General features: G+C 60.6%; 213 protein-coding genes, 6 tRNA genes, 6 rRNA genes, 1 other RNA gene, 1 pseudogene and 1 riboswitch (1 of these 228 running past the window's edge). Of the genes and pseudogenes, 143 read left to right on the forward strand and 84 right to left on the reverse strand.

Going from position 1 to position 225,347, the window contains the following annotated elements; translation table 11 throughout:
- The 4 genes from dnaA to gyrB all read left to right on the forward strand — a co-directional run.
- Positions 1-1,464, forward strand: a 1,464-nt coding sequence (dnaA, locus tag ACWFVE_RS00005) for a chromosomal replication initiator protein DnaA (RefSeq protein WP_447527263.1), incomplete at its 5' end; no start/stop codon positions are given.
- Between the two features lie 63 nt (positions 1,465-1,527).
- Positions 1,528-2,631, forward strand: coding sequence for a DNA polymerase III subunit beta (gene dnaN / locus ACWFVE_RS00010; protein ID WP_447527264.1), 1,104 nt, complete (start codon positions 1,528-1,530; stop codon positions 2,629-2,631).
- Positions 2,632-2,733: 102 nt separating this feature from the next.
- Positions 2,734-3,837, forward strand: coding sequence for a DNA replication/repair protein RecF (gene recF / locus ACWFVE_RS00015; protein ID WP_447527265.1), 1,104 nt, complete (start codon positions 2,734-2,736; stop codon positions 3,835-3,837).
- A 39-nt stretch (positions 3,838-3,876) separates the two neighbouring features.
- Complete coding sequence (gene gyrB / locus ACWFVE_RS00020; protein ID WP_447527266.1) at positions 3,877-6,297, forward strand: DNA topoisomerase (ATP-hydrolyzing) subunit B; 2,421 nt, start codon at positions 3,877-3,879, stop codon at positions 6,295-6,297.
- Between the two features lie 103 nt (positions 6,298-6,400).
- Here gyrB and gmhB read toward each other — a convergent pair whose 3' ends face one another.
- From gmhB to glyQ, 4 genes are all read right to left on the reverse strand, one after another.
- Positions 6,401-6,967, reverse strand: coding sequence for a D-glycero-beta-D-manno-heptose 1,7-bisphosphate 7-phosphatase (gene gmhB, locus ACWFVE_RS00025; protein ID WP_447527267.1), 567 nt, complete (start codon positions 6,965-6,967; stop codon positions 6,401-6,403).
- A complete protein-coding gene (locus ACWFVE_RS00030; protein WP_447527268.1) occupies positions 6,964-7,791 on the reverse strand; it encodes an RIO1 family regulatory kinase/ATPase domain-containing protein in 828 nt (275 codons plus the stop codon). The genes gmhB and ACWFVE_RS00030 overlap by 4 nt, the downstream gene beginning before the upstream one ends.
- 137 nt (positions 7,792-7,928) lie before the next feature.
- Positions 7,929-9,992, reverse strand: a complete 2,064-nt coding sequence (gene glyS, locus ACWFVE_RS00035; RefSeq protein ID WP_447527269.1) for a glycine--tRNA ligase subunit beta — start codon at positions 9,990-9,992, stop codon at positions 7,929-7,931.
- On the reverse strand, positions 9,993-10,952 hold the full coding sequence (glyQ, locus tag ACWFVE_RS00040) for a glycine--tRNA ligase subunit alpha (protein ID WP_447527270.1): 960 nt from the start codon (positions 10,950-10,952) through the stop codon (positions 9,993-9,995).
- 107 nt (positions 10,953-11,059) lie between these two features.
- Here glyQ and rfaD point away from each other — a divergent pair, with 107 nt between their 5' ends.
- Both rfaD and waaF read left to right on the forward strand, forming a co-directional pair.
- Positions 11,060-12,016, forward strand: a complete 957-nt coding sequence (gene rfaD, locus ACWFVE_RS00045) for an ADP-glyceromanno-heptose 6-epimerase (RefSeq protein WP_447527271.1) — start codon at positions 11,060-11,062, stop codon at positions 12,014-12,016.
- Complete coding sequence (waaF, locus tag ACWFVE_RS00050) at positions 12,009-13,055, forward strand: lipopolysaccharide heptosyltransferase II (protein ID WP_447527272.1); 1,047 nt, start codon at positions 12,009-12,011, stop codon at positions 13,053-13,055. Before rfaD ends, waaF begins: the two co-directional genes overlap by 8 nt.
- Here waaF and ACWFVE_RS00055 read toward each other — a convergent pair.
- Positions 13,045-14,694 carry a sulfatase-like hydrolase/transferase gene (locus ACWFVE_RS00055; protein WP_447527273.1) on the reverse strand — a complete coding sequence of 550 codons (1,650 nt, stop codon included), beginning with the start codon at positions 14,692-14,694 and terminating at the stop codon, positions 13,045-13,047. The two genes, waaF and ACWFVE_RS00055, sit on opposite strands and share 11 nt — an antisense overlap.
- A 118-nt stretch (positions 14,695-14,812) precedes the next feature.
- Between ACWFVE_RS00055 and ACWFVE_RS00060 the strand changes: the two genes are divergently transcribed.
- A complete protein-coding gene (locus tag ACWFVE_RS00060; RefSeq protein WP_447527274.1) occupies positions 14,813-15,574 on the forward strand; it encodes a glycosyltransferase family 2 protein in 762 nt (253 codons plus the stop codon).
- Here ACWFVE_RS00060 and ACWFVE_RS00065 read toward each other — a convergent pair.
- Positions 15,536-16,576 (reverse strand): glycosyltransferase family 9 protein, encoded by a 1,041-nt coding sequence (locus ACWFVE_RS00065; RefSeq protein WP_447527275.1) that lies wholly within the window; start codon positions 16,574-16,576, stop codon positions 15,536-15,538. The two genes, ACWFVE_RS00060 and ACWFVE_RS00065, sit on opposite strands and share 39 nt — an antisense overlap.
- 107 nt (positions 16,577-16,683) lie before the next feature.
- Here ACWFVE_RS00065 and ACWFVE_RS00070 point away from each other — a divergent pair, with 107 nt between their 5' ends.
- The gene (locus ACWFVE_RS00070) at positions 16,684-17,775 is read left to right on the forward strand and encodes a glycosyltransferase family 4 protein (RefSeq protein WP_447527276.1); all 1,092 of its coding nucleotides are present in this window, start codon (positions 16,684-16,686) and stop codon (positions 17,773-17,775) included.
- On the opposite strand, the gene ACWFVE_RS00075 is transcribed toward ACWFVE_RS00070, so the two are convergent.
- Entirely contained in the window at positions 17,757-18,485 is a 729-nt protein-coding gene (locus ACWFVE_RS00075; protein ID WP_447527277.1) for a 3-deoxy-D-manno-octulosonic acid kinase, read from the reverse strand. The genes ACWFVE_RS00070 and ACWFVE_RS00075 overlap by 19 nt on opposite strands.
- Between ACWFVE_RS00075 and ACWFVE_RS00080 the strand changes: the two are divergent.
- The 3 genes and pseudogenes from ACWFVE_RS00080 to waaA form a co-directional block, all read left to right on the forward strand.
- A pseudogene (locus ACWFVE_RS00080) lies at positions 18,484-19,576 on the forward strand (glycosyltransferase family 9 protein); the annotation flags it as partial. The gene ACWFVE_RS00075 and the pseudogene ACWFVE_RS00080 overlap by 2 nt on opposite strands.
- Positions 19,569-20,999, forward strand: a complete 1,431-nt coding sequence (hldE, locus tag ACWFVE_RS00085) for a bifunctional D-glycero-beta-D-manno-heptose-7-phosphate kinase/D-glycero-beta-D-manno-heptose 1-phosphate adenylyltransferase HldE (protein WP_447527278.1) — start codon at positions 19,569-19,571, stop codon at positions 20,997-20,999. The pseudogene ACWFVE_RS00080 and the gene hldE, both read left to right, overlap by 8 nt.
- A complete protein-coding gene (waaA, locus tag ACWFVE_RS00090; RefSeq protein ID WP_447527279.1) occupies positions 20,999-22,285 on the forward strand; it encodes a lipid IV(A) 3-deoxy-D-manno-octulosonic acid transferase in 1,287 nt (428 codons plus the stop codon). Before hldE ends, waaA begins: the two co-directional genes overlap by 1 nt.
- On the opposite strand, the gene rpiA is transcribed toward waaA, so the two are convergent.
- Positions 22,282-22,953, reverse strand: a complete 672-nt coding sequence (rpiA, locus tag ACWFVE_RS00095) for a ribose-5-phosphate isomerase RpiA (protein WP_447527280.1) — start codon at positions 22,951-22,953, stop codon at positions 22,282-22,284. The two genes, waaA and rpiA, sit on opposite strands and share 4 nt — an antisense overlap.
- A 157-nt stretch (positions 22,954-23,110) precedes the next feature.
- Between rpiA and ilvA the strand changes: the two genes are divergently transcribed.
- A complete protein-coding gene (gene ilvA / locus ACWFVE_RS00100; protein ID WP_447527281.1) occupies positions 23,111-24,625 on the forward strand; it encodes a threonine ammonia-lyase, biosynthetic in 1,515 nt (504 codons plus the stop codon).
- Positions 24,626-25,059: 434 nt separating this feature from the next.
- On the opposite strand, the gene ACWFVE_RS00105 is transcribed toward ilvA, so the two are convergent.
- From ACWFVE_RS00105 to ACWFVE_RS00115, 3 genes are all read right to left on the reverse strand, one after another.
- Entirely contained in the window at positions 25,060-25,686 is a 627-nt protein-coding gene (locus ACWFVE_RS00105; RefSeq protein ID WP_447527282.1) for a 5-formyltetrahydrofolate cyclo-ligase, read from the reverse strand.
- A gap of 4 nt (positions 25,687-25,690) precedes the next feature.
- Positions 25,691-25,874, reverse strand: a non-coding RNA gene (ssrS, locus tag ACWFVE_RS00110) — 6S RNA.
- A 56-nt stretch (positions 25,875-25,930) separates the two neighbouring features.
- Positions 25,931-26,239 carry a cell division protein ZapA gene (locus ACWFVE_RS00115; protein WP_447527283.1) on the reverse strand — a complete coding sequence of 103 codons (309 nt, stop codon included), beginning with the start codon at positions 26,237-26,239 and terminating at the stop codon, positions 25,931-25,933.
- A gap of 175 nt (positions 26,240-26,414) precedes the next feature.
- On the opposite strand from ACWFVE_RS00115, the gene ACWFVE_RS00120 reads away from it, so the two are divergent.
- The 4 genes from ACWFVE_RS00120 (at position 26,415) to ACWFVE_RS00135 (ending at position 30,963) form a co-directional block, all read left to right on the forward strand.
- A complete protein-coding gene (locus ACWFVE_RS00120; RefSeq protein WP_447527284.1) occupies positions 26,415-26,993 on the forward strand; it encodes a UPF0149 family protein in 579 nt (192 codons plus the stop codon).
- A gap of 13 nt (positions 26,994-27,006) precedes the next feature.
- Complete coding sequence (gene pepP, locus ACWFVE_RS00125) at positions 27,007-28,347, forward strand: Xaa-Pro aminopeptidase (protein ID WP_447527285.1); 1,341 nt, start codon at positions 27,007-27,009, stop codon at positions 28,345-28,347.
- A gap of 75 nt (positions 28,348-28,422) precedes the next feature.
- A complete protein-coding gene (gene ubiH / locus ACWFVE_RS00130; protein ID WP_447527286.1) occupies positions 28,423-29,655 on the forward strand; it encodes a 2-octaprenyl-6-methoxyphenyl hydroxylase in 1,233 nt (410 codons plus the stop codon).
- A 51-nt stretch (positions 29,656-29,706) separates the two neighbouring features.
- Positions 29,707-30,963: a UbiH/UbiF/VisC/COQ6 family ubiquinone biosynthesis hydroxylase gene (locus ACWFVE_RS00135; RefSeq protein WP_447527287.1), complete on the forward strand. Its 1,257-nt coding sequence runs from the start codon at positions 29,707-29,709 to the stop codon at positions 30,961-30,963.
- Between the two features lie 15 nt (positions 30,964-30,978).
- On the opposite strand, the gene ACWFVE_RS00140 is transcribed toward ACWFVE_RS00135, so the two are convergent.
- The 3 genes from ACWFVE_RS00140 to gpmI all read right to left on the reverse strand — a co-directional run bounded on the left by ACWFVE_RS00140 (position 30,979) and on the right by gpmI (position 35,066).
- Positions 30,979-32,280 (reverse strand): S41 family peptidase, encoded by a 1,302-nt coding sequence (locus tag ACWFVE_RS00140; RefSeq protein WP_447527288.1) that lies wholly within the window; start codon positions 32,278-32,280, stop codon positions 30,979-30,981.
- A 66-nt stretch (positions 32,281-32,346) separates the two neighbouring features.
- A complete protein-coding gene (locus ACWFVE_RS00145; protein WP_447527289.1) occupies positions 32,347-33,504 on the reverse strand; it encodes a murein hydrolase activator EnvC family protein in 1,158 nt (385 codons plus the stop codon).
- Positions 33,501-35,066 carry a 2,3-bisphosphoglycerate-independent phosphoglycerate mutase gene (gene gpmI, locus ACWFVE_RS00150; RefSeq protein ID WP_447527290.1) on the reverse strand — a complete coding sequence of 522 codons (1,566 nt, stop codon included), beginning with the start codon at positions 35,064-35,066 and terminating at the stop codon, positions 33,501-33,503. The genes ACWFVE_RS00145 and gpmI overlap by 4 nt, the downstream gene beginning before the upstream one ends.
- 256 nt (positions 35,067-35,322) lie before the next feature.
- Between gpmI and ACWFVE_RS00155 the strand changes: the two genes are divergently transcribed.
- Genes ACWFVE_RS00155 through ACWFVE_RS00165 form a run of 3 tightly spaced genes read left to right on the forward strand, consistent with a single transcriptional unit; the run spans position 35,323 to position 37,092 of the window.
- On the forward strand, positions 35,323-35,745 hold the full coding sequence (locus tag ACWFVE_RS00155; protein ID WP_447527291.1) for a rhodanese-like domain-containing protein: 423 nt from the start codon (positions 35,323-35,325) through the stop codon (positions 35,743-35,745).
- Between the two features lie 56 nt (positions 35,746-35,801).
- A complete protein-coding gene (gene secB / locus ACWFVE_RS00160; protein ID WP_447527292.1) occupies positions 35,802-36,317 on the forward strand; it encodes a protein-export chaperone SecB in 516 nt (171 codons plus the stop codon).
- Between the two features lie 22 nt (positions 36,318-36,339).
- A complete protein-coding gene (locus ACWFVE_RS00165) occupies positions 36,340-37,092 on the forward strand; it encodes a 16S rRNA (uracil(1498)-N(3))-methyltransferase (RefSeq protein WP_447527293.1) in 753 nt (250 codons plus the stop codon).
- A gap of 31 nt (positions 37,093-37,123) precedes the next feature.
- Here ACWFVE_RS00165 and ACWFVE_RS00170 read toward each other — a convergent pair whose 3' ends face one another.
- Both ACWFVE_RS00170 and ACWFVE_RS00175 read right to left on the reverse strand, forming a co-directional pair.
- On the reverse strand, positions 37,124-37,666 hold the full coding sequence (locus tag ACWFVE_RS00170; protein WP_447527294.1) for a hypothetical protein: 543 nt from the start codon (positions 37,664-37,666) through the stop codon (positions 37,124-37,126).
- Complete coding sequence (locus ACWFVE_RS00175) at positions 37,659-39,287, reverse strand: sodium:solute symporter (RefSeq protein WP_447527295.1); 1,629 nt, start codon at positions 39,285-39,287, stop codon at positions 37,659-37,661. The genes ACWFVE_RS00170 and ACWFVE_RS00175 overlap by 8 nt, the downstream gene beginning before the upstream one ends.
- A 154-nt stretch (positions 39,288-39,441) precedes the next feature.
- Between ACWFVE_RS00175 and ACWFVE_RS00180 the strand changes: the two genes are divergently transcribed.
- From ACWFVE_RS00180 to ruvX, 4 genes are all read left to right on the forward strand, one after another.
- Positions 39,442-40,125, forward strand: coding sequence for a CvfB family protein (locus tag ACWFVE_RS00180; protein WP_447527296.1), 684 nt, complete (start codon positions 39,442-39,444; stop codon positions 40,123-40,125).
- 71 nt (positions 40,126-40,196) lie between these two features.
- A complete protein-coding gene (gene gshB, locus ACWFVE_RS00185; RefSeq protein WP_447527297.1) occupies positions 40,197-41,156 on the forward strand; it encodes a glutathione synthase in 960 nt (319 codons plus the stop codon).
- Between the two features lie 70 nt (positions 41,157-41,226).
- On the forward strand, positions 41,227-41,784 hold the full coding sequence (locus tag ACWFVE_RS00190) for a YqgE/AlgH family protein (RefSeq protein WP_447527298.1): 558 nt from the start codon (positions 41,227-41,229) through the stop codon (positions 41,782-41,784).
- On the forward strand, positions 41,784-42,239 hold the full coding sequence (gene ruvX, locus ACWFVE_RS00195; RefSeq protein ID WP_447527299.1) for a Holliday junction resolvase RuvX: 456 nt from the start codon (positions 41,784-41,786) through the stop codon (positions 42,237-42,239). Before ACWFVE_RS00190 ends, ruvX begins: the two co-directional genes overlap by 1 nt.
- A gap of 65 nt (positions 42,240-42,304) precedes the next feature.
- Here the strand turns inward: ruvX and pyrB are convergent, their stop codons facing one another.
- Positions 42,305-43,330, reverse strand: coding sequence for an aspartate carbamoyltransferase (gene pyrB, locus ACWFVE_RS00200; RefSeq protein ID WP_447527300.1), 1,026 nt, complete (start codon positions 43,328-43,330; stop codon positions 42,305-42,307).
- A 534-nt stretch (positions 43,331-43,864) separates the two neighbouring features.
- Here pyrB and ACWFVE_RS00205 point away from each other — a divergent pair.
- The 4 genes from ACWFVE_RS00205 to ACWFVE_RS00220 all read left to right on the forward strand — a co-directional run bounded on the left by ACWFVE_RS00205 (position 43,865) and on the right by ACWFVE_RS00220 (position 50,462).
- Positions 43,865-45,398, forward strand: a 16S ribosomal RNA gene (locus tag ACWFVE_RS00205).
- Positions 45,399-45,688: 290 nt separating this feature from the next.
- A 23S ribosomal RNA gene (locus ACWFVE_RS00210) occupies positions 45,689-48,581 on the forward strand.
- 111 nt (positions 48,582-48,692) lie between these two features.
- Positions 48,693-48,808 (forward strand): 5S ribosomal RNA (gene rrf / locus ACWFVE_RS00215).
- The 16S, 23S and 5S rRNA genes sit together here, the layout of an rRNA operon.
- A gap of 322 nt (positions 48,809-49,130) precedes the next feature.
- The gene (locus ACWFVE_RS00220; RefSeq protein ID WP_447527301.1) at positions 49,131-50,462 is read left to right on the forward strand and encodes a deoxyguanosinetriphosphate triphosphohydrolase; all 1,332 of its coding nucleotides are present in this window, start codon (positions 49,131-49,133) and stop codon (positions 50,460-50,462) included.
- A gap of 5 nt (positions 50,463-50,467) precedes the next feature.
- Here the strand turns inward: ACWFVE_RS00220 and ACWFVE_RS00225 are convergent, their stop codons facing one another.
- The 10 genes from ACWFVE_RS00225 to tkt form a co-directional block, all read right to left on the reverse strand.
- Complete coding sequence (locus tag ACWFVE_RS00225; RefSeq protein ID WP_447527302.1) at positions 50,468-51,376, reverse strand: nuclease-related domain-containing protein; 909 nt, start codon at positions 51,374-51,376, stop codon at positions 50,468-50,470.
- 55 nt (positions 51,377-51,431) lie between these two features.
- Positions 51,432-51,806: a translation initiation factor Sui1 gene (locus tag ACWFVE_RS00230; RefSeq protein ID WP_447527303.1), complete on the reverse strand. Its 375-nt coding sequence runs from the start codon at positions 51,804-51,806 to the stop codon at positions 51,432-51,434.
- Positions 51,790-52,506, reverse strand: a complete 717-nt coding sequence (locus ACWFVE_RS00235; protein ID WP_447527304.1) for an HAD family hydrolase — start codon at positions 52,504-52,506, stop codon at positions 51,790-51,792. Before ACWFVE_RS00235 ends, ACWFVE_RS00230 begins: the two co-directional genes overlap by 17 nt.
- A gap of 252 nt (positions 52,507-52,758) precedes the next feature.
- Complete coding sequence (locus tag ACWFVE_RS00240; protein WP_447527305.1) at positions 52,759-53,097, reverse strand: hypothetical protein; 339 nt, start codon at positions 53,095-53,097, stop codon at positions 52,759-52,761.
- A 153-nt stretch (positions 53,098-53,250) separates the two neighbouring features.
- Entirely contained in the window at positions 53,251-54,315 is a 1,065-nt protein-coding gene (gene fba, locus ACWFVE_RS00245) for a class II fructose-bisphosphate aldolase (protein WP_447527306.1), read from the reverse strand.
- A 46-nt stretch (positions 54,316-54,361) separates the two neighbouring features.
- Entirely contained in the window at positions 54,362-55,534 is a 1,173-nt protein-coding gene (locus ACWFVE_RS00250; protein ID WP_447527307.1) for a phosphoglycerate kinase, read from the reverse strand.
- A gap of 34 nt (positions 55,535-55,568) precedes the next feature.
- Complete coding sequence (locus ACWFVE_RS00255) at positions 55,569-56,615, reverse strand: type I glyceraldehyde-3-phosphate dehydrogenase (protein ID WP_447527308.1); 1,047 nt, start codon at positions 56,613-56,615, stop codon at positions 55,569-55,571.
- 67 nt (positions 56,616-56,682) lie between these two features.
- On the reverse strand, positions 56,683-57,405 hold the full coding sequence (locus ACWFVE_RS00260) for an LrgB family protein (protein WP_447527309.1): 723 nt from the start codon (positions 57,403-57,405) through the stop codon (positions 56,683-56,685).
- A complete protein-coding gene (locus ACWFVE_RS00265) occupies positions 57,395-57,748 on the reverse strand; it encodes a CidA/LrgA family protein (protein WP_447527310.1) in 354 nt (117 codons plus the stop codon). The genes ACWFVE_RS00260 and ACWFVE_RS00265 overlap by 11 nt, the downstream gene beginning before the upstream one ends.
- A 27-nt stretch (positions 57,749-57,775) precedes the next feature.
- Positions 57,776-59,764, reverse strand: coding sequence for a transketolase (tkt, locus tag ACWFVE_RS00270; protein ID WP_447527311.1), 1,989 nt, complete (start codon positions 59,762-59,764; stop codon positions 57,776-57,778).
- Between the two features lie 221 nt (positions 59,765-59,985).
- Between tkt and metK the strand changes: the two genes are divergently transcribed.
- Both metK and ligB read left to right on the forward strand, forming a co-directional pair.
- Positions 59,986-61,206 (forward strand): methionine adenosyltransferase, encoded by a 1,221-nt coding sequence (gene metK, locus ACWFVE_RS00275; protein ID WP_447527312.1) that lies wholly within the window; start codon positions 59,986-59,988, stop codon positions 61,204-61,206.
- A gap of 111 nt (positions 61,207-61,317) precedes the next feature.
- On the forward strand, positions 61,318-63,033 hold the full coding sequence (gene ligB / locus ACWFVE_RS00280; RefSeq protein WP_447527313.1) for an NAD-dependent DNA ligase LigB: 1,716 nt from the start codon (positions 61,318-61,320) through the stop codon (positions 63,031-63,033).
- A gap of 7 nt (positions 63,034-63,040) precedes the next feature.
- Here the strand turns inward: ligB and ACWFVE_RS00285 are convergent, their stop codons facing one another.
- Entirely contained in the window at positions 63,041-63,976 is a 936-nt protein-coding gene (locus ACWFVE_RS00285; RefSeq protein ID WP_447527314.1) for an AEC family transporter, read from the reverse strand.
- Positions 63,977-64,113: 137 nt separating this feature from the next.
- Between ACWFVE_RS00285 and metF the strand changes: the two genes are divergently transcribed.
- The gene (gene metF / locus ACWFVE_RS00290) at positions 64,114-64,956 is read left to right on the forward strand and encodes a methylenetetrahydrofolate reductase [NAD(P)H] (protein ID WP_447527315.1); all 843 of its coding nucleotides are present in this window, start codon (positions 64,114-64,116) and stop codon (positions 64,954-64,956) included.
- 244 nt (positions 64,957-65,200) lie between these two features.
- Here the strand turns inward: metF and ACWFVE_RS00295 are convergent, their stop codons facing one another.
- The 4 genes from ACWFVE_RS00295 to prlC form a co-directional block, all read right to left on the reverse strand.
- Positions 65,201-67,399 carry a TRAP transporter permease gene (locus tag ACWFVE_RS00295; protein ID WP_447527316.1) on the reverse strand — a complete coding sequence of 733 codons (2,199 nt, stop codon included), beginning with the start codon at positions 67,397-67,399 and terminating at the stop codon, positions 65,201-65,203.
- Between the two features lie 90 nt (positions 67,400-67,489).
- Complete coding sequence (locus tag ACWFVE_RS00300) at positions 67,490-68,473, reverse strand: TAXI family TRAP transporter solute-binding subunit (RefSeq protein WP_447527317.1); 984 nt, start codon at positions 68,471-68,473, stop codon at positions 67,490-67,492.
- A 270-nt stretch (positions 68,474-68,743) separates the two neighbouring features.
- On the reverse strand, positions 68,744-68,989 hold the full coding sequence (locus ACWFVE_RS00305; protein WP_447527318.1) for a YheV family putative zinc ribbon protein: 246 nt from the start codon (positions 68,987-68,989) through the stop codon (positions 68,744-68,746).
- An 89-nt stretch (positions 68,990-69,078) separates the two neighbouring features.
- Positions 69,079-71,127 carry an oligopeptidase A gene (prlC, locus tag ACWFVE_RS00310; RefSeq protein WP_447527319.1) on the reverse strand — a complete coding sequence of 683 codons (2,049 nt, stop codon included), beginning with the start codon at positions 71,125-71,127 and terminating at the stop codon, positions 69,079-69,081.
- A 252-nt stretch (positions 71,128-71,379) separates the two neighbouring features.
- On the opposite strand from prlC, the gene ACWFVE_RS00315 reads away from it, so the two are divergent.
- From ACWFVE_RS00315 to ACWFVE_RS00325, 3 genes are all read left to right on the forward strand, one after another.
- The gene (locus tag ACWFVE_RS00315; RefSeq protein ID WP_447527320.1) at positions 71,380-72,729 is read left to right on the forward strand and encodes a sodium-dependent transporter; all 1,350 of its coding nucleotides are present in this window, start codon (positions 71,380-71,382) and stop codon (positions 72,727-72,729) included.
- 27 nt (positions 72,730-72,756) lie between these two features.
- Positions 72,757-73,305 (forward strand): gamma carbonic anhydrase family protein, encoded by a 549-nt coding sequence (locus ACWFVE_RS00320; RefSeq protein WP_447527321.1) that lies wholly within the window; start codon positions 72,757-72,759, stop codon positions 73,303-73,305.
- Positions 73,306-73,401: 96 nt separating this feature from the next.
- Entirely contained in the window at positions 73,402-74,073 is a 672-nt protein-coding gene (locus ACWFVE_RS00325; protein WP_447527322.1) for a metal-dependent hydrolase, read from the forward strand.
- Here ACWFVE_RS00325 and ACWFVE_RS00330 read toward each other — a convergent pair.
- Positions 74,049-75,431, reverse strand: a complete 1,383-nt coding sequence (locus ACWFVE_RS00330) for a sigma-54-dependent transcriptional regulator (RefSeq protein WP_447527323.1) — start codon at positions 75,429-75,431, stop codon at positions 74,049-74,051. The two genes, ACWFVE_RS00325 and ACWFVE_RS00330, sit on opposite strands and share 25 nt — an antisense overlap.
- Positions 75,424-77,340, reverse strand: a complete 1,917-nt coding sequence (locus tag ACWFVE_RS00335) for a sensor histidine kinase (protein WP_447527324.1) — start codon at positions 77,338-77,340, stop codon at positions 75,424-75,426. Before ACWFVE_RS00335 ends, ACWFVE_RS00330 begins: the two co-directional genes overlap by 8 nt.
- A 698-nt stretch (positions 77,341-78,038) precedes the next feature.
- Between ACWFVE_RS00335 and ACWFVE_RS00340 the strand changes: the two genes are divergently transcribed.
- The 5 genes from ACWFVE_RS00340 to rrf (ACWFVE_RS00360) all read left to right on the forward strand — a co-directional run bounded on the left by ACWFVE_RS00340 (position 78,039) and on the right by rrf (ACWFVE_RS00360) (position 83,292).
- Positions 78,039-79,572, forward strand: a 16S ribosomal RNA gene (locus ACWFVE_RS00340).
- Positions 79,573-79,658: 86 nt separating this feature from the next.
- Positions 79,659-79,735 (forward strand) — tRNA-Ile (locus ACWFVE_RS00345).
- A 110-nt stretch (positions 79,736-79,845) separates the two neighbouring features.
- A tRNA-Ala gene (locus ACWFVE_RS00350) sits at positions 79,846-79,921 on the forward strand.
- Between the two features lie 256 nt (positions 79,922-80,177).
- A 23S ribosomal RNA gene (locus ACWFVE_RS00355) occupies positions 80,178-83,070 on the forward strand.
- 106 nt (positions 83,071-83,176) lie between these two features.
- Positions 83,177-83,292 (forward strand): 5S ribosomal RNA (gene rrf, locus ACWFVE_RS00360).
- Between the two features lie 331 nt (positions 83,293-83,623).
- Here the strand turns inward: rrf (ACWFVE_RS00360) and ACWFVE_RS00365 are convergent.
- The 4 genes from ACWFVE_RS00365 to flgA form a co-directional block, all read right to left on the reverse strand.
- Positions 83,624-84,364 carry an SDR family NAD(P)-dependent oxidoreductase gene (locus ACWFVE_RS00365; RefSeq protein WP_447527325.1) on the reverse strand — a complete coding sequence of 247 codons (741 nt, stop codon included), beginning with the start codon at positions 84,362-84,364 and terminating at the stop codon, positions 83,624-83,626.
- Between the two features lie 98 nt (positions 84,365-84,462).
- Positions 84,463-84,912, reverse strand: a complete 450-nt coding sequence (locus ACWFVE_RS00370; RefSeq protein ID WP_447527326.1) for a flagella synthesis protein FlgN — start codon at positions 84,910-84,912, stop codon at positions 84,463-84,465.
- A gap of 6 nt (positions 84,913-84,918) precedes the next feature.
- Positions 84,919-85,182, reverse strand: a complete 264-nt coding sequence (gene flgM / locus ACWFVE_RS00375) for a flagellar biosynthesis anti-sigma factor FlgM (RefSeq protein ID WP_447527327.1) — start codon at positions 85,180-85,182, stop codon at positions 84,919-84,921.
- A 100-nt stretch (positions 85,183-85,282) separates the two neighbouring features.
- Positions 85,283-85,999, reverse strand: coding sequence for a flagellar basal body P-ring formation chaperone FlgA (gene flgA / locus ACWFVE_RS00380; protein ID WP_447527328.1), 717 nt, complete (start codon positions 85,997-85,999; stop codon positions 85,283-85,285).
- 202 nt (positions 86,000-86,201) lie between these two features.
- On the opposite strand from flgA, the gene flgB reads away from it, so the two are divergent.
- The 11 genes from flgB (at position 86,202) to flgL (ending at position 96,210) form a co-directional block, all read left to right on the forward strand.
- On the forward strand, positions 86,202-86,630 hold the full coding sequence (flgB, locus tag ACWFVE_RS00385; RefSeq protein WP_447527329.1) for a flagellar basal body rod protein FlgB: 429 nt from the start codon (positions 86,202-86,204) through the stop codon (positions 86,628-86,630).
- Positions 86,631-86,657: 27 nt separating this feature from the next.
- A complete protein-coding gene (gene flgC / locus ACWFVE_RS00390) occupies positions 86,658-87,068 on the forward strand; it encodes a flagellar basal body rod protein FlgC (protein WP_447527330.1) in 411 nt (136 codons plus the stop codon).
- Positions 87,069-87,070: 2 nt separating this feature from the next.
- Positions 87,071-87,763 (forward strand): flagellar hook assembly protein FlgD, encoded by a 693-nt coding sequence (locus ACWFVE_RS00395; RefSeq protein WP_447527331.1) that lies wholly within the window; start codon positions 87,071-87,073, stop codon positions 87,761-87,763.
- 22 nt (positions 87,764-87,785) lie between these two features.
- A complete protein-coding gene (gene flgE / locus ACWFVE_RS00400; RefSeq protein ID WP_447527332.1) occupies positions 87,786-89,048 on the forward strand; it encodes a flagellar hook protein FlgE in 1,263 nt (420 codons plus the stop codon).
- A gap of 30 nt (positions 89,049-89,078) precedes the next feature.
- On the forward strand, positions 89,079-89,837 hold the full coding sequence (locus ACWFVE_RS00405; protein ID WP_447527333.1) for a flagellar basal body rod protein FlgF: 759 nt from the start codon (positions 89,079-89,081) through the stop codon (positions 89,835-89,837).
- A gap of 31 nt (positions 89,838-89,868) precedes the next feature.
- Positions 89,869-90,651, forward strand: coding sequence for a flagellar basal-body rod protein FlgG (gene flgG, locus ACWFVE_RS00410; protein WP_447527334.1), 783 nt, complete (start codon positions 89,869-89,871; stop codon positions 90,649-90,651).
- An 89-nt stretch (positions 90,652-90,740) separates the two neighbouring features.
- Entirely contained in the window at positions 90,741-91,382 is a 642-nt protein-coding gene (locus ACWFVE_RS00415; RefSeq protein ID WP_447527335.1) for a flagellar basal body L-ring protein FlgH, read from the forward strand.
- Between the two features lie 60 nt (positions 91,383-91,442).
- Positions 91,443-92,525 carry a flagellar basal body P-ring protein FlgI gene (locus tag ACWFVE_RS00420; protein ID WP_447530482.1) on the forward strand — a complete coding sequence of 361 codons (1,083 nt, stop codon included), beginning with the start codon at positions 91,443-91,445 and terminating at the stop codon, positions 92,523-92,525.
- Entirely contained in the window at positions 92,525-93,574 is a 1,050-nt protein-coding gene (gene flgJ / locus ACWFVE_RS00425; RefSeq protein ID WP_447527336.1) for a flagellar assembly peptidoglycan hydrolase FlgJ, read from the forward strand. Before ACWFVE_RS00420 ends, flgJ begins: the two co-directional genes overlap by 1 nt.
- A gap of 60 nt (positions 93,575-93,634) precedes the next feature.
- A complete protein-coding gene (gene flgK / locus ACWFVE_RS00430) occupies positions 93,635-95,263 on the forward strand; it encodes a flagellar hook-associated protein FlgK (protein WP_447527337.1) in 1,629 nt (542 codons plus the stop codon).
- Positions 95,264-95,277: 14 nt separating this feature from the next.
- A complete protein-coding gene (gene flgL / locus ACWFVE_RS00435; RefSeq protein ID WP_447527338.1) occupies positions 95,278-96,210 on the forward strand; it encodes a flagellar hook-associated protein FlgL in 933 nt (310 codons plus the stop codon).
- Positions 96,211-96,264: 54 nt separating this feature from the next.
- On the opposite strand, the gene fliR is transcribed toward flgL, so the two are convergent.
- The 13 genes from fliR to fliF all read right to left on the reverse strand — a co-directional run bounded on the left by fliR (position 96,265) and on the right by fliF (position 107,973).
- The gene (gene fliR / locus ACWFVE_RS00440; protein WP_447527339.1) at positions 96,265-97,053 is read right to left on the reverse strand and encodes a flagellar biosynthetic protein FliR; all 789 of its coding nucleotides are present in this window, start codon (positions 97,051-97,053) and stop codon (positions 96,265-96,267) included.
- Position 97,054: 1 nt separating this feature from the next.
- Complete coding sequence (fliQ, locus tag ACWFVE_RS00445; protein ID WP_447527340.1) at positions 97,055-97,324, reverse strand: flagellar biosynthesis protein FliQ; 270 nt, start codon at positions 97,322-97,324, stop codon at positions 97,055-97,057.
- A 33-nt stretch (positions 97,325-97,357) separates the two neighbouring features.
- Positions 97,358-98,155, reverse strand: coding sequence for a flagellar type III secretion system pore protein FliP (gene fliP / locus ACWFVE_RS00450; RefSeq protein ID WP_447527341.1), 798 nt, complete (start codon positions 98,153-98,155; stop codon positions 97,358-97,360).
- 8 nt (positions 98,156-98,163) lie between these two features.
- Positions 98,164-98,598 carry a flagellar biosynthetic protein FliO gene (fliO, locus tag ACWFVE_RS00455; protein ID WP_447527342.1) on the reverse strand — a complete coding sequence of 145 codons (435 nt, stop codon included), beginning with the start codon at positions 98,596-98,598 and terminating at the stop codon, positions 98,164-98,166.
- On the reverse strand, positions 98,595-99,104 hold the full coding sequence (gene fliN / locus ACWFVE_RS00460; protein WP_447527343.1) for a flagellar motor switch protein FliN: 510 nt from the start codon (positions 99,102-99,104) through the stop codon (positions 98,595-98,597). The genes fliO and fliN overlap by 4 nt, the downstream gene beginning before the upstream one ends.
- A complete protein-coding gene (fliM, locus tag ACWFVE_RS00465; RefSeq protein WP_447527344.1) occupies positions 99,097-100,155 on the reverse strand; it encodes a flagellar motor switch protein FliM in 1,059 nt (352 codons plus the stop codon). Before fliM ends, fliN begins: the two co-directional genes overlap by 8 nt.
- Before the next feature lie 21 nt (positions 100,156-100,176).
- On the reverse strand, positions 100,177-100,650 hold the full coding sequence (fliL, locus tag ACWFVE_RS00470; RefSeq protein WP_447527345.1) for a flagellar basal body-associated protein FliL: 474 nt from the start codon (positions 100,648-100,650) through the stop codon (positions 100,177-100,179).
- A 153-nt stretch (positions 100,651-100,803) separates the two neighbouring features.
- Positions 100,804-102,576, reverse strand: a complete 1,773-nt coding sequence (locus tag ACWFVE_RS00475) for a flagellar hook-length control protein FliK (RefSeq protein WP_447527346.1) — start codon at positions 102,574-102,576, stop codon at positions 100,804-100,806.
- A gap of 22 nt (positions 102,577-102,598) precedes the next feature.
- Entirely contained in the window at positions 102,599-103,051 is a 453-nt protein-coding gene (gene fliJ / locus ACWFVE_RS00480; protein ID WP_447527347.1) for a flagellar export protein FliJ, read from the reverse strand.
- A 1-nt stretch (position 103,052) separates the two neighbouring features.
- The gene (fliI, locus tag ACWFVE_RS00485) at positions 103,053-104,444 is read right to left on the reverse strand and encodes a flagellar protein export ATPase FliI (RefSeq protein WP_447527348.1); all 1,392 of its coding nucleotides are present in this window, start codon (positions 104,442-104,444) and stop codon (positions 103,053-103,055) included.
- A complete protein-coding gene (locus tag ACWFVE_RS00490; protein WP_447527349.1) occupies positions 104,441-105,211 on the reverse strand; it encodes a flagellar assembly protein FliH in 771 nt (256 codons plus the stop codon). The genes fliI and ACWFVE_RS00490 overlap by 4 nt, the downstream gene beginning before the upstream one ends.
- Positions 105,204-106,211 carry a flagellar motor switch protein FliG gene (fliG, locus tag ACWFVE_RS00495; RefSeq protein ID WP_447527350.1) on the reverse strand — a complete coding sequence of 336 codons (1,008 nt, stop codon included), beginning with the start codon at positions 106,209-106,211 and terminating at the stop codon, positions 105,204-105,206. Before fliG ends, ACWFVE_RS00490 begins: the two co-directional genes overlap by 8 nt.
- Complete coding sequence (gene fliF, locus ACWFVE_RS00500; protein ID WP_447527351.1) at positions 106,204-107,973, reverse strand: flagellar basal-body MS-ring/collar protein FliF; 1,770 nt, start codon at positions 107,971-107,973, stop codon at positions 106,204-106,206. Before fliF ends, fliG begins: the two co-directional genes overlap by 8 nt.
- Before the next feature lie 275 nt (positions 107,974-108,248).
- Here fliF and fliE point away from each other — a divergent pair, with 275 nt between their 5' ends.
- Positions 108,249-108,569, forward strand: coding sequence for a flagellar hook-basal body complex protein FliE (gene fliE / locus ACWFVE_RS00505; protein WP_447527352.1), 321 nt, complete (start codon positions 108,249-108,251; stop codon positions 108,567-108,569).
- Between the two features lie 77 nt (positions 108,570-108,646).
- Here fliE and ACWFVE_RS00510 read toward each other — a convergent pair whose 3' ends face one another.
- Positions 108,647-109,006, reverse strand: a complete 360-nt coding sequence (locus ACWFVE_RS00510; protein ID WP_447527353.1) for a flagellar protein FlaG — start codon at positions 109,004-109,006, stop codon at positions 108,647-108,649.
- Positions 109,007-109,253: 247 nt separating this feature from the next.
- On the opposite strand from ACWFVE_RS00510, the gene ACWFVE_RS00515 reads away from it, so the two are divergent.
- The 26 genes from ACWFVE_RS00515 to ACWFVE_RS00640 all read left to right on the forward strand — a co-directional run bounded on the left by ACWFVE_RS00515 (position 109,254) and on the right by ACWFVE_RS00640 (position 136,855).
- Complete coding sequence (locus ACWFVE_RS00515; protein ID WP_447527354.1) at positions 109,254-110,972, forward strand: HD domain-containing phosphohydrolase; 1,719 nt, start codon at positions 109,254-109,256, stop codon at positions 110,970-110,972.
- A gap of 159 nt (positions 110,973-111,131) precedes the next feature.
- Positions 111,132-111,548: a flagellar export chaperone FliS gene (gene fliS / locus ACWFVE_RS00520; protein ID WP_447527355.1), complete on the forward strand. Its 417-nt coding sequence runs from the start codon at positions 111,132-111,134 to the stop codon at positions 111,546-111,548.
- An 8-nt stretch (positions 111,549-111,556) separates the two neighbouring features.
- Positions 111,557-111,943, forward strand: coding sequence for a flagellar protein FliT (gene fliT, locus ACWFVE_RS00525; RefSeq protein WP_447527356.1), 387 nt, complete (start codon positions 111,557-111,559; stop codon positions 111,941-111,943).
- A complete protein-coding gene (locus ACWFVE_RS00530) occupies positions 111,940-113,532 on the forward strand; it encodes a flagellar hook-length control protein FliK (protein ID WP_447527357.1) in 1,593 nt (530 codons plus the stop codon). Before fliT ends, ACWFVE_RS00530 begins: the two co-directional genes overlap by 4 nt.
- Positions 113,532-113,825 carry an EscU/YscU/HrcU family type III secretion system export apparatus switch protein gene (locus tag ACWFVE_RS00535; RefSeq protein WP_447527358.1) on the forward strand — a complete coding sequence of 98 codons (294 nt, stop codon included), beginning with the start codon at positions 113,532-113,534 and terminating at the stop codon, positions 113,823-113,825. The genes ACWFVE_RS00530 and ACWFVE_RS00535 overlap by 1 nt, the downstream gene beginning before the upstream one ends.
- Before the next feature lie 99 nt (positions 113,826-113,924).
- Positions 113,925-114,257, forward strand: a complete 333-nt coding sequence (flhD, locus tag ACWFVE_RS00540; protein WP_447527359.1) for a flagellar transcriptional regulator FlhD — start codon at positions 113,925-113,927, stop codon at positions 114,255-114,257.
- Positions 114,254-114,778 (forward strand): flagellar transcriptional regulator FlhC, encoded by a 525-nt coding sequence (gene flhC / locus ACWFVE_RS00545; protein WP_447527360.1) that lies wholly within the window; start codon positions 114,254-114,256, stop codon positions 114,776-114,778. The genes flhD and flhC overlap by 4 nt, the downstream gene beginning before the upstream one ends.
- 223 nt (positions 114,779-115,001) lie before the next feature.
- Positions 115,002-115,871, forward strand: coding sequence for a flagellar motor stator protein MotA (gene motA, locus ACWFVE_RS00550; protein WP_447527361.1), 870 nt, complete (start codon positions 115,002-115,004; stop codon positions 115,869-115,871).
- Positions 115,868-116,785: a flagellar motor protein MotB gene (gene motB, locus ACWFVE_RS00555; RefSeq protein WP_447527362.1), complete on the forward strand. Its 918-nt coding sequence runs from the start codon at positions 115,868-115,870 to the stop codon at positions 116,783-116,785. Before motA ends, motB begins: the two co-directional genes overlap by 4 nt.
- 44 nt (positions 116,786-116,829) lie before the next feature.
- Positions 116,830-118,917 carry a chemotaxis protein CheA gene (gene cheA, locus ACWFVE_RS00560; protein WP_447527363.1) on the forward strand — a complete coding sequence of 696 codons (2,088 nt, stop codon included), beginning with the start codon at positions 116,830-116,832 and terminating at the stop codon, positions 118,915-118,917.
- Positions 118,914-119,414, forward strand: a complete 501-nt coding sequence (cheW, locus tag ACWFVE_RS00565; RefSeq protein ID WP_447527364.1) for a chemotaxis protein CheW — start codon at positions 118,914-118,916, stop codon at positions 119,412-119,414. The genes cheA and cheW overlap by 4 nt, the downstream gene beginning before the upstream one ends.
- A 116-nt stretch (positions 119,415-119,530) precedes the next feature.
- The gene (locus ACWFVE_RS00570) at positions 119,531-120,826 is read left to right on the forward strand and encodes a methyl-accepting chemotaxis protein (RefSeq protein ID WP_447527365.1); all 1,296 of its coding nucleotides are present in this window, start codon (positions 119,531-119,533) and stop codon (positions 120,824-120,826) included.
- 84 nt (positions 120,827-120,910) lie between these two features.
- On the forward strand, positions 120,911-123,103 hold the full coding sequence (locus ACWFVE_RS00575) for a methyl-accepting chemotaxis protein (protein WP_447527366.1): 2,193 nt from the start codon (positions 120,911-120,913) through the stop codon (positions 123,101-123,103).
- Positions 123,100-123,969 (forward strand): CheR family methyltransferase, encoded by an 870-nt coding sequence (locus tag ACWFVE_RS00580; protein WP_447527367.1) that lies wholly within the window; start codon positions 123,100-123,102, stop codon positions 123,967-123,969. Before ACWFVE_RS00575 ends, ACWFVE_RS00580 begins: the two co-directional genes overlap by 4 nt.
- Before the next feature lie 57 nt (positions 123,970-124,026).
- Positions 124,027-125,085 carry a protein-glutamate methylesterase/protein-glutamine glutaminase gene (locus ACWFVE_RS00585; RefSeq protein WP_447527368.1) on the forward strand — a complete coding sequence of 353 codons (1,059 nt, stop codon included), beginning with the start codon at positions 124,027-124,029 and terminating at the stop codon, positions 125,083-125,085.
- A 35-nt stretch (positions 125,086-125,120) separates the two neighbouring features.
- Positions 125,121-126,833 carry a methyl-accepting chemotaxis protein gene (locus tag ACWFVE_RS00590; RefSeq protein ID WP_447527369.1) on the forward strand — a complete coding sequence of 571 codons (1,713 nt, stop codon included), beginning with the start codon at positions 125,121-125,123 and terminating at the stop codon, positions 126,831-126,833.
- A 58-nt stretch (positions 126,834-126,891) separates the two neighbouring features.
- Positions 126,892-127,281, forward strand: a complete 390-nt coding sequence (gene cheY / locus ACWFVE_RS00595; protein WP_074397932.1) for a chemotaxis response regulator CheY — start codon at positions 126,892-126,894, stop codon at positions 127,279-127,281.
- Positions 127,282-127,320: 39 nt separating this feature from the next.
- Positions 127,321-128,016: a protein phosphatase CheZ gene (gene cheZ / locus ACWFVE_RS00600; protein WP_447527370.1), complete on the forward strand. Its 696-nt coding sequence runs from the start codon at positions 127,321-127,323 to the stop codon at positions 128,014-128,016.
- 115 nt (positions 128,017-128,131) lie between these two features.
- Positions 128,132-129,298 (forward strand): flagellar biosynthesis protein FlhB, encoded by a 1,167-nt coding sequence (gene flhB / locus ACWFVE_RS00605; RefSeq protein WP_447527371.1) that lies wholly within the window; start codon positions 128,132-128,134, stop codon positions 129,296-129,298.
- Positions 129,295-131,373 (forward strand): flagellar biosynthesis protein FlhA, encoded by a 2,079-nt coding sequence (gene flhA / locus ACWFVE_RS00610; protein WP_447527372.1) that lies wholly within the window; start codon positions 129,295-129,297, stop codon positions 131,371-131,373. Before flhB ends, flhA begins: the two co-directional genes overlap by 4 nt.
- A 58-nt stretch (positions 131,374-131,431) precedes the next feature.
- Entirely contained in the window at positions 131,432-133,624 is a 2,193-nt protein-coding gene (gene flhF, locus ACWFVE_RS00615) for a flagellar biosynthesis protein FlhF (RefSeq protein WP_447527373.1), read from the forward strand.
- Complete coding sequence (locus ACWFVE_RS00620) at positions 133,621-134,172, forward strand: hypothetical protein (RefSeq protein ID WP_447527374.1); 552 nt, start codon at positions 133,621-133,623, stop codon at positions 134,170-134,172. The genes flhF and ACWFVE_RS00620 overlap by 4 nt, the downstream gene beginning before the upstream one ends.
- Positions 134,173-134,178: 6 nt before the next feature.
- Positions 134,179-134,601, forward strand: a complete 423-nt coding sequence (locus ACWFVE_RS00625; RefSeq protein WP_447527375.1) for a flagellar protein FlhE — start codon at positions 134,179-134,181, stop codon at positions 134,599-134,601.
- Positions 134,602-134,627: 26 nt separating this feature from the next.
- A complete protein-coding gene (locus ACWFVE_RS00630; RefSeq protein WP_447527376.1) occupies positions 134,628-135,326 on the forward strand; it encodes an RNA polymerase sigma factor FliA in 699 nt (232 codons plus the stop codon).
- A 40-nt stretch (positions 135,327-135,366) separates the two neighbouring features.
- The gene (locus ACWFVE_RS00635) at positions 135,367-136,182 is read left to right on the forward strand and encodes a motility protein A (RefSeq protein ID WP_447527377.1); all 816 of its coding nucleotides are present in this window, start codon (positions 135,367-135,369) and stop codon (positions 136,180-136,182) included.
- A gap of 4 nt (positions 136,183-136,186) precedes the next feature.
- Positions 136,187-136,855 (forward strand): OmpA/MotB family protein, encoded by a 669-nt coding sequence (locus ACWFVE_RS00640; protein WP_447527378.1) that lies wholly within the window; start codon positions 136,187-136,189, stop codon positions 136,853-136,855.
- Here the strand turns inward: ACWFVE_RS00640 and ACWFVE_RS00645 are convergent.
- The 3 genes from ACWFVE_RS00645 to uvrA form a co-directional block, all read right to left on the reverse strand.
- Positions 136,852-137,397: a hypothetical protein gene (locus ACWFVE_RS00645; protein WP_447527379.1), complete on the reverse strand. Its 546-nt coding sequence runs from the start codon at positions 137,395-137,397 to the stop codon at positions 136,852-136,854. The genes ACWFVE_RS00640 and ACWFVE_RS00645 overlap by 4 nt on opposite strands.
- A 46-nt stretch (positions 137,398-137,443) precedes the next feature.
- Positions 137,444-138,187, reverse strand: coding sequence for a Crp/Fnr family transcriptional regulator (locus ACWFVE_RS00650; RefSeq protein WP_447527380.1), 744 nt, complete (start codon positions 138,185-138,187; stop codon positions 137,444-137,446).
- A gap of 114 nt (positions 138,188-138,301) precedes the next feature.
- Positions 138,302-141,130 carry an excinuclease ABC subunit UvrA gene (uvrA, locus tag ACWFVE_RS00655; protein ID WP_447527381.1) on the reverse strand — a complete coding sequence of 943 codons (2,829 nt, stop codon included), beginning with the start codon at positions 141,128-141,130 and terminating at the stop codon, positions 138,302-138,304.
- A 171-nt stretch (positions 141,131-141,301) separates the two neighbouring features.
- On the opposite strand from uvrA, the gene ACWFVE_RS00660 reads away from it, so the two are divergent.
- The 4 genes from ACWFVE_RS00660 (at position 141,302) to ACWFVE_RS00675 (ending at position 145,153) form a co-directional block, all read left to right on the forward strand.
- Complete coding sequence (locus ACWFVE_RS00660) at positions 141,302-142,681, forward strand: MFS transporter (RefSeq protein WP_447527382.1); 1,380 nt, start codon at positions 141,302-141,304, stop codon at positions 142,679-142,681.
- Between the two features lie 156 nt (positions 142,682-142,837).
- Positions 142,838-143,449: a single-stranded DNA-binding protein gene (ssb, locus tag ACWFVE_RS00665; protein ID WP_447527383.1), complete on the forward strand. Its 612-nt coding sequence runs from the start codon at positions 142,838-142,840 to the stop codon at positions 143,447-143,449.
- 55 nt (positions 143,450-143,504) lie between these two features.
- On the forward strand, positions 143,505-144,392 hold the full coding sequence (locus ACWFVE_RS00670) for a sugar nucleotide-binding protein (protein WP_447527384.1): 888 nt from the start codon (positions 143,505-143,507) through the stop codon (positions 144,390-144,392).
- A complete protein-coding gene (locus ACWFVE_RS00675; protein ID WP_447527385.1) occupies positions 144,389-145,153 on the forward strand; it encodes a lysophospholipid acyltransferase family protein in 765 nt (254 codons plus the stop codon). Before ACWFVE_RS00670 ends, ACWFVE_RS00675 begins: the two co-directional genes overlap by 4 nt.
- A 64-nt stretch (positions 145,154-145,217) precedes the next feature.
- Here ACWFVE_RS00675 and fabB read toward each other — a convergent pair whose 3' ends face one another.
- From fabB to ACWFVE_RS00700, 5 genes are all read right to left on the reverse strand, one after another.
- On the reverse strand, positions 145,218-146,435 hold the full coding sequence (fabB, locus tag ACWFVE_RS00680) for a beta-ketoacyl-ACP synthase I (RefSeq protein WP_447527386.1): 1,218 nt from the start codon (positions 146,433-146,435) through the stop codon (positions 145,218-145,220).
- A 12-nt stretch (positions 146,436-146,447) separates the two neighbouring features.
- Entirely contained in the window at positions 146,448-146,963 is a 516-nt protein-coding gene (gene fabA / locus ACWFVE_RS00685; RefSeq protein WP_447527387.1) for a 3-hydroxyacyl-[acyl-carrier-protein] dehydratase FabA, read from the reverse strand.
- A gap of 189 nt (positions 146,964-147,152) precedes the next feature.
- Complete coding sequence (phrB, locus tag ACWFVE_RS00690) at positions 147,153-148,559, reverse strand: deoxyribodipyrimidine photo-lyase (protein WP_447527388.1); 1,407 nt, start codon at positions 148,557-148,559, stop codon at positions 147,153-147,155.
- 79 nt (positions 148,560-148,638) lie between these two features.
- The gene (locus tag ACWFVE_RS00695) at positions 148,639-149,559 is read right to left on the reverse strand and encodes a MerR family transcriptional regulator (protein ID WP_447527389.1); all 921 of its coding nucleotides are present in this window, start codon (positions 149,557-149,559) and stop codon (positions 148,639-148,641) included.
- 173 nt (positions 149,560-149,732) lie between these two features.
- On the reverse strand, positions 149,733-150,818 hold the full coding sequence (locus ACWFVE_RS00700) for an NAD(P)/FAD-dependent oxidoreductase (protein ID WP_447527390.1): 1,086 nt from the start codon (positions 150,816-150,818) through the stop codon (positions 149,733-149,735).
- A gap of 114 nt (positions 150,819-150,932) precedes the next feature.
- Here ACWFVE_RS00700 and ACWFVE_RS00705 point away from each other — a divergent pair, with 114 nt between their 5' ends.
- Positions 150,933-151,847, forward strand: coding sequence for a TIGR01777 family oxidoreductase (locus tag ACWFVE_RS00705; protein WP_447527391.1), 915 nt, complete (start codon positions 150,933-150,935; stop codon positions 151,845-151,847).
- Here the strand turns inward: ACWFVE_RS00705 and rapA are convergent.
- Complete coding sequence (gene rapA, locus ACWFVE_RS00710; protein WP_447527392.1) at positions 151,844-154,783, reverse strand: RNA polymerase-associated protein RapA; 2,940 nt, start codon at positions 154,781-154,783, stop codon at positions 151,844-151,846. The genes ACWFVE_RS00705 and rapA overlap by 4 nt on opposite strands.
- 106 nt (positions 154,784-154,889) lie before the next feature.
- Positions 154,890-155,693: a prolipoprotein diacylglyceryl transferase family protein gene (locus ACWFVE_RS00715; RefSeq protein WP_447527393.1), complete on the reverse strand. Its 804-nt coding sequence runs from the start codon at positions 155,691-155,693 to the stop codon at positions 154,890-154,892.
- Between the two features lie 66 nt (positions 155,694-155,759).
- On the opposite strand from ACWFVE_RS00715, the gene ACWFVE_RS00720 reads away from it, so the two are divergent.
- The 3 genes from ACWFVE_RS00720 (at position 155,760) to ACWFVE_RS00730 (ending at position 158,889) form a co-directional block, all read left to right on the forward strand.
- The gene (locus ACWFVE_RS00720; protein WP_447527394.1) at positions 155,760-156,011 is read left to right on the forward strand and encodes a hypothetical protein; all 252 of its coding nucleotides are present in this window, start codon (positions 155,760-155,762) and stop codon (positions 156,009-156,011) included.
- Entirely contained in the window at positions 156,004-157,557 is a 1,554-nt protein-coding gene (locus ACWFVE_RS00725) for a phospholipase D family protein (protein WP_447527395.1), read from the forward strand. Before ACWFVE_RS00720 ends, ACWFVE_RS00725 begins: the two co-directional genes overlap by 8 nt.
- A gap of 123 nt (positions 157,558-157,680) precedes the next feature.
- Positions 157,681-158,889: an ABC transporter substrate-binding protein gene (locus ACWFVE_RS00730; protein ID WP_447527396.1), complete on the forward strand. Its 1,209-nt coding sequence runs from the start codon at positions 157,681-157,683 to the stop codon at positions 158,887-158,889.
- 45 nt (positions 158,890-158,934) lie between these two features.
- On the opposite strand, the gene ACWFVE_RS00735 is transcribed toward ACWFVE_RS00730, so the two are convergent.
- The 8 genes from ACWFVE_RS00735 to typA form a co-directional block, all read right to left on the reverse strand.
- Positions 158,935-159,693 (reverse strand): ATP-binding cassette domain-containing protein, encoded by a 759-nt coding sequence (locus tag ACWFVE_RS00735; RefSeq protein ID WP_447527397.1) that lies wholly within the window; start codon positions 159,691-159,693, stop codon positions 158,935-158,937.
- Positions 159,693-160,718, reverse strand: a complete 1,026-nt coding sequence (locus ACWFVE_RS00740; RefSeq protein WP_447527398.1) for a FecCD family ABC transporter permease — start codon at positions 160,716-160,718, stop codon at positions 159,693-159,695. The genes ACWFVE_RS00735 and ACWFVE_RS00740 overlap by 1 nt, the downstream gene beginning before the upstream one ends.
- Entirely contained in the window at positions 160,715-161,578 is an 864-nt protein-coding gene (locus ACWFVE_RS00745) for a heme/hemin ABC transporter substrate-binding protein (protein WP_447527399.1), read from the reverse strand. Before ACWFVE_RS00745 ends, ACWFVE_RS00740 begins: the two co-directional genes overlap by 4 nt.
- A gap of 161 nt (positions 161,579-161,739) precedes the next feature.
- Positions 161,740-163,050, reverse strand: a complete 1,311-nt coding sequence (locus ACWFVE_RS00750) for a branched-chain amino acid ABC transporter permease (RefSeq protein ID WP_447527400.1) — start codon at positions 163,048-163,050, stop codon at positions 161,740-161,742.
- Positions 163,050-164,054 carry a branched-chain amino acid ABC transporter permease gene (locus ACWFVE_RS00755; protein ID WP_447527401.1) on the reverse strand — a complete coding sequence of 335 codons (1,005 nt, stop codon included), beginning with the start codon at positions 164,052-164,054 and terminating at the stop codon, positions 163,050-163,052. Before ACWFVE_RS00755 ends, ACWFVE_RS00750 begins: the two co-directional genes overlap by 1 nt.
- Positions 164,055-164,070: 16 nt before the next feature.
- Complete coding sequence (locus ACWFVE_RS00760) at positions 164,071-164,808, reverse strand: ABC transporter ATP-binding protein (protein ID WP_447527402.1); 738 nt, start codon at positions 164,806-164,808, stop codon at positions 164,071-164,073.
- Positions 164,809-164,857: 49 nt separating this feature from the next.
- Positions 164,858-165,628, reverse strand: coding sequence for an ABC transporter ATP-binding protein (locus ACWFVE_RS00765; RefSeq protein ID WP_447527403.1), 771 nt, complete (start codon positions 165,626-165,628; stop codon positions 164,858-164,860).
- A 308-nt stretch (positions 165,629-165,936) separates the two neighbouring features.
- Positions 165,937-167,763 (reverse strand): translational GTPase TypA, encoded by a 1,827-nt coding sequence (gene typA, locus ACWFVE_RS00770; RefSeq protein ID WP_447527404.1) that lies wholly within the window; start codon positions 167,761-167,763, stop codon positions 165,937-165,939.
- A gap of 163 nt (positions 167,764-167,926) precedes the next feature.
- Here typA and ACWFVE_RS00775 point away from each other — a divergent pair, with 163 nt between their 5' ends.
- The 47 genes from ACWFVE_RS00775 to ACWFVE_RS01005 all read left to right on the forward strand — a co-directional run bounded on the left by ACWFVE_RS00775 (position 167,927) and on the right by ACWFVE_RS01005 (position 202,853).
- The gene (locus ACWFVE_RS00775) at positions 167,927-168,910 is read left to right on the forward strand and encodes a biotin--[acetyl-CoA-carboxylase] ligase (protein WP_447527405.1); all 984 of its coding nucleotides are present in this window, start codon (positions 167,927-167,929) and stop codon (positions 168,908-168,910) included.
- A complete protein-coding gene (locus ACWFVE_RS00780; protein ID WP_447527406.1) occupies positions 168,907-169,746 on the forward strand; it encodes a type III pantothenate kinase in 840 nt (279 codons plus the stop codon). The genes ACWFVE_RS00775 and ACWFVE_RS00780 overlap by 4 nt, the downstream gene beginning before the upstream one ends.
- A 132-nt stretch (positions 169,747-169,878) precedes the next feature.
- Positions 169,879-169,962, forward strand: a tRNA-Tyr gene (locus ACWFVE_RS00785).
- 94 nt (positions 169,963-170,056) lie between these two features.
- Positions 170,057-170,130 (forward strand) — tRNA-Gly (locus tag ACWFVE_RS00790).
- 22 nt (positions 170,131-170,152) lie between these two features.
- A tRNA-Thr gene (locus ACWFVE_RS00795) sits at positions 170,153-170,227 on the forward strand.
- A gap of 149 nt (positions 170,228-170,376) precedes the next feature.
- Positions 170,377-170,452, forward strand: a tRNA-Trp gene (locus ACWFVE_RS00800).
- A gap of 73 nt (positions 170,453-170,525) precedes the next feature.
- Positions 170,526-170,909 (forward strand): preprotein translocase subunit SecE, encoded by a 384-nt coding sequence (secE, locus tag ACWFVE_RS00805; RefSeq protein WP_447527407.1) that lies wholly within the window; start codon positions 170,526-170,528, stop codon positions 170,907-170,909.
- 8 nt (positions 170,910-170,917) lie between these two features.
- Positions 170,918-171,451 carry a transcription termination/antitermination protein NusG gene (gene nusG / locus ACWFVE_RS00810; protein WP_447527408.1) on the forward strand — a complete coding sequence of 178 codons (534 nt, stop codon included), beginning with the start codon at positions 170,918-170,920 and terminating at the stop codon, positions 171,449-171,451.
- A 100-nt stretch (positions 171,452-171,551) separates the two neighbouring features.
- Entirely contained in the window at positions 171,552-171,983 is a 432-nt protein-coding gene (gene rplK, locus ACWFVE_RS00815; RefSeq protein WP_447527409.1) for a 50S ribosomal protein L11, read from the forward strand.
- A 2-nt stretch (positions 171,984-171,985) separates the two neighbouring features.
- Positions 171,986-172,678, forward strand: a complete 693-nt coding sequence (rplA, locus tag ACWFVE_RS00820) for a 50S ribosomal protein L1 (protein ID WP_447527410.1) — start codon at positions 171,986-171,988, stop codon at positions 172,676-172,678.
- Between the two features lie 322 nt (positions 172,679-173,000).
- A complete protein-coding gene (gene rplJ / locus ACWFVE_RS00825; protein WP_447527411.1) occupies positions 173,001-173,504 on the forward strand; it encodes a 50S ribosomal protein L10 in 504 nt (167 codons plus the stop codon).
- A gap of 99 nt (positions 173,505-173,603) precedes the next feature.
- Positions 173,604-173,975, forward strand: a complete 372-nt coding sequence (rplL, locus tag ACWFVE_RS00830) for a 50S ribosomal protein L7/L12 (RefSeq protein ID WP_447527412.1) — start codon at positions 173,604-173,606, stop codon at positions 173,973-173,975.
- 330 nt (positions 173,976-174,305) lie between these two features.
- A complete protein-coding gene (rpoB, locus tag ACWFVE_RS00835) occupies positions 174,306-178,382 on the forward strand; it encodes a DNA-directed RNA polymerase subunit beta (RefSeq protein WP_447527413.1) in 4,077 nt (1,358 codons plus the stop codon).
- 10 nt (positions 178,383-178,392) lie between these two features.
- The gene (gene rpoC / locus ACWFVE_RS00840) at positions 178,393-182,607 is read left to right on the forward strand and encodes a DNA-directed RNA polymerase subunit beta' (RefSeq protein ID WP_447527414.1); all 4,215 of its coding nucleotides are present in this window, start codon (positions 178,393-178,395) and stop codon (positions 182,605-182,607) included.
- Positions 182,608-182,808: 201 nt separating this feature from the next.
- Positions 182,809-183,183, forward strand: coding sequence for a 30S ribosomal protein S12 (gene rpsL, locus ACWFVE_RS00845; RefSeq protein WP_447527415.1), 375 nt, complete (start codon positions 182,809-182,811; stop codon positions 183,181-183,183).
- 116 nt (positions 183,184-183,299) lie between these two features.
- Complete coding sequence (rpsG, locus tag ACWFVE_RS00850) at positions 183,300-183,770, forward strand: 30S ribosomal protein S7 (RefSeq protein ID WP_447527416.1); 471 nt, start codon at positions 183,300-183,302, stop codon at positions 183,768-183,770.
- 160 nt (positions 183,771-183,930) lie between these two features.
- On the forward strand, positions 183,931-186,054 hold the full coding sequence (fusA, locus tag ACWFVE_RS00855) for an elongation factor G (RefSeq protein WP_447527417.1): 2,124 nt from the start codon (positions 183,931-183,933) through the stop codon (positions 186,052-186,054).
- 29 nt (positions 186,055-186,083) lie between these two features.
- Positions 186,084-187,277 carry an elongation factor Tu gene (gene tuf, locus ACWFVE_RS00860; RefSeq protein ID WP_447527418.1) on the forward strand — a complete coding sequence of 398 codons (1,194 nt, stop codon included), beginning with the start codon at positions 186,084-186,086 and terminating at the stop codon, positions 187,275-187,277.
- Between the two features lie 158 nt (positions 187,278-187,435).
- Positions 187,436-187,747 carry a 30S ribosomal protein S10 gene (gene rpsJ, locus ACWFVE_RS00865; RefSeq protein ID WP_009098983.1) on the forward strand — a complete coding sequence of 104 codons (312 nt, stop codon included), beginning with the start codon at positions 187,436-187,438 and terminating at the stop codon, positions 187,745-187,747.
- A 147-nt stretch (positions 187,748-187,894) separates the two neighbouring features.
- A complete protein-coding gene (gene rplC / locus ACWFVE_RS00870; protein WP_447527419.1) occupies positions 187,895-188,533 on the forward strand; it encodes a 50S ribosomal protein L3 in 639 nt (212 codons plus the stop codon).
- 15 nt (positions 188,534-188,548) lie between these two features.
- Positions 188,549-189,154 carry a 50S ribosomal protein L4 gene (gene rplD / locus ACWFVE_RS00875; protein WP_447527420.1) on the forward strand — a complete coding sequence of 202 codons (606 nt, stop codon included), beginning with the start codon at positions 188,549-188,551 and terminating at the stop codon, positions 189,152-189,154.
- A complete protein-coding gene (rplW, locus tag ACWFVE_RS00880) occupies positions 189,151-189,447 on the forward strand; it encodes a 50S ribosomal protein L23 (RefSeq protein WP_447527421.1) in 297 nt (98 codons plus the stop codon). The genes rplD and rplW overlap by 4 nt, the downstream gene beginning before the upstream one ends.
- Before the next feature lie 17 nt (positions 189,448-189,464).
- Positions 189,465-190,295, forward strand: coding sequence for a 50S ribosomal protein L2 (rplB, locus tag ACWFVE_RS00885; protein WP_447527422.1), 831 nt, complete (start codon positions 189,465-189,467; stop codon positions 190,293-190,295).
- Positions 190,296-190,328: 33 nt separating this feature from the next.
- On the forward strand, positions 190,329-190,604 hold the full coding sequence (rpsS, locus tag ACWFVE_RS00890) for a 30S ribosomal protein S19 (RefSeq protein ID WP_072824351.1): 276 nt from the start codon (positions 190,329-190,331) through the stop codon (positions 190,602-190,604).
- An 18-nt stretch (positions 190,605-190,622) separates the two neighbouring features.
- Positions 190,623-190,955: a 50S ribosomal protein L22 gene (gene rplV / locus ACWFVE_RS00895; protein WP_009723900.1), complete on the forward strand. Its 333-nt coding sequence runs from the start codon at positions 190,623-190,625 to the stop codon at positions 190,953-190,955.
- Positions 190,956-190,966: 11 nt separating this feature from the next.
- Positions 190,967-191,671, forward strand: coding sequence for a 30S ribosomal protein S3 (gene rpsC, locus ACWFVE_RS00900; RefSeq protein WP_252105865.1), 705 nt, complete (start codon positions 190,967-190,969; stop codon positions 191,669-191,671).
- A 15-nt stretch (positions 191,672-191,686) separates the two neighbouring features.
- Positions 191,687-192,100 (forward strand): 50S ribosomal protein L16, encoded by a 414-nt coding sequence (gene rplP, locus ACWFVE_RS00905; RefSeq protein ID WP_252105866.1) that lies wholly within the window; start codon positions 191,687-191,689, stop codon positions 192,098-192,100.
- Entirely contained in the window at positions 192,100-192,291 is a 192-nt protein-coding gene (gene rpmC, locus ACWFVE_RS00910) for a 50S ribosomal protein L29 (protein WP_007111999.1), read from the forward strand. The genes rplP and rpmC overlap by 1 nt, the downstream gene beginning before the upstream one ends.
- A gap of 1 nt (position 192,292) precedes the next feature.
- The gene (gene rpsQ, locus ACWFVE_RS00915; protein ID WP_027337515.1) at positions 192,293-192,553 is read left to right on the forward strand and encodes a 30S ribosomal protein S17; all 261 of its coding nucleotides are present in this window, start codon (positions 192,293-192,295) and stop codon (positions 192,551-192,553) included.
- A gap of 49 nt (positions 192,554-192,602) precedes the next feature.
- Complete coding sequence (gene rplN, locus ACWFVE_RS00920) at positions 192,603-192,974, forward strand: 50S ribosomal protein L14 (protein WP_252105868.1); 372 nt, start codon at positions 192,603-192,605, stop codon at positions 192,972-192,974.
- 14 nt (positions 192,975-192,988) lie between these two features.
- Positions 192,989-193,303: a 50S ribosomal protein L24 gene (gene rplX, locus ACWFVE_RS00925; RefSeq protein ID WP_447527423.1), complete on the forward strand. Its 315-nt coding sequence runs from the start codon at positions 192,989-192,991 to the stop codon at positions 193,301-193,303.
- 18 nt (positions 193,304-193,321) lie between these two features.
- On the forward strand, positions 193,322-193,861 hold the full coding sequence (gene rplE, locus ACWFVE_RS00930) for a 50S ribosomal protein L5 (RefSeq protein ID WP_447527424.1): 540 nt from the start codon (positions 193,322-193,324) through the stop codon (positions 193,859-193,861).
- A 10-nt stretch (positions 193,862-193,871) separates the two neighbouring features.
- Entirely contained in the window at positions 193,872-194,177 is a 306-nt protein-coding gene (rpsN, locus tag ACWFVE_RS00935) for a 30S ribosomal protein S14 (protein WP_447527425.1), read from the forward strand.
- A 32-nt stretch (positions 194,178-194,209) separates the two neighbouring features.
- Positions 194,210-194,602 (forward strand): 30S ribosomal protein S8, encoded by a 393-nt coding sequence (gene rpsH / locus ACWFVE_RS00940; protein ID WP_447527426.1) that lies wholly within the window; start codon positions 194,210-194,212, stop codon positions 194,600-194,602.
- A gap of 9 nt (positions 194,603-194,611) precedes the next feature.
- The gene (rplF, locus tag ACWFVE_RS00945; protein ID WP_447527427.1) at positions 194,612-195,142 is read left to right on the forward strand and encodes a 50S ribosomal protein L6; all 531 of its coding nucleotides are present in this window, start codon (positions 194,612-194,614) and stop codon (positions 195,140-195,142) included.
- Between the two features lie 9 nt (positions 195,143-195,151).
- Positions 195,152-195,502 (forward strand): 50S ribosomal protein L18, encoded by a 351-nt coding sequence (gene rplR, locus ACWFVE_RS00950; protein ID WP_447527428.1) that lies wholly within the window; start codon positions 195,152-195,154, stop codon positions 195,500-195,502.
- Positions 195,503-195,513: 11 nt separating this feature from the next.
- A complete protein-coding gene (gene rpsE / locus ACWFVE_RS00955) occupies positions 195,514-196,014 on the forward strand; it encodes a 30S ribosomal protein S5 (RefSeq protein WP_447527429.1) in 501 nt (166 codons plus the stop codon).
- 5 nt (positions 196,015-196,019) lie between these two features.
- Positions 196,020-196,202 carry a 50S ribosomal protein L30 gene (rpmD, locus tag ACWFVE_RS00960; protein ID WP_252105875.1) on the forward strand — a complete coding sequence of 61 codons (183 nt, stop codon included), beginning with the start codon at positions 196,020-196,022 and terminating at the stop codon, positions 196,200-196,202.
- A gap of 3 nt (positions 196,203-196,205) precedes the next feature.
- The gene (gene rplO / locus ACWFVE_RS00965; protein ID WP_447527430.1) at positions 196,206-196,640 is read left to right on the forward strand and encodes a 50S ribosomal protein L15; all 435 of its coding nucleotides are present in this window, start codon (positions 196,206-196,208) and stop codon (positions 196,638-196,640) included.
- Positions 196,641-197,972, forward strand: coding sequence for a preprotein translocase subunit SecY (gene secY / locus ACWFVE_RS00970; protein ID WP_447527431.1), 1,332 nt, complete (start codon positions 196,641-196,643; stop codon positions 197,970-197,972). It abuts the gene before it with no gap.
- 94 nt (positions 197,973-198,066) lie between these two features.
- Complete coding sequence (gene rpmJ, locus ACWFVE_RS00975) at positions 198,067-198,180, forward strand: 50S ribosomal protein L36 (RefSeq protein WP_031384759.1); 114 nt, start codon at positions 198,067-198,069, stop codon at positions 198,178-198,180.
- Between the two features lie 122 nt (positions 198,181-198,302).
- Positions 198,303-198,659: a 30S ribosomal protein S13 gene (gene rpsM, locus ACWFVE_RS00980; protein ID WP_447527432.1), complete on the forward strand. Its 357-nt coding sequence runs from the start codon at positions 198,303-198,305 to the stop codon at positions 198,657-198,659.
- A gap of 56 nt (positions 198,660-198,715) precedes the next feature.
- Complete coding sequence (rpsK, locus tag ACWFVE_RS00985) at positions 198,716-199,102, forward strand: 30S ribosomal protein S11 (RefSeq protein ID WP_009099028.1); 387 nt, start codon at positions 198,716-198,718, stop codon at positions 199,100-199,102.
- A gap of 12 nt (positions 199,103-199,114) precedes the next feature.
- Positions 199,115-199,735: a 30S ribosomal protein S4 gene (gene rpsD / locus ACWFVE_RS00990; RefSeq protein ID WP_447527433.1), complete on the forward strand. Its 621-nt coding sequence runs from the start codon at positions 199,115-199,117 to the stop codon at positions 199,733-199,735.
- Between the two features lie 123 nt (positions 199,736-199,858).
- The gene (locus tag ACWFVE_RS00995; protein ID WP_252105880.1) at positions 199,859-200,854 is read left to right on the forward strand and encodes a DNA-directed RNA polymerase subunit alpha; all 996 of its coding nucleotides are present in this window, start codon (positions 199,859-199,861) and stop codon (positions 200,852-200,854) included.
- Between the two features lie 39 nt (positions 200,855-200,893).
- Positions 200,894-201,280 carry a 50S ribosomal protein L17 gene (rplQ, locus tag ACWFVE_RS01000; RefSeq protein ID WP_447527434.1) on the forward strand — a complete coding sequence of 129 codons (387 nt, stop codon included), beginning with the start codon at positions 200,894-200,896 and terminating at the stop codon, positions 201,278-201,280.
- 244 nt (positions 201,281-201,524) lie between these two features.
- Positions 201,525-202,853, forward strand: a complete 1,329-nt coding sequence (locus ACWFVE_RS01005) for a D-alanyl-D-alanine carboxypeptidase (protein ID WP_447530483.1) — start codon at positions 201,525-201,527, stop codon at positions 202,851-202,853.
- Positions 202,854-202,924: 71 nt separating this feature from the next.
- On the opposite strand, the gene ACWFVE_RS01010 is transcribed toward ACWFVE_RS01005, so the two are convergent.
- From ACWFVE_RS01010 to ACWFVE_RS01025, 4 genes are all read right to left on the reverse strand, one after another.
- Positions 202,925-203,122: a hypothetical protein gene (locus ACWFVE_RS01010; protein ID WP_447527435.1), complete on the reverse strand. Its 198-nt coding sequence runs from the start codon at positions 203,120-203,122 to the stop codon at positions 202,925-202,927.
- The gene (gene thiE, locus ACWFVE_RS01015) at positions 203,119-203,730 is read right to left on the reverse strand and encodes a thiamine phosphate synthase (RefSeq protein WP_447527436.1); all 612 of its coding nucleotides are present in this window, start codon (positions 203,728-203,730) and stop codon (positions 203,119-203,121) included. The genes ACWFVE_RS01010 and thiE overlap by 4 nt, the downstream gene beginning before the upstream one ends.
- A complete protein-coding gene (gene thiM, locus ACWFVE_RS01020) occupies positions 203,727-204,557 on the reverse strand; it encodes a hydroxyethylthiazole kinase (protein ID WP_447527437.1) in 831 nt (276 codons plus the stop codon). The genes thiE and thiM overlap by 4 nt, the downstream gene beginning before the upstream one ends.
- A 22-nt stretch (positions 204,558-204,579) precedes the next feature.
- A riboswitch (TPP riboswitch) is annotated at positions 204,580-204,672 on the reverse strand.
- Positions 204,673-204,716: 44 nt separating this feature from the next.
- On the reverse strand, positions 204,717-205,091 hold the full coding sequence (locus tag ACWFVE_RS01025) for a DUF2237 family protein (RefSeq protein WP_447527438.1): 375 nt from the start codon (positions 205,089-205,091) through the stop codon (positions 204,717-204,719).
- Between the two features lie 164 nt (positions 205,092-205,255).
- Between ACWFVE_RS01025 and gloA the strand changes: the two genes are divergently transcribed.
- Positions 205,256-205,789, forward strand: a complete 534-nt coding sequence (gene gloA, locus ACWFVE_RS01030; RefSeq protein ID WP_447527439.1) for a lactoylglutathione lyase — start codon at positions 205,256-205,258, stop codon at positions 205,787-205,789.
- Between the two features lies 1 nt (position 205,790).
- On the forward strand, positions 205,791-206,159 hold the full coding sequence (locus tag ACWFVE_RS01035; protein WP_447527440.1) for a DUF6164 family protein: 369 nt from the start codon (positions 205,791-205,793) through the stop codon (positions 206,157-206,159).
- A gap of 4 nt (positions 206,160-206,163) precedes the next feature.
- Here the strand turns inward: ACWFVE_RS01035 and ACWFVE_RS01040 are convergent, their stop codons facing one another.
- The 7 genes from ACWFVE_RS01040 to ACWFVE_RS01070 form a co-directional block, all read right to left on the reverse strand.
- On the reverse strand, positions 206,164-206,829 hold the full coding sequence (locus ACWFVE_RS01040; RefSeq protein ID WP_447527441.1) for a cupin domain-containing protein: 666 nt from the start codon (positions 206,827-206,829) through the stop codon (positions 206,164-206,166).
- Between the two features lie 166 nt (positions 206,830-206,995).
- On the reverse strand, positions 206,996-208,102 hold the full coding sequence (locus tag ACWFVE_RS01045; protein ID WP_447527442.1) for a metal ABC transporter solute-binding protein, Zn/Mn family: 1,107 nt from the start codon (positions 208,100-208,102) through the stop codon (positions 206,996-206,998).
- A gap of 10 nt (positions 208,103-208,112) precedes the next feature.
- Positions 208,113-209,015, reverse strand: coding sequence for a metal ABC transporter permease (locus ACWFVE_RS01050; protein ID WP_447527443.1), 903 nt, complete (start codon positions 209,013-209,015; stop codon positions 208,113-208,115).
- Positions 208,999-209,733, reverse strand: a complete 735-nt coding sequence (locus ACWFVE_RS01055; protein ID WP_447527444.1) for a metal ABC transporter ATP-binding protein — start codon at positions 209,731-209,733, stop codon at positions 208,999-209,001. Before ACWFVE_RS01055 ends, ACWFVE_RS01050 begins: the two co-directional genes overlap by 17 nt.
- On the reverse strand, positions 209,730-209,879 hold the full coding sequence (locus ACWFVE_RS01060) for a hypothetical protein (protein WP_447527445.1): 150 nt from the start codon (positions 209,877-209,879) through the stop codon (positions 209,730-209,732). The genes ACWFVE_RS01055 and ACWFVE_RS01060 overlap by 4 nt, the downstream gene beginning before the upstream one ends.
- A 200-nt stretch (positions 209,880-210,079) precedes the next feature.
- Positions 210,080-211,792, reverse strand: coding sequence for an HD domain-containing phosphohydrolase (locus ACWFVE_RS01065; RefSeq protein WP_447527446.1), 1,713 nt, complete (start codon positions 211,790-211,792; stop codon positions 210,080-210,082).
- Between the two features lie 92 nt (positions 211,793-211,884).
- The gene (locus ACWFVE_RS01070; protein WP_447527447.1) at positions 211,885-212,538 is read right to left on the reverse strand and encodes a hypothetical protein; all 654 of its coding nucleotides are present in this window, start codon (positions 212,536-212,538) and stop codon (positions 211,885-211,887) included.
- A gap of 192 nt (positions 212,539-212,730) precedes the next feature.
- Between ACWFVE_RS01070 and ACWFVE_RS01075 the strand changes: the two genes are divergently transcribed.
- Genes ACWFVE_RS01075 through ACWFVE_RS01095 form a run of 5 tightly spaced genes read left to right on the forward strand, consistent with a single transcriptional unit; the run spans position 212,731 to position 217,409 of the window.
- Complete coding sequence (locus ACWFVE_RS01075) at positions 212,731-213,705, forward strand: Bug family tripartite tricarboxylate transporter substrate binding protein (RefSeq protein WP_447527448.1); 975 nt, start codon at positions 212,731-212,733, stop codon at positions 213,703-213,705.
- Between the two features lie 55 nt (positions 213,706-213,760).
- Positions 213,761-214,249: a tripartite tricarboxylate transporter TctB family protein gene (locus ACWFVE_RS01080; protein WP_447527449.1), complete on the forward strand. Its 489-nt coding sequence runs from the start codon at positions 213,761-213,763 to the stop codon at positions 214,247-214,249.
- Positions 214,243-215,736 (forward strand): tripartite tricarboxylate transporter permease, encoded by a 1,494-nt coding sequence (locus tag ACWFVE_RS01085; protein WP_447527450.1) that lies wholly within the window; start codon positions 214,243-214,245, stop codon positions 215,734-215,736. Before ACWFVE_RS01080 ends, ACWFVE_RS01085 begins: the two co-directional genes overlap by 7 nt.
- On the forward strand, positions 215,673-216,416 hold the full coding sequence (locus tag ACWFVE_RS01090; protein WP_447527451.1) for a GntR family transcriptional regulator: 744 nt from the start codon (positions 215,673-215,675) through the stop codon (positions 216,414-216,416). The genes ACWFVE_RS01085 and ACWFVE_RS01090 overlap by 64 nt, the downstream gene beginning before the upstream one ends.
- 45 nt (positions 216,417-216,461) lie before the next feature.
- Positions 216,462-217,409, forward strand: a complete 948-nt coding sequence (locus ACWFVE_RS01095) for a 2-hydroxyacid dehydrogenase (RefSeq protein ID WP_447527452.1) — start codon at positions 216,462-216,464, stop codon at positions 217,407-217,409.
- Positions 217,410-217,513: 104 nt separating this feature from the next.
- On the opposite strand, the gene ACWFVE_RS01100 is transcribed toward ACWFVE_RS01095, so the two are convergent.
- Together ACWFVE_RS01100 and ACWFVE_RS01105 are read right to left on the reverse strand one after the other, a co-directional pair.
- Entirely contained in the window at positions 217,514-217,822 is a 309-nt protein-coding gene (locus tag ACWFVE_RS01100) for a hypothetical protein (protein WP_447527453.1), read from the reverse strand.
- Between the two features lie 62 nt (positions 217,823-217,884).
- Positions 217,885-218,778 (reverse strand): alpha/beta hydrolase, encoded by an 894-nt coding sequence (locus tag ACWFVE_RS01105; protein WP_447527454.1) that lies wholly within the window; start codon positions 218,776-218,778, stop codon positions 217,885-217,887.
- Between the two features lie 150 nt (positions 218,779-218,928).
- On the opposite strand from ACWFVE_RS01105, the gene ACWFVE_RS01110 reads away from it, so the two are divergent.
- The 5 genes from ACWFVE_RS01110 to glnG all read left to right on the forward strand — a co-directional run bounded on the left by ACWFVE_RS01110 (position 218,929) and on the right by glnG (position 225,131).
- Positions 218,929-219,957 carry an acyltransferase family protein gene (locus ACWFVE_RS01110; protein ID WP_447527455.1) on the forward strand — a complete coding sequence of 343 codons (1,029 nt, stop codon included), beginning with the start codon at positions 218,929-218,931 and terminating at the stop codon, positions 219,955-219,957.
- Positions 219,958-220,413: 456 nt separating this feature from the next.
- Positions 220,414-221,820: a glutamate--ammonia ligase gene (glnA, locus tag ACWFVE_RS01115; protein ID WP_447527456.1), complete on the forward strand. Its 1,407-nt coding sequence runs from the start codon at positions 220,414-220,416 to the stop codon at positions 221,818-221,820.
- An 83-nt stretch (positions 221,821-221,903) separates the two neighbouring features.
- Positions 221,904-222,431 (forward strand): DUF4124 domain-containing protein, encoded by a 528-nt coding sequence (locus tag ACWFVE_RS01120; protein WP_447527457.1) that lies wholly within the window; start codon positions 221,904-221,906, stop codon positions 222,429-222,431.
- 214 nt (positions 222,432-222,645) lie between these two features.
- A complete protein-coding gene (gene glnL / locus ACWFVE_RS01125; RefSeq protein ID WP_447527458.1) occupies positions 222,646-223,704 on the forward strand; it encodes a nitrogen regulation protein NR(II) in 1,059 nt (352 codons plus the stop codon).
- A complete protein-coding gene (gene glnG / locus ACWFVE_RS01130; protein WP_447527459.1) occupies positions 223,701-225,131 on the forward strand; it encodes a nitrogen regulation protein NR(I) in 1,431 nt (476 codons plus the stop codon). The genes glnL and glnG overlap by 4 nt, the downstream gene beginning before the upstream one ends.
- 24 nt (positions 225,132-225,155) lie before the next feature.
- On the opposite strand, the gene ACWFVE_RS01135 is transcribed toward glnG, so the two are convergent.
- A protein-coding gene (locus ACWFVE_RS01135; RefSeq protein ID WP_447527460.1) for a YqiA/YcfP family alpha/beta fold hydrolase crosses the window boundary here: on the reverse strand, positions 225,156-225,347 show its 3' portion. The gene runs 324 nt beyond the window's last position; the window shows 192 of its 516 coding nt (coding positions 325-516); the start codon falls outside the window, past its right edge — the gene reads right to left on this strand; its stop codon occupies positions 225,156-225,158.

Consider the following 225,347-nt stretch of genomic DNA (forward strand, 5'->3'; position numbering starts at 1 on the left):
GTGTCACTCGCGCTTTGGCAGCAGTGCCTGGATTATCTGCAGGACGAACTAAGCTCCCAGCAGTTCAATACATGGATTCGCCCCTTGCAGGCCGAAGAAGGGGGCGCCAACGAGTTGTGTCTGTTGGCGCCTAACCGCTTCGTGCGTGACTGGGTGAGCGATAAGTACGCCAAACGCATTAGCGAGCTGATCCGCGAGCTCGCCCCGGCCAAGCCGCCTAAAGTGAGTTTGACCGTCGGCAGCCGTCGCGCCGCTGCGGCCCCCCAGCCCCGGGATCTGGGTAACCCGGTCTCCGCCGCTCCTGAGCGCCCTTCCGCACCGGCGGTACATACGCCACCGCGCGGTGATATCGCCGACGAACGCGAAATCGAAACGCTGCGTGAAGAGCCTCAAAACAAGCGCAGCAGCGAGCGCCAGGTGCAGGTAGAGGGCAGCCTCAAGCACGGCAGCGGACTCAACCCCAATTTCACCTTCGACAAGTTCGTCGAGGGTAAGTCGAACCAGCTGGCCCGGGCGGCCTCACGCCAGGTCTCGGAAAACCCCGGCGGTGCTTATAACCCGCTGTTTTTGTACGGTGGTGTGGGCCTGGGTAAAACTCACTTGATGCACGCGGTGGGTAACGCCCTGGCCGGGCGGCGCGAAAACGCTCGCGTGGTGTATCTGCACTCCGAGCGCTTCGTCGCCGATATGGTCAAGGCGCTACAGCTCAACGCCATCAACGATTTCAAGCGCTTCTATCGCAGCGTCGATGCGCTATTGATCGATGACATCCAGTTTTTTGCCGGTAAGGAGCGCTCCCAGGAGGAGTTTTTCCACACCTTCAATGCGCTTTTGGAGGGCGGCCAGCAAATGATTTTGACCTCGGACCGCTACCCCAAAGAGATCAACGGGGTCGAAGAGCGTTTGAAGTCCCGCTTTGGCTGGGGGCTAACCGTTGCCATCGAGCCGCCGGAGCTCGAAACCCGAGTTGCCATCTTGATGAAAAAGGCCGATCAGGCAAGCGTCGATTTGCCGCATGACGCTGCCTTTTTCATCGCGCAAAAAATTCGCTCCAACGTGCGCGAGCTCGAAGGCGCGCTTAAGAAAGTCATCGCCGACTCGCACTTCATGGGCAAGCCCATCACCCAGGACTTCATTCGCGAATCGCTGAAGGATCTGCTCGCGCTGCAGGACAAGCAGGTTGGCGTGGACAACATTCAACGCACGGTGGCGGAGTACTACAAGATCAAGGTGGCGGATCTGCTCTCCAAGCGGCGCTCGCGCTCGGTGGCCAGGCCCCGGCAGGTGGCGATGGCGCTGGCCAAGGAGCTGACCAACCACAGCCTGCCGGAAATAGGCGACGCCTTTGGCGGGCGTGATCACACGACGGTGCTGCACGCCTGTCGTAAGGTAAAGACCCTGCAGGAAGAGAGTGCGGATATCCGCGAGGATTACAAAAACCTCATGCGCCTGCTCACCAGTTAAGGCTTTGTAAAAATCCACTTAAAAAGCCAGATGCGGCTGACGACCATTTAACCTGGAGTAGTGATGAAGTTTTCAATTTCCCGAGAGGCGTTACTACGTCCCCTGACGCTGGTTGCGGGCGTGGTCGAGCGCCGTCAAACGCTGCCGGTGCTCTCCAACGTGCTGATCCAGGTCGAAGGGGACCAGGTCGCGCTGACCGGTACCGACCTCGAGGTCGAGCTGGTCGGCCGCACGGTGGCAAGTCAGGTGGACCAGGAAGGCGGCGCGACCGTCCCCGCACGCAAGCTGATGGATATCTGCAAATCTCTGCCGGATCAGTCCGAAATTCAGTTAGCGGTGGAGGAGGGGCGCGCGGTACTGCGCAGCGGCCGCTCGCGTTTTACGCTCTCGACGCTTCCCGTGGCCGAGTTCCCCAATATCGAAGATGGCGAAGGCAGCCAGGAACTCAGCGTACCGCGTGGCACGCTCAAGCACTTGATCGAATCGACGTCCTTCGCCATGGCCCAGCAGGACGTACGCTACTACTTGAACGGCATGCTACTGGATATTCAGAGCCAACTGCTGCGCGCCGTCGCAACCGACGGACACCGCCTGGCCATGTGCTCGCGGGAAACCGACGTCAACATCGAGCAAGGTCAGAAAATGATCGTGCCCAGAAAAGGTATCCTGGAGCTTTCGCGGCTGCTCGACGACAGCGACGAGCCGGTCAGCCTCACCTTGGGCGCCACGCATCTGCGTGCCCACACCGGTGATTTTACCTTTACCTCGAAGCTGATCGACGGCAAGTTCCCGGACTACGAGCGAGTGGTGCCGAAAAACGGCGACAAGGTGTTGATTGCCGAGCGCGCCGAACTCAAAAAGGTCCTCTCGCGTACCGCGATTCTTTCCAACGAGAAGTACCGTGGCGTGCGCCTTTACCTGGAAGAGGGCAACCTCAAGGTCATGGCCAATAACCCGGAACAGGAAGAGGCCGAGGAAAACGTGGCCATCGAGTACACCGGACCCGCCATGGAGGTCGGCTTCAACGTCGGCTATCTGGTCGACGTGCTTTCTGTACTCGATGAAGAGCGCGTGCAGATGACCCTGGCCGACCCCAACAGCAGCGCCCTGTTGGAAGAGCCCGGTGGCGGCGACGCGCTGTACGTGGTCATGCCCATGCGGCTTTGATTTTTCCTGAACGAGTGAAGCCTCGCTTTAGTTCACGATGCGGCGCCTTTGAAGAAGGCGCCGCTTTTCCATGACCCCCGGCAGTAAAGGCGAACCCCGTTAATGAGCCTGACCCAGCTCAACTTGCAAGGCATTCGTAATCTTGCGCCAGTGGATATGGCGCCGTCGCCGCACGTCAACCTGATTTACGGGCAGAATGGCAGCGGTAAGACGAGCCTTTTGGAAGGTATTCATATTCTGGGTATGGGGCGTTCCTTTCGCACCCACCAGCTCAAGCACGCCATTCAGTTCGAGGCCGCCGCCATGACGCTCTACGGGCGTTTGGCCGGTGACCCGGAGGTAGCCCTTGGGGTGCGCCGCTTGCGGGCCGAGCGCGAGCTTGAGCTGCGCCTGCGCGGGCAAAAGGACGTGCGCCTGGCAGAGCTGGTCGACGCCATGCCACTGCAGCTCATTAACCCGGATGCGTTTCGTCTACTCGAAGGATCCCCCGCCGGACGGCGCGAATTCATGGATTGGGGCGTGTTTCACGTGAAACACGACTTTTTGACCGCATGGAAGCGTGCCCGGCGCGCGGTGAAACATCGGAATGCACTGCTAAGGCGTGGTAGAATAACCGATGCTGAAATCGCCGTGTGGGAGCAGGAGCTTTGTGAGTCCGGCGAAAGGATGGACGCACTGAGGCAAACCTGGTTTAACGCTTTTTTGCCGGTGTTCGAAGAGACGCTAAAACGGCTGCTGCCGACCAAGGGGCTGTCACTGCGCTACGCCCGTGGGTGGGATGCCAAGCGCTCTTTGGGCGAGGTATTGAAGGCCAGCCGCGAGACCGATCAGCAAATGGGATTTACCCAGCAGGGCCCGCAGCGCGCGGACCTGCGTATAAGACTTAATAAACAGCCCGCTATCGAGGTGCTTTCCAGAGGCCAGCAGAAGCTGGTGGTCAGTGCGCTAAAACTGGCCCAGGGGCGGCTTCTGGAAAGCAGCGCCAAACGGCAATGTATTTATCTGATAGATGATTTACCGGCAGAGCTCGACCATCAGCACCGCAGACTTTTTTGCGAACTCTTGGAAGAGATGGAGTGCCAGGTATTTATTACCAGCGTCGACCCACAAGCGCTAAGCGAGCTTTGGCAGCCGGCGACCCACATCAAGATGTTTCACGTGAAACATGACGATAACGGGATCGGCCGGCTGGCCTCAGCCGGGTAGATGACACGGAAAGAGACAGACTTCACGACGGAGTGGTCAATGAGCGAGCAGGCTTACGATTCATCAAGCATCAAGGTGCTCAAAGGGCTCGATGCGGTACGCAAGCGCCCCGGTATGTACATCGGTGATACCGACGACGGCACCGGGCTGCATCACATGGTCTTCGAGCTGGTGGATAACTCCATCGATGAAGCTCTGGCGGGCCACTGTAGCGAGATTCGCGTGGTAATTCACCCGGACGAGTCCATTACCGTTAGCGATAACGGACGAGGCGTTCCTACCGAGCTTCATGAAGAAGAGGGCGTATCGGCGGCGGAAGTCATCATGACCGTGCTCCACGCCGGTGGCAAGTTCGACGACAACTCCTACAAAGTGTCCGGCGGACTGCACGGTGTCGGTGTGTCGGTGGTCAACGCGCTCTCGGCAGAGCTCAAACTGACCATTTGGCGCCAAGGTGAAGTATTCGAGCAGCTCTACAGGCATGGCGTGCCCCAGGCACCGCTGGGCGTTGTAGGTAAAACCGAGAAAAGCGGCACCCGTGTTCACTTTCGCCCCTCGACCGATACCTTCGCCAATATCGAGTTTCATTACGACATTCTTGCCAAGCGCTTACGTGAACTATCGTTTCTAAACTCTGGCGTTGCCATTCGTTTAATGGATGAGCGCAGCGGGAAGGAAGAGCTGTTTCATTACGAAGGCGGTTTGAAAGCCTTTGTCGATCATCTTAATCAGAACAAGTCGACGCTGAACCCAGTGTTCCACTTCAACGCGATCCGTGATGATGGTGTCGAGGTGGAAGTAGCGATGCAGTGGAGCGATACCTTCACGGAAAGCATTTACTGCTATACCAATAATATTCCTCAGCGCGACGGTGGTACGCACCTTGCCGGCTTCCGTGCGGCGCTGACGCGGACCTTGAACCACTATATTGAAACCGAAGGCCTGCTGAAAAAAGCCAAGGTCAGCACGGCCGGTGACGATGCGCGGGAAGGCCTGACGGCGATCATTTCGGTGAAGGTGCCGGATCCCAAATTCTCCTCGCAGACCAAGGATAAGCTGGTCTCATCCGAGGTGAAAACCGCCGTCGAGCAGGAGATGGGCCGTTTGCTGGGTGAGTATTTGGTTGAAAAGCCAAACGAGGCGAAGGCGATCGTCAACAAGATGCTCGATGCTGCCCGGGCCCGGGAAGCGGCGCGCAAAGCGCGTGACATGACCCGCCGTAAAGGGGCGCTTGATATCGCGGGTCTACCCGGCAAGCTCGCCGACTGTCAGGAGAAAGATCCCAGCCAGTCCGAGCTTTACCTAGTGGAGGGTGACTCTGCCGGCGGTAGCGCCAAGCAGGGCCGTGACCGTCGCACCCAGGCCATTTTGCCGCTCAAGGGTAAAATCCTCAACGTCGAGAAAGCGCGCTTTGACAAGATGCTCTCCTCGGCGGAAGTCGGTACGCTGATCACCGCGCTTGGCTGTGGTATTGGCCGCGAAGAGTTCAACCCGGACAAACTTCGCTATCACTCGATCATCATCATGACCGATGCCGACGTCGACGGTTCGCACATTCGCACGCTGCTGTTGACGTTCTTCTTCCGCCAGATGCCCGAGCTTATCGAGCGCGGCCACGTGTTTATCGCCCAGCCGCCGCTTTATAAGATCAAGCGCGGCAAGCAAGAGCTCTACCTGAAAGACGAGCAGGCGATGATCGACTACCTGACCACCACGGCGCTCGACGGTGCAGGGCTTCACGTCAATGCGGATGCGCCGGCGATTACCGGTTCTCAGCTCGAAGCACTGGTGAATCAGTACCGCAATGTGATGAAGCGTATCGATCGCCTGGGCCGAGTATTTCCGATCGAGGTGCTGCGTCAGGCGGTTTACGCAAGCGCCTTGCAAGGCGAAACCAGCCTGAAGGATCGGGTCACCATGGAGAACTGGATTGCCGAGCTGCAAACCGCCATGGACGAACGGGTGGCCTATGAAGGGGGGCCGCGCTACCATTTCGCGCTCAAGGAAGACAGCGAACGTGGCTTACTGCTGCCCACGGTGTCGCTCATCGCCCATGGTGTCACCACCGAGTACGTATGGGGTCTCGACTTCTTCGAGAGCGCCGATTACCGCGCAATGTCGGCGCTTGGCGAGACACTGAACAATCTACTGGAAGAGGGTGCCTTTATCGCCCGAGGTGAGCGTAAGAAGCCCGTTGTAGACTTCTCCGAGGTGCTGGTGTGGCTGATGAACGAAGGCCAACGAGGGCTCTCGGTACAGCGCTACAAGGGCCTGGGCGAGATGAACCCGGACCAGCTATGGGAAACCACCATGGACCCGGACAGCCGCCGCATGCTGCGCGTGACCATCGAAGACGCCGTGGCCGCGGATTTGATGTTCAATACGCTGATGGGCGACGAAGTCGAGCCTCGTCGTGATTTCATCGAAACTAACGCGCTGGTCGCCAACCTCGATATTTAGCGCTTTGTTTCACGTGAAACATGAGCAAAAAAACGCCGCGCTAAGCGCGGCGTTTTTTATGTTTTCAACCTGCGATTCTGCGGCTTCCAACCTTTGTCACGCCTTAAGCGGCGAGTAGCCACCGGGTAAACGCCGCCAGGTCATCGAATACCAGGGCGTTCTCGAGTCCCTCACCCTTCTCGAGCGTTCGCGCTCCCTTGCCGGTTTTCACGAGCACCGGCTGGCTGTCTACTGCAATACCGGCTTGAAGATCGCGCAAGCTATCGCCCACCATCCAGCTGCCTTTAAGGCTTTCAAGATTCAGCGCGTGCTGAATTTGTTGCAAAAGGCCAGGCAGCGGCTTGCGGCAGGTGCAATCATCGGCCGGTTCGTGAGGGCAGTAAGCAATATGGGCGATAGTGCCGCCTACGTTTTCGACCAGGTGGGTAAGCTTGTCGTGCATGGCTGTAAGCGTCGCCTCACTAAAATAGCCCCGGGCCAGGCCAGACTGGTTCGTCGCCACTGCTACGGTGAAGCCTGCGCGGGTAAGCTCGCCAATCGCGGCAATCGAGGCGGGGTAGGGGACCCACTCATCGAGGGATTTAACGTAGTGATCCGAGTCGTGATTGATCACGCCGTCGCGATCGAGGATCACCAGTTTGCTTGCTGATGCGGGCAGGTTGGGGCTCATGAGAGGTGCTCGTGCAAGGCCGTAAGCGAGCGCAACGTTACATCGATTTTACGCCCGTCGCCGCCCAGGTGTTTGAAGGGAATTTTACGTAGGCGCAGAAGCGCAGGCAGCATTGCATTGAACTGGCTGACGACGTCCTCGCGCTCGCTTTCGAGCCCGGCAATGAACGCCGGCGTCAACCGCTCACGCGCAAGCGGCGATTTATGCAGTTTGCCGTAAAGCGAGAAAATCAGGCAGTACCAGTCGCGGACCATGCAGTTGACCCGCGTATGTACCTGGCCCGGGTCGGTTTCAAAATCGATGAAGACCACCTTGCCTTGCGTGATGAGAATGTTGCGCGCGAAGGCCTCGCTTAGGTAGGCGTCATGGCGATGCAGATCAACCAATGAATCGATGCCGAGTGTAAGTAGCGTATCGACCTCGGCTTGTGTCGAGGCGCGCTTGAGCGCATCGAGCAGGGTGGTGGCGGGGGCCTGCGGGGTTCCGGCATCGGCGAGAAGCAGCGCGTTGTCATCCGCGGCCAGCACGGTGGGAACGTTGAAGCCCGCTGCGTCTAGCGCTTGTAGCCTGGCCACTTCGGTTTGAATACTCTGCTCACCGCCCAGGTTGGGAACGGGCTTGAGCGCTTCGATCCTGGTGAGTCTGGCTAAAAGTCTGAGCGGCGCATAGGCGAGTCGCGAATTGCGTTTCGCCGCCCGCTTTAACCATACCTTTTCGCCCTCGACCGTGTGCGCGGCCATGGATGCCTGCTGCTCCGGGTAGGTCTGCTTTAAAAACTTTTCGTACATCGGGGTCTCTTTTTCGAGCGTGGGCGGCGCCTTCACGGCTCGCGAACTCTATTAACCTAGCAAGATACGCTGAGTGTTTCACGTGAAACAGCGTGTTTCGCAAGTCGGTATTGCGCTAACAAGTATCATAAAAAAGGGGACCGAGGGTCCCCTTGAATACGAGCGCCAGTATTTTACTGAGGCAGAAGCGAGATATCCGCCACCTCGAGGAAGAGCGCCTGAAGGCTTGCCAAAAGCGCCAAACGGTTTTGGCGGATCGCCGGGTCATCGGCCATGACCATCACTTCATCGAAGAAGGTGTCGACCGGCGCTCTAAGCCCGGCCAGCGTATCTAGCGCCTGCTGATAGTCGCCGGCGGCAAACAGCGGCGTGACCTGGGTCTGGCTTTGGGAAACGGCGTCAAATAGCGCGCGCTCGGCGTCTTCCTGCAACAGCGTCTCTTCCACGGCGGTGCTGCCGTCGAAGTCTTGTTTGCTGAGGATATTGGAGACGCGCTTGTTGGCGGCGGCCAGCGCCTGGGCTTCTTCGCGCTGGGTAAATGCCTTCACCGCGTGCAAGCGGCGAGCAAAATCCAGCGGCTTGGTCACCGGGCGGGCGCGTACGGCCAGGTACATTTCCGCGGTGATGCCTTCCTCTTGGCCCCAGGCGCGGAAGCGGTCGAGCATGTAGGTCAGGACGTCGTCGACGAGTTCCGCCGAGGCGAGCTCGCGGTGCTGTTCGGCGGCCACGTTCAAAAGCTCGCCCAAGTCCAGGTCGAGCTCACCTTTGACCAGAATGTTGAGCACGCCGATGGAGGCGCGGCGCAGGGCGAAGGGGTCCTTTGCGCCGGTGGGGCGCTGACCGATGGCGAAGATACCCACTAACGTGTCGAGGCGGTCGGCCAGCGCCAGCGCCTTGCCCGCCTGGCTTTGCGGTATATCGTCCGCAGCGAAGCGGGGCAGGTACTGCTCCTCCAGCGCCTGGGCGACCTCGGCAGGCTCACCGTCCTGCTCGGCGTAGTAGCGGCCCATGATGCCCTGAAGCTCGGGGAACTCGAGCACCATTTCGGTCACCAGGTCGCACTTGGCCAATGCTACGGCGCGCTGGGCATGGCCGGTATCGCCGCCGATCTGCTGGGCAATGAACGTGGCGATCGCGGTGCTGCGGCGTACCTTGTCAGCAAGCGTACCGAGCTGCTGCTGGAACACCACATGTTCGAGCTGGGGAATGCGCGAGGCCAGGCTTTGTTTGCGGTCGGTATCATAGAAGAACACCGCATCCGCCAGGCGCGGGCGAATCACCTTCTCGTTACCCGCGATCACCTGCTGCGGGTCCTGGCTTTCGATATTGGACACCGTGATGAACAGCGGCTTCAACGCGCCGTCGTCGTCCAGCAGGTGGAAGTACTTCTGGTTCGCCTTCATCGACGAGATCAGACACTCGCCGGGGACTTTCAAAAAGCGCTCGTCGAAGGTGCCGGTTAGCGCGACGGGCCACTCGACCAAACCGCTTACTTCTACCAGCAGGTCTTCGTCGATAACGGCGTTGGCATGGTGAACCTCCGCCTCGGCCAGCACCTGCTCGCGGATGCGCTCGCGCCGTTTGGTGCGATCCGCCAGCACATAGGCGTTCTCCAGGGTGGCCAGGTAGTCGTCAGCGTGCGCGAGCTGAAGGGCATCCGGGGCATGGAAGCGGTGGCCGTAGGTGGTACGGCTTGCCTCCAACCCCAGCGCCTGGGCGGCGATCACGTCACTGCCGTAAAGCGCTAACAGCCAGTGAACCGGGCGCGAGAACTCGACGCGGGAAGCGCCCCAGCGCATGTTCTTGGGCACCGGTAGGGTGGTCAGCGTCTTGCGAAGAAGCGCCGGCAGCAGGTCCTGGACGCTTTCGCCGGGCTGGTGCTCGCGAAAGCCAAGCCAAGTGCCTTTGTCGGTTTCCAGGTGAATCAACTCGTCCACGCTGACACCACAGGAGCGTGCGAAGCCTTCGGCGGCCTTGGTAGGCACACCGTCCTTGAAGGCGGCGGCCAATGCCGGGCCGCGCTTTTCGACTTCGCGGTCGGGCTGCTTGTCGGCCAGCGCCTCGACGCGCACGGCCAAACGCCTGGGCGTGGCGTAGGCGATCACTTTCTCGAAGCCGATCTCGGCATCCGTAAGCCCTTTTTCGATGCCCGAGGCGAACGCGTCTGACAGCGCATCCAGGGCGCTCGGCGGCAGTTCTTCAGCGCCAAGCTCGAGTAGTAGCGTATCAGCGGCCATTTATGCGTCTCCCTGGTCGTCTAGTAGTTCACGGCGAAGGGCCTCGGAGGCCATCGGGAAGCCTGCTGCCTTGCGCGATTCGAAATAAGCGTGGGCCACGTCGCGGGCCAGCGTGCGCACGCGCAAAATGAAGCGCTGACGCTCGGTGACCGAGATCGCGTGGCGCGCATCCAGCAGGTTGAAGGTGTGCGAGGCCTTGAGCACCTGCTCGTAAGCGGGCAGCGGCAGTGAAGCCGCCAACAGCTTCTGGCACTCCTGCTCCTGGTGGTCGAAGTTGGCGAACAGGTGATCGACGTCGGCGTGCTCGAAGTTATAGGTCGACTGCTCGCGCTCGTTTTGCAGGTAGACATCGCCGTAGGTGACGCGGCTGCCGTCCGGGGCGATGGCCCATACCAGGTCGTACACGCTGTCCACGTCCTGCAGGTACATGGCGATACGCTCGAGCCCGTAGGTCAACTCGCCGGTGACCGGGTAACACTCGATCCCTCCGGCTTGTTGGAAGTAGGTGAACTGGGTCACTTCCATACCGTTGAGCCACATTTCCCAGCCAAGCCCCCAGGCACCGAGGGTAGGGGATTCCCAGTTGTCTTCGACGAAGCGAACGTCGTGGACCAGCGGGTCGAGCCCCAGGCGTTTGAGCGAGCCAAGGTAAAGCTCCTGGAAGTTGCTCGGCGAAGGCTTCATCACCACCTGAAACTGGTAGTAGTGCTGCAGGCGGTTGGGGTTTTCACCATAGCGCCCGTCGGTGGGGCGCCTTGACGGCTGCACGTAGGCGGCGTTCCAGGTCTCCGGACCAATTGAGCGCAGGAAGGTGGCGGGGTGGAAGGTTCCCGCGCCCACTTCCATATCCAGCGGCTGGAGGATCACACAGCCCTGTTCCGCCCAGTACTGCTGCAGCGCAAGGATCAAGCCTTGAAAGGTCGACACATCCGGTGTCGATTGGTTCGTCGAGACACTCATCGCAAAAAGCACCATTGGCCATGAATTCAGAAGCCGTCAAGTATACAATCCCAAGCAGATGGGTTATAGGCACCAAAGCCAACCAGAGCGCTTTTGAAGGAGATCTTATGATCGTAGTGACCGGCGGGGCCGGATTTATCGGCGCCAATATCGTAAAAGCGCTCAATGCGCGCGGACGCACCGACATTTTAGTGGTCGACGATCTGTCGGACGGCACTAAGTTCGTCAATCTGGTCGACTGCACGCTGTTCGACTACCGCGACAAGGACGACTTCATCGCCGAGATCAAGGCGTCACTACGCGGCGAGCCCAACGACCTGCCCGCCATCGAGGCGGTTTTCCACGAAGGCGCCTGCTCGGACACCACCGAGTGGGATGGTCAGTACATGATGGACAACAACTTCGAGTACTCGAAGGTGTTGCTGGAGTACTGCGAGCAGCACGGTGCGGCGCTGTTGTACGCCTCCTCCGCGGCCACCTACGGTGGCAGTGAGGTCTTCAAGGAGGACCCGTCGTTCGAGAAGCCGCTCAACGTGTATGGCTACTCGAAGCTGCTGTTCGATCAGCACGTACGGGCGCGTATGCCGACGCTTTCCACCCAGGTCGTCGGGTTTCGCTACTTCAACGTGTACGGCCCGCGGGAGCAACACAAGGGCAAGATGGCGAGCGTGGCGTTTCATAACCACCGCCAGGTGAGCGCGGGCGAGACGCTCAAGCTTTTTGGCGCCCACGACGGGTTCGAGGCCGGCATGCAGAGCCGCGATTTCGTCTATGTCGGCGACGTGGTCGATGTAAACCTGTGGTTTTTGGATCACCCGAGCGTCTCGGGTATTTTCAACCTGGGCACCGGCCGGGCGGAGCCGTTCAAGGCGATCGGCGAGGCGGTGATCGACTACTACGGCAAGGGCCAGATCGACTATATCGACTTTCCCGAAGAGCTCAAGGGCCGCTACCAGAGCTACACCCGGGCGGATATCGGGCGCCTTCGTGAAGCCGGGTGTGACGTGGAGTTCAAGACCGTCGCCCAGGGCGTGAAAGCCTATCTGGAGTGGCTCAATGGCTAACACCGCCAAGCGGCTTTTGGTCGTGGGTCCCTCCTGGGTGGGGGACATGGTGATGGCCCAGAGCCTTTTTATCGAACTCAAGGCGCGCTACCCGGGCGCCACGCTCGGCGTGGTCGCCCCTGGCTGGTCCCAGCCGATTCTTGCGCGTATGCCCCAGGTCGATGAAGTGTTGGCGCTGTCGGCGGGCCACGGCGAGTTCGGTTTGAAAAGCCGCCGCGAACTGGCGGCGCGGCTTCGCGGAAGATTCGATACGGCCATCGTGCTGCCCCGTTCCTGGAAGGCCGCGCTGGTGCCGTTTTTGGCCCGTATCCCCGAGCGAGTAGGCTTTTTGGGGGAGTACCGTTACGGGCTTTTGACCGAGGCGCGTAAGCTCGATAAGACGGTGCTCGACCAGACCGTGAAGCGCTTCGTCTCGCTGGGCTTTCCCCAGGAGCAGACCCTAAACGGCGATTTCGCGATTACCCCGCCGCGCCTTGACGTGGATTTAGACAACCTGGTGAACCTGCGTTTGAAGCTTGCGCTTTCGTCGCGCCCGGCGGTGGGAATGATGCCGGGCGCGGAGTATGGCCCGGCCAAGCAGTGGCCGCCGGCGTATTTTCACGCCCTGGCCAAGCGCTTGATCGATGACGGGTTCGAGGTGCGCATTTTCGGCGGGCCGAAGGATCATGTGGTGGGCGAAGAAATCAAACGCGACCTTCCCCACGTTTACAACCTGTGCGGGCAGACGGCGCTGGCGGATGCGGTGGATTTGCTCGCCGACTGCCGCCAGGTGGTGACCAACGATTCCGGGCTTATGCACGTAGCTGCCGCGGTGGGCGTGCCGATTCATGCGCTCTACGGCTCGTCGTCGCCGCGCTATACGCCGCCGCTCACCGACAGCGCGACGATCCACTACCTGGGGCTCGAGTGCTCGCCCTGCTTCAAGCGCGTCTGCCCGTTGGGCCACACCAACTGCTTGAACCATTTGACCGAGCAGCAGGTTTATAACGCTCTGCACACCGCTCACGAAGGCGCGTCCAACGTTATCGTCAGCGGTTGAGGTCCACGTCGCTGGTAACGGCGTCCGGCCTTTCAAGGGCCTGTTCGGACGGCGTCGGTGCGGCGCGGCGTTGCGGGGTCAAGCCCTCCCAGAGCCTGTGTTGAAGCGCGGTCTCTTCGCGCAGGCGTTCGTTGAGTACCTCTAGCCCGTGGGCCTCGGAAAGCGTCGAGCTATCGCCCAATAGCGACACGCCAAGTCCCGCCCGGTGCTCATTTAAAGGCAGGCCCATCGCTTCCAGCAGGGTGGGGAATACGTCGAGCATGGTGGCGTTTCGCCGAATGCGTTGAGGCTCGATGTGATCGCCCAGCATGATCAGGGTATTGTCCCGGTCGAGGGCGGTGAGCTGGTCCCACACCGAGACGCGCATGGTCAAGTGATCGCTCAACACCACGACCAGGGTATTGTCCAAAAGGCCCTCATCGTCCAGGCGCTCGATTAGCTCCCGCGCCTGCCAGGCCGAGCACTCCACCGAGTAGAGAATATCCTGGCCGTCGAACTCGCCCTGGCGGTCGATGCAGGTTTGCGAGGGAAAGCCGTGGGGGGCGTGGCCGGCCAGGCTTAGATTGACCACCGCCCAGGGGCCGTCATCCTCGCTGTTCAAACGGCGTATCTCCTGCTCGGTCTGATCGTAAAGCGTATCGTCATAAACACCCCAGCTATTGAGGTACTCCGGGTTATCGAGCTCCTCGACCCACTCCTCCTTGCCTTTGACGGTCTGGAATTGGTGGCCGCGATAAAAAAGCCCTTTGCCGGCAAACTGCGAGCTGGCCCCACCCAGATAACTGAGCCGGTAGCCTTGCCCGGCCAGCACGTCGCCCAAACACTCCACCCCGGGCACTACCTGCTGTAGCGGCTCGAACTGGGTGTCGTGCAAAAGCCCCGCCGGCATCAAGGGCACACCGCACTGGCTTGCGATCATGCCGGCCATGGTCCAGCCGGTGTTCTCCATTTGGCGCACCCCTTCGAAGACCATCCCGCGCTCGCCCAGCGCCTCCAAATCGGCGTAGGCATCGCCAAAGCGTTCGTCGCCGTAGGTACGCTCCAGGCTCTCCAGGTACATCAGCACCAGGTTGGGTGGGTCGGTCTGGCTAACCTGCGGCGGCGGCGTGTAGCGCCGGTCGAGCCACTCGCCATCGTCGGTGACGATGGCCGCGCTGCGCTGGCCCAAACCATAAAGCAGCGGGTTGATGGCAAGGATCGCCAGCGCGAAAAAACGTTCGGCAAGCCGCCAGCGCTGGTCGTGACGGGCCATCCAGGTCACCGAGGCGAGCACCGCGACCATCGTCAGCGTATAGAGCACGGCGATGACGACCTTGCCGCCGCCGCCGTGATTGGTGATGCCCGCCTGCAGGTGGAAAAACACCGCCCCCAGGTCCACGTTGCCAAAGCTGTCGGCCAGGTAGACGTAAATGCCCAGAAGGCTCAAGGGAACCAGCGACCAGGGCCATACGGCGCGATAGCGTGCCCGCCGGGGCTTGCCCCAACGAAGTTTGAGCCCCGCGCCGATCCAGACGGCGGCGATGATGAAAAGCGTCCACCAGGGCAGGCGCGTTACAACCGTCACGGCGTAGCCAAGGCTTAGCCCTAGAACCATAAGCGGCAGCCAAGGGGTGAGTCGATAGGTCCTTATCCACGCCATGCCATATCCCTTTCCATCGTGAATCAAATGAGTATGCTAGCTTAGCAAATGTGTTGTGTGCGGGTGGCAGATTCCCGGCCGGCAACGATTAACACCCCGTACCTGGCAAAGGTGACCTGTGGCCATTTCCGCTGTACTGATCGTCAAAAACGAAGCGCATCACCTTCGCGCTTGCCTCGAAACCCTGGCCTGGGCCGATGAGATCGTCGTTCTCGACGCCGGAAGCCTTGATGAGACGTGCGCCATTGCCCGGGAGTTCACCGACAATGTCAACGTGAACGCCGACTGGCAAGGCTTTGGCGTCCAACGTCAGCGCGCCGAGGCGCTGGCGCAAGGCGACTGGATCCTGATGATAGACGCCGACGAGCGCGTCACCGATGAGCTTCGCGAAAGCATCGAAAACGCCGTCAAGGCGCCGCCGGCGGTGTACGCCCTGAGCCGGCTCTCCTGGTGCTTTGGCCGTTTCATCCGCCACAGTGGCTGGTACCCGGACCGGGTCCTGCGCCTTTACCCCAAGGGCGGCGCCTCTTATAACGCGGCACTCGTACACGAAAAACTCGTCGTGCCCGAGGTGCTCAGCGTCGAGCCGCTAAGCGGCGATTTACTGCACTACACCTACCGCGACGTGCGCCACTACCTGGAGAAATCCGCCCACTACGCCGATGCTTGGGCCGAGCAGCGCGCGGCCCAGGGCAAAAAAGCCTCTATTGGCCAGGGCGTGGCGCATGGGCTGGGCTGCTTCATCAAGATGTACCTGCTCAAGGCAGGCTTTTTGGACGGCCGCCAGGGGTTGCTACTCGCTATTCTCTCCGCGCACTCCACCTTCAACAAGTACGCCGCGCTATGGGTGCGCTATCAGCCGGGTGCGGACAAGCGCTGAAATATCGGCAGCCGCCGCGTCGATATCGATGGCGGCCATGTCCTGGCTATCGGCGTTTTCCGGCGGGCTAAAGGCCAGGCGCTTATCGGCGGCGTTGCAGGTTTGCCAGCGAAGCGGCGTGGCCGAGCGTTTGGCCGGGTAAAACCCGGCGGTGGCGATATTCAAACAGCCGGCGATATGCAGCGGCCCGGTGGAACCGGCAATCAGCATGTCGGCCCCGGCCAGCTGTAGCGCAAACGCCTTGACGCTCTCGCTGGGCGCCAAGCGCGCGGCGCTAATGTCTTCCAGGGCGAGCATTTCGACCAGCGCCTGGGCCTGGGGTTCTTCACCGGGGCCTGCGCTCACTCGCCAGCAAAGCGCGGCGTCTACTTGTTCATCCACCTGGCGCACCAGCGCGGCGTACTGCGCGGTGGTGAGGTTCACCGCCGAGCCGCCGCTGCCCGGATGCACCACGATCGCGAAAGCGTTTTCCTGGCCGACCAGCGCCTGGCGCTCGCGGGCGCGCAGGGCGTCGTCCAGTGGCCAGAAGGGCGGGGCGGGCAGGCGGGGCAGCTTGAGCGAGAGCTTTTCCAAAAGCGCGCAGGCCAGGTCCACGTTGTACTGGTACTCGGGTTTGTTCGATTGCGAGCGGCGCTGGGTGATGCGGTCGGTGTAGAAGATTTGCGCCCACTTGGTCGCCGGCGCCAGGCGCCGCGGTATACCCGCCCGCCAGCCCAGCATGCCAACGCGAGGAGTGGAAAAAAGTGTCAGCAGGGCGTCGAAACCTGCGGCCTTGATGGCCTCGAGCAGCGCCTTTTGGGCGCTCTTGTCGCCCTGTGGCCCCGGGTCGATGATGACCTCGTCCACCCAGGGGCAAGCCTGGGCCAACGCCTGGGTGTAGGCAGGCACCAGCACGGTGACGTGGGGTTGGGGAGTGGCGCTTTTGAGACAGGCAAGGGCCGGCCAGGCCAGCATAAAATCGCCAATTTTGTCGTTACGCACGACCAGCACTTTCTGCGCCATGATGAATACCCGGTTAATTGCAGCCTGTATACTACAAGACAACGACGAACTTGTTTAACGGCGCGTTTAGCGGGGCGATGATGGCGAAGAAAGTGCTACAACTTTGCATGTCCGACGGCAAAGGAGGAATGGAGCTTTATGTCGACCGGGTGATCGAGGACCTTCTCGAGGCCGGGGTCGAGGTCATCGGACTGTGCCTGCGCGAGACTCGAATCGAGACCTACTTCGAGCGCAATGGCGTCACCTTTTTGGCGTTTGAGAGCAACGTGCAGGCGCTCAAAAGCGTGCTGCGCATTCGCCGTTGGCTGATCGACGAAAACGTCCGGGTGATTCACTGCCATAAATCGAGCGACTTGCGCCTGACCTCGCTTTTGAAGCTTTTACTGCCGAGCATTCGCGTTTTGTACACCGACCACGTGGGCGGCCAGCGGGCCAAGAAAAGCCCCTACCACCGCTTTGCCTACGCAAGCGTGGACCGCGTGCTCTCGATTAGCCAGGCCACCCACGCGCGTAACGTCAAGAACCTGCCGCTGGCGCGGGAGCGAATCATCTGCCTGCCTCACGGCGTGGATATCGACAAGTATCATCCGGCTCGAACCCCCGCCGTGGTCAGCGCCAAGCGTGCCGAGCTCGGCATTCCAGAAGGCGCGGTGGCCATTGGCCTGCCCGGGCGAGTAACGCCGGGCAAGGGCCAGGACGTATGGGTTCAGGCGCTTTTGAAGCTTCCCCCGGAACGCGCGTTTTTCGCCGTTTCGATTGGCGGCACCGACTACGCCTCCGGCGGCACCGAGCATTTCTATGCAGAACTCCAGGCGATGATCGAGAACACCCCGCTTGCCGAAAAAATCCGCTTTTTGGGCCACCGCAGCGATTTGACCGAGATTCTGCCGGTGCTCGATCTGGTGTGTATCCCCTCGGAAAACGAGGCGTTTGGTCTAACGATCATCGAATCCATGGCCTGCGGCATGCCGATCATCGGCGCCAATACCGGCTCGCTGCCCGAGCTGGTCGACCCGTCTTCGGGCGTGCTGATCGATCCTTTCGATGTCGATGGCTGGCGCGACGGCATGGCGGCGCTGATCGACGACGAGGCGCGCCGCAAGGCCATGGGGGCGGCGGCCAGGCAGCGCGTCGAGCAGCACTACAGCAACAAGCGCCACGTCACAAAGCTCATGGGCTACTACGACGCGCTGGCTTGATCGTGGTCATAGCCCGCGGCGATGGCCATCATGGCGGTATCGGGAGAGGCCATGAATTTGGCCATCGAGCGTGCAAGGCGCTCGAGGTTACTCGCCTGCCAGCGCCCCGGCGGGCGTAGCCGACAGCGGTCCAGGTCGATCAGCCAGGGCGTATGCTGCGCGTCGATCAGTATATTGCGCGCGTTGAGATCCACGTGGTCGAGCCCGGCCAGGTGAAAGCGCTTGATCATCGCGCCCACGCTTTCCAGTAGCGCCTCACTGGCGGCGTTCTCGGCAAGAAGCGAAGCAAGCGCCCGGGCGCCGGGAATGCGCCGGGTGATCAGCGCAGCTTCGTAGCTTGCGCCCTTGCGGGTGACGCCAGCGGCGATGGGGCGGGGTACCGGCAGGCCCTGGTCATAAAGCGCGGCGGTGAGGCGCAGTTCGCGAAAGGCGCGGGTGCGCTCGGCGCCGAGCCACAGGTAGCGTTTTTCACTGAGTCGGGCGATCAGCCCGCCGCGCCGGTACGGGCGCAGCACCCATTGCTCATCGCCGGCGCGAAGGAACAGGCTACTGCCGCGCCCCGGCGCCTCGCCCACGACACGGCCCTGGCGGCGCCACTGATCGCCGTCGAAGAGCGCGGGCCCAGGTTGGTGTGGCGAGGTGTCGTCACTTAAACTGTCTACATCGTGTAGAATCAGCCAATTTTTCTGCTGGAGTGCCGCTAAGCGCATGAAGCCCTCTTTGCCCAAGAATCCTCGCCATATTGCCATTTTACGCCTTTCGGCGCTGGGAGATGTGTGCAATCTCGTACCCACGGTGCGCGCCTTGCAGCGCCAGTGGCCCGAGGCGCGCATCACCTGGATCATCGGCAAGGGCGAGCACAGTTTACTGTCGGGTCTTTCCGGGGTCGAATTTATCGTGTTCGACAAGGCGACCGGCCTGGCGGGCATGCGCAAGATTTGGCGCACCCTCGCGGATACCCGCTTCGACGTGCTCTTGCACATGCAGCAGGCGATCCGCGCAAGCGTGCTGTCGCTCGGGCTCAAGGCCGACGTGCGGCTGGGCTATGACAAGGCCCGCGCCAAGGATTGCCAGCACTGGTTCACCCAACACCAGCTTACCCCGCGCCGCCACCCCCACGTGCTCGAGTCGTTCATGGACTTTGCACGAGCGCTGGGCGTGGAGGACGACCGGCTGGAGTGGGATCTGGCGATTCCCTCGACCGCTTACGAGGAGGCCCAGGCGCTGGCCGGCCAGGCGCCGTACCTGGTGATCAACCCGTGCAGCAACGCAAGGCTTCGAAACTTTCGCAACTGGTCGGTCAAGGGCTACGCCAGCGTGATCGATCACGCCTACCAGTACCACGGCCTTATAAGCGTGCTAACCGGTGGGGGCAGCGCCGCCGAGCGTGAAATGGGCGATGCGATCGAAGCGCTTTGCAAGAAGGGCAGCGTCGTCAACGCCATTGGCGGTACATCGCTCAAGGGCGTACTGGCGCTGATCGACCAGGCCCGCGCGGTGATCGCCCCGGATACCGGTCCGGCCCACATGGGCAATGCCCTGGGCACGCCGACGCTTGGGCTTTACGCCACCACCAACCCCCAGCGCGCCGCGCCGTATCTATGGCAAGAGTTCGCCGTCAATGCCTACCCGCAAGCGGTGCGTACCTATCTGAACAAATCGGTGGACGAGGTCAACTGGGGGCAGCGGGTACGCCACGCCGACGCCATGGATCTGATCAGCACCGACGAGGTGATCAAAAAGCTCGACGCGCTGCTCGAGCACACTGCTACCCACCACAATGGGGTCATTGGATGAAAGTCGATTTAACCACTTTGCAGCACGCCCGCGTTCTGGTGGTGGGCGATGTGATGCTCGACCGCTACTGGCACGGCAATACCTCGCGTATTTCCCCGGAAGCGCCGGTCCCGGTGGTCCGCGTGGAAGGGGCCGACGACCGGCCGGGCGGGGCGGCGAACGTGGCGCTCAACGTGGCCGCGCTCGGCGCGCAAACCGCGCTTGCCGGCGTAGTGGGCGACGACGAACACGCCGCGCTTTTAAGAGAGCAGTTGGCGAGCGCCAATGTAAGCACTCACTTCCAGGTGAGCCCGCGGCTTCCCACGATTACCAAGTTAAGGGTGATGAGCCGTAACCAGCAGCTGATCCGGCTCGATTTCGAGCAGTCGCTTGCCGGCGTGGAGACCGACGACCTGCTCGGCCAGGTGGATGGTGCCCTTGACGATGTCGAGGTGATGATTCTTTCGGACTACGGCAAAGGCACGCTCAATCAGGTCGAGCGACTCATTGCCGTGGCCAGGGCCCGTGGCAAGCGCGTTTTGATCGACCCCAAGGGCACCGACTTTACCCGCTACCGCGGGGCGAGTTTGATTACCCCCAACCTGGCCGAGTTCGAGGCGGTGGTGGGCGTATGCGAAAGCGACGAAGCCCTGGAGCGCCGCGGTGAGGCACTGCGCGCCGAGCTCGAACTCGATGCGCTTTTGATTACCCGCAGCGAAAAAGGCATGACGCTGATTCGCAAGGATCACCCCGCGCTTCACCTGCCCACCCGCGCCCAGGAAGTGTTCGACGTCACCGGCGCCGGCGACACCGTGATCGCTTTGATGGGGCTGGCGCTGGCCGCCGGCAGCGAGCTGCCGGATGCCATGATGCTCGCCAACCTGGGGGCCGGGCTGGTGGTGGCCAAGCCCGGCACCGCCACGCTCAGCGTGGAGGAGCTTTCCAGCGCCCAGTACGGCGACAAGCCTGCCGAGTTCGGCGTGACCGAGTGCGAGGCGTTGGTCAAAGCGGTGCGCGCCGCCAACCAGCGCGGCGAGCGGGTGGTGATGACCAATGGCTGCTTCGATATCCTCCATGCGGGCCACGTAAGCTACCTGGAGCAGGCCAAGCGCCTCGGCGACCGGTTGATCGTGGCGGTCAACGACGACGCTTCGATCCGCCGGCTGAAAGGTGCCAAGCGGCCCATCAACCCGCTCGAGCGGCGCATGCAGGTGCTCGCGGGGCTCGGCGCGGTGGACTGGGTCGTGCCCTTTAGCGAGGACACCCCGGCGGCGCTGATCGAAACCGTGCTCCCCAATATTCTGGTCAAGGGCGGCGATTACCGCCCGGAGGAGATCGCCGGAAGCACGGCCGTGCTCGAAAACGGCGGCGAAGTGAAGGTGCTCGGCTTCGAGGACGGCGTGTCGACCTCGGCCATGATCGACACCATCCTCGAGCGCGAGCGCTGATGAAGCGCCCCGGGCTTGCCAAGGGGCTCTACTGTGCGGCGCTCTACGCGCTCTCGCCGCTGATATTAAAGCGGGTCTGGCGTGAGCAAGTGCCCACTTACCCGCGCCGCCAGCGTCTTGGCCTGGGTCTTGGCGCGCTCCCCCCGGCGCCGCGCATTTGGCTGCACTGCGCCTCCGTGGGGGAAGTGCGCGCCGCGCGCGCGCTGATCGAGGCGCTGCTGGCGCGTTACCCGCGTCATACGCTTTTGATCACCACCATGACCGCCACCGGCGCAAAGCAAGCCCAAACGCTGATCGACGCCCAGCCCGAGCCGCTCAAGGCGCGCCTGGCTCACCGCTTTCTACCGCTGGACTTTCCCGGCGCCGCCCGCCGGTTCGTCGTCCGCCTACGCCCGGCGCTTGCCTTGATGTTCGAAACCGAGCTCTGGCCCAACTTGCTCCATGCTTGCCAAAAGCGTGGCGTGCCGGTGGCCGTGGTCAACGGGCGGCTCTCTGCAAAGGCACTGGCGCGCTACCAACGTATTCAACCTTTGATGGCCGCCGCGCTTTCAAACGTCACCTGGCTTGCCGCCAAATCCACAAGCGATGCCGAGCGTTTCCACGCCCTGGGCATGCCCGGGCGCACTAGCGTGGTGGGCTCGCTCAAGTTTGATATTTCTATTGATGGTAGGGCGTTAGAAGAGAGTAAGCGCTTACTTTTGGGTGAGCGCCAGCGCCCGGTGTGGGTGGCGGGCTCGACCCGGGACGGGGAAGAGGCGCTGTTGCTAAGCGCCCATCAGGCGCTGCAAAAGCGTTATCCAGAAGCGCTTTTAATCCTCGTACCCCGCCACCCGCAGCGCTTTGACGAGGTCGCGACGCTTTGCAAGCGCCAGGGTTTCACAACGGCCAGGCGAAGTGCGCAGGCGGGCGTGACCGACGACGTGCAGGTTTACCTGGGCGATACCCTGGGCGAACTTGCCACCCTGTACGCGGCGGGGGATATAGCGTTTGTGGGCGGCTCGTTGGTGGCGCTGGGCGGGCACAATGTGCTCGAACCCGCCGCACTCGGCCTGCCGGTGCTTTGTGGGCCGTCGCTCGAGAACTTCGACGACGTGGCGGCGCCGCTACTCGAGGCGGGCGCGCTCTCCCAGGTCGCCACCTTCGAGGCGCTGGCAGAGGCGCTCGAAACCCTATTCGCCGACCCCGGCGCTGCCAAGGCGCGCGGCGAAGCGGGCAAAGCCGTCATCCGGGCGAATCAGGGCGCGCTTAAACGCACCCTGGACGGCCTCGATGAGCTTTTGAGTTAGCGCTCACTACGCTTTACGCCTTCTTTAGTGCCGAGTAGCAGCACGTCGGCGCCGCGGGCGGCGAACAGGCCGTTGGTGACCACGCCGACGATGGCGTTGATGCGTGTTTCCATCTCGACCGGGTCCGTGATTTGGACCTCGTAGCAATCGATGAGCTGGTTGCCGTTATCCGTCACCACGCCCTGGCGGTAGACCGGCTCGAAACCGAGTTTGGTAAGCTCTCGCGCGACGAACGAGCGCGCCATGGGAATCACTTCGACCGGCAGCGGAAACTCGCCGAGGGTGTCCACGCGCTTGGAGCCATCGGCGATGCAGATAAAGCGCTTGGCGCAGGCGGCCACGATCTTTTCACGCGTGAGCGCCGCGCCGCCGCCCTTGATCATATGAAAGTGAGCGTTCACTTCGTCAGCACCATCGATGTAAAAAGGTACGTCACCGACATCGTTGAGTTCGAACACCTCGATGCCCAGCGCCTCGAGGCGCGCTTTGGAGGCATCCGAGCTTGCCACGGCGCCTTTGAAACGGTCGCGAAGCGGCTTTAAGCGGTCGATAAACAGGTTCGCCGTCGAGCCGGTGCCAATGCCCAGCACGGTCTCTTTCTCCAGGTGCGGGGTAATCTCGGCGATGGCGGCGTCGGCAACGGCGGCTTTTAGCTCGTCCTGCGTCATAAGGGGGCTCCGGGGCAGTGTAAGGGCGGCGTCAGTATAACGCCTCTGGTCTTGCGTGTTGATGCGCGCGTATAACGCTGGACGCCATTAGGCGCGATCTGCTACCAATAAGGGCTTTTCCTGCCCGACCGGGCCGTTTCACAATCTGGATATCCGCATGCTCGAAGCTACCGTCAAAAAGATTCTGCAGGCCCGCGTCTACGAGGCCGCCTGCGAAACGCCTATCTCTGCCGCTCCCTTTTTGTCGCGCCGCTTCAACAACCAGATTTTGATCAAGCGTGAAGACCTGCAGCCGGTGTACTCGTTCAAGATTCGCGGCGCCTACAACAAGATGGCCCAGCTATCCGATGAGCAGAAGGCGAAAGGCGTAGTCGCCGCCTCCGCCGGCAACCACGCCCAGGGCTTGGCCATGGCGGCGAAGCTGATGAACGTGAAGGCGACCATCGTGATGCCGCGCAGTACCCCGGAGATCAAGGTCCAGGGGGTGCGCTCCCGCGGCGCCCGCGTGGTGCTCAAGGGCGACGCTTTCGCCGATGCCGCCGCCCACGCCCAAATGCTAATCGAGGAGCACGGCTACACCTATATCCCGCCTTTTGACGACATCGACGTGGTGGCAGGCCAGGGCACCATCGGCGTCGAGATACTGCGCCAGCATAGCGGACGGCTGGACGCGATTTTCGTGCCGGTAGGCGGCGGCGGTTTGATCGCCGGCGTGGCCGCCTACGTGAAATATCTGCGTCCGGACATCAAGGTGATCGGCGTCGAGGCCGAGGACAGCGCGTGCCTGAAGGCCGCGCTCGAGGCCGGCGAGCGCGTGGTGCTCGACCAGGTCGGCACCTTCGCCGAAGGCGTGGCGGTGGCGCAGATCGGCGAGGTGCCGTTTAGCCTGGCCAAAACCCTGATCGATGGTGTGATCACGGTCAATACCGACGAGATCTGCGCGGCGGTGAAGGATATTTTCGAGGACACCCGGGCGGTGTCGGAAACCTCCGGGGCGCTGTCTTTAGCCGGGCTCAAGAAGTACGTGCAACAAACCGGCGCCGAGGGCGAAACGCTTTTGTGCATCAACTCCGGTGCCAACACCAACTTCGATCGATTGCAGCATATCGCCGAGCGTACCGAACTCGGCGAGCAGCGCGAGGCGATTTTGGCGGTCACCATCGAAGAGAAGCCCGGCAGTTTCAAGAAGTTCTGCCGTACGCTTGGTCGGCGCATGGTCACCGAGTTCAGCTATCGCTACGCCGATGACAGTGACGCCCATATTTTCGTCGGCGTTCAGGTCAAACCCGGCGGGGAGGACCGCCAGGCCGTGATCGACCGGCTGACGGAGGGCGGCTACCAGGTCGAGGATCTCACCGATAACGAGCTTGCCAAGCTGCACATTCGCCACCTAAGCGGCGGGCGGCCCAGCGAGCGTTTCGAGGAAGAGCTTTACCGTTTCGAGTTCCCCGAGCGGCCCGGCGCGCTGATGAACTTTCTCACCCAACTGCCCCACGATTGGAACATTTCGCTGTTTCACTACCGCAACCACGGCGCCGCCTACGGGCGCGTGCTGGTCGGTATGCAGGTGCCCAGCATCGACCGCACCCACGTGGCCGAGTATCTGGACGCCATTGGCTATCGCTACTGGCAGGAGAGTGACAACCCGGCCTACAAGCTCTTCATGGCGTAGCGGTGTAAGTATTCACTAACTTTGCGTATCAGAGCACACAAGCGTCTGGAATGTGTTAAAACGTTTAAATAAGCCCTAAAAAGGGCTCTTTGAGCTATTGTCAGCTGCCCGCTCTTGGCTCTATAGTCGGCTTTGAAAATTAGTCAAGTGGGCCATCTCTTGATACGACAGCCAGATGGCGCGCTTTAAAGCATTGGCAACGAATAAAGACGTTGGAGACAAGGCATGCGGCGTAAAAAGCCCGATGTGGTGATGGCGTTAACGGTGGTTTTTCTTCTAGGCGTACTGGCCACCGGATACGCCCAGGCATTGGCAGGGAGCTGATCGCCACTGGCAAGGTCAGCGCCGGGTATGATGCAACCAACCGCTGACACACACGCTTAAAAAAAGGGCTGATTTCTATCAGCCCTTTTTTTCGTTCGTTTTTTCGTTCATTAGCTACGCCGCGCGATCCCTCGATCGCTTACCACCGCGTTCAACGGGATATCCCAGGCCTCGACGGCTAGTTCGTTCACCTGCTGACAGGCGTGAGCCACGCCGATCAGGTTGGGCTTTGGGCCTTTGCGGCGCATGAAGGCAAGGGTTCGGTCGTAGAAGCCGCCGCCCATGCCCATGCGGTTGGCCTGGGCGTCGAAGCCCACCAAAGGCACGATGAGCGTATCCAGCGCCCAGGCGGGCAGCCGGTTGTGGCGCCTGGCGCCAAAACGGGTGCAGGGCTCGCGGATGCCGAAGCGGTTCTCGACCATGGGGGTATCGTCGTCGAAGCGAACGAACCAGAGCGCATTGTGGCTTAGCGGGCGTAGCACCGGCAGGTAGACCTGCACGCGGCGCTTGGCCAACCAGCCAAGTAGCGGGGTCGGGTCGATTTCGCCGCCCACGGGCAGGTAGAGGCTTACGCGGCTGGCGCGCTGAAGTTCGGGAAGGTGTTTGAGACGCTGACAAAGCGCGGTGGCCGCTTTTTGCTGCTGCGCTTCGCTCAACCCACGCCGTCTGCGGCGAAGTTCGCGGCGCAGGGCGTTTTTATCAAAACGTTGGGCGTCGATCACGGTGTGGTCGTTCAAAATAGGGTTCCCCAGAGTGCCGCTGTCATTCTGGCCCTGAACCTACTGGTTCAGAGTGGGTGGCCGCAGCCAGACCGTCAGGCTTTCCGACGCACGGACATGCACACGGGTCTGGCTAGCATTTGGCCCCCTGGGTACATCGCATAGGCTCGAGGGACTATAACGACTGGCGCACACTCCAGAGAACCCGCTTATCTTAACAGAGCCAGGCCCGATGCCATAGACCCGGGCTTAACGGTTTGCCCTAGGGCTGCTCCGCCGGGCGGGTACCTTGTAAGGCACGCTCCAGCCGGTCGTGCAGCCGGTTCAGGCTCGCCTCGCCCGCTTTGTGTTCGTCAAGCGCCTCGAGAAGCTCGTGCGTAATATTCAGCGCCGCCATGATGGCGATGCGCTCGCTGCCCAGCACGCTGCTTTGCTTGTGGATGCCCTGCATGGCGCGGTCCAGGTAGCGAGCGGCGCGTTCAAGCTTGGCTTGTTCGCCGGTGTCGCAGGCGATCATGTAGCCGCGACCCAGCAGGGTGATTTCTTTGGTTGGCCGCTTGGCGTTACTCATCGAAGGCTCCGGCACGGGCACGTCAGGGCCCGAATGCGTTAACATCACGGTATAGGAAGGCAGGTCGGCGTTCACTATAAGAGAGCCACTTGCGCGGGGTCAACGCGCACTCGCCCGCTCGGGTGTTTCATGTCGGCCCCTTGCCCATTTTTTAAAGCGTAAAAGCGAGAACATCATGTCCCTCATTGAACAGCGCCAGGACTTTTCTGACGTGGCCGACGTCTTTCTTCTTCACGGCAGCATGCAGTCACCCGCGTTTCTCGACGGGCGGCTTTGCGCGCTTCTGGCGCTTCGCGATGTCAGCGCCGAGGCCTGGCTCGATGAAGTTTGTATGAGCCTGGGGGTCGAGCAGCCCAAAGACGAGCCAAGCGCCGAGCGGTTGCTTGGCTGGCGCCGGCAAACTCTGGAGGCATTAAGCGCCAGCGACTTGAACTACGCGCCGCTTTTGCCCGACGAGCTTTTCTCCCTCGGCGAGCAGGCCCAGGCGCTCAAGGAGTGGGCGCTAGGCTTTATGGAGGTCATCGACGAGGTGGCCGATGAGGCGCTCAAAAAGCGCTGGTCGCAGCCGCTCGCCGAGGCGATCGACGATCTATCGAACTTTGGCCAGATCGATTCGGACATCGACGACTCGCCGGAAAACGAGAACGATCTGTTCGCGCTGAGCGAGCATGCGCGCATGGCCGCGATGATGCTCTACACCGAGCAGCACCCGGGCCAGCCCCAGGTAGAGCAGACCGACGCCCCGGTTCACTGATCAAGGAGTTTTGATGTTACCCGAGATGCTTGCGCGCCCCGCCGCGATCGCCAACGACGAATACCGCGCCCGCCGCGCGGCGCTGATGGCGCGGATCCCCGACGATGCCGCCGTGATCGTCCCCGGCGCTTCGCTTGCGACCCGCTCCAACGACAGCGAGTACGCCTTTCGCCAGCAAAGCGACTTTTATTATCTGACCGGCATCACCGAGCCCGACGCGCTGTTGTTGCTGCTGCCCGGCCGGGAGGCGGGGCAAAGCGTGGTGTTCTGCCAGGACCGCGACGCTACCCTGGAGGCCTGGACCGGCCGCCGGTTGGGCGCCAGCGGCGTAGTGGCGCACCACGATATCGATCAAGCCTTCGAGAACGCCGAGCGCGAAGAGCGTTTGGCCGGCCTGCTCGAAGGGCGCACGCTGCTCTACGCGCCGCTGGATCAGCCCGAAGCGCTCGCCATCGCCGAAGAGGCGCTGGCGTTCGCGCAAGCGGGCAAACGCCGGGGTTTGCCCGCGCTCAAGGGCTGGCTCGATAGCCGCGAATTGATCCACGCCCAGCGGCTGGTCAAAAGCCCGGCGGAGCTTGCGCTATTGCGCCATGCCTGCGCGATTTCCGCCCGCGCCCATTGCCGGGCCATGCGCACCTGTACGCCCGGGCTTTTCGAATACCAGCTTCAGGCCGAGCTCGAGCACGAGTTCGTCTGGCAGGGTGGCAGCGGCCCGGCCTATAGCACCATCGTTGGCGGCGGCGCTAACGCTTGCGTGTTGCACTATATTGAAAACAGCGCCGAGCTTACGCGCGATTCGCTGGTGCTGATCGACGCCGGCGCCGAGTTCGACCTGTACGCCGGTGACATTACCCGTACCTTCCCGGTCAGCGGGCGCTTCAACGAGGCGCAGCGCGCACTTTACGAGGTCGTGCTCAAGGCCCAGGAGCGCGCCGTGGCCGCCGTGCTCCCTGGCGCCACCCTGGCCGCTATCCATGCCAACGTGGTCGAGGATTTGACCCGCGGCCTGGTCGAACTCGGGCTTCTCGAAGGCGATGTGCAGGCGCGTATCGAGGATGAAAGCTATCGGCGCTTCTATCTGCACTCCACCTCGCACTGGCTGGGCCTGGACGTTCACGATGTCGGCACCTACCGGTTGGATGAAAAAACGCCGCGCCCGCTCGATCAGGGCATGGTCGTTACCGTCGAGCCTGGCCTTTACGTGCCCGACGACGACGATATCCCGGCGGCCTATCGCGGTATTGGTATTCGTATCGAGGATAACGTCGCGGTGAGCGAAACCGGCGGCGAGGTGCTCACCACAGACGTGCCCAAGCAGGTGGCTGATATCGAAGCGTTAATGGCGAATAAGTAACCAGATTAAAACGTCAGAAAATACCTTTATGTAAGTTACGTTATGAAATTACGAATGGCTTAGGGAGGCCGCTTAATGCCCACGAAGGCGTCTGAAAAAGCTTTAAAAACGGCTGCTTACGATATCGTGATCGTGGGTGGCGGGCTGGTGGGGGCAAGCCTTGGCTGCGCGCTGGCACCGCTGATCGAGCGTCATGGTTTGAGCGTGGCGATCGTGGAGGCCACTGCGCTTTCGTCCCCGGACCAGGCGCCCACCTGGCAGCCGAGTTTCGACGCCCGGGCCAGTGCCATCGCCGCCGGCTCGGCGCAGCGCTTTCGCGAGCTCGGGGTGTGGGCGGCGATGCAGCAGGAGGCCTCACCGATCTCACGTATTCATATCAGCGAGCGCGGCCGTTTGGGCGCCACGCGCCTCAATGCTGGTGAACTGGGCGTCGACGCCCTGGGCTACGTCATCCCCAATGCCTGGATGGGCCAGGTGCTGCATCAAAAGCTGGGCGAGCTGCCCATCGAGTGGTACTGCCCGGCGAAGGTCGACACCATGGCCGCCGATGGCGGTGGCCATCGGCTGACGCTGTCGACCGGCGACACGCTTCACGCCGCGTTGACCGTGCTGGCGGATGGCGGGCGGTCCGGGCTCAAGGAGCAGCTGGGCATCGAAAGCCAGCGGCGCTCCTACGAGCAGACCGCGCTGATCACCCACGTAGGCATTAGCGAGCCCCATCACGGTGTGGCGTTCGAGCGCTTCACGGACGAAGGCCCGATTGCGCTGTTGCCGCTGCCCAACCAGGCCATGGAGCTGATCTGGACCCATGAAAACGGTGCCGAGCACGCGCGCATGGCACTCGATGACGGCGCCTTTTTGGATCAGCTACAGCGCGCCTTTGGCGACCGGGTGGGCCGCTTTACCAAAGTGGGCAAGCGCTTTAGCTACCCGCTGTCTCTGGTCACCGCCAGGGAGCCGGTTCGCCCGGGGCTTGCGGTGCTGGGCAACGCCGCCCACGCGCTGCACCCGGTGGCGGGCCAGGGGTTTAACCTGGCGCTGCGCTCGGTGATGGATTTGGTAGAAGCGCTCGAGCAGGGCACGCAGCAGGGCCGGGGGCTCGGTGATATGCACACCCTGCTCGCCTTCGAGCAGAGCCGGGCCCGGGATCGCACCAACGTGATCCGCTTTAGCGACAGTCTCGTGCGCCTTTTTGGCGCCTCGTTTCCGCTGCTGCCCCACGCCCGCGCTGCGGGGTTGATCGGCCTCAATCTCATCGGCCCGCTGAGGCGAAGCCTGGCGCGTCGCGCCATGGGCCTCGAGCGCTAAATCGGCCGGTCATCCACGGCCCACCCTCTACCACTCACGACAAGGAAGGTTATGCATACCCAACAGGCGTCATCGCGCAACACCCGCGAGCCGTTCGATGCGGTCATCGTCGGCGCGGGCATGGTGGGCACCGCCCTGGCGGGGCTTTTGGCCAGCGCCGGCATGCGCACCGCACTGGTCGAGGCCAACGCCGCGCCGCTCGATTTGAAAACCCTCGACGTGACAACGCCGACGCCCAGGGTAAGCGCGCTGACCCCGGTGTCCCAGCGGCTTTTAACCCAGCTGGGCGCCTGGCCCGCCATGGCCGCCAAACGGGTCACCCCGTACCGCTATATGCACGTATGGGACGGCGAGGGCAGCGGCAGCATCGATTTTTCCGCCGACGAGGCCGGCACGCCGGTGCTTGGCCACATCGTCGAGAACAGCGTCACGCTGGCCGCGCTCAACGAGCAGGTGTTGGGCCTACCCGCGCTGAGCCTTTTTTACGGCGTTAAGGTCACGGCGTTGCAAACCACGCCCCAGGGGCGCTACTTGGTGCTCGAGGATGGCCGTACGCTGCAAACATCGCTTTTGATCGCCGCCGACGGCGCCCGCTCGGCGGTGCGTGAACTGGCCGGGATCGAGACCACCGAAGAATCCATGGCCCAGGACGCGGTCGTGACCACCGTGCGCTGTGAAAAGCCTCACGGCGGCTGCGCCCGCCAGGTGTTCAGCGATGGCCGGCCGCTGGCCTTTTTGCCGCTCACGGTCGACGGCGACGAACGCTACTGCTCGATCGTCTGGTCGACCACGGCCGAGCACGCGGACACCCTGGAAGGGCTTTCTCGGGAGGCGCTGGGGGCGGCGCTTGGCGAATCGTTTGGTCATCGGCTGGGGGGTGTCGAGGTGCTGGATCAAACCTATCGCTTCCCGCTCATTCAGCGCCACGCCAACACCTACGTACAGCCACATTTCGCGCTGGTGGGCGACGCCGCCCACACGATTCACCCGCTGGCGGGCCAGGGGGTGAATCTGGGGTTGATGGATGCCGCGGTACTCGCCGAAGAAGTGGTGTACGCCTGGCGGCGCGGCGCCCCCTGGGGCGAGCTTTCGACGCTTTCGCGTTTCGAGCGCCGCCGCCGTTTGGACAACGCTGCTATGCTTGCGCTCATGAAGGGGTTCAAGGGACTTTTTGGCAGCCGCCTGCCGGTGCTGACGCTGGCACGCAACCTGGGGCTGAGTGGTATGAACCAGGCGGTGCCCCTCAAACGGTTGATCATGCGCCAGGCGACCGGGGAGCGGGGTCGCCTGCCGCAAACGTGCCGCTAGGCTGGGGCCCGATGCCTAGCGGCGACGGTCCACCACGTTGAGGGCCTTGAGCAGATTGAGCGCTTCGCTGAGCTGGTAGTCGTCGCGCAGCCGCTCGGAAAGCCCGCTGCGCTCGCGCGCGGCGCCGGCCTGGTTATTCAGATGGCCCTCCAGGTCGATTTCGCGAATTTCGCGGCGCCCTTCGGCAACCTCGAGGCGCCCGCGTACCACGTCTACGTCCGGCGTGATCCCCTGGGCCTGAATGGAGCGCCCGTTGGGGGTGTAGTAGAGCGCGGTCGTAAGCTTCAAGCCCTCGCCGTTACCCAGCGGCATGATCTGCTGTACCGAGCCTTTACCAAAGCTTTCGGTGCCCATGATGACCGCCCGGCGCTGATCTTGCAGCGCACCGGCCACGATTTCGGCGGCGGAGGCGCTGCCGCCGTTGATCAGTACCACCAGCGGAATGTCCCGAGCCGGGGTCTGCGGGTTGGCGGAAAAAGACATCTCGGTATTGTCGAGACGCCCTTCGGTGTAGACGATCAGCCCGTTATCCAGGAAAAGGTCCGCCACGCCCACCGCGGCCTGCAGCACGCCGCCGGGGTTGTTGCGTAAGTCGAGCACCAAACCCTCCAGCGGCTGGTTTTGGGCCATGCGCTCGAGTGCCTGGCTGGCCTGTTCTGGCGTGCGCGATTGAAACTGGCTAATGCGCAGATAACCGTAGCCGGACTCCAGCAGCTCGTGCTTGACGCTTTCGCTGCGTATCACCTCGCGGGCCAGGGTGATGTCCCGGGGGCTCTCTTCGCCGGCGCGCAGAATCGTCAGGTTGAGCTCGCTTCCGGGCTCGCCGCGCATCAGCGTGACGGCTTCCTGCAGCGACAGGCTCTCGGTGGGCGTACCGTCGATGGTCAAAATGATATCCCGGGCGAGCAGCCCCGCCCGGGAGGCGGGGGTATCGTCGATCGGCGTAATCACCATCAGCTGGCCGCCTTCGGTGCCCACCTCGATGCCGATCCCGCCGAACTCGCCCTGGGTGGATTCACGTAGGCTCTGGAACTCGTCCACGTCCAGGTAAGCGGAGTGGGGGTCGAGCTCGCTCAAAAGCCCGCGCATGGCGTTACGCAAAAGCGTGGCGTCGTCCACCTCTTCGACGTAGCCGCGCTTGATACGCTCGAACACCTCGGCGAAGGTTTGGATCTCCTCCAGCGGCAGCTCGTCTTGATCGGCCGCGTCTACGCCTTGGGCCGTTAGCGGCAGCGGGGCGGCCAGCAGCGCCAGCGGTAGCAGCGTCACCATCAGCCGCCTGGCGGGGGCCATTACCTCGTTAACAGTTCGCGTCATGCAGACTCCGCAAGGCAGTGGGCGGCGCGAAGGACGCCGCGTGTATAGTCGTGTCAGCTTATCCCGTCAGCGGCGCGCAATCCAACGCTGTGGATTAATTGGCTCGCCACGGTTTCTTACTTCGAAGTAAAGCGCGGCGCGACTCTGGCCGCCACTATTTCCCACCCGGCCGATTTCGTCGCCGCGGCTCACCTGTTGGCCCGGCCGAGCGCTGAACTGCTGCATATGGGCATAGAGGGTCATGACCTGGTCGCCGTGGTCGATGATCAACAGGTTGCCAAAGCCGCGCATCCAGTCAGCGAACACGACCCGCCCGGCATGAACCGAGGTGACCGGCGTATTGGCGCTGGCCTCTATGACGATGCCGTTGTAGTGAACGCCGTCCTGGCCGCGAAAGCCCGCGCTGATCGCCCCCTGGACCGGCCAGGGGAGATCGCCTTGGGTACGGCCGATGTGGGTGGTCGGCGACGCCTCGGCCAGCCGCGCCATTTCCGCCTGAATGCGGCGAAGCTGTGCCTCGGCCTCTTCGCGGGTCTGGTTGAGATCCGCCAGGCGGTCGGCTTCGCTGGCGTAGCGGTCGTCCAGGGTAGCCACCACACTTTGGCGTTCGGCGCTGGTTTCGGCCAGCTTTTCGCTTTGCGTCTCGAGCTCATCGGTCAGCGCCGCAAGCCGTGTCTGGCGCGCATCGAGCTCGGTTTCGGTCTCGGCCAGGGCGCTATCCAGCTGGGCAATATCGTCGAGCTTTTGCTGGCGCGCCCGGGTCAGGCGGTTCAGGTAGGCCTGCATGCGATCGAGCTGGGCCGGGTCGCTCTGATTGAGCAGAAGCTTCAACTGCGGCGTCGGCCCCAGCCGGTATAGCGCGGCGAACTGCTCGGCGAGCGCCGCCACCTGGCCGGTGCGCTCACTCTGAAGGCGGTCCCGGTGGCGGCGCAGGGCCTGGGTTTCATCGCCCAGGGTACGCCGCTCGGCCTGCAGGGTATCCAGGCGCTGGTGGGTCCTGGAAAGCTCGGTTTCCGCCTCCGCCAACGCCTGGGTCGCGCTGTCTCGGGCCTGGTCTGTCTCGCTTAGCCGCGTGGCCAGCGAATCGATCTGTTGGCCCAGGGCGTCGAGCTCCTCCCGAGCGGCGCGCTCGTCCTGGCCCGCCGCGCTCCCGGCGCTGAGCGCCAGGACAACGCCGGTGCTCAGCAGCGTGCGGCGCAGGGCGCAGGCGGGGCGTTTCATCATGATGAAAAAGTAAGCAGCGGCTTGCCGGTCATGGCGTCGGGCACGTTTTGTTCCATCATGGTCAAAAGCGTCGGCGCTAGATCACAAAGACGGCCCTCTTCAAGCGCGGCCTGGCGCTCGCCCACGTAGATCAAAGGTACCAGGAAGGTGGTATGGGCGGTTTGCGGCGCGCCGGTTTCCGGGTGGACCATCTGCTCGGCGTTGCCGTGATCGGCGGTGATCAGACACGCCCCGCCGGCCCGCTCGATCGCCTCGACCACCCGGCCCACGCAGGTATCCACGGTTTCGATGGCTTTCATCGCTGCGTCGAAGTCGCCGGTATGGCCGACCATGTCGCCGTTGGCGTAGTTGCACACGATCAAATCGAAGCGGTGGCTGTCGATCGCCTCGACCAGCTTGTCAGTGATCTCGAAAGCGCTCATCTCGGGCTTTTCGTCGTAGGTTTTCACATCCCGCGGCGAGGGCACCAGAATGCGTTCTTCACCCTCGTACTCGTTCTCCTCGCCGCCGGAGAAGAAAAACGTCACGTGGGGGTACTTCTCGGTTTCGGCGATGCGCAGCTGGCTCAAACCCCGCTTGGCGACCACTTCCCCCAGGGTATCGGTCAAATCCGTGGGCGGAAAGGCGGCCGGGGCCGGAATGTCGGCGGCGTACTGGGTCATCATCACCAGGCCCTCGCCGGCCAGTGCCGGGCGGCGCTGGCGGGTGAAACCGTCGAAGTCGTCGTCGACGAAGGCGCGGGTCAGCTCCCGGGCGCGATCGGAGCGGAAATTGAGAAAAATCGCCGCGTCGCCGTCTTCCAGGGTCACGCCGTGATCAGCAGGACGTACCTGGCTTGGCGTGACGAACTCATCGGTTTCACCCCGCGCGTAGGCGGCGTCCACCAGGGCCTCGGCGCTTTTCGCAGTGTGCTCGGCCTCACCGTCGGTGAGCAGGCGATAGGCTTTTTCCACGCGCTCCCAACGATTGTCGCGATCCATGGCGTAAAAGCGCCCAATCAATGAGGCGACGAAGCCGTTGTCCGCCCCGACCAGCTCGGCAAGCTTGGCATTGGCGCGCTCGATCGAGGCCAGCGCGCTTTTCGGCGCGGTGTCCCGGCCATCGAGAAAGGCGTGCAGGTAGATGCGCTTGGCACCGCGGCTGGCGGCAAGCTCCGCCATGGCGAGAAAATGATCCTCGTGGCTATGAACGCCGCCAGGCGATAAAAGCCCTAAAAGATGCACCGCACGGTTATTGGCCACCGCTTCGTCGATGGGCCGGGTAAGCGGTGCGATGTGTTCGAGCTCGCCCTCCTTGACCGCCTTGGTGATTCGCGTGAAGTCCTGATACACCACGCGCCCCGCGCCCAGGTTCATGTGGCCGACCTCGGAGTTGCCCATTTGCCCTTCGGGCAAGCCCACGTGTTCGCCGTCGGTGTGAAGGAAGGCGTGGGGGCGCGATGACCAGAGCGCGTCCATGTTCGGCGTGTTGGCGGCGGCCACGGCGTTGTGCGCCGCATCGGGGTTGTGGCCGTAGCCGTCCAGAATGATCAGCGCTACCGGGCGCGGGGTTGATGTAGCCATTGAAGCCTCGTTATGTCGGATCGTGGTGTAAAACATCCTGCGATAATAAAGACGTGCTGGAAAAGCGGTGCGCTTGCGTGGCTTTTCCAGCATGCACTTTTGGTGGGGGTCGCGGCGCGTGCCCGCTTGGGGCATCATAACGCAGCCAGTCGTTAGGCGTCATGACCTGCGCTTACCGGTCCGTGACGTGTATACTTGTCGGGTTTGACAGTGGCCTGGCCGCTTTTTTTGCATATACCAAGAGATTGTGTTCGCGATGATCGATCAGCTGTTCGAATTCGTAATGAACCACCCCCTGCTGGTGGGCGCATTTTTGCTGGTGCTGCTGGCGTGGCTCGTCTACGAAACCCGCAATGCGTCGACGCATGCCGTGACCTCCTCGCAGGCCACCCAGCTCATCAACCGCGAAGACGCGGTAGTGGTGGATGTGCGCGAGAGTAAAGAGTTCAAGGCCGGCCATATCGCCGGTGCGCGCAACATTCCCCAAAGCAGCCTGGACAGCCGCATGAATGAGCTGGAGAAAGTGAAAGACCAGCCCATCATCGTGGTGTGCAAGCATGGCCAGAGCGCGGGCACCGTTCAAGCCAAGCTCGCCAAGGCGGGCTTCGAGCGTGCCAACAAGCTCAAAGGCGGCATGGCGCAGTGGCAAGCCGACGGCCTGCCGGTGGTGAAAAAGTAAGCCTTTTGCGCTGCGGCGCAGCTCATTCAAACGTATAAATCATCAGGAGAACTCCCATGGCGGAAGACAACAATGCCCCTCAAGCCGACGCTGGCGCAGCCGAAGGCGAAAAGCCCCAGCTGAAATTCTCGCTGCAGCGTATTTACGTTAAAGACATCTCTTTCGAGGCGCCGAATTCGCCGTCGGTCTTCAAACAGTCGTTCAAGCCCAAGGTCAATCTGGATTTGAACACCACCAGCACCAAAATCGACGAAGACCAGTATGAAGTCGTGGTGAAGGTGACCGCCCAGGTCAACGACAGCGAAACCGGCACGACCTCGTTTTTGGCTGAAGTAGAGCAGGCAGGGCTTTTTCGCATCTCCGGCATCGAAGGCGCGCAGCTCGACCAGACCCTCGGTGCGTTCTGCCCGAACCTGCTGTTCCCCTACGCCCGCGAGTGCGTGGATAACCTGGTCAACCGGGGCGGCTTCCCGCCGCTGATGCTGGCACCGGTCAACTTCGAGGCCATGTACGCCCAGCGCAAAAAGCGCGAAGCGCAGCAGGATCCGGCCGCTACCGAAAATACCCACTAAGTCGCACGCCCAGGACCACGCCATGAAAGCCGACTGGTACGCTCAGCACGGTAAAATGCCGCGCCTCTACGTGAGCGCTGCGCTCAGCGTCGGTGCCCGGGTGGAGCTACCGGAAGGGCCGGCGCGTCACGTCACTCGGGTTTTGCGCATGGGGGAAGGCGCGCCGCTGGTGCTGTTCGACGGTAACGGGCAGGAGGCCGGCGTGCGCCTTGTCGAGGCCGGGCGCAAGCGTACCATCGCCCAGGTCGAAACCGTGTGGTTAGGCGAAGGCGAGTCGCCGCTGGCGGTTCACCTGGGCCAGGCGATCTCCAAGGGCGACCGGATGGATTACGCCATCCAGAAGGCCGTGGAACTGGGCGTAGCGGCGATCACCCCGCTTTATACCCAGCGGGGCGATGTGCGCTTGAAAGACGAGCGCGAAGCCAAAAAGCACGCCCATTGGCAAGCGGTGGCTGAAAGCGCCTGCGAGCAAAGCGGGCGGGCGACGGTGCCGGTGGTGCATCCGCCCATGGCGCTCGAGGCCTGGCTTGGCGCGCGGGATGAGCCGCTCAGGCTGATGCTGCACCTGGCCACCGGCAACCGCTTCGATTCGATCAAGCGCCCCGAAAGGGCGGCGCTATTGATCGGCCCGGAGGGGGGGTTGACCGAGCAGGATATTAGCGCAGCCCAGGCCATGGGCTTCACACCGTTGACCCTGGGGCCGCGGGTACTGCGCACCGAAACCGCCCCGGTGGTTGCGCTGACCCTTCTTCAGCACCACTTTGGCGATATGTAAGCGCTTACTTACATGATGCGCCCCTTCTGAATCAACTTTCGCTTTTCATCCTTCCTTTCTCCAAAAGCGGCTCACCGCGCGCGTTTTGCCGTGCCGCCCGTTCGAGCCCGTCGAGTATCACGGGTTTGAGTACCGGCAGGGTTTCGCCGGAAAGTCCGCTCAGCACTATCACGCGGTGCTGGCGCCCTTTCAAGTAGCCAAGCCAACAGGGCAGCCAGAGCGGTGTTGGTGGGCCTTTTAGTAGCTGCACCTTCCAGCGCTTGGGGTTGGCCATTCGCTCCCAAAACCACTGCCTGGTGACGACGTCGGTGTTGGGTGCTTCACAGCCCTCGAGCGCCAGTTCCCTGGCGGGGCGCTCTTGTTGGTTGGCAAGCACGGCACTGGTTAAAAGTATCGGTCGGCGCAGGCTGAGACTTGCCAGCAGCCACGCGCAGGGCGTGTGGGGCGCTGTGCCCAGGGCAAACGCCCAGAGCGGCACCCAAACGGGCTCGAAGCGCTGGGCGCCCAAGCGTTTGAAGCGTTTTTGGGCGGCGTCGAAGTCGATACGCCGCGCAAGCGTTAAAGGCTTATCCATTCGCCCATCCTTGGAGCAGGGCGAGCAGGGCAAGCATCAGCACAAACCACGCCGCGAGCCCCAGGCAGCGCCGCCGGGTCAGGCGTGCCTCGAAGCCCACTTCCGGGGCGCTGTTGGCCCGGGCGGCAAGGATTGCCTGCATGTCCGGGGCGGTCTCGTCGATGAGGACATCGCTGAGCTGCTCGCTTTGCGGCGCGGGGCTCGTCAGGCTCACCAAATAGCCCACGCCGACCGACACCGCCACGCCGATGGTGTTGTTGTAAAGCCAGGAGATATCCATGAAGGCGGTGGTCGCCCAGACCGCCAGCATGCCGGTGCAGAGCCCTGCCAGGGCGCCCCGGCCGTTGCTGCGGTGGCTGAAAATCGCCAACAGGAACGTGCCCAAAAGCGCCCCGTAAAACCAGGAGCCCACCTGATTGACCACCTCGATGACCGGCCCCAGATTACCCGCGAAAAACGCAAAGAGCGTGGCGTAAAAGCCCCAGAAGACCGTCGCCCAGCGGGAAGCTTTCAGGTAGTGGGTGTCGCTTGCATCGGGCTTTATATAGCGGCTATAGAAATCCCGCACGGTGACCGCCGAAAGCGAGTTGAGCGCCGAATCAAGACTCGACATCGCTGCGGCGAACACTCCGGCGATCACCAGCCCCGCCATGCCGGAGGGGAAGGTCTCGACCACGTAGCGGGGCAGCAATTCGTTGAGGTTCTCCGGCGCGGTCAGGCCGTTTTGCTGGTAGTAGGCGGCCAGGATGATGCCGACGAACAAAAACAGCAGCATCTGCGGAATGAGCAGGTAACCGCCGATCAGCAGCGAACGCTGGGCATCCGGCACCGAGGGGCTCGAGAGCACGCGCTGAATCTGACTCTGGTCGGTACCAAAGTACGCCACGTGGAGAAAGAAGCCGCCAAAAAGGCCCGCCCAGAGGGAGTAGGTGACGCTTGGGTCAAGCGACAGGTCGATGGCGTTGAACATGCCAGAGTCCGCGCCGAAGGCAAACACATCACTCCATCCGCCGGGGAGGCTCGTGACCAAAAAAATCACGCTCAATAGCGCGCCGAGCCACAGCACGAACATCTGGATGACGTCGGTCCAGATCACCGCGCTAATGCCGCCCAGCACCGTGTAGCTGATGGCCAGCACCGCCATGATGATGATGGTGAGGTTGACACTCCAGCCGGTGACGACCGCCAACACCAGCGCCGGGGCATAGAGCACGACGCCGGTGGCAAGGCCGCGGGCGATCAAAAACAAAAGCGCGGTCAGCGTACGCGTACCCGGGCCGAAGCGGCGCTCCAGAAGCTCGTAGATGCTGTAAATCCCCGCGCGGTGAAAAATCGGGACGAACACCAGAATCAGTACGATCATCGCAAGCGGCACATTGATGAAGGTGACCAGCCGTTCGAGACCGCCTTCGAACCCCCAGCCCGGCGCGCCGATAAAGGTAATCGCGCTTGCCTGGGTCGCCATGACCGAAAGCCCGATGGCCCAGCTGGGTATTTTGCGCCCACCCAGAAAGTAATCCTCGGGACTGTGCTGGTCCTTGCCAAAGCGCGAGCCGATCCAGGCGATCAGCGCGATATAACCGATCAATACGACCGTATCCAACAACGTGAACCCTTGCATACACCTCTCCTGCCTTTTGTTGTGTCTTTTTTGAGCATAGCAGGTTGTCTTAAGGCCATTGAATCAAGCACGCCTGGGTAAAAACACCCCGGCGGCTTTGCCCGGGGGCGGGGCAGGCGCCATAATGAGGGCTCATTTTTCGAGGATGCTGTTCATGGCTGACGACGCGCGCTCAACCCCCAGGTCGGCAAGCGATGCAAGCGCCCAAATAGGGGAAGTGGCTTACCTGACGGTAACGGCTGTCAATAATACCGGTGCGTTTCTGCGCTGGGGCCCGCCCAAGGACGTGCTGTTGCCCTATAGCGAACAGCGCTTTCGCCCCGACCCCGGCAAGCGCGTCCTGGTGATGCTTTACGAGGACGACCAGGGTCGCCCGGTGGCGACGATGCGGCTGGACCGCTTTTTGAGCGACGACGCCACCCCCCTTGAAAACGGCGAGGAAGTCGCCATTATCGTTGCCGACCGTACCGATCTTGGCTTGAAAGTGGTGGTCAATCACCGCTACTGGGGCCTGATCTATCAGGACGACATCACCAAGCCTCTGCGCCGTGGCCAATCGGTCACCGGCTACGTCAAGCAGCGCCGTGAGGATGGCCGCGTGAATATTTCGCTGCTGCCGCCTGGGGCGGCGCGCCTGGACGTGGTGGGCGAGAAAATTCTCGCCGCGCTTCGCGAAAGCGGCGGTTATCTGCCGCTGGGTGATAAAAGCGATGCCCACACGATCAAGGCGCGCTTGGGGGTGAGTAAAAGCGCCTTCAAGCAGGCGATCGGTCGGCTTTACAAGCAGCAACTGATCACGCTTGCGCCGGATGCAATACGCCTGGTGCCCGGCACTTGAGCCCTGAAGTTGGAGCCGTATCGCCAGTGCGGCATACTGCTTCCCTACGTTTATGAATGGATAGTGCCCCGATGAGTCAATCGAATCTGCAGCTTGGCGTCGTGATGGATCCCATCAGCGACATCGCCTACAAAAAAGACACGACCCTGGCCATGCTGTGGGCTGCCCAGGCGCGTGGCTACACCCTCTACTACATGGAGCAGGGCGATCTTTTCATGCAGGCGGGCAAAGCTTACGCACGCATGCGCGCACTCACCGTGCACCACGACCCGGCGCACTGGTTTGATCTGGGCGAGACCGAGTCGCGCCCGCTGTCGGATCTCGATGCGGTCTTGATGCGCAAGGACCCACCAGTGGACGCCGAGTTCATCAACGCGGTGCATCTGCTCGGGTTTGCCGAGCGTGAAGGCGTGTTGATCGTCAATCCGACCCAAGCGCTTTTGCAGTGCAACGAGAAGCTCTTCGCCCAACAGTTCCCCGAGTGCTGCACGCCGACGATCGTGGCCAGCCGCGATGACGTACTGCGCGCGTTCCACGCCGAGCACGGCGATGTGATCTTCAAGCCGCTGGATGGCATGGGCGGTACCGGCATTTTTCATATCGGCCCGGACGGGCGCAACATCGGTGCGGTGATCGAGCAGCTCACCCTGCGCGGTCAGCGCCAGATCATGGCGCAGCGCTACCTGCCCGAAATCAAGGATGGCGACACGCGCATTCTGCTGGTGGATGGTGAGCCCGTGCCTTTTGGGCTGGCGCGCATTCCCTCTGCCGGTGAAACCCGGGGCAACCTGGCCGCTGGCGGCCGTGGCGTAGCCCGCGAGCTCACCGAGCGCGACCACTGGCTGATCGACCAGGTCAAGCCGGCCATCAAGGCAAAGGGCCTGATGTTCGTAGGCCTCGACGTCATTGGCGATTACATTACCGAGATCAACGTCACAAGCCCTACCTGTGTGCGCGAAATCGACGACCAGCGCGGCACCGATATCGCGGGCTTGCTACTGGACGCCGTCGAGCGTCGGCTCGCCTCGTAAGGCCCAATAACCCGCGATTTACTGCACATCAAGCGAGGCGCGTCGGATTTCCGCGCGCCGTAGGAGACGCATGCAAAGCTTAAAGCACCACTTTTTAATGGCCATGCCGCACCAGGATGATGCCAACTTCGCCGGTAGCCTGATCTATCTGTGCGACCACGATCACAACGGCTGCATGGGCGTGATTCTCAATAGCCCGATGGATATCACCCTCGATACGCTGTTCGAGCAGCTCTCGCTGGGCGGAGACGACAGCCCCCATCGCAATGCGCCGGTTTACTACGGCGGGCCGATGCACAAGGACCGCGGCTTTATTCTGCATGTGGGCGACAGCCAGGCGTGGGACTCAAGCGTTCAGGTCGATGACAATATCGCGCTGACCACCTCGATGGATATTCTCAAAGCGCTGGCCGATGGCGAAGGCCCCGAGCAGTTTCTGGTCTGCCTGGGATGTTCGGGCTGGGAAGTCGGCCAGCTTGAAGATGAACTCAAGGAGAACAGTTGGCTAACCGTAGAAGGCGATGGAGGCGTTATTTTCGAAACGCCGCCAGCTGAACGACTAGCCGCCGCCGCCGGCATTCTCGGTGTCGATCTTAATCTGATGACGCGCGACGCAGGGCACGCCTAGTGGCTTTAAAAGGGCAGCGCCTGATACTTGCCTTTGATTACGGCACCCGGCGCATCGGTTTGTCGGTGGGTAATGAGCTTCTAAGAAGCGCGCGCGAGCTCGAGCCATTGACCGCGCGCGACGGCATTCCCGACTGGCAGCGCGTCGAGGCGCTGTTAAAGGAGTGGCAGCCTGGTCTTTTGGTCGTGGGCCTGCCGCTCAATATGGACGGTAGCGAATCGGCCATGAGCACCCGTGCGCGCAAATTCGGCAACCGCCTGCACGGGCGCTTTGGTCATCCGGTCGAAATGGTCGATGAGCGCGGCTCCACGCGGGAAGCCAAGGCGATTGCCCGGGAGGCAGGTCATCGTGGTAACTACCGCGAAGAGAGTGTCGACGGCATTGCCGCGGTGCTGATACTCGAAGGCTGGTTCGCCCACCAGGAAGGCTTACCCGGCGGGCGGCTTTCGCTCTAAAAAGCGCTCTTTAAAGAGCGCTTTTTAATGCTCGTCGTTTCTACACGACCCAAATGGCCAGGGCGTCAGATATCCAGTGTGCCGGTTTGGCCGGGCACGAACCAGCGTACCGGGCGCAGATCCTCGGCGATCAGCCCATCCACTTTCAAAAGTGTGGCAAAAATGGCCATACGCATGGGGATGCCGTTATCGGTCTGGCGGAAAATCGCCAGCCGCGGGTCGCCGTTTAGATCCACGTCCAGGTCGTTGGCCTGGGCCCGGCTGTCCCGCGGCAGCGGATGCATCACGATGGTGGATTTGCCGCAGTACTGGTCCAGAAACGCCTTGTTCACCACGAAGTCGCTGGAAAGCCCCTTGAAGCCCTCGTTCATTTCTTCGGTGAAGCGCTCTTTTTGAATCCGCGTGGTGTACACCACGTCCAGGTCGCTGAAGTCCATGCCCAGATGTTCGCGTGTCTCTACCCGGTGGCCGCGGGATGTCACCAGGTCGATAAGCGAGGTCGGCATCTCCAGGCCCGGCGGCGAGACCAGCGTAATTCGCAGCGGGTCATATAAAGAGAGCAGCTTGATCAGCGAGTGTACGGTACGGCCGTACTTCAAATCCCCGGTCAATAGAATGTGCGCACCGCTTAACGCCTTGCCGAGGCGCTGAAACTCCTTGTCGATCGTATAAAGGTCTAAAAGCGCCTGGCTTGGGTGCTCGCCGGGGCCGTCGCCCCCGTTGATGACCGGCACGTTGGTCGCCTCGGCAAACTCGGCAACCGACCCCTGGTCGGGGTGGCGCATCACGATGGCATCGCAGTAGCCGCTCATGACCCGGCTGGTATCGTAAAGCGACTCGCCTTTCGCCATCGAGGAGAAGGTAAAGCCGGTGGTATCGCACACGCTGCCCCCCAGACGACAAAACGCGGCGTTGAAACTAACGCGGGTACGCGTACTGGCTTCGAAAAACAGATTACCCAACACCGCGCCTTCCAACACGCGAGTAACCTGCTGGCGGCTGGCGATGGGCTCCATTTGCGCGGCAACGCGTAAAAGGTGGTTAACGCTTTCGCGGTTTAATGAGTCGACGGATAGCAGATGGGGGCTCATCACGGACCTCGGTGAAATGGTGGGCGAGAGCGCTAGTGTAACCGCCAACCCGCACCTTGCCGAAACGCTTTAATAAGCTTCCTGTATCCATCGAAGCATTTTGTTCAAAAAGGCCTTGCACTCAAGCCGGTGAATCCGTAAAGTACGCATCCGCTGCCGGGGACGCAAGGCGTTGCCAGCGGTGAATGAGAGTGAAAACTCTCGGTTTGTCAGGAGGTTAGCGGTTTTTGTTCGCTCGCTTCACTCGCCAAAATCGGCGGTTGACAAATTCAAGGATGAGCGTAGAATACGCCTTCCTCGCTACGGCAACCGGCTCAGGTCATCGAGTCAGACGTTAAGCCGAAGCGAAACCGCTCTTTAACAATTTGATCAGGTAATTCATGTGGGCGTTTGCCGATGAGGGTGACAAGTCACCAAATATCAAGGCAAGCGCACAAGAAGAATTTTCGAATTCTTCAAATTCGTTTGAACCTTGAGCCAGGATTGATTCGCCTCTGTTGCTTTCGAGCGACAGGCAAGAATCACAATGATTTTAAACTGAAGAGTTTGATCATGGCTCAGATTGAACGCTGGCGGCAGGCTTAACACATGCAAGTCGAGCGGTAACAGGTCCAGCTTGCTGGACGCTGACGAGCGGCGGACGGGTGAGTAATGCATAGGAATCTACCCGGTAGTGGGGGATAACCTGGGGAAACCCAGGCTAATACCGCATACGTCCTACGGGAGAAAGGGGGCCTCTGGCTCCCGCTATCGGATGAGCCTATGTCGGATTAGCTGGTTGGTGAGGTAACGGCTCACCAAGGCAACGATCCGTAGCTGGTCTGAGAGGATGATCAGCCACATCGGGACTGAGACACGGCCCGAACTCCTACGGGAGGCAGCAGTGGGGAATATTGGACAATGGGCGCAAGCCTGATCCAGCCATGCCGCGTGTGTGAAGAAGGCTTTCGGGTTGTAAAGCACTTTCAGCGAGGAAGAACGCCTGGCGGTTAATACCCGCCAGGAAAGACATCACTCGCAGAAGAAGCACCGGCTAACTCCGTGCCAGCAGCCGCGGTAATACGGAGGGTGCAAGCGTTAATCGGAATTACTGGGCGTAAAGCGCGCGTAGGTGGCATGACAAGCCGGTTGTGAAAGCCCCGGGCTCAACCTGGGAACGGCATCCGGAACTGTCACGCTAGAGTGCAGGAGAGGAAGGTGGAATTCCCGGTGTAGCGGTGAAATGCGTAGAGATCGGGAGGAATACCAGTGGCGAAGGCGGCCTTCTGGACTGACACTGACACTGAGGTGCGAAAGCGTGGGTAGCAAACAGGATTAGATACCCTGGTAGTCCACGCCGTAAACGATGTCGACCAGCCGTTGGGTGCCTTGTGCACTTTGTGGCGAAGTTAACGCGATAAGTCGACCGCCTGGGGAGTACGGCCGCAAGGTTAAAACTCAAATGAATTGACGGGGGCCCGCACAAGCGGTGGAGCATGTGGTTTAATTCGATGCAACGCGAAGAACCTTACCTACCCTTGACATCCTGCGAACCCGGGAGAGATCCCGGGGTGTCTTCGGAAACGCAGAGACAGGTGCTGCATGGCTGTCGTCAGCTCGTGTTGTGAAATGTTGGGTTAAGTCCCGTAACGAGCGCAACCCTTGTCCCTATTTGCCAGCACGTAATGGTGGGAACTCTAGGGAGACTGCCGGTGACAAACCGGAGGAAGGTGGGGACGACGTCAAGTCATCATGGCCCTTACGGGTAGGGCTACACACGTGCTACAATGGCCGGTACAAAGGGCTGCGAACTCGCGAGAGTAAGCGAATCCCAGAAAGCCGGTCTCAGTCCGGATCGGAGTCTGCAACTCGACTCCGTGAAGTCGGAATCGCTAGTAATCGTGGATCAGAATGCCACGGTGAATACGTTCCCGGGCCTTGTACACACCGCCCGTCACACCATGGGAGTGGACTGCACCAGAAGTGGTTAGCCTAACTTTGGAGGGCGATCACCACGGTGTGGTTCATGACTGGGGTGAAGTCGTAACAAGGTAGCCGTAGGGGAACCTGCGGCTGGATCACCTCCTTAAACGATGCGTCACTCTCCCGGCAAGCGCTCACAATGAATTACCTGATCAAGTAGCTGTTAAATGAGCAGTGATAAGCTTATCGCCTTCGGCGATGTCTTATCACTGCTTATAGCAGTCGCTCTTTAACAATGTATATCATGCTGACAGTATCGAATGACGATATGAAGACAAGTGCCTTTAGGGTGGCTGTGTTTATAGCGTGATCTCGATACGCAATTGTTTTGTGATACGTTTCAAGCGTATCCGGCAATCGTTGTCATTGCGGGATCCAGACTCCTTCGGGTTATAGGGTCAAGCAATGAAGCGCACACGGTGGATGCCTAGGCAGTCAGAGGCGATGAAAGACGTTGTAGCCTGCGATAAGGTTCGGTGAGGTGGCAAACAACCTGTGACCCGGACATCTCTGAATGGGGAAACCCACTGACCACAAGGTCAGTATCGTATCCTGAATACATAGGGATACGAGGCGAACCGGGGGAACTGAAACATCTAAGTACCCCGAGGAAAAGAAATCAACCGAGATTCCCCCAGTAGCGGCGAGCGAACGGGGACCAGCCCTTAAGCATGTGAATGACTAGACGAACGGATTGGGAAGTCCGGCCGTAGCGGGTGATAGCCCCGTAGTCGAAAGTCTGATCATGTGAAATCGAGTAGGTCGGGGCACGAGAAACCCTGATTGAAGACGGGGGGACCATCCTCCAAGGCTAAATACTCCTGACTGACCGATAGTGAACCAGTACCGTGAGGGAAAGGCGAAAAGAACCCCGGCGAGGGGAGTGAAATAGATCCTGAAACCGTGTGCGTACAAGCAGTAGGAGCCCACTTGTTGGGTGACTGCGTACCTTTTGTATAATGGGTCAGCGACTTATATTCAGTGGCGAGCTTAACCGATAGGGGAGGCGTAGCGAAAGCGAGTCTTAACTGGGCGACCAGTCGCTGGATATAGACCCGAAACCGGGCGATCTATCCATGAGCAGGGTGAAGGTTGAGTAACATCAACTGGAGGCCCGAACCAGGATCTGTTGAAAAAGATTTGGATGACTTGTGGATCGGAGTGAAAGGCTAATCAAGCCCGGAGATAGCTGGTTCTCCTCGAAAGCTATTTAGGTAGCGCCTCACGTATCACCACCGGGGGTAGAGCACTGTTTCGGCTAGGGGGCCATCCCGGCTTACCAACCCGAGGCAAACTCCGAATACCGGTGAGTGCAGCGTGGGAGACACACGGCGGGTGCTAACGTCCGTCGTGAAAAGGGCAACAACCCGGACCGTCAGCTAAGGTCCCCAAATCCTGGTTAAGTGGGAAACGATGTGGGAAGGCTCAGACAGCTAGGAGGTTGGCTTAGAAGCAGCCATCCTTTAAAGAAAGCGTAATAGCTCACTAGTCGAGTCGGCCTGCGCGGAAGATGTAACGGGGCTCAAACCAGGTACCGAAGCTACGGGTTCATCCTTAGGGATGAGCGGTAGAGGAGCGTCGTGTAAGCCGATGAAGGTGGATCGAGAGGTCTGCTGGAGGTATCACGAGTGCGAATGCTGACATGAGTAACGATAAGGGGAGTGAAAAACTCCCCCGCCGGAAGACCAAGGTTTTCTGTTCGATGCTAATCAGAGCAGAGTGAGTCGGCCCCTAAGGCGAGGCCGAAAGGCGTAGTCGATGGGAAACGGGTCAATATTCCCGTACCGGATGTCATTGCGATGGGGGGACGAAGAAGGCTAGGTGAGCCAGGCGTTGGTTGTCCTGGTGAAAGCGAGTAGGCCTGGGTCTCAGGTAAATCCGGGACCCTTTAAAGCCGAGACGCGAGACGAACGGATTACGATCCGGAAGTCACTGATGCCACGCTTCCAGGAAAAGCCTCTAAGCTTCAGATGACATGCGACCGTACCCCAAACCGACACAGGTGGTCAGGGTGAGAATCCCAAGGCGCTTGAGAGAACTCGGGTGAAGGAACTAGGCAAAATGGTGCCGTAACTTCGGGAGAAGGCACGCCGGATTAGGGTGAGAGGACTTGCTCCTTCAGCCCGAACCGGTCGAAGATACCAGGTGGCTGCAACTGTTTAGTAAAAACACAGCACTCTGCTAACGCGCAAGCGGACGTATAGGGTGTGACGCCTGCCCGGTGCCGGAAGGTTAAGTGATGGTGTTAGCCCTCTGGGCGAAGCTCTTGATCGAAGCCCCGGTAAACGGCGGCCGTAACTATAACGGTCCTAAGGTAGCGAAATTCCTTGTCGGGTAAGTTCCGACCTGCACGAATGGCGTAATGATGGCCACGCTGTCTCCACCCGAGACTCAGTGAAATTGAAATCGCCGTGAAGATGCGGTGTACCCGCGGCTAGACGGAAAGACCCCGTGAACCTTTACTATAGCTTCACACTGGATACTGATGTTGCCTGTGTAGGATAGCTGGGAGGCTTTGAACTCCGGACGCCAGTTCGGAGGGAGCCAACCTTGAAATACCAGCCTGGCATCATTGGTGTTCTCACTCGGGTCCGTTATCCGGATCGAGGACAGTGTGTGGTGGGTAGTTTGACTGGGGCGGTCTCCTCCCAAAGAGTAACGGAGGAGCACGAAGGTACCCTCAGCACGGTCGGACATCGTGCAATGAGTGCAAGAGCATAAGGGTGCTTGACTGCGAGACAGACACGTCGAGCAGGTGCGAAAGCAGGTTCTAGTGATCCGGTGGTTCTGTATGGAAGGGCCATCGCTCAACGGATAAAAGGTACTCCGGGGATAACAGGCTGATACCGCCCAAGAGTTCACATCGACGGCGGTGTTTGGCACCTCGATGTCGGCTCATCACATCCTGGGGCTGAAGTCGGTCCCAAGGGTATGGCTGTTCGCCATTTAAAGTGGTACGCGAGCTGGGTTTAGAACGTCGTGAGACAGTTCGGTCCCTATCTGCCGTGGGCGTTGGATGTTTGAGAAGGGCTGCTCCTAGTACGAGAGGACCGGAGTGGACGCACCTCTGGTGTTCCGGTTGTCACGCCAGTGGCATTGCCGGGTAGCTATGTGCGGACGGGATAACCGCTGAAAGCATCTAAGCGGGAAGCCCCCTTCAAGATGAGACATCCCCGAGGCCTCGAGCCTCCTGAAGGGCCCAGCGAGACCAGCTGGTTGATAGGCACGGTGTGGACGCGCTGCAAGGCGTTGAGCTAACGTGTACTAATGGCCCGTGAGGCTTGACCCTATAACACCCAAGGGGTCTGGTCCTGTAGTGACAACGACGCTCGACAGAGCACCGGATACGCAAAAAAGAAACGATCACAAGACAGTCAGCCAATATACATTGAAAGTTACGCCTGACGACCATGGCTTGCGTGAACCACCCGATCCCTTGCCGAACTCGGAAGTGAAACCGCAACGCGCCGATGGTAGTGTGGGGTCTCCCCATGCGAGAGTAGGTTATCGTCAGGCACCTCTTCGAAAAAGCCCCGAGCACTTTGTGTTCGGGGCTTTTTTTATGCGCGCAGGAAAAGCCAAACGGCCCGCACAGGGCCTGCCTCGGTACTTCCGCACCCCTGCAGGAGCCCGATTCATGGGTGGTCCGACACCTCGATGGCGGCGCCCGCCGCCCGGGGTTGAAGCGGACACCGTGCCTGCCGGCCACCCAAGCAGCGCGGTGCGCCGCATCGCGGGCTGAAGCCTGCTCCTGCAATGTCCTGCGCCGGTATAGCACGCTGCCCACTCACGCCGGATCGCCGTTTGTGTCAAAATGCACGTCTCAAGGAGGATTGCCATGACACAGATGCGCTGGGAGCAGCTGCTCTCGCCCCGCCGTTTGCACGACAAGCGCTCGACCACTGGCCGTGAAATGGGGCGTACTCCGTTTCACAAGGACCACGACCGCATCGTGTTCTCGGGCTCGTTTCGTCGGTTGGGCCGCAAGACCCAGGTTCATCCGCTTACCGAAAACGACCATATCCATACCCGCTTGACCCACTCCCTGGAAGTAGGCTGCGTTGGGCGCTCGCTGGGCATGATCGTAGGCGAGCTGCTTCAGGACCAGCTCCCGGAATGGATTACGCCGGCGGATCTGGGCGTGATCGTGCAGACCGCCTGCCTGGGCCACGATATCGGCAATCCCCCCTTTGGCCACGCCGGCGAGTACGCCATTCGCGACTGGTTCCGCCGCGCCCAGGGCAGCGGGCTGCTGGAGGGGTTGTCCGAGGCCGAGTGTGAAGACTTGCTTACCTTCGAAGGCAACGCCCAAGGCTTTCGGGTCATTACCCAGATCGAGTACAACCAGTTCAACGGCGGGATGCGTCTCTCGGCAGCGACGCTGGGGACGCTGCTGAAATACCCCTGGACGGCGCGCTACGGCGGCCGGGCGGGCAAATTTGGTTGCTATCAGTCCGAGCAGGCGTTACTCAAAGAGGTGGCCGAGGCGGTGGGCCTTTTACCCCAGGGCGAGCAGCGCTGGTGTCGGCATCCATTGGCGTGGCTGGTCGAAGCCGCGGACGACATCTGCTACGCGCTGCTCGACCTGGAAGATGGCCTGGAGATGGGCATTCTGCGCTATGAAGAGGTCGTCGAGATTCTGCGCCAGGTCGCCGGCGAATTTCCGCCGGAGTACGACGAGATGCTCAGCCGTAACGTCTCTCAACGCCGGCGTATTGCGCTATTGCGCGGGGCCGCCATGGAACGCGCGGTCAACGAAGTAGCCTCGGTATTCGTGCAAAACGAGCAGGCATTGTTGACCGGCACACTGGGCGACGATTTGCTGGAACTTTGCCATCCGGACTTGGGGTGGGGGGTACAGGCTGCTAAACAGTTGGCAAGAAAGCGGATCTTTCAAAACGAGCGCAAGGCGAAGCTCGAGATCGGCGCCTATACGACGCTAGGGATTCTGTTGGAGGCGTTCATCGGTGCGGCCCACGAGCTGCATCACACCGGGCAGAGCTCGTTCAAGCATCAGCGCGTATTGGCGCTGATTGGTGAGAACACGCCGCTGCCCTCCTGGACACTTTACGACAGCTACCGGCGGATGCTCGATTTCATCGGCGGTATGACCGATCACTACGCCGTGGATTTGGCCCAGGAGATGGGCGGCCGGCTGCGCGGCGACTAAAAACGTTATACCGACGGCTGACGCAGATGGCGGGGTTCCATGATCCGTGAGCGCTCCATGAGCACATGAATGACCTTGTCATGCATGATATCGCTAAGCGGCCCCGTCGTGATGTGGTTTAGCTGACGCGAGAGCTGCTCGCCGCTGACCACCATCACATCCGGCGCGGCTTCACTCGTGTCGATCTCCCAGCCGGGTAACACCAGTACGCCTTTCACCTTGACGGGTACGCCGCAGCGCTGCTCCAGCCACTGAGAAAGCCAGGCCACCCCTTGGCGGGTTTTATGCAACGGGCGGCGCTCCTGCCAGTGGGGGAAGCGCAACCGTTCGCGCTCGACCGCGACCTGGTTGTCCTCTTTACCCTGGGTATTGATCGCTAGCGTGCGCGCCCGGGTTTCCACGACGAAGACGCCTTGCGGCGTGACCACGACATGGTCGAGGGTGAAGCTATCGGTAGGCACGTCGTGAAACACGTAATAGGGATGCGCTTCGGGGCGAATCATCCGCTCGAGTTCCTGGCCGACGGCCAGCTCGCAAGCGAGCCCCAGCTTGAGCCGACGAATGCGCTGGTAGTCGCGAATCAAAAGCAGCGAAAACGCCACCACCAATAGCGTACTCAGCAGGCCGTAGAGCGCCCATTCGATCCACTCCTGACGGACCACGAACAGCATGCGCCCCATGCCGTAGACCAGCGGCGCAAGGCTTATGATCGGGCCTAGTGCACCGTTCAAAAACAAACTGGAATAGGCCTGATCAAGGCGGTGGCGAAGGGCTTGACCCGGTTCGCGTAGCGGTGCATCGAAGGGCGATTGGACCCGCGCATCGTGCAGGCTGCGCAGCGCCAGAACGACGCTGGCCATGGCGGCCATCGGGAACAGGAAAATGAGCGGTAGCAGGTAATCCAGCCAAACCATTGCAGTGCCTTACCGGTAAGCAGAGTCACTCTGCGGTGTTTGCCTGGCGGGTCGTCTAGCCACCCGCCAGCTTGACCTTGTAGCCCATCGCTTCAAGCGCCGCTTTTAGCGTTTCGCGATGGTCCCCTTGAATCTCGACGATACCGTCTTTAACCGCGCCGCCGGTACCGCAGCGCTTCTTGAGCGTCTTGGCAAGCGTTTTGAGTTCTTCACCGCCAAGCGGAATACCACTTAGCGTGGTGACCCCTTTGCCCTTACGTCCGCTGGTTTCGCGGCGGATGCGCACGATGCCATCGAGGGCTTCGATCCGCGCCTGTTCGCTGGCCTCTTCGCAGCGACACTGCTCGACCGGTTCGCGGCAATCGGGGCAGGTTTTACCCTGTTCGGTTGAGTATACAAGACCACCCAACTGGTCACGTAATGACGCCATACTGTTTCTCTACTAACGATTCGGGTATTGCCGCGGGCTCTCGTTCGAAGGCCAGACGCTCCACCAACCCGGTCAAATCGCGCATGCTGCGAATCTCGAGCGCGCCCTCGGGCGTGGTTTCTGTCTCGGGAAAGCGGTTAAGGTGGATGACCGTCATCCCCGCTTTCAAGGCGGCGCGCACGCCGACCAGGGCATCATCGATGGCGATGCACTCACCGGCGCTATACCCCATGATACTGGCTGCGTGTAAATGTAGACAGGGTTCGGGCTTCCAGCAGTTGGCCGTATAGCCACTGAAAAAGCGCTTACCGAAGTAGGTGTCTAACCGAGTAGCCTTGAGGGCGGTCTGAATCTTGGTTTCCGGACCGTTGGAGACCACGGCGCTGGGAAAATGGCTCAGATTTTCGAGCGCATCGTACACCCCGGTTAGCGTCGTAAGTTCTTGGGCGAGGCGAAAAGCCAAATTTTCGCGCATGGTGCGCTCGGCCTGATCGAGGGTTTCGACATCGACGGCGCCGAAACGGGCCTGAAGCTCGGCGACGATATTGCGAAAGCGCGCGCCGCGGAATTCACCCATGTAATCGCTACGTTCGAAGGGCAGCCCGACACTGCTCAGCGCCGTGGCCATCTCTTCGGCAAGAAGGGGTTCGCTATCAACCAAAGTGCCATCACAATCGAACAACAAAAGTGGAAGCGGCATCGTTGATCCTTGCAGCGTTTCGCTGCGTGTAGTGATAAAAGCCGACCGTTGGCCTATTGAACGAGATTTTTAGGGTTTTGTGAACACTGTTTTATAATTTTTTTACAGTTATATAGCGCCGCTGCGGCCCTTTTGGGGCTGCGGGTAATGGCAGGGAATGGCAAAAAGCGTGTTAAAACCTTCACCTAACGACTCAAGCTACAACGACGAAAGCTAATCCGGCGCAAACCGCGCCGATGCAAAAGCTACACCTTAGCGTGTGAGTCGGCGGGAGTTGGCCCGGCTGCGGCGATGGTAGGGCGAAAGCGTGTTTTGGCTGGTGACCCACCAGGGCGCGTAATGGCCGCTTAGCGCGTTAAGAAAGGTCTTTTGCATCACCATTCCGGCTTCCAGGCTCGCCTCGATTTTCTCGGTGACCATGCGCTGATTCTCCAGCATCATCGAGGGGCTGAAAAACGGCTGCGTCTGCCATAACTTTTGTCGCTCGGTAATCGTCGAAAGCGAGGTGCTCCAAAGCTCGAAAGCCATGAAGCCCGCTTTGTAGATGCCCATGATGGGCAGAAAGGGAGCGCTAAACGGCGTTTGTTTCATAAGAGCTACCTGTAACGATGCGGGATAGGCGCGCAAGCGCCCCTAAGCGCCATACTACACCGATGCTGCGCTGCAACAACCGTTTTAGCGCCTGGTACGGGCAAATAAAAAAGGCGGCCAAGGCCGCCTTTTCTTTACGTGTGGAACCCGGGGTTATTTTACCTTGGGATCCAGCTCGCCGCGCGCGTAGCGCTCGAACATCGCTTCCAGGTTGATCGGCTTGATCTTGCTGGCATTACCGGCGGTGCCGAAGGCCTCATAACGGGCGATACACAGATCGCGCATGGCCGTGACGGTCTCTTTCAGGAATTTACGCGGGTCGAATTCGGCCGGGTTCTGCGCCAGAAAACGGCGTACCGCGCCGGTGGAGGCCAGGCGCAGGTCGGTGTCGATGTTGACCTTGCGCACGCCGTGCTTGATACCTTCGACGATCTCGTCGACGGGCACGCCGTAGGTTTCCGGAATCTCGCCGCCGTACTGGTTGATGACATCCAGCCACTCTTGGGGCACCGAGGAGGAGCCGTGCATCACCAGGTGGGTGTCGGGAATGCGGGCGTGGATCTCCTTGATGCGCTTGATCGAGAGCGTATCGCCGGTGGGCGGCTGGGTGAACTTATAGGCGCCGTGACTGGTACCGATGGCGATGGCCAGCGCGTCCACGTGGGTCGCCTTGACGAACTCGGCGGCCTCTTCCGGGTCGGTGAGAAGCTGTTCCATATCGAGCTTGCCTTCCGCGCCGATGCCGTCCTCTTCACCGGCCATGCCGGTTTCCAGACTGCCCAGACAGCCAAGCTCGCCCTCGACGGAAACGCCGCAGGCGTGGGCCATTTCCACCGTGCGACGGGTCACGTCGACGTTGTAGTCGTAATCCATGGGCGTCTTGCCATCTTCACCGAGTGATCCATCCATCATCACCGAGGAGAAGCCGAGCTGAATCGAGCGCTGGCATACCGCAGGGCTGGTGCCGTGATCCTGATGCATGGCCACGGGGATATGCGGAAACTCTTCGACCGCGGCGAGAATCAGGTGGCGCAAAAACGGCGAACCAGCGTACTTGCGCGCCCCCGCCGAGGCCTGAATGATGACCGGCGAGTCGGTTTTGTCTGCGGCCTCCATGATGGCGCGCATCTGCTCGAGGTTGTTGACGTTGAAGGCCGGGATGCCGTAGCCCTGCTCGGCGGCGTGGTCGAGCATTTGGCGCATGCTGATTAAAGCCATGAAGTCACCTTAAGTTTGTCTGTCTTGATGGATGAGGTGGATGCAATTATCGGGTGCCGCGGGCGGCGGCTTCAAGGGCGGTCACGGCGGGGAGCTCCTTACCCTCGACGTACTCTAAAAACGCGCCTCCCCCGGTCGAGATATACGAGACGCGATCGCTGATGGCGTATTTATCGATGGCCGCCAGGGTGTCGCCGCCGCCGGCGATCGAGAACGCCGGGCTATCGGCAATCGCGCGAGACAGCGCTTCGGTGCCTTTCCCGAACTGGTCGATTTCAAAGACGCCGACCGGACCGTTCCATAAAATGGTGCCCGCCTCTTTCAAAAGCCCCGCCAGGCGCTCGGCGGTCTCCGGGCCGATATCCAGAATCATCTCATCATCATTGACCTGGTCAACCGGTCTGACCGTGGCGTGCGCGGATTCGGAAAACTCGGTCGCCACGACCACGTCCGTCGGCAGCGGGATGTTGACCGTGGCCATCAGCGTTTTGGCCTTGTCGATCAGATCGGCCTCAAAGAGCGATTTGCCCACATTATAGCCCGCCGCGGCGATGAACGTATTGGCGATGCCGCCGCCGACGATCAGCTGGTCGCATTTTTCGGAAAGCGCGTTGAGCACGTCGAGCTTGGTGGAGACTTTCGAGCCGCCGACGATCGCCGTCATCGGGCGCTTCGGATTGGCCAGCGCCTTCTCCAGCGCCTCGAGCTCTTGGGCCAGCAGCGGGCCGGCGCAGGCTTTTGGCGCAAAGCGTGCAACGCCGTGGGTCGAGGCCTGGGCGCGGTGAGCGGTGCCGAAGGCGTCCATTACGAAAATATCGCAAAGCGCGGCGTAGCGCTTGGCAAGCGCCTCGTCATCGCCTTTCTCGCCGCGGTTGAAGCGTACGTTTTCGAGCAGCACCACCTGGCCGTCATCGAGGGTCGGCGGCTGGTCCAGATAGTCGGTCGAGAGCGTGACCGGCTGGTTCAGAAGCTCACTCAAGCGTTCGGCGACCGGTGCCAGCGAGAACTCCTGTGCCGACTCGCCTTCGGTAGGCCGGCCCAAATGACTCATCAGCATGACCTTGGCCCCTGCGCTTACCGCCGCTTGAACGGTCGGCAAAACGGCGCGCAGGCGCGCATCACTCGACACACGGCCATGCTTGATCGGTACGTTCAGGTCCTCACGGATCAGTACACGTTGTCCTTGAAGTGATAATTCGGACATTTTTTGCACGTTCATCTAAGCGACTTCCTTGTGGTTGGGCAGTGACGCGTCATGGTTTCGAGCGCGCGGTGGCGGTCAAAGTGGCCAGGCGTTGGCTGATATCCAGCATACGGTTGGCAAAGCCCCATTCGTTATCGAACCAGCAGAGCAGCTTGACCAGGCGCTTGCCGGCTACGCGGGTCTGGGTAGCATCCAGAATGCCCGAGTGCGGGTCGTGATTGAAGTCTATCGACGCCATCGGTGCCTCGGTATAACCCAGTACCCCGGCCAAGCGCGTTTCGGCAGCCTGGCCCAGCAGCGCGTTGACCTCGCAAGCGTCGGTATCGCGGCGCACGGTGAGCGAGGCGTCCATGGCCGAAACGTTAATCGTCGGCACGCGCACGTGCAAGCACTCGAAGCGTCCGGCAAAGCGCGGCATCAATCGACTGATACCCACGGCCAGGCCCGTGTCCACGGGCACGATGGAGTGCATCGCCGAGCGGGTCAGGCGAAGATCGGTCTGGTGGTAGGCATCGATCACCGGCTGGTCGTTCATGGCCGAGTGGATGGTCGTGGTGACGCCGTGCTCCAGGCCCAGCGCCTCGTCCAGCACGGTCAAAAGCGGCACCAGACAGTTGGTCGTACACGAAGCCGCCGACAGAATGCGCTGCTCGAGCGAAAGCGAATCCTCGTTGATGCCCCATACGATGGTGGCATCCACGTCCGATTCCGCCGGCTGAGAAAACAGCAGTCGCTTCGCGCCGGCTTCGATATGTTTTTCGGCGGTGACGCGGTCCTTGAAACTGCCCGAGCACTCCAGCACCAGGTCGATGCCAAGCGAATGCCAGGGCAGCTTCGTCGGGTCGGGCTCGTTGAGTATCTGGATGCGCTGGCCACCCACGATGAGCGCTTCGCCGTCGTTTTCCACCTCGCCTGGAAAGCGCCCATGAGTGGTGTCGAACTGGGTGAGGTAGGTGATCGTCGCCAGGTCCGAGCGCTCGTTGATCGCCACGACCTCGAGCTCCGTGGGGCCGCGCTCGATCAGCGCACGCAAAACGCACTGGCCGATACGGCCGTACCCGTTGATGGCGATGCGGTATGTCCTGGAATCGGCCATGGCGTGGCGGCTCTTCAAAAAACGGTGGGGCCGTAGCGGCCGTAAATGCTTGGGATAATAGCGTATTTTAAGCCCCGGCTCCTACCAGCTGCCAAGCAAACGGCAGTAAAAGCGCGGTAAAAATGCCTGTCAGGCTCATGCCTAGCGAGGCGAAGGCGCCGGCTGCCGGGCTGATGTCGAAGGCCCGTACGGTGCCGATGGCGTGACCGTTGAGCCCTAACGCAAAGCCGATCAGCCGGTCGTCGTCGATCTTCAAAAGCCTTGCGGCGGCGGCGGTACAGCCCGCCGTGGTTACGCCGGTGACCAGCAGCGCCCCTAGCATCAGGGCGACCGACCCGCCGATCTCCTCGGTAATACCGATTGCGATGGGCGCGGTCACCGATTTGGCTGCCAACGACGACAAAAGCGCCGGCGGCACGCCCAGTAGCCAGGCGATCCCCAGGGCGTAGCAGGCGGCCAGACTGGCGGCCAGGGGTAAACAGACCAGAAGCGGGCGCCAGAGCGCGCGAATGTGGGGGAGCTGCTGGTGAAGCGGCAAGCCCAGCGCCACGGTGGCGGGGCCGAGCAAAAGCGTTAGCCATGTCGCCCCTTCCCGGTAAACCTCGTAGGGCAGGCCGATCAAGGCGAGGGTGGCCGCCAGTAAAAGCGCGGCAATCAGCACCGCCGGTAGCCAAGCGGGTCGCTTCAAGCGGATAAACAGGGCGTTGGCCAAAAGGTACGCCGCCAGCGTCAACGCAACAGCAAAAAGCGGCGTGGTGGACAGCGTTTCGAGCAAGCCGTTAGCGGGCACGGGGGGCGTCCATCAGGCGTTTGAGAAGCCAAAGCGTGGTGACGACGCTTAAAAGCGTGCCCACCACTAACGCAAGCAAAATGGCCAGCCACTGACCGCCCAGCTCGTCGAGAATAAAAAACACCCCGACGACGCCGGGCATGATCAACATGGCCAACATCGCGATGAGCGGCTGGGCCGCGGCGGCAAGCGGTGCGGGCACGCGGCGCAGAACGATCAGCGTGGCGGTCAGCGCTAGCATTCCCACCACGCCGGAAGAGACGGGGAGGCCGGTGACATGAATCACCGCCTCCCCGATCAGGTAGTAGCCAATCAGCCACAAGAAACCGGTTAACGCAGGCATTGTGGCCTATGACCTATCCGTTTCGATTTAACCCAACAGCTCATGGGCTTGGGTAACGACGTTTTCGACGGTGAAGCCGAAGTGCTTGAACAGATCGCCTGCCGGCGCGGACTCACCGAAGGTGGTCATGCCGATTACCCGGCCATCCAGACCCACGTACTTGTACCAGTAATCGGCGTGGGCCGCCTCGATGGCGATACGCTTGGTCACCGCCTTGGGTAGCACGCTCTCCTTGTACTCGGCGTCCTGACCGTCGAAACGGTAGGTCGAAGGCATGGAGACCACGCGAACGGCGCGCCCTTGGCCTTCGAGCTCGGCGGCGGCGTCCATGGCCAGACCCACTTCCGAGCCGGTGGCGATCAAAATCAGCTCCGGGGTGGCCTCTGAGTCCTTCAACACGTAGCCACCGCGCTGAATGGCCGCCAACTGCGCCTTGGTACGCGGCTGGTGGGGCAGGTTCTGGCGTGAGAATACCAGCGCCGTGGGCCCGGAGCGGCGTTTGAGCGCCGCATCCCAGGACGCCATGGTCTCGACGGCGTCACACGGGCGCCAGGTCGAAAGGTTCGGCGTGGTGCGAAGGCTGGTGAGCTGCTCGACCGGCTGGTGGGTCGGGCCATCTTCGCCCAGGCCGATGGAGTCGTGGGTGAACACGTAGATCGCGTGATTACCGATGAGCGAGGCCATCCGCACGGCGTTACGCATGTACTCCATAAAGATCAAAAAGGTCGCGCCGTAAGGCACGAAGCCGCCGTGCAGGGCAATGCCGTTCATCACCGCGCCCATACCGAACTCGCGCACACCATAGTGCAGGTAGCTGCCGTTCGGGTCTTCCGCGGTGATCGCCTTGGTGCCTTCCCAGAAGGTCAGGTTAGAAGGCGCCAGGTCGGCGCTGCCGCCCAGAAGCTCGGGCATTTGCGGGCCGATGGCATTGAGCGCGGCCAGCGATGCCTTACGCGAAGGAATGCTTTCGCCTTTCTCCTGGGCTTTTTCGATCAGCGCCTCGGTACCCAGTTCCGCGGGCAGTTCACCTTTCATGCGGCGTTTGAACTCGCGGGCGAGCTCCGGGTGGGCCTCAGCGTAGCGGGCAAAACGCTCGTTCCAGGCTTCCTGGTTCTTCTTGCCCGCTTGACGGGCATCCCAGGCCGAGTAGATCGGCTCGGGCACATGAAACGGCGCGTGCGCCCAGTCAAGCTGTTTGCGCGCTGCGGCGATTTCTTCATCCCCCAGCGGGGCGCCGTGGGCGTCTTCTTTACCCTGCTTGTTGGGCGCGCCGAAGCCGATAATGGTCTTGCAGATGATCAGACTCGGCCGGTCGCTTTGCTTGGCAAGCTCGATGGCCGCCTTGATCTCTTCGGACTTGTGGCCGTCGACGTTGGGCACCACGTGCCAGCCGTAGGCCTCGAAGCGCTTGGCGGTGTCGTCGGTGAACCAGCCCTCGACCTCGCCATCGATGGAAATGCCATTGTCGTCATAAAGCGCGATCAGCTTGCCCAGCTGCTGGGTGCCGGCAAGCGATGCCGCCTCGTGGGAAATGCCTTCCATCAGGCAGCCATCACCCAAAAAGCACCAGGTGTGGTGATCGACCACGGTGTGGCCGGGGCGGTTGAACTGCGCCGCCAGGGTCTTTTCGGCAATTGCAAAGCCCACCGCGTTGGCAAAGCCCTGACCAAGCGGCCCGGTGGTGGTTTCGATACCCGGCGCGTAGCCGAACTCCGGGTGGCCCGCGGTGGGCGAGTGGAGCTGACGAAACGCCTGCAGGTGCTCGAGGCTCACGTCGTAGCCGGTGAGGTGTAAAAGCGAGTAGAGCAGCATCGAGCCGTGACCGTTGGAGAGCACGAACCGGTCGCGGTCGGCCCATTTCGGGTCTTCGGGGTTGTGCTTGAGGTAGTCATTCCACAGCACCTCGGCGATATCCGCCATTCCCATGGGGGCGCCAGGATGGCCGGATTTGGCCTTTTGGACGGCATCCATGGAAAGGGCGCGAATGGCGTTGGCCAGCTCAAAACGGGACGGCATGGGGTGCTCCTCGCCTAAACGAAAACGGTAAAGGCGCTATTGTCGCTGACTTCCCCGGCCCCGGCAAATTATAGGCGCGCGTTGTGGGAAGACGGGGCCCTTGCGTGTAAACTTTACCGTTTAAGGTGGCACCGCCGCTTTATGACTCTGGCAGGGTGCCTCCTGCCATGATTTTCCTGATGCTGTCAGCTGGCAGCCGTCGTACGAGGGCCGAGCGCGTAATGAGCGAATATTCCCTGTTTACCTCCGAATCCGTTTCCGAGGGGCACCCCGATAAAATTGCCGACCAGATTTCCGATGCGGTGCTGGATGCGATCATCGCCCGGGACAAGCAGGCGCGCGTGGCCTGCGAAACCCTGGTGAAAACCGGCGTGGCGATCATCGCCGGCGAGATCACGACCTCCGCTTGGGTCGATCTCGAAACCCTGGTGCGCGATGTGATCACCGAGATCGGCTATACCTCTTCACAAGTGGGCTTCGACGGTGCCACCTGCGGCGTGGTGAACCTGATCGGTAAGCAGAGTGTGGAGATCGCCCAGGGCGTGGATCGCACCAAGCCCGAAGATCAGGGCGCTGGCGACCAGGGCCTGATGTTTGGCTACGCCACTAACGAAACCAACTCTTACATGCCGGCGCCGATTCACTATTCGCACCGCCTTGTAGAGCGCCAGGCCGAACTTCGTAAAAACGGCATGCTGCCTTGGCTTCGCCCGGACGCCAAAAGCCAGGTGACCTTCCGCTACGACGCCAAAGGCCAGCCCTGCGGCGTGGATGCCGTAGTGCTCTCGACCCAGCACGACCCGGATATCGCCCAGGAAGACCTGCGCCGCATGGTTCAGCGCGAAATCATCGAAGAAGTGCTGCCCGCCGAATGGCTGGATGAGAATACTCAGTACCACATCAACCCGACGGGCAAGTTCGTCATCGGCGGCCCGGTGGGCGACTGCGGCTTGACCGGGCGCAAGATCATCGTCGACACCTACGGCGGTATGGCCCGCCACGGCGGCGGCGCGTTCTCGGGCAAGGACCCGTCGAAAGTGGACCGCAGTGCCGCCTACGCCGGGCGCTACGTGGCCAAAAACGTGGTCGCCGCGGGCCTGGCCGACAAGTGTGAAATCCAGGTGTCCTACGCCATCGGCGTGGCCGAGCCGACCTCGGTCGCCATCGACACTTTCGGCACTGGCAAACTCGACGACGCGCGCATCGTCGAGCTGGTGCGCGAGCACTTCGACCTGCGTCCCTACGCGATCACCAAAATGCTCGATCTGCTGCACCCGATGTATCAGCTCACCGCGGCCTACGGCCACTTCGGCCGCGAGCCCTTCGAGCATAGCTACCAGTGGGTCGACGACAAGGGCGAGACGCGCACTGAAACCTTCACGGCGTTCCCTTGGGAGAAGATCGACAAGGCCGACGCGCTACGCCGCGCCGCCGGGCTTTAAGTCGAACGCTGGGTAAAAAACGCCCCCGGTGACCCGGGGGCGTTTTTTTGTGGGCGAAAGCGTCGTTTTAGCCTAGGCTTGGCTATGAATAGTTAGGCTCGGGGCAGAGTAATGAACGTCAAACGACCCAGACACGGCCACGCGCGAACCGCGTATTCTCTGATCGCCGCCCTCGGGATGGCGCTCTGGACGCTGCTGTTGCCGCTAGCGGCAAAAGCCGATGGCTGCCCTCCCTGGCCCGAGGTGCAGCTGGCGCTGGAAACCCAGGCGCTCGCCGAGCAAATCGCACTGTGGGATTTGAGCTACCACGCCGAGGGCGTTGGCCTGGTGAGCGACACGCTTTACGACCAGGCCGTCGCGCGGTTGAGCGAGTGGCAGCGGTGTTTGGGGCAAACGCCGACGCATCGCCCGCTCGAAGGCGTAGTGCGCACCACCTCGACCCGGCATCACCCGGCGGCCCAGACCGGGCTTGAAAAAGCCGACGAAGACGGCGTGCGCCGTTTTACCACTCGGCGGGAAAACCTTTGGATTCAGCCCAAGGTGGACGGCGTGGCGGTGACGCTGCGCTACGCGCAGGGCACGCTGGTCGAGGCAGTGAGCCGCGGAGACGGCGAACGCGGCCAGGACTGGATCGCACGGGCGCAAAGAATCGACACCGTACCCAACGAACTCCCTCAAGCCATCGATGCCATCTTCCAGGGCGAGCTCTACTGGCGGCTGGAGGACCACGTTCAGTCCCAAGAGCCGGACAGCGGCGCGCGAGGCCTGGCGGCCGGCGCCATGGCCCAGCGCAGCCCAAGCGTAGAGACGCTTAAGCGCATTGGCCTGTTCGTCTGGGATTGGCCGGATGGGCCCACCGACATGGCCGCGCGGCTGGAAGCGCTTGCATCGCTTGGTTTCGATACCGGTGCCTACACCCATCATCTCGACGCCGAACAGGACGCCGCCTACTGGCGCGATGTCTGGTTCAATGCGCCGCTGCCCTTTGCCACCGACGGCGTGGTCATCAAGCAGGCCGAGCGGCCCGGGGTGCAGAGCTGGTCCTCATCGCCTCCTGAGTGGGCCATCGCCTGGAAATATCCGCCGTCCCAGGCGTTGGCCATGGTGCGCGGGGTAGAGTTTCGTGTGGGCCGCACCGGGCGGGTCACGCCGCTTTTATGGCTCGACCCGGTCATGCTCGATGGCCGACGCATCAGCCGGGTGTCGCTTGGCTCGCTGGATCGCTGGGAACAATGGGACGTGCGCCCCGGCGATCAGGTCGCCGTCGAGCTTGCCGGGCTGACCATCCCCCAGGTGAGCGAGGTGGTCTGGCACACCCGCGAACGCGGCGAGCTCACCCCGCCCGCACCCGAGCAGTATCACCTTCTAAGCTGCTTTACGTTGACGCCGGATTGTCATGATCAGTTGCTGGCGCGGCTGACCTATTTGGGCGAGCAACTGGGTATGAGTGGCGTCGGCGAAGGTACCTGGCGCGCGCTGCTGGATGCGGGCCAGGTGGACGGCCTTTTAGCCTGGCAGCGGCTAAGCCACGAGGAGTTAACCCGCGTTTCCGGCATTGGCACGGCCCGCGCCGAGGCGCTGATGGGGGCGTTCGGTCAGGCCCGGCGCGCCTCCTTCGAAGCCTGGCTGACCGCGCTGGGCATGCCGCCCGGCGGCGATGCGCGCCTGGGTGACTGGGAGGCGCTGCGCGCGCTAAGCGCGGATGAGTGGCAAGCACGGCCCGGGGTGGGCCCGGTACGCGGCGAGGCGCTGGCCGCGTTTTTCAGCCACCCGGAGGTCACCCGCATGGCCACGCAGCTAAGAGCCTACCGGGTAGCGGGCTTTTAGCCAGACCCTAACCCAGGCCGGTGATCGAGAGCATCGCTCCCAGGTAAAGCGGGATCAAAAGCGGTGCCAGCAGCGTACTTACCAGTACCGCCAATGCCCCTTTCTGGGGCTGAATACCGAGCTCCATGGCAACCACCACGACGTTGGAAGCCATGGGCACTACGCTCAAGAGCAAAAGCGCCAAGCCAAGCTCCAAAGAAATCGGGGTGAGCGCGCCAAGCGCCAGCACGATGACGAGCATCAATACCGGCCAAAGCACATAGCGAAGCCCCAAACAGGCCAGGATGAAGCGCGTATCCCAGGCGGCAAGCTTTACCTGGCTTAGCGTCATGCCGATGATCATCATCCCCAATAGCGTAAACGTGGCGGGAAACACCGCCAGGGACTCCATGACCGGCGCGGGGAGCGCCACCGACAGCGCGCTCAGCAAAAGCGCCGAGGCAAACGCGTAGAGCAGCGGCAGCCGGCTGATCTTGGTAAGACTCTGGCGCACCGTAAACTGCCCCCGGGCGCTTAGATAAAAGCCCACGGTGAACTCGTAGAGATTGATTCCCAGCATGCAGAAAAGATAAAGCGTGACGCCTTCCGGTGGGAGCAGCACCAGGGCGATGGGCAGGCCGAAGTAGCCGGTGTTGCCAGTGCCCGAGGAGAACGCCAAAAGCGCGCCTTCGTGCGGGCCGAGGTAGCGCCGGCCGACGCGGTTGACCAGTAGCGCAATAGTGCTGGTCAGGATAAAAAGCGCAAGCGTCAGCCCCAGGTAATCGATGGTGGGCTCGCCGTTCATGAGCGCTCTAAAAATGGTCAGCGGCGCGATCACATAGACCAGCAGCGTGGCAATGGGCTGCGGGTTTACTTGCAAGCGCCGCGCGGCGATAAAGCCCAGCGCGATAAATCCCAACAGTGTGAGCAAGGGGTCCATCAGCGTGGCCGAGGATAAGTCCATGGTGTCGTCCCAATGAAAATCAGCGGTGAGTATGAATCAGATTAAAGTAAAACCGTGGAATCTTTCATTAGCCGCGGCCCGGCCAAGCGGCGACAATGGCTACACTATCACCTTTTAAGCCCACCGCGAGGCCCGCCATGAGCCGCCAGGAACATCCGTTAGGTATCAGTTTCGAGTTCTTTCCGCCCAGCACCGATGCCGGGCGTGAGAAGCTGATTCATGTGCGCGATGAGCTGGCCGCCATCAACCCACGCTTTTTCTCGGTGACCTACGGCGCCGGCGGCTCCACCCAGGCCCGCACCCAGGATATCGTGCGCCGGGTGAGCGAAACCGGCATCACCACCGCGCCGCACCTGTCGTGTATCGGTAGCGAAAAGGCGCAGCTGCGCGATCTTCTCGCCCAGTACCGGGAAGAGGGCGTGAATAGTCTGGTGGCGCTGCGCGGCGATCTGCCCTCGGGCATGGCGAGCATCGGTGAGCTGCGCTACGCCAACGAGCTGGTCGAGTTCATCCGCGCGGAGACCGGCGATCATTTCGAAATCGCCGTGGCCGCCTATCCGGAATCTCATCCACAGGCCGTCAATTTGGAGCGGGATGTGGATAACTTTGCGCGCAAGATGCAGGCCGGCGCCAACATGGCGATCACCCAGTACTTCTTCACCGCCGACGCTTACTTCCACTTCGTCGAGCGCGTCCGGGCTCGCGGCATCAAGGCGCCGATCATTCCTGGCATCATGCCGATCACCAATTACACCAAGCTTGCGCGCTTTTCCGATGCCTGTGGCGCAGAGATCCCCCGCTGGATGCGCAAACAGCTCGAGTCTTACGGCGACGACAGTGACGCGATTGGCGAATTCGGTACCGAGGTAATCAGCCGGCTTTGCCAGCGCCTGCTCGAAGGCGGCGCCCCAGGCCTGCACTTCTACACGCTGAATCAGTCCGCGCCGGTATTGAAAGTCGTGGATAACCTGGTGGGCTGATGATGGCGGCTGGCGCTTTCACTCGACGCAGTCTCGCGTAACCCGTAGCGGGGGTCTTTCGCCAGGGCCGAAAATAGCTCCTGCATTTTCGGCATTCCCGCCATCCCTGGCGGTCAGATGGCGAAAGTAGCCTACAGGGAGGTATTCATGGCGCCCCCGCGTAGGGTTTCGAGGCTGCTTTTCAAAGCTAAAAAAACGCCCACTCAAGTGGCCTTGAGCGGGCGTTTTGGTTTCTAGCCAATCGCTAGGAAGTGCTGGGCGAGGGCGTGTTGGCGTACTGCTTGCGCTGCATCACAAACAGCGCCGCGCCGATGGCCAGGCCCGCCACGTCGGTGTAGATACCGCCGTAGATCATGAAGATCGCCCCCACCAGCATCACCACGCGTTGGAGGGTGTTCACCGGCCCGAAGAACCACTTCTGCACCATACCCGAAAGCAGCACGATGCCCAGCGTCGCGGTCACGCCCACGCGCAGAATCTGCATCGCGGAGCCTTCCATCAGCATCGCCGGGCTGTAGAAGAACATGAACGGCACGATGAACGCTGCAAGACCTATCTTGAACGAGGCCACGGAGGTGCCCATCGGGTTATCCCCGGAGATCCCCGCCGCCGCATAAGAAGCCAGCGCCACCGGCGGAGTGATCGCCGAGACCACCGCGAAGTAGAACACGAAAAAGTGCGCCACCAGCGGCTGGATGCCGATGTTGATCAACCCCGGGGCGACCACCGAGGCCGCGACCGCGTAGGCGGCGGTGGTCGGCATACCCATACCCAGCAAAATGCTGATCAGCATGGCGAACACCAGCGCCAGTAGCTGGCTCACACCGGCCAGGCCCAATAAAAGTGAGGAGAAGCGTGCGCCGACACCGGTCAACGAAATGACCCCGACGATTAAGCCGGCGCAGGCGCAAACGGCGATGATCTGAATCGACATGGTGCCGGCCAGTTGAAGCGCTTTCAGAATGGCCCGGGGGCCCATCTTGTTCGGCGAAATCCAGCTCACCACCGCCGCCGAGGCGGTGGCCAGCGTGCCCGCGCGAATCACCGAGTAGCCCATGAAGAGTGCCACGATCAGGATGATGATCGGCGCAAACAGATACACCTGCTTGACCAGTCGCGAGAACAGCGGAATCTCGTCCTTGCGCATACCGCGCATGCCCTTGCGCGCCGCCTCGAAGTCGACCATGAAGTAGATCGAGGCGAAGTAGAGCACCGCCGGAATGATCGCGGCGATGGCGATTTCGGTATAGGGAATACCGGTGACTTCCGCCATGATGAAGGCACCCGCGCCCATGATCGGCGGCATGATCTGCCCGCCAGTGGACGCCGCCGCCTCGATGGCGCCGGCACTGCGCGCCGGGTAGCCGACCTTCTTCATTAGCGGAATGGTCAGCGAGCCCGTCGAGACCACGTTACCCGCCGACGTACCGTTGATCATGCCCATCAAGCCCGAGGCGAAGATCGACACCTTGGCGGGGCCACCCCGGGCGCGCCCGGCGGCGGCGAAGGCGAAGTTCACGAAGTAGTCGCCCACCTTGGAAGCCTGCAAAAACGCCGCGAAAATGATGAACAAAATGATGTAGGTCGACGACACCGCGGTGGTCGGGCCAAGAATACCCGCGTCGGTATACACCTGGCTAAAAAAGCGTTGCACCGAGAGCCCGGGGTAGCCCAGAAAGCCCGGCAGGTAAGGCCCGGCGAACACGTACCCCAAAAAGATCACCGAGATCACCACGAGTGCCAGGCCCGCCACGCGACGGGTCAGCTCCAAAATCAACAGCGAGCCGGCAATCGCCGCCCAGGAAATACCGATGGGCGCGAAAGAGGTGCCGGTGGAGGCGCGCATGGGCGTGTTGTACATCAACAGCAGATAGCCAGCGCTTGCCAGTGCACACACCATCAGCACCAAATCGGCAGGGCTGAAGCGGTGGCGGGCCTGACGGAAAAACCAGGAGAGCACGATGGCCGCGGCGGTGGTCGCCATGAGCGGGTAGCCGAAGTGCCAGTTCTCCACGGCTGGGTCGATGCGCATCGCGCCGCCGGCCAGGGTCTGCTGCATTAAAAAGACCTGCACCAGACTATAGGCCGCCGGGATCAATAGCGCGACGCTGACCGCCTTGAGCCAGGCGGGTGAGGCCTCGGCGTCGGTCTCGGCAAAGCGGGCGCCGGCAAACAGGGCATAGCCCAAAATCAAGGCACCGGCGATGTGAATGATTCGAAAAGACCAGGTTTCGATCGGGTACACATTGAGCGAAAACAGATGAAAGCCCGAGTAGGCGATGGCGAGGCCGGCAAACAACAAAAACTGCCAGCCGGTGAATATGCGCCGATTGGCCTCAACGGCCTCTTCATCCACGCCGTCGGCGATCGTGGCGGTAGAGGCAGACGTCGCACGACCTTCATCCGGGTCGTTTAGGGAAGTGGGGTCGGACTTGTGACTCATTAGAGGTCACCCTCACAGCAAGACAGGAAAAGGGGAAAGAAAAACGGCCCCGCCCGGCGCAACCGGGCGGGGCCGTGGAGCCGTACTGGCTTACTTGATCATGTCTTCGTCGATCTCATAACCATTCTCTTCGAACCAGCGCGCGGCACCCGGGTGGAAGGGCAGGACGGTGTTGTGCACGATGTTTTCCGGAATGGTGGTTTCGGCGCTTCTGTGGATCGAGCGCATGCGGTCATTGTTCTCCATGGTGACCTTGGTGACCTCAAAAATGAAGTCTTCCGGCAGGTCGCAGGCCGCCATGGCGAAGTTCCACATCGACACTACCTGGGAGTCCTCGTCCAGGGTGGAGTAGGTGCTGGCGGGAATATCGAACTCCGCGACCGGGTAGTTTTCGAGCACGGTGGCGCGCTCTTCGTCGTTAAACGAGATGATGTTGACGTCGGTCTGCACCTCGAGCTGGCTCACGGCGGGAATCGGAATACCCGCGGCGAAGGCGATGACGTCCAAAAGGCCGTCCTGCAGCTGGCCACCCAAGTCCGACCAACCGCCGTTACGGCGATCAAAATTCACGCCCAGGGTTTCGAGCATCGCCGGAAAGTAGGTGTCCGAGGTCGAGGCGGCGGGGCCAAAGCCGATGCGCGCGCCGTCGGGAATGTCCGAAATCGACTCGATACCGGAGCTTGAAAGCGCGGCAATGGAGAACGGTGTTTCATACATGGGGAACATCGCGCAGACGTTGTCCATCTGAAGGCCAGGCGCCAGCGGGCTTTCGCCGTTCACTGCGTCAGACGCCGGACCCATGGTGGTTAGGCCAAACGCCATGTCGCCGCTGTGTACCAGCGCCAGGTTCTGGGTCGGGCCGCCGGTCACTTCGCCCCCGCCGGAAAGCCCGAGCTCGTCGGCAATGAAGTTGGCCCAGCCGGAGCCGTAGACGAAGTAGGTGCCGCCCTGGCTTGCGGTGCCGACGGTAAAGTTCTCCGGCCATTCGCTGCGGTCAGCGTGGGCGCTACCGGCGGCCGCGACGAGGGCGCCGCTGGCGAGAAACAGGACGGTTTTAGGCATGAGTTGGCGCATGGCGATGTTTCCTAAGCTGTTATTGAAATGAGGAGCGGACAGCGGGGTCGCGCATCAGGTCAGACAGCTTATTTAGAGCGATTGCCGTGCCAATCCTGCTTTGTCGTATAACTATCAATTAGTTATGAAAAAGGCCTGCCACTTTGGTAGAAAACCGGCAGGCCTTATGTGGCTGGAAGTCCGCACACGGGTGCGGTTTGGGTGTGTGAAAAACCGCACAGATTTCAGCGTCGAGCCGTCGAAAGCGCACGCCATAGAGGCGCGGGCCGGTCAGGGTTTGCCTTTGGGGTCGAGAATCCTTACTGGCTGTATGTCCTGGTTTTTCTGATCGTCGCGCACCTGGTTGACCCGGGTGGTGAGCTCCGCGCCATTTTCATCCTCGATGGGTAACTGTTCGAAAAAATCGCAGCTGACGCACTCCCGATAGCGAATGCCGTTCTGCTCCCAGGCGCGGATGCGATCCATGGCCGCGCAGCGCGGGCATATCACGCCGGCAATAAAGCGTTTTACACTCACATTAAGGCTCCCGAGCGCAGCGGCCGCCGCGCTCTGTTCGTTAATAGGTGGCGCCGCCTGGTGGCGCGGGCGGCGCTAAACAAAAAGGCTTAGGCGGCGCGGATGCCGCTATGGCGCAAAAGCGGCTCGACGCTTGGCTCGCGACCGCGAAACGCCTGGAACAGCTCGGCGGCATCCACCGCGCCGCCCTTCTCGAGAATCTCCTCGCGAAAGCGGGCGCCGGTGGTCGGGTCGAAAATGCCCGCTTCCTCGAACGCGCTCCAGGCATCCGCCGAGAGTACTTCCGCCCACTTGTAGCTGTAGTAGCCCGCCGCGTAGCCGCCGGCGAATATATGGCTAAAGCTATTCTGGAAACGGTTGAAGTCCACCGTGGGCACCACCGAGGTTTGCCGACGCACCTCGTTTAGCAGCGCCTGAACGTCGCCGGCCCCGGGCGCTTCAAGCTCAAAGTGCAGGCGCAGATCAAAAAGCGAGAACTCGATCTGGCGCATCATGCCCATCGCGGACTGGAAATTTTTGGCCGCCAGCAGGCGCTCGAACAGCGCTTGGGGCAGGGGCTCGCCGGTGTCCACGTGGCGTGCGAGCAGATCGAGGCCTTCGCGCTCCCAGCAGTAGTTCTCCATGAACTGGCTGGGTAGTTCCACCGCGTCCCAGGCTACCCCGTTGATGCCGGAGATATCGGCAATCGATTGGCGCGTGAGCATGTGGTGAAGGCCGTGGCCGAACTCGTGAAACAGCGTGGTGACTTCGTCGTGGGTCAAAAGCGCGGGCTTATCCCCGACCGGCGCTGTGAAGTTGCAGGTCAAAAACGCCACCGGCAGCTGCAGGCCGTTGACGGTTTCGCGACGAACGCTGCAGTCGGCCATCCAGGCACCGCCCCGCTTGCCTTCCCGGGCGTACAGGTCAAGATAGAAGCCGGCAATCGGCGCGCCGTTTTCCATGAGACGATAAAACCGCACGTCCGGGTGGTAGCGGGGCGCATCCACGTCCTCTTCTACCTGAAGGTTATACAGACGCTCCAGCACTTGAAACAGCCCGTTGACCACGTGGGGCGCGGGAAAATAGGGGCGCAACTGCTCCTGATTGATCGCGTAGCGCGCCTCGCGAAGCTTCTCGCTTGCGTAGGCCACATCCCAGGGCTTGAGCGTATCGATACCCAGCTCGTCGCGGGCGTAGCGGCTCAGCTCGTCGAACTCTTCGTCGGCCTGGGGCTTGGCGCGGCTTGCCAGGTCGTTCAAAAACGCTTGCACCTGGTTGGGCGAGTCGGCCATTTTAGTGGCCAGCGATAAGTCGGCGTAGGTATCGAAGCCCAGCAGGTGGGCAAGTTCCTGGCGAAGAGCCAGAATCTCTTCGATCAGCGCGGCGTTGTCGAAGGTGCCCGCGTTGGGGCCCTGGTCGGAGGCGCGGGTCACGAAGGCGGTGTAGACCTCCTCTCTGAGCGCGCGGCTGTCGGCGTAGCTGATCACGGGGAAGAAGCTTGGAAAGTCGAGCGTAATCCGGTAACCCTCGACACCTTTCGCCTCGGCGGCGGCTTTTAGCGTTTCCCGAGCGCTTTCGGGCACACCGGCGAGCGCCTCAATGCTTTCGATGTCCTTGTGCCAGGCCTGGGTGGCGTCCAGTACGTTGTTGGAGTACTGATTGGAAAGGCTCGACAGGCGCGCCTGAATCTCGCCGTAGCGGGCTTTTTGATCCGCGGGCAGGTCGACGCCTGCCAAGCGGAAATCGCGCAGGGCGTTATCCACGGTGCGCTGTTGCCCGCTATCGAGGTTCGACCAGACCGGCTCCTGCTTTAATGCCTGCCAGGCGTGAAAAAGCCCTTCATGCTGGCCGACCCAGGTACCGAAGGCAGAGAGCTTCTCGATACAGGCTTCATAGGCTTCGCGCAGTTCCGGCGAGTTCATGGTGGCGTTGAGCTGGCTCACCGGGGACCACGCTTTGGAGAGACGGTCGTTGACCTCTTCGAGCGGTGCGGCAAAGTTGTCCCAGGTGGGCGCTTGAGTACCGGCCTGGGCGACGAGGCGGTCAATGGCTTCGCGGCTTTCGCTCAATAGCGCGTCGAGGGCCGGAACGACGTGCTCGGCACGGATATCGGCGAAAGGGGGAAGCTCGTGTGTCTCAAGCAGGGGATTGCGGGACATAGACACCTCGTTGAAGATTAGATAACGCGTGAGCGCAGCAATAAAAAAACGCGCAGCATTAAAGACGCAGTAATAAAGACTCAGTAATAAAGACAGAGTGCGGGCGAAGCCCCGCGCTTTCAATGACAGCGGTGATATTTGGCCAGGCCGCCAATGCATGCCACGGTCGAGCCAACGCCGGGATAATTGGTCTTTGGGTGGGCGCCTGCTAGGCTTGCCGGCTTTCAATACCGCCATGAGTAGGGAAAGGGAATGAACGAGACGTTAGAGCGCTGGGGGTCCAGGCGCGCCTTTATCCTCGCGATGACCGGGGCGGCCGTCGGGCTTGGCAACATATGGCGCTTTCCGTATATCGCCGGTGAAAACGGCGGGGCGGCGTTTTTACTGCTCTATATCGCCTTCGTGCTGCTTTTGGGCATTCCGGTGATGATGGCGGAAATTCTGATTGGCCGCGCCGGGCGGCAAAGCCCCATGCGCTCGCTGGGGGCGCTGGCCGCCGCCGCCGGAGCCAGCACGCGCTGGCGCTTTTTGGGGCTTTTCGGCGCGCTGACCGTGTTCTGCATTTTGTCGTTCTATTCGGTGGTGTCGGGGTGGTCCATCGAGTTTCTGGTCGCCTCGATCAACGGCAGCTTTTATCAGCAAAGCCCCCAGGCGATCGGTGAGAGATTCGACGCCTTTTTGGCCAATCCCGGGCTTTTGGTGTTCAACCATTCGCTTTTTTTGTTCATGACCATGACGGTTGCCGCCGCCGGGGTGGCCAAGGGGCTGGAGCGGCTCAATAACCTCTTGATGCCGATTCTCTACGTGCTGCTGCTGGTGCTGGCGGGCTACGGCGCGACCACCGATGGCTTCAATGAGGCACTGACGTGGCTCTTTTTGCCTTCTTTCGAGGCGCTCAACTGGACGGTGGTGTTTCACGCCATGGGCCACGCCTTCTTTACCCTGGCGGTGGGCGCCTGCGCGCTGATGGCCTATGGGGCCTACATGCCCGAGAAGCAGAGCCTAACGAAGGCGGCCTTTGCGGTGGCCGTGCTCGATATCAGCGTGGCGCTTTTGTCCGGTATCGCGATCTTCTCCGTCGTCTTCGCCCAGGGGCTCGACCCGGCCCAGGGCCCGGGGCTGATGTTCGTCACACTGCCCATCGCGTTCTCCGAGCTGCCCTTTGGCAGCATTTGGCTCAGCGGCTTTTTCCTGCTGCTGCTACTGGCGACCTGGACCTCGGCGATCAACCTGGCCGAGCCCATGATCGCCACGCTCACCGGCTTTGGCTGGCGGCGAAGCATAAGTACCGCCTTGGTCGCGGCAAGCGTGTGGCTTTTGGGTGTACTGGCGGCGCTTTCTTTCTCGACGCTTGGCGAATTCCGCCCGCTCTGGGGGCGCAACGTGTTCGAGCTTCTAAGCTCGATTCCACCGGATATCTTTCTACCGCTGGGCGGTCTTTTGATCGCGGCGTTTGCCGCCTGGGTGATGCCCGAATCGCTGGGTAGCCAGGCGCTGGGCGCGGGCAGTCGTGGCTACCGGCTGTGGCGTGCTACGCTTCGCTTCGTATCGATTCCGTTAACGCTGGTGGTTTTGATCGGCGGCGTGCTGTCGTTGGCTTGAGCCCGCAGGACATGCAAAGGAGACAACATGAGCAAGGCGTTGAGAGCGTTCAAGGAGTATTTCCCAAAGCTTGGCGAGCGGGTGTTCATCGACCCGGCGAGTGTGGTGATCGGTGATGTCGTCCTGGGGGACGACTGTTCGGTATGGCCGATGACGGTGATTCGCGGTGACATGCACCAGATTCGCCTTGGCGCCCGGGTCAGCGTTCAGGACGGAAGCGTCTTGCATATCACCCACTCAAGCGACTTCAACCCCGAGGGTTTTCCGCTCACCGTGGGCGACGACGTCACTATTGGCCACAAGGCGCTGCTCCACGGCGCAACGCTTGGCAATCGCATTCTGGTCGGTATGGGCGCAATCGTCATGGACGGCGTGGTGGTCGAAGATGAGGTGATCATCGCCGCGGGTGCCGTGGTCACCCCGGGCAAGGTGCTGAAAAGCGGCTACGTCTACGCGGGCAGCCCGGCGAGTGCGCTGCGTCCACTCAAGGAGAAAGAGCGCGAGTTCTTTACCTATACCGCGGGCAACTACGTGAAGCTCAAGGATCAGTTTTTGGCCGAACCGGACCCTGATTAACGCTAAACGGTTGGCCTGACACTCTTTTTTCTATCCTGATCGTGTCGCGGCAGTCTATAATCTGTTAATTTATACAGTTTTATAGGGTGCCGCGTCATGGCTAATTTTCGTACGCACATCACCGTGGCAGCAGCGGGCGGCACGCTGTTGGCGTATGCGGGCTATCACGCCCAGTGGTGGTCGCCCTCTCAGGCGCTTTTAATGGTCGTGCTGGTGGCCTTCGGCGGTATCTTGCCGGATATCGACGCCGACCGCTCGCACTCCATCCGTTTGATCTTCAACCTGCTGTCGGTGCCCTCGCTGGTGCTTGGCGTGCTGCTGCTGCAACCCTATCTGAGCCCCGGGGCGCTGCTCGTTGCCTGCGGCGGGATCTACTTCGGCGTGCGCTACCTGGCGAGTTTGCTGTTCTCCAGACTGACGGTGCATCGCGGTATTTGGCATTCGCTGATGGCGGCGGCGCTTTGCTCGTCAGCGACCGCGGCGCTGAGTTACCACGTACTGCTTCAGCCGCCCTGGAATGCCTGGTCCCACGGTGCGGCGGTGCTGCTCGGCTTTCTGATTCACCTGGGGCTCGACGAGCTTTTCAGCGTCGACCTGGAAGGCGCGCGGCTAAAGCGCTCCTTTGGTACGGCGTTGAAGCTGGGCGACAGCCGCCGCCCGGTGTCGAATCTGCTGATGCTGATTGCGCTCATGACGCTGATTCCCTGGGTGCCACCCTGGAACGTGCTGGGCCAGCTTTTGCATCAGGGGTCGCTGCTGTGGCGATAGTCTTCGGCGCTCAAGCCGTGCTTTTTCAGCTTGTCGTAGAAGGTCTTGCGCGGCAGGCCCAGGTGGCTGCATACGTCGGTCACCCGGCCGTGGTGGCGGGCCAGCGACTGGCTGATCAGGCTTTTTTCGAAAAGCTCGACCTGGCGGGAGAGCGTGGGCTCCTGGGGGCTGGCCGCTTCACCGGCAAGCAGTACGTCCAACCGGTAGTCGAAGGCCGCCCCCAGCAGCACGTAGCGCTCGGCCAGGTTTCTGAGCTCGCGCACGTTGCCCGGCCAGTCGTGGGCCAGTAGCGTGGCCACGGCGTGATTGTCCAGTGTCGGCGCTTCCAGCCCGCTGCGGTTGGCGGCCACGACGGCAAAGTGCTGAAAAAGGAGAGGAATGTCCTCGCGGCGCTCGCGCAGGGCGGGCAGCGGCAGGGTCACGACATTGAGCCGGTAGTAGAGGTCTTCGCGAAAGCGGCCTTCGTCGGCGGCGGCCTTGAGATCCACCTTGGTCGCGGTGATCACGCGAATATCCAGCCCGACCGTCTCGTTGGCGCCCAGGCGCTCGACGCTGCGCTCCTGCAGCACGCGTAAAAGCTTCACCTGGAGCGCCGGCGGCATGGATTCGATCTCATCCAAAAATACCGTGCCGCCGTTGGCGTGCTCGAACTTGCCGATGCGCCGCTCCACCGCGCCGGTAAAGGCGCCTTTCTCGTGACCGAACAGTTCGGATTCGATGGTGTGCTCGGGCACCGCGCCGCAGTTGATCGCCATGAAGGGGCTATTGCGCCGGGCGCTGCGCTCGTGGATCGCACGGGCGACCAGGTCCTTGCCCGTGCCGGTTTCTCCGAACAGCAGTACGTCGGCTTCTACCTGGCTTATGCGCTGAATCATGGCGGCCAGGCGCGAAATCACTGGAGTGCGGCCGACAAGTCGCGGGCCGAGCGCGGCCTGCTGCGCCTCGAGCTCCGCCTTGAGGCGGGTGTTCTCGAGGCTGAGCTGGCGCTTTTCGGTCCCGCGGCGCACCACGTCGAGTAGTTGCTCGCCGGCAAAGGGCTTTTCCAGAAAGTCCCAGGCCCCGGCGCGCATCGCTTCCACGGCGGTCGAAATATCCCCGTGGCCGGTAATCAGAATGATCGGTAGCGTCGGGTCGCGCCGTTTGAGCTCATGCAAAAGCGTCATGCCGTCCATGCCCGGCATACGAATGTCGCTGACGATGACCCCGGGAAAATGGTCGGGCAGGGCGGCTAGTGCCTGTTCGGCGGATTCGAAGCAGTGCGGCGTGTAGCCCGCCAGCTCCAGCGTTTGGCTGGCGGTAATGCGCAGGTGCGGCTCGTCGTCGATCACCATGACGGGCAGCGTTGTCGGCTCATGCATGATGGCTCTCCAGCGGCAGGGCGTCTTTGGAGGCGGGCGGCCCGCCAACGGCAAGTGTCACGGTAAATCGCGCGCCGTGGGGCGTGTTGGCTACGCCAAGCGTGCCGCCAAGATCCACCATGATGCGCGATGAAATCGAAAGCCCCAGGCCCAGGCCGTTGCCCGGCGCCTTGGTGGTGAAAAAGGGCTCGAAGATCTGAGCCAGATACTCCTCTTCGATGCCGGGGCCGTTATCTTCAACGTGGATATGCACGCGATCCTCTTCTCTTTCAGCACTCAGCGTTAACGTGGGCGCCGCATCGCTTCGTGAGGTGTGGGTCTTCATGGCTTGCAAGGCGTTACCGATCAGATTGACCAACACCTGCTCCAAACGCACCAGGTCGCCGGTTACCCAGAGCGTGTCCTGGGGCATTCGCTCGATCACTTCGACGTTGCCTTCGCGCAGGCGGCTTTGAAACAGGCGCAGTGCGTAGTGAATACACGCCTGTACGGCAATGCTTTCGTGATGCTCGCTGCTCTTGCGTGAAAACTGGCGAAGCTGAGCGCTGATATCGGCCATGCGTTCGGTCAGTTCGACGATTTGGGCCAGGTTGGCGTCGGCCTGCTCGGTACGGGCCAGCTCGATAAAGCGACGGGCGTTCTCGGCGTAGGCGCGAATCGCCGCTAGCGGCTGGTTGAGCTCGTGATTGATGCCTGCCGCCAGCTGGCCCAGCACGGCAAGCTTGGCGGCCTGCACCAGCTCGTCCTGAGTTTGGCGCAGGTTGGCTTCGGCGCGCAGGCGCTCGTCGATCTCCTTCGACAAACGCTGGTTGCTGGCGACCAGGTCACGGGTTCGCCGGGCAACGCTGACTTCCAGCTCGTCACGCACTCGGGCCAGGGTCTGGCGCTCGCGCTCGGCAAACGCTTCCCGCTCCCGGCGCAGTCGGCGGCGCTGCCAGCCGATCCCGCCCCCCAGTACCAGCAGGCCATAAAGCCCGCCGGCCATCAAAGCGGCGATCCATTGGGCACTCACCACCGGCGTCAGCGGTTTGAGAATATGCATCTGCCAGCCAAACTCCACCACCGAGCGGGTCAGACTCAGGTAGCGCCCGTCGGCAAGCGGCCCAGACTCGAAGCTAACCAAACGGCTCTCGACGCCATCGCCGGTCTCCACCACGATGCCGGAATAACGCAAGGGCTCCATGGCGTAACGGCGGGTGCGCCTCAAGGTTTCACGCTGTTCTGCGCTTAGCGGATGCAGCGCGCTCATGCGAAGCTCGGGACGACTGGCCATGAAGATGATGTCGTCGCTGTCGGTTACCAGTAGTTCGGCGTCCTGCTCGGCCCAGCTCTGCTCGACTTCATCGAGCAGTACCTTGACGACCATCACCCCGTCCGGCGTGGCGTTTGGGTCGGTCTCGTCCAGCCATACTGGAGCCGAGAAGAAGTAGCCACGCTCCTGGGACTGAGTGCCCAAACCGTAAAAGCGCCCCTGCTGGCCGACAATGGCCTGGCTGTAGTAGCTTCTAAATGCGTAGTTATGGCCAATGAACGTATTGGGGCGGTGCCAGTTGCTGGCCGCGATGGTCGTGCCTTCCCGGTCCAGCAGGTAGACATCCGATACCCCGGTGGTGAAGCGAAACCGGTCCAGCAAAATATTGAGCGCCATGGCGTTCTGGCTCTGCGGCGATGCCAAAAATCGCCGCACGGCTTCGCGGGTGGCAAGCATCGGCGGCAGGTAGTCAAAGCGCAGTAAATAGCCGTTGAGGTTCGCCGCCGACAGGCGTAGCTCGTTTTCGGCATCCTCCGCTAGCTCGCCAAGCGCGCGCTCCCGGGCAAAACTGGCGGCTTGCCACATGCTGAAGGCAAGCCCCAGCGTAAGCGCGAGCCCCCATAGCAGGCGCCAGTAGCGCGGCCGTGGCGCACTCATAGCGAAACGCTGCTTATATATAGCGCACTGCTCGGGGCGCGGTGCCCAACCGGCTGGGCGCCCCCTTGAGCCATCATGACTTCAAGGGCCGCGGTCGCACCGGCTAAGCGCGGGTCATAAAGGGACGGGTAGGTCATCGGGCTCGCCTGGGGTATCGATAGGCCAAGGGTATGGAGTTTGCCGGTGACGCTCAACAGTTTAACCCCGTCTACGGCTAAAGGGGGTGAAGGCTGCCCAACGCGGTCATGAGCGCGTTTTTGATACCATTTTAAAAAGCGCTTGCACTCGGGCCAGCGAATCCGTAAAGTACGCATCCGCTGCCGGGGACGCAAGGCGTTGCCAGCGGTGAATGAGAGTGAAAACTCTCGGTTTGTCAGGAGGTTAGCGGTTTTTGTTCGCTCGCTTCACTCGCCAAAATCGGCGGTTGACAAATTCAAGGATGAGCGTAGAATACGCCTTCCTCGCTACGGCAACCGGCTCAGGTCATCGAGTCAGACGTTAAGTCGAAGCGAAACCGCTCTTTAACAATTTGATCAGGTAATTCATGTGGGCGTTTGCCGATGAGGGTGACAAGTCACCAAATATCAAGGCAAGCGCACAAGAAGAATTTTCGAATTCTTCAAATTCGTTTGAACCTTGAGCCAGGATTGATTCGCCTCTGTTGCTTTCGAGCGACAGGCAAGAATCACAATGATTTTAAACTGAAGAGTTTGATCATGGCTCAGATTGAACGCTGGCGGCAGGCTTAACACATGCAAGTCGAGCGGTAACAGGTCCAGCTTGCTGGACGCTGACGAGCGGCGGACGGGTGAGTAATGCATAGGAATCTACCCGGTAGTGGGGGATAACCTGGGGAAACCCAGGCTAATACCGCATACGTCCTACGGGAGAAAGGGGGCCTCTGGCTCCCGCTATCGGATGAGCCTATGTCGGATTAGCTGGTTGGTGAGGTAACGGCTCACCAAGGCAACGATCCGTAGCTGGTCTGAGAGGATGATCAGCCACATCGGGACTGAGACACGGCCCGAACTCCTACGGGAGGCAGCAGTGGGGAATATTGGACAATGGGCGCAAGCCTGATCCAGCCATGCCGCGTGTGTGAAGAAGGCTTTCGGGTTGTAAAGCACTTTCAGCGAGGAAGAACGCCTGGCGGTTAATACCCGCCAGGAAAGACATCACTCGCAGAAGAAGCACCGGCTAACTCCGTGCCAGCAGCCGCGGTAATACGGAGGGTGCAAGCGTTAATCGGAATTACTGGGCGTAAAGCGCGCGTAGGTGGCATGACAAGCCGGTTGTGAAAGCCCCGGGCTCAACCTGGGAACGGCATCCGGAACTGTCACGCTAGAGTGCAGGAGAGGAAGGTGGAATTCCCGGTGTAGCGGTGAAATGCGTAGAGATCGGGAGGAATACCAGTGGCGAAGGCGGCCTTCTGGACTGACACTGACACTGAGGTGCGAAAGCGTGGGTAGCAAACAGGATTAGATACCCTGGTAGTCCACGCCGTAAACGATGTCGACCAGCCGTTGGGTGCCTTGTGCACTTTGTGGCGAAGTTAACGCGATAAGTCGACCGCCTGGGGAGTACGGCCGCAAGGTTAAAACTCAAATGAATTGACGGGGGCCCGCACAAGCGGTGGAGCATGTGGTTTAATTCGATGCAACGCGAAGAACCTTACCTACCCTTGACATCCTGCGAACCCGGGAGAGATCCCGGGGTGTCTTCGGAAACGCAGAGACAGGTGCTGCATGGCTGTCGTCAGCTCGTGTTGTGAAATGTTGGGTTAAGTCCCGTAACGAGCGCAACCCTTGTCCCTATTTGCCAGCACGTAATGGTGGGAACTCTAGGGAGACTGCCGGTGACAAACCGGAGGAAGGTGGGGACGACGTCAAGTCATCATGGCCCTTACGGGTAGGGCTACACACGTGCTACAATGGCCGGTACAAAGGGCTGCGAACTCGCGAGAGTAAGCGAATCCCAGAAAGCCGGTCTCAGTCCGGATCGGAGTCTGCAACTCGACTCCGTGAAGTCGGAATCGCTAGTAATCGTGGATCAGAATGCCACGGTGAATACGTTCCCGGGCCTTGTACACACCGCCCGTCACACCATGGGAGTGGACTGCACCAGAAGTGGTTAGCCTAACTTTGGAGGGCGATCACCACGGTGTGGTTCATGACTGGGGTGAAGTCGTAACAAGGTAGCCGTAGGGGAACCTGCGGCTGGATCACCTCCTTAAACGATGCGTCACCCTCCCGGCAAGCGCTCACAATGAATTACCTGATCAAGTGATAGAGCAAACGGTTGATGCACGATCCCCTCTTGGGTCTGTAGCTCAGTTGGTTAGAGCGCACCCCTGATAAGGGTGAGGTCGGCAGTTCGAGTCTGCCCAGACCCACCAAATTCCCGTGATACTGCGTTAAAATGCTCCTCGTATAGCAGGCTATACGTCGTCGCATTTTGCCTTGTCTCACAGAAATTTATAACAAGAGGTGAGGTTGTGAAAACGATGGGGCCATAGCTCAGCTGGGAGAGCGCCTGCCTTGCACGCAGGAGGTCAGCGGTTCGATCCCGCTTGGCTCCACCATTATCTCCACTACCGTTTGTTTGTTTCGTGACCATTGATAAGTCGCACGTTGTACGTCGCCTTATCACTGTTCATTGAACAGTCGCTCTTTAACAATGTATATCATGCTGACAGTATCGAATGACGATATGAAGACAAGTACCTTTAGGGTGGCTGTGTTTATAGCGTGATCTCGATACGCAATTGTTTTGTGATACGTTTCAAGCGTATCCGGCAATCGTTGTCATTGCGGGATCCAGACTCCTTCGGGTTATAGGGTCAAGCAATGAAGCGCACACGGTGGATGCCTAGGCAGTCAGAGGCGATGAAAGACGTTGTAGCCTGCGATAAGGTTCGGTGAGGTGGCAAACAACCTGTGACCCGGACATCTCTGAATGGGGAAACCCACTGACCACAAGGTCAGTATCGTATCCTGAATACATAGGGATACGAGGCGAACCGGGGGAACTGAAACATCTAAGTACCCCGAGGAAAAGAAATCAACCGAGATTCCCCCAGTAGCGGCGAGCGAACGGGGACCAGCCCTTAAGCATGTGAATGACTAGACGAACGGATTGGGAAGTCCGGCCGTAGCGGGTGATAGCCCCGTAGTCGAAAGTCTGATCATGTGAAATCGAGTAGGTCGGGGCACGAGAAACCCTGATTGAAGACGGGGGGACCATCCTCCAAGGCTAAATACTCCTGACTGACCGATAGTGAACCAGTACCGTGAGGGAAAGGCGAAAAGAACCCCGGCGAGGGGAGTGAAATAGATCCTGAAACCGTGTGCGTACAAGCAGTAGGAGCCCACTTGTTGGGTGACTGCGTACCTTTTGTATAATGGGTCAGCGACTTATATTCAGTGGCGAGCTTAACCGATAGGGGAGGCGTAGCGAAAGCGAGTCTTAACTGGGCGACCAGTCGCTGGATATAGACCCGAAACCGGGCGATCTATCCATGAGCAGGGTGAAGGTTGAGTAACATCAACTGGAGGCCCGAACCAGGATCTGTTGAAAAAGATTTGGATGACTTGTGGATCGGAGTGAAAGGCTAATCAAGCCCGGAGATAGCTGGTTCTCCTCGAAAGCTATTTAGGTAGCGCCTCACGTATCACCACCGGGGGTAGAGCACTGTTTCGGCTAGGGGGCCATCCCGGCTTACCAACCCGAGGCAAACTCCGAATACCGGTGAGTGCAGCGTGGGAGACACACGGCGGGTGCTAACGTCCGTCGTGAAAAGGGCAACAACCCGGACCGTCAGCTAAGGTCCCCAAATCCTGGTTAAGTGGGAAACGATGTGGGAAGGCTCAGACAGCTAGGAGGTTGGCTTAGAAGCAGCCATCCTTTAAAGAAAGCGTAATAGCTCACTAGTCGAGTCGGCCTGCGCGGAAGATGTAACGGGGCTCAAACCAGGTACCGAAGCTACGGGTTCATCCTTAGGGATGAGCGGTAGAGGAGCGTCGTGTAAGCCGATGAAGGTGGATCGAGAGGTCTGCTGGAGGTATCACGAGTGCGAATGCTGACATGAGTAACGATAAGGGGAGTGAAAAACTCCCCCGCCGGAAGACCAAGGTTTTCTGTTCGATGCTAATCAGAGCAGAGTGAGTCGGCCCCTAAGGCGAGGCCGAAAGGCGTAGTCGATGGGAAACGGGTCAATATTCCCGTACCGGATGTCATTGCGATGGGGGGACGAAGAAGGCTAGGTGAGCCAGGCGTTGGTTGTCCTGGTGAAAGCGAGTAGGCCTGGGTCTCAGGTAAATCCGGGACCCTTTAAAGCCGAGACGCGAGACGAACGGATTACGATCCGGAAGTCACTGATGCCACGCTTCCAGGAAAAGCCTCTAAGCTTCAGATGACATGCGACCGTACCCCAAACCGACACAGGTGGTCAGGGTGAGAATCCCAAGGCGCTTGAGAGAACTCGGGTGAAGGAACTAGGCAAAATGGTGCCGTAACTTCGGGAGAAGGCACGCCGGATTAGGGTGAGAGGACTTGCTCCTTCAGCCCGAACCGGTCGAAGATACCAGGTGGCTGCAACTGTTTAGTAAAAACACAGCACTCTGCTAACGCGCAAGCGGACGTATAGGGTGTGACGCCTGCCCGGTGCCGGAAGGTTAAGTGATGGTGTTAGCCCTCTGGGCGAAGCTCTTGATCGAAGCCCCGGTAAACGGCGGCCGTAACTATAACGGTCCTAAGGTAGCGAAATTCCTTGTCGGGTAAGTTCCGACCTGCACGAATGGCGTAATGATGGCCACGCTGTCTCCACCCGAGACTCAGTGAAATTGAAATCGCCGTGAAGATGCGGTGTACCCGCGGCTAGACGGAAAGACCCCGTGAACCTTTACTATAGCTTCACACTGGATACTGATGTTGCCTGTGTAGGATAGCTGGGAGGCTTTGAACTCCGGACGCCAGTTCGGAGGGAGCCAACCTTGAAATACCAGCCTGGCATCATTGGTGTTCTCACTCGGGTCCGTTATCCGGATCGAGGACAGTGTGTGGTGGGTAGTTTGACTGGGGCGGTCTCCTCCCAAAGAGTAACGGAGGAGCACGAAGGTACCCTCAGCACGGTCGGACATCGTGCAATGAGTGCAAGAGCATAAGGGTGCTTGACTGCGAGACAGACACGTCGAGCAGGTGCGAAAGCAGGTTCTAGTGATCCGGTGGTTCTGTATGGAAGGGCCATCGCTCAACGGATAAAAGGTACTCCGGGGATAACAGGCTGATACCGCCCAAGAGTTCACATCGACGGCGGTGTTTGGCACCTCGATGTCGGCTCATCACATCCTGGGGCTGAAGTCGGTCCCAAGGGTATGGCTGTTCGCCATTTAAAGTGGTACGCGAGCTGGGTTTAGAACGTCGTGAGACAGTTCGGTCCCTATCTGCCGTGGGCGTTGGATGTTTGAGAAGGGCTGCTCCTAGTACGAGAGGACCGGAGTGGACGCACCTCTGGTGTTCCGGTTGTCACGCCAGTGGCATTGCCGGGTAGCTATGTGCGGACGGGATAACCGCTGAAAGCATCTAAGCGGGAAGCCCCCTTCAAGATGAGACATCCCCGAGGCCTTGAGCCTCCTGAAGGGCCCAGCGAGACCAGCTGGTTGATAGGCACGGTGTGGACGCGCTGCAAGGCGTTGAGCTAACGTGTACTAATGGCCCGTGAGGCTTGACCCTATAACACCCAAGGGGTCTGGTCCTGCAGTGACAACGACGCTCGAAAGAGCACCGGATACATTGAGACGATCACAAGACAGTCAGCCAATATACATTGAAAGTTACGCCTGACGACCATGGCTTGCGTGAACCACCCGATCCCTTGCCGAACTCGGAAGTGAAACCGCAACGCGCCGATGGTAGTGTGGGGTCTCCCCATGCGAGAGTAGGTTATCGTCAGGCACCTCTTCGAAAAAGCCCCGAGCACTTTGTGTTCGGGGCTTTTTTTATGCGCGCAGGAAAAGCCAAACGGCCCGAATAGTGCCCGCCGGCGGCGCGGTGCGCCGCATCGCTGGCTGAAGCCTGCTCCTACAAAAACAGGGGCACAACAAGGCCTCGGTGCCACTGCCCCTGCAGGAGCCCGATTCATTGGGGGTCCGATACCTCGGCGATGGCGGCGCCCGCCGCCCGGGGTTGGATTTGCCACCGTGCCCATCGTGCCGGCCGCTACCCCGGCGGCGCGTTGCGCCGCATCGCTGGCTAAAGCCTGCTCCTACCATTCACCATTCACCATTCACCATTCGATCGGTTCGCCCGCCCAATCCCAAAAACTGCCGGTGTCCTCGGGAGTGCGCTGATCGATGACCTCTAAAAGGCGCTTGGCCACAAACGCCGGCGAGAACAGTTTGTCCTCCGGTACGCGCGCTTGAAATGGCTCGGACAGCGAGGTGTCGGTAGTCCCCGGGTGCAGGCAAAGTACGATAGCCTGTTTATTGAGCCGCGCAAGCTCGATAGAGGCAGTTTTCATTAACATGTTGTGGGCCGCTTTGCTGGCTCGGTAGGTGTACCAGCCGCCAAAACCGTTATCACCGATCGAGCCGACCCGAGCGGATAGGCTGGCAATAATGCTCGGGTGATGGCCTTTTAGCGAGGCGTTGAGAGCGGACAACAGTCGCATCGGCGTCGCCGCGTTTACATGCATCACATGGGCGAAGGCGTCGGCGTCGAACTGCTCGAGACGTTTTTCCGGCTGCACGTTGTGTTGGTCGTCGTGTAGCGTGCCGATGGCATTGAACAGCAGGTGAAGAGGGCGGCCATCGAGCGTCTCCACCAGGGCGTCGAGGCCTTCCTGGTTGGTGATATCGGCAGCGATGGAAATGATGCGAGCGTCTGCTAACGTCGTTTTGCGACGGCTAACGGCAATAATGGTGCCGACTTGGGTAGAGGCGAGTAGCGACTCGATGACGGCATGGCCAATACCGCCATTGGCGCCGGTGACGATCGCGGTAAACCCGTCGGGTAGGTAATCAAGCATTCAACGCTCCTTGTTTATAAAAACAAGCTTAGAACATACGTGTTCTTATTGAAGCGTTTTGCTATGAGATTCGGCTATTTAATAGCAGAGTTGGCGGGTCAAGCAGAAGTATTGAGACGGCTGGATTGCGCCTGATTGCGCCCGTTGGGCTGATAGAGCGTTTTTTCGGCGATCTGCTGAATGTAGCCCAGCATATCCTGATTGTGCTTCATGCGTACCGACAGCATTTCGCCGGTCAGCGCGTTCATGCGTGCGGCGCGCTCGCTCTTATTCAAAAAGCTTTCCCAGCTGGATTGACAGCCTGCATCGACGGCGGCTTTAAAGGCACCGCTGGCATCATCGTCGTAACCTAGCCGCAGCTGCGTCGAACGGCGCAGCGTTTCCATCCGCTCGAGCGAACTCAAGAGGGTCTGCTTGGTTTCGGCCAGCGAGGCCAGTACTTCACCGTCGATCGCACCCTGCATCAGTTGAGCCTGCTCTTGGGTAAGCAGCTCGAGGAGTTCGTCAAGGCGCTGATGCTGATCCAACAGCAACCGGGAAAGGCTCATAACAGGTTACTCCCCTAGCTGGGCAATCAAGCTGTCTGCGATACGGTCGGCGCGAACTTCAAGGCTTCCGTCACGAATGGCCTCGCGAAGCTCTTCCACTTTGGCCATATCGATATCCTGCGAATCGTCCATATGCATCTGACTAAGACGCGTGGATTCGCGAGTGGTACTGCCTTCGGGCGATGACTGAGCGCCGCCGACCTTTTGAGTGTCATCACGCTGCTGTGGCTGATTGGTGCGTAACAGCGGATTCAAATTATCAATTTTCACGTTGTGGGCCTCATCGTCAACGTTAAAGCGTTCTAAACGCGATGGCTCTGTGCCGTTATACAGAGTATCGGCACCGATACAGAGGACTTTAGACGTTAACTTAAAAATCTACTGTTAAAACACCTTGGCCGGAAACGCGGGCGGTCACCAGCTCGCGAGTGTCAAAACGTACGCGAATCCGCGCACCCAAGGCACCGCTTTCGAGTGCTTCACCTTCCCGGGCAACACGAAAGCCCGAGCCTTGTGCTATGACCGTCACGCGCTGCCCGCGTTCCACCAGATCCGGCGCCTGGAGCGCATGCGCTTGAAATACATCGCCGCTGCGAATGGGGCGCTGCGCAACCAACCCTATAATAGCATCTTCATCGGTCAAGGCATTGTTTGCAAGCTCGCCCAGGTTGCCCTGGCGCTGTGTCACCATCGACGCTGTGACGAGCGTGCCCCGTGCGATGTCCTGGGCGGCAACCAGGTAGCTTCCCATTACATCCACCTGTGCCTGAATGTAGCGCACCTGGCGGCGGCCCTCGCCGCAGCGCACCCCCACCGACACGCGCCCTAAAGGTGTTTGGTTGGCGTTAGGAAAAAAAGGTTCCGGCGCAATGCAGGCAGGCAAATGGGCCGATGGCGGTGAGACATCGATCACTACCTCCTCGCCCAGAGACTGGGTTTGCTGGTAAAGAAAGTTTTGTACGGTCTCGATGAGCGGCTGATCATCGGCGTAGGCCGGCAGGGTGGTCATCAGCCCTAGTGTGATCGCCGCCAATAGTTTGATTACAAGTGATAGGTCGCGTAGCGCCTGAAAAGGCGAATGGGGCATGAGAGTCATCGCTTGATAAAAGGAGGCTAAGCCAGCGAGCGCTAGCTGGTAGGCAGAAGTTTAATGCAAACGTCGGCCCTACATCATGCGAAATACTGGGGTAAAAGGCATTTGTTCCATGCTTTAGTTTGAGTGCGCTTCCCTATTATGCACCCTCAGAAACGACCGAATTACCTTTGCCTCTCAGCAAACGAGGGACGGCATGATCGACCAACTCGAATCCGCATTCAATTTTCACCAGCGCGCCCTGAGCCTTCGCCAGTCGCGTCACGAAGTGCTGGCAGGCAACATCGCCAATGCCGATACGCCGAACTACAAGGCGCGCGATATCGACTTTGCCAGCGAGCTGAACAAGGCAGTCAAAGCCGGCCAGAGTGTTCAGCAAAACGGCGGCGTGGCGCTGGCCCGCACCTCGGAGCGTCATATCGAAGCCCAGGGCGCTACCTGGCGCGGGGCGGCCAGCACCGATCTGCTTTACCGGGTGCCCGACCAGCCAAGCCTGGACGGCAACACCGTGGATATGGACCGGGAACGGTCGCAGTTTACCGATAACGCCCTTCGTTACCAGGCGGGCCTTACGATCATGAATCGCCGCATTCAAGGGCTGAAAAACGCGATGCAGCCGGAATAACCGATTCTCAGGAGAAGCGAATAAGCCATGTCGATGTTTTCAGCTTTTGATATTGCAGGCTCTGCCTTGAGCGCCCAGGCGCAGCGCATGAACGTGACCGCCAGCAATATGGCCAACGCCGATAGTATCGCCGGCCCCGACGGCGAGACCTACCGGGCGAAACAAGTGATGTTCGAAACCCAGGCGCAGAACAACCGCTATGGCGTAGGCGGCGTTCGGGTGACCGAGGTCGTGGAAGACGATTCGCCGCTGCGTCTTCAGTACATGCCCAGTCACCCGGCCGCCGACGAAGAAGGCTACGTTTCCAAACCCAACGTCGAGCCGGTGCACGAAATGGTCAACATGATTTCCGCCTCGCGCTCGTACCAGGCCAACGTGGAAGTCTTCAATACCACCAAACAGATGATGGTTCAGACACTCTCGCTCGGTGAGGGCTAAACATGAATATCGATTCAAGCATTATCAATAGCGTCAACGGCGGTGGCCGGGCGGCTAACCTGTCCGCCAGCCAGTCCCAGGAAATGCGCGACAGTTTCATGACGCTGCTGGTCACTCAGCTGCAAAACCAGGACCCGCTCAATCCGATGGAAAACGCGGAGATGACCTCGCAGCTGGCCCAAATCAACACCGTCAGCGGTATCGAAGAGCTGAACTCAACGCTCAAGGGCATTACCGCCCAGATGGATGCCAATCAGGCGCTACAAGCAAGTGGCCTGATTGGTAAGGGTGTCATGGTACCTGGGCGGCAGGTTTTGTTAGAGCAGGCTAGCGATGGCAGCACCCATGCAACGCCCTTTGGTATCGAGCTGGACCGCCCGGCGTCGAGTGTAAAAGCGACGATCGTTGGCGAAGGTGGCCAGGTCATCCGCCAATATGATCTGGGTGCGCTCAAGGCCGGTGTTCAATCATTTGATTGGAATGGTCTGAATGATCAAGGGGTCGCGGCAGCGAGTGGACGTTATACCGTGCAGTTAGAGGCGCTTGACTCACAAGGTGAGCCAATCGACTCCAGTACACTTAATTATGCGCTCGTCAATCGTGTTACACCGAACTCTGATAGTGGTGACGTTCGACTGGACCTTGGCGCCGTTTATGGCCAAGTAACGCTTGGGCAAGTTAAACAGATTCTTTAATCAAATATTTTGAGGATTGACCATGTCATTCACGACAGCTGTCTCGGGTATCAACGCCCAATCAGAAAGGCTGAATTCTGCTGGTAACAACATCGCCAACTCACAAACCGTGGGCTACAAAAGCTCGAGCGTGCGTTTTGCCGATGTGTTCGCTAACTCTCAAGGAATAGGTGTCAGGGTATCTGATACACGCCAGAACTTTTCACAAGGTAGTATCGAAAGCACGAACCGTAATCTTGACTTGGCTATATCCGGAAACGGCTTTTACCGCCTACAACAGTCATCCGGTGAAGTGGGCTTTTCAAGAAATGGTGAGTTTAGCCTGGCAGCTAATGGCGATATCGTTAATGCCCAGGGCGCCCGACTGATGGGGTATGGTTTGGACCCCTCGGTGACAGAGGATACGGCCGAGCAATCAGCGTTTCCTTTTTCTAACGTGCTGGCGGGAAGCGATCCGATTCCGCTCAATGTGTCTGCGAATGATATACCCGCAAGGGCTACTACGGGCGCCGATATTCTGCTTAACCTGGACGCTTCAACCGTTCAAGGGAGTGGTTTAAATACGGTCGAATTAGCCAATGGCGATGAACTCGATTACCACTTCTCGAATAATTTCACTGCTTATGACTCCTTGGGTAATGCGATAAACGTATCGACTTATTTTGAGAGGGGTGAAGGAAACCAGTGGACTGCGACAGCGGTTACCGATGGTGTGCAAAGAAATACTTTCACACTTAACTTTACGCCTAGCGGACGTTTGACAACAGATGCTAACGGTACCGTAACCGGAGTAGGTGGGGGAGCAAGCACGACGATTAATTTCCCCGGTGGAACCGATGCCGAAGAGGTTTCTTTTGATTTGAGTTTTGATGGGAGCACGCAGTTTGCCAGCACGTCAGCACGCCGCGAATTTAGTCAGGATGGCTATACATCGGGTGCGTTGGTCGGTATCGAAGTGCTTGGTGATGGTACCGTAATGCGTAACTTCTCTAATGAACAGTCTCGCCCCGCAGGCCAGATTGCATTGGACTCTTTCCGAAATGAAGAAGGGTTGCGCCCGTTAGGCAATAACCTATGGGCCGCTACTAATAGTTCGGGTGTCGCTAATACGGGAGCTCCCGGTTCCGGTCAGTATGGCCAAATTCAGGCAGGCGCTGTTGAAGCCTCTAACGTGGAACTCGCCCGTGAGCTGGTCGATATGATCGTCGCTCAACGCGCCTACCAGGCGAACTCCAATACCATCAGCACGCAGGACGAACTCCTGCAGACCATTATTAACCTTTAATAGCCGGTCACCTGTGTAAGGAGCAAGCACGTGGATAGAATGCTGTATACCGCCATGAGCGGAGCCAAGAACGCCATGGATCAGCAGTCGGTGGTGAGCCAGAACCTCTCCAACGTCTCCACGGCGGGGTTTCGTGCACAGTTGCAGGCGGCGCGCTCGGTGCCCGTCGAGGGCGCGGGTGCGCTGCACACGCGCGTCTCGGCGGTGACCACGACGCCGGGAACCGACTTTTCGCAAGGGGCGATCGAGCGTACCGGACGCGGTCTGGATGTCGCCATGCAGGACAACGCCTGGATGGCGGTACAGGCCGACGACGGCAGCGAAACCTATACCCGCCGCGGCGATTTGCAAATCGATAGCGACGGCGTGTTGCTTAGCGTCGGTCGTCCGGTGATGGGCGATGGTGGGCCGATTGCGCTTCCGCAGGGCGCGCAAATTTCGATCGGTGCCGACGGCACCATTAGCGCTATCCCCCAGGGCGAAGGGCCCGAAGCGCTTGTGGACGTCGGTCGTATCAAGCTGGTAACGCCGGATGAGCTCGCGCTTACCCGCGGCGAAGATGGCTTGTTTCGCGCGCCGCTCAATGAAGAAGGCGAGCCCGGTGTGCTGGCAGCCAACGAAGATGCGCGTTTGGTGAGCGGAGCGCTCGAAGGCAGCAACGTCAGTGCAGTCGACGCCATGGTGTCGATGATCGACGTTGCACGCCGCTATGACATGCAGATGCGCATGCTCAGCAACGCCGACGAGAACGCCCAGCGCGCCAACAGCATGCTATCACTTCAAGGCTGATCCCAGCCGCCTGGTTTAGAGGGAAGACACCATGATTAAGTCGTTGTGGACGGCAAAAACGGGGCTCGAGTCGCAGCAGACCAAGCTCGACGTGATCTCCAACAACCTGGCCAACGTGAGCACCAACGGTTTCAAACGCTCGCGCCCGGTCTTTGAAGACCTTTTGTATCAAAACATGCGCCAGCCAGGCGCCCAGAACAACATTCAGGATCGCCTGCCTTCGGGCATGCAAGTGGGTACCGGTGTGCGTGCCGTGGCCACCGAACGTCTGCATACTCAGGGCGGTCTGGAGCAAACCGGCAACTCCCGGGATCTCGCGATCGACGGCGATGGCTTTTTCCAGGTACTGCTGCCGGATGGCACGGTGGGCTATACCCGGGATGGTGGTTTTCAGCTCAATGAAAACGGTCAAATGGTGACCGCTAACGGTTACCCCCTCGAGCCCGCTATCTTCGTGCCACCCAATGCGCTGTCAGTCGCTATTGGCGAGGATGGTACGGTCAGCGTTCGCCAGCCCGGCATTGCCCAGGATGCGGATATCGGCCAGATCAATGTTGCCTCGTTCATCAACCCGGCCGGTCTTGAGAGCGTGGGCGGCAACCTCTACCTGGAGACAGGCGCATCCGGGGCGCCCAATCAGGATGTTCCGGGGAATAATGGTGCCGGGCGTCTGTTCCAGGGCTACGTAGAGACCTCCAACGTCAACGTGGTGGAAGAGATGGTCAACATGATCCAGACCCAGCGCGCCTATGAAATCAACAGCCGAGCGGTGTCTACCAGCGATGAGATGCTGGCCCGCCTGAGCCAGCTCTAATCCTGTATCAAGGAGCGCTTGATAGAGGCTTCCGAGGTCGTAAGATGCTTAAAAACACCGCTTTTCGCCGTTTAGCGCAGTTGGCTCTCATGCTATTGATTGTAACCGCCGCTGGGTGTGCACAGATTCCTCGTGCTTCGGTCGTCGGCGAGCAGGAACAGATCAATATTGTGGACCGGCCGCCGGCGGTGGCCAACGGTTCGATCTACCAGTCGCGCCGTGGCTATCAGCCGCTCTTCGAGGATCGCCGCCCTCGGGCGATCGGCGATATCCTGACCATCGTGCTCAACGAGCAGGTCAGCGCGAGCCAGACCTCGCAGTCGAGCGCTAACCGCAGCGGCTCGGCTTCGCTCGATTTGGCTCAGATTCCCGATATCATCGACTTTCTGGAAGATTATGGTTTCGATGTCGCCAGTGACAATATTTTCTCTGGCAGCGGCGCTACCCAAGCGAACAACACCATGACCGGTACGATCACGGTTTCGGTACTGGAAGTGCTTAATAACGGCAACCTGCGGGTACGCGGGGAAAAGCAGATCGCGATCAACCAGGGGACCGAGTTCATCCGCTTCTCCGGGGTCGTTAACCCACAAACGGTGACGGCGGCCAACACGGTGCCTTCCAACCAGGTAGCCGATGCGCGCATCGAGTACGTGGGCGATGGCTATATCAACGAGGCGCAGCACATGGGTTGGTTGCAGCGCTTCTTCCTTAACGTCTCGCCGTTCTAGGCGCTCGAGAAGAGAGTTGTGATGACTTCAAGGTTACACGTCAAGCGCTGGATTCAGGCGATGGCTCTGATAGCGCTCTGTCTGGTTGCAAGCAACGCCTTTGCCGAACGCGTACGCGAGCTTGCCAATTTCGCCGGTGTGCGAGACAACCAGCTCGTCGGCTATGGCCTGGTCGTGGGTCTCGATAACACCGGTGACCAGACCACCCAGGCGCCGTTTACCAGCCAGAGTTTGACCAATATGCTCTCGCAGCTTGGCGTTAGCGTGCCGCCGGGCACCAATTTGCAGCTGCGTAACGTAGCGGCGGTCATGGTCACCGCCGATCTGCCGCCGTTTGCTCGCCCGGGTCAGCGTCTGGACATCGTCGTCTCGTCGATTGCCAACGCCCGTAGCCTGCGCGGCGGCACGCTGTTGATGACGCCCCTGAAAGGCGCCGACGGCGATACCTACGCGATTGCCCAGGGCAATATGCTGGTCGGCGGGGCGGGCGCTCAGGCGGGCGGCAGCAGCGTGCAGATCAACCAGCAGGCCGCCGGGCGCATTCCTAATGGTGCCCTGGTCGAGCGCGAAGTAGCGCTCAACCTAGGCGGCAATGGCGGGCTTTTGGAGCTCCAGCTCAATGATTCCGACTTTGGCACCGTGCAGCGCATGGTGACGGCGATCAACAACGAATTCGGCCAGTCGGTGGCCTACGCGCGTAATGGGCGCGTCATTGCTCTGGATGGCCCCATGGACGCCAACCTGCGGGTAAATTTCATGGCCCGGGTGGAAAACGTCGAGCTCACACCCATGGACGCCCCGGCGCGGGTGGTGCTTAACTCGCGTACCGGCTCGCTGGTCATGAACAGCGCCGTCACGCTGCGCCAGGCGGCGGTTGCCCACGGTAATCTCTCCATCATGATCGATTCGCAGTTCGGTGTTAGCCAGCCAGCGCCTTTTGGCCAGGGTGAGACCGTGGTGGTACCCAATGCGGATATCGATATCGAGCAGCAAGAGGCCTACCTGCAGATCGTCGAAGGTGCTCAGCTCAACGACGTGGTCAACGCCTTGAACGCACTGGGCGCCACGCCCCAGGACTTGATGTCGATTCTGGAGGCGCTAAAAGCCTCCGGGTCGCTGCGCGCCGAGCTCGAGGTGATCTGATGAGTGTCAACAGCATGGCCAACCAGCTCGCCTTCGATATGAACGGCTTTCAGCGCATGCAGCACAACGCCCGGGTCGACCCGGAAGAGGGCGCCTACAGCGCTGCCCAGCAGTTCGAAGCGCTGTTCGTGCAGATGATGATGAAAAGCATGCGCGAAGCGATTCCCTCCTCTGGATTGATGAGCAGCAGTACGACCGACACCTATCAGCAAATGCTCGATCAACAGTGGTCCCAGGTCATTGCCGATAAAGGTATGGGCCTGGCCGACGTACTGTACGAGCAGCTCCAGCGCCAGGGCGCTATCAAGGGCACTGCTCAAGGCGACGATGAGACTCAGGCGCTGATTGCCGGTATCCCGCGGGGTACGCCGCGCGTGCTGGATGACCCGCTACAGCCCCCAGGCCCGGACGGCCAAGCGAGCGGGCGCTTCTTGAGCGAACTCGAAGCGATCCGCCAGGGCCAGGTTGCGCCACAAGCGAGCGCCGAGTCGCGTGGTAACGCGCCCGCCGCCGCGGCCAACGCGCCCATGACGGCGCCGGTGATCAACCCCAACGCGCCGGATCACGTGAAGCGGTTCATGGCCACGCTTTCTGAGCCTGCCCAGGCCGCCAGCCGGGCGAGTGGCGTTCCCGCCGAGCTGATTCTGGCTCAGGCCGCGCTTGAGACTGGCTGGGGCCGACACGAAATCGCAACCCACGAAGGGCGCAACAGCCATAACCTGTTCGGCATCAAGGCAGGTAGCCATTGGAAGGGCAATACCACCGATATCACGACCCACGAATATCTCAACGGTCAGCGCACCCAGATGGTGGACACGTTTAGAGTCTATGACTCCTTCGAGCACGCCTTTACCGACTATGCCAACTTGATTGGTAAAAACCCGCGCTACGCTGGTGTCGTCGAGGCGCAAAATGCCGAGCAGGCCGCCCGTGAGCTACAGCGTGGCGGCTACGCCACCGACCCGCGCTACGCCGATAAGCTCGTCGCCATCATGAACACCATGGGGCCGCTGCCCACCGGGCCGGCGTTTTTGGCCGACGCACGTTAACGTCATTCAAGTTGTGCACCGCGCTGCCGATAAATGAGTATCAGCTTGAGGATTTGAACCATGAGCATGTTTTCAACGGGCTTAAGTGGCCTGAATACAGCGCAGAGAGCGCTCGGCGCGACCAGTAACAATATCAGCAACCTGTTTACGCCCGGCTATAATCGCGAGTTGCCCAAGCTCAGTGAAGGCAACGTGGGCGGCGGCGTCCGCGTGGACGCCATCGAGCGCCAGTTCAACACGTACGTGGCTAACCAGCTCAATAACGCCAAGACCCAGTCCAGCGCGTTGGAGACCTATGCGGGGCAAATATCGCAGATCGATAACCTGCTGGCTGACCGCGAAGCGGGCCTTTCGCCGCTGATACAGGATTTTTTCTCTTCCCTTGAAGATCTGGCCAGTGCGCCGTCAGACCCCGCTTCTCGTCAAGGCGTGATGGGGACGGCGGATACGTTGAGCGCCCAGTTCCGCTCCTTCGATGGCTATTTGCAGGATATGCAGGACAACATCAATAGCCAAATAAAGGATGAAGTTACCCAGATCAACAACACCGTCGAGCAAATTGCCAGCTTCAATAGGGAGATTTCCTTGGCGCGGGCGCGCTCCGGTGAGGCTCCCAATAGTTTGCTCAACCAGCGTGACCAACTAATATCCGAGCTCAATGAGCGTATGGATCTGCGCCTGGATGTTCAAGACGGTAAAACCTATAACGTCAGCCTGCCCAATGGACAGCCGCTGGTGACCGGCACGTCGAGCTTTAGGCTCGAAGCCGTTCAGGCCGACAATGATCCAGAACGTACGGTAGTGGGCTACCGTGACGGCGCGGGTAGCACCATTCAACTAAGTGAATCCTCCATCAAGGGGGGCTCGCTTGGTGGGCTGATGAGTTTCCGCGGCGAAACCCTGGACAAAACCCAAAATCAGATTGGCCAGCTGGCCGTATCGCTCTCGGTAGCATTCAATGAGCAGCACAAGGAGGGCGTGGATCTAAAGGGTGAACAGGGAGGCGACTTTTTCTCCCTGCGCGAACCACAAGCCTATGCGAACCTGAAAAACAAGGGTGATGCTGAGGTGGCGTCGATAACGTTCGACGTTAGCAATATCGATCAGCTTAGGGCAACGGACTATACCGTGCGTTTCGACGATGGCCAGCCAAGCGTTACGCGTAAGGGTAGCGGCAGTGCCGTAGAGTTCGATCAGGCGGCCTGGGATGCGGGACAAGGGCTAAAGTTTGGTGGTCTCAGCATAGAGTTCGATGGCGCTCCACGAACGGGTGATCGCTTCGAAATCCAGCCCGTACGCCGGGCGGGGGCGGGCATGGAAACAGCGTTTGATGACCCGAGCAAAATTGCGGCAGGCACCGAAGGCTCCGCTGGCGATAACCGCAATGCGCTGGCGCTGCAGGATCTGCAAAGTGACAGGAGCGTGGTAGGCGGTAGCGCGTCGCTCAGTGGCGCCTACGGAGCGATGGTGTCCGATGTGGGTAATCGCACCAACATTACCCAGGTGAATCTGGATGCCCGCCAGGGGCTGACCGACCAGCTGCGCGCGGTGCAGCAGTCCGAATCCGGCGTCAACCTGAATGAAGAGGCGGCCAACTTGATTCGCTACCAGCAGTTCTACGCGGCTAACGCACGAGTGATCGATACCGCTGGCACCCTGTTGGATACCATTCTGAATCTGCGGAGCTAGGGGAGATACCTACTATGCGTATAAGCACCGTTACCATGTACGAACAAAGCTCGGCCTCCATCAACCGCCAGCAAAGCGATTTTTTGAAGGTGAGCCAGCAGCTTGCCAGCGGCCGCCGGGTGGTCAACCCCTCCGACGACCCGCAGGCCGCCTCACGTTCGGTCGGCGTTGCCCAGTCCATGGCGATGACCGAGCAGTTCACGGACTCCCGCGTATCGGCGCGCAACTCGCTGTCGCAATCCGAGAGCGTCCTTAATAGCGTGGTCGAAGCGATCACCAGCGCCAAAGGGCTGATGATTCAAGCTTCCAACGATACGCTCACTGATACCAACCGCGAGTCGATTGCAAGCGAGCTGCGTGGCGTCTACGAAACCTTGATCGGTCAGGCCAACTCGGCCGACGGCAACGGCCGCTATCTTTTCGGTGGCTACGCGGACGATAAGCCCCCCTTCGAGAAAAATGAAAATGGCGGCGTATCCTACGTTGGCGGCACTGAGAACCGTGAACAGCGCATCGATTCCTCGCGCCGTATGTCGGTCACCATGACCGGCGACGAGATTTTCAAACAGGTAACTAACGGCGCAAAGGAGACGGGAGCCGCCCCTGACCTTTTTCGCACGATCGAAAATGCGCTGAGCGTACTCGAGAGCCCGACTCCGAGCGAGGAGCTGCACAGCACGCTCAAGGCCTCGATGAATGAACTCGATAATGCCTTTGATAACGTATCAATGAAAATCGCCTCGGCCGGCGCTCGGCTAAACGAGCTGGACGTGGTCGACTCGGTTGCCAGTAACCGCATGTTGAACTACACGCAAACGATGTCTGATTTGGTTGATCTGGATATGGTCGAGGCGATTTCCGAGTACAGCATGCGTCAGGTCGGTATGCAGGCCGCCCAGCGTACCTTCGTGGATATGAGCAGCATGTCGCTATTCGACTACCTGTAAGCTGTAAACCGCTTTTTTGATGCAGGTTTTTAGCCGCCCTTTAGGGCGGCTTTTTTACAGGCCCGCCATGGTCTCGATCAGGCTCTGCATGAAGTTGATGCCCTGGCTAAATAGCGGCTGCAAAAAGCGCCCGATATCGGTCATTAGCACCATCAATAGCACCAACCCTACCGTTAGCGAGGTAGGAAAGCCGATATTGAAGACGGTGAGCTGAGGGGCCGAGCGGTTGAGGATGCCCAGCGACAAGCTGATGATGAGCAGAGACGCCACCAATGGCAGCGCCAGCAACATACCCGAGGCGAAAATCGTCCCGGCGTAGCGGGCCAGCAGCTCAAAAGCGTTGGGGTTTAGGCCACCCAGCCCGACGGGCAGGGTTTGAAAGCTCATGATCAGGGTTTCCAGCACCATGAGATGGGCGTTCAGCGCTAGAAACATGAGCAGCGTGATCATATAGAGAATGCGCGAAAGCACCATGATGTTGGTGCCGCTGGACGGGTCGAAAAAGCTGGCGAACGCCAGACCCATCTGCAAACCGATGAACTCTCCCGAGGCCTGTACCACGGCAAAGATGATGTGCATGACCAGCCCCATGGCCAGGCCCACCAGAAGCTGTTCGATCATGATCCCAAGGCTTGCCCAGGAAAAGATCGCTACCTCGGGCATGGGCGGAAGGACGGGGGCGATCACGATGGAGACCAGCGCGGCCAGGCCTACCTTGACCTGATTGGGAATACTCGAATGCCCCCAGAGCGGGGCGATGGCCATAAAGCCGGTAATCCGCACGAAGGGCCAAAAAAAAGCCACAAGCCAGGCTTGAAGCTGGGTAAAGGTGATGTCGACCACCCTACATCACCATATTGGGAATATTGGTAAATAGCCGGTGGGTGTAGTCGGTAATCAGGCCAATCAGCCAGGGGCCCGCCAGTACCAGCACGGTAAAGACCGCCAGAATTTTGGGGATGAACGTCAGAGTCATCTCGTTGATCTGGGTGGCGGCCTGAAAAAGGCTGATGATGAGGCCCGTAAACAGCGCCGCCAGCAGTACCGGTGCGCCCATGAACAGGGTAAGACGCATTCCCTGGTAGGCCATGCTCATTACGATTTCGGGGGTCATGATCGCTCCTCTCGCTCGGGGGTCATCGAGGCGCTATAGCATGTAAAAGCTTTGCGCCAGTGAGCCAATCAACAGCTGCCAGCCGTCCACCAGCACGAACAACATCAGTTTGAACGGCAGCGAAATCGTCACCGGCGGTACCATCATCATCCCGAGTGCCATCAGCGTGCTGGCCACGACCAGGTCGATGATCAAAAACGGGATGAAAATCGTAAAGCCGATTTGAAAGGCGGTTTTCAATTCGCTGGTGACAAAGGCAGGCAGCAGTACCCGTATGGGCAGATCCTCGGGACCCTGCATGGGGCCGACATCTGCCAAACGCGCGAACAGCGCCAGGTCCGGTTCCCGGGTCTGCGCCAACATGAATTCGCGAAAGGGCACCTGAGCGCGCACCAAAAACTCTTCGAAATTGATCGTCTCGTTGCTGAGCGGCTGCCAGGCCGTATCGTACACCTCGGAGATCACCGGCGACATGATGAAAAAGGTCAAAAATAGCGCGATACCCAATAGCACCTGGTTGGGCGGCGTAGACTGAGTGCCCATCGCCGTTCGCAACAAACTCAAAACGATAATGATGCGCGTAAAGCTGGTCATCATTAACAGCATGGCGGGTAAAAACGCCAGCGAACTCAAAAGTAGCAGCGTTTGTAACGAAAGTGACCACTGCTGGCCGCCATTCTCCAGCGGCTGTGAGATCAGCCCGGGCGGGAGCTGCTGGGCCTCGGCGGGCGAGACCAGGCTGGGGAGCAGCAAAATCAACAGCAAAAACGGCAGCGCGCCGAACAGTGCATAAGCGAGCCGCTCGCGAAGAGGGTACCGATAACGGGGCATGACGTCTCTCATGGCGATGGAGGGGGGCTTGACTCGGAGGAGGCGGGATCAGAACGGCGGCCCGAAATCGCCTTCGCCAGACGCTGGGAGAACCCGGCGGACACCTCCGTTTCGGGCACCTGGCGGTCGGTGGGGGCAGGGCGCTCGTGCAACTTGGTGATTTGCCCACCGCCAACGCCCACGACCAGCCAGGTATCCTCCACCTCGACCACCACGATGCGCTCGCGTCCGCCTACCGCTGTCGTGCCGACCACGCGCAGCCGCGCACCGCTATCGAAACGCTTTTGCTGTATACGCTTCAAAAGTGCCGTACACAGCAAAATGATGACCACCACCAGCGCCAACGCTGCGGCGGTTTTCCCCAGCGCTGCCATACCGACCAACGCATCCGAGCCCAGCGCATCGACCGAGCCTGGCTGGCTTGTGGACGTCGCGACGCTCATCGGTTGAGTTTGTGAATACGCTCGGAGGGGGTAATGATTTCGGTGATGCGGATACCGTACTTGTCCTCCACTACCACGACCTCCCCCTGGGCGATTAGATAGCCATTGATCAGAATATCCATCGGCTCGCCGGCCAACCCCTCGAGCTCGATGACCGAGCCCTGGGCAAGCTCCAAAAGCTGCTTGATGGTCAGTTTTGTCCGGCCGAGCTCAACGGTGAGCTTGACCGGAATATCCATGATCATTTCCAGGTCCCGGGAGACACTGGTGGCGCCTTCGCCGCTTAGCGGGCGGAAAATGTCTTCGCTTGCCGCCCTGGCGGCGGGCTGCGGCTCGTCTTCCGGGGCTTGTTCAGCGCTTTCTTGCTCGGCGGACTCCTGTTCGGCCATGGCGGCCGCCCAGGGGTCTTCTTCGCCGGCGGCGTCCGACTCGGGGACTTGCTCAGACATGGCGTTCGCCCAATCATCGTCGGAAACAGGTTGATCGGGTTTGTTAGGATCAGTCATGCGTTTGTTCCTTGGATTGGCGTCGCGGGCTTTTAATGAAGTCCAGGGACGCGGCGTTATTCATGGCACCGTGGTCGGTCACGCTGAGCACGCGCAGAGCGCGGTGCTGCTGCTGGCTTCCGTACTCGCACTCCATGACAGGCACGCCATCGACGCTGGCGGTAATGGTGCTGGGAATGTCCATGGGCAGTACATCGCCTTTTTTCAGCCCCATTACCTGGGCGATGCGGCTTGGGATCCGGGCAAACTCGGCAATCAGCTCGATTTCTGTCTGGCGCAGCTCGCTGGCCATGCGCCGCGACCAGGTGCCGTCGTGGTCGTGGTTGCTGTCGTTGATCGGGTTGGCAAGAAGATCCCGCAGCGGTTCGATCATGGCGTAGGGCATACAGATCTGAAAACTGCTGGAGAGGTTGCCTACTTCGATATTGAACTTGGTATTCACCACGATCTCGTTAGGCGAGTTGGTGATGTTGGCGAACTTGGCCTGTACCTCGGAGCGTAGGAAGTTGACCTCCAGCGGGTGGACGACCTTCCAGGCCTCCTGGTAGGCGTCGATGGCCAGATTGAGCAGGCGCTGAATAATGCGCTGCTCGGTATTAGTGAATTCGCGGCCGTCGGATTTGGTCACGAAGCGGCCGTCACCACCAAACAGGTTATCCACCACCATGAACACCAGGTTAGGCGGAAAGACGACCAGCGCCGAGCCGCGTAGCGGTTTCATGGAGACGATATTGAGGTTGGTGGGCACCGGTACGTTGCGCGAAAAATCGCTAAAACTTTGATAGCGAACCGATTCCACCGTGATATCGGCGCTTCTACGAATCAGGTTGAACAGCCCGTTTCTAAAGTAGCGGGCAAAACGTTCGTTGATGAAATCCAGCGCGTGCAGACGCTCCCGGATGACCCGGTGCTGGGTCGCCGGGTCGTAAGGACGAATGCGCTGATCATCTTTTGAAGGAGAGGAGGAGGTGCTTGCTGGCTCCTCATCTCCACTGACGCCTTTCAACAAGGCATCGATTTCTTCCTGGGACAGTAGATCGTCCTGTGACATGAACGGCTCCCGCGCCCGAGGTTATTGCACGATAAAATCGGTAAACAGCACTTCCTGCAGATCAAGCGGCGGCTGGTTTTCCGTTAGTGGAACGGTGAGCCGGCTGATAATCGCTTGGGCAAGCGCCTCCTTACCTTCGATAGACGTTAATTCACTGGCCTGCTTGCCGGACAACAAAATCAGCAAGCGGCTGCGTACCTGGGGCATGTGCTCTTCGATGATGGCTTTGCTCTGCTCACCGCCGACGCGCAGCGTAATGCCGGTATACAGCAGGCGTGAACCGTAGTTGTCGTCCGCCAGGTTCACCGTAAAGGGCTCGATACGTGTGAAAACCGGCGGCTCTGGTTCGGCGACCACTTCGGTCTGGCCCGCCTCATCGTCGCTTGAGCCGCCCAGCACCATGTAAACAGCGGCCGCGGCACCGAGCGCCGACAGGACGACCAGCACGATCATTATATAAAGCAGTTTCTTGGATCCACCGCTTGCTTCTGCCATTGACTGTTCCCATGATCCTTGCGTATGACGAATGCCATGCATTATGCCTAATGAGCCAGCCGCTTAGTAAATGAACAGACTCTCCAGGAGAGCCTATCTTTTGGCTTAGCTTTTTAAGGCGTTGAGATGGTGACTGCCCCGCGGGGCCCACCATCACGCGTAGAGGTCGACTCGCCCATCCAGCGTCAGGCGCACCGGTGTGGCCAGGCCTGCGTCGATGCCCTCCAGTCCACCCTCGGCGGCGTCGCCGCCGCCTCGAGTCGAAGCGCCATTCGCCTGGGCGAAGGCTTGCTCGTTAGGTTGACCGTGTTCACCGACCGAGGTCTCGCCCAGCGAGATTCCCTGGGCGGCCAGCGCTTCGCGCAGTTGAGGGATCGCCTGCTCGACGACCTGACGAACCTGGGCGTGCGCCGAGAAAAACTGTGCCTGGGTGCCGTGTTCGCTCACTTTCAGCGAGATCGAAAGCGGCCCCAATTCTGACGGGTGTAGCTCGAGCTTGACGTGCTGCTCGCCGCCGCGCTGGGTCAGCTGAATCAGCTGTTGGCCCAGTTTTTCAGGAAACGCGGCACTTGTGACCGGTGCGTTGATGGCCGTGATGGCACTGCCAGGCGTTGCGACTGGTGCGCCGCCAGGGGCAGCTCCCAGGCCTGCCTGCTCGGCGCCCGTCGAAGCGGCCGGTGCCGAAGCGTTTTGTAACAGGCTCGCCGTGGCTGCTGGCATCGCATCGCTGCGGGCTACCAATGGTGCCGGGGTAAGACCGCCATCAGGGGCGTCGGTCAGGGTCGTTGCGGCTGTGTAGAGCGAAGCCGGCCCCTGAGCGCTCCAGGTCGGCCGTGCTTCACCCGAGGCCGAGGTTGCCCATCTGGCGGTCGGATTGGCCTCGGCGCGCAAAGCGTTAGCGGCGTTCAACACTTGGCTTGCCGCCTCACTCAGTGCAAAGGTCGCCGGTGTTGCGCTATTGAGCTGCGCCGTATCGGCTACGCCTGGCTCAGCGGCTTGCGCTGGCGTTTCGGCAAACGCCGCCATCAGCGCCAGGCGCGCCTGCACTTCGTCCAACGGGGCATCGGCCCACTCCTGCTTTTCCACACCGTCAGCTGGCCCGGACAGGGGCGCTGTATCGGTGAAGGTAAGCGGTGCCATCATCGGGTTTTCGTCAGCGGACGCGGAAGCGTTAAGTCTGGCGAACATGTTTTCCAGGGTCTCGAGACGCTGACCGCTGGGTACATCGGCCGCCAATGCTTGGCCGGTGGCGTTAAAAAGCGCGCTCAAGGAGGCGTCATCGAGCGTGCCGGCCTCGATACCCAGTGCTGTCAGGGCTTCGCGAAAGGTGTCGAGCGCCGCCGCGTCCTGCGGCTGAGACTGGCCGGCTGAAGGCGTGGCTGCGAGCGTATCAAGCGCCTGACGTAGCGCCGTTTCATCGAGGGCCTCTGCGTCCACGCCCAGCGCGCTCAGCGCATCACGAAAGACGTCGAGTGCCACCGCATCCTGGGGCTGAGACTGGCCGGCTAAAGGCGCAGCTGCGCGGGTGTCCAGCGCCTGGCGTAGCGCGGTTTCATCGAGTGCATCTCCGTCCACGCCTAGCGCGCTCATCGCATCGCGCAAGTCCGCGAGCATGCCCTGTGGCAACGTTTTCTGCTGACCGGACAGCGTGCTGATAGCGGTTTCATCCAGCGTATCGGGTTCGACGCCCAACGCGGCCAACGCGGCGCGAAAGTGCTCCTGGGCTGGCGCTTGCGACTGACCGCTGGTGCGAGACGTATCCGCGCGGGTATCGAATGCTTGGCGCAGCGCCGTTTGAAAGCCTTCGGAAGCACCGGACGACGGCTTGGTGCCGGACGTGGTGGTGAGCGCACCGCGCAGACCCTGGCTTGAGAGGCCCGAGCTAGAGAGGTCCTGGCTGGTGTGTAGCAGTAGCGACATAGTCATGGTGTTGAAATCCTCGCGCGCATTACTGCGAACTGTCCGGTGAACGGCGGGCGGTCTGGGACGTTACGAACTCGTCGTTGGCTTTCTGGTCGGCCCGCTCCTGGCGGCGGTGCTCTTCGAGAAGCCGCCGCGATGCCAGGGTGTCGTAGGAGGAGAGCTTACGCTGTTCCTGCTGCCAGTGCTGCTGACTTTGTTGAACGCGTTTTTGCTGGGCGGTAAGCGCTTGACGGGCGCGGCTGAGCGCGGCGTCGAGCGAGGCCAAGAACTGCTGATAGTTGAACATGGTCGCCGGGTCGATACCGTCGCGCATGGCCATTTGTAGGCGCTCGGCGTACTCGGCACGGTAGCGGCTGAGCGACTCGAGCTGCGCCTGGGTTTGGTGCTGGCTCTGGCGCTCTTCGGCCAATAGCTTACCCGCTTGGTCGCGAGCGTCCCGGGCCAGATTGGTTAAAATGTCGAGCTGTGAATGCTGCATATTAGCCTCCCACCAACTGCGCTAGTGCCTGTCTTGACTCTTCAAGTGTGGCGCGCTCTTCGATACTTTGCTGCAAAAAGCGCTCGAGCTCTGGAAACAGGTTGACCGCCTCGTCCAGCCGAGGGTCGTGCCCGGGGCTATACGCCCCTACGCTGATCAAATCGCGATTGCGCTGATAGCGTGAAAAAATCTGCTTAAAGGTCCGTGCCCGTTTGATCTGTTCGTCCGTCGCGACGGCGTTCATGGCCCGGCTGATCGACGCCTCGATATCGATGGCTGGGTAGTGTCCCGCCTCTGCCAGGCTGCGCGACAGCACGATATGGCCATCCAAAATCGCCCGGGCCGAGTCGGCGATGGGATCCTGCTGGTCATCGCCTTCGGTCAAAACGGTGTAAAACGCCGTGATCGAACCGCCGCCGCGTTCGGCGTTACCCGCGCGCTCGACCAGCCCCGGGAGCTTGGCGAACACCGAGGGTGGATAACCCTTGGTCGCCGGCGGCTCGCCGATGGCCAGCGCGATTTCACGCTGGGCCATGGCGTAACGGGTCAATGAGTCCATAATCAGCAACACGTTGCGCCCGCTGTCGCGAAATCCTTCGGCCAGGCGTGTGGCGTAGGAGGCGCCCTGCAGACGTTGAAGCGGCGAGGTGTCCGCCGGGGCGGCCACGACCACTGCGCGGCGGCGCCCCTCCGGGCCTAAAATATTGTCGATGAAATCCTGTACTTCGCGGCCGCGCTCGCCGATCAGCCCGACCACGATAACATCGGCCTGGGTGTAGCGCGCCATCATGCCCAGCAGCACCGATTTGCCCACACCGGAGCCTGCGAAAAGCCCCATGCGCTGGCCCTTGCCAACGCTTAACAGCGCGTTGATGGCGCGAATACCGACATCGATCGGGGTGTCGATCGGCGCGCGCGACAGCGGGTTGAGCGGCGCGGTATGCAGCGTCGCCCGGGCGACCTCGTCGATGCCTTCGCGGTCATCCAGGGGGTTGCCGTTACCGTCGAGCACCCGGCCCAGAAGCTCATCGCCAATGGGAAAGCGCCGCGCGCTATGGCCGCTACCATCGACCAGCGGCGAAACACGCGCACCGGGCATGAGGCCTGAAATCTGTTCGAGCGGCATCAAAAAGAGCTTTTCGCCGGAAAACCCTACCACTTCGGCTTCCGCATGCGCCTCGCTGTCGTTGACTCGTCCGTCCATGCTGGGCAGTTCGATGCGGCACGCGCTGCCTACCGCCACGCGCAGCCCCACGACCTCGATCACCATGCCGGTCGCGCGCACTACCCGGCCGCTACGCCGGTAGTGGGGGAGCTGGCTTACCCGGCGCGAGGTCCGCGTGAGCGCCTTGCGCCAGTGCTGCGAGTGAGTATGGGTGGCGGCGCTGTTCATGCGCTGTCCCCGGCGGTATCCGCGGGTTTATTGCGCCTGCGCATCTGGGAGGTGATGGCCTGCCAGCGACTCTCGAAGGTTGCATCGAGCTCCCCTTGGGCACTGGTCACCCGGCATCCGCCGCGGGCAAGCTGGTCGTCGGGCTGCAGCGCCCACCCGGCCGCGCTTAGCTCGACGCCTAGCCGCTCTTCTACAAGCGCGTGGTCATCGGGGTTGAGCCACAGGCGCTGCTGGCCGGTGAGCGGCGGCTCGGTATGTAAAAGCTCGCGCACCAGTTGAAGAATCTGTTCGGGCTGTTCGGCCAGCGCGTCGAGGGCGAGCTGGCGCCCGGTCATCATGGCAAGCTCGACCAAATCGTCGGCGATGGTATCGTCGATGCGCTCCAGGGCGTCAGCGAACTGTTTGGCCAGGTTTTCAAGCGGCTTGATGGCCTGATGGATCTGCTCGTCGAGGGTTTTTTGCGCCTCTGCGCGACCCTCGCTCAGGCCTTGCTCGAAACCCTCCTGATGGCCCTGGGCGAGACCGTCCTGATAACCCTGTTGTTCGGCTTCGCGGCGTACCCGTTCGTAAACGGCTTCACGCTCTTGCTCCTCGCGAAGACGTGCCTGTTCGGCGGCTTTTTGCGCGGCGGCGACTCGGCGCTGATAAGCGCTTGGCGAGGCGGCATGGTCATCACCTGCCTCGAAAGCGTGGCTCTGGAGCTCGTCCATCTGCCAGCGTTGCCACTGGCCGTGGCGGTCGAACTCGCTCGTGCGGCCGCTACACATACTCGTCGTCTCCGCCGGCCAGCACTATCTCGCCGGAGTCGGCCAGGCGGCGGACCACCTGCAAAATGGCTTTCTGCTCGGTTTCGACCTGAGAGACACGAATGGGGCCACGGGCCTCCATGTCTTCGCGCACCAAATCCGCGGCGCGTTGCGACATGTTGCGCAAAAACTTGTCCACCAAAGCCTCCTGAGCGCCCTTGAGGGCGATAACCAGCGAGTTGGTTTCGACTTCCTGGAGTACCATCTGAACCGCCCGGCTGTCCAGGTCGAGAAGATTTTCGAACAGGAACATCTCGTCGATGATTTTCTGCGCCAGGTCTTCGTTGTGGGCACGCACGGTATCGATCGCGCCCTCTTCCTGGGACGAGTTCATCAGGTTGAGAATTTCCGCTGCGGTTCTTACGCCGCCCATCTTGCTGCGCTTGAGGTTCTGACCATCCAGCATGCTGGTCAGCACTTCGGTCAACTCCTGGAGGGCGGCGGGCTGAACGCCGCTGAAGGTAGCAATCCGCAGCACGACGTCGTTACGCAGCTTCTCTTCGAAGAGCTCGAGAATGTCGGCGGCTTGATTGCGCTCCAGATGAATCAAGATCGTGGCGATGATCTGCGGATGCTCATCGCGGATCAGCTCGGACACCATCGAGGCTTCCATCAAGTTGAGCGCATCGATACCCGAATTGTTGCCGGTGCTCTCGAGAATGTCCTCGATCAGGCTCGAGGCGCGTTCGCTGCCCAGCGCCTTGGTCAATACCGAGCGAATATGGTCGCTCGAGTTGAGGTTCAGCGCCACGAACTCGTCGGTCTCGCGCTGGAAAGCCTCCAGCACGGCCTTCATGTCCTCGTGGGAAATCTGGTCGAGTCTGGCCATCTCGAGGCTGATCGCCTGTACCTCAGAGGCGTTTAAATACTTGAACACCTCTGCCGCGCTGTCTTCGTCCAGCGTGAGCAGGAGAATGGCGCTTTTACGGGCGCCGCCCATTTGTTCGATGGCGCTACTCATTGGCATTCATCCAGCTGCGAATAATCATGGCGACCATACGTGGGTCATCCTTGGCCATATCCTGCAGGTCTTTAAGGTTGTGCTCGTAAAGAGACGTTTTACGCCGGCGCTTGGGACGCTCCGCGTAGGTGTCGTCTTCTTCCGACTCCGAGCGCTCACCCTCTTCGCCAAGCCCGCCTTCACCCTCTTCTTCATCGCCAACGCTTGCGCGGAAAGTGCTACCGGGCGCCGCCGGTGCTGCAGCGGGAGGCGTCTGGGTATAGCGCTTGATCAGCGGGCGCAAAATGAGCAGATAAAGCAGCAGCGCGACAAGGGCGACCATCAGGTAGCGTCCAAGAGTCGTGGCAAGCGAAAGCGTTGCCGGGCGCTGCCACCAGACGGTGTCGTCTTCGATGTCGCTGGCGCGGACGAAGGGCGTATTGACCACTTCGATTTGATCGCCGCGGACCTCGGAGAAGCCCATCGCCTGCTGCACTAGCCGTTCCAGCTGCCCTACCTCTTCCGGCGTCAGGGCGACCTGCTCGGCTTCACCTTCGTCGTTGATCACGGTTCTGAAATTGACGACCACCGCGGCGGACAAGCGTTGAACCTGGCCGAGGCGCTGCTGAACGTGCTCGATGCTACGATCCACTTCGTAATTGACGACATCGTCCTGGCGCAGGTTCGAAAGCGCGTTTTCCGGGGGCTCTTCGCCATCCTCACCTTCGCCCTCCTGGTTGATGAACGAAGGCGCCGTACCTGGCGGCGTATTGCTCAGCGCGCCAGGAATACCGGTCGCCAGCGGATCTTCGCCATCGAAAGAGAGGCTTAACTGACGGCTTCTCACCGCCGCTTCGTTCGGCGGCTGGTTGGGCCCGTAGCGCTCGGAGGTTTGTTCGCGCCGCGAGAAGTCGATCTGAGCGGCGACCTGAGCGCGCACGTTATCGCTTCCCAAAATCGGCGTCAGGATGTTTTCGATACGCTGCTGATAGGAGCGCTCCACCTCGGAGATATAGGCGAGCTGAGTACCGTCCAGGTCGTTACCCTGGGAGGCTTTTGCCGAAAGCAGGCGGCCGTTTTGATCCACGACGGTCACGTCTTCGGCGGCAAGCTCGGGTACGCTGCTCGATACCATATGCACAATCGCGCTGACCTGGCCTTCACCGAGTACGCGCCCGGACAAAAGCGTGAGTACGACAGACGCCTTGGCCGGCTCACGGTCGCGAATAAAGACCGAAGGTTTGGCCAAAGAGAGGTGAACGCGCACCCGCTCCACCGGACCCAGGGACTCGATCGAGCGGGCAAGCTCACCTTCGAGCCCGCGCTGAAAGTTGACCTGCTCGGCAAACTGGCTGATCCCGAACGCTTGGTTGTCCATTAGCTCGAGCCCTTGATTGCCGCCCCGGGGAAGCCCCTGTTCGGCAAGCTGGAGTCTTAGCATGTGGACCTGATCGCTGGGCACCATAAGCGCTTGCCCGCTATCGCTGAAACGATAGGGAATAGCGCGGCTATCGAGCTCGGAGATGATCCGGCCGCCGTCCGCTTCGTCCAGGTTGCTGTAAAGCACCCGGTATTCAGGACTGCCCGCCCACATGAAAAGCGCAGCCACCAACGCGATAGACGCCGCGGCTGCCACGATTAAGACCACCAACGGGCTCGCGCGCATTTGCTGTTTCAAGCGCGTAAGCGTGGCGTTGTTTTTTAAACTCTCTGCCGTGTCGCCTCTGGAAGCGTTAGGGGTCGAGCTGGTTTGACGGCCTGCCGTAGCACCAGTCTCGCTCATGTATTCCTCCTGGAGGTTGAGCAAAGCTGGTCACGGCCCAAGCGCATCATCAATGAAAGCATAGGCTATACTCGTCAATCCCGGTAAGTCGTGAACACAGACGTTAAAATAGATAAACTGATGCGGAACTTTGATGTGCGCCATTATGCTTAGGCGTGTCGAGCGTGAACGAAGGAAAAGCTCAGCTTTTATGACTTATTTGTTCGTATGAGGGGAGTGCTGCCAGTGGTAGGGTAGCGGCATTACTTCAACCGTATCGACGATGAGGCATACGTATGAGTTCACCCGCCATTCAGTCCGCGTTACAGCAGATGCAGGGCATGGCTTCTCAAGCCGGAGCGCCCCTGAAAAGCGAGCCGGCCGCCCTGGGGCAAAGTGGGTTTGGCGGCGAGCTGCAGGCCTCCATCCGGCGTATCAACCAGCTACAAAAAAGCGCTGACACCAAGGCGATGGAGTTCCAGGCCGGCGCGCCTAACGTGGAGCTCGGCGACGTCATGGTCGACATGCAAAAGGCCAGTGTGGCCTTTCAAATGGGGCTGCAGGTGCGTAACCGTTTGGTCAGCGCCTACCGTGACGTGATGAACATGCAGGTTTAAAACCTGCGCTACGCTCAAGGCGTGGCGCAGCCGCAGCGTGTCCTTACCCGGTTGCTCGGCGGCAGGCTGCGCGGTTTTCAAGCCTCGAGTGAAATAATACCCCCCTTCATCTCCTCTATCCGCTTGGCTACCTCGAGTACTTCTTCGCTTGGGATTTGCCGAATGACGTCCCCTGTCTCACGGTCGATCACGCGGGCGATGATCCTGGAGGCCTCTTCGCTGACCTCGAACTCTACGCCACGATCACGAAGCGCTTCGTTGAGGCGGGCAATGGGCTCCTCAAGCTCCTCCCGGGAGACCTCGGTCGCCGCGGGCTCACTTTGCGTTGGTGCTTGAAGCAGGCTTTCCTGGCGCAGGGGCTGCATCTGCCAGGCGGGTGGGGAGGAGGTGCCCGTGGAAGATGAAATGACGGAACTATCCAGCGGTAAAGAGTCCATACGTGTATTCCTTTTGAAATTTGCCAAGCGGCGGAAATCACTCATCGTGCCTTCGAAGCCCCGGCAAAAAACGTATGGGCCTCACGAAGAATCATCGGCTGCTATCGAGTGAACTTTACGGTGATGGAAAATTAATCGTTGGTATTTCTTAAATGCCTAAAATAGCTGTCTACGTAGCGCCATATAGGACAATAGCTTGCCTCGCGCTTTGGTATGCTCACTTTAGTAACAAGGACGCTAACGACTAGTGTCAATCGCGGAGAAGACGTTGATGGAAGTGGAGCAGGACGGGTTTGAAAGCGTTAATAACCCTTCAATAATCGGCTCTTTGCTCGATACGATGATCGAAACGGGCGGGGTATCGATTTGTCTGATGACGCCAGATGCAAGCCCCGAGCCCATCGTTCTCATGGAGCGGCAGGAAGGTGAGGCACTGGTAATGGATTTGTCATCGGTGAGCTATCTGCTTCCTCGGCTGCAAGCGGCAGAGCCATTCTTTCTGCGTGGCCAGTCCCAGGGCAAGGTCATTCGCACGGCTCCGCTTTCGCTGATCGACGCAAGCCACTCCGGCGGGCGGCTTTTATGCCGCAGCGATTACCCCGAAGCGCTTTATGTGCTCCAACGGCGCGAAACGTTTCGCGCTCAGCTGCGCATGGGCATGGCGGTGGCGGTATCGGTAACCGACGAGCAGGGCCAGAGTGTGCAGGGCGAGTTGCGCGACTTGTCTCAAAGTGGCTGCCAGGTGGAGCTTCCTCTCAAGGCCAGCGGTTTGCTTGCCAACGCCGGTTCGCCGCTAAGGCTTGGTTTTACCTTTCCCGACGGCACGCAGTTCGCGGTTGATGGTGAAGCGCGGCATCAATTGACCGATGCCGAACACCACCTGCTGCGCGTTGGGTTCGAGCTGGTGGATCATACTGCCGAGCAGTCGCGCAAGATCTGGTACTTCGTATGTGAAATCGAACGCGAAGCGACGCGCTACGACAAGGAAGCAAGCCAAGGGGCGCGCCAGTCGTCGCCGTTATTCGCCGCTCAAGGAGCCGAAAAAGGCGAGCAGTACCAGGTAGGTCGCCGCGATCTCCAGTACTACGCCACTCCGGCCGCGCGGCGCTTGGTGAAAGTGGCCGCCTACCTGGACGCCCAGCTTCTCTTGTTGCAAGAGGGCAGCGATATCGACTCGCGCCAGCTCTCGCTCAACGCCGACCGCATCATCAGCTTGCATGAGGAGGATCGCCAGGCGCTGCTCTTCGCTTCCCGCTGCCTGTCATTGGAGCCGCTGCTGGTACGCCACGGCATCGCGGTGGCGATTCACCTTCTGGACTGGCTTGGCCGCGACACGCCAGACGATGTCCGCAAGGCCATGGTGGCAAGCTCGCTCGTCCACGATTTGGGCAAAGCATTGATCCCCCAGGTCGTATTCACCGCGCCCCACCTGGACGCTACCCAACTAAAAGCGATCGGCGAGCACCCGGGGCTTTTGCTCGACCGGTTGAAGAGCTGTCAGTGGCTTTCGAAAAACGTCGCTCAAGCGGTCATAAAGGGGATTAACGAGCGTATGGATGGCAGCGGCTATCCCGACCAGCTCGGCGGTGATGAGCTAAGCGAGCTCTCCAAGGCCTGCGCAATTATCGATGTGGTCGAGGCCATGCGCCGCGACCGTCCCGACCGCCCGGCCAAGACGACTCAGGAAATCTACCGCTACCTGCTGAGTCATCCGCAGCAGTTCGATCCGCGCTGGGTGAAGCGTTATATCGACCATTTCAAGTCGTTACCGGTGGGGGCGCTGGCGCTTTTTTCGAGCGAACAGCTGGCCTGGGTGGTGCGTGTCGATGAGCAAGGGACGCCGACAGAGGTCATTTTGACCGAGGAAGCCGCGGCGCCGTTACGCAGTACGCTGAAATATAGCGTTGCGGGCGATGTCGCCGAGCGGTTGGGCACGCCGAAACGCGAGGTGGCGGTCTCCACCTAAACCGCCGCAATGACCGATCAAAAAGCCCGCGACTCGTTAAAGTCGCCCTGGGCTACGCCGATAAACAATACAGGCCGGTCCGTTTGAACGAGGTCGTTCGAGCAGCCCATCAGGCATTGCGACATCGGCGGCTATTTTATTCATTTAAGGAGTACCCTTATGACTTATTCTCGCAGCGGCGGCGCCTATGGACGGGGGGCTAATGCCTACGCCCGCGTCGGCGTGGAGAGTGGCGTCATGTCCGCAGACCCGCATCAACTGATCGTTATGCTGTTCGACGGTGCCAAGGCGTCGATTCGCGCGGCACGCATCCACATGCAGGCGGGTAATGTTAGCGAAAAGGGTCGCGCTATCTCCAAGGCGCTGGATATCGTGAATAATGGCCTAAACGCCGCACTCGATCAGGAAAAGGGGGGCGCGGTTGCCGAGCGGCTTGGTTCACTTTACGACTACATCGCACGGCTTTTATTGGCCGCGAACCTGCGCAACGACGAAGAAAGCCTCGACCAGGCAGAACGCCTTTTAGAGGATATTGCCTCGGCCTGGCGTGAAATAGGCCATCCACAAAGTGCGTGAGGCTCATCATGTCTGCTTTTGACACGGCACCTGCCGATACCCAGCAAGCCCTGCTCGATACCTACAGCGAGCTGTTATCGCGCGCAGCGCATATGCAGTCGCTTGCGAGCAACGAGCAGTGGGCGGAGCTTATCGAACAGCGTACCCACTACGTTTTGTTAGTCGATAAGCTTCGCGAGCTTGATGAGCGTGTCGAGCTCGATGCCGCTGGTCGGACGCTCAAAGCCGAGCTTTTAGAGCGCATTCTGGAGCACGATGTCGATATTCGCCGCCGTTTGGTCACTCGTCGCGATGAATTGGGCAAGCTGATCGGCGCTTCTCAAAAGCAGCGCGACCTGCACCGCGCCTACGCGCCTCAGCAGGGCGTCACTGACCAGGATGGCACCACGCCGTGAGCGGCATCACGCCGTTGATCGATACGTTGATGCACCAGGTGCTGGGGCGTCAGTCGGATTCGCTACAGCGCTCGATCAACGCCCCCGTCCAGCCGGTTACGCCCGGCGACGGTCCTCGCGCACTATCCCGCGACTCAAGCCTCGATGGTCGCCCAACAACCAATCTCCCTCTTGACGACTTGCGCCGCCTCCCTGCTTCGCCGGACCAGGGCGGGCGAGGCTTGCCCGCATCCAAAGGCGAGGGGGCGCCGGGCTCGACGCAAACCCACTTTAGCCCTGCGGCGCGTAGTATCGCCGATGTTCTGCTGCGCTTTCCCGCGCCCCCCACGGCAGTGCGACTCGACGCCCCGCTGATGGGCCCCGACGAGCCCGCCAGTGCCGAGACGCTCTCCAACCGGCTCAACGCCAGTATTCGCGATAGCGGCCTGTTTTACGAAGCCCACTTGAAGCGCTGGTTTCAAGGAGAGGTGCCCCGCCAGCAGCTGATGCGCGAGCCGCAGATGCAGCTTGCCCGGTCTCAGGTAGCCGGCCCAATGCCGGCTGGCCCGCAAACCCAACCCGGTGCACTTCAGCCGTCCGGCCCCTTGTCGACTGGTCAGCCACTCCAACCCGGCGCCCTCCAGTCGCCCGGCCCCCTGCCCGCTGGCCCACCCATACAGCCTGGCGTGCTTCAGCCATCCGGTCCCCTGCCGGCTGGCCCGCAACTACAGCCTAACGTGTATCAGTCGACAGGTCAGTTGTCCGCTGGATCACAGGCCCAGCCGGGGGCGTATCCGTCATCGGGTCAAACGTCTGCAGACTCCCAAACGTCGTTTGTCAGGCCCCTGGTCGCCGGCCAAGCGCCGGGCTGGGGGGCGTTTCCAGGTTCAAGCACGCCTGGCCCCATTTTGCCCAACACGGCGCTGATATTCGTACAAGGCGCGGGGGGCGGTGTGGGCGTGCCGGGACCGAGCACCGGTCCGGCGGCCCAGGCGACGGCTAATCTGCCCGGCGCCAGCGCAGGGGCGGGTGGCGCGAACACCGGCGCAGGCGTTACGTCGGGTCTGGCAAGCGAGCGCGCTGGGATCGAGCGCTCCGTAGGTAACCTGGCCACAACGCCCTCCCCGCTGACCGAAAAGCCGGAGGAGCGCGCGCTCGCCGCGCGGGAAAGCGCCGCGCTTCGTGATTTTGAAGCTTTGTCGTCTACCAAGCGCGAGGTCGTTCACGAAAGCCTACAGGGGTTAGTGCGCCAGCAGCTTGAAATGCTGGCTACCCCGGTGCTGCGTTGGGAAGGTGATGTCTGGGCGGGTATCTTTATGGCGCTTGTCATCAATCTACCCACGGGTCGGCAGCAGGGTGATGAAGGAGGCGAAAGCGCCGAGGCCGAACAGGAGTGGCGCTCGCAGATGCAGCTTGAAGTACCCAACGTGGGCGCATTCAACGTGACGCTTTCGCTTTTCCGCTCCGTGCTCGAGGTGTCGATGGATACCTTCGATGAGGAGACTTACGCGCATCTCGAACCCTCGATTGGTCGGCTGGAGGAGCGCCTTGGCGCGCTGGACTTTCAAAAAGTGCGCGTCAGTCTAAAGCAACCCCAGGGTGAGACCTGATGGATTCCTCGACCGAGCGCCGCCGCCAGGCCGTGGCACTGGCCTACCACGAAGGGGAGCAGGCTCCCCGGGTCGTGGCCAAGGGCTATGGCGAGCTTGCCGAGCGCATCATGGCGGAGGCGGAGCGCCAGGGTATCTATGTTCACGATGCGCCGGAACTCGTAGCACTTTTGATGCAGCTCAACCTGGACACGGAAATTCCTGCTAGCCTATATCAGGTGGTAGCGGAGTTGCTCGTATGGGTATTCGAGCTCTCTGGAGAAGAAGAAACTCATGTTGAAAGGCGCAAGTAGCCAATACTGACGTTGTGTGCAACCATGATGGTAGGGAACAACAATCATTTTGGCGTCAGTGCAGTGGTTGATTAACGCCTCGACGTTCGATGGAACATTATGAGTCAAACAAGCTTCTTCGATGAAATCCAGGAAATTAATCTCGCGTATTTGCTGCTGGCCCAGCGTCTTTTAAACGAAGACCGCCATGCGGCAATGCTGCGCTTAAAAGTGGATGGCGAGCTCGCTGACCTGCTCGTGTCCCTGAACGCCCGTCAGCTTTCCAGGCTGGCACGCACCAATCAGTTGGTGTGCCGGTTTAGCGACATAAGCGCCAAGCAACTACGTCAGGTGATGGAGAACCCGAGAGATCAAGGGCTTTCAGGCCTGCACGCCTCACTCTTGATGGCCGGCGAGCCGTTTGATTCGCTGCCCAAAGGGGAGGCCGAGTGACTCAAAAAAGCTTGGTCGACGAAATGCGCCAGGTTCAGCTAGCCATTGAGCTTATCGAGCTGGGTGCACGGTTGCAGGTATTGGAGACGGAAACCGAGCTTAGCCGTACCCGGCTTATCAAGCTCTATAAAGAGGTCCGTGGGGTTTCTCCGCCCAAGGGAATGTTGCCCTTTTCAACGGACTGGTTCGTGACCTGGTTACCCAACGTTCACTCGTCACTTTTTTATAATATCTATGGCAGTCTCAGAAAAAACACGCCGTGTGAGCGTATCGATGCCTTCGTCAAGGCGTACCGGCTCTATGAAGAGCAGGTCACCCTTGAAAACGTCGACCCGGTGCTGGGCTTGACCCGCGCCTGGACGCTGGTGCGTTTTTTCGAGAGCGATCTTTTACAGCTTACCTCCTGCACCCGCTGCCTGGGTCGCTTCGTCGCGCACGCGCACAGCCCTACCCGCGACTACGTATGCGGCATCTGCCAGCCACCTTCCCGCGCGGGCAAGACCCGCAAGCCCCAGGCATAAAATAGCCTCCCTTCTACGCCTTTTATTACCTCCTAACTCACATTAAGTTCGTGTTTAATCCTGAGATAGGGGGGAAAGGTAGCGGTACTTTATCATTAAGAATTGCAACTGCCCTGGTATGATAGGCCTAAGCGTCAAATAGGCGGGGAGTGTCCACGTTCATCACCACAACCGATGAAGCAGACTCCTCTGATGTCTCACTGTCATCGCAAGGAACGTACGTGTGCTGATTCTCTTAGGTTATTTGGTAGTACTGCTGTCGGTGTTTGGCGGGTATGTCTTGGCGGGGGGAAGCCTTGGACCGATTTATCAGCCCCTCGAGTTATTAATTATCGGGGGTGCTGGCGTGGGCGCGTTTATTGCGGCCAATAACGGCAAGGCCATCAAGGCGACTTTCAAGGTACTGCCTAAGCTCAAGCGTTCCAAAAAGTACAATAAAGCGCTCTATATGGAGCTGATGGCACTGCAGTTCAAAATCCTTTCCAAGGTGCGCCGCGAAGGCATGCTGGGTATAGAGCGTGATATCGACAACCCCCAGGAAAGCGAGCTTTTCCAGGAACACCCTACGGTGCTTTCCGACCCGCACATCATGAACTTCTTGACCGACTACCTGCGCCTGATGGTCAGCGGCGGCATGGAGCCCATGGAAATCGATGAGCTGATGCTCCACGAAATCGAGGCCTTCGAGCAGGAGCTTCATATACCGATCGATGCGATCAGCAAGGTGGGGGATGCGATGCCGGCGTTCGGCATCGTGGCGGCGGTCATGGGAGTGGTGAAAGCGCTGACCTATGCCGATGCCAGCCCCGACGAGATGGGGGAAATGATCGCCCACGCCCTGGTCGGCACCTTCCTGGGTATTTTGATGGGCTACGGCTTTATCAGCCCGATAGCCAGCTATGCCGACCGTCAGGCGAAAGAGGCCGAGAAAATGCTTCAGTGCATTCGCGTGACGCTTTTGGCAAGCCTGCATGGGTATGCCCCGCAGCTGGCGGTCGAGTTTGGCCGTAAAGCGCTGCACACCGAGGAGCGGCCAACGTTTAGCGAACTCGAGGAGTATGTGCGCGATGCGAAAAAGGGCGGTAATGCATGAGTAAGGGGGGCGACAAGCGCCCGATCGTCATCCGGCGCAAAAAAGTGGTCCACGCCCATCACGGCGGCGCGTGGAAAATCGCGTTGGCAGACTTCATGACCGCGCTGATGGCACTTTTTCTCGTGCTCTGGATCTTGAGCGTGGCAAGTGACGAGCAGCGCCAGGGCGTGGCCGAGTACTTCAGTGCCCCGCTGGTCACCGCGGTGACCGGTGGTGACCGCTCGGGCAGCACTCGGGTGATCCCCGGCGGTGGCCCCGACCCGACGCATACCGACGGCGAGCGTGCGCGTATCGACGTCATGCAGCATACCCGGCCAAGTCTTGAGGAGCGGCGCTTTTTCAACGATCTTCAGGAGCGTATCGAGCGCGCGATCAATCAGGACCCGGAGCTTCGTCAGTTGCGCTCCCAGATGCGCTTTGACCTGACCCGGGAAGGCCTACGCATTCAGCTTCTGGATACCGATCAGCGCCCGATGTTCGAGCTGGGTAGTGACCAGGTCGCCTCCTACATGCGCAGCCTGTTACGCACGATGGCGCCGCTTTTAAACGAGCTGCCCAACGACCTGAGCATTAGTGGGCATACCGATAGCGTGCCCTATGCCGGCGGCTACCGGGGCTACAGCAATTGGGAGCTTTCCAACGACCGCGCCAACGCCTCGCGCCGCGAGCTGGTGGCCGGCGGCCTCGACCCCGACCAGCTGCTTCGCGTGTCGGGCTTTGCCGACCGGGTGCTGCTACCCGAGACGACGGCAATAGATCCGCGCAACCGGCGTATCGAACTTGTCGTACTGCTTCCGGAGATCGCCGAAGCCATCCGCAACCCCGGTGTTTTGGGCCCAGGGGATTCGGTTTCGGATGAAAATAGTATGGAAGAGGCTTTAGAAAACCTTCCGCAAGCCGATATAGCGCAGTAAGCGAGGCTTGTCATAACAACTATGACACTAATGTGGAGCAGTGCATGGATATAGCGGATTTTTTTGACACCTTTTTTGAAGAAGCCGAAGAACTGCTTGCGGATATGGAGCAGCACTTGCTGGAGCTGGATGTCGATAATCCGGATAGCGAGCAGCTGAATGCCATTTTTCGCGCCGCTCACTCCATCAAAGGCGGCGCGGGAACATTTGGGTTTAGCGTGTTGCAAAAAACCACGCATATCCTGGAAAACCTGTTGGATCACGCGCGAAAGGGAGAACTCGTTCTACGCCCCGACCTCGTTGATACGTTTTTAGAGGCCAAAGACATCATGCACGAACAGCTCGATGCCTATCGCAGCGAGGAAGAACCCGACCAGCAGGCGTTTGAGCGCATCTGCCATGTGCTTCAGCAAATCGCCCTGGAAGAGATGGGCGAGCCACTGGAAGTGGCCATAACGCCCAGCGAAGCCTCGCCCAAGGAGCCCGCTCCGGCGCCGGCAACCGGCGAAAGCGAAGCGGCGCCAGCGCAAGAAAGTCAGCTGGTCGTGGCCCTTTTGAACGTAAGCGATAAAGACCGTGCGCTGCTGGTAGAGGAGCTTGGACAGCTGGGCGACATCGTGCAGCAGTCCGGCGACGAAAAGCGCTTTGAAGTCGTGATGAGCGCAAGCACGAGTGCCGACGATATCGAAGCGGTGATGTGTTTTATCATCGAGCCCGACCAGATCGAAATAAGCGCCGTGGCGGCGCCCAGCGCGCCCGCAAAGGCCTCGACCCCCGAGCCTGCTGCGCCAGCGCCTCAGGCAGAAAAACCCGCCGCGCCGCCGCAAAAAAGTGCGAACGCCCCGGCCGCGGCCCCAAAAGCCGACAAGGCAGCGGCCAAGAAAGCCGCGCCCGAATCGAGCTCGATTCGCGTGTCCGTGGACAAGGTCGACCAAATCATCAACCTGGTGGGCGAGCTGATCATCACCCAGTCGATGCTCGATCAGACGGTGAGCGATTTAAACGATCAGTCGATAGGCAACGGGTCGCTACAAAACGGCATGAGCCTTCTCCAGCGTAACGCCCGGGATCTGCAGGAATCGGTCATGTCGATCCGCATGATTCCCATGGAGTTCGTGTTCAGCCGCTTCCCCCGCGTGGTGCGCGATACCGCCGGCAAGCTGGGTAAAGAGATCGAGCTGATTACCGAAGGCAAGTCCACCGAGCTCGACAAGAGTCTGGTGGAGCGGATCACCGACCCGCTGACCCACCTGGTGCGTAACAGTCTCGACCACGGCATCGAAATGCCCGAGGTGCGCGAGGCGCTGGGCAAGCCCCGCCAAGGCAAGCTGACCCTGGCTGCCCGCCATCAGGGCGGCAATATTCTCATCGAGGTCAAGGACGACGGCGCCGGCATGGACCGTGACCGCTTGCTCGCCAAGGCTCGCGAGAACGGGCTGAACGTCTCGGACACCATGACCGACGAAGAGGTCTTTCAGCTCATTTTTGCCCCCGGCTTCTCCACCGCCGCCGAGGTCACCGACGTCTCCGGGCGCGGCGTCGGCATGGACGTGGTCAAGCGGAACATCCAGAAAATGGGTGGGCGCGTCGAGATTCAATCCAAACTCGGCGAGGGTACCAACACGCGTATCGTGCTGCCGCTGACGCTGGCCATTCTGGACGGTATGTCTATCAAGGTGGGTAGCGAAACCTTCATTCTACCGCTATCCACAGTGCTCGAGTCGCTTCAGCCTTCCAGCGACGACATGTACGCCATGGCCGGCGACGACGTAGTGCTCAAGGTACGCGACGAGTATCTGCCGGTGATCGCGATTCATGAAGCGCTGGACGTGACGGACGCCATCACCGACCCGACCAAGAGTATCGCTGTGATCGTACAGGGCGAAGGCCGGCGCTATGCGCTGCTGGTCGACGAGCTGGTGGGACAGCAGCAGGTGGTCGTAAAGAATCTGGAAGACAACTACCGCAAGGTGCCCGGTGTCTCCGCCGCTACGATCCTGGGCGATGGCAGCGTGGCGCTGATTCTGGATATTACCGGCCTACACCGCTTAAGCCGCCATAAAAAAGAAGCGGGCAAAAACGTTCACCACCACCCCCAATTCTCGTATGACAAGGAGACCGAGCTGTCATGAGTCATTCAAATAGTGACGCGGTGCTGGCCGCCGCGGAAGCGGACAACAGCGAATTTCTGGTGTTCTCACTGGGCGAAGAAGAGTACGCCATCGATATACTCAAGGTTCAGGAAATTCGCGGCTACGAAAACGTAACCCGTATTGCCAACGCCCCTGAGTTCATCAAAGGAGTCACCAACCTGCGCGGCGTGATCGTGCCGATCGTCGATCTGCGCATCAAGTTCCATCTCGAAAACGTCGAGTACGGTGGCCAGACCGTGGTGATCGTGGTCAACGTCGCCGAGCGCGTCGTCGGTATCGTGGTGGACGGCGTATCGGACGTCATGACCCTAACGCCGGACCAGATCAAACCTGCACCGGAGTTCGGCGTCACGCTCTCTTCGGATTTCTTGAGCGGACTGGGCAGCCTCGAAGACCGCATGCTGGTGCTGGTGGATATCGACAAGCTTTTAACCAGCGAAGAGATGGCGCTTGTCGACAGTACCCAGCAAGCGTAATCCCGCTTTTAAGAAGCCGGGCGCGAAGAGCCCTTTTAAAAGATCGACTTAAAAGACTTTGGCATAAAGAGCGCTGGCAGGACCAGAGCCGCAGGCGTTGAAAAGGGATATCGCTAATGCATCAGTTGATGAACAACATGACCGTCCGGCTTAGCTGGGCACTGGTTTTGGTTACCTTCTCCTTGCTTGTCATCGCCGCCTGCGCGACGGGGCTTTACGCACTTCAGGAGAGCGGTGCCATCCTACGGTCAACGAGCGATATCGCGGTCCAACAGCAGCTCTTCGCTGACTTTGCCGGTATTGTCCGCTGGACACTGATCGCGGTGCTGGTCGTGACCGCGCTTACCGTGGCGGTCGTGGTATGGGGCGTCACCGTCAACGTACTGCGCCCGCTCAGCCGCCTGGTGGGGTATTTCGAACGTATGGCCGAAGGTGACTTGAACCAGCAGATCAGCGCGCCGGGGAATAACGAAATCGGCCGGCTCTATATCGCCATGGCGGACATGCAAACCTCGCTATCGGAAACCGTTGGGGTGGTTCGCCAAAGCGGCACGTCCATCTTCGAGCGCGCCCAGAGTATCGCCAGCAGCAATAACGACTTGTCATCGCGTACCGAGCAGCAGGCCTCGTCGCTCGAAGAGACCGCCTCCAGCATGGAGGAGCTCGCCTCGACGGTGAACCACAATGCGGACAACGCGCGTCAGGCAAGCACCCTGGCCGGCGACGCCACGCTCACCGCGCGCCAAAGCGGTGACGAAGTCAGTCGTATCGTCGAGACCATGCAGGAGATCAGCTCCAGCTCACACAAGGTGGCCGACATCATCACGGTGATCGACACCATCGCCTTTCAAACCAATATTTTGGCGCTCAACGCCTCGGTGGAAGCCGCGCGGGCCGGCGAGCACGGCCGCGGCTTTGCGGTGGTGGCGCAAGAGGTGCGTAATCTGGCCAGCCGCAGCGCCAACGCCTCTAAAGAGATCCGCGCGCTCATCGATGCCTCGCTCACCAAGGTGGACAGCGGCACCGACCGGGTAAATCAGGCCGGCGAGACCATGCAAGGCCTGGTCAGCGCGGTTCAGCGGGTCAGCGACATCATGGATGAAATCGCCTCGGCTTCGGAAGAACAGAGCAACGGTATCAGCCAGGTGAATCAGGCCGTTACCCAGATGGACGACGTCGTACAGCAGAACGCCAGGCTGGTGCAGCAGGCAGCCGGCCGTGCCAATGAGCTTGAAAGTGATGCAGCGCGCCTGAGGGAGGCAGTCGAGCGTTTCAAGGTCGTCGAGCGCGCGCAAAAAGCCCCGGCCCCGGCGCCCGCACCGCTGGCGCGCCCGGCCCCGGCCCCAGCAAGCCTTGCAAGCCCGGCGCCCGCCCCGCGCGGTCAGGCCGTTGAAGAGTGGGAAGCCTTTTAGGGCACTTGTCCCGCATAAGCAGGCTCCTCATCAGGGCTTGAAAGAGCATCGACGTTACTAATACCAAAAAAACAAGGCAATGCCATGCGCAATAATCAGCCAGTTACCCAGCGGGAAGTGGAGCTTAATGGGGACGACTTCCTTGTCTCGCGGACGGATCTCGACGGGCGTATTACGTACGCCAATCCGGCCTTCATCGAGATTAGCGGCTTCAACCGCGAAGAGCTGATTGGCGCGGCGCACAATATCATTCGCCACCCGGATATGCCGCCGGCGGCCTTCGAGAACCTGTGGCAGACCGCACGATCCTCCGAGACCTGGCGTGGACTGGTTAAAAACCGCTGCAAAAGCGGCGATCACTACTGGGTAGAGGCGAGCGTTACACCGATCATCGAAAACGACGAGGTGGTGGGCTATACCTCGGTACGGGTGCAGGCAAGCCGCGAGGCCATTGCCTACGCGGAACGCATTTACGCGGCTATACGCGAAGGGCGGGCCAGGGGCGTGTATCTCGATAAAGGGCGTATCCGCCGCCGAGGTGTGGTGGCACGTATCAAGCGGCTGCGCCCGGACACCATTCGCGCCAAACTGGTGGGAATGATCGTGGTCGGCGGAGTGCTCCTGCTCGCCAGCGGCGGTATCGGGCTTTACGGCATCGACGCCTCCGGCGAGCGCCTTCAGCGTTTGCATCAGGATGGCTTGCGCGATGTCATTCGCCTTCAGCAGATCGATCAGGGTATTGCCCAGGCCCGTCAACAGTTGGTCGAACGCGGGCGTATGGAGCTCATCGATCAGCGCTTCGAGATCGGCGCGGAGATCGAGCAGGACATCGAAGAAATCGGCGCCACCTGGCAGGTGTTTTACGCAAGCGACACCAATGCCACCGAGCTTGCCGACGCCTTTGACGAACGCCTTCAAGGGTTTTTTGCCGATAACATGGGCGGCGCTGCCCGGATGCTTCAGGCCGAAGATGCGCTGGACGTGCTGACCGGAATCGACGATGTCACCAGCGCCATGAATAGCGAAGGTCGCGCGCTATCGCTGATGGTCAACGAGCTAATTGCCCAGGAACAGCGTGCAGCCGAGGCGATGGCCGCTGACGCGGAGCAGGCGCAAACGGCCATGCTGGCCACCCAGGCGGGCGTGCTCGGGGTTGGTCTGCTGGCACTGATTCTGCTCGGCACGGTGCTTCTGCGCTCCATCTTGAGACCGCTAAAAGACGCCTCGCGGTTTACGCTTCAAATTGCCGGCGGCAACCTGGCGGCGCGTGTTCCCCAGCGCCGCCAGGACGAGATCGGGCACCTAATGGGCTCGCTCAATACCATGCGTAAAAGCCTTGGCAGTATCATTGGCGATGTCAAAGAGGGGATCGGTGTCGTGACACCGGCGGCTCAAAATATTGCCAGCGGCAACGAAGAGCTCTCTGCGCGTACCGAACAACAGGCGGCATCGCTTCAGCAAACCGCCTCCAGCATGGAAGAGATGACCACGACCGTTCGCCAAAATAGTGAAAACGCTCAACAGGCGCGCCGTTTGGCCGATAACAATGCTGAGCGGGTGAGTGAAACCGGTGATTTGATGAACCAACTGGTCAGCAACATGCAGCGGATTACGCAAAGTTCCCAGCAAATGGCCGATATCATCAACGCCATCGACTCGATTGCGTTTCAGACCAACATACTGGCGCTGAATGCATCGGTCGAGGCGGCCCGGGCCGGCGAGCATGGCCGCGGCTTTGCCGTCGTCGCCGAAGAGGTGCGCAACCTGGCCGGACGCTCGGCCTCCGCCGCCCAGGAAATTCGCACGCTGATCGATGGCTCGCGTCAGGATGTCGCCGCCGGTGCCGGGCTTGTCGAGCGCGCGGAGACGGCGATCGGCGACGTAGCGGAAACGGCGCGCAGCGTCACGAACATCATGCACGAAATCTCTTCGGCGTCCGAAGAGCAGAGTGCCGGTATTAGCGAAGTGAATCAGTCGGTGGCTGAAATGGATCAGGCGACACAGCAAAACGCCGCGCGTGTGCAGGAAACGGCCCAGGCCGCGGTATCGCTCGAGCGTCAAACGACGCTGCTGGCGCTGTCGGTCGAGGCGTTCAGGCTGGAGAGTGAGGCGCCGAGGGCGGCCACCGCCAGCGGGTTTTCGCCACCCAGAACACCCCATAATGCCCTAAAAGATGCATCCGCGATGTCTTCCAGCGATACATCAACAACTACCCCGTCGGCTTCTGTGCCTATCAAACGGCAATCCGCGGTTGCAGAGGAGTGGCAAGCATTTTGAACGAACCACGTGATGGGTCGGCAGATACCGGTCAATGGACGACGGGAGGTCAGATCGAGCGCGATCTTGTACTGACCGACGCTGACTTCTTGCGTATCCGCGAGCTGATTTATCAGCGCGCCGGGATCGTGCTGGCCGAACACAAGCGAGAGATGGTCTATAGCCGTCTGGCAAGGCGGCTACGTCATCACGGCATGACCCGCTTTACCGACTACCTTTCGCGACTAGAGCGCCAGCCCGACGCCAAAGAGTGGGAGGCGTTTACCAATGCGCTGACCACTAACCTGACCGCCTTTTTCCGCGAAGCACACCACTTCCCCCTGCTCGCCGAGCATATCAAGGACAAGGCCGGGCCGATCACGATCTGGTGTTCCGCCGCCTCGACGGGCGAGGAGCCTTACTCGCTTGCGATGACGCTTTTGGAAGTGCTGGGCGCCAAGGCCTCCAACGCCAAGATCGTCGCCACGGATATCGATACCGACGCCTTGGCCCGGGCCCGGGCGGGGATCTACCCCCAGGAGCAGGTGCGCAAGCTCGACGAGGCGCGGGTCAAACGTTTCTTCCAAAAGGGCACGGGCAACCATATCGGACTTGCTCGCGTGCGGCCTGAAGTATCGGCGCTGGTGGAGTTTTTGCCCCTGAACTTGCTGGCGCCCAAGTGGCCTGTTCAGGGCCCTTTTGACGCCATTTTCTGTCGCAACGTCATGATCTATTTCAACAAAGAGACCCAGGCAACCATTTTGCAACGCTTTGCCCCCTTGCTTAAAGAAGACGGGCTGCTGTTTGCCGGGCATTCGGAGAATTTTTCCTATATCAGCGACGCCTTCAAGCTGCGTGGGCAGACGGTCTACACCCGTGCAAAGTGACAGCGGCGTACCCTTCAGGAGGTTTCTACCGGTGAGTTCAATAACAGGAGGCGGGCTTTGAGTACTGCCAAAATCAAAGTGCTATGCGTGGATGACTCGGCGCTGATTCGCGATTTGCTAACCACGATCATCAACGAGCAACCGGATATGGAAGTGGTCGCCACCGCGCCCGACCCGCTGGTCGCCCGGGATTTGATCAAGCAGCATAACCCGGATGTGCTGACGCTGGACGTCGAGATGCCGCGTATGGACGGTCTGGATTTCCTGGACCGGCTCATGCGCCTGCGTCCGATGCCGGTGCTGATGGTGTCGTCGTTGACCCAAAGCGGCTCGGAGATCACGCTGCGCGCGCTGGAACTCGGGGCGCTGGATTTCGTCGCCAAGCCAAGCCTTGGGGTACGCAGCGGCATGATGGAGTACGCCAACGAAATCGCCGAGAAAATTCGCGCCGCGGCCCGCTCACGCCCCCGCCAGGCGCGTAAACCGGCCGCGGCGCCCACGGCGCTGAAAGCGCCACTGGTCACCAGCGAAAAGCTGATCATCATCGGCGCCTCGACCGGCGGTACCGAAGCGATTCGCAGCGTGCTCGAGCCGCTACCGGCCAATGCCCCCGCTATTTTGATTACCCAGCATATGCCCGGCGGCTTTACCCACTCCTTCGCCGAGCGCCTCGACCGGCTTTGCCGAATCACCGTCAAGGAGGCGTCGGAAGGCGAGCGAGTACTGCCCGGTCATGCTTATATCGCGCCTGGCGGTCAGCACCTGGAACTTGCGCGAAGCGGCGCCAACTACGTGGTGCGCCTGCACGATGGCGACCCGGTCAACCGCCACCGTCCGTCGGTGGACGTACTGTTTCACTCCGCGTCCAAACACGCCGGGAAAAACGCTATTGGCGTCATCCTGACGGGCATGGGCAAGGACGGCGCCGCCGGGCTTTTGGAGATGCGCCAGGCCGGCGCACCGACGATTGCCCAAAACGAACAGACGTGCGTGGTCTTCGGTATGCCGCGGGAAGCCATTGCGGTAGGTGGCGCCGGGGAGACCCTGGCGCTGGACGATATTCCTGCGCGCTTGATGGCGCTCGTCGCCGCATCGGGCCGCGCGCAGCGGGTATAAACCAGAAAAAACGTTACATACCAAGGATCATTTAAATGGCGCGGTTCACACGAAACCTGAGTATTCACACGGCGGTCATTGCGGCATTAGGCTTTTTCAGCGTACTGATCTTGGCGCTGATCGCGCTCAACATAATGACGGATCGCTCCACCGAGAGAAACGTCAATGTATTGACGATGATCAGCCGCGACCAGCTCAACGAGCTCAATAGGGGGGATTCGCTGCTCAACCAGTCGATGCGGGTACTGGAGATGACCTTGAGTTACTCCGTGGCCGGCCAGGACGAAAGAGTCGATTCGGCGATGGCGGCAGCGGCGAGGCACATCGAAGGTACGGAGATGCGTTTCAACAATTTCATCGCCTCTCCCAAAACGCTTCTCGGCGAAGAGCTCGCACGCCCCGTGATCGAGAACTATCAGCGGCTCATGCCCTTGGTCAAGGAGCAGTACGCAAGTCTTCAAGCGGGTAATGTCGAACGATTCAACGAGCTGCGTCTGGAGCTAAGGGGGCCGCTTCTTGCGCTCGTGGAAGGTATTAACGAATTTTCCGATGGCGGGTTCGCGCGGGTGGACAAAATCCATGAGGATATCCAGAACCAGCGCCATCTGTTCAACATACTCTATATTGTTGCGGTACTCGTGACGCTGCTGATCGTCGCCGCGATCTATATAGGTTTGCGCCGTACCGTGACGACGCCGCTCAACGACGCCGTGCGCCGTCTCAACAAGATTGCCGACGCCGATTTGACCGAACCGCTGCCCAAGGCGAGCAATAACGAAATTGGCCAGCTGTTCGCGGCAATGGGAACCATGCAGGAGAGTCTCATCCGACTGGTTGGCCGGGTACGCGAAGGCAGCGGCTCGATTCACCACGGCACGCGGGAAATCGCCCAGGGCAATACCGAGCTCTCCTCGCGGACCGAGCAGCAGGCCGCGTCCATAGAGGAGACGGCGGCCAGCATGGAGCAGATGACCGCGACCGTAAAACAGAACGCGGATAACGCCCGTCAGGCAAGCGGGCTCGCCGGTGAGGCATCGTCCACCGCCGAGCAGGGCGGCCAGGTCGTCGAGCAGGTCGTGCAGACCATGCATGGGATTTCGCAAAGCTCGCAAAAAGTGGCGGATATCACCAGCGTCATCGACTCGATCGCCTTTCAAACCAACATACTGGCGCTGAACGCCTCGGTCGAGGCCGCAAGAGCCGGTGAGCAGGGCCGCGGTTTCGCCGTCGTGGCCGGCGAGGTGCGCAATCTCGCCAGCCGCAGCGCCGACGCGGCCAAAGAGATCAAAACGCTGATCGATGACTCGGTCAAACAGATCGCCAGCGGCTCGACCCTGGTCGAGCAGGCTGGTGCCACCATGACCGACGTGGTCAGCGCCGTTCGTCGGGTCGCCGACATCATGGACGAGATCTCCGCGGCTTCCCAGGAGCAGAGCGACGGCATCGAACAGGTCAGCCACGCCGTAGGGCAGATGGACGAAGTCACCCAGCAAAACGCGGCCCTGGTCCAGCAGGCGGCAGCGGCAGCGGCATCGCTCGAGGACCAGGCAAGTCGGCTCGAGCAGGCGGTCGCGGTCTTTAAAGTGCTGGAAGGCCAGCAAAGTCGCGCGTCGGCTCCCGGCTCTAACGCTGCGGGCCAGCAGGCCGCTCGTAAACCCGCTTTGGCGTCCCCGGCGAAGCAAAGTGCGCCGCGGGCGGAAAAAACCGGCAAGCGTGAAAGCGCGGTCGAAGAGTGGGAATCCTTTTAATTCAACGCCCCTGACACAGCGCAGGGGCACTTAACGCCATATACGTGGAGAAAGAGCAATGGCCGATAAAAACATGAGCTTTTTGGTCGTGGATGATTTTCCGACCATGCGCCGCATCGTACGCAGCCTGTTAAAAGAGCTTGGCTTTACCAACGTCGATGAGGCCGAGGACGGCCAGGACGCGCTTAACAAGCTGCGGGCAGGCAATTTCGAGTTTGTCGTGTCCGACTGGAACATGCCCAACCTGGACGGTCTCGAGATGCTCAAGGAGATTCGCCAGGACGATGCTCTGAAAGAGCTGCCGGTCCTGATGGTGACCGCCGAGGCGAAAAAGGAAAATATCATCGCCGCGGCTCAAGCCGGTGCTAATGGCTACGTGGTCAAGCCGTTTACCGCCGCCACCCTCGAAGAAAAACTCAATAAAATCTTTGAAAAAATGGGTAAATAAAGTGAGCCAGGCCCGCGCCTGGCTCGCGAGGAGAGCACCATGAGTCAGAATGAGGAGTCAGGCACTAACCAATTGCCCGACGAAGCCGCAGAAGAGTTGATACACCGGATCGGCAAGCTAACCCGCATGCTGCGCGACAACATGCGCGAGCTGGGTCTCGACAAGGAGATCGAAAAAGCGGCGGAAGCGATTCCCGATGCGCGCGACCGGCTGCACTACGTTGCCACCATGACCGAGCAGGCCGCGGATAAGGCGCTTAACGCGATCGACCGTGCGCAGCCGCTGCAGGATGATCTGGCCGACCGCGCTACCGCGCTCGACAAGCGCTGGGACGCCTGGTTCGAAGCGCCCCAGGAGCTGGATGAGGCGAAAGACCTGGTCAAAGAGACGCGCGCCTATCTTCACAACGTGCCCGAGATCACCGCCGCGACCAATAAAGAGCTGATGGACATCATGATGGCGCAGGATTTCCAGGATCTCACCGGCCAGGTCATCAAGAAGATGATGGACGTGATCCGCGAAATCGAACACCAATTGGTGCAGGTGTTGATCGATAGCGTGCCCGGCGCCGAGGCGCGGGAAACCATGCAGCGCAAGGCTCAGGATCAGTGGGAAAACGACACTGCCCGGCGCAAGGAAGAGCTGCTCAACGGCCCGCAGATCAACGAATCCGCGCCGGATATCGTCACCGGCCAGGATCAGGTGGACGACTTATTGGACGAATTAGGCTTTTAATGCCGCGTTATTAAGACATTGTCCCGCGTCTCATCTGGCACACTAGGTATCTTGTTCAGCCGCCCTTCGGGGCGGCTGACTTTTGGTGCGCGGTTTTTGATGAGCCGGATGGTCGATGGCAGACAACGATAGCGATCAGGAAAAGACCGAAGAGGCTACGCCTCGACGAAAAGAGAAAGCTCGGGAGGAGGGCCAGGTCCCCCGCTCGCGCGAGCTCACGACCTTCCTGTTGCTCCTGGCCGGTGTCATAGGGCTCTGGAGCATGGGGCAGATGCTTTACGATCAGCTCGGCATGGTCATGGAGCGGGCATTTTTATTCGACCGCCGACAGGCTTTCGATACCATGCCCATGCTGACCACCGCGCTCGATCTGGGCCGGCGGACGCTGATTTCGCTGATACCGCTTTTCGTGCTGCTCGGCGTCGTCGCGATGGTCGCGCCGGCGCTGCTGGGCGGCTGGCTGGTATCCGCCAAAGCCATGAAGCCGAAATTCTCGAAACTCAATCCGATCAGCGGCGTCAAGCGCATCTTCTCGAGTCAGGCGCTCATCGAACTTGCCAAGGCGATCGCCAAATCGGTCCTGGTCGGCAGCATCTCCGGCGCGTTCATCTACGTCAATATCGACCGATTTTTGGGCCTGCCCGACCAGCCGATTCAACAGGCGCTGGCGGATGCCCTGAACATGGCGGCATTGGCGGCGGCGCTGGCGATCTTATCGCTGGTCGTGGTGATTTTGATCGACGTGCCCTTTCAGCTCTGGAGTAACGCCAAGAAGCTGCGCATGAGCCAGGAAGAGATCAAGCGCGAGCACAAGGAGTCCGAGGGCGACCCGCATGTCAAAGGGCGTATCCGTCAGCAGCAGCAGGCCATGGCCCGGGGGCGCATGATGAGTAAAGTGCCCGAGGCAGACGTGATCATCACCAACCCCACGCACTACGCGGTGGCGCTTTCCTACCAGGAAGGCAAGATGGGCGCGCCGCGCGTCGTGGCGAAAGGCGCCGACGCGGTGGCCGCGCGCATTCGCGAGCTGGCGCTTGAAGCGAAGGTACCACGTCTTGAAGCCGCGCCGCTGGCCCGGGCGCTTTATCACCACGTGGATCTGGATGGCGAAGTACCGGCAGAACTCTACACCGCCGTGGCCGAGGTCATGGCCTGGGCGTACCGTTTGAAAAGCGTGGCGCAAGAAGGGGGCGAAACGCCCCCGACCCCTGAACATTTACCGGTTCCCGACGAAATGACGCATCCCAACCGTGGCCCCGGGGCTTTTGAGGCACGTTCATGAACATTGGCCAATTAATCAGTCAGCGCAACCCGTTTGGCAGTGTGCCCATGAAGCTGCTGGCCGGCCCGCTTCTGATCCTCATGATCCTTGGCATGATGATCCTGCCGCTGCCGCCGTTCGCGCTGGATATGCTGTTTACCTTCAACATTGCGCTGGCCATCATGGTGCTTCTGGTCAGCATGTTTGCCTCGAAGCCGCTAGACTTCGCCGCTTTCCCGGCGGTGCTTCTGTTCACAACGCTTCTGCGCCTGTCCCTCAACGTCGCCTCGACCCGGGTGGTCCTCATGGAGGGTCATCAGGGCGGTGCCTCGGCGGGAAAGGTCATCGAAGCGTTCGGTACCTTTTTGGTCGGCGGCAACTTCGCGGTCGGTATGGTGGTGTTTTTGATTCTGGTCATCATCAACTTCATGGTCATCACCAAGGGCGCCGGGCGTATCGCCGAGGTCGGCGCGCGCTTCACCCTGGACGCCATGCCCGGTAAACAGATGGCGATCGATGCCGATTTGAACGCTGGTTTGATCGGCGAAGAGGATGCCAAAAAGCGCCGCTCGGAAGTCGCCCAGGAAGCCGATTTCTACGGCTCCATGGACGGCGCCAGCAAGTTCGTGCGCGGCGATGCCATGGCGGGTCTGGTCATCATGGTGGTCAACGTCATCGGCGGGCTGTTGATCGGTATGATGCAGCATGGCATGGGCTTTGGCGACGCCGCGCGCACCTACACACTGCTTACCATCGGCGACGGCCTGGTCGCCCAGATTCCGGCGTTGGTAATCTCCACCGCCGCCGGTGTCACCGTGTCTCGCGTCAACACCGAGCAGGACGTGGGCCAGCAGATGATCAGCCAGCTTTTCGTCAACCCCCAAGTGATGATTCTGGCCGCGGCGGTGATGGGGCTTTTAGGCATGGTGCCGGGTATGCCCAACCTGGTCTTTCTGATCTTTACCGGGATGCTCGGTGGGCTTGCCTGGCTTTTGACGCGTATGCAGGAGAAAGCGCTGGTCACCGAGGATCTCAAGGAGGCCCCACCAGCGGTGCAGGAAACCCCGGAGGCGAGCTGGGAGGACGTGCAACTGGTGGATACCCTGGGGCTCGAAGTGGGCCACCGGCTGATTCCGCTGGTGGATTCGCGCCAGAAAGGCGAGCTTTTGGCGCGCATTAAAAGCGTGCGCAAGAAGTTTGCCCAGGACGTCGGCTTTCTGCCGCCGGTGGTGCATATCCGCGACAACCTGGAGCTCTCCTCGAACACCTACGTGCTCTCGCTAAAGGGCGCGGAGATCGGCCGGGCCGACGCCCAGCCGGGCAAATGGCTGGCGATCGACCCGGGCCAGGTCACCGGCGAGCTTTCCGGCACGCCCACCCAGGACCCGGCATTCGGTCTGCCAGCGGTGTGGATCGATGCCAACCAGCGCGAGCACGCCCAGGTATTTGGCTACACGGTAGTAGACGCCAGTACCGTGATCGCCACCCACTTGAACCACCTGCTGCACCGCCACTCGCCGGAGATGCTGGGCCGCCAGGAAGTGCAGAAGCTGCTCGACAAGCTGGGCGACGATCAGAAATCCCTGGTAGAAGAGGTCGTGCCCAAGGCGATTACGCTGACCGTGCTTCAGCGGATTTTACAAAATCTGCTCGAAGAGGACGTCTCGATTCGCGATATACGTACCATTTTGGATACGCTGGCCGAGCACGCCGGCCAGCAGAAGGACCCGGGTGAGTTGACGGCGCTGGTGCGTATCGGCCTTGGCCGGGCGATTACTCAGCAGTGGTTTGCAGGCCAAGAGACGCTGAACGTGATCGGCCTCGATGCCCAGCTCGAACAGGTCCTGATTCAAGCGATGAACGGCAACGGTGCGATGGAGCCCGGGCTTGCCGACACGCTGATGAACCAGGCGCAGCAGGCGCTGGAGCGCCAGGAGGCCAGCGGCGAGCCGCCGGTACTGGTGGTGCAGCACTCACTTCGCGCTATTGTGGCGCGCTTCTTGCGCCGGCGGCTGCGCCATTTGGTCGTCATGTCTCAAGCGGAAATTCCCGACGACCGTACGCTTAAAATCACCACGCTGGTAGGTGGCCGGTGATGCGTGCTGCGTTGGGCGCTTTGCAGAACCCCGCTTTGGAAAACCTGGAGGTTAACCCATGAGCGTAAAACGCTTTGTCGGCGCTAACAGCCGGGATGTCATGCGCCAGGTGCGCCAGGCGCTGGGCGACGAGGCGCTGATCGTCGCCAATCGGCGCACGGACACGGGCGTCGAGATTTTGGCCATGGCCGAAGAGGCCGCGCTCGAGCAGGCCACGCCGCTCGAAGCGGTGGGCATGGATGAAAGCGCGCCAACACTCCTGGCCGCCCAGCCTGCGCCGGCCCAGGCGAGCCACGCGCACCCGTTCGAGGAAGTCAGCGAGCGCCTGCTGCGCGAAATGCAGGACATGCGTGCCCTGTTGGCCCGATCGCAAACCGGCGACGCCAAGGGTGCGCCGCCCACCGGCGGTGCCACGGTGACCACGCTTTTGACCCGCGCGGGCTTTGGCAGCGAGCTTGCCGAAGAGATCGGCGCGGCACTGCCCGACTCCCTCAGCGCGCTGGAACTTCAGGATGAGCGGTTGCTCGACTGGCTGCACCGCCAACTGATAGCGCGGCTTTCCGTGCTTCAGAGCGAGGCGGACTTTTTCGACCAAACCGGTATCGTGGCGCTGGTGGGGCCCACCGGCGTTGGCAAGACCACCACCACCGCCAAGCTTGCCGCGCGCTTTGTCATGCGCCACGGCACCCGGCCGGTCGCGCTGGTCACCACCGATAGCTTCCGGATCGGCGCCCACGAACAGCTACGCATTTATGCGCGCCTGCTCGATACGCCGATGTACGCCCTCGATCACGAACAGCCCATCGACAACCTGCTGGGGCGGTTAGGCGGCAAGCAGTGGGTGATCATCGACACCGTGGGCATGAGCCAGCGTGATCAGCGTGTCATCGAGCAGATCGGCCAGCTCCAGGGCGGCGAATCCCGGGTGCGTCTGGTGCTGGTGCTCAACGCCGCCAGCCAACCCGAAACCCTGGAAGAGGTGGTGCTTCGCTACCGCCAGGCTGCGCGGGCGGCAGGCGCCGAGCTCGACGAGTGTATTATTACCAAACAGGACGAAGCGGGGCGTTTGGCGCCGCTTCTGGATATCGTCATGCGCTTTGGGCTGCGCGTGCTGTTCTCCTCCAACGGCCAGCAGGTGCCCGAGGATATGGCGCTGGCCGACCCGGCCGCGCTGGTCGAGCAGGCGCTGGCAGGCCATACCGACGCCGCGCCGGACCGCCCGCCGTGGCCGAACGCGCCGCTGGCACCGCGCTGGTCCCAGGACGTGCTGGGCCAGGGGCGCCGGCTGAGTCTGCTGCTCGCGCAGCTGCGTGAGCGGGTGGCCGGGTTCGCGCTGCTCGAAGCGGTATGGGATATCGGCGCGCTGCCTGGCGTACTGCACGACCAGCGCCTGGCGGCACTTGCTGACCAGGCTTGCGAGCAGAATGCGCTGGGCATCGTCTGGTCACCGCGGCGCAACGAGCGTGGCATGGAGTGGTCGATGCCGGATCTGAGCCTCGACGCCGACGGCCAGCTTTGTGCGCTAACGCTTTTACAGCACCGCCAGCCCGCTGGCTGGCAGGCCCGTATCGACGCCCAGCGCCAGGCGGCGGTCCATCTGCTGCCGACCCTTGCCGAGGGCGAGACCCTGGACGCGCTGGAAAGCGAGCGTTTGACCTGGGTCAGCCAGGTGACCGGCGCTCAGCGGATATACTGGCAGGGCGAGCGCTACGCGTTGACGGCCCTGTTTGGCGAAAGCGAACTCTCGCATCGGGTCAACGTGCGCTTTCGCGGTCAGCCGCTACAGCTATGGAATGCCCACGCCGAGGTCACCGACCAGGCCGGGCGGCATTTTCTCGCCTGGTACGGCGAGCTGCGCGACCCGGAAAGCGCCAAGCGCGTGGCCAAGCGCTACTGGCTCACCCCGGCGCGGCTGGGGGCCGAGGTGCTATCGCTGCTGGTCACTCAGCTGCAAAGCGAAGCCGCCGCTATATTGACCAAGCGAGCCTGGCGCGCGCTCAAGGAAGCCGATGGCGGCGAGGTTAGCGCCCAGCTGCGCCTTTTGATGGCCAGCGGTGCCGCCGCGGCCGCCACGCACCTGGACAACGCCCAGGACGAGGCCGCGCAAACGCTGCGCCAGGACGTGATGCGCCTCTCCAAAACGACTCGCAAGCGCCGCGATACCGCGCTACTCGACGCGCTGATGCATATGTTGATGACCCGGGACGCCATCCGTCAGCTGGGTAGCGTCAGCCGCGAGGCCTTGGCATGAGCGGCGGCGACCAGGCCTCGGGGCTGCGCCAGTGGGCGAGCCTGCGCAACGAAGAGCGGGCGCAGCAGGCCGCCATCGACGAGACACCAGCAAAGCAGGCTGGCAGCGAGTACGCCGAGCCCGACGTGGACACCCAGGCCACCCCGCCGGCAAGCGAAGCCACCCCGCCGGTGGTCAAGACGCCGCTGGCGGTGGTGGGGCTGCCGACGAAAAGCGTCGCCCCGGTCAAAGAGCGCCTTGGCGAGTGGGCCGAGCTTGGCCGGCGCTGGGCGGCGACCCCGGAAAGCTGGGAGGTCATCCCGGTGGATGCCAGCGAGCCGTTGGAGGCGCTTTGCGAGCGCTATTCACGCTGGGCGCTTTGGGTGCGCAGCGACGCGGACGCCTTCGCGAGCATGTATCGCACGCTGCGCCAGCTCAACGACAACCAGGGGCCCCGCCAGCTACTGGCGCTGCACGAGCCCGGCTTGCCCCGCGAAGGGCTTTTAGACAATTTGCAGAAGGCGGCGGCGAATTATCTGAATATCGAACTGCTGCTACTAGCGCGGTAGGCCACAATGAAAAAGCGTTTTCTGAAAAAGAGTCTTCAAGGCGTCGCGCTACTGATGGCGATGGGGTCGAGCTTGGCGTTGACCGCTCAGGCGGGCACCGGCAGCTGGAGTAAGGAGGTCACCGGTATGATGGTGGCCATGAGCGACCGGGCGGTCAGCAGCCAGGTTTTGGCGCCGCCGCCGGTAGCGGAGATCGCCCAGGGGCGCATCGAACGCGTTCACTGGGGGTATGAGGCACCGTTCGGCGCCGCGCTGCAGGCCTGGCTTTGCCACCCCGAGCGCTGCGTCGAGCTCAGCGGCCAGCGCGGAAGCGAAACCGGGTTGGCCGGGCTTTCCGCCGATGCGCCGCTGGCGTTTCGCTTCGCGTTGGGGCGCGGGCAGCGGCCGATGCGGGTAAAAGGGCTTCACGTGATTGTGAACTACCAGTGACGAGTGTATAGCCACGAGGCACGAGGATGTATACAGCACAAGGCAGAATTCAACACAGCGAAATGGTCACTCAGCACATGCCGCTGGTGCGCCGCCAGGCGCTGGCGCTGCAGGTCCGCCTGCCGGCGAGCATCGAACTCGATGATCTGATTCAGGCCGGCATGGTCGGCCTATTGGAGGCGCTTGGGCGCTTTGACGCCTCCCAGGGGGCGAGCTTCGCCACCTTTGCCAGTCAGCGGATACGCGGGGCGATGGTCGATGAGCTGCGCACCCGGGATTGGCTGCCGCGCAGCGTGCGGCGCTCGGCCCGGGCCATGGACGAGGCGGTTCGCCATCTCGAACAGAACCTGGGCCGGGCACCGGAGGAGGGCGAGATCGCCCGGCATCTGGACATGCCGCTTGGCGAGTATCACCAACTGCTCAACGACGCCAACAGCGGCCACCTGCTGCCCTTCGAGGAGCTTCTGGAAGAGGGCGGGGAACCCGCTCAGGAGGCGCTGAATGCGCCTTTTGAGGAGCTTTTGGATGGCCAGCAGCGCGAAACCCTGATCGCAGCGATCGAAGCGCTGCCCGAGCGGGAAAAGCTCCTGATGGCGCTTTACTACCAGGAGGAGCTCAACCTGAAAGAGGTGGGCGCAGTACTGGGGGTGACCGAATCGCGTGTTTCACAGCTGCACAGCCAGGCCATTAGCCGTCTGCGCGCGCGGCTGCACGAGCCAGATTGACGCATTTTAACCGTTAAACCCAACCGGCGAGGAGCCGTCGATGAACCCCTCTACCTTGATCGGTATATTTGCCAGTATTCTGCTACTGGTTAGCGTGCTGTTTTTCACCGCGGAATCCCCGGAGAGCTTTCTCAACTTGCCCGGGCTTGCCATCGTGGTGACCGGCACCCTGGCGGCGACCTTCATCAGCTACCCGCTCAAGGAGGTACTGCGGGTGGTACGCTTGGTGGGGCTGGTATTTCGCCGCGAGAACACCTACGTGCGCGACGATATCAACGAGCTGGTGTCCATGTCGCGGCTCTGGTTCAAGGGCGACGTACGGGCGGTGGAGCGCGAGCTCGAACACACGCGCAACCCGTTTCTGCGCACCGGCATTCAGCTGGTGATCGCCAACACCAAGGAAGATGAAATCTTCGACATGCTGCGCTGGCGTATCGCCCGGCTCAAGGCACGCGAGCACGCCGAGGCGCAGATCTTTCGCACCATGGCGACCTACGCCCCGGCCTTTGGCATGATCGGCACTCTCGTGGGGCTGGTTAATATGCTGGAGGTCATGGACGCCGGTGACTTGGAGGTGATCGGCCCGCGCATGGCGGTGGCGCTGCTCACGACCTTCTACGGTATCTTGCTTGCCAACCTGGTCTTCAAACCGGTGGCGGTGAAGCTCGAGCGGCGCACCGAAGAGCGCTTGATCACCATGAACATGGTGCTCGAGGGTATCTCGCTGATCACCAAGCGCCGCTTGCCGTCGTTCATCGAAGAGACGTTGAACTCCTTCGTGGCCAACTACAACGACGAGATTCGTGATGCCAACGTGAAGCCGCGCGCCGAGAACGACGCGCCTGCCAAGGGGTAGGGCGATGAACCGCGAAGCCCGCCACGCACTGGAATCGCCATTCACCGGGGATGGCGACAGTGAAGATGGGTGGCTGACCAGCTACCTGGACGTATTGACGCTGTTGATCACGCTGTTCGTGCTGCTGTTGGCGCTCACCCCGGCGGGCACCGGCGACGAAGCCGCCGGCACGCCCACGACCTCGGGTATCCAGCCGCTCTCTTCGGGGCTTCAACCGCTCCACAGCGGGCTGAGCCCGGCGATGGACAGCCTCGATATTCAAGGCGTGAGCGTCTCCGAGGGGCGCGAAGGCATTACCCTGCGCATCGACGATAGCTTGCTGTTCGACAGCGGCGCGGCGCGGCTAACCGCTCAAGGTGAAGAGGTGCTGGAAAGCCTTGGCGAGGTCATCGACACCTTCGATGGCGAGATATCAGTGGAGGGGCACACCGACAACGTGCCGATCGCCACCGCCTCGTTTGCCTCCAACTGGGAGCTTTCGACGGGGCGGGCGATTGCCGTGGTGCGCCACCTGGAAGAGGAAGGCGTGGCGCGGGAACGCCTGCGCGCCGTTGGCTACGCCGATACGCGCCCGCTCGAGGCGAACGACACCGTAAGCGGGCGCGCCGCCAACCGGCGCGTCGAGTTCGTACTGCGCCGGCCGCCTAACGCCGCGGCGCCGGCCTCGCGTTAGGCGCTGGCGCAGCGGCGCTGCGTCTCGCGAATCGCCTCGCCGGCGCCCGCCAAACTGAACGTCATGGTCCAGGGCGGTTCGTCGCCCTGCTCGAAACCGATATAAAGCTGCTCGCCGTCGCTCATTTGGCCGAGCAGCGCATCGAGCTCGCCCAGGTAGAAGTGGCTATAGAAGCCGTCATCCCCCTCCTCGACGATAAACTCCGCCATGGTGTCGATCAGCGACGCCTGGTCGACGCGCAGCCGGGCCGGTACCAGGTTCACCGCGCGGCTTTCGGTTTGCGTCTGTTCCAGGGTGACGCGCATCTCGAGCCAGGGCAGGTGGCAGATGCCTTCGGTGGCGTTCACGCTCAGTGTAGCGTCCGAGTAGCTTTGCGTCTCGACGGCGCGGAAATGGCGCTTGTCCTCGGCCTCGAGGGTCATGGCTTGCCAGGCGTCAAAAATGGCCTCCTGGCTTATCGGGTAGCGCTCGGCCAGCGCCGCACTGAAAAACGAAAGCCCGGCCGCGCCCAGCGCGAAAGAAACAAGTAAGCGAGTGGTCATGATGTAAAAGGCCAAACGTTGAGCAGGGTAAAAAGGCGTAACCGAATCACTCGGACTGGCCGAGCAGGGGCCTTACGCTGTCGTTTAAGTAGCAATCGTCGAACTCGCCTTCCGCGGCCAGCGCCGCCATGTCGGGAATATTGACGTGGTGACGGTCACGATACACCAGGCCATCCTCGCTGAGCGCCGTGAAGGTACGGCTGACGTGTACCGGGCTAAGACCGAGTACGTCGGCCAACTGCTCCTGGGAGAGCGGCAGACGGAACTGGCCGGTAAGGCCTGTGTTGGTCTGGCTCAGGCGAACGTACATTTCATGTAGAAAGTGAGCCATTTTCTGACGCGCGGTGCGCCGTGCCAAATTCACCAGCCGCTCGGTCAAAAGCGCCTGCTGGCGGCTGCTGATGGCGAACATCACCGAGGTCAATGGCAGCGAATCATTGAAAATATCGATCATCCGCTTGTGGGGAAAGCGGCACACCACGCTGTCGGTGATAAAGCGCACGTTTTCCAGGCGTTTCGAGAAGGCGAACTCGCGCAGGCCGATGATATCGCCAGGCAGGAACACTTCCAGAATATGCCGGTCGCCGTTTTCCAGGTGGCGATAGGAGTACGCCCAGCCGCTACGCAGCGTACAGAACTCGTTCGCCGGGTCTTTCATTTCCCATAGGAGCGACCCCGCTTTTTGATCCATCGGGCTCTCCTCCAGCGAGTCGAGCAGCTTCTCTTCCTCTTCTGAAAGCGAATAGAAGTGATTGAAATGGCGGACAATACAGCTTTTTTCCTGCCCCATGATCGGTTTCTCCTCTTTTGGGTAGCATACGCTCGACAAGCTGGTGGCCATGGGTTTAACCGACCTTTAAAGGCCAGCGCAACGCTGGCCTTTGACGTGCGAGTAGTACTCTGACTATTTCTTTTTTAAAAGCGGTCCCAAAAACTCGCCGGTATGGGAGCCTTTTTTCTTCACAAGCTGTTCCGGCGTGCCTTCGCCAATGATGCGCCCGCCGCCGGAGCCGCCTTCCGGGCCGAGATCGACGACCCAGTCCGCGGTTTTGATCACATCCAGGTTGTGCTCGATGACCACGATGGTATTGCCGTGGTCGCGCAGGCGATGAAGCACCGTCAGAAGCTGGCGAATATCCTCGAAGTGTAGCCCGGTGGTGGGCTCATCGAGAATATAGAGCGTCTGGCCGGTGTCGCGCTTGGCAAGCTCGCGGGCGAGCTTGACCCGCTGGGCCTCGCCGCCGGAGAGCGTAGTCGCGCTTTGCCCCAAGCGAATATAGGAGAGGCCGACGTCCAACAGCGTCTGCAGGCGCCGCGCAATGGCCGGTACGGGGCTGAAAAACGCGAGCCCTTCTTCGACGGTCATCTCCAGCACGTCGTGAATGTTCTTGCCTTTGTAGTGAATATCCAGGGTTTCGCGATTGTAGCGCTTACCCTTGCACACGTCGCAGGGTACGTAGATATCCGGCAGAAAGTGCATTTCTACCTTGATCATGCCCTCGCCCTGGCACGCCTCGCAGCGCCCGCCCTTGACGTTGAAGCTGAATCGGCCGGGCTTGTAGCCTCGCGAGCGCGCCTCCTGGGTGCCGGCGAACAATTCGCGAATCGGCGTAAAGATCCCGGTGTAGGTGGCCGGGTTGGAGCGCGGCGTGCGCCCGATCGGGCTCTGGTCGATATCGATGACCTTGTCGAGCTGATCGAGCCCTTCGATGGCTGCATAAGGCGCTGGGGTCAGCGTCGAGGCACGGTTCAAATCCCGGGCGGCGATCGGCATCAGCGTGCCGTTGATCAACGTCGACTTGCCCGACCCGGACACCCCGGTAATGGCGATGAAAAGCCCCAGCGGCAGTGTCAGCGTCACGTTTTGCAGGTTGTTGCCGGTTGCCCCGCGTAGCACCAGCTGCTTTTCCGGGTTGCCGGGAATGCGGTAGGGCGGTATCGCGATTTCGCGGGTGCCGCACAGGTACTGGCCGGTCAGCGAGTCCTTGTTGTCCATGATGTCTTGCGGCGTGCCCTGGGCGACGATTTCGCCGCCGTGGACCCCGGCGCCGGGGCCGATGTCCAGCACGTGATCGGCGGCGCGAATGGCGTCCTCGTCGTGCTCGACCACGATCACCGTGTTGCCTAAATCGCGCAGCCGTTCCAGGGTTTTCAGCAGCCGGTCGTTGTCGCGCTGATGAAGGCCGATGGAGGGTTCATCGAGAATGTACATCACGCCGACAAGCCCCGCGCCGATTTGGCTCGCCAAGCGAATCCGCTGGGCTTCACCGCCGGAGAGCGTATCGGCGCTGCGCTCGAGATTCAGGTAATCGAGGCCCACGTTGACCAAAAACTCGAGCCGCGAGTGGATCTCGTTGACGATCTTCTCGGCGATTTCGCCCTTGCGCCCGGGCAGCGCCAGGTTGGCAAAATAATCCCAGGCCTCGCCAATCGGCGTGCGTACGATGTCGGCGATATTGTGATCGTCGACGAAGACGTGGCGTGACTCGCGGCGCAGGCGCGTACCGTTGCACGAGGTACAGGGCTTCATGGCGATGTACTTGGCCAGGTCGTCGCGCACCATGTTGGACTCGGTTTCGCGGTAGCGGCGCTGCATGTTGGGCAGCACGCCCTCGAAGGCGTGTTCGCGGGTCACCTTGCGGCCGCGGTCGCTGACGTAGCTAAACGGCACGGACTCGTTGCCGCTACCGTTGAGAATCACATCACGCTGGTGCTTCGAGAGCGCGTTCCAGGGCGTTTCGAGCTCGAAATCATAGTGCTTGGCCAGCGCCTGGAGCTGGGTGAAGTAGTAGATGTTGCGCCGGTCCCAGCCCTTGATCACCCCTTCGGCCAGGGACAGCTCGTCGTGGCTAATCAGCTTTTCCGGGTCGAAGTACTGCTGGATCCCCAGGCCGTCGCAGGTGGGGCAGGCGCCGGCGGGGTTGTTGAACGAGAACATCCGCGGCTCGAGCTCGGCGAGCGAGTAGCCGCACACCGGACACGCAAAGCGCGAGGAGAACGCCATGTCCTCACGCTCGCTATCCATGAAATGGATCATCGCCGTACCGTCGGCCAAATTCAGCGCCGTCTCGAAGGACTCCGCCAGCCGCTGGGCGATATCGTCGCGCACCTTGAAGCGGTCTACCACGACGCTGATGTCGTGCTTCTTGCGTTTGTCGAGCGGGGCGATGTCGTCAAGCTCCAGCACCTGGCCGTCGATCAACACGCGCACGAAGCCCTGGGCGCGAAGCTCGGCCAGAAGCTGCAGGTGCTCGCCCTTGCGGCCCTTGACTACCGGGGCGAGCAGCATCAGCCGGGTGCCTTCCTCCAGATTCATGGCCTGGTCGACCATCTGCGAGATGGTCTGGGCTTCCAGGTCTTCGCCGTGTTCCGGGCAACGCGGCGTACCGGCGCGGGCGAACAGCAGGCGCAGGTAATCGTAGATCTCGGTAATCGTGCCGACCGTCGAGCGAGGGTTGTGGGAGGTCGATTTCTGCTCGATGGAGATCGCCGGCGAAAGCCCTTCGATATGATCCACATCGGGCTTTTCCATCATGGAAAGAAACTGACGCGCGTAGGTAGAGAGCGACTCTACGTAGCGCCGCTGCCCTTCGGCGTACAGCGTGTCGAACGCCAGCGACGATTTGCCCGACCCCGAAAGGCCCGTAATCACAATCAGCTTATTGCGCGGCAGCTCCACATCGATCTGCTTGAGGTTGTGAGTGCGTGCACCTCTGACCAGAATGCTGTCCATCAACACCTCGAATCGCGTGGCAAAAGCGTGATTATACGTTTGCCGGTCCCATTACGGCAAAGCGGCAGAGACGCTTTGTCGCAAGGCGAGCGTTTCCAGCGCCTGGACAAAGCGCTAGAATGGACGGCTTTTCTGGGCTTTCACCCGCCTCCGACCGTTTAAAAGGGCACTATGCGCAACCTTTCCACACTGCTGCTGGCCTCTGAGCGCCGCGCAATCAGTGGGCTGGCGGGGCTTTATGCGTCCCGTATGCTGGGACTTTTCATGGTGCTGCCGGTGCTTGCGCTCTACGCCGACACACTAAGCGGCGCCACGCCGCTACTGATCGGTGTCGCGCTGGGCGTTTACGGGCTGACCCAGGCCACGCTGCAGATTCCTTTTGGTTTGCTCTCGGACCGCTTCGGGCGCAAGCGTATCATCGCCCTGGGGCTTTTAATGTTTGCCTTGGGCAGCGTCGTTGCGGCCATGGCCGACTCCATCGGTGGGATCATTGCCGGTCGCGCTCTGCAGGGCGCCGGCGCGGTGGCCGCCGCGATCATGGCGCTGCTGGCCGATCAAACCCGCGAGCAGGTACGTACCGCCGCCATGGCCACCATCGGGCTTTCCATTGGCGTCTCTTTCGCCGTCGCCATGGTGCTCGGCCCCTGGCTTGCCGGCTGGGCGGGGCTTTCGGGCATTTTCTGGGTCACTGCGCTGCTCACTTTCGTCGGGCTATTCGTTTTGTGGCGCTGGGTGCCGCCGGCTCCGCGCCGGGTGCGCCACAAGGATGTGGGCATGGACCGGGCGCAGTTCAAAAGCGTGGCGGCGCGGGCGGACCTGTGGCGTTTGAACGCCTCGATCTTCTCGCTGCACCTGATTTTGATGGCGATTTTCGTGGCGGTCCCCTTTCGGCTGATCGGTGCCGGAGTGGCGATGGAGTACCACGGGGTGGTGTATCTTTCGATCATGGCGCTGTCTTTCGTTGCCATGGTGCCGCTGATGATCCTGGCGGAGAAGCGCCAGCGGATCAAAACGGTGTGTCTGCTCGCGATCACGGCCATCGCGCTGAGCCTGGCCGCGCTCGCCTTGCCGGCGTCTCACGGCAAGGGGCTTTTCGTTGGGCTGTTCGTCTTCTTTACCGGCTTCAATTTGTTAGAGGCCACGCTGCCCTCGATGTTGAGCAAGCTGGCCCCGGCGGGTGCCAAGGGCACCGCCATGGGCGTGTACTCCACCAGCCAGTTTTTGGGCGCTTTTTTGGGCGGTACCCTGGGTGGGGTGCTGTCGAGCACTTGGGGGCTGGACGCGGTGTTCATCGGCTGTGCGCTGCTTGGCCTTGGCTGGTGGCTGGTCATGTGGGGCCTGCCGACACCGCCGCCGCTTTCGAGCGAAATCGTCGCCCTCGACGACACGCATCCGGACACGCTGGATCTTTTGATGCAGCGCCTGGCGGAAGTGGTCGGTGTGGAAGACGTCATGGTGGTGCCCGAAGAGCGGTTGTTGTATTTGAAAGTGAACCGCAATGCGCTCGACCGGAGCGCATTGGAGAAGTTGATTTTGCCGGACAACCCCTGATCCGGCTGCTACAAACAGTGAATTCGTGTCGGCGCAATCGGTGATACCCTAACCGCTGGCGGCGACACTACCCTGACCGATTCGACAGTACGATTGAGCGGCCCTTATTTGAGAACGGCCTCTATTTGAACGGATCTTATTTAAAAGGAGCGAGCTATGGCGCGCGGTATTAACAAAGTTATCCTGATCGGCAACCTGGGTCAGGATCCGGAAGTCCGTTTTACCCCCTCGGGTACGGCGGTGGCGAACCTGAACCTGGCCACCTCGGACACCTGGACCGACCGCCAGAGCGGCCAGCGCCAGGAGCGCACCGAGTGGCACCGTATCGTGCTGTTCAACAAGACCGCCGAGATCGCCCAGCAGTACTTGAAAAAGGGCTCCAAGGTGTACGTCGAAGGCCGCCTGCAGACGCGCAAATGGCAGGATCAGAACGGCCAGGATCGCTTCAGCACCGAAGTGGTCGCCAACGACATGCAGATGCTGGATAGCCGTGGCGGCGACTTCCAGGGCGGCGGCGCCCCGCAGCAGAATTATCAAAACAACGCCCCGCAAAATAACGCGCCCCAGAACGCCCCGGCGCAAAATGCCGGTTATCAAAACAACCCGCCGCCGCAGAACAATCAGGCCCCGGGCAACCAGTACGGTAATGGCCAGAACAACCCGCCCAACCAGGGTGGCCAGGGCGCGCCCAATAACGACCAAAACAGCCGTTACGGCGCTCCGGACCCGGGTAATTTCGACGATTTCGACGACGAAATTCCGTTTTAATCACGCATTTGCCGGGGGTGTGTGACCGGCATCGCGAGACAGGAGGTCGTCGGCCTTGAAGCTTTTGATACTGGATGCCGGGCACTGTTTGAGCCTGGCGCTGGCCCGGGAGGCCAGCCGTCGTGCAGACACCGAGCTGGTCATCGAGCAGGAAATGCGCCTCGACGCGGCCGAGCTCGAAGCGATTGCGCCGCACGCGGTGATCATTCCGCCCCTGGCGCACCCTCAGGTTATGCCCCCAGCGGATGTGAAGGCCCACGCCGATGCGGTCGAGGCCTGCATGGAGGCGTGCAAGGCCAACGATATCGCGCTCGTGTGGTGCGTCTCGGACCAGCTCTACGAAGAGGGCTTCGAGATCCCTATCGACGAGCACGTGGTGCCCGCCCCGCGGGATGAGAGCCTGCGCCGGCTGGTGGCCACGGGAGACCGCATTCGCGGCGAGCATCATCGTCATTTAATCGTGCGTCTGGGGCCTCTTTTCGCGCTCGACGGGGGCGATGCCTGGCTGAGCGATATCATCGAGCGCCTGGTAGCGGGCCAGAGCGTGCGCGCCGCCGAGGATGTGATTTGCTGTCCGACTTCGGCGGACGCGGCCGCCATGGCGCTGATTGGCATGCTGGCCCAGCAGAAGTGCGGCGCCAATGCCTGGGGCGCCTATCACCTGGCGGGGATCGAGCCGGTCAGCACCTTTACGTTTATCTCCACGGTGCGCACGCAGTTGGCGACCCACCTGGAAGGGCGCGGCGAAACGGTTGCGCTTGGCGCGGTCGAGGCGTTGAACCATCACCACGATGCCAAGCTCCGGCGGGTGCTCAATTGCCGCCGTGTGCTGGACGTGTTTGGCGTTCATCAAAAGCCCTGGCGGTTGGAAGTAGGGCGTATGCTGGACGCATGGTGTTTGACCCGCGACCAGAACCGCCCGGAACAAGGAGAGTCGGCTTGATCAATGCCCTGCGTAGCCTGGTGTTCTACCTGGGCTATTTTTCGGCCATGCTGCTGTGCGGCGTACTGTTTCTGCCGCTGGCGCCTTTTCTGCCGCTGGCTGGGCGCTACCGGTTGTTGAACCTGTATAACTACTTTTTGATTTTCTGGTTCCGGCTGGCCTGCAACGTGCGCTACGACATCCAGGGCCGCGAGCAGATCCCCGACGGGCCCTGCGTGATCCAGGCCAACCACCAGTGCGAGTGGGAGACGGTTTTTTTGCAGGTGATGAAGCCGCCGGTTTGCACCGTGCTCAAGCAGGAGCTTCTGCGCATTCCGATTTTCGGCTGGGGACTTCGCCTTTTGCGCCCGATCGGCCTCGATCGCTCCCGGCCCGCCCGGGCGATGAAACAAGTGCTGACCCAGGGCGTGGCGCGGCTGCAAACCGGGCTTTCGGTGCTGATCTTTCCCGAAGGCACCCGGGTCGACCCGGGAAACCGCAAGCGCTACAACAAAAGCGGTACGGTCGTTGCGTGCCGCGCCGGTGTGCCGGTACTGCCGGTGGCGCACAACGCCGGCGAGCGCTGGCCCGGGCGCCATTGGGTCAAGCAGCCCGGCGTATTGCGGGTACGCATCGGCGCGCCGATCCCGACCGAGGGGCGCACGCCGGATGAAGTACTCGCCGAGGTCGAACGCTGGATCGAAACCACGCTCGTCGAGATTTCCGACGTGCCCCGAGGGGACGAGCCGGTGGCCATGAGTTCCGCGCCCCCGGCTCGGTAACGCTTTATACAGACAAAAACGGCGCCCTTGGGCGCCGTTTTTGTGATTGCCTGTCGTGGCCTATCTAGTCAGCGTAGCGCTGGAAGACCAGGCAGGCGTTGGTGCCGCCAAAGCCGAAGCTATTGGAGAGCGCCCGCTCTATGGCGACGTCGTCGCGGCGGCTCGTCACGATGTCGAAGCCGTCGGCCTTTTCGTCGAGCTGGCTGACGTTGGCCGAGGCGGCCACGAAGCCGTGCTGCATCATCAACAGCGAGTAGATCGCTTCCTGCACGCCGGTGGCGCCCAGGGAGTGCCCGGTCAGCGACTTGGTCGAGCTCATCGCCGGGGTGGTATCGCCGAACACTTCGCGGATCGCTTTCAGCTCCGCCACATCGCCCACTGGCGTCGAGGTGCCGTGGGTGTTGATGTAGTCGATATCGCCATCCACGGTCGCCATGGCCTGACGCATGCAGCGCGTGGCACCCTCGCCGGAGGGGGCGACCATGTCGTGGCCATCGGAGGTGGCGCCGTAACCCACGACTTCGCCGTAGATTTTTGCGCCACGGGCCTTGGCGTGCTCGAGCTCTTCGAGCACGACCATACCGCCGCCGCCGGCGATGACGAAGCCGTCGCGGGTCTGATCATAAGGCCGTGAGGCGGTTTCCGGCGAATCGTTGTAGTGGGTCGAGAGCGCGCCCATCGCGTCGAACAGGCACGAAAGCGTCCAGTGCTCCTCTTCACCGCCGCCGGCAAAGACCACATCCTGCTTACCTAGCTGGATCTGCTCCATGGCGCTGCCGATGCAGTGTGCCGAGGTCGCACAGGCCGAAGAGATCGAGTAGTTCACGCCCTTGATTTGAAAGGGCGTCGCCAGGCAGGCCGAGACGGTGCTGCCCATGGTACGCGTAACCCGGTAGGGCCCCACGCGGCGCAGGCCTTTTTCGCGCATGACGTCAGCGGCTTCGACCTGGTTGGCGCTGGAGGCACCGCCGGAGCCGGCGATCAGGCCGGTACGCTCGTTGGACACCTGCTCCGGCGCGAGCCCCGCATCCTCGATGGCCTGGGCCATGGAGACGTAGGCGTAGGCCGCCGCATCGCCCATGAAGCGTAGAAGCTTACGATCGACCAGTGCTTCGAGATCGATATGGATGCTGCCGGCTACGTGGCTTCTAAAACCGCGCTCGGCATACTCCTCTTTAAAGCGAATGCCGCTACGCCCGTTTTTCAGCGCGTCCAGGACCTGGTGCTGGTCATTGCCCAGGCAAGATACGATGCCAAGGCCGGTGACTACCACTCGTCGCATGGAAGCCTCCTGTTAAAAATTCGCAGTGGAGGTGAATAGGCCAACGCGTAAGTCATTAGCCTGATAGATGTCGCGTCCGTCGACGGCCACCGTGCCATCGGCAATGCCGAGAATCAGCCGGCGCGTGATGACCCGCTTGATATTGATGCGGTAGGTGACTGTCTTGGCATCGGGCAGGATTTGGCCGCTGAATTTCACTTCGCCGCAGCCCAAAGCGCGCCCGCGCCCGGGGTGGCCAAGCCAACCCAAGTGAAAGCCCACCAACTGCCACATGGCGTCAAGCCCCAGACAGCCCGGCATCACCGGGTCGCCCGGAAAGTGGCAGTCGAAAAACCACAAATCCGGCGTGATATCGAGCTCGGCGATCAGTTCGCCCTTACCATGCTCACCGCCTTCTTCGTGGATGTGCGTGATGCGGTCCAGCATCAGCATGTTGGGCGCCGGAAGCTGTGCGTTACCGGGGCCGAAAAGCTCGCCGCGGGAGCAGGCCAGCAGTTCTTCGCGATCAAAGGAGTGTTGCTTGGTCACTGAATCGTTCCGAATATCAAGGTGGACGTTGGCCGCCTGTGGCATTCGACCCCCGACTAACGCTTGGGTCAAGTACAACAAACGGCTGGCAAGGCCACGCCTAGTCTACTTCCGGAAACCGCTGAATGCACGCCATCGTCGATCTATCGTTGATTTGGCTCACCTCAAGCGGCGCTTTTTTAAGTGCTTTTAAAGCGCCTTGAACGCCTCGAGCGCTCGTTGGCGGGCTGCCTTATGGTCGACGATGGGTTCGGGATAATCGAGCTTCGTCAGCATGTCGCGGGGCGGGGCATGGCGCGCCTTGGCGGGCAGTTCGGCAAGCGCTGGCAGCCAGTGGGCGATGAAGTCGCCCTGGGGGTCGAAGCGCTCCGACTGGGTGGTGGGGTTGAAGATACGAAAGTAGGGCGCGGCGTCGGTGCCGGTGGAGGCCGCCCACTGCCAGCCGCCATTGTTGGAGCAGAACTCGCCGTCGATCAGGTGGGTGAGAAAAAAGTCCTCACCGCGGCGCCAATCGATCAGCAGGTGCTTGCTCAAAAACATGGCGGTGACCATACGCAGCCGGTTGTGCATCCAGCCGGTCGTCACCAGTTGGTGCATGGCGGCGTCCACCAGCGGGTAGCCGGTGCGTCCTTCACACCACGCCTGGAAGCCATCGTCGTCGTTGCGCCACTCAAGCTTTTTGGTGTGCTGCTGGAACGGCTCACGGCGGGCAACGTAGGGAAAGCCCACCACCACGTGCTGATAAAACTCGCGCCATACCAGCTCGTTGACCCAGGTCGTCAAGCCCTTGTCGCCATCGCTTAAGTGGCCGCCGTTGTGGCTCATCACCGCCTGCATACACTGGCGGTACGACAGCACGCCCAGGGCCAGGTAGGGGGAGAGCTCGCTGGTGCCCGCCACGCCAGGGAAGTCGCGCTGGTCGTTGTAGCGTTTGGCGCGCTTTTGCAGAAAGTGGGCCAAACGGTCGCCGGCGGCGTCTTCACCAGCGGGCCAGGCGTCTTGATTGACCGGCGCCTGGGCGAATTCGGGCAGCGCCGAGACGGCGCTATTGCCGATAGAGAGCGCCTGCTGCTTGGGGGGCGCGTCGAGAACGTGAAGCTGCGAATCCTTGAGGTTCTTGTGCCAGGCCTTGGCGAAGGGCGTGAATACGCTGTAGTACTCGTGCTTGCCGGTCAAAAGCGTGCCCGGCGCGTAGGCCACGGCGTCGTGATAGCCGTGAGCGACAATGCCTGCGTCCTTGAACGCTTTGAGCACCTGTTCGTCGCGTTGGTACTCGTTGACCGGGTACTGATAGTTGAAGTGGAGCTGCTTTATATCGTGCTCGCGGGCGATCTCCAAAAGCGTGTCGGCGGCGGCCTCATAATGGCCGATATCCCGGTGCAGAAGGGGGATGTTGAGCTCGTTGAGCGACGCTTTCAGCGCCCGAACCGTGCGGTGCCAGAAATCGATCTTGTTGGCGCCGTGGCCATGGGATTGCCACTGCTCGACGCTGCGGAGAAACACCGCGACCACGGGGCCTTTCTCGGCGGCGGCGGCCAAAGCGGCGTGATCGAAGGTGCGAAGGTCGGTACGAAACCAGACAAGCTGAAGCGCCATGACGCCCTCCCTGGCGTATCAAAAGCGCCGAAGTAGCAACCCCTCGACGCTATGGATGACGGCGTGAAAACGTGAGGTGTTAAAGGATGCCGGATTCGCGCAGCAGCGGGCGCAGCCGGGCAATGGCCTGGGGTAGATCATCACCGAGTACGTGGACGTCGCTGTCGCGCAGGTCGCCATCGCGCTGGCGGGCGACCTCCCCGCAGACGCCCAAGGGTACATTGAGCGAGGTGGCAGCTTCGGGCAGCGCCCGGCGGATGAAGTCGTCGCTTTCGCGCTGGCCACTGGTCAGCAGCACCATGGAGCAGTGCAGTCGCGACACCGCCTGGGGCAGATCGGTCAGCGCCAGTGAATGGTCGAGTAACTGTACGCGGTAGCCCTGCTCGCTTGCCATCAACGCGGTCAACAGTACCCAGAGCGGGCCCGGATCGTCAGGCATGGCGTTGAGCAAGATCAGCGGGCCGCGGGTCGCCTGGTTGGCATAGTGCAGGCGAATACCCACTTGGCTTCTCAAGAAGGCTTCCAGCGAGCGGCGCACCAGGTCGTCGGGCTCGATCGCCCACTTGGCCTCGAGGGTGGAGATCGCCGGCTGCCAAAGTTCGTTGACCGCCGTGCTCAGAGGATAAAGCGCCAGGCTCTGCTGGTAGAGCGACTCGAGCTTGGGCAGGTCGATCGCCTCGATGGTCGCTAAAAGCTGCTGGCGCTGGCTGGCCCAGTCGCCGGCGTCCGGAACCGGCGCTTCGATGGTTTCCGGCTGATCGAGCAGATCTGCCACTTGGCTAACCGGTACGCCGCGGTTGAGCCACTGTAAAATCCGCTCGATGCGGATAATGTCGTCCTGGGCATACAGGCGATGACCCTTGGGCGTGCGCTGAGGGCAGATAAGACCGTAACGACGCTCCCAGGCGCGCAGGGTGACCGAGTTGACACCCGTTAACCGGGAAACCTCCCGAATGGGGTAGAGCGGGGTATCGGGTGGATGGGTCGCCTTGGTGTTCATGGGCGCCTTGCCTCTTGGTTGCCTGCCGCGCTTGCCACAGGGATCTGTCATAAATGGCGGCGGCGCACAGCGCAATAGCGTCTGTTGGCCGTCTGATGAAACTCTAAAGCCTTTTTAGGTAGGCTAATTTGTACAACTTTTTGGCGCCGGGTACAACCTTGGTGATCTTTTTCTTACACAGTCGTTTGATTTGGGTAACTATTTGGTAGCGCTATCAAAGCATTTGCAAGCTCAAATCCGGACAGCCAGGCATCCTCGACGCGGCTGCCACGAAAGCTTTCGCCGCAAAGGGCAAGTCCCTGATGGCTGTATAAGTATGAAACGTTCGAGGGCGCTGCTGCCTGAGCGTAGCGCCAGCGGTGCGCGCAAAGCTCCCGAATCGGCGGCATCATCATGTCTTTGGGCAGCAGCGAGCGAAACGCGGCGTACAGCGCGCAGGCGGCTTGTCTGGGGGGAAGCTCGAGGTTGTCATCGCTCCAGTCGAGCTGGGCGAGCAGGCTAAGGCTTTCGGGCTGGCTTTCTCGGCCGGGCCTGGTGTGATGACGCGAGGCCAGCCGCAGCACTGGGTGGCGGGCGTGAAGGCTGTCCCAGTCGTCGATGCCTTCCATGACGGGCAGCGCGGTTTCGAACACCACGTAACCCGCCCAGCAGCCGCGCTGGGGGCGCGCCTGGCAAGCGCCGGTAAGCGCTGCATCCCACTCGCCGATCAGCGCTGCGGCCTGGGGAGGAGGAGCGCTGATGACCACCGTGTCGAACGGGCCCAGCAGGTTGTCGTTATGGTCGCGTAGCCGCCAGCCAGCAGTGGCGCCCGGGCCCTTCTCCAGCGCGGTAATGCGCGTCTCGAAGTGGGTGTGAACGTGAGCGAAAGCCCTCAGCCGGTGGTGAAGCTCGCGGGTCATCGCGCTCATGCGCGGCGCGCCGATATAACGCGGCTGGTCATCGACGAGCGCCTGCCAGCCGCTTTCATCCACGCGGTAGTGGGCGCCTGACCACGGCGCAACGGCGCCGTTTTCGAGAAGGGGATCGATGAGCTTTGAAAATCGCGGGTCGCGAACGGTAAAGCTTTGCGCGCCCAGGTCGAGGGTGGCGGTGGGGCGGCGCTTGCTGGCCATGCGCCCGCCGGGGCCGCGGGCCTTATCGAACAGGGTGGCGCCAATACCCTGCTCGGCCAGCGCCTGGGCACAGGCAAGCCCGGCGATACCGGCACCGATAACGGCGACACTCTCGGGGCGTGAGCCCGCAAGAGGGTTTTCAGGCATAAATCCTCGCGAGAATACGTTAAAGTTAATATACTTATCGTAGCACTATCGTATAGCATTTGTGTAATTATAGCGCGGTGCCACGCCACGTTTACAACGTAGAGGAGGTTCTCGATGCGGATTCTTGTTACCGGCGGTACCGGCTTTGTCGGCAAGCGGCTTTGTGAAAAGCTGATCGGCGGCGGTCATCAGGTCGATGTGGTATCGCGCTCACCCTCCAAGGCGGCTCGCGTACTGCCGCGGGAATGCACGACCGGCGAAAGCGCCATGGCGTTCATCGATACGCCGCCGGAGGCGATCGTGAACCTGGCCGGGGAATCCATTGCCGGTAAGCGCTGGAGCGATGCCCAGAAAAAGCGCCTGATTAGCTCCCGGGTCGAGACCACCACGGCGCTGGTCGAGTTCTGCAAGGCACTGGAGAAGGCGGGCAAGCCCCTGCCCGCGGTCATGGTCAGCGGCTCGGCCATGGGCTATTACGGCGACCAGGGCCAGAAGAAGGTGGACGAGCAAACCCCGCCCCACGAAGAGTTCGCCCATCGGCTTTGTGTACAGTGGGAAGCCGCCGCCGAACCGGTCAAGGCGCTCGGCGTGCGCTTGGCCATCGTACGCATCGGGCTGGTGCTGGAAGCCGGCGGCGGTACCCTGGCCAAGATGTTGCCCCCCTTTAAAATGGGCCTGGGCGGGCGCTTTGGCGACGGCCAGCAGTTCATGCCTTGGGTGCACCGCGAGGATCTGGTCGAGGCGATCATCTACCTGATCAACAAGCCCGGCCTCGAAGGCCCGTTCAATGGTGGCGCGCCGCACCCGGTGACCAACGAAACCTTTACCAAAACCCTGGCGCGCCACCTCCATCGTCCGGCGATGTTCCCGGTACCCGCTTTCGTCTTGAAAGCGGGGCTTGGTGAGATGTCGCGGCTACTGTTGACCGGCGCGGATATGCGCCCCGAGCGTCTGCACGAGGCCGGATTCAATTTCGGCTACCCGACCCTCGATAAAGCTTTGGACGATATCCTGGCCAAAACGCGTTAGGCGTTAGGGTCGACGGTGATCACCACCCGCACGGCGTCCAGGCGCAGGCGGGTGGCGTCGATCGCCTCTTCCAGCGCCTGACGCTCGCCCTTGATAGCCTCGAGTTCCTCATCGCGCACCGCCGGGTTATTGCTGGCCAGCGCGCTTAAGCGGTTCAGCTCGCCGTCGATCTGTTCGCGCATGCGCTCCCGCGCTGTCTCCAAAAGCGCTGGCAGCGACTTCTCGGCTTCGCTTTCCCCTCGAGTGACCAGCACGCGCAGTTCGTCGTGACGGCTTTTGATCAAATCCCGCGCCATCGATTTGTTCACTTTCTGAACGTTTTTGGAAAGGCCGGTAAACGAGATGCTGGCGGTCAGGTTGGCGCCGGACTCGTCCATCAAAACGCGCACGGCCGTGGGGGGTAAAAAGCGGTTCAGGTGCAGCGACCTGGGCGCCGGGCAATGGGTGCAGAACACCAGCTCCGCCATCAGCCGGCCGCTGGGAATCGCCGGGTGGCGCAGAAGCGCCAGCGCCGTGTTGCCCATGGTGCCATCCAGCACCCGGCCCATCATCTCGCGCACCAGCGGGTGCTCCCAGGAGAGGCGATGCACGTCGTCCCGGGCCAGCGCTAGATCGCGCCGGTAGGTGGCCGAAAAGCCCTCTTCGCCCTTCACCAGCCCCGGCAGGCCGTCGATCATGTGCGAGCCGGGCTTCAAGTAGAGCAGGCCCTTGCCGATTTCCTGGCTGTCGACGCCGAACACGTCCAGCGCCCGCTCGACGTAGCGGGGCAGGGCGGTGTCGTCATCCAGCTCGCGCACCGCCTCGATGACTTGCTCGGCCCGGGCGGGGCGGCAGGCGTTGAGCTCCAGCAACCGGTTGCGCCCGGCTTCGCGCTCGGCCAGTTTCTCGTTAAACAGCGTGCGGGTCTCGTCGATGATCTCCGTCAGCGCCTCGTCGTCGAGTAGCGCATCCGCCAGGGCGTCGCCAAAGGCGTCGAACAGCTCGCTGCCCACCCCGTGGGGCGCGCTAAAGGCGCTCATGCCCTCGTGGTACCAGCGTACCAGCCGCTCACCCGGTGAGGTGCTAAAGGTCGGCACGTGCAGTTCGATGGCGTGCTGCTGGCCGATCCGGTCGAGGCGGCCGATACGCTGCTCCAGCTGGTCCGGATGCTGGGGCATGTCGAACATGACGAGATGACGGCAGAACTGGAAATTGCGCCCTTCCGAGCCGATCTCCGAGCACACCAGCACCTGGCAGCCTTCCTCTTCGTCGGCAAACGCCGCCGCGGCGCGGTCGCGCTCGATCAATGAAAGGTCTTCGTGGAACACCGGCGCCTGGTAGCCGCCCAGCACGCGCAGCGCCTCGGAAAGGCCTTCTGCGGTTTCCCGGTGGTGGGCGATCACCAGTACCTTGTCGCCGGCCAGGCCTTCTTCGTCGGTATCGGCGAGCTTTTCCAGCAGCCAGTTCACCCGCGGATCGATCTGCCACCAGGGTTCGCTGTTCAGCGGGTCCTCGGAGAGCGCGCGGTACGTGGCGTCGGGATAGATCACCACGTCCGGATGATCCATGCCGGTTTCGATCAGCAGCTCGTCGAAGTAGTCTTCGTCGCGCTCGATGCGGCGCAGCGTGCGCCGATACGCCGAGGGAAGCTCCAGCGTGCTCTGGTGCAGGCGGCGCTCGGGGAAGCCCCCCACGTGGCGGCGGCTGTTGCGAAACATCACCCGGCCGGTGCCGTGGCGATCGAGCAGGGCATTGGTCAGCTGCGCTTTGGCGCTCGCCTTCGCTTCATCGCTTGCGCCCGCTTCACAAAGGGTTGCCAGCAGCGCCTGGCTGTCCGAGTCGCTTGCCACGCGGGCCACCTGTTCGCGGCTTTCGGGCAGGTTGTCGAGGGCTTCGATGGCGCCTGCCACCTCAGCGTAGTGGCCCTCTTCCTCCTTGAAGCGCTCGATCTCCTGGTAGCGCTCCGGGTCCAAAAGGCGCAGGCGGGCGAAGTGGCTTTCCAGCCCCATCTGCTCCGGCGTGGCGGTCAGCAGCAACAGTCCGGCGATTTGACCGGCGAGCTGCTCGACGCACTGGTAGCCCGGGCCGCTTTCACCGTCGGCGTGCCACTCCAAGTGGTGGGCCTCGTCGACGATGAGCAGGTCGAACTGGCTCGCCAGTGCCTGGGCCTGGCGCTCGCGGTTGGCGAACAGCCACCCCTGGCTTGCCAGAATCAGCTGAGCGCTATCGAAGGGGTTTTCGTCGCCGTGGGCCAGGCTTTGGCTCTCGTCGAGCAGCGAAACGTTTAACGAGAAGCGGCGCAGCAGTTCGACCAGCCACTGGTGGGTGAGGCTGTCGGGCACCAGAATCAGCGCGCGCGCCACCCGGCCGTTCATCAAAAGGCGGTGCAGAATCAGCCCGGCCTCGATGGTTTTCCCCAGGCCCACTTCGTCGGCGAGCATGACGCGCGGGGCGTGACGCCGCGCCACTTCGTCGGCAATAAAAAGCTGGTGGGGGATCAGGTCGATGCGCGGGCCGCTAAAGCCCAGGGCCTCGTGCTGCTCGATACGCTGGTAGTGGTGCAGCGTGCGAAAGCGCAGATCGAACCAGTCGTTGCGGTCCACCTGGCCGGTCAGCAGACGATCCCGGGCCTGGTTGAACTGCATGGTGTCGGCAAGCTTGGTCTCGGGAAGCGACTGGGGCGTACCGTCCTTGTCCAGGCCGTGGTAGGTGATCAGGCCCTGGTCGAGGGTGCTTTCGTCGACAGTAATCTGCCAGCCGTCGGCGGAGGTTACGCTGTCGCCGCTACCGAACACCACGCGGGTCAAGGGTGCCTGGCGAGTATTGTAGGTGCGGGTTTCCTGACTGGCACTGAACAAAATGGTAACGCTGCGGGCGTCGCAGTTTAGTACGGTGCCTAGCCCAAGCTCGGCTTCTCCGTCGCTAATAAAGCGCTGGCCGGGTGTAAAATCGCTCATGGTGCCTCAAGAAGTTCATAAAACGGGGCGTGCCGCCTGGCGGGCAGGCGGCGACAGGGCGAGGGATTCTAACGCAAAGGTCGGGAAGGATTAAGCGGTGCGTCGTTTAATTATCCAGCCACTGCTCGAGCTGGGCGCGGGTCAGTTCACCGACGTGGATATCCTCGGTGCGCCCGTTCGAGTCGAACAGTAAGGTGGTCGGAAGTCCTGGGGCTTCAAAGCGCGCCATCAGCGTCTGGCTCGGGTCTCGCAGCGCATGGCGAAACGTCAGGCCCTGCTCGTCGAGGTAGCGCACCACGGGCAGCAGGTCTTCGCCCTGATTGACGATCACCACGCTGATACCCTCGCGCGCATCGGCTTGTTGTAAAAGCGGCATTTCACGCAGGCACGGCGGGCACCAGGTCGCCCAGAGGTTGACGATGACCCGGTCGCCGCTATCAATAAGGTCGGGCAGGTAGCGCGGGTTGCCGTCGATATCCTCGAGAGTCACCTCGGGCAGTTCAGCGACGGCGAAGCTACCTTGCGGTGCGGATATCATCATCACCACCAGCCAGATGGCCGAGGCCAGGGCGAACAAAATCATGGTTTTGGCCATCGCCTTGAGATTGTCGCGCAGATACCAGCCGCACCACAAAAGCCCGGCCATGAAGCCGCCCAGCGGATGATAGCCTGGCTGCCAGACCTTGAGAGCTTCCAACGGCTCTCCGGCGAAGCTCGAAAAGTTGAGCGCCACGTAGCTCAGGCGCGCGCCCACCAGCCAGGCAAGCACCAGGCCGTTGAACCAGCGGCTTTTATCGCGGGCCGGCAGCGACAGCAAAAAGCGGCTGGCCAGTAGCAGGGCCAGCGCACAGCCCAGCGCGTAAAGCCGCGGCAGCGAAATTAGTAGCGGTCCAAGGGCAATCGCGTTCATCGTTTTCTCGTTAAGCAGTTACACTGGTCCACCATATCATGCACGTTGGTTTTTACGGAGATGTCTATGTACCAGTCCCGCGTTGATGTGCTTCGCGCGCTGGCGATTGGGTCCCAGGCGCTGGGCCTTACCCTGATCATTGGCCTGGAAACCGTGATGGGAAACGCCGCCCGCCCCTGGCAGGGCGTGGTGCTGGGCGTCATGCTGGCCGCGGCTTTGTCGATTGCGCTGGCCAGGCTCTACCGAGGCAATCGCCAGCGTAAACAGGCGGATGCGCGCCGGGCGCGGCTGAGTGAGGCCGGATTCGACGATGAATAGCCCTCGGCGGGGGCTCGCCGCGCTTTTTTTCGTGGCCCTGGTCGCGCTTGCCGGCTGTGTCGATAGCGACGTACCGCGGGAGACGCGCACCGCCCTGCCGCTGGACCAGGCGCGTGGGACCTGGCTTGGCGAGCAAGCCGCCGAGGCCCTGGCGGGCCAGGGCGAGCCGGACGGTTTTTCGCTGCTTGCCAACGGCCAGGAGGCGTTTGAAGTGCGCGTGGAACTGATCCACCAGGCCGAGCGCTCGCTCGATATACAGACCTATCTGTTCGGCGATGGCCAGACGACGCGGCTGGTGATGGATGAGCTGCTGGCCGCCGCCGAGCGCGGTGTCCGCGTGCGTTTGATCCTCGATGATATGGGGGCGATTGGCCAGGGCGACCGGCTGTCGGCGCTTTCAAGCCACCCCAATATCGAGGTGCGCGTGTTCAACCCGGTGGCGTTTGGCCGCGGCCACCTGGCCACCCGGGTGTTGGCCTCGTTCACCAACCCGACCCAACAGCACCGGCGCATGCACAACAAGCTCTGGATTGCCGATAACAGCGTGGCGATCGCGGGTGGGCGCAACCTGGGCGACGAGTATTTCGATGCCAACGATGCGCTCAACTTCGCCGATCTGGACCTGGTCACCATCGGCCAGGTCGTACCGGCACTCTCGCAAAGTTTCGACGATTACTGGAATTACGCACTCGCCCAGCCGATCGCGCGCTACCACTCGGCAAAGGAGGGCGCCTGGCAGGCGCTGGCCCAAGAGCTCAGGGCTTGGCTCGATGAAAACGCCGATGCCGACTACATCGCCGACCTGCGCGCCCTGCCAAGTGAATCGCCGCCCTGGCAGACCCTCTACTGGGGCGAGGGGCGGGCAATGTGGGATGCACCGGCCAAAGTCGAACACGACGGCGCGCCGCCCTGGCGCCAGACGCTTTTGGGCGAGCTTTTACAGCACACCCAAACCCGCGAGCGGCTGGTGCTGGTCTCGGCCTACTTCGTCCCCACCGAGGCGAGCGTCGAGCGGCTCGTGGCGCTGGCCGGCGAGGGCGTGGAGGTCGATATCATCACCAATTCCCTGGAGTCCACCGATGCGGCGGTGGTCCACGGCGCCTATACGCCCTGGCGTCCGGCACTGCTGGAAAGCGGCATTCGCCTATACGAGCTGCGCCCGGAGCAAGAGACGAGCGCCGACGAGGAGGTCGAGGACATGCGCGTGCCCGGCGCCTCGGCCTCGGCGCTGCATATCAAGGCGCTGCGTTTTGACGACCAGGTGTTTATCGGCTCGTTCAACGTCGACCCGCGTTCGGTGCTTTGGAATACCGAAGTGGGCGTTTTGGCGCAGAGCGAGGGGCTTTTGACGGCCTTCGAGGAGCTGATCGAGGTGGGCCGCGAGCCCGCCATTAGCTACCGCGTCACCCTCGACGACCAGGGCGCGCCGGGCTGGGAGTACGAGCACGAAAGCGAGATGCGCCGCGTGGACGAAGAGCCTGGCAGCCACTGGCGCCACCTGAACGCCTGGTTTAGCCAGACCTTCAACCTGGCCCCTTTGCTGTAAGTCGGCCCCGGCTGCGTTAAGGAGCGTTGGATAAAGCCACTTGTGTTTTCCCGGCTTCGGTTTCAGATTAAAGAAGCACTGGCGTAAGCCGGGGCGTCTCACACACCGGGAGCGACGAATAATATGATCAATAAACGCACACTCGTGGCCGCTATTGCGGCGTCTTCTCTGGCCCTGACCGCCACGGCCCAGGCCGAGGTCAAAATCGGCTTTCTGGGGGGCTTTACCGGCGGCATCGAAAGTCTGACACCGCCCATCTTCGAAGGCGCGCAGCTGGCCGTGGCCCAGGTCAACGAGCAGGGCGGCATCCTGGGCGGTGAAACCCTTTCCATGCCGTCCGGCGACACCACCTGTTCTGACGCCTCGGCGGCCTCCAACGCCGCCGACCGTATGGTGAACTCCGAAAACGTCACCGCTATCGTCGGCGCGCTTTGTACCGGCGCCACCATCGCCGCGGCCAACAACGCCGCCATTCCCGGGGGTGTGGTGATGGTCTCTCCCGCCTCGACCGCCCCGGCGGTCACCGAGCTCGACGACAATGGCCTGGTGTTTCGCACCGTGCCCTCGGACGCCTTCCAGGGCGAAATGCTCGCCAAGCTGCTTTTGGACAAGGGCCTCGATTACGTGGCCGTCACCTTCGTGAACAACGACTACGGCCAGGGGCTGGCGGATGCCTTCACTACGGCCTTCGAAGACGGCGGCGGCGAAATCGCCGAAAGCCTGGCCCACGAAGACAACCGCGCCGACTACCGCTCGGAGCTGGGTTCGCTCTCCGCCGGCGGCGCCGACACTCTGGTGGTACTCGCCTACGCCGACACCTCCGGCCAGACCGTACTGCGCCAGGCTTATGAGAGCGGCATGTTCACCCAATACGTGGGCGCCGACGGCATGGTGGGCGATAGCCTGGTCGAGGCGATTGGCGCCGACGTGCTCGACGGCATGATCGCCACCCGCCCGGGTAGCCCGGACCTGCCCGGTACCGAGCTTTTCAATAGTGCCGCTGATGATGCCGGTTTCGACCCCAGCGCCGTGTTCGCAGCCCAGGCGTATGACGCCGCCTTCCTGCTGGCGCTGGCCATCGAGCAAAACGGCAGCGCCGAGCGCGAAGGCCTGGCGGATGCACTGCGCAGCGTGGCAAGCGAACCCGGCGAGGTCATTCTGCCCGGCGAGTGGGAGAAGGCGGTCGAGCTGATCGCCGCCGGTACCGAGATCAACTACGAAGGCGCCTCCGGCTCCCACGAGTTCGATGACAATGGCGACGTACCCGGCGTGGTGGTCGAAATGGCCGTCGAAGACGGCCGCTTCGTCACCAAAGGCCAGCTCGATTTGTAAACCGCTGAACCGCGTATCCCAAAACCTGCCTGGCGTGCTTTTTCACTAGCGCGCCAGGGTCCAGGAAGGCGCCGCCCCCGGGCGGCGCTCGACGTTTAAATCCGCTTCGTACACCCTCGCGACCGTTTCGGGGTCGAGCACGTCCTGCGGGCTTCCCGAGGCGATCCGCTCTCCTTCGTGCATGAGCCATACCCGATCGGCAAAGATCGTGGCCAGCTTCAGATCGTGCAGCACGCACACCACCGCCAAATGATAGTCCGCCGCCCAGCTACGTAGCCTGCGCATCAGCCGCTGTTGATGGCCGATATCCAGCGCGCTGGTGGGTTCGTCCAGCAGTAAAACCGCCCCGGTTGAGGCGTCGGTGGGGAGCTTTGATAGCAGTTGGCACGCGCCCCGGGCGATCATCACCCGCTGGCGCTCGCCGCCGGAAAGCGACAGCACGCTACGCTTGGCAAGTGTTGATAGATCCATATCCTCCAGCAGCGTGGCCAAAAGCGCCGAAGAGGGGGCGCTGCCCAGGGCGACGAGCTCCGCTACGGGCCAGTCGAACGCCGGGTGTTCTTGTTGTGCCACCATGGCGCGTCGGCGGGCCAACCGGGTGATCGACCAGCGCTCGAGCGCGATACCGTCCAGCGTGACCGACCCCTGCTCGCAGAGGCGAAACCCGGACAAAAGCTTTAAAAGCGTACTCTTGCCCGCGCCGTTCGGGCCGACCACGGCCACCAGTTCACCGGGGACGAGGGTATCGGTGAGCGGCGCAAGGGCCGGGGTCGTGGTCAACCCGGCCTGATGGAGCGTGAGCATCAGTGGCCTCGGCGCAGCAGCAGAAAGAGAAAGTAGGGCCCGCCCAACAGGCTCGTTAAAAGCCCGACGGGGATCTCCGCCGGCGGGGCCAGCGTTCGCGCCAGCGTATCGGCCACGACCAGCAGCAGCGCGCCGCCCAGCATCGAGGCGGGCAGCAGCAGGCGGTGGTTGGGGCCGAGCCCCAGGCGCAGGCAGTGGGGCACCAGTAGCCCCAAAAAGCCGATCACGCCGGTTAGCGCCACGCAGAGCCCGACGCCGAGCGAGGTAGCCACGATAATGTGGCGTTTCAAGCGCGCCGCATCGAGGCCGGCGGCGTGGGCGGTGGTTTCGCCGAGCTGAAGAAGATCCAGCGCCGGCGCGCTTCGCAGTAGCATGAAAAGGGCAAGACTCACCACGACCAGGGCCAGCGCGGTGGTGCGCCAAAGCGCATTGGTTAACGTCCCCATGCCCCAAAGGCTTAGCTGGCGAAGCTGCTCGTCGCTTGCGATGAACGCCAGAATGCCGCCGCCGGCGCCGGCCAGGGTGTTGATCGCAAGCCCCGCCAGCAGCAGCGTCATGACCGCGGCGCTGCCCCCGCCCTGGCGTTTGGCGATCGCGAAGACCAGCAGGCAGACGCAGAGCGCCCCGAGGAAACCGGCTAGAAACTGGCCATACAGGCTGGCGCTGGCGCTGCCCTGGAACAGCACGATCCAAAGCGCCACGAAAAGCCCCGCGCCGCTGGCAAGCCCCAAAAGCGTCGGGTCGGCCAAAGGGTTGCGAAAAAGCCCCTGCATGGCGGCGCCGCTGCCGGCGAGCATGGCCCCGACCGCTACGCCTAACAAAAGGCGCGGCAAGCGAAGCTGCCACCATACGTGGGTATCGAAGGCGTCCGCCTGGCCGGTTAAAAGCCGCCAGGGCGAAATACCCAGCGCCCCGGAGGCCCCCGCCCAGCCAAGCGCGACTAAAAGCGCCAGGCCAAGGCCCAACAGTACCCGCCCGCGGCGCTCGAGCAGCGGGCGGTGAAACAATCGTAAAGGGTGGGTCATGGCGCTGCTTGCGCGGCCTCGCGGTTCATGGCCTCGGCAACGGCCTGATGAAGCGCCAACAGATGGGCCGGCGTGCGCGGGCCAAAGCCGAGTAGCGCCTGGTCGTCGATCACCACCAGCCGCTCGGCCTGGCCTGCCGGGGTCAGCGCCATGCCGGGAAGCTGCCAAAGCGCGGCTTCGCCGCCCAGCGCTTCGAGGCCGCGGGCGGACATGACGACGATATCCGGCGCTTCACGCACCAGCGCCTCGGCCCCGACACTTTGATAGCCCTGCATGGCGGCAAACGCGTTGTCGGCGCCAATGGCTTCAAGGGCGGTATGCGCGGCGGTGGCGTTGCCTGCCGCCCGGGGCGTCATGCCGCTGTGGTGCAAAATGAACATCGCCCGGGTAGCGGGCAGGGTGGGTTGCTCGGCCAGCCGGTTAAGCTCTTCATCGATTTGGTCGGCAAGCGCTTGTCCGGCCTCCACCTGGCCTGTGTGGCGGGCTATGTCGCGCACCTTTTTTTTGATCGAGGCCAGGGTGTCCGGGGCGTCGATCAGCATGATCTCGACCCCGGCCTGAGTGAGTTGCTCGAGCGTCTGTTGGGGCCCGGCATGCTCGTTGGCGATCACGTGGGTCGGTTTGACCGAAAGCAGGCTCTCGGCGGAGAGTCTGCGCAGATAACCCACCGAGGGAAGGGCGGCCATCGACGCCGGGTAGACGACGGTGTCGTCCCGGGCCACCACCTCAAGCGCGGGCGCTAGCTGCGCCAGGGTTTCGGCAACGTCGCCCCCCAGCACGACCCAGCGCTCATCGGCGGCAGCGGAAAAACCGACCAACGCCGTCGCCAGGCCCAGAACCCATGTTGCCACTATTTTCATGCCACTCCCGTCCTGCCACGTTGAATGGATCGGCCGCGCAAATCCTTTGTCGTTATCGGACACGCGGTCTATCGACCCGCCATGGGGCCTCAAGCGCGAGCGTAGCATTATCGCTTGAAAGCGTCAGCCAGACTTGCGAGCGCCCATGAACGGGGCAGGCGCTAGCCGTGGGTCTTGATGCTCTCCGGCAACAGCCCCTTGGGGGCAAAGCGCAGCACCAGGGTGATCAGCATGCCGATCACCAGCACCCTGGCCTGCAGCGCGCGGCTATCCATATTGCTGGGTAGCTCCCAACCCGCGCCTTCGCCCAGGCTTACCACCAGCTGCATGATGAAAAGCGCCAATGGCTCGGACATGATCCAGATGATGTACACCGCCACGGCGCCGAAGATCGTGCCCAGGTTGTTGCCCGGCCCGCCGAGGATCACCATCACCAGCACCAAAAAGGTGTGGTTGAGCGGCAGATACCCCTGGGGGTCGAAGAGGCTGTTGAAGGTGCCCAGCACGCCGCCGCCCAGGCCCATCAGGATGCAACCCAGTACGAAAATCTCCAGCCGGCGCTTGTTGATATCCTTGCCCATCGCCGCCGAGGAGACTTCGTTGTCGCGAATCGCGCGGATCATTCGCCCCCAGGGGGCGTGGTAGGCGCGGTGCAGCAAAAAGAAGATCGCCGCGATGATCACCGCGGTCAGCGACAGATAGATCGCCCGCGATAATGTAAAGCCGAGCTCTGCCGGGCCCGGGGTGGGCCAGGGCAGCGGCGACACCGTGGCGGTGCCGCGGGTCAGCCAGTCGGAGTTTTTCAAAAACGCCTTGATGATCTCGGCGATGCCGAGGGTGGCGATCGCCAGGTAGTCGCTTCGAAGCCCCAGGCAGATATGGCCGATGAAGTAGCCTACGCCGCCCGCAAGTAAGCCGCCAACGATCCAGCCGACCCAGGGCGGGAGACCAAAGCCGCCGACGAAGCCCGCGCGGTTTTGAATCTCACCGGTCACCTCGCGCAACAGGCTGATCACCACCATATAAAGCACCACCGCTAACACCACCGCAATGATCGTGCGCAGCCGTTTGGGGACGCCCAGGCGGTCGAGCTTGCTCGCCCCAACGACCACCAAAATGGCGGCCAGGGCGTAAAGCAGTACGCGGCCGAGCTCGATGGGGAGTTCCGTGCCCCAGAAGGCGTCGTTGACCGGCACGCTGAACAGCATCGCGCAGAAGCCGCCGAGGGCCACGAAGCCCATGACGCCGGCGTTGAATTGCCCGGCGTAGCCCCACTGAATAGTCAGGCCCAGCGCCAGAATGGCGTAGCAGGCCGCCTCGACCAGCATGCGCGTGCTGTAGGCGGCGCCCATCATGGCGTAAACGCCCAGCACGGCAACGAGCAGCCCGGCGAAGAGTACCAGCTCGCGCACCGGGAAGCGGCGCGTCACGGTGGCGTCTTTGGGCGTGTAGGATGCGTTTCGTTCGTTCATCAGATCACCTTACCCTTGAACAGCCCCGTCGGGCGCCATACCAGAATGGCCAGCAGAATGAAAAACGGCACCACGATCTTGTACTCGGTGCCCACGAACGCCAGGTTCGAGGGAAGCTCCAGCCAGTCCGGCAAACTGTCCCGGAATGGGCGCAGCAGCACGTTCCAGTTGAACACCGCCAGGGTTTCGGCAAAGCCGACCACGAAGCCGCCGGCGATCGCCCCGTAGGGGTGACCCACCCCGCCGACGATCGCCGCGGCGAAAATCGGCAGCAGCAAAAAGAAGCTCAAGTCCGGCTTGAAGGTGACGTCCAGCGATAAAAGCGTACCGGCAATCGCCGCCAGGCCCCCGGCAATCACCCAAGTGACCGCCACGATGGTATTGGTATTGATGCCCGAGGCCTGGGCGAGCTCCGGGTTGTCCGACATGGCGCGCATCGCCTTGCCCAGGCGCGAGCGGTTCAGAAACACCGCCAGCGCGACCACCGCCACGATCGTGATCACGAACAGATAGAGCTGTGGCTCGGTGACCACGATCGGCGCGCGGGCGCCCTCGAAGGGCAGGACGAGACGAAAGATTTCCTTGCGGTCGTCGACGTAAAGGCTCTGGCCGCTGGTGCCGGCGAACAGGCGAATCAGGCCCTGCAGCATCAGGGTGACGCCGAGTGAGCCGATCACCATGACGATGGGCTTGACGCCATGAGCGCGCAGCGGCTTGTAGAAGGCCTTGTCGATACCCACGGCGAGCAGGGCGGTCAGTATCATTGCCAGCGGCAGCATGATCAGCGCCGTGGGTACGCCGATGCTCGGCCCGAGGGCCGGAAAGGCCGTGGTCAGCAGCAGTACCATGAAAGCGCCGAAGGTCATCATGTCCGCGTGGGCGAAGTGGGCAAAGCGCATGATGCTGAAAATCAGCGTCACGCCGATCGCACCGATGGCGTAGATCGAGCCGGTGACGCTGCCGGCGATCACCACGTTGTTGATAAAAAAGACCAGTTCGTTCACAGCGTTCTCCCCCGGGCTAGCCGCCCAAAAAGCTTTTGGCGACATCCGGGTCAGCGAGCAGCGCCGCACCCGTATCGGTAAAACGGTTCTGGCCGGCGGCCAGCACGAAACCCTTGTCGGCAATCGCCAACGCTTGCCTGGCGTTCTGCTCGACCATGAGAATACCCACGCCGGCGGCGTTGATCTTTTTCACCCGGTCGAAGATCTCGTTCATGTAAAGCGGCGAGAGCCCGGCGGTGGGCTCGTCGAGCAACAAGAGCGTGGGTTCGGCCATCAGCGCCCGGCCCATGGCGACCATTTGGCGCTGCCCGCCGGAGAGCTCGCCGGCGGGCTGGCGGCGCTTGTCCTTGAGCGGCGGAAAGAACTCATACACCTGTTCGAGCATGCGCTTGACGTTGTGTGGCTTCAAATACGCGCCCATCTCCAGGTTCTCTTTCACCGACAGACTCGGGAAGACGTTGTTCTCCTGGGGGACGAAGCCCATGCCGCGCTTGACCAGCTGGTTGGGGGGCAGGTTTTGGATCGGCTCGCCGTTGAGCAAAATGTCGCCCTGGTTGACGTTCAAAAGGCCGAATACTGCTTTGAGCATGGTGGACTTGCCGGCGCCGTTGGGGCCGACGATCACGCCGATTTCATCGGCGTAAAGGGTCATTTCGACCCCGTTCAGAATGTTCATGCTGCCGTAGCCGCCGTGCACGTCGCGGGCGCGCAGTAGCGGCGTCGGCGCAGCGTTGGGTGACGCATCAATCGACATGGTCAACGTGTCTCGACGTAGTAGTGGTTGTTGTACGAGGCGTGTTTTTTTACGCGGCGTCGGTGCCGAAATAGGCCTCGATCACCTCGGGGTTGTTCTGAATTTCTTCGATGGAGCCTTCCACCATGACGCTGCCCTGGGCGAGCACGATGACCGGGTCGCAGAGTCTTGCGATCATGTCCATGTCGTGCTCGATGACCAAAAAGGTGTAGCCCATTTCCCGGTTCAATCGCTCGATGTTGCCCATCAGCTCGCCCAGCAGCGTGCGGTTGACGCCGGCGGCGATCTCGTCGAGCAGCACCACTTTGGCGTCGGTCATCATGGTGCGGCCCAGCTCCAAAAGCTTTTTCTGCCCGCCGGAAAGATTGCCCGCCAGTTCGTTGCGCACGTGATGCAGGCCAACGAAATCGATCACCTCCAGCGCCCGGCGGCGGACCTCGGCCTCTTGCTCGCGCACGAGCGAAGGCTTGAACCAGGTGTTGAAAAGGCTTTCTCCGGCCTGATTCGGCGGCACCATCATCAGGTTTTCCAGCGCGCTCATCTGGCTGAATTCGTGAGCGATCTGAAAGGTACGCAAAAGCCCCTTGTGAAAGCGCGCGTCGGCGGAAAGCCGGGTGATCTCCTCGCCTTCGAGCAGAATGCGGCCGCTATCCGGGATCAGCGAGCCCGCGATCAGGTTGAAAAGCGTCGATTTACCCGCCCCATTGGGGCCGATCATGCCGGTAATCGAGCCTTTCTCGACGTGAATCGAGCAATCGTTGATGACGTGGAGCCCACCGAAGGCTTTATTGACGTTTTGTACTTCGATAATGGGGGTCATGGTGTCCTCATGCCTGGCAAGGCAAGCGCCCCCGATACACTTTGGCAACGGCTCATGTGAAGGAGGGTCCCTGTCCGGGCGCCGCGTCGCATCGCGAACCAAACGGCTGTATGAATTGTAGTGTGCACGCGTTCTCGTGGCGCGCTTCGAGGTCTACTCTGCGATAGATTCGCCCCGCTTTCCAGCCCCTTTGCGTTTAGGCTGCGTTAACCCGGTCAAGCGAAGCCGTCCGGCAGACATGCTAGTGCGCGAACCTGCGCGCACAAAAAAGCCCGCGCGATGGCGGGCTTTTGATGCGGGCGGCGGGCTTATTTCTTGCCGGCGCGCTTACGCTCGTTCTCGGTCAGGTGCTTCTTGCGCAGACGGATGTGCGACGGCGTCACTTCTACCAACTCGTCGGAGTCGAGGAATTCGATCGCCTGCTCCAGGGTGAACTTGATCGGCGGCGTCAGCACGATGTTCTCGTCGTTACCGGTGGAGCGCATGTTATCGAGCTTCTTGCCCTTGGTCGGGTTGACGACCATGTCGTTGGCCCGGTTGTTGATGCCGATCAGCATGCCTTCGTACACTTCGGTGGCGTGGTCGATGATCAGCTTGCCGCGCTCCTGCAGGGTGTAAAGCGCGTAGGAGAGCGCCTTACCGCCGACCATGGAGACCAGCACGCCGTTGCGACGCTCGATGGACGCATCCGGCTTGAGCGGGCCGTAGTGATCGAAACGGCTGGTCAGAATGCCGGTGCCGGAGGTCAGCGTCAAAAACTGACCACGGAAGCCGATCAAGCCGCGCGCCGGAATGATGAAGTCCAGGCGTACACGGCCCTTGCCATCCGGGTTCATGTTGGAAAGCTCGCCCTTGCGGTAGCCGAGCTCTTCCATGATCGCGCCCTGGTGCTGCTCTTCGCAGTCGATGATGACTTCTTCGTAGGGCTCCTGCTTCTCGCCGTCGATCTCCTTGATGATGACTTCCGGGCGGCCCACGGCCAGCTCGAAACCTTCACGACGCATGGACTCGATGAGTACCGACAAGTGCAGCTCGCCGCGCCCGGAGACCTTGAACTTCTCCGGCGTTTCGCCCTGCTCGACCCGCAGCGCCACGTTGTGGATCAGCTCCTGGTCGAGGCGGTCGCGAATGTTACGGCTGGTGACGTACTTGCCGTCTTTACCGGCGAAGGGCGAGTCGTTGACCTGGAAGGTCATGGAGACGGTCGGCTCGTCGACGGTCAGCGCCGGCAGCGCCTCGACGGCGCTCGAGTCACAAAGCGTATCGGAGATCGCCAGGTCTTCGATGCCGGTGATGCAGACGATGTCGCCGGCGGTGGCTTCGTCGGTCTGAACGCGATCCAGGCCCAGGTGGGTCATTACCTGGCCAATCTTACCCTTACGGGTATTGCCTTCCTTGGTGATGACGCTGATCTGCTGGCCAGGCTTCACGCTGCCGCGCTTGATGCGGCCAAGGCCGATAACGCCAACATAGCTGTTGTAGTCCAGCGCCGAGATCTGCATCTGGAAGGGGCCGTCGAGTTCGACCTTGGGCGGCTCGACGATGTTGACGATCGATTTGAACATGGGGTCCATGTTCTCTTCGAGGGCGTCCGGCTCCATGCCCGCAATGCCGTTGAGCGCGGAGCAGTAGATGATCGGGAAGTCGAGCTGCTCGTCGGAAGCGCCCAGGTTGTCGAACAGATCGAAAATCTGGTCGATGACCCAATCAGGACGCGCGCCGGGGCGGTCGATCTTGTTGACCACGACGATCGGCTTCAGACCCTGGGCGAAGGCTTTCTGGGTCACGAAGCGGGTTTGCGGCATCGGGCCGTCGACGGCGTCGACCAACAGCAGTACCGAGTCGACCATCGACATCACGCGCTCGACCTCGCCACCGAAATCGGCGTGTCCGGGGGTGTCCACGATGTTGATGTGGTAGTCCTTGCCCTCACCATCCTGCCACCGAATAGCGGTGTTCTTGGCCAGGATGGTGATGCCGCGCTCCTTCTCCTGGTCGTTGGAGTCCATGATACGTTCCTGGCCTTCGGCCTTGCGGTCGAGGGTGCCAGACTGGCTCAGGAGTTTATCGACCAGGGTAGTCTTACCGTGGTCAACGTGGGCGATAATGGCAATGTTACGAAGATTCTCGATCACGACGCGATCCTGCTGGAAAAATAGGGCGGCATTATAGGGTCTGGGTAGGCCTTACTACCAGCGCTGTCTTAAATAAAGGGTCAAGTCAATAACCCAAAGGCGGCAGTTTTCGCCGCTATGGCGCTTCCGGTAAGATAGGCGTTTTCCCAACTGGGGCAAGGACATGACCATCGGTAACCTGATGCGTTTGTTAAGCGATGGCGAGGTCCATTCCGGTGAAGCGCTCGGCGAGGCGCTGGGCGTTTCCCGCGCCGCGGTGTGGAAACAGCTTAAAAAGCTGGAGGCCATGGGGGTGGAACTCGTCGCCGTGAAAGGGCGCGGGTATCGATTGGCCCACCCGCTGGAGCCGCTGGAAGGCCAGCAAGTGGTGGCAAAGCTACCCGCCGAGGCGCGCCACCTGCTGGCGCGGCTGTTCGTCGAAGACCAGCTCCCCTCGAGTAACGAGTACTTGCGCGCGCGCTTCGATCAGGGCGCCGGCCACGGCGAGGTGTGCCTGGTCGAGCTGCAAACCGCCGGGCGCGGTCGCCGCGGTCGCGTGTGGACCACGCCCTGGGGGCAGAGTTTGATGATGTCGCTGGGCTGGCGCTTCGAAGCCGGGGTGGCCTCGCTCGAAGGGCTGAGCCTGGCGGTGGGGGTGGTCGTCTGCCAGGTGCTCGAGCGCCATGGCGTGGCGCCTAAACTCAAGTGGCCCAACGATATCCTGTTGGCCGAGCAGGGCCGCGAACTGGGCAAGCTGGCGGGTATTTTGATCGAGGTGACCGGCGACGCCGCTGGCCCCTGCGAGGCCGTGATCGGCATGGGCATGAATCTGTCGCTGCCCGAGAGCCTTCGCGAGAGCATCGGCCAGCCGGTGGCGGCGCTTTTCGACGAAAAGCCGGACCTCTCGCGCAACCAGCTGGCCGCCGAGGTGATCGCCGGACTTTTGGCCATGCTGGCCGAGTTCGAGGAGAGTGGCTTTGGGGTGTGGCGCGATGCATGGAACGCGCGCCACGCCTACGCGGGCTTGAGCGTTCGCGTACTCCAGGGCGCGGGCGAAAGCGAAGCGGTGGCCGGGGATGTAGACGAGAGCGGCAACCTTTGGGTCACCGAAGACGGCCAGCCGCGGCGTTTGTCCGGCGGTGAGATCAGCGTACGCAGGCGCTTATGATTTTAGATCTGGATATTGGCAATACGCTCTCCAAGTGGCGCCTAAAAGATGCGGCCAGCAGCGAAATACGCTCCCGCGGGGCGGTATGGACTCGGGAAGAGTGGCGCCCCGGTGCGGACATTCCGGATCTCGACGTCGTCGAGGCGGTACGTATTTCGAGCGTGGCGCGAGCGGCGGTGCTGGGCGATACCGTCAAACTGCTGCGCCGCCAGGTGCGCCAGGTCCATGTCGCCCGGTCGTTGCCGGAGTCGCTGGGCGTGGTCAACGGCTATGAGGAGCCGAGCAGGCTCGGGGTAGATCGTTGGATGGGCGCACTGGCCGGCTACCAGCTGGCCGGGGGCTGCTGCGTGGTGGATTGCGGCAGCGCCATCACCATCGACTTCGTGCTGCCCGGCGGCGTGCATTTAGGGGGCTTCATCGTGCCGGGTCTTCGCCTGATGAAAGAGAGCCTGAAACTGGGCACGCGCAACGTGGCCATCGACCCGGATAGCGAAGCCGATGCGCTGCTGGAGCCTGGCCGGCGCACGGTGGATGCGGTGAATCACGGTATCTACATGGCAGCGGTCAGTGCGATCAATCGTATTTACAGCGAGGTGTGCGACCAGCAGGGCGTGGCGCTTCCGATGCTGCTCACCGGCGGCGATGCTCGGGTGGTGTCGCGCGGGGTGCGGGTCCCTCACGCAGTGTGGCCAGACATGGTGTACGGCGGGCTGGAGGCGAGCTTTCCGCTGACCTTCGCTGAGCGCGCCGGTAAAATGGCCGGTGCGCCGAGGGTGCCCGAGCCCGTTGCGCTTGAAAAAATTCGCGCGGCGCTTGCATTTTCCATGCTGCTTTGACAGAATGCAGCGCGTTCCAAGGCAGCAGGTCAGCGTGAAAGCGCGACAGGTTATCCTGAAAAGCCATGATAAATTAAGTAAATATCTGGCTTGACACTGTTTTGGAGGCTGGCATAATGTGCCGCCACAGATGGAGAGGTTCCCGAGTGGCCAAAGGGAGCAGACTGTAAATCTGCCGCGAAAGCTTCGAAGGTTCGAATCCTTCCCTCTCCACCAGTTTTACGGCAACGGCTTTTGCGTTGTCTGGGGTTAAAGGCCGCAAGGCATGTATACGGTTGAGCTTGCCGGTTTTTGATTCTTTGATAGTCAAGCGGGTGTAGTTCAATGGTAGAACCTCAGCCTTCCAAGCTGATGGTGCGGGTTCGATTCCCGCCACCCGCTCCAGTTTAGCGTTTGCTGTGATTGTGCTCATGTAGCTCAGGGGTAGAGCACACCCTTGGTAAGGGTGAGGTCGACGGTTCAATTCCGTCCATGAGCTCCATATTATGAAAAAAGCGGGCATTGCTCGCTTTTTTTGTCTTTGTCACCGCGGCTTATGCGGTAGGCGAAGTGTAAGGGTTGTCAGATAGTGGTTTCTTGGCTATTATGGCGCCCGCTGTAGCGTAGGTGTGCCGACGCACACCATGATACAGGCCAGTGGCTCAATTGGCAGAGCAGCGGTCTCCAAAACCGCAGGTTGGGGGTTCGAGTCCCTCCTGGCCTGCCAACCTTCCCCAGGTTGGTACGTCTTTTATCCAGAATTCCAGATCGCTCGCTGCACCCTGAGGAGTCTCGTTTTTATGAAGCCTAGTTCCGTAAAACATGGCGCAGAGGTGCAACAGTCGCGTCATGACGGGCTCAAGTGGGCGGCGGTCGTGGCGCTGCTTGTCGTTGCAGTCGTCGGTAATGTCTATTTTGCTGATATCGCGTTGCTCTATCGTGTGCTGGGCGTGGTGCTTCTGTGCGCCGCGGCCGGCTTGATTGCGTTGACCACCACCAAGGGGCGCGCATTGGTAGAGCTTGCGGTAAGCGCTAAGAAAGAGATTCAGCGCGTTGTATGGCCAACTCGGCCCGAAACCATTCAGACCACCGCCATCGTGCTGGTGGCCGTACTGGTCGTCGGTCTGATGCTCTGGTTGATTGACACTCTTCTTGGCTGGGCAATGTCCGGCGTCATTGGTTAGGAGTTTGCATGTCCAAACGTTGGTACGTCGTCCACGCCTATTCCGGCTTTGAAAAGCACGTGATGCGCTCGCTCCTTGAGCGGGTGAAAATGTACGGCATGGAAGACCGCTTTGGCGAAATTCTGGTGCCGACGGAAGAAGTGGTCGAGATGCGCGACGGCAAGCGCCGTAAGAGCGAGCGCAAGTTCTACCCGGGCTACGTGCTGGTCGAAATGGAAATGGTCGACGAAACCTGGCACCTGGTGAACGAAACGCCCCGCGTGATGGGCTTTATCGGTGGAACCAAAGAGAAGCCTGCGCCGATCACCACGCGTGAAGCCGACGCTATTTTGCACCGCGTCAAAGACGGCACCGATAAGCCGCGCCCCAAGACAATGTTCGAGCCCGGTCAGTCGGTCCGCGTGACCGATGGCCCGTTTGCCGACTTCAACGGTGTCGTTGAAGAAGTGAACTACGAAAAGAGCCGCCTGCAGGTCAGCGTGCTGATCTTCGGGCGTGCTACGCCTGTGGAGCTCGAGTTCTCCCAGGTCGAGAAAGAGTAAGTAAAGAAAGAGTAAAGACAGACAAGTTGTTTCGTGCAGGGTAAGCCCCTGCTAACCCCGGGGAGCCGCAAGGCGTTATCACCCAATTGGAGTAATAAGCATGGCCAAGAAAGTACAGGCTTATATCAAACTGCAGGTCGCTGCAGGTAAAGCCAATCCGAGTCCCCCCGTGGGCCCTGCGCTGGGTCAGCACGGCGTGAACATCATGGAATTCTGTAAGGCGTTCAACGCAGAAACCCAGGACATCGAGCCGGGTCTGCCGACGCCGGTCGTGATCACGGTCTACTCTGACCGTAGTTTCACGTTCGTCACTAAAACGCCGCCGGCCGCCGTTCTGCTGAAAAAAGCAGCGGGCATCAAGTCCGGTTCCGGCGAGCCGAACAAGCAAAAAGTCGGCACCGTGACGCGCGAGCAGCTTGAAGAGATCGCCAAAACCAAAGAGCCGGACATGACCGCGTCCGATCTTGACGCCGCGGTACGCACGATCGCTGGTAGCGCTCGTAGCATGGGCCTAAACGTGGAGGGTCTCTGATCATGGCTAAACTATCCAAGCGCGCGAAGATCATTCGTGAAAAAGTAGACGCCAAAAAAGCGTACTCCCTGGAAGAAGCGGTTGCGCTTCTCTCCGAGCTTTCTACCGTGAAGTTCAAAGAGTCCGTCGACGTTGCGATCAACCTGGGTGTTGATCCGCGTAAATCCGACCAGGTCGTTCGTGGTGCCACCGTTATGCCTAACGGTACCGGTAAAGACGTGCGCGTAGCCGTCTTCACCCAGGGCGCCAACGCCGACGCCGCTAAAGAAGCCGGCGCCGACATCGTGGGTATGGATGAGCTCGCCGAGCAGGTCAAAAAAGGCGTGATGGACTTTGACGTCGTCATCGCCTCGCCGGACGCCATGCGCGTTGTCGGTCAGCTCGGTCAAATCCTTGGCCCGCGTGGCCTGATGCCGAACCCGAAAGTCGGCACCGTGACCCCGGACGTCGCCACGGCCGTTAAAAATGCCAAGGCCGGCCAGGTACGTTTCCGTACCGACAAAAACGGTATTATCCACACCACGCTGGGTAAAATCGATTTTGACGCCTCCGCGGTACAGGGCAATCTGGAAGCGCTGGTCGCCGACCTTAAGCGCCTCAAGCCGAGCACCTCCAAAGGTGTTTACTTGAAGAAAATGACACTGTCCACCACCATGGGCCCGGGTGTCACCATCGACCATTCCAGCTACGTATAAACGAAGCGGTTCGGTGGATGGCGGGCCAAGTGCCCGATGAAGCAAGAACGGTAAAGAAAGAGTTAAGCAAGAACTTTGCGGTCCTCTGCCCGGTACGCCAGGCAGAGCACCGTCAAAGACCGCAGGTGCCACCCCCGGTTTTCCGGGCTGGCTTAATCGCTTAAGAGCGCCTGCGCAGATGGTGTGGCCGCCAGTTGGTTGATGCTTTTTTGAGCGACGCTTTTCTGGTGAGCACCATCCCCAAGGCTTTTAGGGTGCATTTGACCCTAAAAGAGATGGTAACCACCGGACCTTTGAGGTCCGGCACGAAGGAGTGATCACTGTGCCACTAGCACTTGAAGGCAAGAAAGCGATTGTTGCCGAGGTGAGTGAAGCGGCCAAGGACGCACTCTCCGTCGTAGTTGCCGATTCTCGCGGCGTAACGGTTGGCAAAATGACCGACCTGCGCAAGCAAGCGCGCGAGAATGGCGTCCAGATTCGTGTTGTGCGCAACACGCTGGCACGCCGCGCCCTCGAGGGCACTCAGTGGGAGTGCCTGAACGAGAGCTTTGTTGGTCCGACTCTGTTGGCTTTCTCCACCGATCATCCGGGCGCTGCCGCTCGTTTGTTCAAGGAGTTTTCCAAAACCGAGCAGAACTTCGAAGTCAAGGCGCTGGCCTACGAAGGTGAGCTGATCCCGGCTGCCGACATTGACCGTCTGGCAACCCTCCCGACCTACGACGAGGCGATTGCCAAGTTGATGTCGGTCATGAAAGAAGCCTCTGCTGGCAAGCTGGTTCGTACTCTGGCCGCGCTGCGCGACCAGAAGCAGGAAGAAGCCGCTTAAGGCACTTCTCTGCCGGCATCCCAGGCCTTGTGGCCTGACTGCCTGAACCGAGCAATGAAACCTGAGTCTACAGACTCCCGCAAAGTTAGGAATGAAACAATGGCACTGTCCAAAGACGATATCATCAATGCTGTAGCCGACATGTCCGTAATGGAAGTCGCTGAGCTGATCGAAGCAATGGAAGAGAAGTTCGGCGTATCCGCAGCGGCAGCCGTTGTCGCGGGCCCGGGCGGCGGCGAAGCAGCTGCTGAAGAAGAGCAGACTGAATTCGACCTGGTTCTGACCTCTGCTGGTGACAAGAAAGTTAACGTCATCAAAGCCGTTCGTGAAATCACCGGTCTTGGCCTGAAAGAAGCCAAGGGTGCCGTTGACGGCGCGCCGGCCACGCTGAAAGAAGGCATGTCCAAGGACGACGCAGAAGCAGCGAAGACCAAGCTGGAAGAAGCGGGCGCATCCGTCGAGCTCAAGTAATTCTTGTGCCGGCGGCTTTACGCTTAGCGTAAGCTTCCACGGCTGGCGGCGGGCAACTCCCGCTGCCGGCCTTTTTCTGTTGTAACTGGCATCATTGGATGCATCGTGTTATGCAGAAGGGCTGCCTGAGGGCAGTAACAACAGTAAGACCGGTGTTTGGTATCGGCATTCAAGGTTTTTATACCTTAATGAGCGTCCGATAACACTGTTATCTATCAAGATTTTTGACGGCGAGCTACCGATTTAGGAGCTTGCTGTCTGCGTCTGAAACGCCCGCGGGGCAGATGACCACGCATCGGCCACCCATGGTGAACAAGCTGGGGAATACAGATGGCTTACTCATATACTGAGAAAAAACGCATCCGCAAGGATTTCGGCAAACTGCCCCAAGTGATGGATGTGCCTTACTTGCTGGCGATCCAGCTTGATTCCTACTACGACTTTCTCCAGCAGGACCGTTCGCCTGATGAGCGTCACGAGGTCGGTCTGAATGCGGCGTTTAAGTCCGTGTTTCCAATCGAGAGCTTTTCTGGCAACGCCGCACTCGAGTATGTCAGCTACCGTTTCGGCACGCCGGCATTCGATGTAAAAGAGTGCCAGCTGCGCGGTGTTACCTACTCGGCGCCGCTGCGCGTGAAGGTTCGCTTGATCATTTACGATCGCGACTCTTCCAATAAAGCCATCAAAGATATCAAAGAGCAAGAAGTCTACATGGGGGAAATCCCCCTGATGACCGAGAACGGTACCTTCGTCATCAACGGTACCGAGCGGGTAATCGTCTCCCAGCTCCACCGCTCACCCGGTGTGTTTTTCGACCACGATAAAGGCAAGAGCCACTCGTCGGGCAAGCTGCTCTATTCAGCGCGCGTGATTCCTTACCGTGGCTCCTGGCTCGACTTCGAGTTCGACCCGAAAGACAACGTGTTCGTGCGTATCGACCGTCGTCGGAAGCTGCCGGCCTCGGTACTGATGCGTGCGCTTGGCATGAGCACCGAAGAGATCCTCGACGAGTTCTTCGAGACCAGCAAGTTCCACATCGAGAAATCCGGTTTCTCCGTGGAGCTCGTTCCGTCGCGCCTGCGGGGTGACACCGCTACGTTCGACATCAAGGACGGTAACGGCGAGATCATCGTCGAAGAGGGCCGTCGGATCACCCAGAAGCATATTCGTCAGCTTGAAAAAGCCGGCCTCGAGCGTCTGGAAGTGCCGATGGAGTATCTCTATGGCAAGACTCTGGCGAAAGACCAGGTCGATGCCAAGACCGGCGAGTTGATCGTCAACTGCAACAGCGAAATCACTCCAGAAGTCCTCGAGCGTATGGCGCAGGGCGGCATTACGCACGTCGAAACGCTCTACACCAACGATCTGGACTGCGGTTCGTTCATCTCCGATACCTTGAAGCTCGACACCACCGGTTCGCAGCTCGAGGCCCTCGTTGAGATCTACCGCATGATGCGCCCCGGCGAGCCGCCTACCAAGGAAGCTGCCGAGACGCTGTTCCACAACCTGTTCTTCACCGAAGACCGTTACGATCTGTCCGGTGTCGGCCGCATGAAGTTCAACCGCCGCCTGCGTCGCGATGCCGACACCGGTGCTGGCGTACTGGACCGTACCGATATCCTCGACGTGCTGCGCGAGCTGATCAACATTCGTAACGGCTTTGGCGACGTCGACGACATCGACCACTTGGGTAACCGCCGTATTCGCTGCGTAGGCGAAATGGCCGAGAACCAGTTCCGTGTCGGTCTGGTGCGCGTCGAGCGCGCGGTCAAAGAGCGTCTTTCCATGGCGGAAAGCGAAGGCCTGATGCCTCAGGATCTGATCAACGCCAAGCCGGTCGCGGCGGCGGTGAAAGAGTTCTTTGGCTCGAGCCAGCTTTCCCAGTTCATGGACCAGAACAACCCGCTCTCCGAGGTCACGCACAAGCGTCGTGTATCCGCCCTCGGCCCGGGTGGTCTGACCCGTGAGCGTGCCGGTTTCGAAGTACGTGACGTACACGCCACGCACTACGGCCGTCTATGCCCGATCGAAACGCCGGAAGGCCCGAACATCGGCTTGATCAACTCGCTGGCGACCTACAGCCATACCAACAGCTACGGCTTCCTCGAGACACCGTACCGTAAGGTCAACTCAGGTCAGGTCACCGACGATATCGTTCACCTGTCGGCCATCGAAGAGGGCGACTTCGTTATCGCCCAGGCGTCGGCGGCGGTCAATGAAGCCGGTCAGCTTAGTGATGACCTGGTACAGGTCCGTCACCGTGGCGAAACCACCTTCATGCGTCCCGAGCAGGTGACCTTGATGGACGTTTCTCCGCGTCAGGTCGTATCGGTGGCCGCGGCCCTGATTCCGTTTTTGGAGCACGATGACGCCAACCGCGCCTTGATGGGTGCGAACATGCAGCGTCAGGCCGTTCCGACACTGCGCGCCGACAAGCCGCTCGTCGGTACCGGTATGGAGCGCTTCGTGGCGCGGGACTCCGGCGTTTGCGCCGTGGCGCGTCGTGGCGGCGTGATCGATTCCGTCGACGCACGTCGCGTCGTGGTACGGGTCAATGAAGATGAAATCATCGGCGGTGAAGCCGGCGTTGATATCTACAACCTGACCAAGTACACGCGCTCCAACCAGAACACCTGCATGAACCAGCGCCCGATCGTTCGCCCCGGCGACGACGTAGCGCGCGGCGACATTCTCGCCGACGGCCCGTCCGTGGACATGGGTGATCTGGCCTTGGGTCAGAACATGCGCATCGCGTTCATGCCCTGGAACGGCTACAACTTCGAGGACTCCATCCTGCTCTCCGAGCGGGCCGTCCAGGAAGACCGTTTCACGACGATCCACATCCAAGAGCTGACCTGTGTGTCCCGCGACACCAAGCTCGGCCCGGAAGAGATCACCTCGGACATTCCCAACGTCGGCGAATCGGCGCTTGGCAAGCTGGACGAGGCCGGCGTGGTCTACATCGGTGCCGAAGTCGGCCCGGGTGACATTCTGTGCGGTAAGGTTACGCCCAAAGGGGAAACCCAGCTGACGCCGGAGGAAAAGCTGCTACGTGCCATCTTCGGCGAGAAGGCGTCCGACGTTAAGGACACCTCGCTGCGCGCCCCGACCGGTATGAAGGGTACGGTCATCGACGTGCAGGTCTTCACCCGCGACGGCGTCGAAAAAGACTCGCGCGCACTCTCCATCGAGCAGATGCAGCTCGACGAAGTGCGTAAGGATCTTCAGGAGACCTACCGTATCGCCGAAGACGCCACCTTCGAGCGTCTCAAGCGTACCTTGGACGGCCAGGCGGTCAACGGCGGCCCGAACCTGAAAAAAGACGACGTGCTCGACGAAGCGTACCTGGAAGAGCTTCCGCGTCAGCAGTGGTTCAAGCTGCGCATGCAGGACGAGTCGTTCAACGAACTGCTGGCCCAGGCCGACGAGCAGCTCGAGAACCGCCGCAAGGAGATGGACGAGCGTTTCGAAGACAAGAAGCGCAAGCTCACTCAAGGCGACGACTTGGCGCCGGGCGTTCTGAAAATCGTCAAGGTCTACATGGCCGTGAAGCGCCGCATTCAGCCGGGCGACAAAATGGCCGGCCGTCACGGTAACAAGGGTGTTATCTCCGCGATCATGCCGGTCGAAGACATGCCGTTCGACGAGAAGGGCGAGCCGGTCGACGTGGTACTGAACCCCCTCGGTGTACCGTCGCGTATGAACGTGGGTCAGATTCTTGAAACCCACTTGGGTATGGCCGCACGCGGACTGGGTGTGAAGATCGACGCGATGCTGCGCGACGCGCGTGGCCAGCAGATTGCCGAGATTCGCGACTTCCTGGGACAGGTCTACAACACCCCGGGTACCCGTCTCGAGGACATCGACTCGCTCAGTGACGAAGAAGTCATTGCACTGGCGAAGAACCTCAAGGGCGGGGTCCCGATGGCAACGCCGGTATTCGACGGTGCCAAGGAGCACGAGATCAAGCATCTGCTGAAGCTTGCAGATATCCCGGAGTCGGGCCAGATGAAGCTGTACGACGGCCGTACCGGCGACATGTTTGACCGTCCGGTGACCGTTGGCTACATGTACATGCTGAAGCTGAACCACCTGGTCGACGACAAGATGCACGCACGTTCTACCGGCTCGTACTCGCTGGTGACCCAGCAGCCGCTGGGTGGTAAAGCGCAGTTCGGTGGCCAGCGCTTTGGTGAAATGGAAGTGTGGGCGCTGGAAGCTTACGGCGCCGCGTACACGCTACAAGAGATGCTCACCGTCAAGTCGGATGACGTCGAGGGCCGCACCAAGATGTACAAGAACATCGTGGATGGCGACCACACCATGCAGGCAGGCATGCCGGAGTCCTTCAACGTACTCGTGAAGGAAATCCGCTCGCTGGGCATCGATATCGAGTTAGAGAGCTAGGAGCTGTCCAATGAAAGATTTGGTGAAAGTACTCAAATCGCAGTCTCAGTCCGAAGAGTTCGACGCGATCAAGATAACACTTGCGTCGCCGGACATGATTCGCTCCTGGTCGTTTGGCGAGGTGAAAAAGCCTGAGACCATCAACTACCGGACGTTCAAGCCCGAGCGCGACGGGCTGTTCTGTGCCAAGATCTTTGGCCCGGTAAAGGACTACGAGTGCCTGTGCGGCAAGTACAAGCGCATGAAGCACCGCGGCATCATCTGTGAGAAGTGCGGCGTCGAAGTGACCAAGGCCGCCGTGCGCCGTGAGCGCATGGGCCACATCGAGCTGGCATCCCCGGTTGCGCACATCTGGTTTTTGAAATCCTTGCCGTCACGCATCGGCATGTTCCTGGACATGACGCTGCGCGATATCGAGCGCGTGCTGTATTTCGAATCCTTCGTCGTCATCGACCCGGGTATGACCACCCTCGAGCGTGGTCAGCTCTTGAACGACGAGCAGTACTTCGAGGCGCTCGAAGAGTTCGGCGACGACTTCGATGCCCGTATGGGCGCCGAAGCGGTGCAGGAACTCTTGAAAGACATCGATCTGGAAGAAGAGATCAACACGCTGCGCGAAGAGATTCCGCAGACCAACTCTGAAACCAAGATCAAGAAGCTTTCCAAGCGTTTGAAACTGCTGGAAGCGTTCTACCACTCCGGCAATGCGCCGGCGTGGATGGTCATGGAAGTGCTGCCCGTTCTACCGCCGGATCTACGTCCGCTGGTACCGCTGGACGGCGGCCGCTTCGCGACCTCGGATCTCAACGACCTTTATCGTCGTGTGATCAACCGTAACAACCGCCTGAAGCGTCTGCTCGATCTGAACGCGCCGGACATCATCGTGCGCAACGAGAAGCGTATGCTTCAAGAAGCGGTCGATGCGCTGCTGGACAACGGCCGCCGCGGTCGGGCGATCACGGGCTCCAACAAGCGCCCGCTAAAATCCCTGGCCGACATGATCAAGGGTAAGCAGGGTCGTTTTCGTCAGAACTTGCTGGGTAAGCGCGTCGACTACTCGGGCCGTTCGGTGATTACCGTGGGTCCGACGCTGCGCCTGCACCAGTGTGGTCTGCCGAAGAAAATGGCGCTCGAGCTGTTCAAGCCGTTCATCTACTCCAAGCTTCAATCGCTGGGCTTTGCCTCAACGATCAAGGCCGCGAAGAAGATGGTCGAGCGTGAGCTTCCGGAAGTGTGGGACATCCTGGCCGATGTCATCCGCGAACACCCGGTACTCTTGAACCGTGCCCCGACGCTTCACCGTCTGGGTATCCAGGCGTTCGAGCCGCTTCTGATCGAAGGTAAAGCGATCCAGCTGCACCCGCTGGTGTGTGCCGCCTACAACGCCGACTTCGACGGTGACCAGATGGCGGTTCACGTACCGCTGACACTGGAAGCCCAGCTCGAAGCCCGTGCGCTGATGATGGCCACCAATAACGTGCTGTCGCCGGCCAACGGCGAGCCGATCATCGTGCCGTCTCAGGACGTGGTGCTGGGTCTTTACTACATGACCCGCGAGAAGATCAACGCGAAAGGCGAGGGCATGGTGTTCTCCGGCCTCAACGAGGTCGAGCGCGCCTTCGGTACCCAAACCGTATCCCTACACGCCCGGGTCAAGGTTCGCCTCGACGAGGTCGTCGTCGACGAAGAGACCGGCGAGCGTAGCGACAAGCGCTCCATCTACGACACTACCGTCGGCCGGGCGCTTCTGTACCGCATTCTGCCCGAAGGCGTGCCTTTCGAGCTCATCGACAAGCCGATGAAGAAGAAGGCGATCTCCGGGTTGATCAACGAGGTGTACCGCCGCTCAGGGCTCAAGCCCACGGTCATCTTCGCCGACCAGCTGATGTACACCGGTTTCCGTTTGGCGACCTGGTCCGGTGCGTCCATCGGCGTCAACGACTTCGTCATCCCGGACGCCAAGACCGAGATCGTCGACGCGGCGGAAGCCGAAGTCAAAGAGATCGAAGACCAGTTCTCCTCGGGTCTTGTGACCGCGGGCGAGAAGTACAACAAGGTCATCGATATCTGGTCCAAGGCCAACGATAAGGTGGCCAAGGCGATGATGACGGGTATCTCGAAAGAGACCGTGATCGACCGTGATGGCAACGAAGTCGAGCAGGACTCGTTCAACAGCGTCTTCATCATGGCCGACTCCGGTGCCCGGGGTAGTGCGGCTCAGATTCGTCAGCTCGCCGGTATGCGGGGCCTGATGGCCAAGCCGGATGGCTCGATCATCGAAACGCCGATCGTCGCCAACTTCCGTGAAGGTCTGAACGTACTTCAGTACTTCATCTCGACCCACGGTGCGCGTAAAGGTCTGGCGGATACGGCCCTGAAAACGGCCAACTCCGGTTACCTGACGCGCCGCCTGGTCGACGTGGCCCAGGATCTGGTCATCACCGAGACCGACTGTGGCACCGAGAACGGTCTGACGCTGCACCCGATCATCGAGGGTGGCGACATCATCGTACCGCTTTCCCAGCGCGTACTCGGCCGCGTCGTGGCGCTCGACGTCATCGACCCGAGCACCGAGGAAGTGTTGATTGCGCGCAACACCCTGCTCGACGAAGCCTGGTGTGCCGCACTCGACACCATGGGTGTCGACGAGATCGTGGTGCGTTCGACGATTACCTGTGACACGGCGCACGGTGTGTGCTCGTCCTGCTACGGCCGCGATCTGGCCCGTGGACACCAGGTCAACATCGGTGAGTCCGTCGGCGTCATCGCCGCGCAGTCTATCGGTGAGCCGGGTACCCAGCTGACCATGCGTACCTTCCACATCGGTGGCGCGGCCTCGCGTTCATCTGCGGTGGACAGCGTTCAGGTCAAGCACGGCGGTAAGGTACGCCTGCACAACATCAAGCACGTCGAGCGCGCTGACGGCAAGCTGGTCGTGGTATCACGCTCCAGTGCCCTGGCCGTCGCCGACGACCACGGCCGTGAGCGCGAGTACTACAAGCTGCCTTATGGTGCCGAGCTTTCGGTACGCGACGGCGACGTCGTCGATGCCGGCGCTACCGTGGCCAAGTGGGATCCGCACACCCACCCGATCGTGGCCGAAGTAGAAGGTAAGGCGCAGTTCATCGATCTTGACGAGGGTGTCACCATGCACCGCTCCGTCGACGAAATGACCGGTCTTTCCTCTATCGAGGTGATCGAGTCTGCGGCACGCCCGATGGCCGGCCGTGACAAGCGCCCGATGGTCATGCTGCAGGACGCCGCCGGCGAGTACGTGTCGGTTTCCGGCTCCAATACGCCGGTTCAATACCTGCTGCCGGGTAACTCGATCATCTCCGCCGACGACGGCGCGAGCATCGGTGTCGGTGAGGTCGTGGCCCGTATTCCGGTCGAAGCGTCGGGTAACAAGGACATCACCGGTGGTCTGCCGCGGGTTGCTGACTTGTTCGAGGCGCGTAAGCCGAAAGAGTCCGCGATCCTTGCCGAAATCAGCGGTGTGGTGAGCTTCGGTAAAGAGACCAAGGGCAAGCGTCGTCTGACGATTACCCCGGAAACCGGCGATGCGTTCGAAGCGCTGATTCCGAAATGGCGTCAGATCGCGGTATTCGAAGGCGAGACCGTCGAGAAGGGCGAAGTCATCTCCGATGGCCCGAGCAATCCGCACGACATCCTGCGTCTTCTGGGTGTGGCGGAACTCGCCAAGTACATCACGGCCGAAGTACAGGATGTTTACCGCTTGCAGGGCGTAGGCATCAACGACAAGCACATCGAAGTAATCGTGCGTCAGATGCTGCGTAAGGTCGAGATCACCGATTCGGGTGATTCCGACTTCATCACCGGTGACCAGGCTGAGCTCGTACGCGTGCTCGAGCAGAACGAGCGCCTCGAGAAAGAGGGCAAGTTCCCGGCCAAGTGCAACCGCCTGCTGCTGGGTATCACCAAGGCGAGCCTGGCGACCGAGTCGTTCATTTCGGCGGCCTCGTTCCAGGAAACCACGCGGGTACTCACCGAAGCCGCGGTAACGGGCAAGCGCGACTACCTGCGCGGCTTGAAAGAAAACGTGGTGGTTGGGCGTCTGATTCCGGCAGGTACCGGACTGACCCACCACGCCGAGCGTCGTCGCAAGCGCGAAGACGTCGAGCGCCAGTTCAATCCCTCGGCCACCGAGGTTGAACAGGAGCTGGGTGCACAGCTAACCGCTCTCGATACTGACGACGAGCTTTAAGAAAGCCTTTGATCAGCATCGAATGGCGTTAGCCAAGTACCAGGCGGCTGGCCTTTGGGCGGCGGTCTTGCCGGCGAAAATGCCGGCAAGACTTGACGCAACCCATGGCCAGCCATTAGAATGCGCAGCCTTTAACAGTGGGGTGGGTGCGCCCGCGACCACGAAAAAGGCCAAGGCAACCATTGGAGTCAGCTAAACACCATGGCAACGATTAATCAGCTAGTGCGCAAGCCGCGCAAGCGCCCCGTCACCAAAAGTGACGTGCCCGCGCTTCAGGCTTGTCCGCAAAAGCGCGGCGTATGTACGCGCGTTTACACCACCACCCCGAAGAAGCCGAACTCGGCCCTGCGTAAGGTTTGCCGTGTGCGCCTGACCAACGGGTACGAAGTCGCTTCCTACATCGGTGGTGAAGGTCACAACCTGCAGGAACACTCGGTCGTTCTGATCCGCGGCGGTCGTGTTAAGGATTTGCCCGGTGTGCGTTATCACACCGTTCGTGGCGCCCTTGATACCTCTGGCGTTCAGAATCGTCGCCAGGGTCGTTCCAAGTACGGTACCAAGAAGCCGAAGTCCTAAGACTCGCGGTCTCTTTAATACGAATTTGCTGGTCTGATAAGAGTAAGGTCGGGCGACGCCGAAAGGCGACTATAAGCCCCGGGTTTACCTGAAGGATCCTTAAACGAGGGCTTATCATGCCTAGAAGAAGAGTTGTAGCCAAACGCGAAATACTGCCGGATCCGAAGTTCGGAAGTGAGCGTCTGGCGAAGTTCATGAACCACCTGATGACCAGCGGCAAGAAGTCCGTAGCTGAGCGCATCGTATACGGTGCGTTGGACAGGGTTGCCGAGCGTAGTAATGAAGAGCCGCTGGAAATCTTCGACAAGGCGCTGGAAGCTATTCAGCCGATGGTCGAAGTCAAGTCGCGCCGCGTAGGTGGTGCGACCTATCAGGTGCCGGTCGAAGTTCGCCCGTCACGTCGTCAGGCGCTCGCAATGCGCTGGCTGGTAGACGCTGCGCGTCGCCGCGGTGAGAAAACGATGGTTCAACGCCTGGCAGGCGAAATGCTGGATGCCGCAGAAGGCAAAGGCTCTGCAGTTAAGAAGCGTGAAGACGTGCATCGTATGGCTGAAGCCAACAAAGCCTTCTCTCACTATCGTTTCTAAGCTCGGCGCTGCCAAGTGTGGGTTTTTTATGCCCCGTTGCGCGCGCCACACACTGTGTGACGTCGCTGCAACTCTCCGCCGCTATCCGCTGATGGCGGCGGTGGCATAAAAAAAGTCGCAGCTTTATTAACGAGCATCGCCAACTAACGGGAGTTTCACCGTGGCACGCAAGACTCCACTAAAGCGTTATCGCAATATCGGTATCGTGGCCCACGTTGACGCGGGTAAAACCACGACAACCGAGCGCGTACTGTTCTACACCGGCCTCTCCCACAAAGTGGGTGAAGTGCACGACGGTGCCGCGACCATGGACTGGATGGAGCAGGAGCAGGAGCGTGGTATCACTATCACCTCAGCTGCGACGACCTGTTTCTGGCAGGGCATGAGCAAGCAGTTCGACGAGCACCGCATCAACATCATCGACACCCCCGGGCACGTTGACTTCACGATCGAAGTCGAGCGTTCCTTGCGTGTTCTCGATGGTGCGGTCGTCGTTCTGTGTGGTTCCTCCGGCGTTCAGCCGCAGACGGAAACCGTATGGCGCCAAGCCAACAAGTATGAAGTTCCGCGCATGGTCTTCGTCAACAAGATGGACCGTACCGGCGCTGACTTCTTCATGGTTCTCGATCAGCTCAAAGAGCGTTTGGGTGCCAACGCCGTGCCGATCCAGATCAACTGGGGCACGGAAGAAGACTTCAAAGGCGTCATCGATCTCATTCAGATGAAAGCGATTCTGTGGGACGAAGAAAACAAGGGCATGAACTACGACCTCGTCGATATCCCGGCCGATCTCCAGGAGACCGCCGAGAAGTATCGTGAAGAGATGGTCGAGTCTGCTGCTGAAGCCTCTGAAGAGCTGATGGACAAGTACCTCGAAGAGGGCGAGCTGTCCATCGAAGAGATCAAGGCGGGTCTGCGTGCGCGGACACTGGCCAACGAGATCGTGCTGGTTACCTGTGGTTCCGCGTTCAAGAACAAGGGCGTACAGGCGGTGCTGGACGGCGTTATCGAATACATGCCGTCACCCACCGAAGTCAAGCCGATCGAAGGTGAGCTGGACGACAAAGACGGCACCATCGAGACCCGTGAAGCCGACGATGATCAACCGTTCGCGGCGCTGGCGTTCAAAATCGCCACCGACCCCTTCGTTGGTACGTTGACCTTCATTCGCGTTTACTCGGGCGTTCTGAACTCTGGCGACGGTGTCTTCAACTCCGTTAAGTCGAAGAAAGAGCGTGTGGGCCGTATCGTACAGATGCACTCCAACTCGCGTGAAGAGATCAAGGAAGTGCGTGCCGGCGATATCGCGGCATGTATCGGCCTGAAAGACGTCACCACGGGTGACACTCTGTGCGATATCGACCACAAGATCGTGCTCGAGCGCATGGAATTCCCGGAACCGGTTATCTCGGTAGCAGTTGAGCCGAAATCCAAGCCGGACCAGGAAAAAATGGGTGTGGCACTGGGCAAGCTGGCCCAGGAAGACCCCTCTTTCCGCGTGCAGACCGACGAAGAAACCGGCCAGACCATCATTTCGGGTATGGGCGAGCTTCACCTGGACATCCTCGTTGACCGTATGCGTCGCGAGTTCAAGGTAGAAGCCAACATCGGTAAGCCGCAGGTCGCCTACCGCGAAACCATTCGCGGCAGCGTCGAGCAGGAAGGCAAGTTCGTACGCCAATCCGGTGGTCGTGGTCAGTTCGGTCACGTTTACCTGCGTATCGAGCCGCTGACTGCTGAAGAGAAAGGCGAAGGCGATGATGAAATCTTCTTCAAATTCGTCTCTGAAATCGTGGGCGGTGTGGTTCCGAAGGAGTACGTCCCTGCGGTTGAGAAGGGTGCCTACGAGCAGCTGAAAAATGGTGTCATCGCGGGCTACCCGATGATCGACGTCAAGGTTACGCTGTTCGACGGCTCCTACCACGACGTGGACTCTAACGAGACTGCGTTCAAGATTGCTTCTTCCATGGCGATCAAAGAGGGTGCCAGGAAGGCCAAGGCCGTGCTGCTGGAGCCGGTGATGAAGGTCGAGGTCGTGACCCCCGAAGACTTTATGGGTGACGTCATGGGCGACCTGAACCGTCGTCGCGGCTTGGTGCAGGGCATGGATGACTCCTCTTCCGGTAAGATCATCCGTGCAACGGTGCCGCTGGGTGAGATGTTCGGTTACGCAACCGATCTACGCTCTCAGACCCAGGGCCGTGCGAGCTACTCCATGGAGTTCGCGAAGTACGATGAGGCGCCCAACAGCGTCGTTGAAGCCGTCATCAACCAAAACGGTTAACCGTTAGCTAACGTAAAGAGGTTATAGCAGTGGCTAAGGAAAAATTTGAACGTTCCAAACCGCATATCAACGTCGGCACCATCGGTCACGTCGACCACGGTAAAACGACTCTGACAGCGGCCCTGACGCGCGTGTCTGCTGAAGTTTTCGGCGGTGACTGGCGTGAGTTCGATACCATCGATAACGCTCCTGAAGAGCGCGAGCGCGGTATCACCATCGCAACGTCTCACGTTGAGTATCAGTCCGAAGTGCGCCACTACGCGCACGTCGACTGCCCGGGACACGCCGACTACGTCAAGAACATGATCACCGGTGCGGCACAGATGGACGGCGCGATCCTGGTATGTTCCGCCGCTGACGGCCCCATGCCGCAGACCCGCGAGCACATCCTGCTGTCTCGTCAGGTTGGCGTTCCGTTCATCGTCGTGTTCCTGAACAAAGCGGACATGGTCGATGACGCAGAGCTGCTCGAATTGGTCGAAATGGAAGTTCGCGAGCTTCTAGACCAGTACGACTTCCCGGGCGACGACACGCCGATCATCACCGGTTCTGCGCTGATGGCGCTGGAAGGTAAAGACGACAACGGCATGGGTACGACCGCTGTTGCCGAGCTGATCAAAGCGCTTGACGCCTACATCCCGGAGCCGGAGCGTGCGATCGATCAGCCGTTCCTGATGCCGATCGAGGACGTATTCTCTATCTCTGGCCGTGGTACCGTTGTTACCGGTCGTGTAGAGCGTGGTCTCGTTAAAGCGGGTGAAGAAGTCGAAATCATCGGCATGAAAGACACCACCAAAACCACCGTTACCGGTGTTGAGATGTTCCGTAAGCTGCTCGACGAAGGTCGTGCAGGCGAGAACGTCGGTGCGCTTCTGCGTGGTACCAAGCGTGATGACGTCGAGCGTGGCCAGGTTCTGGCCAAGCCGGGCTCCATCAAGCCGCACACTGTCTTCGAAGCCGAAGTCTACGTACTGTCCAAAGACGAAGGCGGCCGCCACACGCCGTTCTTCAAGGGCTACCGTCCGCAGTTCTACTTCCGTACCACCGACGTAACCGGTACTTGTGAACTGCCGGAAGGCGTTGAAATGGTTATGCCGGGCGACAACATCCAGATGGTTGTTACCCTGATTGCGCCGATCGCCATGGAAGAAGGCCTGCGCTTCGCGATTCGCGAAGGCGGCCGTACCGTTGGTGCCGGCGTCGTAGCCAAGATCGTTCAGTAAGTTTTTAGCTGAATGACGAAGGGGGCTCTAAGGAGCCCCCTTTTCTGCGCATCAAGAGCAAATGTTTGACACTGTCTCTTGAGGTGCATATAATGCGCATCCTTTGAATGCGTGGGTAGACGGCTCGCGCCGTCGACATCCATTGGAGTTTAGGGCAAATGCAGAACCAAAAGATTCGCATTCGGTTGAAAGCGTTCGACCATCGCCTGATCGATCAGTCCACAGCGGAAATCGTAGAAACCGCTAAGCGTACTGGTGCTCAGGTCCGTGGGCCGATCCCGCTGCCGACCAACCGCGAGCGCTACACCATTCTGATTTCACCGCACGTCAACAAAGACGCGCGTGATCAGTATGAGATTCGTACGCACAAGCGCGTGCTCGACATCGTTGAGCCGACCGAGAAAACCGTTGATGCGCTGATGAAGCTCGACCTCGCCGCTGGCGTCGACGTGCAAATCAAGCTCGACTAATCACACTAGACACTTGCGGCCCAGCGATCATCGATTAACTGATCAGCAGCCGCCGCGCCGGGATGGCGCCATACAATGTGCTAGTGGAATGCTCTGGAAAGGGCAGCCATAGCGGGTGATAGCCCCGTACACTATAGGAGACTGAGTATGACTATCGGTTTAGTCGGTAAAAAGGCCGGGATGACCCGTGTCTTTACCGAAGACGGCGCATCCGTGCCCGTAACCGTTATTGAAGTGGATCCTAACCGTGTTACACGCGTAAAAACCGTCGAGTCCGACGGCTACGCAGCGGTTCAGATTACCACCGGCTCTCGCAAGGCCAAGCACCTCACCAAAGCGCAAGCTGGACAGTTTGCCAAGGCGGGTGTTGAGGCTGGTCGTTCACTGATGGAATTCCGCCTTGCAGAAGGTGAGGACGTTCCGGAAGTGGGTGGCGAACTCACCGTATCCCTCTTCGAAGCTGGTCAAATGATCGATGTGACCGGCACCTCTAAGGGTAAAGGCTTCCAGGGTGCTGTTAAGCGCTGGAATTTCCGTACCCAAGACAACAGCCATGGTAACTCCCTGTCGCACCGCGCGCCGGGTTCTATCGGCATGTGTCAGACCCCGGGTCGCGTATTTAAAGGCAAAAAGATGGCCGGTCAGATGGGTAACGCCCGCTGCACCGTGCAGAGCCTTGAGATCGTCCGTGTCGATGCCGAGCGTAACCTGCTGCTAATCAAGGGTGCTGTTCCGGGTGCAACCGGTAGCGACGTCATCGTTCGCAGCGCCGTGAAAGCTGGCTGAAGGGGATAATTACCAATGAATCTGAATCTTGCTGCAGGCACGGGTACCGTTGAAGTAGCCGACGCCACTTTTGGCAAAGAATTCAACGAAGCGCTGGTCCATCAGGTCGTTACTGCCTATTTGGCAGGTGGCCGTCAGGGCACCCGCGCTCAAAAGAATCGTTCCGACGTCCGTGGCGGTGGTAAAAAGCCGTGGCGTCAGAAAGGTACCGGTCGCGCACGTGCCGGCACCATCCGCTCTCCGCTATGGCGCAGTGGCGGCGTAACCTTCGCGGCACGCCCGCAGGATCACTCCCAGAAGGTTAACCGCAAGATGTACCGTGCGGCGATGCGCTCCATCCTGTCTGAGCTGGTACGCCAGGAACGTCTGGTTGCGGTTGAAGAGTTCAGCGTAGACGCGCCCAAGACCAAGCAGGTCGCTGCCAAGCTAAAAGAGCTCAACCTTGAAAAAGTGTTGATCGTCACCGATGAAATCGACGAAACGCTCTATTTAGCCGCGCGTAACCTTCCCCACGTGAGCGTGGTGGATGTCGCGGCAGCTGATCCGGTGAGCCTGGTTGCCTTCGATAAGGTCCTGATCACCGTCTCCGCCCTGCGTAAATTCGAGGAGAAGCTGGCATGAACCAGGAACGCGTATTCAAGGTTCTGCTTGGACCGCACGTGACCGAAAAGGCCGCGTCGGCCGCCGAGCGCAACCAGTACGTTTTCAAGGTGGCATCTGATGCTACCAAGCCCGAGATCAAAAAAGCCGTTGAAGCGCTGTTCGACAAGAAAGTCGGTAGTGTTCAGGTTTTGAATGTCAAGGGGAAAACCAAGCGTACTGCTCATGGTGTTGGCCTGCGTAAGGGTTACCGCAAAGCGTATGTGACCCTGGCTGCGGGCGAAACGCTCGAAGACTTCTCTGGCGCCGAATAAGGGCAGGAGTACGGATAATGGCAATCGTCAAGACCAAACCCACATCCGCCGGTCGCCGCCACGTCGTCAAGATCGTTGGTGAGCAGCTGTACAAGGGCCGCGCTTATGCGCCGCTTTTGGAAAAACAGTCCAAGTCCGGTGGCCGTAACAACTACGGTCGCATCACCACCCGCCACGTGGGCGGTGGTCACCGTAACCACTACCGTTTGATCGATTTCAAACGCACCAAGGATGGCGTTCCCGCCACCGTTGAGCGTCTTGAGCACGATCCGAACCGTAGTGCGCACATTGCGCTGCTGAAGTATGCCGATGGCGAGCGTCGTTACATCATCGCACCGAAAGGTGTCAGCGCGGGTGACGTGCTGGAATCCGGTGTTAACGCGCCCATCAAGAAAGGCAATGCCTTGCCGCTGCGCAATATCCCGCTCGGTTCTACCGTTCACGGTATCGAGCTGAAACCGGGTAAAGGCGCGCAGATTGCTCGCAGTGCCGGTACTAGCGCACAGCTGGTTGCGCGTGAAGGCAACTACGCCACCTTGCGTCTTCGCTCTGGCGAAATGCGTAAGATCCTGGCCGAGTGCCGCGCGACCCTGGGCGAAGTGAGCAACTCCGAGCACAGCCTGCGTCAACTTGGCAAGGCCGGTGCGAAGCGCTGGAGAGGCGTGCGTCCGACTGTTCGCGGTGTCGCGATGAACCCGGTAGACCACCCGCACGGTGGTGGTGAAGGCCGCACCAGCGGTGGTCGTCACCCGGTTTCCCCTTGGGGTATTCCGACCAAGGGTCACAAGACGCGTAAGAACAAGCGCACCGACAAGCTGATCGTACGTCGTCGTAACAAGACGCGTTGATCTAAATTGCCAAGACATTAAGAGGTAACGGCTGTGCCACGTTCACTGAAGAAAGGTCCATTTATCGACCTTCATCTTTTGAAGAAGGTCGAGACGGCAGTAGAAAAGAACGATCGCAAACCGATCAAGACCTGGTCGCGTCGTTCGATGATTCTGCCCAACATGGTAGGTCTCACCATCGCGGTCCATAACGGACGCCAGCATGTCCCGGTGCACGTCTCCGAGGAAATGGTGGGTCATAAACTTGGCGAATTCGCTGCTACTCGCACATATCGCGGGCATGCGGCGGATAAGAAAGCCAAACGGTAAGCCAGAGAGGATTGAGAGATGGAAGTCACAGCTAAGCTGAGTGGCGCTGCTTTATCCGCACAGAAGGCCCGTTTGGTGGCTGACCAAGTGCGCGGTAAACCGGTTGCCGAAGCTATTGACCTGCTGACCTTCTCCCCGAAGAAGGCTGCCAAGCTGGTTAAGAAAGTGCTTCAGTCCGCCATCGCGAATGCGGAAGAAAACAACGGCATGGACATCGACGAGCTGCGTGTCTCGACCATCTGCGTCGATGAGGGCATGACGCTCAAGCGTATCAAGCCGCGCGCCAAAGGCCGTGCGGATCGTATCTTGAAGCGCACCTGCCACATCACCGTCAAGGTAGCCGAGAAGTAGGAGTCGACCAGATGGGTCAGAAAGTCAATCCAATAGGCATTCGACTGGGCATTGTCAAAGACCATGCTTCTGTCTGGTATGCCGAGCGCGGCGCTTACGCCGATAAGCTCAATAACGATCTCGCAGTGCGCAGCTTTCTGGAAGAGCGTCTTAAAAACGCCTCCGTTAGCCATATCCATATCGAGCGCCCTGCGAACAATGCCCGCATCACCATTCACACTGCCCGTCCGGGTATCGTGATTGGTAAAAAAGGTGAAGATGTCGACCGCCTGCGTCGCGATCTTACCGAGATGATGGGCGTTCCGGTTCACGTGAACATCGAAGAAGTTCGCAAGCCGGAACTGGATGCCAAGCTCGTCGCCGCGAACGTTGCCGGCCAGCTTGAGCGTCGCGTGATGTTCCGTCGTGCGATGAAGCGCGCGGTCCAGAACGCCATGCGTTTGGGTGCTGGCGGTATCAAGATTCAGCTGTCAGGTCGTCTGGGCGGCGCCGAAATCGCACGTACCGAATGGTACCGCGAAGGTCGCGTTCCGCTGCATACCCTGCGTGCTGATATCGATTACGCCACATTTGAGGCTCACACCACCTATGGCGTTATCGGCGTCAAAGTGTGGATCTTCAAGGGTGAAATCCTCGGCGGTATCGAGGAAGTACGTGCCAAGGCCAAGCAGCAACAGCCTTCCGGCAACGCGCCCAAGAAGAAAGGTTCCAGATAAGGGGAGAGCGAGTCGATGTTACAGCCCAAGCGTATGAAATTCCGTAAGATGCAGAAAGGCCGCAACCGTGGCCTCGCGCATCGCGGAAGCAAGATCAGCTTCGGGGAATATGGCCTGAAAGCTACCGGTCGCGGCCGCATCACTGCGCGCCAGATCGAAGCCGGCCGTCGTGCGATCACGCGTCACGTCAAGCGTGGCGGTAAGATCTGGATCCGCGTATTCCCGGACAAGCCGATCTCCAAGAAGCCACTCGAAGTTCGTATGGGTAAAGGTAAGGGGTCTGTTGAGTACTGGGTAGCCCAGATCCAGCCGGGTCGGGTCCTGTACGAAATTGAAGGCGTATCCGAAGAGCTGGCCCGTGAAGCATTTGATCTGGCCGCACAGAAGATGCCCTTATCCACCACCTTTGCAAAACGGACGGTGATGTGATGAAAGCTCAAGAAATTCGTGAAAAGTCCGCAGGAGAGCTCCAAGAGCAGCTCCTCGAGCTCCTCCGCGAGCAGTTTAACCTGCGCATGCAGAAGGCCACTGGCCAACTGAGCCAGACTCATCTGCTCAAGCAGGTCCGTCGGGATATCGCCCGTGTGAAGACTTTGCTCAACGAGAAGGCAGGTGATTGAGATGGCCGAAGAGAAAAAAGCACGTACGCTCACCGGTAAGGTGGTGAGCGACAAGATGGAGAAATCCATCGTCGTCATGATCGAGCGTCGTGAGCGCCACCCGATCTACGGAAAATACGTTAAGCGCTCCACCAAGCTGCACGCCCATGATGAGGCGAACCAGGCAAAGGCAGGCGATACGGTTTCCATTCAGGAGTGCCGTCCGCTTTCCAAGAAGAAAGCCTGGACGCTGGTCGAGGTGGTCGAGCAGGCCAAGGGTTGATCCCCTGGTCTTCCAACCAGTGCAGTCAGATTAGGTTTGGAGAAAACCGATGATTCAGACTCAGACAATGCTGGATGTCGCCGACAACAGCGGAGCGCGCCGGGTGCAATGCATCAAGGTGCTAGGCGGTTCACACCGTCGCTACGCTCGCGTAGGTGATGTCATCAAGGTAACGGTGAAAGAGGCTATCCCGCGGGGCAAGGTCAAAAAAGGCCAGGTCCTCAAGGCGGTGGTCGTTCGCACCCGCAGCGGTGTCCGTCGTAACGACGGGTCGCTTATTCGTTTCGATGGAAATGCGGCGGTTTTGTTGAACAACACCAACGAACAGCCGATCGGCACCCGTATTTTCGGTCCGGTCACTCGTGAACTGCGTAATGAGCGGTTTATGAAGATCATTTCCTTAGCGCCTGAAGTGCTGTAAGGAGCGAGGCGAATATGCAAAAGATCAAACGTGACGATGAAGTCATCGTCATCGCCGGGAAGGATAAAGGCAAACGTGGCACTGTTAAGCGGGTATTAGAAAACCGCTTTCTGGTGTCCGGTGTGAATATGATCAAGCGTCACACCAAAGCCAATCCCATGGCGGGAAATCAGGGCGGTATCGTCGAGCGTGAGGCTCCGATTCACGCGTCCAACGTAGCCATCTTCAATTCGGAGACCGGTAAGGCGGATCGCGTCGGCTTCCAGGTTAAGGAAGACGGTACCAAGGTACGTATCTACAAGTCGACGCAGACGCAGATCGACGCCTAACGCGAGTCGGGTAGCACAATGGCGAACTTGAAAGAACGTTATCAAAACGAGGTAGTGGCTCAGCTCAAAGAGCAGTTTAGCTACGCCAACGTAATGCAGATACCACGCATCACGAAAGTGACGCTGAACATGGGTGTCGGCGACGCGGTCAACGATAAAAAGTTGATCGACAATGCCATCGGTGATCTGGAGAAGCTCTCCGGTCAAAAGCCGCTGGTGACCAAGGCACGCAAGTCCATCGCGGGCTTCAAGGTGCGCGAAGGCTGGCCAATCGGTATCAAAGTGACACTGCGCGCCGAGCGTATGTGGGACTTCCTGGACCGTTTGGTGAACATCGCGATTCCTCGCGTGCGTGACTTCCGTGGTCTCAACCCGAAGTCCTTCGACGGTCGTGGCAACTACTCCATGGGTGTGCGTGAGCAGATCATCTTCCCGGAGATCGAGTATGATAAAATCGATCGTATCCGCGGGTTGGACGTCACCATCACCACTACCGCCAACACCGACGAGGAAGGTCGCGCGCTACTAGCGGCGCTGAACTTCCCGTTCAAGAAATAAGGGTTGGATCATGGCTAAAAAGAGCATGGTAGAACGTGAGCTTAAGCGCACTCAGCTGGTAGAGAAGTATGCCGCCAAGCGCGCTGAGCTCAAGAAGATCATCTCGGACGTGAACACGTCCGAGGAAGAGCGCTTCGAGGCAACGCTGAAGCTGCAGCAACTGCCGCGCGACTCGAGCCCGGTGCGTCAGACTAACCGCTGCCGCATTACTGGCCGTCCGCACGGTTTTTACAACAAGTTCGGTCTCGGCCGTAACAAGCTGCGTGAAGCCGCCATGCGTGGCGACGTCCCTGGTCTGAAGAAGTCCAGCTGGTAACGCCACGTAGAATCATCAGGAGCGCACATTAAATGAGCATGCAAGATACTCTAGCGGATATGTTTACCCGTATCCGCAATGCGCAGATGGCCACCAAGGAGACGGCAGTCATGCCGTCCTCCAGGTTGAAAGTGGAAGTGGCCCGCGTGCTAAAAGAAGAAGGCTATATTACCGACTTTTCGGTTGCCGAAGGCGTCAAGCCTACGCTGACCGTGGCGCTCAAGTACTTTGAGGGCAAGCCGGTTATTGAGCATATTCAGCGGGTCTCCAAGCCGTCTTTGCGTCAATACAAGGGCAAGAGCAATCTTCCCAAGGTCGCCGATGGTCTGGGTATCGCGATTGTCACCACCTCCAATGGTGTCATGACCGATCGTGCCGCGCGCCAGGCTGGCGTCGGTGGCGAAGTCATCTGCACCGTATTCTAGGAGGCTGGAATGTCCCGCATAGCGAAATATCCGGTTAAAGTGCCTGCCGGCGTTGACATCAAAATCAACGACGATCAGCTGACCGCCAAGGGCGGCCAGGGCACGCTGTCAATGCCCCTTCACCGCGACGTGGTGATCGGTCAAGAAGATGGCCAGCTGACCTTCGCCCCGAGTGAAAATGCCAAGAGCTGGGCAATGGCCGGTACAACCCGCGCCCTGGTTCAGAACCTGGTGACGGGCGTATCCGAGGGCTTTACGAAGACCCTCGAAATTGTTGGCGTCGGTTATCGCGCTCAAGCGAAAGGCCAGACGCTCAATCTTTCACTGGGCTTCTCGCACCCGGTCGACTATCAACTGCCTGAAGGTGTCTCAGCGGAAACGCCGAAGAACACCGTGATCGTGCTGAAAAGCGCGGACAAACAGGCACTTGGTCAGTGCGCCGCGGAGATCCGCGCCTTCCGTCCCCCCGAGCCGTATAAAGGCAAGGGTGTCCGGTACGCCGACGAGCAGGTGCGTCGCAAAGAAGCCAAGAAGAAGTAAGGCAGGGTTATGAACGCGAAGAAAGAATCTCGTCTCCGTCGTGCCCGCCGCGCTCGCGCCAAGATCCGCGAGCTGGGCGTGTATCGCCTGTGCGTCAACCGTACGCCGCGTCACATCTATGCGCAGATTATCTCGCCGGATGGTGGCCAAGTGCTGGCCAGCGCGTCTACGCTGGACAAGGCACTGCGCGAAGGTGCGACGGGCAACTCAGAAGCCGCTTCCAAAGTTGGCGCTTTGATTGCCGAGCGCGCTAAAGAAGCAGGCATCACCCAGGTGGCCTTCGATCGTGCTGGCTTTAAGTATCACGGTCGCGTCAAGGCTCTGGCCGACGCCGCTCGTGAAGGCGGCCTGGAATTCTAAAGGGTTTTACGATGGCGAAGAACGAACAGCAAGGCGGTGATCTGCAAGAAAAACTCGTGCAGGTCAACCGCGTCGCCAAGGTGGTCAAGGGTGGTCGTATTTTCGGCTTCACCGCGCTGACCGTCGTTGGTGATGGTAATGGTCGTGTCGGTTTTGGTCGTGGCAAGGCGCGTGAAGTGCCGGTCGCGATCCAGAAAGCGATGGATCAGGCGCGTCGCAACATGGTCAAGGTAAACCTTGCAGGCCAAACGCTGCAGTACCCGGTGAAAGCGCGTCACGGCGCTTCCAAGGTATTCATGCAGCCGGCGTCTGAAGGTACCGGCATCATCGCCGGTGGCGCCATGCGCTCCGTACTGGAGCTCGCCGGTGTCCACGACGTACTGGCCAAGTGCTACGGTTCCACCAACCCGGTTAACGTGGTGCGAGCGACTGTTAAAGGTCTCTCCTCCATGCAATCACCGGACGACGTGGCCGCCAAGCGCGGTCTGTCTGTCGAAGCGATTACGGGGTAAGCACCATGGCAGCTTTGATCAAGGTTACCCAGGTCCGCAGCACCATCGGCGTTTTGCCCAAGCATAAGGCGACCATGAAAGGTCTGGGCCTGCGTCGCATCGGTCATACGGTTGAACTGGAAGACACCCCTGCCGTACGCGGCATGATCCACAAGGTAACTTACCTTGTGCGCGTTGAGGGAGAGTAATCCATGAAACTTAATACCTTAAGCCCGGCTCCGGGCTCAAAACACGCTGAAAAGCGCGTTGGTCGTGGTATCGGTTCCGGTCTTGGTAAGACCGGTGGCCGTGGCCACAAAGGTCAGAAATCTCGCAGTGGCGGTCGCGTCAAGCCTGGTTTCGAAGGCGGTCAGATGCCGCTGCAGCGCCGTCTGCCGAAGTTTGGCTTTACGTCGGCGAAGTCGCTGGTCTCTGAAGAAGTACGCCTGGCCGAGCTTTCCAAGGTCGCGGGTGACGAAGTCACTCTCGAAACCTTAAAGCAAGCCAATGTGCTGAAGAATGCTACGCAGTTTGCGAAGATCATTCTTTCTGGCGAATTGAATAAAGCGGTTACCGTTCGCGGTCTCAAGGTCACCAAAGGTGCCCGTGACGCGATCGCAGCCGCTGGCGGCAAGGTAGAGGACTAAATGGCCAAGTCAGGAAACATGCCGGCGACGGGCAGCGGTCTGAGTGAACTATGGGCGCGTTTGCGCTTCGTGCTCCTCGCCATCGTGGTGTACCGTATCGGTGCCCATATTCCCGTTCCCGGTATCAATCCTGACCAGCTTGCTGCCTTGTTTAGGGAGCAGCAGGGCACCATCCTGGGCATGTTCAACATGTTCTCGGGTGGTGCGCTGGAGCGTATGAGTGTTCTCGCCTTGGGCATCATGCCCTACATATCGGCGTCGATCATCATGCAGCTCATGACTGCGGTCTCCCCTCAGCTTGAGCAACTCAAGAAAGAGGGCGAGTCCGGCCGCCGAAAGATCAGTCAGTACACCCGCTACGGCACGGTGATACTGGCGTTTATCCAGGCCACCGGCATGTCCGTGGGCCTGGCTAGCCAAGGCATCGCTTACAGCGCTGACTTTAGCTTCTACTTCACTGCCGTGGTGACGTTCGTCTCCGGTGCGGTGTTTATGATGTGGCTAGGTGAGCAGATCACCGAGAAGGGTATCGGCAACGGCATTTCGTTGTTGATCTTTGCCGGGATCGTCGCCGGGCTACCCAGCGCCGTGGGTCAGGCTTTCGAGCTTGCCCGCAACGAAGGGGCCTGGAATGTTCTTCCGCTGTTAGCGCTGTCAGTGCTAGGGATCGCCACCGTGGCATTCGTGGTATTCATCGAACGTGGCCAACGCCGCTTGAAGGTGAACTATCCACGGCGCCAGGTCGGCAACAAGATGTATGCGGGCCAAAGCAGTTACCTTCCCCTGAAAGTGAACATGGCCGGTGTCATTCCGGCTATTTTCGCCTCCAGCATCCTTCTCTTCCCGGCGTCGATCGGGCAGTGGGTCGGTGCCGGTGAAGGAATGGAGTGGCTGCAGCGTGCATCGCAAGCGCTTGGCCCCGGCCAGCCGCTTTACATCTTGCTTTTTGCGGCGGCAGTGGTATTCTTCTGCTTCTTTTACACAGCGCTGGTCTTCAATCCCAAGGATGTAGCTGACAATCTGAAAAAGTCAGGTGCGTTCCTGCCGGGTATTCGTCCCGGCGAGCAGACCGCTCGCTATATCGACAAGGTGATGACACGTCTCACTCTGTTCGGTGCCCTGTATATCACTGCAGTTTCCCTGATGCCCCAGTTCCTGATCGTTGCCTGGAACGTCCCGTTCTTCTTTGGCGGCACGTCCCTTCTGATCGTGGTAGTGGTCATCATGGACTTCATGGCTCAGGTGCAGTCGCATCTCATGTCGCATCAATATGACTCGGTGATGAAGAAGTCCAACCTGAAAGGCTACGGTAGCGGTGGCATAGTGCGCTAAGCACTGCCTCCCAGGCATTTGGCCAGGCGCGTGTTTCGACACCACTTGGCCAAACACCCCGGACGTGCCGCGAGCCGTTTTTGGAGAAAGAACGATGAAAGTTCGAGCTTCCGTAAAGAAGATGTGCCGTAACTGCAAAATCATTCGTCGCAATGGCGCTGTCCGCGTCATTTGCACCGAACCGCGGCACAAGCAGCGTCAGGGCTAAACCCCGCGCTGTATTTAAGCGGGCGTGGCATACCCCTTGCCTTCGGGCAGTAAAAGGGGTATGCTGTTGCGCCTTTTAAAGATGAACAAACGAGCAAGCCGCTCAAATTTCGGAGTAAGCTGATGGCCCGTATTGCAGGCGTCAATATCCCGGACAACAAGCATGCGGCGATCTCGCTGACCTATATCTTCGGGATTGGCCGTACCCGCGCCGCTCACATCTGTGACGCCGCTGGTATCGTCCATACTGCCAAGATCCAGGACCTGTCGGCTGAAGAAGTCGATACCCTGCGTTCTGAAGTTGGCAAGTACACCGTAGAAGGCGACCTTCGCCGTGATGTCACGCTTAACATTAAGCGTCTCATGGACCTGGGTTGCTACCGTGGTCTGCGTCATCGTCGTAGTCTTCCGCTGCGTGGTCAGCGGACCAAGACTAATGCGCGTACCCGTAAGGGCCCGCGTAAGCCGATCCGCAAATAATACGCAGGTTCTGTAACTAAGGCAGAACCGGCGTTAAGACAGGAATAGACATCAACATGGCTAACCCGCGTAGTAACCGTAAAAAGGTTAAAAAGCAGGTAGTGGACGCCGTTGCGCACATCCATGCCTCTTTTAACAACACGATCGTGACGATCACAGACCGCCAGGGCAATGCGCTTTCTTGGGCAACTGCCGGTGGTTCGGGTTTTCGAGGTTCTCGTAAGAGTACCCCGTTCGCAGCTCAAGTAGCGAGTGAACGTGCAGCGACTGCTGCAGCCGAGTATGGTGTGAAAAACGTAGACGTGCTGGTCAAGGGCCCCGGCCCCGGCCGTGAATCCGCCGTGCGCGCACTGAACGCCGCCGGCTTCCGCGTGCAAAGCATCGTAGACGCGACGCCCATTCCCCATAATGGCTGCCGTCCGCCTAAGAAACGCCGCGTTTAAGGAGAGAGATTCATGGCTCGTTATATTGGACCGAAGTGCAAACTGTCTCGTCGTGAAGGCACCGACCTCTTCTTGAAGAGTGGCGTGACTCCGTTCGAGAAAAAGTGTAAATCCGAGCAGATTCCGGGTGTACACGGCCAGCGTCGTCAGCGTCTTTCAGACTACGGCTTGCAGCTTCGTGAGAAGCAGAAAGTACGTCGTATGTACGGCGTACTCGAAAAGCAGTTCCGTAACTACTACAAAGAAGCCGCTCGCCTGAAAGGCGCGACCGGTGAAGTATTGTTGCAGTTGCTCGAATCCCGACTGGATAACGTCGTCTACCGCATGGGCTTTGGCTCGACTCGCTCTGAAGCGCGTCAGCTGGTCAGCCACAAGGCGATTGCCGTCAACGGTCGTAGCGTTAACGTGGCTTCCTACAAAGTGAAGCCGGGTGACGTGATCACCGTTCGCGAAAAGGCGAAGAACCAGGCGCGTATTCAAAACGCGTTGACCATCTCGGCCAACCGTGGCGATATCGCCTGGATCGACATCGACGCCAAGAAGATGGAAGGCACTTTCAAGGCTCTGCCTGAACGCGGTGACCTGACTGCCGACATCAACGAAAACCTGATCGTCGAGCTGTACTCCAAGTAAGCCGTTTGCTTGGCAAATATGCTTCTTGAAGCCCGGGCGGTTCGTCCTACGCACCGCCCGGATGCTCTTGAGTACACGCTCTAGAGTACTCAGTATCCGTTTGGCAGCCTGAAAGGTGTTCATATGCAGCGTTCAGTGACAGAGTTTCTTCGTCCTCGCGATATCAAGGTCGAAGAAATCAGCGCACATCATGCCAGGATCGTTCTCGAACCGTTCGAGCGCGGCTTTGGCCACACCCTGGGGAATGCACTGCGTCGCATTCTGCTTTCATCCATGCCCGGCGCTGCCGTGGTAGAGGCTGAAATTGCCGGTGTCGAGCACGAATACAGTGCCCTCGAAGGGGTGCAGGAAGATGTAATCGAAATCCTCCTGAACTTGAAAGATGTTGCGATCAAGATGCACAGCCGCGATGAGGCGGTGCTCTCGCTGAACAAGCAGGGCCCAGCCGTCGTCACCGCTGGCGACATTGCGCTTGATCATAGCGTCGAAATCGTCAACCCGGACCACGTCATTGCACACGTCAATGAAGGTGCCGAGCTGAAAATTCAGCTTAAGGTGGCGCTGGGTCGTGGCTACGAACCGGCTGACGCCCGCGGCTCTGATGAAGAGACGCGTGCTATTGGCCGCCTGCAGTTGGATGCCACCTTCAGCCCTGTCCGCCGCGTTTCCTACTCGGTCGAAGCCGCTCGTGTCGAGCAGCGCACCGACCTCGATAAGCTGATTATCGACCTGGAAACCGACGGTACTCTGGATCCGGAAGAGGCTATCCGCCGCAGTGCGACCATTCTGCAAGAGCAGCTGGCCGCCTTCGTCGACCTGGAAGCTGATAAAGAGCAGGAAGTCGAAGAGGAAGAGGATCATATCGATCCGATCCTGTTGCGCCCCGTAGACGATCTTGAGTTGACCGTTCGCAGCGCGAACTGCTTGAAAGCCGAGAATATCTACTACATCGGTGATTTGATTCAGCGCACGGAAGTGGAGCTGTTGAAAACCCCGAACCTCGGCAAGAAGTCCTTGAACGAAATCAAGGATGTCCTGGCAGCGCGCGGTCTTTCCCTTGGCATGCGGCTGGAGAACTGGCCACCCGCGAGCTTGAAGGACGACAAGGCCTCCGCGTAAGCGTCGACTTGAGTCCCAGTTTGGTAAGGAATCACAACCATGCGTCATCGTAAGAGTGGTCGTCAATTAAACCGTAACAGCTCGCACCGCCAGGCCATGTTCAAAAACATGTCCGTGTCGCTGGTCGAGCACGAAGTCATCAAGACAACCCTGCCCAAGGCCAAGGAACTGCGTCGCGTTATCGAGCCGCTGATCACCTTGTCCAAGCAGGACAGCGTCGCGAACCGCCGTTTGGCATTTGCCCGCACGCGCTCTAAAGAAGCCGTCGGCAAATTGTTCAACGAGCTGGGCCCGCGTTACGCCGAACGTCCCGGTGGCTACATCCGCATTCTCAAGTGCGGTTTCCGTCCAGGCGACAACGCGCCCATGGCGTACGTCGAACTGGTCGACCGCCCGGCCGTCGAAGAAGCCGCTGCGGAAGAGTAAGATCGCACCGCTTTTGAAAGCACGCTTTTAAAAGTCGAGTGAAAGCCGGCCCCTTGGGGGCCGGTTTTTTTATGCGTGCTACTAAAACAGACCCTTTTCTCACTTTAGAATACGTTTACTGTGATCGGGTACGTGCTAACCTGAGCGCTTGGGACGAAGGCCGTGAGTCCCGGGCATTGAGATCAATTAAAGCGAGTAGCAAGGGGCAGGTATGGCAGCGAGGGGAGTGACTTCAAACACCGCCATGCGGTGGTGGCTAATGTGCGCCGTCGCCATGGCGGTGTTGGTACTGGGCAGTACTGCTCATGCCGACGGTAACCCGCGCTATGCGGGCATCGTGGTCGATCTGGAAAACGGTGAAGTGCTCTACTCGGAAAATGCCGATTTGCCGCGTTATCCCGCCTCGCTGACCAAGATGATGACCATTTACATGGCCCTCGAGGCGGTCGAAAACGGCGATTTACGCCTCGACCAACCGCTCGCGGTCTCCGCCCAGGCCTCCGCCATGCCGGCCACCAAGCTGTGGCTCTCGGCGGGCAGCACCATCCCGCTGGATACCGCTATCCGCGCGCTAACCGTACGTTCGGCCAATGACGTGGCCGTCGTGGTCGCCGAGGCGGTGGGCGGCAGCGAACAGCGCTTTGCAAATATGATGACCGCCAAGGCGCGTGAGCTTGGCATGCACAGTACTACATTCCGCAACGCCTCGGGCCTGCCCGACGACGGCCAGATCACCACCGCCCGGGACATGCTGATTCTCTCTACTCGAGTGATGCAGGACTTTCCCCAGTACTACCACTACTTCGGTCTACAGGAGTTCAGCTATAAGGGGACCCGTCATACCAGCCACAACCGCCTGGTGCGCGACTACCCCGGTGCCGACGGTCTGAAAACCGGTTTTATCCGTGCCTCGGGCTTTAACGTGGCGACCACGGCGGTGCACGATGGCCGGCGCATGATCGCCGTAGTCATGGGCGGGTTCAGCTCGTCGTCGCGGGATGAGCACATGGCCGACCTGCTCGATCGCAGCTTCGCCAGGGCCGGGCTTCGCGATAACCCGTCCTGGCTTGCCGATACCAATTTCTCCCGCGAGTTCATGAGCTTCCCTGGGCTCTCGGCGCCGCTCACCACGCCGCCGCCCAGCATGCCGCCTTCTCCTATTCTGGCCAATGTGGATACGAGTGCGCGGGCACCGGCCGCTGCCGCCAATCAGGCGCCTGCACCCCAGCCCTCCCGCGCAGCACCCGTCACGCACCACGACCCGCTGCAAGCGCTGATCGAAGAGCAGCAGCAAACCATGGCCGATCCGCTCTCCGTGGCCAGCGCCAACGGTGGTTGGGGGATTCAGGTGGGCGCGTTTAGCCAGGCGAGCCACGCCGAACAGCTCGCCCGCCAGGCCGCTCAGCGCCTGCCCAATGACGTGGGGGGCCGTGCCGCGGTCGATACCGTCGAGGGCCATACGCCGGTGTTCCGCGCGCGCGTCGTCGCACTCGACGAAGCGCGCGCCATTGCCGCCTGCCAAACGCTGCACGCCCAGGGCATGGACTGCATGGTGGTCAACGCAAGCCTTTAACGTTAAAGGCTTGCGCCGCGCCTAAAAAAGCCCCGCTAACAGCGCGTTAGCGGGGCTTTTTGTTTAGAGCTCTACCCGAAAGCGTACACGTTCATGGCCAGCACGACGTACTCGACGCTGTGGTGAAGCTGTCGGGCATCGGCCTTGGCACCGTGGCCACCAGTAACGAAAGAAAGTGTGCCGGCGTGGGGTGGTGACGTCGCGCCTCGGGGACTGCCAAGCTCGGCCACCTTCACGAAGGCGCAGACATGCTCGAGTTGGTGCTTCACCGTTTGAACGCCTGGGCGGCCTGGTAGGGGTCGGGCGTGCCGCAAATGGCCGAGATCACCGCCAGGCCGTCGGCGCCCGCGTCGAACACGGCCTGGGCGTGCGCCGCCTTCAGCCCGCCGATGGCAACGCTTGGCAGGTGACTCGCTTGGGTGAGGGTTGCAAGACCTTCAAAGCCCAGTGGCTTGGCGTGGTCCTGCTTGCTGATGGTGGCGAACACCGGGCCGAACCCCAGGTAGTCCAGCGTATCCAGCGGGGCGTTTTGAAGCTCCGCCAGGGTGTTGATGGAAAGCCCGAGTAACGCATGACGCCCTAGCGCCTGGCGGGCGCTGAGCACCGCGGCGTCGCTTTGGCCCACGTGTAGCCCGTCGGCATCGCTTTCGAGTGCCACATGGAGGCGGTCGTTGATGATCAGCGGCACGCCGCTACCCGCCAGCAATGCCTTCAAGCGTCTGGCCTGGTCGATCATGGTCGCATCGCTTGCGTGCTTGTCGCGAAGCTGCACGACGGTGACGCCACCCGCCACCGCAGCCTCGACCGTTTTTTCGAGCCCGTAAGCACTACAGAGCGTCGCGTCGGTCACCAGATAAAGCGAAAGATCGAGGCTCACCGGGGCGCTCCCTGGCTGTTGGCCTGGTCGACGTTCTCCCAAAGGCCCTGACGCGATAGCGACTCGGGCGTCAGTTGATAGAGCGCATCCAACAGCTCGACCTGAAAGCTACCCGGACCGCTGGCTTTTTTCCCCGCCCGGCTGCCCGCCAGTGCAAAGCCGGCAAGTGCGGCCACGCTTGCTTTGAAGGGTTCCTCGGGCGTGGCGGCAACGAAACCGGCCACGATGGCGCTAAGCCCGCAGCCCAGCGTAGTCACGCGGGGCATCAGCGCGTGGCCACCGGTGACCCGGGCATGTTGGGTGCCATCGGTGATGAAGTCCTGCTCGCCGGTCATGGCCACGACACAGCCGTGCCTTTGGGCAAGTGCGATGGCAGCGTCGTCGGTATGCTGGACATTGGCGGCGGCGTCCACGCCGCGGCCGCGACTTTCAAGCCCACTAAGGGCCAATATTTCCGAGGCGTTGGCGCGAATGACCGTGGGCTCGAGGGCCAAAAGCTCTTCGCACAGTCTTTGGCGATACGCCGTGGCGCCCACCGCGACCGGGTCCAGCACCCAAGGCGTTGTTTGGCGCCTGGCTACCTCGGCACAGGCCATCATCGACGCTGCCCAATGCGGGGAGATGGTGCCGATATTGATCGAAAGCGCATCCGCGATCGCCGTGAAATCCGGCGCTTCTTCCTGGGCATGCAACATGGCAGGCGAGGCGCCAATGGCCAGCACGAGGTTAGCGGTCGAATTCATGGCCACGAAATTGGTCATGCAGTGTACGAGCGGCGTCGCGTCATGTAGCGCGCTCAGGTAGCGTCCAAGGGGGGGTAGAGTCATGGCGTCCTCCCGGGAGGGAGGTGGTGAGAACACCACGACTCCCTACGCCGGTACTATCCGGTTCAGGTTCAAAGGGTACGTCTCAGCCCGTTGCCGGGCGCCCCTGTCGTGGGTCTACTATCCGGATACTAAGGTGGCTTGTAAAGCCATGGCGTGTATCTAGTGTACGGCATCCATGGCGTGCTGCTGTAAGGTGATCAGCGGGATGATGTCGAGGGTTTTCTCATGCGTGCCGGACAGGATGACCGGCGGGGCCAAACCGACATCGGCGGCTTCCTGCCAGCGCTTGGCGCAAAGACACCAGCGGTCGCCCGGCGCCAGGCCCGGAAAGCCGAACTCCGGGCGCGGTGTGACAAGGTCATTGCCCTGCGCCTGGGAGAATGCCAAAAACTCTTCTGTCACAATGGCGCACACCGAGTGTACGCCGATGTCATTTGGGCCTACACGACAAAAACCGTCGCGGTAGAAACCTGCTTTTGGGCTATGGCAGCAGGGTGTTAAAGGCTCACCGAAAACGTTACGGTCACGAGACATGATGCCTCCTGAAAGCAGGGCTGGAATTAGCCAAAGTCTGCCCTCATGGTTAAGTTTGTATGTCGAGCGGGCGTTGAATGTGCGTTGCACCTGTATCAATTAGACTACAGCCTTGTACAAAGTCTCGGTTTCGTCAAAGTTTCGCGTTAAATAAGGAGTGTTTCATGAGTTTCCAAGGCGAGCAGCATCCCGGCGTCGTACCCGCGCCGGCCAACACGCAAGGTTTTCGTCTCAACCACACCATGCTGCGGGTGAAAGACCCACAAACGGCACTGGCGTTTTATTCGCGCGTGTTTGGCATGCAGGTACTGCGCCGGCTCGATTTCGACGAGATGCAGTTCTCGCTCTACTTTCTGGCCAATGTCGAAAACGGCGAGCAGATTCCCGAAGATACCCGGGAGCGTACGGCCTGGACGTTCAGCCAAAAAGGCCTTTTGGAGCTGACCCACAACTGGGGCACCGAAGAGCAGGCAGATTTCGCCTATCACGACGGCAACGCCGAGCCCCAGGGCTTTGGTCATATCTGCTTTAGCGTGCCGGATCTCAATGCCGCCCAGGCCTGGTTCGACGTCAATGAGGTAACGTTTGTGAAGCGCGCCGAACAGGGCAAAATGAAGGATGTCATCTTCGTGAAAGACCCGGACGGCTACTGGATCGAGGTCATCCAGGCGGACTTGATGGCCGAGAAGGGCGACTAGCGTGGCGCATCTGCTTTTTCGGCTGCGCCACGTCACCGATGAAGAGGCGTCGGAGGTGCGCGCGCTACTCTTTGAGCGCGGCTTCGATGTCTACGAGACCCAGGCGGGCTTTTTCCGGTTGGGGGTCGATGCGATCTGGCTGCGCGATGAGGGCCAGCTCGAGGCCGCCGACACGGCGCTTGCCGAGTACCAGCAGCGCCGCCAGCAAAGCGAGCGCCACGCCTTCGAGCAGGCCAGGGCCCGGGGCGAGGCGCCGACGCTATGGCGGCGTTTTATGGCTCACCCGATTCAGGTAGTGCTCACCCTCGTCGCGGTGGCGTTGATTGCGCTGCTGACGCTGTTGCCGTTTCTGGGCCTTGGCGGCCTTTAGCGGGCTACGCCGCGGACAGATGCCCGCGCTTGAGGTACAGGCGCACGCCGTCGCTTCCCGCCTTGAGCGTAGGCAGTGACCCAAACGGATAGCGACACCAACTGCCTGCCGGGTACTCGGTGCCGCCTTCCCAAAGCACACCCTCCAGCACGAATATCTCCAGCCCCTTGCTCAGTTGCGGGTAATTGACGGTCACATCGGCTTCCCACTGCTCGAGGCTTACCCGTTCCTGGCCGTGGGTGTGCAGCATTTTATAGCGCACGCCCTCGCGCTGGTCGGGCTGCCAGGGTAGGCGGTGCGCGGGCATCGCAACGCGTAGCGTGTCGGTGTGCTCGAACTGGTGAAGCTTGACCAGAATCAGCGCCCCCTCTTCGCCTATTTGTGGGGTGTGGCCGGTCCCGATAGGGTTGCGCAGGTAGCTGCCCGCCGGGTAGCGGCCGTGTTCGTCGCCAAACACGCCTTCCAGCACGAAAATCTCTTCGCCCCCGCCGTGTACGTGGCGCTCGAACTGGCTGTGCGGGGCATAGCGCACAAGGCTCGTTGCCCGGGCGACCTCATCGCCGATGCGGTCCAGCATCATCCGCTCAACCCCGGCACTGGGGGAATCCACCCACTCGTACTCAGCAGGCATCACACAGGCAAACCGGGAAAAATCGGCGTTTAAACGCATGGGCTGACTCTTGTTCACCAGGAAAAGAGGCTAAGTCTCCTCATCCCGCGGCAAAAATGCAACGCATAAACGCCTGGGCTGCGTTGAGAGAAGGGCTCGTGACAGGGCGTCGAGTGCATAAAAAAGCGCCCCGAGGGGCGCTTTGAATGACGCGAGAGCGATTCGATCAGTGGCTATGTTCGTGATCATGGCTGTGCTCGTGCTCGTGCTCGTGCTCGTGCTCTTGGCTATGATCGTGATCATCATGGCCGGGCTCGGCCAGGGCGCCGTGCAAAAGCTCTGCGTTGTGGTGCATCATGCCAAGATACGTGCTTGCCTCGCCCTCGGCGGCCAGGGCGTCGGCGTAAAGCGTGCCGGCCACCTCGAGGCCCGTCTCCTCGGCGAGCTGCTCGATCACCGCCGGATTGGTCATGTTCTCGTGAAACAGCGCCTGGACGCCTTCATCGTTGATCACGTCGACCAGCGCGGCCATACCGGCGCCGCTGGGCTCCACCTCGGTGGAGAGGCCCGAGGGCGAGAGAAAGCGCACGCCGTAGGCGCTGGAAAAGTAGCCAAACGAATCATGGCCGGTGATCACGGTGGCCGAGGCGGGCACCTCCTCGATCAAGGCGCGAATCTCGCGGTCGAGTTCGGCCATCTCTTCCAAATAGCGCTCGGCGTTGGCGCGGTAATCGTCGGCGTTCTCTTCATCCACCTTGATCAGCCCATCGCGAATGTTGGCGACATACATCTCGGCCTGGACCATATCCTGCCAGGCGTGCGGGTCAGAATCGCCGTGCACGTGGTCCTGGGCTTGATCATGAGCTTGTTCGCTTTCGTGCGCATGATCATGGCTGTGTTCATGCCCGTGGTCATGCCCGTGGTCATGGTCGTGACTATGGTCGTGATCATGCTCGTGTCCACGCTCATGCCCGTGATCGTGGGGGTGGTAATCCAGCGCCTCGATACCGTCGGTCGCCGTGACCAGCGGGCCCTGGTAGTCGCTGGAGTCCAGCAGCCGGTCCATCCAGCCTTCGAACAGCAAGCCGTTGAACACCACCAGGTCCGCCTCGGCCAGCGCGCGCGCATCCCCCGGGCGCGGCGAGTAGACATGGGCGTCGCCGTCCGGGCCGACCAGCGAGTTCACTTCGACGTGCTCGCCGCCTACGTTTTCGACCATATCGGCCAGAATGGAGAAGCTGGTGACCACCTGAACGCGCTCAGCGGCCATGGCAGCAGGCAGGGCGAGCAGGGTAGATACGCCCACCAATAGCGGGGCAAAACGTAGCGACATGACGAAACTCCTAATGCGTATGAGAATGCTCGACCGGCGCATCCAGCGGCGCCGTTTTACGGCGTAACCGGGCGGCCAGGCTGTGGTAGCGGCCAAACAGCGCCGAGAAGAAATACGCCACCCCCGCCAGCAAGATGATGCTCGGCCCCGAGGGGATATCCAAATGATAAGAGAGCAAAAGTCCCCCGGTACTGGCGATCATGGCCAGCACCACGGCAATGCCCATCAGCCCCTCCAGGCGTTTGCTCCAAAACCGCGCGGCGGTGGCGGGCAGCATCATCAGGCCCACGGCCATCAAGGTGCCCAGTGTCTGGAAGCCGGCGGTGAGGTTGAGCACCAGAAGCGCCAAAAAGACGCTATGCACCCAGCCGTTGCGTCGGCTCTGGCCGCGTAGAAACAGCGGGTCGAGGCACTCGACCACCAGCGCGCGGAAGATGAACGCCATGATGAGCACGATCAGCGTGCTGATACCGGCAATGAGTAAAAGCGCAGTGGAGTTGATCGCCAGAATCGAGCCGAACAACACGTGGGTAAGGTCCACACTGCTACCGCCTACCGAGATCAACATGACCCCGGCGGCCAACGAGATGATGAAAAAGCTCGCCATGGCGGCGTCTTCGCGCTGACCGCCCATCTTCGAGACCGCTCCGGCCAGCAGCGCCACCATCAGCCCGAACAGCACGCCGCCGATGCTCATCATCGGCAGCGAAAAACCGGCCAACAGAAAGCCCAGCGCCACGCCGGGCAGGATGGCGTGGGCCATGGCGTCGCCGATCAAACTCATGCCGCGCAGCACCAGAAACACGCCCAAGGGCGGTGCGGCGATGGAGAGCGCCAGGCCCCCGACCACCGCGCGGCGCATGAAACCGTAGTCGAACGGGGCGATCAGCCAGGCATTAAGCAGTTCCAGCATGGAGACCCCCTGCGTTAAACGGCACGCTTTGAGCGGGCATATGCGGTTCGGCGATTGCTTCCGGGGCGATCCAGCGGCCGTGGCCGTGGTTGAGTATCAGTACTTCGTCGGCCAAGCGCTTCAGGTGGTCCATGTCGTGCAGCACGATAATCAGCGTGACGCCGTTCTCGGCCATCTGACGCAGAATCGTCACCAGAATGTCCACCGTTTCGCGATCCACGTTGGCAAAGGGCTCGTCGAGCAGTAAGAGCTCGGCTTCCTGCATCAGCGTGCGCCCGATCAGCGCGCGCTGGCGTTGCCCCCCGGAAAGCTCGCCAAGCGGCCGGTGGGCCAGGTGGGAAATACCCAGCCTTGCCATGATGTCGCGTCCCTTGCGGTAGTGCGCCGCACAATACCCTTTGAGCGCGCCGTGGCTTGGCCAGGTGCCGGTCATGACCAGCTCTTCCACGCTCATGGGAAAGGTCAAGTCCAGCGCCAGCTGTTGCGGCAGCCAGGCGCGGCGCTCCGGGGCCACGGTGCACTTCACGCTACCCGAGACCGGACGTAGCTCGCCCATCATGGCCTGTATCAGCGTGCTCTTGCCCGCGCCATTGGCGCCGACCAGGGCGGTAATCGCCCCGGGTAGAAAATCACCATTGAGCTGTTCGAGCACCATGCGCCGGCCCTGGGCCAGGTGAAGGTCGTGCAGCTGTAGCCTGGTGTGGTCGCGATGGCTCATCGGCCCCACCCGCCGGCCCAGAACACCAGTAGCCAGAGGGCGGCGATAGGCACTGCCACCAACAGCAGGCGGCGAGTGGCCGAGAGTGACATCAGCGAAAAGTGGCAAGGCCCTTCGCGATTATGGCGATGTGGATGGTGGCTCAACGTCTCTCTCCTCGGCAGAGCGATTAGGTTATAACATAACACTTTTGAGTGTCAAAAAATTGCCGAGTATTTTACCCGCTTCATCGCCTTTGACAATGACCGCGCCAATATGCCGCTTCTACTCCCGCGCCGCCAGCCGCGCTGTTTTTTGACATTCGATGAGCGCGGTCGACCACTGGACAGCGGCCTTTAAAGTCGCTTCAAAGGCCGTGGAGGTGGGGCAGGGCCGGCCCGGTAAGCCGGCCCAGCTGGTCAAAGTCCACCCGGCCGAGCTCGTCGTCGTAAAAGACCTTCTCGCGGTGCGTATTGCGCACGACGTGGACACGGTTCGGCTGGCCCCGCTCGTCGAGATCCAGCACCCAGGCAAGATAGCCGTGGGAGAACGCGACCAGGCTGCCCAAAGGGTAGAAGCCATGGCGCTGTACGTAGCGCGTGACCCAGTGCTGATCGAAGCGCTCCGGACGATTGTAAAGAAAGCGGTACGCCTGCACGATATCCAGCGGCGGGCGATCGCCGCGCACGCGGGTCATGGCATCGATCACATCGATGACCGCCGCCATGCGTGCCAGCGTCGAGATCGCGTCACCTTTGAGGCCCCGCGGGTAGCCCGAGCCATCCAGGCGCTCGTTGATCGCCCCGATCACCTCGCGCTCCAGCGGCCCGCACGGGTAGCCTGCCTGCTCGAGCGCGTTTAACAGCGTATCGACGTGGGCCTGAAGGCGTAGGCGCTGTCGCTCGTCCATATCGCTTTCAAGCGACGGCAGCGCCTCGTCGATCAGCATCGCCTTGCCCATATCGTGGATCAGCGCCGCCCTGACCGCCCGATGGGTATCGTCCGCCAGCGTAGGCTCCGCCAGCATCAGGTCGGCCAGCTTGCCGGCCACGTTCACCGAGTGCTGCATCCAGGCGGGTTCGTCCCGCAAGCAGGTCAGGCTATAGAAAAATGCCTGGCGGCCTTTGCCGTGTAGCTTGATGAGCTTGTTGGCGCTGCGTTCCAGGCGTTCGAACGGCAGCGGCTGGCCGCTTTGTAAGGCCAGTAGAAAAAGGTGCAAGTCGCGCGTGATTTCGCGTAAGACCGAGACGGCGCGGGAGGAGCGCTGAGGCCGGGTGCTCGACCGGCGCCGCGCGCGCTTTTTGGCGTCAGGCGAGGTATAGAGCTCGGTCGGCGACACCAGACGTGAACCTTCCCCGCTTCGCCAGGCGATTTCCCGCTCGGTGGTGAAGACAATCTGGGTCAACTCCTGTTGATGCGGGCGGTCCAGGCCTTCGAAGGCGAGTCCGATCGCCGCCTCGTTGGTATAGGCGATGGGCGTAATATGGCGTACCGAAGCGCTGGCGGTGAAGCGCTCGCCGTTGGGAAAGGTCAGTACGACACTGGGGACCACCGCCTCTTCGGTCAGCGGGACGCACTTCCCGAGCGGCAACTGTACAAGGCACCCGCCACCGGAAATATCGCGTAGTTTCGATGTAATAGGCGGCTGGCTGGCAAAAAGCGACAGCGCCACGTTCACCGGCATATCCTTTCGCAATTTGATGCGCGCTTGCCCCCGCCGGGCGGCAGTAGTCAGACGTTGGGGGAGCGCGGCGTGAATCGTCAGCGCCTCGCCACAACGTTCAGCCTGGCGGACCTTGAAGTTATCAAAGCTCAGAATCTGATCGTTTTCGGCTTTCAGCGTTATCGCGCGCTGTGCGAGTGTGGCGGGGTCGAGGCTGCCCGCGTCGGTCACGACCAGGGTCAGCTCGCCGGTCTCCAGGCTTAGGTTTTCCAGGTGCGCCGGGTAATCCGGTGGTTGGCCATCGAGGGTCACCGTCAATGCATGGCGGCTATCGTCCAGGCTCGCAAGCACTTTGGCGATATGGCGCGCGTCCACCAATTCGATACTATCAACACTTTGTTTTAAAGCCGTACTCATGGGTTTCTCTTGACCCTTTTTGCTTGGCGCGGCCCGTGTCCATGGGCCGCGCTGTCCCCTGTTTCACGTCGTATTCAAATTCAGCTTAACACTTAATAGCGCCAGGTAGCGCCCACCTGATGGGGGGCCAGCGTCAAAGCGTATTCACCCTTGAGCGTGATTGGGCCCAGCGACACCTGGGCAGGTTGAAAGCGGTTAATGGCCGAAGAAGCCTGATTCGGTTGCGTCCAAATTTGGAGCTCGTTGACCAGCATGCCCGAGGCGAAGTTGATCGCCGCGTCGTCACCGCGGCCGTCGGCGGCAATCACCCCTGCCGCCAAGCCGTTGACCACCAGCGAACTCACCCGGGCGCCAAGGCCCCGCCGCGCCCGCTCGGCCTGAGCGAGCTCCAGGCCCAGCGCCTGCACGCCGCTCAGTTCACCGCTGGCTTTCAAGCGCTCGTAGCGCTCGAGGGCCGCTGGATGAGGCTGGCGGTCCGTCAACATGCCACCCAGCGCCAGGGCGGATTTCACCGCGCCCACGCGCGCGTCATACCGGTCGTCGCGGTCGCTTGCCTCGCTCGACTGGTAGGCGTTCACCGCCAGGCTCGTCGCGTAGACGCCCGTCCAGCCCCACTGCCAAAGGTTGGCCTGGCGCGCACCGTTTTCGAACACCTCATCGTACTGCGCCCAGTCATTCGTGGATTGCGCGTGAACCGGAAGGGCGAACGCGCATACGAGCGCGCAGAGCCAAGGGTGTAGCCGCATGGTCGTGAACCTGTTTATGGGTGGTAAAAAAGTCACGCTAAGCGTAGCACGCAACGAGAAAAACGAGCGTTTAATTAAGGTGGCTTGAGGGCTAATCACTAAGTCTAAAAAACTAAAGTATAGCGCCGATTTTTTGACTTGCCTGATCAAAAAAGGCTCTCATACATTGTGATATATCAGAGGAGGAAAACAATGAAACGTATTACTAAAACAGTCTTGATAACGGCAATTGTTGGTATGGCCCCTCTCAGTGCGATGGCGCAGTGGCCTGAAAGGCCCGTGACGATCGTCGTTCCTTCTGGAGCTGGTGGTGGGACGGATCAAACGGGTCGCATGCTTGCCGAACGGCTTCAGGAACATTTCGGTCAGCCGTTTAATGTGGTCAACCAAGGGCAGGGTGGGGGAGTCGTTGGTATATCTTCCATCAAAAATGCTGAGCCGGACGGCTATACATTGGGTGTCATCTTCAATTTCGCTCATTACGCTCCTATGGGGCAAGCCGATGTCGATGCTGATGATTTCACCTCGATTGCCCAATACAACTTCGACCCAGCCGGTTTTCAGGTCCGCAACGATAGCGACTGGGAAACCATCGGCGAGGCGCTGGACGACATCAAACAGGCACCTGGCGAATACGTCATTGCGTGTGGTGGCGGTTGTGGGGGCTCTTGGCCGATGGCGGTTGCCACGATGATGGATGAGTATGGCGTTGATGTATCTCAAGTCCGCTTCATTTCTGGTCAAGGCGCGGCCGCTGCATTGCAGGATTTAGCAGCGGGCGGCGTGGATGTTGTGCCTTCCTCTTTGCCCGAGGCAGGCCCGCTAATCGACTCCGGGCGCATCAAGGCACTGGCCGTCATGGGAACCGAGCGGCTAGAAGCCTTCCCGGATGTCCCAACGGTACAAGAAGCCACTGACATGGAGCTCGAATTAGGGGCATGGCGGGGTCTAATCGGGCCAGCGGATCTTCCTGCCGACATCACTGAAGAGCTCGAAGATGCGATGCGTGCTATCACTGAGGATGCAGAATGGCGACAACAAATGCTGGATCGCGGCTTTGGCATTCAATGGCGTGATTCTGAAAGCTTTCATGAGTTCATGTTGGATCAGCAGAGCTCGGTACGTGACTTGATCGAAACCCTTGGACTCGTAGGTGACGGTTCCTGATTGCCAATTATCCGGCGTTAGGTTAAGAGCGGTTTATCTGAAATGGAGGTTGGTGGTGAATTTTGATGATCGCCTGAACGGGCTTATCTTTATTTTACTCGGAAGTGTGGTCGTCGTCTTCGCTCAACAACTGCCTACATTGAGCTTTATCGACTACGGGCCGGGGTTTTTCCCTACCCTTATCGGTTGCGCCATGGTGTTGGCAGGAGGCGTCATCGCACTCAAGCCTTTCTTTCAAGGTGAGACGGGTGGTGATTGGGCCGCCTTGCCACGCGCTCACTCTTGGCCTCGGGCTCTGGGCGCTATCTGCGTCGTCGCGGGCGCCATCGTGTTTTATATCGCCACGGTCAACGCACTTGGCTTTCTGATTAGCATGCCGGTCTCGCTTTTTATACTCTTGGGCTTTTTCGATCGGCATATCTTGCGTGATGTTGTAATTGCAGTGGTCGGTAGTTTTCTACTCCACAGTTTTTTCTATCAGTTGATGTCGGTTCAGTTGCCGTGGGGCTTACTGACACCGTTCGCGGGGGTACTTACATGGTGATCGAAGCTTTTATGATGCTGATGACACCAACCACCATTGGTGTCATGGTTGCCTGTGCCATCTATGGCTTGGTAGTGGGGGCCATTCCAGGTTTTTCGGCTGCCATGGCCGTGGCGTTGATGGTCCCGGTTAGTTATTTCCTGGATCCTGTACCCGCCTTGGCTGGTGTGATGACGCTTTGTGCCATGGCCATCTTTTCCGGTGATATCCCAGGCGCCTTGTTGCGTATTCCCGGTACACCGGCATCGGCGGCGTACGTCGACGAGTCTTATAAAATGACGCGCAGCGGCAATGCTGGGCTTGCGCTGGGTACAGGGCTTATCTGCTCCTCAATTGGTGGAATATTCGGCAGCATCGCGCTGATTATCGCGGCGCCCTCCTTGGGGGATCTAGCGTTGCAGTTTAGCTCGGTTGAGTATTTCTGGCTGGCATGTCTTGGCTTAACCGCCGCCATCGGTGTTTCCAAGGGGTCGGCCGCCAAGGGGATAGTGTCGCTATGCCTGGGCTTGCTGATTGCCTTTGTTGGGCAGGATCCGGTTTCTGGTCAGGTGCGGTTTGCTTTCGGTACAAACTACCTAGCGGGTGGTTTGGGTTTTATTCCAGTCTTGATCGGCCTATTTGCAATGTCTGAGGTCTTTCGTTTCGCCTTGGCTCCAGATGATGGCAATCAGCCACCGGTTGGTAAGCTTGGTGGGCTGTTTCAGGGGGTCTTGGGAGAAATCAAACGCCTCTGGTTCCAGATTCTCCAAGGTTGCGGTATTGGAACTTTAGTTGGAGCTATTCCTGGTGCGGGAGCGGATATCGCCTCCTATATCGCTTATGCGGCTACCAAAAAGCAGTCGCGCCACCCGGAACGCTTCGGCACGGGTATCGTCGATGGCGTTGCGTCGGCTAGTGCTTCCAATAACGCTTCTGTCGGGGGTGCGCTTGTACCGGCCACGGTTTTTGGTATTCCAGGTGATAGCTTGACTGCAGTGATTATCGGTGTTCTGTACATGAAGGGATTGAATCCAGGTCCGACAGTCTTTTTGACTCAGGAAACGCTTATCACAGCGGTATTCTTGGCGTTTTTGCTGGCTAACTTGTTGATCGTGCCGTTTGGAATCATGTCGATTCGCCTCTTTCGCCACGTGTTAGCTGTACCGCGTAAGGTGTTGATGCCTCTCATCGTGGCGGCCTGCATCGTGGGCTCTTTTGCTGTGGAAAATACCGTTTATGCGGTCGTGACGATGTTGGTCGCTGGATTGTTGGGCTTCTACATGGAGGAAAACGGCTTTCCTTTAGCGCCCGCCATTCTCGGTGTCGTATTGGCTCCCATTATCGAGGAGAACTTTCTTAATACGCTGGTCAAGTCTAATGGCGATATGATGATTTTCTTCAGTCGTCCGCTCGCTATCGGTTTGGCTATTGTGGTCGCCGCGATATGGATCGTGCCGATATTAACGAAAGTGATAAAGCTTATGCAGATGAACAGAAGGGCGGTATGACTTCGGTCGCCCCCAAACTCTCGTTGATGACGTCTCGCGCCGAGGTGGCTTACACCATGATCGAAGAGATGATCGTGACTCTTGAGTTAGCACCTGGCGAAAGCGTTACCGAGCAGGCCCTATGTTCGAAATTAGAGATGGGAAGAACGCCCGTTCGCGAAGCCCTGCTGCGCCTCAAACATGACTATTTGCTTGCGGTGCTGCCGCGCCAAGGCATTTTGATCAAGCCCATCGATACAAAGACGGCTCTGGAGGCGCTAGATGTTCGCCACCACGTAGAAAGCTTACTGATCGAACGTGCCGCCCGCTTGGCGGATGAAAGCCGACGTGCAGAGTTTTTGAATATGGCGAAACAGGCTGAATACTCGCTGGCAATTCGTGATAACCGCCTGTTTTCTCGGGTCGACAAACGCTTCAATGAACGGGTTTGCGACGCTGCTCAGCATGAGGTTGCCGCTCGGGCGGTGATGCCCCTACACGCTGTATCTCGCCGAATCGGCTTCTTTTTGGCTCAAGCGGCGCATTTCGAGCCCGAGACTACGGTCCAGCCCCACATCGACATGATGCGCTCGATCGCATCTGGCGATGAATCGAGTGCCATGGCGTCCTTGACCCAGCTTCATCATCTTACTCGGGAGCAAGCGTTAACCATTGAGCGGGATGGTCTTTTGCATCTGTAACCCTCTTTACCCCGCAATTAATTCATTCTTATAAAGAGAGCCTTCATGTCATCCTCGACGGTTATCTTGATCGGTGATTACTCGCCACGTCAGCGGCATCAGTTGGAAACACGTTTCGATACTTGCTCGGTCGCGCAACCGAGCGATTTATATGAACTATCGAGTGCTTCACGCCAATCCTGTAGAAGCGTTGCCTATCACGGGCACTCGCCTTTTGGTGCGGCGGAGATGGATCAATTGCCGGCACTTTCACTAATTGCCAACTTCGGCGTGGGGTATGACGATATCGATATTGCCGCTGCCTCGATTCGGGGTATCACGGTGACTAATACCCCAAACGTACTAAATGATGATGTCGCCGATCTTGCGGTGGGAATGCTGATCGCGGTTAAACGACAGCTTGTGGCGGGAGATCGTTGGGTTCGAGAGGGCGACTGGATTCGTCACGGTACCTTTCCACTCAATACTCAGACTCATGGGCTACGAGTGGGCGTGCTTGGTATGGGGCGTATTGGGCGTGAAATCGCCAATCGGATGGTCGCGTTCAAGTCGGAGCTACACTATCAGTCCCGCAGTCCCAAGGAGACACCCGCATCGTGGCATTATTATGCTACACCCATAGAACTGGCGGCAGCGGTAGATGTGCTTTTTGTGACAGTCGTGGGTGGGGAAGAAACACAGCATTTGGTGTCTGCCGATGTATTGACCGCGCTTCCTGAAGGCGCAGTGGTTATAAACGTTTCGCGTGGCTCCGTTATCGATGAAAACGCGCTCATTGAGCAACTAGTGTCTGGGCGCTTGGGTGGCGCTGGTCTGGATGTCTTCGACAATGAGCCGAATGTAGACGCCAGGCTGGTAGCGCTGGATAATGTTGTGCTCCAGCCACATCAAGGCTCAGGTACCACTCAAACCCGAGAAGCGATGGGCGATTTACAGTTCGCCAATCTTCTGGCGTTTGCCGAAGAGCGTGCGCTGCTGACACCTGTTAATTGATCCTTAAGTTTATACTTTTTAACTGAGCTACTTTGACAGTAGCTCAGTCTCTTGGCGCAGGTTCCTCCCGTCTGTCTAAAAACGCGGTTACGTATCTTTCTCGCTTATTCCTGTGCCCCCTCCTCCCAGCGTTCCATCGCGCGCTTGTCATCTGGCAGGCGTACGATGTCGTCGATGTTGAGTTTGCCCTGGGTTTTGTGGCGGTGGCCGTGTTCGTCGAGGATGGCGGCCACGGTGCCGATGCTGACGGCGTCTTCTTCCCGGTAGGTTTCTACTTTGACGCGTACGATACGGCGCTGGTAGCGGGCGGAGAGAATGGCGCCGGGGTAAGGCGGGGTGTGGTTGGGGTCGCCCTGGAAGTAGGCCGCGACGCTGGCGCTGCCGGGGTCGTCCCATTCGATATGTTGATGCATCCTCAATATCCTTTTGTCGAGTGAGTGATGAGCTTAGTGTAGTTTGTCGTCACGGGCCTCGCCTACTGGCCGTCCCATTCGCCCTGATCGGGTGTTTCTTCAGCGCCAACGTATTGAAACAGGAAGGTAAGCGCCGCGGGTAGGCTGGCACGCCATACACGCCAGGTGTGCCCGCCGGGGTAAAGGTCCAGGCGCACCTGGCCTGGTTGAATGCGCTCGATTGCCTGGCGCAGCTGGCGGGCGTGATATTCGGCGTCAAACTCATCGCGGCGGCCCGCGCTGATATAAAGCGGCACCGGGGGCGTGGCGCTGGGTTCGTTGTTGGCGCCCGGCGCGACCGCCAGGCGGTAATCTTCCAGGTGAGCCGGATAGTTGAGCCGCTGCCAAAGCGCTTGATCGAACTCGCCCTGGGCGTCGAGAAAGGCCGGGTGGCGGTGCGCCGAGGAGTTGCGCGGCGGTGCGGGGACGTAGCTTGCCGGGCTAAGTGCCGCTACCGCGGCGAACAGGTCCGGCCGCTCGAGGGCGAAATTCAGCGCGCCGTACCCGCCGGCCGAGAGCCCGGCCACGCCGCGCTTGGCGCGGGTGGTGCCTACGCGGTAGGTGGTTTCGATATGCGGCATCAGGTCGTCGAAAAAGGCGCGGCGAGCAGGCTCGTTATAGCCATCGACCCACCAACTGCGGCTGCCCGGCATGACGAACACCGCCGGGGGGAGGTGCCCGGCGTCGATCAAACGGTCGACGGTTCGAGCCAGCTGCCCCCGGCTGACCCAGTCGTGTTCGTTGCCGAACGAGCCATGCAGCATGTAGACCACCGGGTAGGGTTCGGCGGCATCTACTTGGTAGCCGTCGGGCAGGTAGAGCGTGTAAGGGTAGTCATCACCCAGCACCGGGGAGGGGAACGCGTGGCGCGAGACTTCGCCGGCCAGCGCCGGGGCACTGAGTAAAAAAGTACTCATAACGACAGTGAGCGCACGCGCTGAGCGCATAAGACAAGCCGCAATAGGGTGAAGGGGCACACTGCCTCCGAGTGTTCATGACAAAAGGGATGTGACCAGCGGGGCTGGCTGCGCTATTAGCATAGCAGCGCCTCAAGGCAGGAGGCTTGGATGCAAAAGGTCGAGGAGATTTATTGGCTGCGCGCCTACGGATGCGCGGCGGTTTTCCTGTTTCATTGGCTGGACCATCTCAATCAACGCGTGGACACTCTGACCACCGATTTGATGCGTATCCCTCTGGTGTTGGGAACGCCGGTTTTTTTGTTTATCTCCATTTTCGTGTTCGCGCTTCGCTATGCCCGCCAGGTGCCGCCGGGGTTTTTATGGCAACGCGTCAAGTACGTGATGCTGCCCTACGCAACGTATGGATTTATCTACGCCACCGCCGAGTGGGTGCGCCTGAACATGGGCGAGACCTCGGTGGGGTATTTAAGCGTTGCCCGGGAGTACTTTCTCTACGCGGGCTGGCATGGCTACTTTCTGATTATCGCCATGCAGTTCTACGTGGCGTACTGGCTGTTTGCCCGCTGGCGGCTGTGGCGGTTCGACCCGGTGCCCGGGCTTTGGGTGAGCTGCGTGGTCAGTATGGCGTATTGGGGCACGGCCTACTGGCTCGAGGTGACGCCGCCAGGCTATCTGCTGTGGGTCGCCCCGCTTGGCTGGGTGTATCTGTTCTTTTTGGCGCTGGTGCTGGTGCGCTACTACCAGCCGGTAGCGCAAGGCGCGACAAAACCCCGCCCGCCGCGCTGGATGCAAGCGCTCTCCTCCCCGGTTTGGCTGGCCGGGGCGGTGGTGCTGATCGTGCTGGCTACGCTTCCCGGCTGGCTGGTGTTCACCTCCAAGGAGGTGTGGGTAATCCCGCTGTTCGTGCTGGCCACGCTTTGCGCCATGCGCTACCTGAAAGGGCGCCCCGCGCCTGCGTGGATGCGCACGGTCAACCGCTACTCCTTCGGCATTTATCTCGCCCACCCGATGTTTTTTGCCATTGTCGATACGGTGGTCGGCGTAGAAACCCTGCCGCTTGTCCTTTACGCGCTGCTGTTGATCGTCGTGGGCGTCGTGGGCTCTATCGGGCTCAACAAGGTCGCTAATACCACCACGTTGACCACGATGCTCTTTGGGAAGCGCTTAAAAGTGTAATGGATAGGCGATCACCCATGCTTACGCACGCATTTGGTTCAATAAAGGCTTTTATGAACCTTTTTGGTGCGCTTAAAAGTGGCTTCTGAGCCCCGTCCCGGGTGCGTTGATTTGAACGCGCAACATCAGGGCAGCTTTCGGGTTGAGAAAATCATTTTTAAAACAGAGGCTTGGTAATTCGCCATGCCATATTGGTGCAAAGTTGGCACGCTACATGCTTATTAAACGGCAACGGCTGGCGTCGTAGGCAAACGCCTCACAGCGTGCTACAACGATAGTCAGTTTATTTTAATCGCTGGTCACAGGGCCGGGTTTGAAACGCGCCCTAACGCGAATACACAACAAAGGCGTGCTATACGCTCGCGGCGTATCAACGGTTTTGTTCAACAATACGTTTAATAGATCGCTTAACAGTACACGCTTTAAGCCACGCTCATACCGGAGACGGAGAACAGTATGTCAGCCAAGACGCTCGCGCTAATCGAAGAAAATGAAGTCAAATGGGTAGACCTGCGTTTCACCGATACGCGCGGTAAAGAGCAGCACGTCACCGTACCGGCACGGGACGTAGACGAAGAGTTTTTTGAAAACGGTCAGATGTTCGATGGCTCCTCCATCGAAGGCTGGAAGGGCATCAACGAATCCGACATGATTCTGCGCCCGGAAGACGGCACCGGCTTTCTCGACCCCTTCACCGAAGATGCCACGCTGATTTTGCGTTGCGACATCATCGAGCCGGCCACCATGCAGGGTTACGATCGTGACCCGCGCTCCATCGCCAAGCGTGCCGAAGCCTATCTTGAGTCCACCGGCCTTGGCGACACCGCGTTTTTCGGCCCGGAACCCGAGTTCTTCATCTTCGACGAAGTACACTGGAAAACCGACATTCAGGGCTCCATGTACAAGATCTCCTCGGAAGAGGGCGCTTGGGCGACCGACAGCCAGATCGAAGGCGGCAACCTGGGCCACCGCCCGCGTGTGAAAGGCGGCTATTTCCCGGTTCCGCCGGTGGACAGCTTCCACGACATTCGTGGCGCAATGTGTAACACCCTTGAAGCGATCGGCCAGAGCGTCGAAGTGCATCATCACGAAGTGGCGAACGCCGGTCAGAACGAAATCGGCGTCAAGTTCAACACCTTGGTGAAGAAGGCCGACGAAGTTCAGGAAATGAAGTACGTGATCCACAACGTGGCCCACGCCTACGGCAAAACCGCGACCTTCATGCCCAAGCCCCTGGTCGGCGATAACGGCTCCGGCATGCACGTTCACCAGTCGTTCTGGAAAGATGGCACCAACCAGTTCGCCGGCGACGAGTACGCGGGCCTTTCCGAAATGGCGCTTTACTACATTGGCGGCATCATCAAGCACGCCCGTGCGCTGAACGCTTTCACCAACGCCTCGACCAACTCTTACAAGCGTCTGGTACCGGGTTTCGAAGCGCCGGTTATGCTGGCCTACAGCGCCCGTAACCGCAGTGCGTCTATCCGTATTCCGTACACGGCTAGCCCGAAAGGCAAGCGTGTCGAAACGCGCTTCCCCGACCCGACCGCCAACCCGTACCTTGCGTTCGCGGCCATGCTGATGGCGGGTATCGACGGCATCAAGAACAAGATCCATCCTGGCGACGCCATGGACAAGAACCTGTACGACCTGCCGCCGGAAGAGGGCAAGGCCGTACCGACCGTTGCCTCGAGCCTCGATCAGGCGCTGGAAGCGCTCGACGCTGACCGCACCTTCCTGACCGAAGGCGGTGTGTTCACCGACGAAATGATCGACGCCTACATCGAGCTCAAGATGGAAGAAGTGACGCGCATGCGTATGGCGACGCACCCGGTCGAGTTCGACCTGTACTACAGCTGCTAAGCTCTAACGTTAGGGGCACCCTTGAGGTGTTACTGACTCAAAACCCCGCCTCGGCGGGGTTTTTTTATGGGGAGAACATGGGCATGGGTGTCACTGACATGGCGAAGTGCGCGCGCCTGGCGGCGTTGCTGTTGGGGCTTTCGCTGACGGCGGGAAAGCTCCAGGCGCAAACGGTGTACCGCGTGGTGGATGAAAGCGGCCGGGTCACTTATACCGACAACCCGGAGCGCGGCGGCGAGGCGATCACGCTGGCGCCGCTGCCCGGGGTCGAGCGGACGTCGCCGCCACCGTCTTCGAGCCCGGCAAGGACTCGGCCCGGCCAGCCCTTCATGCCCTACGACCGGTTTGTGATTGCCAACCCGTCGGCCGAGGCGCTGATTCGCGATGCCATGACGCCGGTCGAAGTGTACGTTGAGCCGGCGCTGCGCGACGACCATCAAATAAGGCTTCTGGTGAACGGCGAGGTCAGCCAGTCGGCGCTGCACAGCGACGCGTTTTGGTTGACCGGCTTGCCGCAAGGGCACCACCGGCTTCAAGCCGAGCTGCTCGATAGCCAGGGTCGCGTTCAGCACCGCACTGACGCGGTGAGTATTACCGTTGCACCGCGCTAATATGCACTAAAATGGTGCGAAGGCGCGGCGTTAACCGGGCGGCGCTGCGCTATTAAACGCCGCGTTGCGCCGCCTTGATGCGTTAAAGCCGTGCATGACAGCGCTAGCGCCCAATTGGCGCGCTTTTTGCAATTCCACTTAAAACATCACACAGACATTGCACCACACGATGATCAAGCCACGCGAATTCTTAGGGGGCTCCTCAGGACACGCCATGTATCAGCGTTTACTCGAACACCTCACCACCGCAGTGCTGCTGCTGGACGGTGAACTGCGCGTCTGCTGGATGAACCCGGCCGCCGAAGCGCTACTGGCGGTCAGCATTAGCCGCGTCAAGGGCATGAGTCTGGATACGCTGCTGGGCTGTGGCGAAAGTATCGATAATGTATTGGCCAAGGCGCGCGACGCCTTTCACCCTTATACCCAGCGCGAGGCGCGCATTACCCCGCTCAACGGCGAGCCACTCACCGTGGACTACACCGTCACGCCGCTTTCGCCCGGCGAGCTTTTACTCGAAGTGGAGCCGCGGGACCGGCTAATGCAGATCTCCCGGGAGGAGGCGCTGACCACCCGCCAGGAAACCATCAAGGTGCTGGCCCGGGGCCTCGCCCACGAGGTGAAAAACCCGCTGGGCGGTATTCGCGGCGCGGCCCAGCTTCTCGAGCGCGACCTCGACGACCCGGCGCTTCGCGAATATACCCATATCATCGTTCAAGAGGTCGACCGGCTAAAAGACCTGGTCGACTCCATGCTCGGCCCTCATCACATTACCCGGCACGCGCCGGTCAATATTCATAAGGTGCTCGAGCGCGTGCGCACACTGCTGCTCGCCGAGCATCCCGATGTGGTCATCTCGCGGGATTACGACCCCAGCTTGCCGGATCTTTCCGGCGATGAATCCCAAATGATACAGGCGGTGCTGAACGTGGCGCGCAACGCCGTCCAGGCCATGAACGAAGCCGAGACGCCCACACCGGAGCTGATTCTGCGTACCCGCGCCAAGCGCCAGTTCACCCTGGGCGCGGAGCGCCATCGGCTGGTGAGCGAAGTGGGTCTGATCGATAACGGCCCGGGTATCCCCGAGGCCCTACGCGCGACGCTTTTTTACCCCATGGTCTCCGGGCGCGCCGAAGGCAGCGGCCTGGGGCTCTCCATTGCTCAGTCGATTCTGCATCAACATCAGGGATTGATCGAATGCGACTCACACCCCGGACGTACCGAATTTCGTCTGTTAATTCCGTTGGTCAATAACATTACCGGAGACGCGTCATGACTGAGGCGACACAAACCGATGTTTCACGGGTGGTCATCGTCGATGACGACCGCGCTATCCGTTGGGTGCTGGAGCGCGCCCTGGCGCAGCCGGATCTTGACGTCGAGTGTATCGAACGCGCCGACACCGCCCTTGACCGGCTCTTGAGCGATCCGCCGGATGTGCTGGTCACCGATATCCGTATGCCGGGGATCGACGGGCTGGATTTGCTCTCGCGCGTGCGCGAGGCGCATCCGGATCTACCGGTCATCGTCATGACCGCCCACTCGGATTTGGACAGCGCCGTGGCCTCCTATCAGGGCGGGGCCTTCGAGTACCTGCCCAAGCCTTTCGACGTGGACGAAGCGCTGGCGCTGGTGCGTCGTGCGGTCGCCCACGCTCGCGAGCGTCAGCGCCCGGTCAGCGTGCCGGAAGGCCTCAACGCCGAGATCATCGGCGAGGCGCCGGCCATGCAAGAGGTGTTTCGCGCCATCGGGCGGCTGTCGCACTCGCACATTACGGTGTTGATCAACGGCGAGTCCGGTACCGGTAAGGAGCGCGTTGCCCAGGCGCTTCACCAGCACAGCCCCCGCGCCGGCCACCCGTTTATCGCGCTGAACATGGCGGCGATTCCGAAGGATCTCATCGAGTCCGAACTGTTTGGCCATGAAAAAGGCGCCTTTACCGGCGCCGGTGCGCAGCGCCAGGGCCGTTTCGAGCAGGCCAACGGCGGCACGCTTTTTTTGGATGAGATCGGCGACATGCCGGCGGAAACGCAGACCCGCTTGCTGCGCGTACTGGCCGATGGCGAGTTCTACCGGGTGGGCGGGCATACCTCGGTGAAGGTCGATGTACGTATCATCGCCGCCACCCACCAGAACCTTGAGTCATTGGTGGACGAAGGGCGCTTTCGCGAGGATTTGTTCCACCGCTTGAACGTGATCCGCGTTCACCTGCCACGGCTCTCCGAGCGCCGGGAAGATATCCCGAGGCTTACGCGTCACTTTCTGGCCGAGGCCGCCAAGGAGCTTTCGACCGATATCAAGGTGCTCACAGCGGACGCCGAGACACACCTGACCAAACTCCCCTGGCCGGGTAATGTCCGCCAGTTGGAAAACATCTGCCGGTGGCTAACGGTCATGGCGTCCGGGCGTGAGATATTGATCGAGGACTTGCCCCCGGAGCTGCGTACCATCAGCGCTTCGTCCGCCGGGGGCCAAAGCGATTGGCGCACGGCCTTTCGCGGCTGGGCGGATCACGCCCTGGCCGAAGGCCACACCCACCTGTTGGAAGAAGCGGTGCCGGATTTCGAGCGCATTTTGATCGAAACCGCGCTCAAACACACCGGCGGGCGTAAGGGCGAAGCCGCCGAGCTTTTGGGCTGGGGGCGCAATACGCTGACCCGCAAGCTAAAAACGCTGCTGCCCGCCTTGGCGGACGAAGCCTAACTACACAGAAGTAGCCGTGCCGAATCAGGCGCTTTGGCAAAGGGCTAGAAACTGCTCGAAGTCACGCAGAATGAGTTCGAGGCTTGCGTGCAGGCGGTGGTCGTCATCCACCATGCGAAGCCCAAGCCGCTGGCGGCGGGCGTGTTCGATGACCGGGCCAAAAGGCACCACGTCGTCCTGCCAACCGTGAATGATATGCGTGTGCCGGGCCTGAAG

The sequence above is a fragment of the Vreelandella mediterranea genome, assembly GCF_970647075.1.

What these genes read in the sequence shown, in the direction of transcription:
- flhB (WP_447527371.1), top strand. Translation starts at nt 128,132, where the DNA reads ATGGCAGACAACGATAGCGATCAGGAAAAGACCGAAGAGGCTACGCCT.
- ACWFVE_RS00285 (WP_447527314.1), bottom strand. Translation starts at nt 63,976, where the DNA reads ATGGACTTATCCTCGGCCACGCTGATGGACCCCTTGCTCACACTGTTG.
- nusG (WP_447527408.1), top strand. Translation starts at nt 170,918, where the DNA reads ATGTCCAAACGTTGGTACGTCGTCCACGCCTATTCCGGCTTTGAAAAG.
- gshB (WP_447527297.1), top strand. Translation starts at nt 40,197, where the DNA reads ATGAGTCAATCGAATCTGCAGCTTGGCGTCGTGATGGATCCCATCAGC.
- ACWFVE_RS00220 (WP_447527301.1), top strand. Translation starts at nt 49,131, where the DNA reads ATGACACAGATGCGCTGGGAGCAGCTGCTCTCGCCCCGCCGTTTGCAC.
- flgJ (WP_447527336.1), top strand. Translation starts at nt 92,525, where the DNA reads ATGAGTGTCAACAGCATGGCCAACCAGCTCGCCTTCGATATGAACGGC.
- flgE (WP_447527332.1), top strand. Translation starts at nt 87,786, where the DNA reads ATGTCATTCACGACAGCTGTCTCGGGTATCAACGCCCAATCAGAAAGG.
- uvrA (WP_447527381.1), bottom strand. Translation starts at nt 141,130, where the DNA reads ATGGACAGCATTCTGGTCAGAGGTGCACGCACTCACAACCTCAAGCAG.
- rpsG (WP_447527416.1), top strand. Translation starts at nt 183,300, where the DNA reads ATGCCTAGAAGAAGAGTTGTAGCCAAACGCGAAATACTGCCGGATCCG.
- fliI (WP_447527348.1), bottom strand. Translation starts at nt 104,444, where the DNA reads ATGAACAGCGCCGCCACCCATACTCACTCGCAGCACTGGCGCAAGGCG.
- thiM (WP_447527437.1), bottom strand. Translation starts at nt 204,557, where the DNA reads ATGACTCTACCCCCCCTTGGACGCTACCTGAGCGCGCTACATGACGCG.
- ubiH (WP_447527286.1), top strand. Translation starts at nt 28,423, where the DNA reads ATGCCCACGAAGGCGTCTGAAAAAGCTTTAAAAACGGCTGCTTACGAT.
- ACWFVE_RS00165 (WP_447527293.1), top strand. Translation starts at nt 36,340, where the DNA reads ATGAAAGCCGACTGGTACGCTCAGCACGGTAAAATGCCGCGCCTCTAC.
- ACWFVE_RS00320 (WP_447527321.1), top strand. Translation starts at nt 72,757, where the DNA reads ATGAGCAAGGCGTTGAGAGCGTTCAAGGAGTATTTCCCAAAGCTTGGC.
- rpsC (WP_252105865.1), top strand. Translation starts at nt 190,967, where the DNA reads ATGGGTCAGAAAGTCAATCCAATAGGCATTCGACTGGGCATTGTCAAA.
- fliL (WP_447527345.1), bottom strand. Translation starts at nt 100,650, where the DNA reads ATGGCAGAAGCAAGCGGTGGATCCAAGAAACTGCTTTATATAATGATC.
- ACWFVE_RS01050 (WP_447527443.1), bottom strand. Translation starts at nt 209,015, where the DNA reads ATGCTGGAACTGCTTAATGCCTGGCTGATCGCCCCGTTCGACTACGGT.
- flgC (WP_447527330.1), top strand. Translation starts at nt 86,658, where the DNA reads ATGTCGATGTTTTCAGCTTTTGATATTGCAGGCTCTGCCTTGAGCGCC.
- glyS (WP_447527269.1), bottom strand. Translation starts at nt 9,992, where the DNA reads ATGGCCGCTGATACGCTACTACTCGAGCTTGGCGCTGAAGAACTGCCG.
- dnaN (WP_447527264.1), top strand. Translation starts at nt 1,528, where the DNA reads ATGAAGTTTTCAATTTCCCGAGAGGCGTTACTACGTCCCCTGACGCTG.
- ACWFVE_RS01090 (WP_447527451.1), top strand. Translation starts at nt 215,673, where the DNA reads ATGGATCGTGCCGATATTAACGAAAGTGATAAAGCTTATGCAGATGAA.
- rpmC (WP_007111999.1), top strand. Translation starts at nt 192,100, where the DNA reads ATGAAAGCTCAAGAAATTCGTGAAAAGTCCGCAGGAGAGCTCCAAGAG.
- rfaD (WP_447527271.1), top strand. Translation starts at nt 11,060, where the DNA reads ATGATCGTAGTGACCGGCGGGGCCGGATTTATCGGCGCCAATATCGTA.
- metK (WP_447527312.1), top strand. Translation starts at nt 59,986, where the DNA reads ATGAGCGAATATTCCCTGTTTACCTCCGAATCCGTTTCCGAGGGGCAC.
- rplL (WP_447527412.1), top strand. Translation starts at nt 173,604, where the DNA reads ATGGCACTGTCCAAAGACGATATCATCAATGCTGTAGCCGACATGTCC.
- rplV (WP_009723900.1), top strand. Translation starts at nt 190,623, where the DNA reads ATGGAAGTCACAGCTAAGCTGAGTGGCGCTGCTTTATCCGCACAGAAG.
- rpsJ (WP_009098983.1), top strand. Translation starts at nt 187,436, where the DNA reads ATGCAGAACCAAAAGATTCGCATTCGGTTGAAAGCGTTCGACCATCGC.
- secE (WP_447527407.1), top strand. Translation starts at nt 170,526, where the DNA reads ATGAAGCCTAGTTCCGTAAAACATGGCGCAGAGGTGCAACAGTCGCGT.
- ACWFVE_RS00620 (WP_447527374.1), top strand. Translation starts at nt 133,621, where the DNA reads ATGAGCGGCGGCGACCAGGCCTCGGGGCTGCGCCAGTGGGCGAGCCTG.
- ACWFVE_RS00335 (WP_447527324.1), bottom strand. Translation starts at nt 77,340, where the DNA reads ATGAGTGCGCCACGGCCGCGCTACTGGCGCCTGCTATGGGGGCTCGCG.
- ACWFVE_RS00145 (WP_447527289.1), bottom strand. Translation starts at nt 33,504, where the DNA reads ATGATGAAACGCCCCGCCTGCGCCCTGCGCCGCACGCTGCTGAGCACC.
- ACWFVE_RS01085 (WP_447527450.1), top strand. Translation starts at nt 214,243, where the DNA reads ATGGTGATCGAAGCTTTTATGATGCTGATGACACCAACCACCATTGGT.
- ACWFVE_RS00775 (WP_447527405.1), top strand. Translation starts at nt 167,927, where the DNA reads ATGACCATCGGTAACCTGATGCGTTTGTTAAGCGATGGCGAGGTCCAT.
- ACWFVE_RS00490 (WP_447527349.1), bottom strand. Translation starts at nt 105,211, where the DNA reads ATGTGTAGCGGCCGCACGAGCGAGTTCGACCGCCACGGCCAGTGGCAA.
- rpoC (WP_447527414.1), top strand. Translation starts at nt 178,393, where the DNA reads ATGAAAGATTTGGTGAAAGTACTCAAATCGCAGTCTCAGTCCGAAGAG.
- ACWFVE_RS00230 (WP_447527303.1), bottom strand. Translation starts at nt 51,806, where the DNA reads ATGGCGTCATTACGTGACCAGTTGGGTGGTCTTGTATACTCAACCGAA.
- rplX (WP_447527423.1), top strand. Translation starts at nt 192,989, where the DNA reads ATGCAAAAGATCAAACGTGACGATGAAGTCATCGTCATCGCCGGGAAG.
- ACWFVE_RS01005 (WP_447530483.1), top strand. Translation starts at nt 201,525, where the DNA reads ATGCGGTGGTGGCTAATGTGCGCCGTCGCCATGGCGGTGTTGGTACTG.
- rpsQ (WP_027337515.1), top strand. Translation starts at nt 192,293, where the DNA reads ATGGCCGAAGAGAAAAAAGCACGTACGCTCACCGGTAAGGTGGTGAGC.
- rpsK (WP_009099028.1), top strand. Translation starts at nt 198,716, where the DNA reads ATGGCTAACCCGCGTAGTAACCGTAAAAAGGTTAAAAAGCAGGTAGTG.
- ACWFVE_RS01040 (WP_447527441.1), bottom strand. Translation starts at nt 206,829, where the DNA reads ATGCGTTTAAACGCCGATTTTTCCCGGTTTGCCTGTGTGATGCCTGCT.
- ACWFVE_RS01055 (WP_447527444.1), bottom strand. Translation starts at nt 209,733, where the DNA reads ATGAGCCATCGCGACCACACCAGGCTACAGCTGCACGACCTTCACCTG.
- cheA (WP_447527363.1), top strand. Translation starts at nt 116,830, where the DNA reads ATGGATATAGCGGATTTTTTTGACACCTTTTTTGAAGAAGCCGAAGAA.
- ACWFVE_RS00630 (WP_447527376.1), top strand. Translation starts at nt 134,628, where the DNA reads ATGTATACAGCACAAGGCAGAATTCAACACAGCGAAATGGTCACTCAG.
- rpsM (WP_447527432.1), top strand. Translation starts at nt 198,303, where the DNA reads ATGGCCCGTATTGCAGGCGTCAATATCCCGGACAACAAGCATGCGGCG.
- rplN (WP_252105868.1), top strand. Translation starts at nt 192,603, where the DNA reads ATGATTCAGACTCAGACAATGCTGGATGTCGCCGACAACAGCGGAGCG.
- pyrB (WP_447527300.1), bottom strand. Translation starts at nt 43,330, where the DNA reads ATGAGCCCCCATCTGCTATCCGTCGACTCATTAAACCGCGAAAGCGTT.
- rpoB (WP_447527413.1), top strand. Translation starts at nt 174,306, where the DNA reads ATGGCTTACTCATATACTGAGAAAAAACGCATCCGCAAGGATTTCGGC.
- ACWFVE_RS00330 (WP_447527323.1), bottom strand. Translation starts at nt 75,431, where the DNA reads ATGCATGAGCCGACAACGCTGCCCGTCATGGTGATCGACGACGAGCCG.
- secB (WP_447527292.1), top strand. Translation starts at nt 35,802, where the DNA reads ATGGCGGAAGACAACAATGCCCCTCAAGCCGACGCTGGCGCAGCCGAA.
- ACWFVE_RS00735 (WP_447527397.1), bottom strand. Translation starts at nt 159,693, where the DNA reads ATGCTCACGCTCCATCAGGCCGGGTTGACCACGACCCCGGCCCTTGCG.
- ACWFVE_RS00120 (WP_447527284.1), top strand. Translation starts at nt 26,415, where the DNA reads ATGTCCCTCATTGAACAGCGCCAGGACTTTTCTGACGTGGCCGACGTC.
- ACWFVE_RS00250 (WP_447527307.1), bottom strand. Translation starts at nt 55,534, where the DNA reads ATGAACGTGCAAAAAATGTCCGAATTATCACTTCAAGGACAACGTGTA.
- ACWFVE_RS00300 (WP_447527317.1), bottom strand. Translation starts at nt 68,473, where the DNA reads ATGCGCCAACTCATGCCTAAAACCGTCCTGTTTCTCGCCAGCGGCGCC.
- secY (WP_447527431.1), top strand. Translation starts at nt 196,641, where the DNA reads ATGGCCAAGTCAGGAAACATGCCGGCGACGGGCAGCGGTCTGAGTGAA.
- rpmJ (WP_031384759.1), top strand. Translation starts at nt 198,067, where the DNA reads ATGAAAGTTCGAGCTTCCGTAAAGAAGATGTGCCGTAACTGCAAAATC.
- rpsD (WP_447527433.1), top strand. Translation starts at nt 199,115, where the DNA reads ATGGCTCGTTATATTGGACCGAAGTGCAAACTGTCTCGTCGTGAAGGC.
- ACWFVE_RS00155 (WP_447527291.1), top strand. Translation starts at nt 35,323, where the DNA reads ATGATCGATCAGCTGTTCGAATTCGTAATGAACCACCCCCTGCTGGTG.
- ACWFVE_RS00365 (WP_447527325.1), bottom strand. Translation starts at nt 84,364, where the DNA reads ATGCTTGATTACCTACCCGACGGGTTTACCGCGATCGTCACCGGCGCC.
- ACWFVE_RS00590 (WP_447527369.1), top strand. Translation starts at nt 125,121, where the DNA reads ATGGCGCGGTTCACACGAAACCTGAGTATTCACACGGCGGTCATTGCG.
- ACWFVE_RS00750 (WP_447527400.1), bottom strand. Translation starts at nt 163,050, where the DNA reads ATGAACGAACGAAACGCATCCTACACGCCCAAAGACGCCACCGTGACG.
- ACWFVE_RS00725 (WP_447527395.1), top strand. Translation starts at nt 156,004, where the DNA reads ATGAATAGCCCTCGGCGGGGGCTCGCCGCGCTTTTTTTCGTGGCCCTG.
- rplQ (WP_447527434.1), top strand. Translation starts at nt 200,894, where the DNA reads ATGCGTCATCGTAAGAGTGGTCGTCAATTAAACCGTAACAGCTCGCAC.
- ACWFVE_RS00395 (WP_447527331.1), top strand. Translation starts at nt 87,071, where the DNA reads ATGAATATCGATTCAAGCATTATCAATAGCGTCAACGGCGGTGGCCGG.
- gmhB (WP_447527267.1), bottom strand. Translation starts at nt 6,967, where the DNA reads ATGAGCCCCAACCTGCCCGCATCAGCAAGCAAACTGGTGATCCTCGAT.
- ACWFVE_RS00745 (WP_447527399.1), bottom strand. Translation starts at nt 161,578, where the DNA reads ATGAAAATAGTGGCAACATGGGTTCTGGGCCTGGCGACGGCGTTGGTC.
- ACWFVE_RS00715 (WP_447527393.1), bottom strand. Translation starts at nt 155,693, where the DNA reads ATGAACGCGATTGCCCTTGGACCGCTACTAATTTCGCTGCCGCGGCTT.
- cheZ (WP_447527370.1), top strand. Translation starts at nt 127,321, where the DNA reads ATGAGTCAGAATGAGGAGTCAGGCACTAACCAATTGCCCGACGAAGCC.
- rplC (WP_447527419.1), top strand. Translation starts at nt 187,895, where the DNA reads ATGACTATCGGTTTAGTCGGTAAAAAGGCCGGGATGACCCGTGTCTTT.
- ACWFVE_RS00235 (WP_447527304.1), bottom strand. Translation starts at nt 52,506, where the DNA reads ATGCCGCTTCCACTTTTGTTGTTCGATTGTGATGGCACTTTGGTTGAT.
- ACWFVE_RS00535 (WP_447527358.1), top strand. Translation starts at nt 113,532, where the DNA reads ATGGATTCCTCGACCGAGCGCCGCCGCCAGGCCGTGGCACTGGCCTAC.
- rpsH (WP_447527426.1), top strand. Translation starts at nt 194,210, where the DNA reads ATGAGCATGCAAGATACTCTAGCGGATATGTTTACCCGTATCCGCAAT.
- prlC (WP_447527319.1), bottom strand. Translation starts at nt 71,127, where the DNA reads ATGTCCCGCAATCCCCTGCTTGAGACACACGAGCTTCCCCCTTTCGCC.
- fliQ (WP_447527340.1), bottom strand. Translation starts at nt 97,324, where the DNA reads ATGACCCCCGAAATCGTAATGAGCATGGCCTACCAGGGAATGCGTCTT.
- rpsL (WP_447527415.1), top strand. Translation starts at nt 182,809, where the DNA reads ATGGCAACGATTAATCAGCTAGTGCGCAAGCCGCGCAAGCGCCCCGTC.
- ACWFVE_RS00225 (WP_447527302.1), bottom strand. Translation starts at nt 51,376, where the DNA reads ATGGTTTGGCTGGATTACCTGCTACCGCTCATTTTCCTGTTCCCGATG.
- gyrB (WP_447527266.1), top strand. Translation starts at nt 3,877, where the DNA reads ATGAGCGAGCAGGCTTACGATTCATCAAGCATCAAGGTGCTCAAAGGG.
- ACWFVE_RS00420 (WP_447530482.1), top strand. Translation starts at nt 91,443, where the DNA reads ATGGCTCTGATAGCGCTCTGTCTGGTTGCAAGCAACGCCTTTGCCGAA.
- flgL (WP_447527338.1), top strand. Translation starts at nt 95,278, where the DNA reads ATGCGTATAAGCACCGTTACCATGTACGAACAAAGCTCGGCCTCCATC.
- ACWFVE_RS00475 (WP_447527346.1), bottom strand. Translation starts at nt 102,576, where the DNA reads ATGACTATGTCGCTACTGCTACACACCAGCCAGGACCTCTCTAGCTCG.
- flgG (WP_447527334.1), top strand. Translation starts at nt 89,869, where the DNA reads ATGATTAAGTCGTTGTGGACGGCAAAAACGGGGCTCGAGTCGCAGCAG.
- ACWFVE_RS00570 (WP_447527365.1), top strand. Translation starts at nt 119,531, where the DNA reads ATGCATCAGTTGATGAACAACATGACCGTCCGGCTTAGCTGGGCACTG.
- ACWFVE_RS00510 (WP_447527353.1), bottom strand. Translation starts at nt 109,006, where the DNA reads ATGGACTCTTTACCGCTGGATAGTTCCGTCATTTCATCTTCCACGGGC.
- ligB (WP_447527313.1), top strand. Translation starts at nt 61,318, where the DNA reads ATGAACGTCAAACGACCCAGACACGGCCACGCGCGAACCGCGTATTCT.
- ACWFVE_RS00255 (WP_447527308.1), bottom strand. Translation starts at nt 56,615, where the DNA reads ATGGCCGATTCCAGGACATACCGCATCGCCATCAACGGGTACGGCCGT.
- ACWFVE_RS00325 (WP_447527322.1), top strand. Translation starts at nt 73,402, where the DNA reads ATGGCTAATTTTCGTACGCACATCACCGTGGCAGCAGCGGGCGGCACG.
- glnA (WP_447527456.1), top strand. Translation starts at nt 220,414, where the DNA reads ATGTCAGCCAAGACGCTCGCGCTAATCGAAGAAAATGAAGTCAAATGG.
- ACWFVE_RS00115 (WP_447527283.1), bottom strand. Translation starts at nt 26,239, where the DNA reads ATGAGTAACGCCAAGCGGCCAACCAAAGAAATCACCCTGCTGGGTCGC.
- ACWFVE_RS00650 (WP_447527380.1), bottom strand. Translation starts at nt 138,187, where the DNA reads ATGGGGCAGGAAAAAAGCTGTATTGTCCGCCATTTCAATCACTTCTAT.
- rapA (WP_447527392.1), bottom strand. Translation starts at nt 154,783, where the DNA reads ATGAGCGATTTTACACCCGGCCAGCGCTTTATTAGCGACGGAGAAGCC.
- flhF (WP_447527373.1), top strand. Translation starts at nt 131,432, where the DNA reads ATGAGCGTAAAACGCTTTGTCGGCGCTAACAGCCGGGATGTCATGCGC.
- ACWFVE_RS01075 (WP_447527448.1), top strand. Translation starts at nt 212,731, where the DNA reads ATGAAACGTATTACTAAAACAGTCTTGATAACGGCAATTGTTGGTATG.
- fliT (WP_447527356.1), top strand. Translation starts at nt 111,557, where the DNA reads ATGTCTGCTTTTGACACGGCACCTGCCGATACCCAGCAAGCCCTGCTC.
- ACWFVE_RS00190 (WP_447527298.1), top strand. Translation starts at nt 41,227, where the DNA reads ATGCAAAGCTTAAAGCACCACTTTTTAATGGCCATGCCGCACCAGGAT.
- ACWFVE_RS00265 (WP_447527310.1), bottom strand. Translation starts at nt 57,748, where the DNA reads ATGCCTGCGTTAACCGGTTTCTTGTGGCTGATTGGCTACTACCTGATC.
- fliG (WP_447527350.1), bottom strand. Translation starts at nt 106,211, where the DNA reads ATGAGTAGCGCCATCGAACAAATGGGCGGCGCCCGTAAAAGCGCCATT.
- ACWFVE_RS00645 (WP_447527379.1), bottom strand. Translation starts at nt 137,397, where the DNA reads ATGACCACTCGCTTACTTGTTTCTTTCGCGCTGGGCGCGGCCGGGCTT.
- rplD (WP_447527420.1), top strand. Translation starts at nt 188,549, where the DNA reads ATGAATCTGAATCTTGCTGCAGGCACGGGTACCGTTGAAGTAGCCGAC.
- flgK (WP_447527337.1), top strand. Translation starts at nt 93,635, where the DNA reads ATGAGCATGTTTTCAACGGGCTTAAGTGGCCTGAATACAGCGCAGAGA.
- phrB (WP_447527388.1), bottom strand. Translation starts at nt 148,559, where the DNA reads ATGGCGCTTCAGCTTGTCTGGTTTCGTACCGACCTTCGCACCTTCGAT.
- flhA (WP_447527372.1), top strand. Translation starts at nt 129,295, where the DNA reads ATGAACATTGGCCAATTAATCAGTCAGCGCAACCCGTTTGGCAGTGTG.
- ACWFVE_RS01065 (WP_447527446.1), bottom strand. Translation starts at nt 211,792, where the DNA reads ATGAGTACGGCTTTAAAACAAAGTGTTGATAGTATCGAATTGGTGGAC.
- fba (WP_447527306.1), bottom strand. Translation starts at nt 54,315, where the DNA reads ATGGCTTTAATCAGCATGCGCCAAATGCTCGACCACGCCGCCGAGCAG.
- ilvA (WP_447527281.1), top strand. Translation starts at nt 23,111, where the DNA reads ATGCTCGAAGCTACCGTCAAAAAGATTCTGCAGGCCCGCGTCTACGAG.
- ACWFVE_RS00760 (WP_447527402.1), bottom strand. Translation starts at nt 164,808, where the DNA reads ATGTCGATTGATGCGTCACCCAACGCTGCGCCGACGCCGCTACTGCGC.
- ACWFVE_RS00295 (WP_447527316.1), bottom strand. Translation starts at nt 67,399, where the DNA reads ATGAGTCACAAGTCCGACCCCACTTCCCTAAACGACCCGGATGAAGGT.
- ACWFVE_RS01120 (WP_447527457.1), top strand. Translation starts at nt 221,904, where the DNA reads ATGGGTGTCACTGACATGGCGAAGTGCGCGCGCCTGGCGGCGTTGCTG.
- pepP (WP_447527285.1), top strand. Translation starts at nt 27,007, where the DNA reads ATGTTACCCGAGATGCTTGCGCGCCCCGCCGCGATCGCCAACGACGAA.
- fliP (WP_447527341.1), bottom strand. Translation starts at nt 98,155, where the DNA reads ATGCCCCGTTATCGGTACCCTCTTCGCGAGCGGCTCGCTTATGCACTG.
- hldE (WP_447527278.1), top strand. Translation starts at nt 19,569, where the DNA reads ATGAAAGTCGATTTAACCACTTTGCAGCACGCCCGCGTTCTGGTGGTG.
- rpsE (WP_447527429.1), top strand. Translation starts at nt 195,514, where the DNA reads ATGGCGAAGAACGAACAGCAAGGCGGTGATCTGCAAGAAAAACTCGTG.
- waaF (WP_447527272.1), top strand. Translation starts at nt 12,009, where the DNA reads ATGGCTAACACCGCCAAGCGGCTTTTGGTCGTGGGTCCCTCCTGGGTG.
- rplA (WP_447527410.1), top strand. Translation starts at nt 171,986, where the DNA reads ATGGCTAAACTATCCAAGCGCGCGAAGATCATTCGTGAAAAAGTAGAC.
- rplO (WP_447527430.1), top strand. Translation starts at nt 196,206, where the DNA reads ATGAAACTTAATACCTTAAGCCCGGCTCCGGGCTCAAAACACGCTGAA.
- ACWFVE_RS00180 (WP_447527296.1), top strand. Translation starts at nt 39,442, where the DNA reads ATGGCTGACGACGCGCGCTCAACCCCCAGGTCGGCAAGCGATGCAAGC.
- ACWFVE_RS00070 (WP_447527276.1), top strand. Translation starts at nt 16,684, where the DNA reads ATGTCCGACGGCAAAGGAGGAATGGAGCTTTATGTCGACCGGGTGATC.
- flgB (WP_447527329.1), top strand. Translation starts at nt 86,202, where the DNA reads ATGATCGACCAACTCGAATCCGCATTCAATTTTCACCAGCGCGCCCTG.
- ACWFVE_RS00065 (WP_447527275.1), bottom strand. Translation starts at nt 16,576, where the DNA reads ATGGCGCAGAAAGTGCTGGTCGTGCGTAACGACAAAATTGGCGATTTT.
- ACWFVE_RS00175 (WP_447527295.1), bottom strand. Translation starts at nt 39,287, where the DNA reads ATGCAAGGGTTCACGTTGTTGGATACGGTCGTATTGATCGGTTATATC.
- fliE (WP_447527352.1), top strand. Translation starts at nt 108,249, where the DNA reads ATGAGTTCACCCGCCATTCAGTCCGCGTTACAGCAGATGCAGGGCATG.
- rplW (WP_447527421.1), top strand. Translation starts at nt 189,151, where the DNA reads ATGAACCAGGAACGCGTATTCAAGGTTCTGCTTGGACCGCACGTGACC.
- ACWFVE_RS00640 (WP_447527378.1), top strand. Translation starts at nt 136,187, where the DNA reads ATGAACCGCGAAGCCCGCCACGCACTGGAATCGCCATTCACCGGGGAT.
- fabB (WP_447527386.1), bottom strand. Translation starts at nt 146,435, where the DNA reads ATGCGACGAGTGGTAGTCACCGGCCTTGGCATCGTATCTTGCCTGGGC.
- recF (WP_447527265.1), top strand. Translation starts at nt 2,734, where the DNA reads ATGAGCCTGACCCAGCTCAACTTGCAAGGCATTCGTAATCTTGCGCCA.
- rplP (WP_252105866.1), top strand. Translation starts at nt 191,687, where the DNA reads ATGTTACAGCCCAAGCGTATGAAATTCCGTAAGATGCAGAAAGGCCGC.
- ACWFVE_RS00415 (WP_447527335.1), top strand. Translation starts at nt 90,741, where the DNA reads ATGCTATTGATTGTAACCGCCGCTGGGTGTGCACAGATTCCTCGTGCT.
- ACWFVE_RS01100 (WP_447527453.1), bottom strand. Translation starts at nt 217,822, where the DNA reads ATGCATCAACATATCGAATGGGACGACCCCGGCAGCGCCAGCGTCGCG.
- ACWFVE_RS01045 (WP_447527442.1), bottom strand. Translation starts at nt 208,102, where the DNA reads ATGTCGCTACGTTTTGCCCCGCTATTGGTGGGCGTATCTACCCTGCTC.
- tkt (WP_447527311.1), bottom strand. Translation starts at nt 59,764, where the DNA reads ATGCCGTCCCGTTTTGAGCTGGCCAACGCCATTCGCGCCCTTTCCATG.
- ACWFVE_RS01025 (WP_447527438.1), bottom strand. Translation starts at nt 205,091, where the DNA reads ATGTCTCGTGACCGTAACGTTTTCGGTGAGCCTTTAACACCCTGCTGC.
- ssb (WP_447527383.1), top strand. Translation starts at nt 142,838, where the DNA reads ATGGCGCGCGGTATTAACAAAGTTATCCTGATCGGCAACCTGGGTCAG.
- fliO (WP_447527342.1), bottom strand. Translation starts at nt 98,598, where the DNA reads ATGAGCGTCGCGACGTCCACAAGCCAGCCAGGCTCGGTCGATGCGCTG.
- rplF (WP_447527427.1), top strand. Translation starts at nt 194,612, where the DNA reads ATGTCCCGCATAGCGAAATATCCGGTTAAAGTGCCTGCCGGCGTTGAC.
- glnL (WP_447527458.1), top strand. Translation starts at nt 222,646, where the DNA reads ATGTATCAGCGTTTACTCGAACACCTCACCACCGCAGTGCTGCTGCTG.
- rplK (WP_447527409.1), top strand. Translation starts at nt 171,552, where the DNA reads ATGGCCAAGAAAGTACAGGCTTATATCAAACTGCAGGTCGCTGCAGGT.
- cheY (WP_074397932.1), top strand. Translation starts at nt 126,892, where the DNA reads ATGGCCGATAAAAACATGAGCTTTTTGGTCGTGGATGATTTTCCGACC.
- fliJ (WP_447527347.1), bottom strand. Translation starts at nt 103,051, where the DNA reads ATGCAGCATTCACAGCTCGACATTTTAACCAATCTGGCCCGGGACGCT.
- ACWFVE_RS01070 (WP_447527447.1), bottom strand. Translation starts at nt 212,538, where the DNA reads ATGCGGCTACACCCTTGGCTCTGCGCGCTCGTATGCGCGTTCGCCCTT.
- gpmI (WP_447527290.1), bottom strand. Translation starts at nt 35,066, where the DNA reads ATGGCTACATCAACCCCGCGCCCGGTAGCGCTGATCATTCTGGACGGC.
- ACWFVE_RS00720 (WP_447527394.1), top strand. Translation starts at nt 155,760, where the DNA reads ATGTACCAGTCCCGCGTTGATGTGCTTCGCGCGCTGGCGATTGGGTCC.
- ACWFVE_RS00705 (WP_447527391.1), top strand. Translation starts at nt 150,933, where the DNA reads ATGCGGATTCTTGTTACCGGCGGTACCGGCTTTGTCGGCAAGCGGCTT.
- ACWFVE_RS00370 (WP_447527326.1), bottom strand. Translation starts at nt 84,912, where the DNA reads ATGAGCCTTTCCCGGTTGCTGTTGGATCAGCATCAGCGCCTTGACGAA.
- rpiA (WP_447527280.1), bottom strand. Translation starts at nt 22,953, where the DNA reads ATGACGCAGGACGAGCTAAAAGCCGCCGTTGCCGACGCCGCCATCGCC.
- cheW (WP_447527364.1), top strand. Translation starts at nt 118,914, where the DNA reads ATGAGTCATTCAAATAGTGACGCGGTGCTGGCCGCCGCGGAAGCGGAC.
- ACWFVE_RS00995 (WP_252105880.1), top strand. Translation starts at nt 199,859, where the DNA reads ATGCAGCGTTCAGTGACAGAGTTTCTTCGTCCTCGCGATATCAAGGTC.
- ACWFVE_RS00075 (WP_447527277.1), bottom strand. Translation starts at nt 18,485, where the DNA reads ATGCGCTTAGCGGCACTCCAGCAGAAAAATTGGCTGATTCTACACGAT.
- fliM (WP_447527344.1), bottom strand. Translation starts at nt 100,155, where the DNA reads ATGTCACAGGACGATCTACTGTCCCAGGAAGAAATCGATGCCTTGTTG.
- ACWFVE_RS00635 (WP_447527377.1), top strand. Translation starts at nt 135,367, where the DNA reads ATGAACCCCTCTACCTTGATCGGTATATTTGCCAGTATTCTGCTACTG.
- ACWFVE_RS00660 (WP_447527382.1), top strand. Translation starts at nt 141,302, where the DNA reads ATGCGCAACCTTTCCACACTGCTGCTGGCCTCTGAGCGCCGCGCAATC.
- ACWFVE_RS00780 (WP_447527406.1), top strand. Translation starts at nt 168,907, where the DNA reads ATGATTTTAGATCTGGATATTGGCAATACGCTCTCCAAGTGGCGCCTA.
- glnG (WP_447527459.1), top strand. Translation starts at nt 223,701, where the DNA reads ATGACTGAGGCGACACAAACCGATGTTTCACGGGTGGTCATCGTCGAT.
- gloA (WP_447527439.1), top strand. Translation starts at nt 205,256, where the DNA reads ATGAGTTTCCAAGGCGAGCAGCATCCCGGCGTCGTACCCGCGCCGGCC.
- ACWFVE_RS00695 (WP_447527389.1), bottom strand. Translation starts at nt 149,559, where the DNA reads ATGAACACCAAGGCGACCCATCCACCCGATACCCCGCTCTACCCCATT.
- ACWFVE_RS00055 (WP_447527273.1), bottom strand. Translation starts at nt 14,694, where the DNA reads ATGGCGTGGATAAGGACCTATCGACTCACCCCTTGGCTGCCGCTTATG.
- ACWFVE_RS00170 (WP_447527294.1), bottom strand. Translation starts at nt 37,666, where the DNA reads ATGGATAAGCCTTTAACGCTTGCGCGGCGTATCGACTTCGACGCCGCC.
- waaA (WP_447527279.1), top strand. Translation starts at nt 20,999, where the DNA reads ATGAAGCGCCCCGGGCTTGCCAAGGGGCTCTACTGTGCGGCGCTCTAC.
- ACWFVE_RS00135 (WP_447527287.1), top strand. Translation starts at nt 29,707, where the DNA reads ATGCATACCCAACAGGCGTCATCGCGCAACACCCGCGAGCCGTTCGAT.
- glyQ (WP_447527270.1), bottom strand. Translation starts at nt 10,952, where the DNA reads ATGAGTGTCTCGACGAACCAATCGACACCGGATGTGTCGACCTTTCAA.
- fliS (WP_447527355.1), top strand. Translation starts at nt 111,132, where the DNA reads ATGACTTATTCTCGCAGCGGCGGCGCCTATGGACGGGGGGCTAATGCC.
- ACWFVE_RS00575 (WP_447527366.1), top strand. Translation starts at nt 120,911, where the DNA reads ATGCGCAATAATCAGCCAGTTACCCAGCGGGAAGTGGAGCTTAATGGG.
- fliF (WP_447527351.1), bottom strand. Translation starts at nt 107,973, where the DNA reads ATGAGCGAGACTGGTGCTACGGCAGGCCGTCAAACCAGCTCGACCCCT.
- ACWFVE_RS00240 (WP_447527305.1), bottom strand. Translation starts at nt 53,097, where the DNA reads ATGAAACAAACGCCGTTTAGCGCTCCCTTTCTGCCCATCATGGGCATC.
- ACWFVE_RS00140 (WP_447527288.1), bottom strand. Translation starts at nt 32,280, where the DNA reads ATGACGCGAACTGTTAACGAGGTAATGGCCCCCGCCAGGCGGCTGATG.
- rplR (WP_447527428.1), top strand. Translation starts at nt 195,152, where the DNA reads ATGAACGCGAAGAAAGAATCTCGTCTCCGTCGTGCCCGCCGCGCTCGC.
- ACWFVE_RS00765 (WP_447527403.1), bottom strand. Translation starts at nt 165,628, where the DNA reads ATGACCCCCATTATCGAAGTACAAAACGTCAATAAAGCCTTCGGTGGG.
- rplE (WP_447527424.1), top strand. Translation starts at nt 193,322, where the DNA reads ATGGCGAACTTGAAAGAACGTTATCAAAACGAGGTAGTGGCTCAGCTC.
- ACWFVE_RS01110 (WP_447527455.1), top strand. Translation starts at nt 218,929, where the DNA reads ATGCAAAAGGTCGAGGAGATTTATTGGCTGCGCGCCTACGGATGCGCG.
- ACWFVE_RS00700 (WP_447527390.1), bottom strand. Translation starts at nt 150,818, where the DNA reads ATGCCTGAAAACCCTCTTGCGGGCTCACGCCCCGAGAGTGTCGCCGTT.
- rpmD (WP_252105875.1), top strand. Translation starts at nt 196,020, where the DNA reads ATGGCAGCTTTGATCAAGGTTACCCAGGTCCGCAGCACCATCGGCGTT.
- rplB (WP_447527422.1), top strand. Translation starts at nt 189,465, where the DNA reads ATGGCAATCGTCAAGACCAAACCCACATCCGCCGGTCGCCGCCACGTC.
- ACWFVE_RS00730 (WP_447527396.1), top strand. Translation starts at nt 157,681, where the DNA reads ATGATCAATAAACGCACACTCGTGGCCGCTATTGCGGCGTCTTCTCTG.
- ACWFVE_RS01105 (WP_447527454.1), bottom strand. Translation starts at nt 218,778, where the DNA reads ATGAGTACTTTTTTACTCAGTGCCCCGGCGCTGGCCGGCGAAGTCTCG.
- ACWFVE_RS00315 (WP_447527320.1), top strand. Translation starts at nt 71,380, where the DNA reads ATGAACGAGACGTTAGAGCGCTGGGGGTCCAGGCGCGCCTTTATCCTC.
- flhD (WP_447527359.1), top strand. Translation starts at nt 113,925, where the DNA reads ATGAGTCAAACAAGCTTCTTCGATGAAATCCAGGAAATTAATCTCGCG.
- rpsN (WP_447527425.1), top strand. Translation starts at nt 193,872, where the DNA reads ATGGCTAAAAAGAGCATGGTAGAACGTGAGCTTAAGCGCACTCAGCTG.
- ACWFVE_RS00625 (WP_447527375.1), top strand. Translation starts at nt 134,179, where the DNA reads ATGAAAAAGCGTTTTCTGAAAAAGAGTCTTCAAGGCGTCGCGCTACTG.
- ACWFVE_RS00740 (WP_447527398.1), bottom strand. Translation starts at nt 160,718, where the DNA reads ATGACCCACCCTTTACGATTGTTTCACCGCCCGCTGCTCGAGCGCCGC.
- metF (WP_447527315.1), top strand. Translation starts at nt 64,114, where the DNA reads ATGAGCCGCCAGGAACATCCGTTAGGTATCAGTTTCGAGTTCTTTCCG.
- motB (WP_447527362.1), top strand. Translation starts at nt 115,868, where the DNA reads ATGAGTAAGGGGGGCGACAAGCGCCCGATCGTCATCCGGCGCAAAAAA.
- fliN (WP_447527343.1), bottom strand. Translation starts at nt 99,104, where the DNA reads ATGACTGATCCTAACAAACCCGATCAACCTGTTTCCGACGATGATTGG.
- flgA (WP_447527328.1), bottom strand. Translation starts at nt 85,999, where the DNA reads ATGCCCCATTCGCCTTTTCAGGCGCTACGCGACCTATCACTTGTAATC.
- ACWFVE_RS01095 (WP_447527452.1), top strand. Translation starts at nt 216,462, where the DNA reads ATGTCATCCTCGACGGTTATCTTGATCGGTGATTACTCGCCACGTCAG.